Below are 230,686 nucleotides of genomic sequence, written 5' to 3'. Positions count from 1 at the left end.
TTCGTAAATTTTGGGACGAGTACGCAAACGATACATGCCAAAGTAACCATGCCTGAAGCTGCTATGTACGAGGGAGAAAGATTCGGAGCGGGTGATACCTATGAATCAGCTCGTACGTATTTGACAGGACTGCAAGCAGCCCCTGAGCTTGAATTCAAGGAAACGCTGCTTCCAGGCGAAGCTGTACAGTATATCCTGTCGCGGACAGATGGGGTAAAACCGATTGCACCTACGTGGATTCAGGCTAAGCCTATAGAGAATCATGCGATAGAGCTTAGTTGGAAAGAATCTGAAGGAGCACATAGTTACGATGTTTTACGAAAAATAGGTACGGCTGAGGGCAGCTACGAGGTGATCGCTGAACAAGTGCCAAATACTAGTTTTGTCGATGTGGATACGTTGATAGGAAACAAATACATGTATCAGATCAGAGTATCAGGCACAAAAGAGATTTCACAATCGGCAACGGTGACGACTACCGATGTAGTTGCCCTGAACCGGGCAGAATGGGGAGTAACCAGCAGTTCTGGCAAACCTCAAGGTGCGATTGATGGCAGTCCTTATACGCGCTGGGATACAGGGACAGCTCAAGCACCTGGGCAATTTTATCAAATTGATTTGAAGAACTCGTTTACAATCAACAAGATTGTGCTGAGGAGTGAGAACTCACCGAATGATTATCCAAGAAAGTACGAGGTATACGTATCTACGGACGGCTTCAATTGGGGATCTTCAGTCGTATCGGGTGTTGGCACAAGCGTACTAGAAATCAACTTCAATCCACAAATTACGCGATACGTAAAGATTGTCCAGACAGTGAAAGCAGGGAATTATTGGTCCATTCATGATTTGCAAATTTACGGTCACAAAACGGATTGACAGTAGGATTATCACGAATAGCAGTGAAAGAAGGGCAGCTACTCCTAAGGAGAGCTGTTTTTTTGCATTGTTAATGATGACTACGAGGATGATACACTCATCCAGAAGTGTCTGAAGCGACATTTATGAGCGGGAGTTCACACCGCAGCACTAACAGAATACACTTAGAATAGACTACATTAAACAACGGTGTGACGAGGAGGGGTACAGTTGAGATATACAGTGCAATATCTACCTCTAAGTAAGATTAAGCCGGAAAGTATCAATGCTAAGACCTCACTAAAAAATAAGGAGTTTAAAAAAGTTGCACAAGATCTAATGCATCTGTTGATTGTGCGTAAAAGCAGAAAAGAAGGTGGCTACGTCATCCTGGGCGGACATCATCATTTCGATTTCCTCAAAAAGCATACAAAAAAAAGTTCTGCTATTTGTCTTGTAGATGAAAGTAAGATCTCTGCAAGTGTAGGGACATGGATTAATCGCTTCAGGAAACGACCACTACCTTATGATATTCCTGAAATCTCACCAGATCGGATTGCAGTCAACAGCTGGTCTATCATTCGTACTTTTCTGAAAAGGGAGCCCCGATTTCGAAGACTTTCTCGAAGACAGCAATTGAAGGTACTCCGGCTTGGTATTCAATATAGGAAAACAACGATACGATCCATGCAAGCTAAAGTAGAAGATTTATTAAAAAAGATTGTGCACTGATTAGACAATGCTAGCAGGGAATTTAGATGAATAAAAGTAAGGAGCTGCCGCGGGCAGCTCCTTACTTTTTCACGAACATGTGGCCAATATTTAGAAAGACCAGTGACACTATAGCTGCCATCAACAACAAAATCAACAACCAACACCCTTCCTTATTACATGTTACCGAGTCAAATCAACTCAGATTAAGTGATTATGAAAGTAACTTCATCTCATTTAATTTGTCAAAAATGATTTGGCAAACAGGGGATACACGGTCCCGGTCGTGATAGGTTAGCCAGACCAATTCATCTATTTCAGAAGCTGGACTCAGCTCTCCTTCAAAATCCGCCGTATAACAAGTCATTTTCACTTGCATACCTTCCGCTTTACCATGGGCTTGAGCTTCAAACGTTCCAAAATGCAAGACGGTTTCTGGCTTTATTCGAACGGATAATTCCTCTTCTATTTCTCGTAAAAGAGTATCGATATCGGTTTCATCGGGTTCCCTTTTTCCTCCAGGTAAATAATAGGTATCTTTTCCTTTGGAACGAGCGCCTAATATTTGACCATCAGCAACGTATATCCATGCAATTTTATCTATTAAAGTAGTCATCTAGTACTCCCTTATCTTATTTTTCTGAAATTATAGCATAACGGAATACAAGAGTGTACTCATTGATCAGGCTGCTGCGGCGGGCTGTTGATTATAATTGAAGTAATGGGAGATTAGTTTTGAAAAAGGTATTTCAACAAATTAAACCGAAATAGAATATAGTGTAGGGCGGGCATGGAAATGGACTAGCGAGTGCCACACTGGATGGCTAAATAAAAAGAGATCAACCCATAAAACTGGCTGACCTCATTATATAATGCTCTATGCTCTAGAAAGTGGACCAGTGCGTTGGTCGGGTGAGCGACGGTGGCAACTTGGTATCGCCATCGCCCTTCGCCGCGTTGAGTTGGGCTTGGGTGAGAAAGATACTGTCGGTGAGGTTGGCACCGCTAAGATTAGCGTCCCGGAAATCAGCCCCGATGAGGTCAGCCACTCTCAGATCGGCACCTCTGAGGTTAGCTGCAATAAGGTAAGCCCCTCTCAAATTAGCGCCTCTGAGGTCGGCGCCTTTGAGATTGGCCCCGATGAGGTCGGCTCCTTGACCGTAGGTCTTCTGACGTCCAGCGGGTTTTTTCTGCTTGCGCAGGGCTTCGGCCCGCACGAGCTCGCTCGTCCGTAAAAGCAGTACATTGACATCGGCTCGGTGTGCTGCCACGTCCAGTTCCATGAGAGAGTCGCTACTAAGGTGAGTGAGGCGTTCCGTTTTGTCGAGCGCTAAGGTGAGTTCACCGTGGATAGAAAGGGATGCCTGCAGCGTCAGCGCTTCAGTCAGATACCAGAGCAGCTCATGGAGTTGACGCATGATCGGGAATACCTCGAACATTTGCTTTGCGGAACCTGGAACTTGACGCCAGTCGTTTCCGCCGAAGGTGACATGGGAAACCTTTTGCCCCGCGCCGAAGCAGTCATAAACCGTACAACCTCTAAAGCCCAGCTGCCTGAGGTTAGTGTGCACGCCGCAGCGGAAGTCCGATTGCAGGTTAGGGCAGGGCTGGCCGGCGTCTTTGTCGTTCGCGAAGTCTGACGAAGCTGCGTAGGGCAGTGCGACACAGCACAAGCCGAAGCAATTCTCGCAGTCGGATTGGAGACTGAGGGGATTCCTGCCGTTTAAAGTTTCTGCATATTCGTGATTCTCAGACAATGTTGTCCTCCTTCCGCTACACCATATTCTCATACTTGTCTATTTTAATCAGCAAGGCTATGGGATGGTCTTAGAATGTTTTTGTGTATGAAAAATGAATATTTCTTCAATCCCATTATAGTATTACTGATTATTTTTTCTGTCAATCTTTGTCTGTGACTAGGAGCTAGTTGGAGATAGTGGAGTTCTTCTGGGATATGGGGTCCAACAAGAATATCAAAATGAGAGATAAGCATTGAAACCGAGCTTAGCTGAGCACTCCCGCGGAGATAAGCGCGAAAGACTATCGCTTCAATAGGTGTAATATGGGCTGGAAGGAGTAGATATCTATCAGTAGTAATTGGTTTGTTAATAATTATGATAGATTAATGAAACCCTTGGAGACTAGAAGATTTATAGATATTCGCTCTGAGTTAATAAACAAAGCAAAGGGTCAAGTGTTGGAAATCGGATGCGGAACAGGAATTAATTTCAGCTTCTATAAGGACGTAACTGTAACAGCAATTGAACCGAATCCAGTTCTAAGGAAGACCTCGTTTGAGCGAGCTTCCTCAGCCAAAACTCCTATCCATGTAATTGAAGGAAATGCTGAGCAATTGTCATTTGCGGATCATTCGTTTGATACTGTAGTTGGGACACTTGTTTTATGTACGATACCAAACCCAGTAGAAGCGATTAGAGAAATTAGTAGAGTTTGTAAGCCTGATGGAACCATTTTATTATTCGAGCATGTTCGTCATGAAAATAGCCTATTGGGAAAGTTACAAGATCTCCTGTCACCGATATGGAAGAGAGCTTGTGATGGGTGTCATTTGAATAGAGATACAATTCAATTACTGAAACAAGAAGATTTAGAAATAATTGAAATAAATAAACATTTAGGAAACATTTTTGTAACCGTTGAAGCTAGAAAAAGTAATTCATAATATTAATAATTTTTTGAAAATCCCAACTTTAATAGAGGGTTTTTTCCATTAGAGACGAATAAGCTACAATCACTTGTTTGAAATAAGGGGATGTTTACGCTTGAATTTGAAAGAACATCTAATTGATTCCTTTATGAATTTAACCTCAGACGGAATTGTCATCGTTGATGTTAATGGTAAAGTGTTAGAAGTGAATAAGAAGTTCGAAGAATTACATGGCTGGACAAGAGAAGAAGTGATCGGGCAAGTATTGCCGATGACTCCAGATAAATATAAGGAAGATGCTCTTCGGTTATATCAGTCTTTAATAGATGGGGGGCAATGTTCGGATTTCGAAGCGTTAAAACTAAGAAAAGATGGCTCTACATTTTATGCGAATGTTACGGTTTCACCCATGAAAGATACGGAAGGAATTGTTATTGGGTTCATTGGTGTGGAAAGGGACATCAGTGAAAAGAAAAGAGCGGATGAGGAGCTTTTAGAAAGAGAAAAACAATTTAGAAGGTTGATTAAACTCAATCCAGAACCAATTGTTCTTCATAAGGAAGGTGTCGTCCAGTTCGTGAATGATGCCTGTTGTAAACTTTTTTGTGGTACTTCTTCAGATGACTTTAAGGGAAAACAAATATATGATTTTCTCTGTTTGAGTGATAAAGATTTTATTTTGGAGCGGCTTCAGTTGGTGATGGAGTCCGATTCTTACACGGAGTTTATGGAGATTAAGCTGCGAAAGTTAGATGGAACTTTTTTTGATGCCGAAATATCATCCATTTATGTGGACAAAAACATGGGTTTTCCTGTCGTACAGACCGTGATACGTGATCTCACTGAGCGCAAAAAGTCTGAAGAAGCCATTATTAGATCAGAAAAACTGTCACTCATCGGTCAATTGGCAGCTGGAATCGCACATGATATACGTAATCCTTTAACCTCCTTGAAAGGTTTTGTAAAATTACTAAAGGCTAAAAATGCCGATTACGTTGATGTCATGTTGGAAGAATTAGAACATATTAACTATGTTGTCAATGAATTTATGACTCTGGCGAAACCGCATCTGAATTGTTATATGGAGAGTACGTCACTTGGACTTGTCAAAAGTGTGGTTGGTTTTCTGCAACCTCATGCTCATCTCTATAACGTTCAAATACATATTGACATGGATCCAGACATACCAGCCATTTATTGCAACCCAGATCAAATCAAACAGGTTTTAATTAATATTTTAAAGAATGCAATCGAGTCTATGCCTAATGGGGGATTAATTCAAATTGCTATCCGAAATCCAACCAATCAAGGTGTGGTGATCCGCATCGAAGATCAAGGTGTAGGCATTTCTGGAGAGAGGTTGTCCCAGTTGGGGGAGCCTTTTTATACGACAAAAGTGAATGGTACTGGTTTAGGGCTTATGGTTTGCAAACGGATAATCGAAGGACATGGAGGCAAATTGTTAATTCAAAGCAAAATTAATCAGGGTACTACGGTGGAAATCGAATTGCCTTTTAAAAAATAGGGCTAAAAGGGAAACTAAAAACCGACTCTTCCGCATAAGCTGCGTATAGAGCCGGTTTTATTATTCCTGTGTCAGTGTGGCAAACACGTTAAGCCTTAGACAGGGCAGCTTCATCCGCCTGTTCTGCAGTTGGTTCAACCGCATCAACAAGCTTCTGCATGCCAAGTATGGTGACCAGAATGGTGACCAGAATGGTCTCTGGATCACTTAACACTTCAACATGCTTGGGAACTTTAAGATCAGCAATGGTTATATGTTCGCCGATATTTAGCTTACTAATATCAATGGCGAGATGTTCCGGCAGCTTGTTCGGCATACAGCGGATCATGACCTCATGTGTTTCTATTTGGAGAATACCGCCTTCCTTGGTGCCTTTAGCTTCCCCGGTGAAATGGACGGCAATCGATGTATCAAGCTGTTCTTTCATATTAATTTGAAGAAAGTCAATATGCAGCAATTGACCCGTCAGGCAATCCTTCTGGACTTGATGGACGATTACCGGCTGTTTGGTTTTGGACGGCAGGGTAACATTCAGGATGGCACGCGGATTGCGTTTCAGTGATGCGCGGATTTCTTTTTCCGGGACAGTGACATGTTCGGAATCCATACGTGAGCTATACACCACAGCAGGAATATGCCCCTCAGCCCGCAGTTTCTTTACAGGACCTGATCTTTCGGATAGTAAAATCGTTGTAGTCATGTGTTGCACCTCCGTAGCATTTGTAGAGCGGCTTTCAGCCCTATTGCTCATTTACCCGATAAATTGTGCATTGAAACAGGGTAGAGTCAGGAAAATTTTTCGTTTTGGGCTTCTTTATCTCTTCATTTGATAGTAAAATAGAGGACAAGAGGAGGATTGATAAATGATGAGTACACTGAAGAGTTTCACTGATTCAGATCAACAAATATCGTTGGAGTTAAGAGATGATCATTTAACTGTGCTTCGTTTCTACGGTGAAACATCCATTTACCCTTTCAAAAGTATTTCTCTTGCCTCTGAGCCAATTCCTGAATATCCACTCAATCGTGTGGCTTTAACGGTTATTGATTTCAACACTGGTGTAACCGATTTCAAATTTTCTTCTAGTAAAAATGATTTTGAGATATTCGTCCAAAAACTGATCGAAATTCATAGTGAATTTATTCCGAACCACTAGTTTTTTCGGCAATAGTTGAATCTACCAAGGACAGACGATCCCAATCGTTCTGTCCTTTTTGTCTATGCTTTTGCAAGCACAATATTGTTCCTTCTGCGCTCAAAAAAGAGGGGGTTTGTCGTAATTTGCAGAATATATACACCTAAACATGATACATAGACTCGACCAAAGAGAGGGCTTGCCGCATGCAATGGATTCGGAACGCTAAAATAATTATAAGCTGATCTTTATGATTGTACTTCCAATGTTGGGGTTGTTATATTTCTCCTCCAATGCCATTTATGGAAAAGTGAAAGAGCTTTCAGAATTGAACAGGCTGCAGACACTGGTTTCAACGGAAATCTACATCAATGATCTGATTCATGAGGTTCAGAAAGAGCGCAGCCTTTTATCTGGTTACTTTGAAGATAAAACGGTTACGCGTCAACTAGTTGATCAACGTAAATTTACCGAAGAGAAGACAAGTGCATTTCGGGAGCAATTAAAGTCACTGAACACATCCGTTTTGGGTGATAAGTTTAAGAAAAATGTCAATAATGCGGTAAGTAAGCTAGACCAATTTGTGATTCTTAGGACACAACTTGATCAGGGGAAAGCCAATGAGAATGAGACACTTTCCTTTTATATGGATACGATTAACAGTCTCTTTGATATGATGCAAAACGCGAACGAAATAAGCTCGAATAAACAAATTTCAAACATGCTTAATTCCTATATTCTATTTTCCAAAAGTAAGTTTGCAGTGAGTAGGGAGCGTGCATTATTATTTCATGTTTTTTCCGCCAATCGTGCGGATTTAAATGATATTGAACAGATCAGTGTATTAGAGAACGAACAATTGCTTTATTATAAGGAGTCCAAATTACTCGCATCAGAGGCAGCACAACAACTCTATCAGAAAACGGTGAAAGGACAAGCCGTTAACGAGGTCGATCGTCTCGTACGGCTAGTTATAGAAACGGAACCTGGGAAAGCTCTCGGGGTGGATTCGCAGCAATGGTACAACGTAGCGACACAAGAAGTAGATCTTCTTAAAGAGATTGAGGATGGACTTTCGGCAGAATTAATTCAAAGCATGGAAGTAATCAAGAAGAGTACCACGCAATCCTTGATTGGTGTGGCCATATTTAACATCATTATTTTAATTCTCTCGTTTTTGGTAATCGTTTTGATTTCCAGAATGCTTTTATCTCAAATCCGGCTGCTAAAAAGATCTACGGAACTCATTCTGACCGGAGTCACAGATATTCATCTGGATTTTCAATCGAAGGATGAATTTGGCGAGCTGATGGAAGCCTTCAATCATATGGTAGCTAGCTTTAAAGAAGTCATTACTCAGGCAGATCGCATCTCTTTAGGTGAATATGAGCAGACGATTGTTCCCCGATCAGATCAAGATCAGCTGAGTGTGGCATTAATTCGAATGCTGACCTCTTTAAAAGAAACAACTGCTGAAAATGAGCGGTAATTCTGGTTAAAAACGCAGTTAGCCCGTTTGACGGGGCTTGCACAAGGCGTTGCAAGTGTACAGCAGCTAGTGGGCATGCTAAAAATAGGCATCAAGCGCCAAAAATTTTAGTCGTTGATGATCGGAAAGAAAATTTATTCGCTATGCAGAAAATTTTGCAAGTGCTCCATTGTGATGTATATGTCGTCCAATCAGGCAATGAAGCCTTATCATATACCCTGCGCCATGACTTTGCACTTATTTTACTTGATGTGAATATGCCGGAAATGGATGGTTTTGAGCTTGCGGAGCTGCTGCGAAGTAATAAGGAAACGAAGCATATTCCTATCATTTTTGTAACAGCCAGTAATAAAGAGGATCAGAGCGTATTCAAAGGATATGAGAGCGGTGCTGTGGATTACTTGTTCAAGCCTGTCAATGCCGATATTCTGCTCAGCAAAGTAAAAATATTTCTAGAACTCAACCGAAGAAATAAAGAGCTTGAAGCGATTCAATCGGAGCTTAAACGCAGCAATGAGAGCTTAAGGGAGTTCGCACAGGTCGTTTCGCATGATCTGAAAAATCCGCTGAATGTGATTACAGGGTTGAGCGAGCTTCTTATAGCTAGACATAGTGCCGATATGACCCCAAAAGGTAAAGAATATATGAACCGAATTTCAGCGACCGCTGAGCGGATGAACCACTTGATCACCGATTTGCTCTCGTATGCCCAATTAAACGCGAAATCGGTTACTTTTGGAAATGTTGATTTGAATGAAGTCGTCACGAATGTGATTTCGGACCTAAGCAGCACGATCGAACAAAATGAAGGGCAAATCCTCATACAAGACAGGCTTCCAATTATTCAAGCGGATGCGACGCAAATGTATCAGCTATTTCAAAATATTATCGCAAACGGACTGAAGTATCGTAGGAAGGAACAATCGCCGATTATTCAGATTTCCTTATGGGAAGGAAATGAACCAGACACCTTTGTCATTCAAATCGAAGATAATGGTATTGGTATGAAAAAAGAGGATATCCCGACAATTTTCACTCCCTTCAAACGGCTGGATAATGCCAAAGCCTACGAGGGTACAGGTCTAGGGCTTGCCACGGTGCAGAAAATCATTGAGAGACACGATGGCCTCATGGAAGTGGAAAGTATTCTCGGCGAAAGATCAACTTTTCGTGTTTATCTTCCGATATCTCAAGGTTTTTAAAACGATACTGCCCATCATATGAAGCCATCGGATTAACCCTGGTTTTTTTCCAATGACTATTCTAAGGGGAGATCTTTCAAACCGCCGCTGCGGTTTTTTTACACGTTTGGAGTTGTACAACGTACAACAATTTTCCTTGATTTGCTCTGGGCAAGCTGAAGATGTTGTATGTTGTACAACAATTCAGTCATTTAATAGGCTAATGGGCTGCTTTTGCCTGGAATTCTTGTATTCTCTGCAACAATCCCATAGGAAAGGTGGATTTGCTTGCTTATTGTTGTACAACGTACAACAATATACGGATATGCAATTTCAAATCACTTGGATTCCCCACTTCGTTTAGCTGAAAGGTGTTTGTTCTTCATATAGGTCTCGATAATATCGAGAAGAGACTTATTTTTGATCGGTTTGCTCAAATAATCATCCATACCTGCAGCGAGGCAGCTTTCGCGATCTTCTTTTAAGGCGTTCGCAGTTACAGCGACGATCATGGGACATCGTTCTGGCGGGAGTGATTGTCTAATCATTGCGGTTGCATCAAATCCGTTAATGATTGGCATTTGGAGATCCATAAATATAATATCAAAACGGTCCCTTAAAGCGGTCTTCACTGCTTCTTCCCCGTTAGCAGCAACTTTAATGATATGACCCTGCTTCTCCAACATTTTAATTAAAACGAATTGATTAATGATGTTGTCTTCGGCGATAAGTATGTGCAAGGAAGCATGCGCTATACCTTCATTCGTATTAGCCTGATATTCATCAGAATGATGATCCTCTTTGAGACAAAGGGTGAAAATGATCGTAGTACCTGGGGCGTCGGCAGGCTCTACCCAAATATCGCCTCCCATAAGTCGGACCAGCTTTTTTGAAATAGCTAAACCAAGCCCAGTACCCTCGTATTTGCGTGTCATGACATGATCGACTTGATTGAAAGGCTCGAAGATATAGCTTCTTTTATCAGCTGGAATGCCGATTCCGCTATCTTTTACAATGAATTCTAGTTGGATGATGTGATCTTCTTGTATGCGTTTATTGACATGTACGGAGATTCCGCCGAATGGTGTAAACTTGATGGCATTGCCAACCAAATTAATAAGTACCTGCTTCAACCGTTCAGAATCACCCACTAAGGAGTGCGGGACGTTGGGATCTACTGTAAAAGTTGTGGATAATTGCTTTTCATCCGCTTTGGTCGATAAAATATGAAACGTTTCAGAGATCGTATCTCGGATATTGAAAGGGATTTCGTGAAATTCAGTTTTACCGGATTCGATTTTGGAGAAGTCTAAAATGTCATTAATGATACGAAGCAGCGTTTCACCGCTCTTATGAATAATCTCTACGTACTCTTTTTGTTCATCGTCTAACGTTGTCGTTTGCAGCAAAAGGTCTGTCATTCCGATAACGCCATTCATCGGCGTCCGAATTTCATGACTCATCATCGCCAGAAATTCACTCTTCGCATTATTCGTATTCTCAGCTGTTTCCTTCTCAATCATTAATTTCTTCTGTTCGGTCATGTCCTTGGCAATGATATAGAACCCAACAATCATTTCGTTCATGATGATGGGAGCAATCGTCGTCAGTACTTCAACGATTTGACCATTGATTTGACAAATATGATCAATCTTCTTCTCCATGGAAGCATCGAATAGGGAATCGCTAAGGATTTGTTTCACATTGTTTTTGCCAACAAATCTGGAAAAAGGCATTCCTACGAATTCATTGTTGTAGAAACCTAACAACTCCTGTGCCCGCGTATTGCCATTAACAATAATTCCGTCCAAATCAAGAGAAATGACAGCATCATGAGTATGCATTTTCAGAGGTGTATAGCGATCAATAGATTCTTGAAGCTTTTGTTCAATGGACTTGAGCTGTGAAATATCCGTCATATGAACGATACCATACAGAGGAGGCCCGTTTTGAGTATCGCAAACGAATGTGAGTTGAACGGAAGTCCAGATGATGTCGCCATTCTTATGCAAATATCGGATATCCATGGTAAAAGAAGAAGCAAGACGAGCTAACAAGTTTTGAACTTGATCGGTGTAGGGGAGCCAATCATCAGGAAAGGTGATTTCACGAATGTTAAGCTTCTCAAGCTCATCTTCTGTGTACCCAAGAATCGAGCAATAAGCTGGATTCACTTTCAGTAGGGACCCGTTTAAGGATAAACAGGCAATCCCATGAGGAGAGAACTGAACCATCTGCTCGAAGAAACGATGTATATCGAGTTGTAAGCTGCTCATCATTAGCCCCCAATCATTTTACCCATATATAACCATCATAAGCCTTTTTTGAAACGAAAACGTTGTCAAGCAGCCAGGCGAACTAACGGAAATCTTCTGATTGGTTCTTTTTGTTGTATTGATTTCTGAAAACTTCGGGCGTCAAACCGACGGATTTGCGAAATGTCGAGATGAAGTGCGAAGCGTCGAGGAATCCGGTCGCGTCAGCGATTTGTTTCACCGTTTGATTAGGCTGGGCAATCAGCAATTCCTTGGATTTCTGTAAACGCAGCTGCAGTAAGTATTGGTAAGGAGAGAGGCCAAATGCTTTGCGGAACAATGTATTGACATGTTGAGAGCTTATGCCAAGCAGCTGAGACATCCATCCAAGCCCTACGTCGGAAGATGCGAAGCTATGCTCCAGCTCTAACAATAACGGTAGCAAGCGTTCGTGACTTTGGGAAAAGGATGCGCTTTTATTTACGTTGCCGTGCTTTTTGAGCAGAGTCAGGAATTGATATATTTCTAGTGAACCATTCATACCTGTGAAGTCATGGCTGTAGCGGTACTTTTCGTAATAGTATTCATGAATATTGGCGAGAGGAGTTTCCATACCCCAGCTAATTGATGTGGATAACGGTATCTCTAAGGCATATACAATGGAGGCAGCGAGTGCGCCATCGAAGGTTAAATACCACGTCGACCATTTGGCGGCCGTGATGTTATATTCATGGGGGACGCCCGCAGACAGGAGCATGCCTTGATTCTCACTTAGCTTGACAGATCTGCTTTCGAGGATGATCTCTCCGCTGCCCTCAATCGTTTGGAGCCAATGGAAGCAGGGATATCCTTCTTCCCGTTTGTAAAATTGCTGCTCATTTTCGTAACCGACTGTTTCCAGGATGAGAGGAAGCTTCCGATCCGTTTCTGTAATAAGGAAAAATTTTCTGTAATCGGTAGCCATCGCTCAGAGTGTCAACTCTTTCATTTTTTAATATATGATGCGTATTATCTTATATTTTAAAAGAAATTATTGTCTTGTACAATAAGAAGATAGTTGAAGAAATTTATACAACCTATAGAAGCGAGGAATTCAAGAGATGGCTAAAAAATTCATATATACACCGCCCGTAAACGGATACCCGGAATGGAACAATAATCCTCAGATTTTTCAATTGAATCGAATGGAAGCACATGCTACGTTAATGCCTTACAAGTCCGAAGATGAGGCACTAGCAGGAGTTCGTGAAGCGTCCGACTCTTACCAATCATTGAATGGAACCTGGAAGTTTCATTTTGCTGAGAATGCGCAAGGCCGTCCGCAAGAGTTCTACAAGAGCGACTATGATTGCAGCAGTTGGGCGGACATCGCGGTGCCTTCCCATTGGCAGCTGCAAGGGTTCGATTTTCCACAATACACGAATGTCATCTATCCTTGGGTGGGGCATGAAGATTTGAAGCCTCCATTTGCTCCGGTAAAGTATAACCCTGTGGGCTCCTATTCCCGCAGCTTTACGGTTCCGGCAGCATGGGCAGCTCAACCCGTATACCTGAGCTTTCAAGGGGTTGAGTCCGCTTTTTACGTGTGGGTAAACGGCGATTTGGTGGGCTTCAGCCAGGATTCGTTTACACCTGCGGATTTTGATATTACACCCTACTTGGTAGAGGGGGAGAATAAGCTTGCTGTAGAGGTTTACCGTTGGAGTGATGCGAGCTGGCTGGAGGATCAAGATTTCTGGCGGTTAAGCGGTATTTTCCGTGATGTTTATATGTATAGCACGCCGATCACGCACATTGCCGATTTCAAAGTGTTGACCGATCTGGGCGCTGACTTTAAACATGCGGATTTGCATATTCAAGCGAAAGTAACGAACTACGATGGTCTCGGCACAGGGACCCGCCGAATGGAAGCTGTTCTGTATGATGCTGAACAGAAGCCTCTCTGGGCTGCGCCGCTTTCCGCTCAAATTCAAGTAAGCGGTAAGGAGAAGCAAGATGTAAAATTATCAGTTAAGGTAGCTAAGCCAGCCCTATGGAGCGCTGAAAAACCAAATCTGTACACGCTGGTATTGAGCTTGAAAGACGAGAATGGCGCTTTGCTTGAAACAGAAAGCTGTAAAGTTGGCTTCCGCAAGTTTGAGATTCATGACGGCTTAATGAAAATCAATGGCGAGCGTATCGTATTCAAAGGCGTAAACCGCCATGAATTTGATGCAGACCGCGGTCGTTCTGTGGATAAAGAGAGTATGCTTGCCGATATCCTGCTGATGAAGCAATATAACATTAATGCTGTTCGTACTTCTCACTATCCGAACAACACGCACTGGTATGAGTTGTGTGATCAGTACGGGTTGTACGTGATTGATGAAACGAATCTGGAAACGCATGGCTCATGGCGCTATGGCCAGTTGGAAGACGATGAAGGGGATACGGTTCCGGGCAGCAAGCCGGAATGGACTGAAGCGGTTCTGGACCGCGCCAATTCCATGATGCAAAGAGACAAGAACCATGCTTCTATCGTGATCTGGTCGCTTGGGAATGAGTCATGGGGCGGAGACAACTTTGTTAAAATGCATGATTTCCTTCGTGAAGCGGATCCTTCCCGCGTCGTTCATTACGAGGGTGTAGCCAACTGCCGCGGTGCTTCAGAGGCAGCTTCGGATATGGAAAGTCAAATGTATACCAAAATTGAAGGCGTAGAAGCCTATGCAAAAAGTAACCCTAAGAAGCCATTTATTCTTTGTGAGTATAGTCATGCTATGGGGAATTCATGCGGCAACCTGTTTAAATATTGGGAGCTGTTCGAGAAGTATCCAGTGCTGCAAGGCGGCTTTATCTGGGACTGGATCGATCAATCCATTCGTACAACAACTCCGGACGGGGTAACGTATCAAGCGTACGGCGGCGATTTCGGGGATACACCGAATGACGGCAACTTCTGCGGCAACGGGATTATTTTCGCAGACCGCTCCGTATCGCCTAAGCTCTTTGAAGTGAAGAAGGTTTATCAGAATGTGAAGCTTGCAGCTCTGGACCTGACTCAAGGCCGAGTTTCGGTGAAAAATGAATTCTTGTTCACGGATTTAAGCGAGTTTGATTGGGTATGGACCGTTGAGCGTAACGGAATTGCGGTTGGGGACGCCAAGCGTGGATCATTTGCTGTAAAACCTGGCGAAACGGCTGAGATTGAAATCGCTGTGGATGCTTTGGAAGTGACCTTCCCGAAAGACGAGTTCGTTCTGACCATTTCACTTCAACTGAAGGAAGATACGTTATGGGCGCAAAAAGGGCATGAGATCGCTTGGGAGCAGTTCCTGCTGCCTAACCGTAAAACAGGTGCTCTTACTGATTTGGTTGTGCAGGCAGAAATCGCCGCGGCGGTTTCGGAGTCTCAAGCCGTTGAAATTGCAAAAACTGCAGAAACTATTGCACTAAAAGGCTCTAACTTCTCGCTTACGTTTAGCTTAGTGACCGGTGATATCACATCTTATGTGTACGAAGGCAGTGAGCTGTTCCTGACAGGTCCGGCACCTAATTTCTGGCGTGCCTACACGGACAACGACCGAGGCAATCAGCACCACATCCGTTGTGCGCCATGGCAAGCAGCAGGAAGCGGAAGAAAGCTGCAATCGCTCCAGGTGAAGTCCACATTGGATGGCCGTGCGGAAGTTCATGTTTACTTCGAGCTTGCGACAGCGCCTGTTTCCACGGTGAAATTGACGTATACGGTTTCCTCCAATGGCGAGGTGGAGGTTCATATGGCGCTTGTTCCGGGTGTGAATCTGCCGGAGATTCCGGAAGTCGGCGTACTCTTCGAGCTAGACCGTTCCTTCCAGCAGCTTAGCTGGTACGGACGTGGTCCACATGAGAACTACTGGGATCGCGCAGTTGGCGCTAAACTGGCTATTCACAGCGGTACGGTTGAGGAACAGTTCGTACCGTACTTACGCCCGCAGGAATGCGGCAATAAAACGGATGTGCGCTGGGCGACGTTGACAGATTCGAACGGGCGAGGACTTCGCATTACAGGACTTCCTACCGTTGAATTGAATGCTCTGCCTTATTTACCTTCCGAGTTGGAAGCTCATGACCATACGTATAAGCTGCCTGCTAGCGACAAAGTCGTGCTGCGGGTGAATTATAAGCAGATGGGCGTCGGCGGGGATGACAGCTGGGGGGCAAGAACACACCCAGAGTTCACCCTGTATGCCAATCGTACCTATGCGTATTCATTCACGTTTAAAGGAATTTAAGTGATTTATTTCAAATGAAAAGTGCCACTTCATCTACAGGTTTGCTGTAGTTGGAGTGGCACTCTTTTTGTCTTAATGTGACATAGCTGCTTCGGTTTCTTGTGTTGGATCCAGCTTCTCTTTGCTCATCGCGATGGCACAAACGAAGGCAAGAACAGCAGGAAGTATAGTCCAAGCAAAGGTGAGAACGATGGAAGACGATAATGCGGTTGTGATTTTCTCTAGAACTGGCGCAGGAATCTCCATTCGTTTCGCGGGATCAAGCAGCGTATGCGAGTCTCCAGTTGGTATTGCAGCTCCCGTTTGACCTTGACCTGCAAAGACATCCGTCAATTTTCGAGTAAAAGCATGACTCTGAACAATTCCGAATACGGTGATACCCAGCGTCATCCCCAAGGAGCGGAGGAAGTTCAGTGTTGAGGAGGCTGAACCACGCTGCCGTACATCAAACAGATGAATGGCTGCATTACTTAATACCGAGAAGGAAGCACCGATACCAAGTCCGATAATAATCATGTAGATCGTGACAAGCCAACGAGAGGATTCTGGCGATAACGTAGTCAAGAGAGCCGTTCCGACAATAAGGAGGAAGGTCGTTGGAATCATAATCGCTCGATAACTCATTTTATTCATTAAGAAACCGCCGCCTGTTGCCGTTACAACGGAGCCTAACATCATAGGCAGAAGAACTAAGCCAGAATTGGTTGCGGACCCGCCTAAGACACCTTGAATGAAAATGGGGATATAGACAGATGCTGTGATAAAAGCTGCGCCGCTAAAAATGGCAACGGCATTGCTTGATGCATACAAACGATTTTTGAACATCGCAAAAGAGATAATAGGTTCGGCAGCGCGACGCTCTACGAAGACGAAGATGATTGTCAATACCGCAAACAGAGCGAATAAACCAAGGATAAACGCTGAATCCCAAGCGTATTCCTTGCCGCCTAATTCGAGAGCGAACATGAGGGAGACGATGGCACCAACAAGTGTAAAAGCGCCCCACCAATCGATCCTCTGTTTAGAATGTTCAACGGATTCGCGATAGAAGAAAGCAACAAAAACAAGGGAGATCAAACCAAGAGGCAGGTTAATGTAAAATACCCATTTCCAGTTCACATAATCTGTGATGTAAGCGCCAAGAAGTGGTCCGAATATGCTAGACATGCCGAATACAGCTCCGAACAATCCACCAAGTTTACCGCGGCTCTCTATCGGAACGGCATCGAACATAATCGTGAAAGCAACCGGCAGCATGGCGCCGCCGCCGATACCTTGAATTGCGCGATAGACACTGAGCTCTATAATCGAACTTGCTGTTCCACAAAGAATAGAACCAAGCATGAACACGATAACACCAAAGATGAAAAACTTTTTGCGTCCATACATATCGGATAGTTTGCCGAATATCGGCATGCCGGCCATTTCCGCCACCATATAGGCCGAAGTGACCCAAACGAATTTATCCAATCCGCCTAATTCACCGATGATGGTGCCCATGGCTGTGGCTACAATGGTATTATCCATGGCAGCCATTAGGATACCCAGCAATAGCCCGGCGATGACAATACCTAAGCCTTTGTTTTTGTTCTGCGCTACCATAATGATTGTTTTCCTCACTTTCTCTGAATCCGATTTAATTTATTTTCTATAGGTGAGTTCCTAAATGATCGTAACATGACTTAAGTTGGCTTTAAACCCTTTTAACAAAGCATAGGTGCCTCTATCCATCTTGGCGCCATCAAAAATTGTTTTTTTGACATCAGCTTTGAAGGAACAGCTTTGAAATGTGGCATTTCGAAACGATGTTCCTTTGAGATCTGAATGATGAAAAGTAGTTCTTGTAAAGATTAGGTTATCCATACATACACCAGTTAAATCGCAAGAACGGAACTCTACAAGGTGTAACGTACAATTCTTGAAGCTGGCTCCTCTAAGATTGGATTTCGAAATCTTCGCTCCTGTCAAATTAGAACTGTCGAACTTTACCCGATCTAAGTTGCTGCACTTAAAGGAAGCATTGGTTAAGTCTGAATGGCTGAAATCGGAATCCTGAAGATTGCTGTAATTGAACTTGCCATCATGGACTTGGATAGACTTTAGGTCGGATTTTTGCAAATTCTGCATAGAGAAATCAATGCCAATGATTTGTTGGAGCTTCGTGGTGTTTGCATGAATGCTTTCGATCAACTCGGATATTTCGCCGATGGAAGCAATCGTCCTTTGAAAGGCAGCTTCTTCATCGAAGCCATCTTTTTGCAGATCTTGGAGTCTTTCCTGCAAATCAGTTAAAAGCTCTTCTTTTAATTCCTGGATGGGTCTCAAATCTTCATAATGTGAAAAAACATCATTCAAATAAGCAATGAGCCTCGGGTTTGGTTTCATCCATCATACCGCCTTTCTAAATGAGCAAATCGAGAATGGTCTTCGCATGTTCCCAATTTAACTTGTTGATTTTAAAAGCTTCTTTGCCCTTATCGGTAATGCGATAGTACTTTCTACGGCCGCCTTGCGTTTCATCCCCCCAGTAAGAGGTAATGCTTTCTTCCTGTTCTAATCGCTTGAGACTGGAGTACATGGTTGCTTCTTTCAGTTCATATTCCCCGCCTGAAGTAACTTGCACCAGCTTTGAAATTTCATAGCCATATTTATCTCCGGAAATTAAAAGCTTGAGAATAATACTGTCGGTGTGTCCTCGAATGAGATCGGACGTTATTTTCAAGTCAACGATAATCCTCACCTCCTATATTATAATATACAAGAAAATACTATGTCTGTCAAAGTAATTTTATTTTCGTTACACATATAGGTATGAGCTCGGTTTGACCAGATGCACAGACGGTGATAACTTAAGAATGAAACATCATTCGAAATCAGTTACTGTTAAAATGAGAGGTGGCATTCATTGTGGTAATCAATCCGGCACAAACGATTGTAGGCTTAGTAGGAACAGGTGTCATGGGCAAAAGTATGGCAGGCCATTTTATTCAAGCAGGCTACGAGGTACATATATATAATCGAACGAAATCCAAGGCTCAGGAGCTGATAGATCAGGGTGCTCATTGGCAGGATTCACCAGGACAATTAGCGCAGCAATGTGATGTGATTATTACAATGGTAGGCTTCCCAAATGACGTAGAAGAGATTTATTTAGGCGAAAATGGTATTCTTTCTAACACTAAGCCAGGCAGCTACGTAATTGATATGACAACGTCTAGTCCAATGCTGGCCAAACAGATTTATGAAAAAGCACTCGCGCATCAAGTGTTTTCACTAGATGCACCCGTTTCAGGCGGAGATATTGGAGCTAAGGAAGCGAGACTATCGATTATGGTTGGGGGCTCACGTGAAGCTTTTGATGCCATGCTGCCGCTTTTTGAGAAGATTGGCACCAATATTGTCTACCAAGGAGAAGCGGGTGCAGGTCAGCATACGAAAATGTGCAACCAAATCGCTATTGCAAGTAATATGATGGGCGTTGTTGAAGCGCTGGTATATGCGAAGAAATCAGGACTCGAACCTTCGACTGTTCTCAAAAGTATTGAGTCGGGCGCGGCGGGCAGCTGGTCCTTAAGTAACCTGGCACCGCGCATCATCGCTGGGAATTTTGCGCCTGGCTTTTATGTGAAGCACTTCATCAAAGATATGAAGATCGCGCTTCAATCTGCCGAAGAGATGAAGGTGGAGCTGCCAGGACTTTCGCTGGCGAAATCCCTTTATGAGCAGCTAGCAGCGAGCGGCGAAGAAGACAGCGGTACTCAAGCGCTGTTTAAGATTATTGATAAGTAGCTCAAAATGATGAGCTATTGAAGGAGGCATCCCGTGAGGGATGTTTTTTTTTAGATAGCGCGCCTAGCCAAGCTAGACACAACTAATCGATGAAAGTTCAATCGAGGTAAGAGCCAATTCGCCTCGTAGCTGACAGGCAACTGGTGGAGAGATCCTAAACGTCCGGTTTGATGCAGGGGGAGCTGGAAAAGTAAAAGGAGGGCTTTCACCCTCCAATAAAATTTCAGTTCTCTACTCTACTAAGAATTTATATGTTTTATGGTTTGGGGTGAGCGTAGCTTACCCCTATTTAATTGGGCCGCCGAGGAAACGGATGTATTCATCGCTAAAGTGCGGGGAGTGCATGGAAGTGACTTGTTAGTGAGATAAACACGCTTAAAATCGGAGGATCCGTCAGAAACCTCCGAATGTCTGCTGAGGCGATGAAATTCATCGCTAAAGTGTGGGAATGGAGCTATAGCGCAGTGAGAGGTCGAAAATGCACTTTTCAGATGCTCTAAGTAAAGTAGCTTGTTGCGTCCTGAGAAGGCAGAAAAGGCTGTCTCGGAGTATCGAACTGAGCGAAAGTGTCCTGAGACGTCTGAAAAGGACTTCTCAACTGCTGAAAGCAGGCAAGTTAGCGGGTTTGCAACCTGAGAAGGCATAAAGGGGCGTCTCAGAGGCTCGAAAAGAGCGAAAGTAGAGCGAGACGTCAGAAAAGGACTTCTCAACTGCTGAAAGCAGGCAAGTTAGCGGGTTTGCAACCTGAGAAGGCATAAAGGAGCGTTTCAGAGGCTCGAAAGGAGCGAAAGTGGTGCGAGACGTCTGAAAAGGACTTCTCAACTGCTGAAAGCAGGCAAGTTAGCGGGTTTGCAACCTGAGAAGGCATAAAGGGACGTCTCAGAGGCTCGAATGGAGCGAAAGTGGCACGAGACGTCTGAAAAAGACTTCTCAACTGCTGAAAGCAGGCAAGTTAGCGGATTTGCAACCTGAGAAGGCATAAAGGGGCGTCTCAGAGGCTCGAATGGAGCGAAAGTGGCGCGAGACGTCTGAAAAGGACTTCTCAACTGCTGAAAGCAGGCAAGTTAGCGGGTTTGCAACCTGAGAAGGCATAAAGGGGCGTCTCAGAGGCTCGAATGGATCGAAATTGTCCTGAGACGTCTGATGAAGACCTCTCAACTGCTGAGAGGAGGCAAAGCAGTAGGATTTATGATTTGAACAGTATTACAAAGTTTAAGAGTTAATATTTAACTTGGTTATTAGCTTCTCAGATCGCCTGTGTATTCTTGTGAATCTTGTAACCTCTAACGCATTTTATACCATCACCAGCTGGCTTAAGGAGTGATTTTTCAGACATCGATTTAAGAATTCGGCAAGCTTTTCTTGAACTGAGTTGAAGTAATTGGCTTACGTCACTTGGATTAAAACTCTTCCAATCGTCAAAGCCAACGAATTATTTCCTTCTCTATGTAATCGGTTTTAAATTCTGATAAAGACGTCCCACCAAGGTAACGACCCATAAACTGCTGTAGGGTTTGTTGATGGAGGAAGCGAGCTGAAAGCGTGCGCGGGCGCGCCCGGAGGGGAACCAAGCACTTCCTTACCCTGTGATAACCGCAGCATCATATCATGACAGGTTCTCGAATACATATGAATAAGGGAAATGGAAGGTTGTCACATACATAATCCTGTAAGCGATGAAAGCGCTATGCGCAGAGTTCCAACATTTTACTGAAGAGGTGATTCGAAAATGAGTACAGAAAAAAACAAGCTTACGACCAGCTGGGGAGCTCCTGTTGGGGACAACCAAAACTCGATAACGGCGGGTTCGCGGGGGCCAACGTTGATTCAAGATGTCCACCTTTTAGAGAAACTAGCACACTTTAACCGAGAACGCGTACCTGAGCGAGTCGTTCATGCCAAAGGGGCGGGAGCGCACGGCTATTTGGAAGTGACACAAGATTTGACGAAGTATACGAAAGCGAGCTTGTTCTCAGAGGTAGGTAAGCGTACACCGTTATTCGTTCGATTTTCGACCGTGGCGGGTGAGAATGGTTCCTCGGACACAGTCCGGGACCCGCGCGGATTCGCTGTGAAATTTTATACGGATGAAGGCAATTATGACTTGGTCGGCAATAATACGCCTGTATTTTTCATTCGCGACGCGATCAAATTCCCTGACTTTATTCATACACAGAAAAGACACCCCCAAACCCACTTGAAAAATCCAAATGCTGTCTGGGATTTCTGGTCATTATCTCCTGAATCTTTGCATCAAGTGACGATACTGATGTCCGATCGCGGAATTCCCGCAACGCTGAGGCATATGCATGGATTTGGCAGTCACACATTCAAATGGGTAAATGCCGAGGGTGAAGGCGTGTGGGTGAAGTATCATTTTAAAACCGAACAAGGCGTTCAGAACTTAGCTCCAGATGTTGCTGCACAGCTCGCGGCCGACAATCCGGATTATCATACCGAGGACTTGTTTAACGCGATTGAAAAAGGCGATTTCCCTACTTGGAAGCTATGTGTACAGATCATGCCGCTGGAAGATGCGAATACTTACCGTTTTGATCCATTCGACGTCACGAAAGTTTGGTCACAGAAAGACTACCCTTTAATTGAAGTTGGGCGTATGGTGCTGGATCGCAATCCAGAAAATTATTTTGCTGAGGTGGAACAAGCCACATTTTCGCCAGGGACACTCGTGCCAGGAATCGATGTTTCACCAGATAAAATGCTGCAAGGTCGATTGTTTGCTTATGGGGATGCACATCGGTATCGGGTAGGGGCTAATCATCAGACCTTGCCAATTAATCGCCCGCGGAGTGAAGTGAATAACTATCAGCGTGATGGTCAAATGCGTGCCGATAACAATGGTGGGGGTTCTGTTTATTACGAGCCGAACAGCCTTGGCGGACCAAAGGAAACGCCTGCGGATAAACCGGCACCCTACGAGGTGTCTGGGTCGGCGGACAGTGTTGCCTATGATCATCATGATCATTACACGCAACCAGGTGATTTATACCGCTTGTTAAGTGAAGAGGAACGTACTCGTCTTGTTCAAACGATTGTTGGTGCAATGAAACCGGTAGAGTCGGATGAAATTAAGCTCAGACAGATAGGTCATTTCTATAAGGCAGATCCCGAATATGGGATCCGTGTGGCAGAGGGTCTTGGGTTGTCCATACCGGAATGAAGTGAATAGTGAGAGGCAGCTACCTTTTCGCAACAAAAGGATAGCTGTCTTTTTTCTATGACATATGCTGTAGGGAGCAAGGCATAATCCGAAGAGGTGATCAAGGTGGGGACTCGTCTATTATCCGAGCAGCTTGTGAGAAATCGCTTTCCGCATTTAAGATATATCAGAATTCATACGCCTGAAAAGCATAAAGCGACGATCTACGCTTGGAATGGAGATTTGTATTTACCCGACAAGGATGTTCAAATCCTACAACATTATGCAAGCGGTTACTTATATCCCTATGTCAACTTTCAAGTAAAGGCATATAGCGCGGTTCAACCCGATAAAGTTCCACAACTGAAAGAGATACCGGCAGCTATCATCGAAACAGCGATGCGCAGAAACTTGAATCAATATAGCATCTTAGAGGCGATAAACCGATTATTTCCGTATGGTCGTTTAACATTTAACAGATATCAAGCTGCGGATAGTATCATTCATTTTGATTTTCATGCCATTAGATTGCTCCATGATAAGGAAAAAAAGGTCATGTACGATTATTTGCAAGAATTGATTCCACTAGGTTCCTATTGTAAAGTGACTTTTTATTAAGGCTAATAGCTGGAGCGTTCCTCAATACGGAACTCACTTTCATCCCTCAAATAACTCGTTTCGCCAATCTTTACGTAATGAGTCGTATATTTTTCGATCACGCCTGCAGCAATGAAGACAGGAATATCATCCGCTGTATGTTGAATGACTGCTACTGTAACTTGAGATAGCGCAGCCGCGAATAATTCCATATCCGTTGACAGTGTCTTGTTCATTGGGCTTTTCACCTCCGTGCTCCTTGTCTCGTTAAGCCATTCCTCTGATTCTAGCACAGGAATATTAACGTTAAAAGAGCCAGGAACAGTTCAAGCAGCTTTCAAGTTAAAAAGCTATCGAATCATACCGTAATCACGAATTGTGGTATCAACTTCTACTCGGATATCGGCACGGGGGTAAATGGATTTCCAATTCAAATTGTTCCATTTCTCATAACTCATACTGTTACGGACGTAAGTGCCAATACCCAAGTTATCCCCGCCGCTGCGCTGCACATGGCTAACTATCGTTTGTAATTGTTCGCGAATGGCTTCAGACAAATCCTGATCCAAATTTTTTTGCTCTTCCGCTTTTTTGAATGTCGATTTTCCTGTATATTCCAAAATAATGCCGCTTAAGCGAATACGGATAACGACTTGGGGAACGGTCCTTGCACGTTCCTGTTTGTTTACAATCACTTCTCTTTTGCTCGCGATTGAACTAATCATCGCACTTTCTTTCTGTCCCGATGAACGATCCATGAAAGTAATATCGAACTCACCCATTTTTAGGCTTTTATTAAGAATAGAAAACATGACGGTTTGTTCTGCACTGATTTTGCCCATGTAACGATCTTTCTTGAAAAGGGCAATCCCGTCGATTTCAACATTATCACCGTTCACGACAAGCATAGGAGCGATTGGATCAGTACCATCGTCATAATAGTCACGTACGAAACTGTAGAGAGATACGTCAGGAACCTCATGGATTTTGGCCTCTTGGGTTAATAACTGATCAATATGATTTCCGACGGATCGTATTTGAGCATATTTATGGGTCAACATGTCTACAGCACTGCCGTTAACTACGACAATTTTCAGCTTTTCTCCAACGGTATAATCGCGGCGATAGGAATCAAGTTCCTTCCAAATCCCCTGTTTAGCCAAGTCTTTCCCGAACACCATACTTCTCAACTGCCCTGAAACAAGGACTTTGTCAATTTTACGGGACAATTTGCTCCGCCCATCTTTAGGGGATTCAGCTATGGTTTGTAAAATGTCTGCTTGCTGTTTGTCCAGAGTTCCAGCTGACGGGATGGAGATAGCAATAGACACTTCCGTTTCAGAAGGTTTTCCATTCTCTTCATACACGGTGTCCATAGCAACGGCATCAGACATGCCTAATTTCTCAATGCGATTTTGTTCGACACAACCGGTGAGACACAATAGTACGACAACCATAACCCAGCTACGCATAATTCCGCCCTCGATATTTGTTAATTAACAGGACTACCAATAGAAAGATCGGCAGCAAGAAAGCAACACCAGCTTCAGATAATCCAAACAAACCTAACCAATGTTCTGTCTTTTCAAGCGCTGAAGGTATGACAAACAAGGCGGCTAATGGGAAAATTGCAAAAATAACATAAGGGATCCACTGCTTGTTTGAAGCAGGCAGGAGCCATTTTATCGTTTCAATAGCTGCCCAAGCGTATAGGGTATTCGTAATGAGAACTCGCAACAAAGTTATATTAAACACGAGATCATCGATTCGTTTCACAAAGGGGAGTTCCACATACGAGAGCATATTGAGTATAGGATACTTCATATGCTGAAGTTGATGCAGGCTGAAAAAGCCAAAGGAGACAAATGCAGTTAACGTATAAGTAAATGTGGTGATAAGATTTGCAATTTGAAAAGCACGAATCAAGTGTGTTTTCTCGCTAGCGTAAGGAAACAGCAAAAGGCAAAGTTCATAACCCAGAAAGGCTATGTAAACCTCAATCCATCCTTTGAATGAGTGAGTGGCATCCTTAAACCAGAAGGTAGTCATTCGCGATAGATCAAAATCTTTATAGGCATAATTAAAAAGAAAAATATTCCAAATAATGAAATAAAAACAAATAACCGCGGTACTGGAGATACTCATAATGCCCTTAGTTAAAAGTAAGAAAACAAGAATCTCGAACAAAATATACAAATAGGCGGGGTGGAGCGAGGGGAATGATAACGATTTTAGAATTAAAATATATTCTTTACCAACCAAGCTGCCTAGAATTGCCCATAATCCAGCTAGAACCCCGAAAAAAGGAACTAAAATGAATTTCGGTAAAGCGGATTGTGAAATTTCGAAAATAGATCTTCCTTTAGCAAATCGATAAACGAATGAAATGAGCAATAGATTGAAAGCGGCGACGGATGAACAGATAAGTAAAGCTACCCACCCATTTGTACCGATATTCTCAGATAATAGCCGAGGAAGGCTGAATACGACGACACCAGTTTGAGCGAAGTTTGCCATAATGGTGGTCTGATAAAATGGAAGCTTAGCACGCATGAGTGTCTCCTTCATTCGTTCGGATTATTGGTGGGAGGCTTTTTGAGTTTGGTCAAAACTTGTATGGGTGCTCGGATAATAAGTTCTAACCAACGACTTGGTTTCGACGGTGCAATTGGGTATAAATAAGATATGCCAAACATGTTAAACCCCGAAAGTTGAATAATAATAAAGCTGAGTCCAAATATCAGGCCGAAATTTCCAAGGAGACCGGCCATCACAATGATCGCAAATCGCAGCAAGCGGATGGAAGAGCTCATGATATAGCTTGGTATGACGAAGGAAGCGATAGCCGAAATAGCTACCGAGATAATGAGGATATTGCTTGTAATACCAGCCTGAACGGCCGCTTGTCCGATGACGATCCCGCCGACGGTACCGATAGTCGGACCGATTTTGGTAGGTAAACGTGCGCCTGCTTCACGAAGCAGCTCGATGGTCATCTCCATGACAATAGCCTCTAAAAGAGGCGAGAATGGCACTTTGTTACGGGATTCCATTAAATTTAACAGCAGGGATGGTGGAATCATTTCATAATGATAAGTAACTAAAGAAACATAAAATGCAGTGAAGCAAAGTGTGATGAATAAGGCAATGAAGCGTAGAATACGAACCGCAGAGGCAACGGCCCATGGTTGATAATAATCGTCAGGCGATGAGAAAAATTCAATAAACGAGGTTGGTGCGCTGAAAGCAATTGGACTCCCGTCGAGCAGCCCCACTATTTTGCCGCTTGTCAGCTTGTCAGCCATATGATCAGGTCGTACACTTGTCAGGAATTGAGGGAAAATCGATAGTTTGTTAGGTGTTAAGTGTTGCACGAGTGTATTCGTATCATAGATTGTTTGGATATCAAGGTTTTCAATCATTTGGCTTAATTGCTGCACTTGTGTGGGATCGGCTAGTTCCTCCAAATAAAGCAGAACCATCGTCGTTCCTGTTCTTGTACCGATGGTGAAGGTGATCGCTTTTAATCCAGAGTCCTTGATACGCCTCCGAATCAAAGACAAATTTGTGCTTAGCGATTCGGTGAATGAGTCCATGGGACCATTAATGACGCTTTCAGTCTCTGAATTTTGAATGGATCGAGATTCAGGCGCGTAAGCTTCGTGTAAGTAGCCCCTATTTCTATAATAAATAGCGATATTGCCAGCCAAAATGCCAGTAACGAGTTCGCTTGCTTGCGGCTTATGTTTATAGGATGATTGGCTCAGGATAGCGACCATATCGGCATCTTTGTCACTGAAAGGCTCTACGGCATCTTTTCTTAAAGCCTCTGAGCTGACAAGGTGACTGAAATAAATGATATCGATTTGCTGTAGCGGGAGATGCAGATGAGATAAATCCGAGCAATCACTGAGCAATTGCAAAGTTTGCTCTAGCAGACTATGATCACTCTTCAAGTCTCCGTTCATGCTAACCGTTCTCCTTTCCCGCTGTGGATATGGATTACCCAATATTTCCATTCTTTATTATGGTTCTTTTTCGAATGCACTATTCGAGTTGACGGAAAATATCCCAACTAAGTGTCTTATTTTTTTCCATACATTGCCTAGTGGGTTGAATCATATGTTATCATGATAAATGAATATGTGATTAAGTGAATGAACCAAGAGTTATTCAAAAAAGGAGCTCAAATCTATATGATCAAACATTCCCCCTACATTCTGCTAGTTCTCGCCACATGTATATGGGGAGGCAATTTTGTTGCTGGCAAGGCGCTTGTTCTTCACATTCCGCCGATTACGCTGGCTGCATTACGTTGGAGCATTGCTTTTATTTGTCTTCTTCCTTTCTTCGGTAGGCAGGCTTGGCAGCTAAGAACTGAATTTCTCCGCAGCTGGAAAATGATCCTTTTTCTGTCCGCAACCGGTGTGGCAGGATTCAATACGTTAACCTATGTGGCAGTCCAATATACGGGTTCGATTAATGCATCGTTAATGAATTCGGCCACACCCATCATGGTTGTACTTTTAACCTGGTTAGTTATGAAAGAGCGCTTCGCTTGGTCGGCTTTACCTGGAATTTTGGTGTCCATGGCTGGTGTGAGCTGGATTATTAGTCGGGGGAGTGTGTCCGCGCTGTTGAGTCTTTCCTTTAACAAAGGCGACCTGTTCATGCTAGTGGCCGTTCTGTGCTGGGCTCTATATTCGGTGGGTATGAAAAAGATGTCAGGGCGATTCCCATCCAGTCCTTTTTTACTGATTCAAATGACTGTGGCCTTAGTGCTGCTGCTTCCGCTTTCGGCAGTGGAATGGGCGCTGAAATCGCCACACGTTGATTGGAGTCCGCCTCTTGTAACAGGTCTTATTTATATTGGTTTGTTTGCTTCGATTGTTGCTTTCTTGAGCTGGAATCGAGCCATTGAGCTTGCTGGGCCTCAGCGTTGTGCGGGTTTTCTGAATTTGATTCCGATGTTCAGTGCCATTTTTGCAACTGCTTTTACCGGGGAAGCGTTAAGGATGTATCATCTTTTAGGGGCTATATGGATCGTGGTTGGGGTATATATCACGAATTATGCAATTAAGAAGCAGCAAATGAAAGGCGCAAGAATAGAGATAGCCAAAACCTAGCGGAGCTTCCGCTAGGTTTTTTACATGAATCGATTTTCTTCAAATGATTGAAATGAATATGATTATGATTGGTAAAGCATACTAAACACAATCACATATATACAAAAGGGGCGTAATAAGATGCTTGTAACCAAAGGTTCCCAAAAATTTTTAGTTTTAACTGTAGCGACCATGTCTATATTTATGTCAGGATGTACAGCTAACCCAAATAACGTTAAACAGCAAGGTACACCAATCAAACAGCAACAGGTTCAACAAACAAGTAATGAAGATAATCGCATCCAAATAGCGAATGAAGCGGCAGCTAAAATTGCAAAGCAAGACAGCGTAAAACAAGCAAATGTGCTGGTAACCAAAAGAAATGCCTATGTTGCAGCTGTGCTAAAAAACGACCAACCATTAACACGGGATATAGAAGACCAAATTGCAAATCAAGTCAGATCAACGGATCCGAATATCCAGAATGTTTACGTCTCAACAAATCCAGATTTGGCGAACCGCTTCAATACTTATGTACTTGATGTTCAACAAGGAAGACCTGTTGCAGGTTTTGTTGAACAGTTTAGTGAGATGGTATCTAGAGTTTTTCCTAACGCCAAATAATTTCTTATTAGGGATGGAAATATTTTATGAGCAGGCAGTCGGCATTTTTACTGGCTGCCTGCTCGTTTTCGGGCAGGGCTCGTCCAGTATGTTCTGAATTGTCCAAGGAACGGGCGCTAGCCGTGTTTGGCATTGCAAAAGATAAGATTCTTTTATTTCTGTTACCAGCATATGAATCAGACAAGCCTTTTACAGGAGCTGGTTTGTTTGCCTTCGTTACAAAAACACGTTGTAATCATTTTGGGAAGTTTACTGATCTCAATGGGTATTAATTTTTTTCTGATGCCTTTTAAGGTACTAGATGGCGGGCTCATTGGAATTGCCCTTATTATCAATTATTTGTTTGGACTCAAAGTGGGACTTATTATGTTTTTGTGCAGCATTCCTATTTTTATATTGGTATGGTTCCATTACAGTGACATGTTTTACAACAGCATTTATGGGTTGTTTTTTTCTTCATTCGTTATCGATTTTTTAGTGCCATACCGTGATCTTTTCTTATATTATGTGGATTTAACAGCATTCAGCAGTTCCTTGATCGGCGGATTTATTGTGGGTACTGGAATAGGAATTATGCTGCGTTATGAAACCAGTACCGGAGGGACGGATTTGCTGGCTCAATATTTTTCAAAGTGGGTTCCTATAAATGTGGGAATAATTATTTTTATAATCGATGGTATGATTATCTGCCTTGGAGGACTACTGCTTTCGGCTGAAACATTTCTGCTCTCCATCCTTACAATTACCGCAGGCGGGATAGCTACTAGTCTTTGTACGATGAAATTGAAATAGCACTGGAGTGCCAAAAAACTGCGTCCCCTACAACCGTAGAGAACGCAGTTTTTTGTTTTTATCTATTTTCTTCAAATGTGCATGATTGCGGTGGAGGAGATTAATAGTGCCGATAGCGTCTGAAGCCTATCTTTCAACCAAAATATATTAAACTTAGCGTAATAATCGGGATAATCGGGATGATCGGGATTGAATTGGACGTACATCCTACATTATAAGAGATAATGAGAGAAAAGATTAAATCTTTTGATTGGACAATAAGTGATCTTTAGTTCAAAATAGAATTAAGTGCAGGGGAGGTCAGCCAACATGCCGATGAATAACTTTCGTCATTTACTACGTATTTTTTGGACGTTTCTTCGTATCAGTCCACTTACATTCGGTGGTGGTTATGCCATGCTACCTGCTATCCAAAGAGAAGTTGTCGTTACGAACAAGTGGATGACCGACGATGAGATGTCGGAACTGCTTGCTATTTCAGGTGCCGCTCCAGGCGGTGTAGGCGTTAATGTATCAGCTTTAGTAGGGTATCATTTGGCAGGAATAAGAGGAGCAGTAGCAGCCGTCATCGGCATTACGCTTCCTACTTTTTTTATTGTGATACTCCTGAGTATCATTTACTCATTTCTTCAAGGTTATCCCAAAATGCAAGCCATTATGGAAGGTATCCATGCCGCTATTGTAGGATTGATCGCTGCCGCTGCTTACAAAATGGCGAAATCCTCAATTATAGATAAAATGACGCTAATAGCCACAGTTTGCACCGTTCTTCTGCTGCTCTTCCTACCGATTTCACCTATTTTAATGATTATATTCGGTCTATTGGTCGGGATTGCCGTTGTTTTCCTGAAACAACGCTGGGGAATGAAGAACCCGATCAAGAAGCAAGAGGACTCTATGTCAGGGGACAAAAGCAATCGTACTGCCGACTTTTACTTCGCAGACGGGATTTGAGGAATGAGGTGGATTATGCTCTTAAGTTTGTTTATTACTTTTTTTAAAATTGGCATTATCTCCTTCGGTGGCGGTTACGCCATGATACCTGTTATCCAGCGCGAGGTGGAGAGGCATCAATGGCTCACTTCAGATGATTTTAATAACGTTATATCCTTAGCTGGTACTGGACCCGGGCCTATAGCAACGAATAGTGCCACTTTAATCGGTTTTCATACAGCCGGTGTACCTGGTGCTATTGCAGCTACGCTAGGAATGGTGCTGCCTTCACTCATCCTTATTATTGTATTAGCCGCTTTCTTGTATAAATGGCACGCGAATAAATGGTTTAAATCTTCTTTCTATGGTTTGAAACCAGTCGTAACAGGCTTTATCATTTTTGCAGCGATACACTTCGGGTGGTCGGGGTTAGGTTCAGTGAAGTACCAAATATCATGGGACCAAATTGCGACGGTGCTTATTGCGGTAGGTGCCTTTCTGGCAATTATTAAATATAAGCTGCATCCTTTTATGGTCATCGTATTTGCGGGTGTTATGGGCATTGTTTTTTTTCAGTAATTTATTAAGCATCTTCTTACAGGACTCTCTTTTCATTCCTTCAGATGGAGTGAAAGAGGGTTTTTTCGTATTATTGTGTATTATTTGTGTCGAATAGTGATAAAAAAATATTTTACGTGCTATAAACAATATTATATTCACTTATTTCGTTATATAATGTACACTATATAATAAATAGAACACACTATATAAATAAGCCTTATTGAAGAGAGGAATGGGAGAATGAGCATAGAACTAAAGGTTGAACAGCTAAGAGCAGGTGCCACCCACAATAATTTGTCAGTGTCAGAGCTAATGAGAATGAGCATCGAGCGCAAAGAAGGATCTTTCGCATCTTCCGGAGCGCTTCAAGTGAACACTGGTAAGTATACAGGGCGTTCTCCCAAGGACAAATACATTGTAAATGAGGCTTCAGTAACTGATCATATCGATTGGGGAGCTGTGAATCAGCCGATGTCGGAGCAGCAATTCGAGCGGCTGTATCAAAAAGCGCAAGACTACATGGCGACGAAAGAATTATTCATCTTTGATGGTTTTGCAGGAGCAGATTTGGCATACAGGCTGCCGATTCGAGTTGTCAATGAGTATGCTTGGCACAATTTGTTCGCCCGACAACTGTTTATTCGTCCGAGTAAGATTGAACTGATGGCACATAAGCCTGAGTTCACAGTCATTGCTCTGCCGGGGTTAAAAGCCGATCCACTCACTGACGGTACCAGGTCAGAAACTTTCATCTGTCTCTCCATGGAGAAAAAGATCGTACTGATTGGTGGTACGGAGTACGCGGGTGAAATGAAGAAATCCATTTTCAGCGTTATGAATTATATCTTGCCTGGTCAAGATGTTCTACCTATGCATTGCTCGGCCAATGTTAGTGAAGAAGGAAATGTAGCCTTGTTCTTCGGGTTATCTGGCACGGGGAAAACGACACTTTCGGCTGACCCGAATCGCCGTCTCATTGGCGATGATGAACACGGCTGGTCAGAGACGGGTGTGTTTAATTTCGAGGGAGGCTGCTACGCAAAATGCGCTGGCCTTACCGAGGAGAAGGAACCGCAGATTTGGCAGGCCATCCGATTCGGCACTGTTTTGGAGAATGTGGTGATTGATCCAACGAGTGGCGTTGCCGATTACGGCAATACGCAGATCACGGAGAATACACGTGCAGCCTATCCGTTGGAGTATATCCCAGGAGTTAAGATTCCTGGAACCGCTGGTCATCCTGATGTCATCATGTTCTTGACGGCAGATGCTTCCGGAGTTCTGCCTCCCATATCCAAGCTGACGAAAGAACAAGCGATGTACCACTTCTTGTCTGGCTACACGTCAAAGCTCGCAGGTACGGAACGCGGAGTTACGGAACCGGAAGCCACATTCTCTACTTGTTTCGGGGCGCCTTTCCTGCCGCTTCGTCCTAACGTTTATGCACAAATGCTGGGGCGTAAGATTGAAGAACATAAAGCCAATGTGTACCTCATTAATACAGGTTGGGTTGGCGGTTCTTACGGCGAAGGCAAACGGATGAACTTAGTCTATACAAGAGCGATGGTTACAGCTGCTCTAAATGGCAGCTTGGAGAAGACGACTTTCACAGAAGTACCTTTCTTCGGTCTGTTATGTCCTGATGCGGTACCAGGGGTCCCGAGCGAGCTCTTGCTGCCAAGGAACACTTGGCAAGATCAAAGTCAATATGACGCCAAGGCGAAGGAATTAGCGCAGCGTTTTATCCACAACTTCCAAAAATTCGCGGATGTCGATGAACGAATCATCACTGCTGGACCTAAGATTTGAAACGAGGTCTAGATGAGTTAGAATAGATAGGACATGTATTATGAAGGGAGGGAAACCTCATCGAGCTTACATCCCGACAGATGGAAATTATTGATCTCGTCAAAAAGCATGCACCCATTACAGGGGAGCGAATTGCTGAATTGGTTGGAATTAGCCGTCCGACCATTCGTTCCGATCTTGCTGTTTTGGTTATGCTTCGCCATATTGATGCTAAGCCAAAGGTTGGATATTTCCTAGGAACAGCTGCTCTTGAAGTAGATTCACCATTCAAGCATATAGAAGCTGTAAGAGTAAAGGATGTTATGGGAATCCCTATTGTTCTAAGGGAAACCGTCACCGTAAGCGATGCTGTAGTAACTCTTTTTCTCGAAAATGTAGGAAGCTTGATAATTGTGAATTTGCAGGGGGCTTTAGCAGGTATTGTTACACGGAAGGACTTGCTAAAGGTGACGCTTGGGCAGGCGACGGCAAATACGATGCCCGTTTCACTAGTCATGACAAGGCATCCGAATGTTGTGACGGTAAACCCGGAAGACAGTGTATTAGAAGCAGCGCGGAAAATGATTCATCATCAAGTGGATGGGCTGCCTGTGGTTAAGAGTGAGGCTGATCAAGAGCCAGGTGAAGTGGTTGGCCGAATTACGAAAACAACAATGACCAAATTGCTGCTTGATGTAGCGCTGGGGACTTAATCAGGGGGAGTGTAAGTGGGAGAGAAGATTCATACGATTTTCGTTTGTTCGGATTCAGTGGGGGAAACGGCGAATACTGTCGTACAAGCAACGATCCGCCAATTTAATGCAAGCCAAGTGCAAGTCAGGCGTTTCGGATCTATCCGAACGGAAGATGAAGTACGTGCTTTAGTAGAAGAGGCAGCGAAAGTGGATGGGTTCATTGCTTATACGCTAGTACTACCTGAACTTAGAGAGATGATGCGGCAGGAAGCCATACGTTTAAGTGTAAATGCCATTGATATCATGGGACCCATGATGCAGGCTTTCATAGATACCTTTAAGGGTTCTCCGAAGCGGAAAGTCGGTCTGCTTTATCAGCTGGATGAACAATATTACCAGCGAGTGGAAGCGGTCGAGTTCACTGTAAACAGTGACGATGGCAAGGACCCAAGCGCTATGAAGCAAGCGCAGATTGTTTTAATTGGACCTTCCCGAACCTCCAAAACGCCACTCAGCATTTATTTGGCGCACAAAGGCTATAAGGTGGCGAATTACCCGCTTGTTCCTGAGGTAAAGCCGCCTGCAATTATATATGAGCTAGACCCGAGTAGATTGATTGGTTTGACGATGAGTCCTGAACATCTGGTACGTATTCGTACGGAACGTCTGAAAGCGGTTGGACTACCTTTTGGCGCTAAATATGCGACAGGGGAGCGAGTCGAAGAAGAGCTGGCATTCGCAATGAAATTATATCGTGAGCTTGGTTGTAAGATCATCGATGTAAGTGAGAAAGCCATTGAAGAAACGGCTGGTCTGATTTTGGCAGACAGATAGCCAGGAAGCCGACATTTCCTAATAGAAAGGATGAATGATGTATGCAAAGAGATTTGTCTCTGGAAATTGTACGAGTAACAGAGTCTGCAGCTTTGGCGTCCGCACGTTGGACGGGAAAAGGGAATAAACACAGCGCTGACGAGGCAGCAACTTCTGCTATGCGTTCTATTTTTAGCTCCATTCCTTTCCGTGGAACGGTTGTCATTGGTGAAGGTGAGATGGATGAAGCCCCGATGCTGTTCATCGGTGAGTCTGTAGGAAATGGGTTGGGTCCCGAATATGATGTGGCTGTTGATCCGCTCGAAGGTACCGATATTGTAGCTAGCGGCAGGAGCAATGCCCTTTCCGTGGTAGCCATAGCTGAGAAAGGGAACCTGCTGCATGCACCGGATATGTATATGGAGAAGCTGGCAGTAGGACCGCGGTTGGTTGGCAAATTGAATTTGGATGACCCCCTCGAATTAACGATTAGAAAGGCCGCTGTTCTGTTACAAAAAGAGATAACAGAGCTGACCGTTTCCATCTTGGATCGCAAAAGGCATGCAGAGAAAATCCTTGTTTTAAGGACGCTAGGTGTCAAAATTCATTTACTGAATGATGGCGATGTTGCGGGTGCTATGGCTGCGGCTTTCCCTGAAACGGGCATTGATCTACACGTGGGTTCCGGAGGCGCACCGGAAGGGGTACTCGCCGCGGCTGCACTACGTTGTATGGGAGGCGAATTTCAAGGACGGCTTCTCCCAGAAAATGAAGAAGAGATACAGCGGTGCAAGGAGATGGGGATTGTTGATCCCTCCAAAGTGCTTGGAATGAGCGAGTTAGTAGGCGAATCCGACATTTATTTCGCTGCAACCGGTGTAACCTCAGGAGACTTTCTGAGCGGAGTTAAATTTCTATTTGGCGGTCATGCAGAAACACATTCGGTCGTTATGAGGGCGCAAACTCAGACGGTCCGTTTCATCCAATGCGTGCACCAGATGCATGAGTACCACCTCGGGAGCGCCTGAGCAGACATACTGAGGACCACAATCAACGCATGCAAAGAAATCTCTCTTTCGTATAAGGAGAGATTTCTTTGTGTTTAACAATGGATCAACATTTATGTGATATTGTTTCTATTGGCACGATTATTGCTAGATAAAAGATAAGAAATCTATATTTGTGTTTATAACATGGTAGTATGAGGAAGGAGAGTCTATGGATATGCATGCTAAAAGTAACTTTGGTGGAAAAAGCGGCATCATTCGTCTGGAGATGTTAGGTAGGCGAACTGTAGGACGTTTCCATAAGCCAAATGGGTTTAAATAGAGCTATAATTGATTTATAATATTCGTAAGCGTTTTCAAACAAAGTGACTTATGCTCACCACGAAAAGTGTTGCCAAGGCAGAACTCAAGGAGGGACCGGTATGAGAACAGGCCAAAGTCTAACACAAGTACAGAACCAGAAGCTAACGATGACTCCTGAACTGCAACAGTCCATTCATATATTGCAATTATCAAGCTATGAGTTGTCGCAATACCTCCAAGAGCAAGCCTTGGAAAACCCCGTACTGGACATCGAATCTTTCACAAGTTCTTATTTGAAATCGGATAAATCTTCACAAATGGCGGGGTCAATAACAGATCCGCTATGGAAGGCGAAGGCGAGGGAGGAAACCTTGGAACAGTGGCTTCTTAGCCAACTGCGGATAGCAGGAGTTTCCGATACCTTATATCAGACAGCAGCCTATCTGGCAGGAAATTTAGATGATAAAGGTTATTTACCCCTTTCCATTACGGAAGTAAGCTCGTTTTTGAATAAGCCTAGCGAGGCTGTCGAAGAAGCGCTAGCTTGTCTACAGTCGCTGGATCCGCCGGGTGTAGGAGCGAGAGATTTACAGGAATGCTTATTGCTGCAGATTTCTAGGGATCACGCCGCACCGTATGGCACTTTTGAAGTGGTCAACCAATGTATGCCGCAGCTTGCTCAGATGAAGCTGGATAAGATTGCGCTGCAGTTAGGTGTAACACTCATACAAGTGAAGGATATTGTCACGTATATTCGCAGTTTAAATCCACGACCTGGTATGGCCTTCGGCTGGATCGAAGAATCTTATATTACTCCCGATGCTACCATTTATAAAGAACAAGGGAACATCGTGATCCAAATGAATGCGGGTGCAGTTCCCAAGACCTCAGTCAATAAGGACTATTATAGCCATATCCAGCATGCAGGTTGTAAAGAAGCAGTTTCCTTTCTGAAAGAAAAATGGAAAACAGCGGATTGGATTGTGCGCAGCTTGGAACAGCGGAAGATGACTCTGTACCGGGTCATTCGGGCTATTTTTGAAGAACAGCTGGCGTTTTTAGAGATTGGCGAACGTGGCATGAAGCCCTTAACCTTAAAAATGATATCCGAGAAGCTTGACCTCCATGAATCTACGATAAGTAGGACGGTACAAAACAAGTACATTCGTACCCCCTACGGAGTGCTTGAGCTAAAATATTTCTTTTCCTCGGGGCTGCAATCGGATGTAGGTGAACTAACGTCTATCAAAACAATCAAGATAAGAATCAAGGAACTCATATCACAGGAACATAAGAAACAGCCTTATTCCGATCAAAAGGTTGTAGAAATCTTATCGGAAGAGGGCATTCGAATTTCACGCAGAACGGTGACCAAATATCGTGAAGAGCTGCATATTTTATCTTCTGCACTGCGTAAGAATATTTTGTAAGCAAAAACCCGCCAGAGGTAATTGAAGTGCACCCTTTAGAATAGACATTGGAAAAACCCTAGGGTTAAACCGATGAAATTCTAGGGGGTGTTTTTTTATGGCTTTGAAAGGGCAAAAGTTTAAGCATTATCCTGAATCACTTAAGATGGAGGCAATTCGTCTTCACACGGTGGAGGGCTGGAGTCAGAGGTCCATTGCTATTCATTTGGGAGTTCAGGATAAAGATCGAATTAAGGTATGGGTGAGGAAGTATCGGGAAGTTGGAGACACCGCATTTAAGGATGGTCGGGGAGATCCAAAACGAACGGAGACCGAACAAGAGCGCGAACTCCGTAGGCTACAATTGGAGGTAGACGTGCTAAAAAAGTGGTTACAAATCTTGAATCAGGAGGTGCATACTGTAAGCACATCGTTGTCGACCAAATGAAGAACAGACAAAGCATAAAAGGATTATGCCAATACCTTGGCATCAGTCGTAGTGGATACTATAGCTATCTGAAAAGAAGCAACCATGATCCTGACGAAGATCTGAAACTGCAAATTACAGCCATATTCGAACGGCGTAACAAGACTGTCGGCTACCGACGCGTACAGGATGAGTTGTACCGCCAGCATGGCCTTGTGGTTAATCACAAGAAGGTATTGCGTTTAATGCAGGAGCTGGGCATTCAGGCTGTTATCCGCCGCAAATATGTTCACCGTACAAGTCAGCAAGCAGCCGTAGAGGATGGCCGAATCGCAGAGAATCTGTTACAACGGAATTTCAATGCAGACGCCCCCAATCTAAAATGGGTAACCGACGTAACCCAGTATCGGGTATTGGATGAAAGAATCTATCTGTCAGCCGTTAAGGATCTCTGGAATAACGAAATCATTGCCTACCATATAAGTAGGAACAACGACAATCCACTTGTTCTAGAGACCTTTAAGAAGGCATTCAAAAAACATAAAGACGTGACTGGATTGATCATTCACAGTGATCAAGGAAGCCAGTACACGTCTCATGCTTATCACGACATGCTGCCACAGGTTGGAGCCCAAATCAGCATGTCACGCCGAGGAAATTGTTATGACAACGCCTCGATAGAAAGCTTCTTCTCTCATCTTAAAGTCGAAGCACTCTATCCCTATGATATACGATCTATTGATGAGGCACAAAGGCGAATCGAGGAATTTATCCAATTTTACAATGAAGATCGTGCTCAACGAAAACTAAACAAGCTGACACCGGTTGAATACCGGCGCCAGCTTGTTGCATAGGGCTTTTTCCAATGTCCACTAAACGGGGTCTTGACCAAATTTCTCTTGGCGGGTTTTTCTTGTCTTTAAATTATGCAAAAGGTAGTCATTATTCAAAAATGCATATTTGTTGGTCAGTCCCAAGAGAATCAAACGGGTGAATAAGCGCTCATATGGAAGTTAATCTTCATCCGCCTTCGATGTTACGCATTGGCACTGTTCTTGCTGATATATAAAGATATAAAGAAAAACTACATTTAATGAGGTGCCGATGATGCTAAGTATTGACGTAAAAAGAGAAGCTGCTCACACATGCGCGGCCGTTCTTTACGTTATATGCGATATCAAAACCCAATCGTGGCACCCCCCATACAAAAAATAAAACCGCTCCCCAAGCAGCAAATGCTGAAAAGGAAAGCGGCGTGTTCTTCACGGACCGTCATAACTATGAATTTATACAGTTACTGTAGCGTAGAAATATGAAAGGAGTCATCCAATTACCAACAACACTATTACCAACCGCGCTGAGTCATAAGTTCACTTTGTTGTAAGGTAGAAAGCTCAATTCCTTTCATGGCGGTGCCTAAATTTTTGGATACGGAGGCTATCAATGCATAGTCTGTGTAATGGGTAGTCGCTGTGACAATGGCGCGAGCAAATTTCTCTGGACTTTCGGATTTAAAAATGCCGAAACCGACGAAGACGCCTTCCGATCCCAGATGCATCATTAATGCAGCATCCGCAGGTGTTGCTACACCGCACATCTTCGACTCGTTACTAGTATCTTATCGGATTGGCTGTTATAACGTGAGCTTAGATTTACTACTCAGTGGCATCAATATTGCTAGGTAGTATATATATATGCTAATTTCAGCGTTGTTAATAAGGAGGATGCTTAACATGAGCACTAATAATCGACAATTTGTATCTATCGCAAGTTCAGTACCAGGAGTTAAATCACTGGAACTGCTTGAGCAAAGAAAAAGATATGTACCTAAAGGGGTTAGCAATAATACGCCTATTTTTGTTGAAAAGGCAGAAGGGGCTTTATTGCACGACGTAGACGGCAATGTGTTTTTGGATTTTGTTGGTGCAATCGGTTCATTAAATGCAGGGCATTGCCCGCCGGAAGTTGTAGAGGCAATTCAAAAACAAGCAGAATTATATCTGCATACTTGCATCCATATTGCGATGTATGAACCTTACGTGCAGCTTGCCAAGAAATTAGATGAAATCACGCCAGGTAACTTCGAGAAAAAGACGATTTTTCTTAACAGTGGCGCGGAAGCCGTAGAAAATGCGGTGAAGATCGCTCGAAAATATACGGGGAAAACAGGTATTGTTTCGTTTACTCGCGGGTTTCATGGACGCACATTACTTGGAATGTCACTGACTAGTAAAGTAAAGCCATATAAATTTAACATGGGACCCTTTGCCCCGGCGACCTATAAAGCTCCGTTCCCGTATCCTTTCAACCGTCCTACATCGATGACGGAAGAAGAATACGCCGATTTTTGCCTGAAACAGTTTGAAGATTTCCTATATACGGAAGTGGCCCCAGAAGAGATTGCCGCAGTTATTATGGAGCCTGTACAAGGGGAAGGCGGTTTTATAGTGCCTCCCATTTCTTTTGTGCAAGGTGTATACAACATCTGTAAGCAGAATGATATTCTTTTTATCGCGGATGAGATTCAGACAGGTTTTGGTCGGACAGGTACGATGTTTGCATCTAGTCAATTCGGTATTGAGCCAGATTTAATGACGTTATCTAAATCGATTGCGGCGGGACTTCCCATTAGCGCAGTGGTCGGCAGAGCAGGAATTATGGATGCACCTGGGCCCGGTGAAATCGGGGGCACCTACGGAGGGAGCCCGTTAGGATGCGTGGCTGCTTTGGCTGTTATTGAAATGATGGAGCGAGACGACCTCCCAGGGAAATCCAAAATCATTGGTGATAAAATCCGCAGTTTCTTTCTAGCATTGCAAGAAGATGTTCTGCACATTGCTGATGTGAGAGGACTTGGAGCGATGTGCGGTATAGAGTTTGTCGACCCGGTGACAGGTAAACCCTCGAAAGAGCTGGTGGCTAGCTGTGTAAAAGCTTGCTATGAAGCGGGCGTCATCGTTCTGAGTGCAGGAATTCACGGGAACGTTCTGCGTTTCCTCACGCCGCTGGTCATTACAGATGAGCAACTTCAAGAGGGATTGGACATTATCGGCGAGGTTCTGAGGAAGTTAGTTCCGGCCAAATTAACGATGGAGGTATGAGGTTCGTATGAAAAAACATTTATTTATCGATGGAAAATGGAAAGAAGCAGCCATCTATACCGATTTATTCTCGCCCTATTCCGGTGAACTTATTGCTCAGGTAGCCCAAGCAGATGAAGAGGATGCAGAAGATGCAATCCAAGCAGCCGAGGCTGCGAGTAGGATAATGAAGAAAATGCCTGCACACGAACGCGCAGCAATTCTGGAGAAAACAGCGCTTCTGATGGAAGAGCGCAAAGAAGAATTAGCCCGTCTGTTGGCGATGGAAGCGGCCAAACCGATTAGAACAGGCAGAACGGAAATTTCTCGAACGATTCATACTTACAAATTTGCAGCAGAAGAAGCTAAACGTATTCACGGTGAGACTGTACCCCTAGATGCAGCACCGGGTGGCGAGGGACGTCTAGCGTTCACCGTGCGTAAACCGCTTGGCGTTGTAGGAGCCATAACCCCATTTAATTTCCCATTCAACCTTGTTGCCCATAAAGTGGGGCCTGCTATAGCAGCCGGCAATACGGTTGTATTGAAACCAGCAGGTCAAACACCGTTAAGCTCGCTTGCATTAGCGGAGATTATGCTAGAAGCCGGCTTACCTGCGGGGGCCCTTAACGTCATCCCAGGTAAAGGATCTGTGATTGGCGAGAAACTGGTACGTGATCGGAGAATTGCGGCTATCACGTTTACAGGCAGTCCTGAAGTGGGCATTGCGATGAGGAATAAAGCAGGGCTTAAACGAGTCACCCTTGAGTTAGGATCTAATTCGGCCGTAATCATCGATAGCAATGTGGATATAACGCAACAGCTAGTGGATCGTTGTGTGCTGGGAGCTTTCTCCTTCAGCGGTCAAGTGTGCATCTCCATTCAACGTATTTATGTTCATGAAAGCAAATACGGAACGTTCGCAGCTAAGTTCCAGACCGCGGTAGAGAAATTGGTCATTGGTGATCCGCTTGAGGAATCTACAGACATGTCTGCATTAATCTCCTGTAAAGAGGTTGACCGCATCGCGAGCTGGGTATCCGATGCAATAACAGGTGGAGCGATTGCTCTGTCCGGAGGCAAAGCATTGTCACCGTGCCTTTTTCCGCCAACGATCTTGACGAATGTGGCTGAAACGGCCTCGGTCTCGTGCCAAGAGGTCTTCGGACCCGTTGTGACACTGACTCCCTTTACCACGTTGGATGAAGCTGTCTCGGCTGTAAATAATTCGCGCTTTGGCCTGCAGGCTGGAATTTATACGAATGATATTGGCGCAGCGCTAAGAGCTGCAGAGGATTTAGAGGTAGGCGGAGTGATGATTAACGATATTCCTACCTTCCGCGTCGACAATATGCCTTATGGAGGGCTCAAAGATAGTGGTGTCGGCCGTGAAGGTGTGAAATATGCGGTGGAAGAAATGACTGAGCTGAAGCTAATCAGTCTGAAGTTGTAATCATATTGAAACTGACGCGAGTTCCGACGGCGTCAGTTTATTTGCGAGCCCGCCCGCTAAGCGCCGAAAAGGCGCTTACAGTTCGTCGCGCCGCGCCAGCCCATCCAAGTGATTAGCCCTATCGTGGGATGGTTGAGAGTATGGGGAGTGATTAGATAGGAATGAGCACCTACTCGATATGTTGTTGACTGCTACTCATGGGCCAAGTTCTCTGCCGCATATACTTTAGTTGACAATAATGCGAAAAGAGGGATAACGATGAGTTTGACCCCAATTGATTTCCATTCCGTCGTCCGAAGCTGTATACCTCAGGAAGCCGAGGTTGTCGTATTGCAGAAGGAGGGGAGCCCAGCGGCTATTATTTATGCGGATGTGGACGGCGATGGTCAGCCTGAAATTACAGCTTTGTATAGATATTTGGACAATCAGTATCTGTTTTCGTTGAAAAACTATTCCGGTAACTGGTTTCCAATCGCTTCTGCTGCAACAGGTAGAATCCAAGCAGTTACGGATTTCGCAGCAGCCCCTGTGTCACGAAGAGAAGGTTGGGACTTGGTTATTGGCTGGAAAAATGAGCGTGAATCCTCCTCCGAGCTCGATATCGTTCAGTGGACACCAACCGGTTTCCAGCGTCTGATTCCTCCGGGAACTTTCTATAACCATCTTGAAATTGAAGATATGCCTGGCCGAGACGGAAGAGATGGACTTTGCGAAATAGCGCTGTGGGTGCATGAACAGGATCAGGCCTACAACGTGGAAACTTATCGATGGGATCCTTACAGACTTGTCCCCATACAAGATGTGTATTCGTATTATTTTCAGAAGGTCACTCGCTACTATGATGATTTAACCCGTGATCATCCGGATGAGCAAGTCTACAGAAGTTATCTGGAGGATGCGCAAAGGAAAGCAGGAGAAAGCTAGTCATTGTAGTAACTTTATAAACCAGGTGGTTAAAACCGTCTGGTTTTTCTTGTCGTAATTTCTTAACCTGATTGTCCTAAAGTTAGACTAAAAATATCGTTATTCCTATGCTACATTTATGACAGATGTCTTAATATCATATAGCGATGAGGTAATCTCGATGAACAAAACATTGAAGATCGGCATTATTGGAGGCGGCGGTATTGCTGGCGCTCATGTAAGAGCTTATCGTGAACTAGCTGACGTAGAGATTGTAGCGGTAGCGGATGCGGTACCAGGCAAAGCGGCACAATTCATTGATTTTTGGCAAATTCCTTCGGCACAAGCCTTTGATGATTATCGGCAGCTGTTGGAATTAGACCTTGATGGGGTAAGCATTTGCACACCTAATGTGGCTCACCATCGGACGACAGTAGATGCTTTACTGGCGGGGAAAAACGTTATGCTGGAAAAGCCGATGTCCGTCACGCTGGAAGAAGCAGTCGAGATGGCGCAAACGGCGAAGAAAACGGGTTTCATGCTCAATGTTGGATTCCAGCCGAGATATGATCCTAATATGAAGATTATTCAGGACGTGGTTCAGTCCGGTCAACTGGGTAAGGTCTATTATGTAGAAACAGGCGGAGGACGCCGCAGAGGCATGCCTGGCGGTACATTTATTAGCAAGGAAATCGCCGGAGCAGGAGCAATGGCTGATATTGGTTGTTACTCACTCGATATGGCTTTGAATGCGATTGGTTATCCGAAACCGCTTACCGTATCCGCTTACAGCAGTAACTATTTTGGAACGAATCCGTTATATCATAAGGAAGCTAGTCGATTCGATGTGGAAGATTTCGGTGTTGCGATGATCCGTTTTGAAGACGATCTCGTGCTGAATTTCAAAATTTCATGGGCGATGCATATGGATACACTAGGACCAACCTTATTCCTTGGTACCGATGGTGGACTCAAAGTAACACCAGCAGGTAAAGGGCCATGGAGCGGAGTGTTCGACGGAAGTGTGGGTTCCATTGCCTATTTCCACGATGTTCGTGGACATCACACGGAAAGCCAAATTCCGCTGATTGATCATAAGCTAAATTTGTTTAACGAGAAAGTCCGCGATTTCGTAGAGGCTGTCCGGGATGGCAAACCAGCCCCGATTCCTGGTGAACAGATCGTTCGCAATCAAGCCATCATTGATGGCATCATTCGGTCATCGCTTATTAAACGCGAAGTCGCTATCGAACTTCCTAATTAACTCAAAACTAATCACTACTCTGGAGGTATTCACATGTCACGTATTTTTCGTATTGGTATTATTGGTTGTGGAGGCATTGCAAACGGCAAGCATTTGCCAAGTTTGAAAAAGCTTTCGAATGTTGAACTGGTCGCTTTCTGTGACATCGTGCAAGAGCGGGCTGAAACTGCCGCTGAGAAATACGGCTCCAAAGCCGCTAAAGTATATGAGGATTACAAAGAGCTTTTGCTGGATGCTGCTATTGATATCGTTCATGTGTTAACACCGAATGATTCACACGCCGAAATTGCCATTGCTGCGCTTGAAGCTGGCAAGCATGTGATGTGTGAGAAGCCAATGGCTAAGACAGCAGCGGATGCTAAGCGCATGGCTGAAACAGCGAAGCGTACAGGCAAGAAGCTAACTATCGGATACAACAACCGTTTCCGGGCTGATAGTCAGCATTTGAAGCGCGTATGTGAGGAAGGGGAGCTTGGCGAGATTTATTTCGCGAAAGCGCATGCCATTCGTCGTCGCGCAGTTCCAACTTGGGGCGTATTCCTGGATGAAGAGAAGCAAGGCGGAGGACCGCTTATTGATATCGGTACACATGCTTTGGATCTAACACTTTGGATGATGAATAACTACAAGCCGAAAGTGGTGCTGGGAACGTCTTACCACGAATTGTCCCAAAAAGAAAATGCCGCCAATGCTTGGGGGCCTTGGGATCCGAGTAAATTCACCGTGGAGGATTCTGCTTTTGGTATGATCGTCATGGAAAACGGGGCTACAATTATGCTGGAATCCAGCTGGGCACTGAATACGCTTGAAGTCGACGAAGCCAAATGCTCATTAAGCGGTACCGAAGGCGGAGCCGATATGAAAGGCGGGCTTCGCATCAATGGTGAGAAACATAGCCGCTTATTTACAACTGAAGTGGATCTGAAAGCAGGCGGTGTTGCTTTCTATGACGGCGCTAAGGAAAGCGATGCGGATCTGGAAATGCGCACATGGATTAAAGCCATTGAAAATGATATAGATCCTGTAGTGACGCCTGAGCAAGCTTATGTCGTTTCACAAATTCTTGAGGCGATTTATGAGTCTGCACGGACAGGGAAAGCCGTTTATTTGAACGAATAGTGCGTCAAATCTATTGGTTTTAACCGGAGGAGCCTAGGCTCCTCTTTTTTAATCCATTGAAATTTGAAAAAATAAGTGGAATAGGAGTATGCTAGAACTATTGAAATATTTAACTTAGGATTGAAGGAAAGGAAGCGTGAAGCGATGCATTTGGGATTGCAGGGTAAGGTAGCCTTGATTACTGGGGGAAGTAAAGGAATTGGATTGGCAACAGCGATTTCCTTATCGAGAGAAGGAGCCAAAGTCGCGATACTCGCACGGAATGAGGAGCAGCTTCAAGAAGCCGCTGTCCATATTGCCAATTTGACAGAGGGTGAGGTGCTAACGATTCAAGCGGATGTGACCTCGGAGGCCGACTGTCAACGCGCTGTGGAACAAACCGTTCAGCGATTTGGAAGTTTACATATTCTAGTGAACAATGCAGGTACGTCTGCTGCTGAGCCATTTGAACAGGTTGGCACGGAGTTATGGCGGCAAGATCTGGAGTTGAAATTATTTGGAGCCATTCATTGCTCCCGTTATGCAATCCCTTACATGCGTCAAGCAGGAGGCGGTTCTATCGTGAATATAACGACTTCCGCAGCCAAAACACCACCCGCGTCTTCACTGCCGACTTCGGTCAGCCGTGCCGCAGGTCTTGCATTAACGAATGCGATGAGCAAAGACCTGGCATCTGCCCAGATTCGTGTGAACACAGTCTGCATTGGGAAAATTCGCAGCAGCCAGATTGAGAGAGGTTGGAAGCGTGAGGCGCCAGAAAAGACTTGGGAGGAGTATGCATCGGATCCAAAGCATGACATTCCGCTCGGCCGGATTGGGAATGTGGAGGAAGCGGCTAATGTGATCACCTTCTTATCCTCGGATGCAGCTTCCTATGTTACAGGCACTTCCGTCAATATTGATGGCGGAAAAGGTGCAGCACTGTAAGAGATCTTGACGGTTAAGCCCTTTATTTCATGATGAAACTCATGGATAGAGGGCTTTTATATATATTAATCCAAAAACAGATATAGTGATTATCATCTGAGTTAAGGATTATTGACTGCTGAGAAACCCTTATTCTACTGCAAACAGCAAATAAATGTAAAAATGATTATTGCTGAACGTTGGAAACTGAAGATATATTTTGTTTGTTAGACAGACAGATGATGGTTCCTTGGCAATGCCGAGAGAAATCCAATTGAGGGAGTTGGTCGTATTATTCGTTGGGAATATGTTCATCTCGTTATCAGATAGGAAATGGATAAGGTTATGACAATTAAAGGAGGAATGTAATTAATGAAAAAACTAAAACCTGGAAATACCCTTGCTGCGATTGTTACTTCATCTCTAATTGCTGGTATGATGCTCATGCCATCCGTTCTCGCAGCCAATTTATTCAGTGACAATTTCGATGACGGGAACGCGAGTGGCTGGACAACGCAAAATGGGACATGGTCCGTCGTACAGGACGGCGGCTCTTATGTGTATAAGCAAACCGGTTCAAGTGAAGGACGCGCATCAGCCGGTAATACGTCTTGGACGGATTATGCGGTAGAGGCAAACGTGAAAGTAGATAATTGGAACGGCACAAATCGTGTCTATGTAGCGGGCCGTTATCAAGACGGCAATAATTTCTATGCGGCTTCTTTGTACAACAGCAATGGAGGTAAGCTTGAGATTCGTAAAAAAGTAAGCGGTTCCACAACAACATTGGCGACATTGGATTATCCTCTCACGACCGGAACGTGGTACACGGTTAAGCTTGAGTTAGTCGGTTCAACAATTCGTATGTACGTGAATGGTGTTTTGCAGCTCACGAAAGATGATTCAGATCCAGCTTCGGGACCTGTTATAACTTCGGGAGCTGTTGGCTTGGTAGCCTATAAAAGTTCGGCTAGCTTCGATCAAGTCGTCGTTACCGATGGTGCTGGTTCAACGGCCACTCCATTACCGACAACGTCGCCTAGTCCGTCCCCATCGGCTTCACCATCGCCGTCACCGTCACCTAGTCCGTCTCCAACTGCTAGTGAAGTCTATGTAGCTCCGAATGGGACGGATAGCAATGCAGGTACGCTGGCTAGTCCAACAACGCTGACATCTGCTTTATCAAAAGTTGCTCCTGGGGGAGTTATTTATTTGCGCGGTGGAACGTACAGCTTCGGTAGTCAAATTACGATAGATCGTACAAATAACGGTACAGCAAGTGCTGTTAAACAAATCGTCCCTTATGCTGCAGAGAAGCCTATTCTTGATTTCAGTTCACAGAGCTACAATACAGCAGATGTATCACTCAATGCTAGAGGGCTCCAAATAAACGGCAGCTTTTGGACAGTCAAAGGGCTGGAAATCAAAGGGGCAGCGGATAATGGCGTTTATGTATCAGGGAATAATAATCGTTTGGAAAACCTGGATGTACACCATAACAGGGATACAGGAGTACAGCTTGGCAGGTACGCATCCACAGCTGCTGATAACGAGTGGCCTGTTAACAACTTAGTATTAAATACATACTCCCATGACAACTTTGATCCGGATAACGGTGAAGACGCTGACGGTTTCGCAGCCAAGCTGACGGTTGGTCCTGGAAATGTCTTTGATGGTTGTATAGCGGCCTACAATACAGACGATGGATGGGATTTGTACACAAAAACAGAGACGGGTCCGATCGGAGCCGTTACGATTAAGAACAGTGTAGCGCATCATAACGGCCAGACTTCTTCGGGAAGCACAACGAGTAACAGTGATGGAAATGGCTATAAATTAGGCGGGGAAAAAATCGCCGTAAACCATATCGTTTCGAACTCCGTTGCTTACTTGAACAAAAAACACGGCTTTACGTATAACAGCAATCCAGGCTCCATTACAATGACAAACAACACATCCTACAGCAACGGGGCAGGCAATTTCACTTTTGATCTCGGAACTCACATGTTCAGTAATAACTTGTCTTACAAAGGAGCATCGAGCGATAAATCAAGCGGTACTGATGTACAAAGTTCGAATGTATGGTGGAAAAATAATCAAAGCACCAACGCCAAAGGTCTACTGGCCAGCGATGCTGATTTTGTTAGCTTAACACCTACATTAACGCGTAGTGCGGATGGTTCTCCGAACTTGGGCAGCTTTTTGAAGCTTGCTTCTGGCAGTGATTTGATTGGAGCAGGAACGCCAACAGGAACGAATATAGGCCGGAACGAACCTTAAGACAGAAAAAGGGAGTTGAATTTTGAGAATGAATGCCAATTTAAAAATGAAAAAGTTCGATAAATCGATTGTAGGGGTCCTCTGCGCAACGATTCTTTTATCCTTGGTCATTGCATTTCCAGCCAATGCGGCAAACCTATTAAGCAGTAATTTTGACGATGGTACTGCTTCTGGATGGACACCAACAAGCGGAACGTGGTCTGTCGTTCAAGACGCGGGTAACAACGTATACAGCCAATCGAGTACAAGTGAGGGAAGGACCTCCGCGGGTAGTCAATCGTGGACGGACTATAGCGTTGAAGCCAAGGTAAAGGTTGAAAATTTCAATGGCTCTAACAGAGCTTATGTAGCCGGCCGATATCAAGACGGAAATAATTTCTATGCAGCATCTTTGTACAATAGCAATGGGGGCAAGCTTGAGATTCGTAAAAAAGTAGGCGGTTCTACAACGACGTTGACGACCATGGATTATCCACTTGCGACTGGGACATGGTACACCGTCAAGCTGGACTTATCCGGTAAAATGATTCGTATGTATGTGAATGGCACCCTGCAGCTATCTTTTGAGGATACTAGTGATACCAGTTTAACTTCCGGAGCAGTAGGACTTGTTGCTTTCAAAACCGTAACGAAGTTCGATCAAGTCCTTGTGACAGACAGTGCTGGTGGAGCAACGCCAAGTTCAACTCCGATTCCGACTCCACCATCTCCAACGCCAACAACTACACCAAGCCCAACGCCAACAGCAACACCGAGCCCAACACCGGCTCCAACCCCAGTGCCAAGTACCTTAAGCACGTATAATTTGGCCGGGTTTGCTGAGGGCAATACGGGTGGCGGTAACATACCGGAAACAGATCCTCGTTACAAAAAGGTTTTCAATGCCACAGATCTTGCTGTTGCTTTGAAAAAAGGATCCGGTTTCAAAGTCATAGAAATTATGAATGATCTGAATTTGGGCTGGAATGAAATTCCGATAGCTGCACAAGTCATGCCTTTCGTCGCTAACAACCCTGCATTGACTCATCCTGTGCTGCTGACGACAGGGATAAGTAAAATTTACATCGATGGCTTTAATGGGTTGACCATCTTCTCAGCTAATGGAGCAAAAATCAAACACGCTGCACTAGACGTGAAGTTCAGTTCCAATCTGATCATTCGCAACCTGGAATTTGATGAATTATGGGAATGGGATGAATCAACGAAAGGGAATTATGACAAAAATGATTGGGATTATCTAACGATCGAAGGAGCTAGCACCAAGGTTTGGGTAGATCACTGTACGTTCCATAAAGCCTATGACGGCGTACTTGATGTGAAAAAGGGAAGTAACGGCGTAACGGTCTCTTGGTCATCATTCTTACCAGACGACCAGAGCTCTACTAGCTGGGTAACCCAACAAATAAACGCGATGGAAGCCAATTTGTCAGCCTATCCGATGTACGCTTATCTGAGGAGCAGCAGCATTGGTTTAAGTAAGGCTGATGTCATCGCTATAGCTGCCGGCCAAAAGAAAGGACATTTGGTTGGATCAACAGAATTTGCTACCGACAATGCCGATCTAGAGGTAACTCTGCACCATAATTACTACAAAGATATGCAAGACCGCATGCCTCGTTTACGTGGAGGAAATGCGCATGTGTATAACGTTGTGATGGATAATGCGTCAGCATGGGCCGCGAAGGATAAAATAACTTCGGCGATGGAAACCGCATTAGCAGGGAAAGGATACCATTTCGGTGTGACGAGCAATGGTGCGATTTCAACTGAGAACGGTGCTGTACTGGTTGAAAATTCGCAAATTATTGATGTCGCTTACCCTTTACGCAACAATCAAACAGATCCTGCGAACGCAACCTACACGGGCAAAATTCGCGCGGTAAATACGCAATATACACTTGAAGGTTCTTCGTATACAGGTGACAGTGAAACGGCTGGCAGTCCGCTGGCGCCGGTACCGGCACCAGTCAAAGCGTTCTCATGGAACGGTTTCAGTACGCTGCCCTACAACTATACACCAGATCCTGTATCTACCTTAAAGACAAGGCTTACCGCTGCAGATGGTGCGGGAGCCGCGAAGCTGAACTGGTCCAAAGTAAATTGGTTGTCTACGAGCTACTAATTCCTTACTAACAGTAAAAAGGCTGCATCTCTAGAAGGAATTCTTCAGAGGAGCAGCCTTTTTCCAATCAACCTCGATAAACGCTGGCGTCCTGCTGGACGTCATAGGCGTTTATTCGGATGTATTTTTTTCCGTAGGGATACGAGTCATGTTACGCTCTTCGCTTTTTTCGTAGATACCAGACCAACATGGAGATAGCGTCTCGGATCGAAGCGGTTTGGTGAAAATTGAGTGTCGTTGTCATAAGCAAGAAACCTCCCTAACCCTGAAAGAATGTCATGCATAAACAGTATTACGTAAGAAAAGTGGAAAAGGTTTTATTTTTTTTTATGTAAATGATCACAGCAAGAGATCCACAGCGTGTGCTGTGGATCTGAATTTATTTTACAGAATACGTCGTATTACAATGCAAAAGTCATTGTAATAATAACCAATAAAATAAAGAGAACCAATACTGCTGCTGAACTAGACCCGCCGTAGCCTGCTGTTGCTGCTCCTGCTGCATATCCCATATTCAGTCACTCCTTTCATCGTAATTTGTGGGCTCCTCAATAGCCAAGAAATCAATAAGGACAAGTGGAGAGATTGGGGGGGAGAATGGGTTGAATGGTATCCAAATTACTTCCTACGAATGTTGCATTCTTTTAAAGGCTTGTTACGAATTACAATACAAATGCGCTAGTAATAATAACCAAAAGAATGAAGAGAACCAAGACTACACCTGTACTTGTACCCAGACCACCGCCATAACAACCTCCTGCAGCATAACCCATTCCAATTCGCTCCCTTCTGCATTAAGATAGACTATTGTATTTCAATGGCATTTGAAATGCATGGACGAATGTCAGTTAAAGAAGCCTGTTTTGAGATTGGAGCCAATGATCACTGTTTTTTGAACAAACACCACTATTTTCTGCATTAATCTTTCCTTCCGAAAGTTAGATAATAAACATGTAAGCGTTACCCAAATTCGATCGACTCATTTAGGGGAGGAATAGAGATGAAAAAAGTTTTCACCTTAGCTCTGTCGCTATCTATGATGTTCACGGCAGTAGCTTGTTCCACAGGCACTAAAACGTCAACAACAGCAGCTAGCAGCGAACCGTCCAAAACGGCGACGACAGCACCGAGCACCGCACCAAGTAAAGATCCTGTTAAGCTTCGTGTTGCTTGGTGGGGAGGGCAAGCGCGTCACGATTACACGTTGAAAGTTATCGAGCTTTATGAGAAACAGCACCCGAATGTAAAAATTGAAGCGGAATACGCACCATTTGACGACTATTGGAAAAAGCTTGCGCCTCAGGCTTCTGCAAACCAATTACCAGATGTTATCCAGATGGATATCTCTTATCTTTCGCAGTATGGGGGGAAAAATCAGTTAGCTGATCTCACGCCATATACGAAAAATGGCCTTCTCGATGTCTCTTCGATCAGCCCTAATGCTATATCCGGCGGTGAAGTCGGAGGTAAACTTGTGGCTATGAACTTAGGGGTTAATGCGCTAAATACGACATTAGATGTGAATACGTTCAAAAGCCTAGGAATCACAGTACCAGGAAAAGATTGGACTTGGGAAGATTATGATGCGATAGCAGCCAAAGCCAAAGCAGCCGGCAAACAAATAGGCGGTTTCGGTGTCCGCCATGAAGTATTTTTCCCGTATTATCTCAGAACGATCGATCAAAAGATGTACAACGCAGATGGAACGGCTCTTGGTTTCTCAGATGATAAGCCACTTGTAGACTACTTCAAGCGTTATCAAAAATGGTACGATGCCGGCTATATCCTTTCACTCGACAAAGAGTCACAGAAGAAAGGCGTAGCAGAAGAAGATGAAATTTTACTAGGCAATGCAGTTTCAGGTAATGGTTGGTCTAACCAATTTTTGGCAGTAGCCAATTTGATTAAAGATCGTCAGCTTGAATTATTTCCGCTCCCTGGTCGTAACGGTAATAAAGGTCTATTCTTGAAGCCTAGTATGTATTTCTCAGTAACGAATAACTCTAAGCAAAAAGAAGAAGCAGCGAAATTCATCAGCTTTTTCGTGAATGATATTGAAGCGAACAAATTGATTAAAGGTGACCGCGGTGTCCCTGTTTCCTCCAAAGTGAAGGAAGCGCTGAAGCCACTCTTATCACCGAATGAAGTCAAAATCTTTGATTATGTGGCGTGGGCTGAACAAAACAGCAGTCAAATGGATCCTCCTAATCCAGTAGGTTCCATCGAAATTGAGAAACTGTTAAAAGCGACGAGCGAGCAGATCTTGTATAAGAAAACAACGATTGAAGAAGCGGCAGCCAAATTCCGCAAGGATGCGAATGCCATTTTGGAGAAAAACAAAAAGTAAGGCGTTAATAGAAGATCGAACTACCTTCGGAGAGAGGGTGTTCGGTCTTTTTTTATTGAGAAAGTGTTAAATTATTTATTTTATCTCTTGACAGGTTAAACGTTTCAATTTAAGCTAATAGAGGATGTTAAACGTTTAACAAAACGGAGTTGAAACAAGGATGAGCAAGCCCAAACAAGTCACAATTGTAGAAGTGGCAGCAGCAGCAGGAGTATCCATTGCCACAGTCTCCAATGTGCTGAATCGAGGTGGTATTCGTTCGTCGAAAGAGACGATACACAAGGTCGAATTGGCTGCTGAGCAATTAGGTTATCGACGGAATACGATGGCAGCGGGGTTAAGCCGCAGCAAAACGTATGAGATCGGTCTCATCTTACCGGGGGTAACGAATTATTATGGACAGCTTGCTGAACATTTGCAGATTGAAGCACATAATGCGGGGTATCACTTATCTGTATTTTCCTCAGGGGGGTTCGATCCGGATATTGAGCGGAGAAATCTCGAAGTTTTGCTGCAGCGTAGAGTAGACGGTTTGATATGTCATGGTTTAGCAATGGGCTTCGAATCTACAAGATCGATCGTAAACAGCGGTACGCCATTAGTTCTTATCAATGGTTGGAACTGGCCGGAGGATATTGCATTAGGTGCAGTGAATCTAGGCTTTGCCGAGGCTTGCAAACAATCCACTAAATTGTTGGTGGAACGTGACTGTAAAGCACTTTGCTACGTAGGCAGTAAAGGTTCGAAGGTTATCGACGAACAGCGCCGCATGGGGTTCAATGCCGGGACGGAGCAATATGCAAGCGATGTCAATCATGAGATCGTGGATACTTCTAAGGATTTGGATATAGAAGCTTTTCTCAAAAGCTTACTGCAGCGCCATGTGGCACCCGTAGGCATCATTGCTTTTGATGACCATGTAGCCTTACGAATCTTATCGGCAGCCAATAAGCTGCGGATTGAGATTCCAAACCAGCTTCAGATTATTGGAATTAACAACGATTATATAGCTAAACACAGTTATCCGGGTATATCAAGCTGGGACATTCCTTATAACTATCAAGCCCAAACGGCCATTAACAAGCTGCTACATAAATTTGGCAATAAGGCTGAGACTGGTGAGAAACGAGAGATCGAGGTCCCGCTTACTTTCATAGAACGAGAATCGACCAAATCATTTAAAACGGAGTGAATCAATCATGTGGAAACAAGCCATTGAAGATGCTTTGCAAAAAACGAAAGTGAATATCGAACGTTTTGGGGATTTGTTTCCTCACGTAAGCGAGAATGATGTGTATCATTTGAATCCGAATACGGATTGGACGGACGGCTTTTGGTCAGGTATTTTGTGGTTAGGCTACGAATATAGCGGTGACAAAGCGTTCCAGCAAGCCGCTCAGAAGACGGTTGCAAACTTTAAGCAAAGACTGGAAAACAATGTAGCACTAGACCACCACGATATTGGGTTCTTATATTCTTTATCTTCCAAAGCGCAATGGATTATTGAGAAAGATGAAGCTGCGAAACAACTTACGCTGCAAGCAGCCGATGTGCTGATGAAGCGCTGGAGACCGAAGGGTCAATATATTCAAGCTTGGGGTCCTGAAGGGGATAAAGAAAATGGGGGCCGCATCATCATTGATTGTTTGATGAATTTGCCCTTGCTGTACTGGGCTTACGAGCAAACTGGCGATGCTAAATACAAGGATGTTGCCGTAATTCATGCGGATTTGAGCCGCCGCTATTTGGTTCGTGGCGATGATTCTTCTTTTCATACGTTCTACTTTGATCAAGAGAATGGTGAACCTCTTCATGGCGGGACTGCGCAGGGTTATAGCGATGGTTCAACGTGGACTCGTGGCCAAGCTTGGGGAATTTATGGGTTCGCGCTTTCTTACCACTACACCAAGAACCCGCTTTACCTAGAAACAGCTAAACGTTTGGCACGTTATTTCTTTGACCGCTTGCCTCAGGATGATGTTGTTTACTGGGATTTCAATGCGCCTGTGAACGCAGAAACGAAGCGGGACAGCTCAGCTTCAGCCATTGCTTCAGCGGGGGCTTTGGAACTATTGGAGCATTTATCGGCTAATGATGCAGATCGTGGTTATTTGGAAAATGCGATACAGCGCTCCATGGTTGGCTTAGTGAAATCTTACGCAAGCAAGCCGGATGCACAAGGCTTCATCGAGCGCGGTTCTTATAGCGTTCGCGGCGGAGCGGCACCTGATGATTTCGTGATTTGGGGCGATTACTACTATTTAGAGGCCTTGGTTAGATTGGAAAAAGGAATCAAAGGCTACTGGTATGAATAATCGCGCTGCAGCCGGCAATGACCGAGCATATTGGTTGGCTACGATGCTTCGTATCGCTGATCCTGTGATAAAGGCATTGGCATCCAGAAAGCTGCGCGCAACAATGCCAGTAGAGAATAAAAAAGAAGCGCAGCTCCAGTTCTCGCATCTTGAAGCATTCGCGCGGACACTGGTAGGCATGGCACCGTGGCTAGAAAGACCAGCTCAGGATGCAGAGGAAGAGAAGCTTCGCGTTCACTACGGCGAGCTGGTCCGGGCTGGTCTGGATGCGGCGACAGATCCGGAGTCGCCTGATTTTTTGAACTTTTCCCATGGCATGCAGCCGATTGTTGATACGGCATTTCTGGCTAATGCGATCCTAAGAGCCCCTAACACACTTTGGGATCGTTTGGACAGCCGTATTCAGGGCAATCTGGTGAAAGCCCTGAAGGCAACAAGAACACGCAAACCGGGTTTCAACAACTGGCTCTTATTTGCAGCTATGACCGAAACGGCTTTAGGTGTAATGGGCGAGGATTGGGATACCATGCGCGTGGACTTTGCCCTTAAGCAGCATGAGCAGTGGTACCTTGGGGATGGGATGTACGGCGATGGTCCTCACTATCATGCTGATTATTACAACAGCTTCGTGATTCAACCCATGTTGGTTGATATCATTGAGCATGCTCATGGGCATTATGAAGATTGGGCGGGAATGCGCGAGAATATTTTGATTAGAGCACAGCGTTACGCGGCCCTTCAGGAGCGATCAATTTCACCTGAGGGAACGTTTCCTGTAACGGGTCGGTCACTTGCCTATCGCTTTGGCGCCTTTCAATCACTAGCGCATATTACACTGAGACGTGAATTACCGGATGGTGTTGCGCCAGCACAAGTAAGGTGCGCACTAAGTGCGGTAATACGCAGGCTGATTGAAGTCCCAGGCACTTTCGACGAGGCCGGCTGGCTGAAGATTGGACTATGCGGACATCAGCCCGAGCTTGGCGAAACATATATCTCCACAGGCAGCCTGTACTTATGTTCAGCTGTTTTCCTTCCATTAGGATTACCAGCTGATGATCCATTTTGGCAGGGGGCAGATACCCCTTGGACGTCTCAGAAGGTATGGTCAGGGCAAACCGTTGCCATTGATAAAGCGTTATAATAGATTGTTGAATAAAAAGCGTTCTGTTTCCTAATGAAACAGGCGCTTTTTTCGTGTAAACTTAGAGGGTAAGCTAGATTGAACATAAGACAATTAGCTGTAAATTATTCTTTATCCACAAGCAGCCTAATAGGACGGTTGTGGATAACTTTTAGATATGAGTGGAAAGAAAGTGGAGTGACTCTTTTGAATCAAGATTATCAATTAACGCTGCAGGAAGTGCTGGGACGACCCACTTTTGAGCAAGCCTATATTGCGGCAGGTAGACAGGGATTACAGCGTTTAGTCCGCTGGGTGCATATCATTGAAGTGATACAGTTTGAACAACTGCTGCAGGGCGGAGAAATGATCCTTACGACAGGGGCTGCCTTCAAGAGCGATACGGAATTATTCATGACATATCTGGAGCAGTTGATCAATAAAAACGTGTCATGCCTCTGCATCGAAATGGGACATTACTTGAGTTCAGTTCCACAAGAATGGATACATGCGGCGGAATCTTATCATTTCCCGCTCATAATTTTTCCGCAAGCTGTGCGGTTCATTGACATTACGCAGGATATTCATGCGCATATTATCAATCAACACCATAAAGCACTTCAGGATTTGGAGAAAATATCGCGTGAATTCCATCGTATGACGCTATCTTCACAAGGTGTTACTCATGTACTGGGGCTGCTGCAAAGCAGTACCAAAGCCCAAGTTATTTATGTGCCTGTGAATGCACAACCGAAGTTTATCCCGCATTTAGGGAGCCGTGAGTCTGGACAGTGGCTGGATTTTCTAGAAAGTCGACTGGTCGAAAGCCCGAACAATGGAAATACAGCGGCTCCTTCGGTGATGGAAGTTGAGGGGCAAACCGTTATCGTACAACCTGTTGGGGCTATGGGTAAAACATGGGCGCATATCATCCTCGTGTTCAGCCGAAAGCCGCAGGAATATGAGTACTTAATTCTGGACTCAGCCTCATTGTCTATCGCACAGGATTTGCTGCGCAAACGCTATATCGAGGAGCGTAAATTGTATTCACAGACGCTTTGGGTAGATGATCTACTGCATCTGCGGATTCGTGACGAAGAACAAATAAAAGTATTGATTGGGACTGAATTTAAGCGGCTTAACGAGCTTCCCTATCACGTCATCTTGATCGAATTTGAGTATGAACAAGCGGAGGGGGATAACACGGAGGAGGAGGGGGTGGAGTCTTCGGGTATTCATCTTTCACTTGCCGTAAGATCTGTTTTTGAGCAGCATTCCTTTCATCCATTGATTACGTTGAAAAATAATAGACTCGTAGTCGTAGCCTTTGATAAATCAACGAAAAAACGATCGTCAAAAGAACGTCTGCAGCAGGTTTTCCAATCCATTCAATATCTGAAGGCCGAGGATGCGATCAAGTTAACTATCGGTGTTGGACAAAGCAGTCGAAGCTTTATGCAAGCTCACCAAAGCTACCAGGAGGCGCTTCAAGCGATTTCGCTCTCTCCAACACTGCATGGGAAGGTGCTGTTTTTTGATGAGCTTGGCGTGTTCCAATTGTTATTTCACATGCCAGATAAACAGATTTTACAATCCTTCGTACGCACATATTTGGGACCGATCATCGATCATGATCAGATGAAAGGCAGTGAGCTTCTGCGAACACTTAAGGTGTATCTCGACACGGATGGCTCCAAGCAAATCGCTGCCCAGCAGCTTTTTATCGTCAGACAATCACTTTATTACCGCTTGGAAAAAATAGAAGAGCTGCTTGGAGCCGACTACATGCTGCCGGAAAAGCGCTTGGCGCTGCAGGTGGGGATAAGGGCTTACCAGCTTTTGAATCCGGATATGAAAATGTGAAAAGAATTTGTAAACATTTTTTACAATTTGTCTAATGGAACGTCCATGGATCGGTCTTATACTTGGAGACAAGATGAGATTGATCCATTTTTTATGGGATCGACAAGAGAGGCTGATGCAGAATGATTATTGGGGTTCCTAAGGAAATAAAAAATAATGAATTTCGCGTTGGTATGACGCCTAGTTCCGTCCTTTCTTACAAAAAAGCAGGGCATGACATTATCGTCGAAACCTTAGCAGGTCAAAGCATTGGATTCACGGATGATGATTATACAGGGGCAGGTGCGACTATTGTTACCTCAGCAGCTGAAGTATGGTTGGCAGATATGGTCGTTAAAGTGAAAGAACCGCTTCCTGAAGAGTATAGCTATTTTCACGAGGGTTTGATTTTATACACGTATTTACACCTTGCACCTGAGGCCGAATTGACGCATGCCTTAGCTCACAATAAAGTGACAGCAATCGCGTATGAGACCATACAATTGGACAATGGCAGCCTTCCGCTGCTGACGCCAATGAGTGAAGTGGCTGGTCGCATGTCCGTTCAAATCGGTGCTCACTTTCTGGAGAAAGCGCATGGCGGCAAAGGCATTCTGTTAGGCGGTGTACCAGGAGTTGAGCCGGGCAAGGTGGCTGTCATCGGTGGGGGAATAGTGGGTGCGAATGCGGCGAAAATGGCCATCGGGCTTGGTGCCGATGTCAGCATCGTAGATTTGAATCCGGATCGCCTGCGTCAATTGGACGATCAGTTCCAAGGACGCGTGAAGACAATTATGTCCAATCCTTACAACATCGCCGAAGTCGTTCTTCGGGCTGATTTGGTCATTGGGGCTGTCCTTATTCCAGGAGCTCGAGCACCGCGTCTCGTGACGGAAGATATGGTCAAAATGATGAGCGCGGGCAGCGTTATCGTTGACGTAGCAATTGACCAAGGCGGGTCCATCGAGACGATCGACCGCATTACCACGCATGATCAACCGACTTATGTGAAGCATGGGGTCATTCATTACGCGGTGGCAAACATGCCAGGAGCTGTTGCACGTACGTCTACGCTGGCTCTGACGAATGTGACGACACCTTACGGCTTGCAAATTGCAAGCAAAGGCTATGCGCGTGCAGCTTTGGACAACAAAGCCATTGCAAAGGGCATCAACGTGGCCGCAGGTCATGTTACTTACCAAGCCGTTGCTGACGCACATGGCTACACGTATACCGATATTTACTCGCTTTTGCAATAAACGATATTTAGGGATGGGGCTTCCGCAACTTTGGCGGAAGTCTTTTTTTGACATAAGAATTTGTAGGGTTTGGGGTAAGCAAGCTTATCCCTTATTTAATTTGTGCGTGGACGCGCAGGATGGTTTGCTGAGAAGATAATTTTCGGCTTGTCTGCGAAAAGTAGGTGTAATTTTGGATGAAGTTGGATAATTTATCTTAAAAAGGTACAAATAGGAGGACATAAATGATGACAGAATCATCTTTTGAAACATTTCCACAATTTCCGGAATCGTATTGGTTAGCCTCGACCGAACTTCCTTCATTTTCTAAGCTTCATTCAGATTTAAAGGTCGATGCGACCATAGTAGGAGCAGGTATTACAGGCATTACAACGGCCTATCTGCTTGCCAATCAAGGGTTTAAAGTGGTTATCGTAGATGCAGGACAAATCATGAACGGAACGACAGGGCATACAACAGCGAAAATAACCGCGCAGCATGATCTCATTTATCAAGAATATCTCGCGCATTTTGGTCGAGAGAAGACGAAGCTTTACTATGATGCTAACCTTGAGGCTCTGCAATTTATTAAACAAACGGTTAAGACCAATCACATTCAATGCCAATTATCAGACGAAGATGCCTATATCTATACTACTTCAGACGAGTATGTAGAGAAAATAGCCTCCGAATATAGGGTCTACCAGGAATTGGGGATTACTAGCAGATATGTGGATCAAGCACCGCTTCCGTTTTCGACCAAGGCGGCTATTGTGATGGAGAATCAAGCGCAGTTTAATCCTGTCCCGTTTTTAACCTTTTTAGTGGAGCAATTCATTCGTAAGGGTGGTCAAATTTATGAGCAAACTACGGTTAGTGGGGTTGAAAAGGGAAAGCCTGCGGTTGTAAAAACGAAGGATGGTCATCGAATTACGACAGATTACGTCGTATCCGCCTCCCATTTTCCGTTTAATGATCGAAATGGTTTCTATTTTACCAAGCTGCATGCAGAACGTTCCTATGCTGTAGTAGGAAAAATAAGCAAAGACATCCCCAATGGGATGTTTTTAAGTGCTGAAAGCCCAAAACGTTCTCTTAGGTCTGTGCAAATAAACGGAGAGTCGATGCTTCTGATCGGCGGAGAAGGTCATAAAACGGGGCAGGCCCTTTGTACATTCCAATATTATGATGCGTTGAAATCGTTTGGCGAAGGAACTTTCGGATTGAAGGATATTGCCTATCGATGGTCTGCACAGGATTTGTATACGCTCGATAATATGCCCTACATTGGTCAGGAGCTTAAGGATGAACCTAATATTTTCGTTGCAACCGGTTTTCGTAAATGGGGAATGACTTCGAGTGTTGTGGCAGCCTTGTTAAACTCGAAACTGATTTTGGGAGAACCAAGTCCCTATCAGGAGCTTTTCTCCCCGTCAAGATTCAAAGCTGATCCAAGTGTAAAGACATTTATTATGCAAAATGCCAATGTGGCTAAGCATCTAATCGCCGGCAAATTGGAAATGGTTCATAAAGATGTGGATGATTTACAAAAAGATGAAGGGGCTGTTGTCAAGGTTAACGGAAAAAGAGCAGGCGCCTACCGGGATCATGAGGGGGCCCTGCACTTGGTGGATACAACCTGCACCCATATGGGCTGTGAGGTGGACTGGAACGAAGCCGAAAGAACGTGGGACTGCCCCTGCCACGGGTCCCGCTATTCCTACGAGGGTGAAGTGATAGAAGGACCAGCCAAAAAGTCGCTTGGGAAGGTTCACTAATATAAAGTAGAATGGCTGTCCCAGCCGGTCTGAGAGGACCGAGGGTTTCGCTATACATGATTAATAAACTTCCGACGGAAGTTCAAGGGAGAAATACCTTCCTTGTTGGAGAAACAGAACGAGAAGTACGAGCCATGCTGAAAGCCAACCTCTTCAGCGATTCGAGTCATCGACCATCTGGTTTGGATGAGAAGCTTTTTTGCTTGCTCAATTCGGTATTGAAACAAGTAATCCATCGGCGTAACCCCATACACTTTAAGCATACATTTGGCCAAGTAGTTAGGGTGGTAATTCAATGCCTGTTGTAAAAGCGAATTTGTCACTTTTTGCGTATAGTTTTGGCGGATGAACAGCTCCACTTTTTCGGCGAGATGGAACGCCGTTACATCGGAGGACGCCGCGAGGTCGCGATCGACTAATTGCATGAATTGTTGGAATACACTTTGCCGTTTCCAATTACGCAGCGACCTCGGCTCCTCATCCAATTGGAAAAATTGCTCCAAAATATCCAGTGCCTTTTGGGACAACTTCATATACTTCGGGATAAACACGGAGCACACCTCACTGTGATTCAAATAAGCCATTTGCTTATGATTAGCAATTAACGTGGCTTGGTTATCCAAGCAATCGCTCATACTGCTGCACTCATCCCACGCGCCAAATGTTTGAAAATGAATCCAAATAATCTCCGTCTCACTCGCACATGGAATGGTCCCATAATGACTCGCATCCGGTCTTAATATGAGGGCTTCGCCTTTCTGAATCGCCCACTCCGATGTTCCTTCACCTACGTGCAAGGTTCCTTTTGTCACGACCATCAGGTCAAAAGCACCGATCTGACTTCTGCTAACATGCTGTTCTCCTTCCCGATATTGAAAACGCCCACAATCAATAAAATAAGGGATGGGAGGGGAGATAAAGTGTAAAATTGGTGAGTTCATCATCGTTTTTTACTCCAATCAAAAGGTTGATATTTTTAAAAATGTGGTTGGAAAATGCTATATAAATACCATGGTACACCATGTAGTATATTAATTAAAGCGCTTACGAAAAAGATCATATTTATAAAATAAAGGGGACCCCTACATGGCGAATTTATCAATCTCCAGACCATTCCCATTGAAGAATGTACGCATCACAGATAACTTTTGGTCTGCTTATATTCGATTGGTTCGGAATGTTGTCGTTCCTTATCAGTGGGAAGCGTTAAACGATCGAATTGAAGGAGCAGAACCTAGCCATGCGATGAAAAATTTTAAAATTTCCGCTAGTTTGGAGCAAGGTGAGTTTTACGGAATGGTATTTCAAGACAGTGATGTAGCGAAGTGGTTGGAAGCAGTAAGCTATTTGCTGGAAACTGGTCACGATCCGGAATTGGAGAAATTGGCTGACGAGGTTATCACGATTATAGCTAAAGCTCAGCATAAGGATGGGTATCTGAATACTTATTTTACACTGAAGGAACCAAATGGCAGATGGACGAATTTGGCCGAATGTCATGAGTTATATTGTGCAGGTCATTTGATCGAAGCGGCAGTTGCTTATTATAATGCGACAGGAAAGCGAATGATTTTAGATGTGGCTTGTCGATTAGCCGATTGTATTGATGAAGTATTCGGACCCGGTGAAGATCAAATTCATGGTTATGATGGTCATCAAGAAATCGAGCTAGCGCTTGTAAAACTGTATCAAACGACGAACAATGACAGCTACCTTCGATTAAGTCTGTATTTTCTGGATGAGCGGGGGAAGGAACCCAGCTTCTTTGAACAGGAGCTTCATCGTCGGAATGGTCAGGTTCATTTTCCTGATTTGGATATGGTAAATGACCGTACCTATAATCAAGCCCATTTGCCAGTAAGGCTGCAGCAAACAGCTGAAGGGCACGCCGTTCGCGTTGTGTACATGTGTTCAGGAATGGCCGACGTCGCAGCCGAGACAGGAGATCAGGAACTGCTTGAAGCCTGTCGAAGGCTGTGGACGAATATTGTAAGCAAAAGGATGTATATTACAGGAGCCATCGGTTCCATGGCACATGGGGAATCCTTCACGCTGGACTATGATTTGCCAAATGACACAGCCTATGCCGAAACCTGTGCGTCCATTGGATTAATCTTTTTCGCACAGCGAATGCTGCAAATGGAAGCCAAAAGTGATTACGGAGATATCATGGAGCAGGCGCTATATAATACCGTCATCAGTGGAATGTCTCAGGATGGTAGACGATTCTTTTATGTGAATCCACTTGAAGTCTGGCCGGATGCGATACTCAAAAACCATCATTTGAGCCACGTGAAGCCTCTTAGACAAGGGTGGTTCGGGTGTGCTTGTTGTCCGCCTAACATCGCTCGGCTGCTTGCTTCTTTAGGACAATATATTTATACATCGCAAGGGAACACCATTTACACCAACTTATATATAGGCAGCCAGGTTACGCTGGATATCGAGGGACAACAAGTAAGCATTGATCAGCATTCCGAGTTTCCATGGAACGGGAATGTGCGATTCATCATCCATGTAGCTGAAAAAACAACGTTTACGTTAGCACTGCGAATTCCAAAATGGTGCACAGAGCCTAAGCTGACCGTACAAGGAATCCCTGTCCAACTGGATGAACAGGTCCGAGACGGATATGTCTATATCACCAGAGAATGGCAATCCAATGATAGCGTGGAGTTGATCTTACCCATGCAGGTTAGCCGAATGAAAGGCCATCCACATGTTCGTGAAACGATAGGTAAGGTCGCCATACAATGTGGTCCGCTGGTTTATTGTTTAGAGGAAACCGATAATGGAGCAGGCTTGCACCAGATTGTATTGGAACCCCAGGATGAGCATCGGAAGCATTTCGACCATGAGCTATTGGGCGGTATACAAACGATCTCCGTCCCGGCTAAACGAATCCGTTCTGACGATTGGGAACAAAAGTGGGGCGAACATTTGTATATCGCGAACGCTTCTCATGAATGGGAGACGATAAACGCAACCTTCATTCCATATTATGCATGGGCGAATCGCGGACAGGGTGAAATGTCGGTTTGGGTCAAAGAAAAGTAAAAATGGCTTTAACCTGCAAAGTTTATGGTATATATAGGTAAAAGCGAAAATGATAAACGATCATTTGGAGGGGTTAATTTGAAGTCTTTGAGAAAAGGATTAAAAGTGAGCACGGTTACAACGTTAGCGTTAGGTTTAATGGTCGGTTGTAGTTCAACGAGTACCCCAACATCCACCGATATCGCTTCACCGACAGCGAACACTCCGGCAAGTTCGACAGCTGCGGCAGCAACGAAAACGCCGGACGGCGGAGAGAAAGTGACGATTCGATTCACGGATTGGGCGAACAATGAAGAAGCGAAATCAACACGAGTTAGCTTGGACGCCTTTGAGAAAGCGCATCCAAACATCAAGGTTGACTATCAGAACGTAGCACTCGCTGAATTTGGTGCAAAGCTTAGCGCCATGGCCGCATCTAAAACGCTACCCGATATCAGTACGATGCTGGAAGCACAAGCGCTCAAATATGCAGAATCAGACATCCTGATGGATTTATCACCGTACTACAAAGATGGCTCGGTAACACCGAAGCTGGAAAGCAACAAATTCGTCACCCCTGACGGTAAATTGCTAGGATACAGTGTTGCTAACGAAATCATCCTTCTTCACTATAACAAAGCTATGTTCGACGAGGCGAAGCTTCCTTATCCGCCTGCCGAGACTGAAAAAGCTTGGACTTGGGATCAAATGCTGGATGTCGCTAAAAAACTAACGAAAGATAAGGGCGGTAAACACCTTGGCGAAGCAGGCTTTGATGCCAAAAACATTGTGCAATACGGAATCAACGTGTCTCATGGTCAAGACTTCTTCTGGACACCTTTCGCGATTTCCAATGGCGGTGGGGAAGTGAGTCAGGACGGTAAGCAGCTTTTGCTCGATAAACCGGAAACCATTGAAGCGATTCAAAAAATTGCGGATCTCTCGAATATTGAACATGTCTCGCCGACGGCTGCCCAGTCATCTGGATTGCCAGGCGATGTTGGTCAATTGCTGCTTTCCAAAAAAGTGGCGATGGTTACTTCCGGACAATGGGAACTGGTCAATATTAATCCGCAGCTAAAAAATGGACTAAAAAATGGTATTGGCGTGCTTCCAATCTTCAAAAAGCCTGCAACAACCAATACAGGAACGCCAATGGTCGTGTATAAGAGCACGAAGCATCCGAAAGAAACCATTGAGCTGTATAAATGGCTAATGGATATTGAGAAAAACTTAGCTAACATTGATAGTGGAGTATGGATGCCGACGGAAATGAGTTGGTACACGGATCCTGAGAAAATCAAGAGATGGACGCAATCACCCGTTCATCCGCCAGAGTATAAAACGGCTGTCATTGATTACGCTTTAAAAGCAACCTATCCTACGCCTTGGTTTTTCCTTCCTACTTACAGCCGGATTGGCGATGTATTGAATCCTGGATTGGATCAGGTCTGGTTAGGAACTAAATCAGCTAAGGATGCCATATCAGAAATGATGCCGAAAATTAAGCCGATTTTTGAAAGTGGAAAGGCCAATTAAAGACTTTATCAAATGAGTTAACAGGTAGGCAAACAGCACCCAGGAATAAGGTGTATTCAAAGTGCTTGTTCCTGGCGTGCTACGATGTAAGTTTTGCCACACATAGGAGGTACAGGTTCATGTCCACAGGTCAGCAGTCCAGTTACAGAAGCCTCAAACGGCAGCAGGTGATTGTCGGATACTTGTGCATCCTGCCAGCTATTCTGGGACTATTCATCTTTACGCTCGGTCCGTTGCTCTATAGCTTATATTTAAGCTTTACGGATTGGACCATTCTGAAACCGAAACAATGGGTTGGCTTCGAGAACTACCGCCAAATATTCACGCAGCATCTCTTTTTCTTCGACTCTCTCAAAGCTACGGCCTATTATGCCATCGGCTCCGTTGCAGCCTCGATCTTGTTTTGCTTTGTAGTCGCGTTGTTTCTCAATCAGAAAATAAGAGGCCGAGCCGCTTTTCGTGCTATTTTCTACTTACCATCAATCATTCCGGTGCTCGCGAGCAGTATCATTTGGTTATGGCTCTATAATCCCGATTTCGGCATTATTAATCATCTCTTAAGTTTTATTGGGATTGATAAGCTGATGTGGGTCAACAGCCCAGACACGTCTGTTCTTTCGATGATTATCATTGCGGTATGGGGATCCGGCAACGTCATTGTGATTTTTCTTGCAGGCCTGCAAGATGTGCCTGCGCATTTACTCGAAGCTGTGGAAATCGATGGTGGAGGCTGGTGGCACAAATTACGTTCCGTAACCATTCCGCTCATGTCGCCCATCATTTTCTATAACGTCATTCTCGGATTTGTGAATTCGATTACGGCTTTTACACAAGCATATGCCATGACTCAAGGAGGACCGGGTAACTCAACTTTATTTTACGCCTTTTACATTTATCGAGAAGCGTTCCAACGTCAAAATATGGGCTACGCCTGCGCACTTGCTTGGGTACTATTCATCATTGTTGCATTCTTCACGTACTTGTTATTCCGTTCTTCAGCTGGATGGGTACATTACGAAGGAGGGAACAAATAATGACTTACCGTTTCAGAGGCAAAATCGTTACGTATGCCGTACTTTTCCTGCTTTCGCTTATCGTATTTTTCCCCATGTATTGGATTGTTCGTTCATCCTTACTCAACCTGCAAGAGATTTTGGAGTTTCCACCGATCTGGTTTCCAAATGCATTCCGTATCGATAATTACACCGAAGTCATGGAACGTGTTAATTTCGGGAAATATTTTCTGAATACGTTCGTGGTCATCATACCGGTGTTAGTTGGTGTGGGTCTGACGGCGAGCTTAACGGCATATGGATTTGCGCGACTTGAATTTCCGCTTAAAAACCTCTGGTTCTCTCTCATCATCATGACGATTTTACTTCCTAGCATTGTCACTTTAGTCCCCACATACATTGGTTGGTCCAAATTGCAGTTAACGAATACCTATTGGCCGTTAATCATTCCTGCTTTTTTCGGCGGCGGCGCTTTTAACATCTTCTTACTGCGACAATTTCTAATGACGATTCCCAAAGAGCTTGACGAATCAGCTGTTATCGATGGTGCCGGGTATTTTACCATTTACCGCAAAATTATTCTTCCTCTCATTAAACCTGCGATTGTCGTTGTTCTCTTATTCACATTCGTAGGCGTATGGAATGACTTTCTGGGTCAGCTTGTGTATCTGAATGATGCCAATAAATATACGGTGTCACTTGGATTATCCACACTTCGTGGAGCCAACAATACACCGATGAACCTGCTTATGGCGGGAACAGCAATCATGGTCATACCAGCTGTAATTGTTTTCTTGTTTGGACAGAGGTATTTCATTGAGGGAATAGCAACAACAGGCATTAAAGGATAATCCAAGAATAGCCAAAATAGAGTGACAGACAACGTAAGGGGCGTTCTGTCTATTCTCTATCGCCATAGGTGTATGCGTTTTCATTTAATGAGTAAGGCTTGTCTCTCGATATATGGCTGAAAGGGGGTGATGAAAAGTCAACCGCTTCAAAAATAGTTTTACGAATTCTATTTGATGGAGGTGCAATTCATGAGAATGCCAAGCTTTCAATACAACAGAAGTATTCTTGCTCTACTCGTCAGCATGTTTCTGACTGCCATTGTTTGTTTGTGCTTTTCCCCTGGTATGGCGTTCGCGAATACCTTATCGAACAGTACGTTCAATGTGCAAACAGGGACGAATGGTGAGATTACGTCGCTTAAGTTAACAGGAGACACTTTCTCCACGGACTATGTTATGAATGCGACAAACGCGCCCAATCAGAACACGGCCGATCATGAATGGCTAGGCGAATTGATGTTCACGTACAAGTTGGGCAGTGGGGCTTGGACCAAGGCCTACACGAATAAATCTGCAGATGGGAGAACGATTACACAGAGCGGCAATACCGTGACGGTCACGTATCAGAATTCAGCGAATGCCGAAGGAATTAAGAATTTTAAAGTGGTTGTGACCTACTCTTTAATCAGTGATTATTTGCAGTGGTCCATCAATATTATGAATACAAGTACACAGTCCATTGAGTTCGGGGATGTCGGACTTCCGCTTCCTTTCAATGAATTCTGGACAGCAGGGAATGATCCGATCTATGAAACGAGGGTAGTCACTCATTCCTATGTAGGTAATAATAGCTCCTACATAACGGCTGCTCGTCCAAGTGGAATTGGTCCATTCTTACTGATGGTGCCGGACGCAACAACAGGAGCCGGTTTCGAGTACCAAGATCGTTGGAGAATTGAAGAGCATCCGGGCAGCATGTGGGCCATGGATCAAGGCGGTTGGGTAGAGGGCTTAAATGTTTTCTATATTCATTCCAACGTGATTAAAAGCACCAGTCGTGGATATTTACCGAATACGAGTCTGATTCTCGCTGCGAATCAAAGCAAAACGTATGCGTTTAAATTCTTTAAAGTGGCGAATGAAAGTGCGATGAAAGATAAATTATATACGGAAGGTATGGTCGATGTTACCGCCGTACCAGGTATGATGTTCGCAACGAATATGAAGGCGAAGATCGATCTGCATACTTCCAAAACGATCACATCTGTTACAGCGCAGTATCCGTCTGAAACAACGATTACGTATCTGAATACGACAGGCACCGATCATAAGATCTATGAGCTCAATTTAAATCATCTCGGGCCAAACAACATTACCGTTAACTACGGGACTGGTGAGAAAACGGTACTGCAATTTTATGCCATTGAACCTATCGATGCAGCGTTACAAAGACATGCAACGTTTATGGTGAATAAAACGCAGTGGAATGCACCCGGTCAAATTTATGACAAGGTGTTCGATGATTGGATGATGCAAAATAAAGCCAAGCGGGGTTCCTTTGCCGGGTATTGGGGCTGGGGCGACGATTGGGGCTATACACACGGGCAATTCCTTGCTGAGAAAAACGCACTGACGCCAATAGCTTCTGAGGTTACCGCAGTAGATCAATATTTAGAGACGGCGATCTGGAATCGACTCATGGTAAATAACCATAGCGATTATCTCGTTCATGATTTCCTGATGCCAGAGCCGAACGATACGCCTACCTACCGCGGCTATGCTTATCCGCACATTTATAACACGTATTTCAGCATGTACAAAATCGCGAAGCTTTACCCGAATCTCATCACATACACGCAGCCTAAAAACACCTATTTGCTAAGAGCATATAACATTTTCAAAACCTTATATGATGGCCCTGTGGCTTATAACTGGAATACCGGATTGATGGGTGAATTAACGACACCTGATATCATCAAAGCCTTACAGGATGAGGGCTATAGCACTCAGGCCAATGATATGATTGCGAAAATGGCAACGAAATATAACAATTTCAAAAACACGACCTACCCGTACGGATCTGAATACTCCTATGATAATACGGGGGAAGAAGCCGTGTACACCTTGGCCAAAATGAATAACAATACCACGATGATGAGTAAAATTAATAACAAAACTCGGGCAGCCCGCGGTCAAATGCCGATCTGGTATTACTATGCGGACCCGGTGACGATTACAGGCGAGAATTGGTGGAATTTCCAATATACCGTATCCCTTGCTGGGTATGCCATGGACGATTGGATTCGGAACCATTCCACAACACCTGAAGTTGAACAGCGATTGTCTTATGCAGCTAAAATTGCCAATGTCGGCGCGATTAATTCCGGACAAATCTCCTCAGATGCTGCCAATATCGGTGCCGTTTCCTGGACCTACCAAGCGGAGAAAGGCAATTATGGAGCCCTCGGTCTGGATGGTGGACCTTTGTTTAATGGCTGGAGAGGGATGAGCGGTGAAGCCGATCTAGGTTTGTTCGGCGCACTCAAAATTCTAAGCAGCGACATCACTGTCGATCCCATTTTCGGACTGTTCGGCTATGGGGCTGATGTTACTCAAAGCGGTTCTAGCTATGTTATCACCCCGAAAGATGGTTTGTTCAAACGCTTGAATCTAATCACGCAGAAGCTATCCATGGAGCTGGAAAAGGATCAGTATACCTCAGCTACTGTGGCGCTTGCGAAAAACAATATCAACTTTACGTTGAAGAATCTGACGCCTGGTACAGCTCATACGACGAAAGTGACATTTAGCGGTCTTGCGGCAGGCTCCTACGACATCTTAGTCAATAATGTAAATGTAGGAACGGTAACTGCTGTGAATAGCGCGAAAACAAGCATTAATCTTAGTGTTGGAACAGCTGCCACTTATGATGTGAAATTGCAGCTTGGAACTGCTGCCGGCCCCGTTGACATAGCTCCTCAAGGGACAGCTACGACCTCGTTTGTATCTTCTTGGGAGAGTCTGGCTGGCTTAAACGATGGGTATACGCCTACAAGTTCCAATGACAGAGGGCATGCTGTGTATGGAAACTGGGATAATCCGGGAACTACGCAGTGGGTTCAATTAGATTTTACAACCGCTAAGACGATTTCCGGATCAGATATTTATTGGTTTGATGACGACCAAGGCATCGACCTTCCTGCATCCTATACGCTGCAATACTGGAATGGTAACGCGTGGGTCAATGTGGGAAGTCCATCTGGATTAGGTGTCACGGCAAATCAGTATAATACGACGACCTTTACTCCGGTATCGACGACCAAAATCAGATTGAATATCACAGCGAAATCGACATTCTCATCAGGGATTGAATCGTGGAAGGTTTACGGGTCTTAACTGTGAAAAAAGCTGTCCCTCAAGGTCTTGAAACGACCTAAAGGAACAGCTTTTTGTTTGGATCGAAAGTTTGCTTAGAACGCAGGCACGATAGCACCTTTGTACTTATCTTCGATGAACTTTTTTGTATCAGCGGAGTTCAGTTCTTTAGCAAGCTTTTGCATCGCTTCGGAATCCTTATTGTCCGGACGGGAAACGATGATGTTCACGTAAGGTGAATTTTTGTCCTCGATGAACAAAGCGTCTTTCGTCGGATTTAGATTCGCTTGAAGTGCGTAGTTCGTATTGATCAGAGCCAAATCAAACTCACCGATCGTACGTGGCAACATAGCAGGGTCTAATTCTTTGATTTGAAGTTTCTTTTTGTTTTCCACGATATCTTGAACCGTACCTTTGATGCCAACGCCGTCTTTCAGTTTAATCAAGCCGTTTTTCTCCATCAACGCAAGCGCACGGCCGGCGTTAGAAGGATCGTTAGGAATAGCGATCGAAGAGCCATCTTTCAATTCTGCAGCGGATTTCACTTTTTGGGAGTAAGCGCCGAACGGTTCGATGTGAACGCCAACTACTTTAACGAGGTTTTGTTTTTTATCTAGGTTATATTGATCCAGGTAAGGCTGATGTTGGAAAAAGTTAGCGTCCAATTGTTTTTCAAACACTTGTACGTTCGGTTGAACATAATCGTTAAACTCAATAACTTCAAGCTTAACGCCTTGTGTTTTCAATTTATCTTTCAAACTATTCAAAATTTCGGCATGAGGGACGGAAGATGCACCGATTTTAAGTGTAACTTCTTTTGCAGCAGCCGGAGTAGCAGAGGCAGCAGGTGCCGAACTTGCAGGCGTTTCAGCAGCTTTCTGTCCGCATGCTGCAAGAGCAAGCACAACGAATAGAGCCATTAAAGATAGCGTAAGTTTCTTCATGATGAGATTACCTCCAAGATAATGTGTTTTATTTGCGGTTAAATTTGGCGACCAAACGGTCTCCTAGCATTTGTAAGAGCTGAACGAATAGAACGAGAATGACAACGGTCACGATCATGATATCTGTACGGAACCGCATGTAGCCGTAGCGAAGCGAGAGATCCCCAAGGCCGCCGCCGCCAACTACACCTGACATTGCGGAGTAGGAGAGCAGGGCAACAGCTGTCACGGTGACGGCTGAAATCAGACCTGGGCGCGCTTCCGGCATCAGGACGCGCCAGACGATTTGCCACGGCGTAGCGCCCATTGACTGCGCGGCTTCAATAACGCCGCTGTCGATCTCGCGCAGCGCGGTTTCAACAAGCCGCGCGAGAAACGGCGCGGCTGCGATAACAAGAGGCGGGATCGCGCCTTGTACGCCGATGGTTGTATGCACGATGGCCTTCGTGATCGGAAAAACCGAGATCATCAGAATCACGAAAGGCACGGAGCGCAGGATGTTCACGATCAGCGAGAGCACTCCGTAAAGCGGCAGATTTTGCAGCAGCTGCCCTTTGGAAGTAAGAAATAAAATGATGCCCAGTGCCATGCCGATAATGACAGTGAATAAGAGCGACCAACCCAGCATTACGAGTGTATCACCAGTTGCTTTCGTAATTTCGGACCAGTTAATATCCCAGGTCATATTCATTGGTTGAGAACCTCCACGTCGATTCCTTCTTGCACAAGTTTGGCAATCACAGAATCGATTTCTTCTTGGTGTCCGCCTGTTAATTCCACAACCAATTGACCGTAAGGGACACTTTTCATAGAAGAAATAGTACCCTGAAGGATAGCAAAGGACACATTCGTCGACTTGACGGTTTCGAACAAGATCGGTTCATAGGTTTTGGCACCGATGTAGGTAATTCGGATCACCGTTCCGTGCTTTTCCCCCAGCTTCACCATCGGATCCTGGTCTGGACTTTGTGCGAAATCCGAAACTTGTCCGACGAATTCCTTCGTTACCGTATGCTGAGGCTTCAGGAATACGTCAAGTACTTTCCCGGTTTCAACAATCAAGCCTTTCTCCATAACAGCTACACGGTCACAGATCTCACGAATGACCTGCATCTCATGTGTGATGAGCAGGATCGTAATGCCAAGCTTTCGATTGATATCGAGCAGCAGCGCAAGAATTGCATTCGTTGTTTGAGGATCAAGCGCTGAGGTCGCTTCGTCGCAGAGTAGAATATCCGGATGATTGGCCAAAGCTCTTGCAATACCGACACGCTGCTTCTGCCCGCCTGAGAGCTGGCTTGGGTACTTATACGCGTGTTCCTGGAGACCGACTAAATCGAGCAGCTCCTTGATTCTCGCTTGAATCGCCCCTTGCCCCATCCCAGCCAATTTCAGAGGAAAGGCAATATTTTCAGCAACGGTAGAGGAAGAGAGGAGATTGAAATGTTGGAAAATCATCCCGATTTTGCGGCGTTTCGTTTGCAGCTGGCGAGAATCCAACTTTGTCATTTCTTCACCATCAATGTGAATGCTGCCAGAGGATGGTCGCTCCAGTAGATTTACACATCGCAGTAAAGTACTCTTTCCTGCACCGGAGTGTCCGATAATGCCGAATATTTCTCCGCGATCGATATGTAAATGGATCTGCTGGATGGCCGGTACACGTCCCGGTATATCCTCATATACTTTTTGTAAATTTTCGATATGAATCAGGATGAATACCTCCTATTCCATGCAAATATTGGTGATTTTATATTTTGACCAACGGTAGATCATTTTATAAGAAATTGCAAGAGGATGCAACATTTAAAATATGGAAAACGAATCCTCACTTTGCATTGACGCTCCAATTATTTACATATAAACTGAGGTTAACCGTTTCAATTTAGAAAGATAGCGCTTAATTAGCGTGAAAAACTGCATTTTTTAAGTTTTTGATAAGGAGTGTACAAAATTGACAAATTTGCAACAACGCCAATATGAAGTCTTGAGCAAAATTGCCGCAGCGGCATTCAAACAGCCTCTTCAGAGCAGCGGATTATTATATCATCACGATATCCGAGATAATTTTTACTATGCTTCTTATTTATTTGCCGCTTCTCAGGAGGAAGCTATCCCATTTAACGGGGATCGTGTACAGGCTAAGCTCAAGGCTGAGGGCATCCTGCTTCATGTACTGGAACTCCAGGACCAGAATGAAGAGAGTGTAACCTATGGTCATTGGCCCTTACATCTAAGACCTACTCCACAAGAAGCACCGAAAAATACACTTCCTGTTGAATTAATGGGAAGTCTGATGGTTTATTTCTATCAACGCTATTCAGACAATTTGAGTGAATCATTGCGAAACTTATTTGCTTTAGCGCTGCTGCATATTTATAGAAGCAACTTTTATCGTAAACCATCTGAGCATTACAACCATCATGAAGCGAAATACACAGCAGCTAAGCTTATTTTCGGACAGCTTTATGAGGATAAGGCATTGCTTGAGGATGGCTGCCAATGCTTGCGAAGTACGCTGGATCGGGTTACTTCGATAGGCATGTCGGAGTATGGAGGGTTACCTTGGTTCTGGCACTGGGTGCAGGCTTTTACGTGCGCTTGGGAGCTTATGAAGGATGCAGAAATCAAAGCCGAATTAGCTCATTTATTGGACTACCTCTGGGAGGTTCGCTCGACGTATTATCTGGGAGGGGCATGGGTGGGCCCGCATTCGCGGATATGGCCGCATGATATGCCGAAGGACACCAATGTGCTGCACGATTATGTCCAGTTTGGCGATTTCACATTGGCTGATTACATGCCTCGAACCGAGTATGCAGGTTTTATTGCCTATGAAGCTTCGTCAGAAGTCAAGCGTACGGCCTTACAACGTGGGGCTCCGGTAGAAGTTACTCGCAGAGTTCCCAAACAAGCAGCTTTAGCTATTAACGATTACGATGTGCTGCACAGTTATGTATATATCACAGAAAACTTTGCAATAGGCGGTATGTGGGAACGCGTACAGGAGTTTGATAATGAGCAACATCGCTGGGATGTAGGACTTCCGTTAGATACGGTCCAAGGTGTAAATCATTTGTATTTTTTTCACCCAGGTCAAGGCTATGCAGAAGGAGATTTACGTCATCAAAGTGAGTATTCCGAAGTGCTTTTTCATCAAAATGCATTGATCGCTTCCTATCAAATTCCAGATGGTCAGCCTGAATTCATTATGGGATGTCTGCCTGTAGGAGATTGGATTGAGGAACCGAATGGACTTTTTGGATTGTGTGGTCATGTTTACATGGCTGTTTATGTACAGCAGTCCTTTCTAAGAGAATTGCGTGAAGATCGATCCGTTGTCACAAGCAAAGGAAAAACGAATTCCGTAGTTGTCGAGTGCATCGACCAGAAAACAGCTGAGACCCTTCAGATCAGGGATATACAGCAATTTGCGAATGTGATGAAGCAGAAACAACCCGTTTATACCTTGTCCAGCCAGGGCGATTTGCAAATCACCTATACGACTTTGAAAGATGAAATGATGGCTTTAAGCAGTGGCTTATATAGTGACAGGAAGATCATCAGACTTGTGAATGGCGAAGCTGTTGATTTCACTACCTATACGGTCGCTTGAAAATAAAAGAAAAGAGGATTTGACATGCCATTATTTGATTTTCCATTAGACAAGCTACTTACTTATGAAGGACGTAATCCCCGCCCTGAAGATTTCGATTCTTATTGGGAGCGGGCAATTGCTGAAATGAAGGCTGTCGATCCCCAAATCGAACTTCGTCCGAGTGAATTTCAAGTGCCTTACGCCGAATGTTTTGATCTCTATTTTACAGGTGTCAAAGGGGCTCGTATTTATGCCAAATATGTTCGTCCTAAACACGCAGATAAGCCGCATCCTGCTATCGTTGAATTCCATGGTTACTCCGGTAGCTCTGGCGATTGGTCAAATAAATTACCGTATGCCGCTCTAGGCTACTCGTTATTTTCCTTGGATTGCCGTGGTCAAGGCGGTTTATCGGAAGATGCGGGTGGTGTAAAGGGGACGACGCTTCGCGGACATATCGTTCGCGGCTTAGATGATCACCCTGATCAATTGCTGTACAGGGATATTTTCTTAGATACGGCTCAACTCGCCGGCATTGCGATGAGCATGCCAGAGGTTGATCCCGAGCGTGTAGGCGCATTGGGTGGCTCTCAAGGGGGCGCTTTGACGATCGCTTGTGCTGCACTGGAGCCTCGCATTAAGCGGTTAGCGCCAGTTTATCCATTCCTAAGCGATTACAAGCGTGTTTGGGAAATGGATTTGGCGAAGGATGCCTATCAGGAACTGAAGGACTTCTTCCGCCGTCACGATCCACAGCACAAACGCGAAGATGAAATATTCACGAAGCTTGGCTATATTGACATTCAGAATCTGGCAAATCGCATCCAAGGTGAAGTACTGATGGCCGTTGGTCTTAGCGACACCGTATGCCCGCCTTCCACGCAGTTTGCTGCTTATAACAAAATCAAGTCGAAAAAGCAGTTTGAGTTGTACCCGGATTATGGTCATGAAGGTTTACCTGGCTTCAGCGATAAAACCTTGCAATTTATGTTAGGCCTTTAAAATGAAATGCCTCTCACATCTTCGTGATGGAGGGGCATTTTTTGTTTAACTATTCTGCTGTCGGAACTGGCTGGGGGTGACACCGGTCAGCTTTTTAAATAGATAATTAAAAAATTTCATATCCTGATAGCCGACACTTGCGGCGACATCACTGATCTTGTGATCGTTCGCTCGTAATTGCTGACAACAGGCTTCAATTCGTGCGTGCTGTACGTACTCCATGAAGGACATTCCCGTATGCTTTTTAAGCTGGCGATGAAGCTGACGCTCGCTGATGGTCAATCTGGCGGCAGCTTCCGTGAGCGATATTGGGCTGCTGCAATGCCCGCGAATATGGGCGAGGAGACTATCTAAGTCCTGTAGGCTCGCTTTGGACGATTCCGATGTGAAATCCATTTTGGAGCGATACATGTAAACAAGAAGCTGTTCCACACAAGTTTGTAAAATCGTCATAAAACCGCTTCGATGGGCGTTATATTCGAAGTGCAAACGTTCAAAAAGAGGCTGGAATTCCCCATTGCGCTCTTTAAAAGAGAGCCAAGTAGAGTGTTCGGTTGCCTGCATAAATAGGACGTTGAAGTCATCGTTACTTCCATGCCATTGCGAGTAAAATAACTGATTCAACCATTCCTGGGTAAAAATGCAATTGTAAACCACAAGGTTTTTTTTCTGAGCAGTAGATGATGGGCGAAACACATGGGAGACGCCAACCGGAATGAAAAAGAGATCTCCTTTGGATACGGGTAATGAGATATTGTCGATGTAATGTGCACCACTGCCCTCAGCTACATAGCTAATTTCAATAAAATCATGCGTATGCTGCAGCATTTCAAATGATTCGTGAACTCGGTTGACGTAAAGCGGAAGTTCTGGGAGGAAAAATTGATCGCCGGGCGTTTCGATAATGCTTCGTTTAATCGTCATCTCGTTTTACTCCTCTAATGTCAATTAAGACCCTAATGAATGTCGGAATTAACCCTAAAAATGAGTACGCTCTCATCATAAAATAAAGGCATTGAAGTAACAATCATTATTTTTGGTGGAGGCAGCTGAAATGAGACAATTAAAAACTGACTGGCAAGCTCAATGGGTTTGGGGGAATGGTGAAGCAAGTCCAAGAAATGAGTGGCGGTGTTTCAGAAAGACATTCAATGTGGGCGCTGAAGGCTGGGGAGCAGCAAAGATATCCATTACTGCTGATTCGCGCTACGCTTTATATGTGAATGGAATCAAAGTGGGACGAGGTCCTGTTCGTTCATGGCCTTTCGAGCAGTCTTATGATACTTATGATATTGGACACTTGCTGCATAAAGGACGACCTAATGTGATTGGGGTCATGGTGCTCCATTTCGGTATGTCCAATTTCTATTATTTGCGCGGACGCGGCGGTTTGTTAGTGCAAGTAGAGAGTGAGCGTGAGGGTCATTCTGTCGTAGAGCTGGTGACGGACGAAAGCTGGAAAACCTCGCTGCATCTTGGGTATGATAGCCGCTCTGGGCGGATGTCGTGTCAGCAAGGCTTTGCTGAGCGGATGGATGCAAGCGCTTGGCCAATGGATTGGTATTTGCCAGATTACGATGATTCTGCATGGGGTCAAGCCACTATCGTTGGAGCTGTTGGTATAGAGCCGTGGAGCAGTCTTGTGCCGAGAGATATTCCATTCCTTACTGAGGAACTCGTGTGGCCGGTTCGTATCGAATCCCTCCATCAGGTAAAGCCCGTTGCATGGACTGCCTCGATTGATGTCCGTAATCAAATGGTGCCAGAGAGTGTGAATCATGCGAATCCAGTGGGTTTTGCTGGGTATATGGCAACGGTAGTGAGAACCGAGAAGGCAGTAAAAGCTGTGTTAGGAATCGTACAGCCGAGCACTGTGAAGGGATGCAGCGTGAATGGAGAGTGGCTAGAACCGGAGCGTTACACGGGTGTATTGCCGGAAAGGTATGCTGAGATAGAACTGAAGGCTGGAGACAATCTCATCTTGTTGGAGACGACTGGCGTTGATCATGGCCGAACGCTGCAGTTGGGCATTGATTGCGATGCTTATTTTGAGGTCGTTTCTCCTTTAGGGGAGGCAGGCATCGATACGTCACCATTTATTTCAATTGGTCCTTTTGCAGCTTTTGAATGCATTGATCACCAGGAAAGCAGTGATACTTTGCACCCATATGAAGGATTTGGGTCTTCTTCAACGGGTGATGATCGAAAGAATGAATTGGAAGCCGATACCTATCCCGCTTTTAACACGTATGTGGAGATTCGGAGTCTTTCTACTGCTAATGACCTGAGTCGCTATACGGATTGGATTCGGCCTTTCCCACTGGAATTGGTGAGCAGGGATTCTATCTTTGCACTTAGTGTCTGGAAAAAAGAAGCGCTGGCGCAAGCTGTTCCTTACCCTTTGCAGCAGGCAGTTATCCCAAGTGTGAATCCTGCAATATTGCCGAGATATGAGGGTGCGGATACGGAATTTATCCTTGATTTTGGCCGTGAGTTATCTGGCTTTATACAATTTGAAGTAGATGCCGCTGAAGGAACCATACTTGATTTCTATGGCTATGAATACATGCGCGACGGGTGGCGTCAAGACACATTCGATTTAGATAATACGCTGCGTTATACGTGTTCGGAAGGACTTCAATCGTATACCTCTTATGTGAGGAGAGGATTCCGATATTTGATGGTTACGGTAAGGAATGCTGCAAGAGCAGTCAAAATGTATGGCGTACAGGTGCAGCAAAGTAATTATCCCATAGCCGAGATAGGCAAGTTCCAGAGTTCTGATGCGCTTTTGAACGATATATGGCAGATTAGTAAACACACAACCCGACTTTGTATGGAAGATACATTCGTAGATTGTCCAGCTTATGAACAGGTTTTCTGGGTTGGGGACAGCCGGAACGAGGCATTAGTCAATTATTACGTGTTCGGAGCTACGGAGATAGTCGAGCGGTGTTTGCGGTTAGTGCCTGGTTCCAGCACACAAACACCGTTATATGTGGATCAGGTTCCTAGTGGGTGGAGCAGCGTCATTCCGAACTGGACGTTTTTCTGGGTGTTGGCCAGCTTTGAATATTACGAGCATACAGGCGATGAGGTTTTTGCGAGAGACTTATGGCCGCATATTCGTTATACCCTTGAGCATTATGAACAAAAATTGGATGATCGTGGATTGTTGTTTATAAAAGGCTGGAACTTGCTGGACTGGGCACCGATTGATCAGCCGAATAATGGGGTGGTCACCCACCAGAATATGATTCTAGTCAAAACGCTGCGAAGCGCGGCAGAGTTGGCGAAAGTCGTTGGCGATGTGGAAGAAGCAGCAGAATATGAAGGGAAAGCGCTTCGTCTGAGCCAAGCAATTAACAAGCATTTATGGAGTGAGGAGCGCAGTGCATACTTGGATTGTATCCATGCGAATGGCCGAGCTTCGACTGTTTTTAGTATGCAGACGCAGGTTATTGCCTACTTATGTGGTGTCGCTGAGGGCGAACGTGCAGAGCAGATGAAGATATATTTGTTTGCTCCGCCGCCGGATTTTGTTCAAATCGGGAGTCCGTTTATGTCCTTCTTTTATTATGAGGCTCTCGCGAAAATGGGCCGCATCGGTATTGATCGTATGATCACAGATATGCGGCAGCATTTTGGGCAAATGATTGAATATGACGCCACGACCTGCTGGGAAATGTACCCGAATTTCGCGGAAAATAGAGCGAACCCTGACATGCTGACGCGAAGTCACTGTCATGCGTGGTCGGCAGCGCCGGGCTATTTCTTAGGCGCGCATGTGCTTGGTGTCACTCCCGCCGACAAAGGCTGGCGGAAGGTCGTTGTTGCCCCGCAGCCTGCGGATTTGCAGTGGGCGAGGGGCACTGTTCCACTGCCGCAGGAGGGACGGATCGATGTCGCTTGGCGACTCGAGGAGGACGGACGCGTGATGCGGCTGCAGGTTTGGGCGCCGCGCAGCGTGGATGTGGAGATCCGCATCCCGGACGGCATGGACGGGATTGTGGAGCGTCACGAGGTATGACTTAAGATACGCCGGTTGGTTAGGCCGGCGTTTTTGTTTGGAGATTTTATCGTTTCAGATCCTAGGTGGGGGTGTATTGGACTGAAAATTGGGATGAGAGGACCAAAAAGGTCTTCTCAGAGGTGAGTAAACTTTGTTGTAAAGCTGAAAGTGCCGAAATGGCGATTAAAGCCGTAGGTTTTGAGGTTTTGCGTGTTTGAGGTTTAATGTAGGATTATTGGTCTGGAAATCGAGCTGTGAGGACCAAAAACGTCCTCTCAAAGTGAAGAACTAACTATCTCCAGCTGAGAAGTCAGAAAAGGACGTTCAGATCCTAGTTAGGAGTATTTGCCTGAAATTTGTTTAATGTCAACGCTAGTTTTCGGCGATACACCACGGTCTAGTGTGCATAACTCTATCAATCAAGCGTTTTTCCTCCGGTAAACCCGCTCCGGACGACCGACCACACCGTAAGACAGGTCGGCGTATAAATCGCCTGAGCTGACTAAGTGCTCGAGGTAGCGGCGGCCGGTGGAGCGGCTGACACCGATTTCTTTGGCGATCTGATCAGCGGTCAAGCCGCCGGATGCGCTAGAAATCGCTTGTACGATTTTTACCAACGTTAGCTTATCAATCCCTTTGGGCAGGAAAGAGGTGTCCAAGTTGTTTTCTTTCTTGGAAGTTCCTGACATAAGCCGATCAACATCGCTCTGATTGATCATGCCGCTTTGGTTCATCCGACTTAGTTCACGATGGAAATCCAGATAGCGCACTAGCGTTTCTTGAAGCCGATTAAAGACGAGCGGCTTGATGATATAATCAAACGCACCGCTCCGTATAGCATCCCGAATGGCGTCTATTTCTTTGGCAGCTGTGATCATAATGACGTCTGTTTCCCGGTAATGCTGCCGAATAAAGGAAAGCATCTCTAAGCCGTTGGCGCCTGGTAAATAGACGTCGAGTAGGACGAGATTCGGAGTCAGAATTTCCAACTGTTCCTTGGCTTGACCTAGATCCGTGGCGATACCGACAACGTGGAATCCATCTACTTTTTCTATGAATCGTCTGTTAATCTCGGCAATTTTCACATCGTCTTCTACAATTAATACTTCAACAGTTTGATTCTGGTGTTCCATGGGGCAGACTCCTTTCTTTGAGATCAGGGATCTTGGGAATCGCAACGGTGAAAATTGTGCCGCCTGCGGGATTTTTATGAAACGTAATGTACCCACTCAACTTTCCGACAGCATGCTGGACCAAAGCGAGTCCAATGCCGCGGTGTTCCCCTTCTTTGGTCGAAAAGCCTTTTTCAAATACAGCCATACTCGTTTCCTCAGGAATTCCTACGCCTCGATCTTCACATTCGATAATAAGATCCTCACCGAGGTCGGTTAGAAATAATTTCACATACGGTTCCGTCTGATCGCCACCAGCAAGTACAGCTTCCATGGCATTGTCAACGAGATTACCAATGATGGTGACGAGCATATTTCGATCAATTTGAGCTGGGATGTCGCTGAATGAGCTTTCGTGATCGATTTCGAACGTTATCTTTAATTCTTGCGCATGGTTAAATTTACCAATGAGCAGCCCGCCAATCATGGGATCTGGGATTTCTCGCATAATGAATTGTACCCAATTCTGATGCACATCGGCCTCCCGTGAGATAAGTTCGACAGCTTCTTGATACGATTCCAGTTGGATTAATCCAGATATCACATATAGCTTGTTCGAAAATTCATGCGTTTGTGCGCGAAGCGCCTCTGCAAAGCGTTTGACCTGAGACAGTTCTTCGGCCAATCGATACAGCTCTGATTTGCTGCGAAAGCTTGAAACTGCACCGGTCACGCCTAATTTTCGCTCAATAATCGGTACCCGATTCACAATAACCTCATGGTCGCCAATAAGCATTTCATGGTCAAATTCAGCTTTACCCGAACGAACGACTTCATACAATCTCGTATTCGGTATCATGTCCTCAATATGTCTTCCAGTAATCTTTGCTGTGACAGGCAGCTGCAGCAGCTGAAGCGCATAGCGATTTGCCATCGTAATAATACCCTCACGGTTTACCGCAATGATGCCTTCGCGTATGGACTCTAGAATCGCCTTCTTTTCGGTATATAATGCGCCGATTTCCTTGGGCTCTAAGCCATGAATGGAACGTCGGACGTTATTGGCGATGAGGACAGAACCGACAAGTCCAATGAGCAGAACAATGAAAGAGATCATCTCAATTCGTGTTTGATACGCAGTGGTAATTCGTGCAATGTCCTCAGTCAGGAAGCCGACGGATACGATACCAATCACTTGACCATTGTCGCCAAATACCGGAGCTTTGCCGCGGAGTGAGGGACCCAGAGACCCTATAGCCTTAGAAATAATGGATTGCCCCTCGAGAACGGGACCGTTGTCTCCACCGACCATTTCTTTGCCTATTCGATCAGGCAGGGGATGCGAATAACGGATACCTTCGCGGTTCCCAACAACGATGTATTCCGCAGCTATTTTCTCACGAACCGACTCCGCAATGGGTTGAATGACGGCCGAGGGGTCATTTAATTGAAAGGCATGCCTTATTTCTGGCATACTAGCCACGGTTTCCGCTACCTTCAAGGCGCGTGTACCAATCTGATCCTCAAGGGCGGAAGTCATCAGGTAATAGAAAATGCCGCCTAGACTTAGGATGATGAAGACAAGCAGTGAACAAATAATCAAGATTAGCTTGGTTTGCAGCCTCATTCCGAGTTAAAGCCCCCCGTTTTTGCTAGTATTGTATCATAAAGCGCTCTCATTTAGAGGGAAAACGCGTTGGAGCCGTCGTGAACAATATGAACAAAATGCCCAAAACGATGTTATTATAATTAATCTTGTTAAACTTCTCAAATTTCTATTCAGGTGATATTCTGAAAGCGCTTCAAAGAAAGCGGATTCACATATAACACCAAAAAGTTGGAGGGGTTTCATTTGATAAAAAATGTCTTAGCAGCATCTTTGAAAGTAACATCGATCAGTTTATTAGCAATCTCCTTGGCAGCATGCGGAAATGGGGCAGCTAAACCAACAGACGCAACGGGTGACAAGGCCAAAGAAACAACAGCACCAGCACAAGCGGCATCCAAATATCCAGAAAAAGCGCTGAGCATCATCGCGCCATCCGGTGCAGGCGGCGGTTGGGATATGACGGCTCGTACGATTGCCAAAGTATTGTCGGAAACGAAAGCACTTGATAAGCCGATTTCGGTTGAAAATAAGCCGGGTGGAGGCGGTACCGTCTTCATGGCGGAATATGCTACGAAAGATGTGAAAGACAATTACAAATTGTTCGTTAGCTCACCGCCTATTCTTATTAACCATCTGAAAAAAGAAGGCAACACGCCATACGGTTATACAGATACAACGCCACTTGCTCAATTGACGAAGGATTATGGCGCAGTTGCGGTTGCGGCAAACTCAAAATATAAAGATTTGAAATCACTGTTGGATGATATGAAAGCGGATCCTACGAAACTGACGGTTGCTGGTGGTTCTGCACCAGGCTCCATGGATCATCTGGTTTCCATTCTTCCTGCCTTTAAATACGGTATCGACCCGAAAAAGGTGAAATATGTATCCTATGATGGCGGCGGGGAAGCGGTAACAGCATTGCTCGGTGGTAATGCGGATGTGCTTGGAACTGATGCATCTTCCTTGGATCAGTATGTGAAAGCTGGCAAAATCAGAGTGCTAGCTGTGGCATCTCCGCAACGACTTGGTGGCAGCATGAAAGATGTTCCAACGATGAAAGAGCAAGGTGTTGACGCTGAGTTCTTAATCTGGCGCGGCTTCTTCGGACCTAAGAATATGGACGCTGGGGCGAAAAAGTTCTGGGAAGATACGATCAAGAAAATGGTTGATTCCGATACATGGAAAAAAGAAATGACAGCAAACAACTGGGAAACAGATTATAAAAAAGCGGATGATTTCAAAGCTTTCCTAGGTCAGCAAGAAACGCAATTGAAAGATATGTTGACAGCTTTGGGTATGCAGAAATAAGAGAGCCTTTGGATGCTGGGGAGAAGCGAATTTGACTTCTTCCCATGCACGAAGGGCGGGAGGTTGAGAAGGCATATGAATACCATGTTTGACCGTTATGCAGGTATCGTTTTTTTCGCTATCGGCACCACATTTGTGATCGGCAGCAGGAGCATTTCAACAAGTGCATATGGCAGTAATGTAGGCGCAAATATATTCCCAATGATGCTGGGGTCTTTCCTAGCATTAATGAGCATTCGTCTCATTTACGATACATTCCGCAAGCAGCAAACGCAAAAGCATAAAGAAAATTTGGATTACAAAAGATTTGGTATCATTTTCGTTTCAGCAGTCCTATATGCGTTATTTCTGGAAGATATCGGATTCGTCATCTCCACGTTTCTCTTTTTAATGATTGGGTTCCAAACGATGCAAAAAGGTAGAGTTTGGGTTTCACTTTTGATCTCAGCTGCATTTTCCTACGGGGTGTATTCGCTGTATGTGAATGGATTGGATGGGTCGCTTCCTGGATTCCCAACTTGGTTAGGCTTCTAAGATATCGCTTACGCAGTGGGTTTGCTAAAAAGCAAGCTCTAAGGAGGTTATTGAAATGAGCACGATTGATTATGTGCTTCATGGCTTGGGTACTGCAATGCAGTGGCACAATGTCGTGTTTGTTTTTCTAGGCGTATTAATTGGTACAGTGGTAGGTGTCCTACCCGGGATTGGACCCATGAGCGGTGTAGCTCTGTTAATCCCGATTACAGCGACTATGACCGCAGGATTAGGTCCTGAAGAAGCCGCGACGAGCTCCATTATTCTGCTCGCTGGTGTCTATTATGGAGCGATGTATGGAGGTTCGACGACTTCCATCCTGCTGAATACACCGGGAGAATCTTCTTCCGTAGTAACGACCCTAGATGGTTATCAGATGGCTAAACAAGGCAGAGCCGGGGCTGCGCTTGCGATATCGGCGATCGGTTCCTTTGCAGCCGGCATTATTTCTCTAATAGGCCTTATCTTCCTAGCTAGGCCCTTGTCGGCAGTTGCCATCAAGTTTGGCCCTGCCGAATATTTCTCCCTCATGGTTCTCGGCTTACTCGCAATCAGCGGTCTAGCTGGTAAATCCATGGTCAAAGCTTTAATGATGACAGCTTTCGGGCTGCTGCTTGCAACGATCGGTATTGATAATGTATCCGGCGTTGAACGGTTTACATTTAATATTCCGGAGCTCTATCAGGGTTTGGAGTTCCTTACCGTGGCCGTAGGTACATTCGCTGTCGGTGAAGTGTTCAAGACCATTCTGCAACGAGAAGGAAACGATGGTGAATTGGCCAAAATCAATCGCATCCTACCGACCAAACAGGATTTAAAAGATAGTGCGGCACCTATCGCTCGAGGCTCAGTTCTTGGATTTTTCATCGGGCTTTTACCTGGAGCAGGTGCCATTCTAGCCTCCTTTTTCGCTTATATTGTAGAAAAGAAAATCAGTAAAAATCCCGAGAAATTCGGGAAGGGTGCCATTGAAGGTGTAGCTTCTCCGGAAGCTGCGAATAATGCGGCATCAGGCGGCGCCATGATTCCACTTTTGACACTCGGCATTCCTTCATCCGGGACAACTGCTATTCTGATGGGTGCTTTCATTATGTACAATGTTCAGCCGGGTCCTTTGTTATTCCAAGATCACCCGCAGCTCGCATGGGGCGTTATTGCCAGTATGTTCGTGGGTAACCTGATGCTGCTTATTCTGAATATGCCGCTCGTCAAAGTGTTTGCCAAAGTCATTGAAACACCAACGAAATATTTGATTCCATTAATTATCGTGTTTTCCGTATTCGGAGTTTACGCGGTTCAATATTCAACGTTTGATTTGCTCTTGATTATGGGCTGCGGTCTTGTTGGGTACTTCTTATCGAAAAATGATTACCCGTTAGCACCACTGGTACTTGGTCTTATTCTTGGACCGATGCTGGAAAATAACATGCGCAGAGCATTGACCATTTCGAATGGAGATTTCATGATTTTCTTACAAAAACCTGTTTCCCTCGCCTTCTTAATTATCGGTTTCTTTTGGTTGACGATCCCGTTAATCCTAAAGATGAGAGGCAAGAATGTTCTTGTAAACGAAGAAGCATAAGCTGGACGAAAACCCCTATGATGCTGGGTGGAGCTCTGATACCAATCAGCCTCTACCTTGTGTACTAGGGGTTTCATTTCATGGAGTGAATTCAGATGGACGTACTATTTCTTATCGTGCTCAATGTCATTGTACCTGTTTTTATATTAATTGGAGCTGGGGCTTTTATGCATCGTGTATTTCATTTCGATATGAGTACACTGTCTAAGCTCAATGCGTATTTCTTACTTCCAGCCGTCTCTTTTACGAATATTTATCAAAGTAAGCTGGAATGGAGTACGCTGCTGCAAATCGTTAGCTTTTTGCTTCTGCAAAGTATTGCTTTAATCGCGCTGAGTGTAGGAACTGCAAAGTTAGCTAAATTTGATAAAAGCTTGTCCTCCAGCTTTTCGAATAGTGTAGTGCTAAGCAATTCGGGTAATTTCGGCTTGCCGGTGTCACAGCTAGTGTTTCAGGGGAACCCGGTCGGCTTGTCTGTTCAAGTTATTGTAACCATCTATCAAAACCTTTTAACCAATACATATGGGTTGGTTAATGCTGTTTCCGCTCAAAGCCAAGGACAGAAGATGCTGCGAGAGCTTTTGAAAAACCCAATGATTCTTGCATTTTTACTTGGGTTACTGATGCATATTCTAGCGATTCCAATACCGGCATTCATATGGCATCCGCTCCAGAATGTATCTAACGCCTTCCTTGCTATAGCACTAGTTACGCTAGGTGCACAGAGTGCTTACTTGCAGTTTAAGCAGCTTAGCAGCGCACTTATTTTCAGCCTTCTCGGAAGACTTGTTGTCTCACCGATTCTCGCACTAATCTTGATTTTACTGCTTCATTTAGAAGGGACAACCGCACAAGCCTTGCTTATCGCCAGCTCATTTCCCACGTCAAGGAACAGCGCGGTATTTGCATTGGAATACGGGAATCACCCGGAATACGCGGCTCAAGTGGTCCTTCTTTCTACTTTACTCAGCAGCTTGACTGTTACCGTAGTCGTGTACGTATCGAAACTATTATTTTAGGCATGATGCCCGTAGAAACGAGGAGTTCACTTTGAAAGACACGATTGGTGGCAAAAGCATTATTCTGCGCGTGGAGCTGCAAACTGAAGCCGTTCATTTTGGACAATTAATCACTGTCATTACGGAAAATGGTGGGGATGTTATTGCCATTGACGTTATCCAAACAGGCCCAAATTGGACGGTTCGTGATATTACTGTCACAGCATCCGAACAGGTTCAACTGGAGGCCGTCACCGGCGCCATCAAGTTGCTTCAGGGTGTAAAGCTTGTTCATGTATCGGATCGCACCTTCCTGCTTCACCTAGGTGGCAAGATCGAGATGAAGCCTAAGGTGCCGATTCAGAATCGGGACGATCTGTCTCGGGTATATACACCCGATGTTGCGCGAGTTTGTATGGCGATTCATGAGAAGCAGGAGAATGCGTACAAACTTACAATTAAGCGGAATACGGTTGCTGTTGTTTCGGATGGCAGTGCGGTACTAGGTTTGGGAAATATCGGACCCTACGCAGCTATGCCAGTCATGGAAGGTAAGGCGATGCTCTTCAAGCAGCTCGCGGATGTCGATGCTTTTCCAATCTGCTTAGACACGCAAAACACGGAAGAAATTATTGCCACGATTAAGAATCTAGCCCCAGCTTTTGGCGGGATCAATTTAGAGGATATCTCTTCGCCGCGTTGTTTTGAAATTGAGGAAAGGCTGCGCGAAGAGCTTGATATTCCTGTATTCCATGATGATCAGCATGGGACGGCAGTCGTTCTATATGCGGGGCTCATTAATGCACTGAAAGTCGTTGGGAAATCGATTAACGAAGCCAAGGTTGTCATTTGTGGCATTGGGGCGGCTGGCATAGCTTGCTCCAACATACTACTCGCAGCAGGTGTCAAAGAATTGATCGGAGTTGATCGAGAAGGAGCTTTGGTGAGCAGCACTTCGTATAGCAATCCCATGTGGAACTGGTACGCGGAACGGACCAACCCGAATCGACTAACGGGTTCCTTGCACGAAATTATTGAAGGGGCCGATGTCTTTATCGGATTATCCTCCGGTGGTGTGCTGAAGCGCCTCGATGTTGAGCGGATGGCGCCGCATCCCATTGTTTTCGTGATGGCGAATCCGACACCGGAGATTCATCCTGATGAGATTGAAGACATTGCAGGCGTAATAGCGACCGGAAGGTCTGATTTCCCGAATCAGATTAATAATGTCCTATGCTTCCCAGGCATATTTCGAGCCGCGTTAGACTGCCAGGCTACGACAATTAATGAGGAAATGAAGCTAGCTGCTTCCGCTGCTATCGCCTCTGTTGTAGCCCCGCAAGAATTGAACAAGCTGTACATTATTCCGAGTGTTTTCAATCAAGAGGTAGTTAGACGTATTCGAACAGGGGTCATTGAAGCAGCAATAAGAACCGGAGTGGCTAGGAGAATGCCGCGCGAATTCAGGTCGGGGGGATCCATATGAGTGGTTTAGGGACAAGAGCGATTGTAGAAATCAACCAAATGGCAAATCAATTTCAATCGAGCATTGTTATCAAAGTGGGCAAGCGTTTCATCGATGTCAAAAGCATTCTTGGTCTAAGCATTACACTCTTCAGCAACGAGGTGTACCATTTAGAAATTCATGGCCCCGACGAAGCTGAGGCTAAGCTTGCCATGGAGGAGCTATTTATCAAACATGGGCTTCCGCTTAGCGGAGTTTGAACAGGAACGAAGGGTTGTCACTAAAGGGCAACACCGAGTGAGAACAAGAAGTGGCAACACCAATCGAGCAATCCCAAAATCTGAGCAAAAAACCTTCAACACCACTATTAGAGTGGAGCTGAAGGTTTTTTTATCGCATTTTACTTACATTGGAGAAGATTTGTTACACAAGTTGTACATCGTACAACAATTTCCATGATTTCTTCTTGTTAAACGGAAGATGTTGTATGTTGTGCAACAATTTAGCCTTCATTCCTGCTTTTGAGTTACTTTTTGCTGAGATTGTTGTACTTTCTTTTTACAACAATGGATAGGAATAATGTGGATTTACTTACCTAATGCGTAAAAAGTACAACATCAGGCAAGTAAATGTTTAAAACACCACGTTTGGGCTTGCTTGCATCAACTGTGACAAATATTCTAGTCCAAGAGCGGTGTAAGTAAGCGGTTTATCTAGTTATTTAACCTTAAAATGCACAACTGCGCTGTACAGCATTTTACCAGCGTTCGGGTCGAACACGATGTGATGCTGAATCGCGAACACGTCCAGCAATAAAGCCTTGTTGTTATCGATTTGATCGTTGATTTGCCTTTCCAGCGTCTTCATATCATAAGCTTGAAAAAACTCGATTTTATTATCTATGCGATCCAAAAGAAAGTCCATGATCTTACTCCTCCCTAAGCTAAGTTGTAAAGTTAAGACAACTTCTCTTATTATAACGTCAATATCTGATATAGGAAGTACATCTGATTAGGCGTATACTGTAAAGGGATACATGACCGCATGTTCAGATGGATCGGGAATACCTCATTTGCTAGACAAACTTGTAGTAGGAAGTGATGTCGTTTTGAAGTCTACACGGTTATTGGTTGATTTCTTCAAAGAGAAATGGCCGTTGTACGTTGTAGCCGCATTGTCCATTTCTTTAGGTAACATTGTTCACTCGTACTACCCCAAGCTGCTTGGCATGTTTACAGACCAGCTGCAGCAAGGACTTTTGAGCAAAACTCTTATTGTTGACTACAGTCTAAAGCTGCTGATGATTGGCGTTACATTCGGTGTTTTAGCAGCCATTGGTCAGTATATGATCATGCGTAACGGAAGACGCTTCGAGTTTGTTTCAAGAAACCGCCTGTTTAACCATTTCACACAACTGGGCGCAACATTTTATTCAAAGAACGGCGTTGGTAAGCTGCTGAGCTATGTGATGAATGACGTAACTGTCATTCGAGAATCGATTTCCATGGGGATTAACCACGTGGTAAACTCTGCGATTTTGATCACGGCTGTCATTGTTATGATGCTGTTCAGTTCGATCCCGCTCTATTTAATTCTCGTCTGTATATTGCCCTTATTGCTTATTCCTGTTCTAACCGTTCGATTTCAGCCTATTATTAAAAAGCATTCCTTGCAGGTACAAGAAGCATTGGGCAAAATGACGGAATCGGCCGAGGAACAATTCGGCGGCATACGGGTAGCCAAGAAATTCGCTGTGGAACCGATCATGGTTCGTAGATTCAGCGAAACGGTAGATCGGATTCGCGACAACCAATTAAGATTGGTTCGGCTATCTTCCTTATTTGAAGCACTTATTCCGTTTCTGGGCGCAGTATCGCTGATCATCGCGATTGCTTTCGGGGGCTATTTGACCATTCAAGGGCGAATTACGATTGGCCATTTCGTTGAATTAACGCTATACATACGGATGATGGTAAACCCTTTACAGCAAATTGGCCGCGTCATTAACGCCATGCAGCGCTCTCGAGCTTCGCTTGAACGAATGAACGAGCTGCTCGATTTGAAATCCGAAATTGTGCAAAACGAGCTCGCGCAAATATCCGATCTCGATCACGAGGGAATTCGGATTGAACACTTGTCCTTTGCCTATCCTGATGATGAGGACGAAGTGCTTCATGACATAACGCTGACGATTGAACCCGGTAAATCCATTGGCATTATCGGGAAAACAGGCAGCGGTAAATCGACATTGGTGAAGCTAATGCTTAGGATATACGACCCACCGGAGGGGACGGTTTGGATTGGGGATACGGATATTCGCGATGTGACATTAGAAAGCTTGCGAAATCAAATCGCTTACGTTCCACAAGAGGGGTTCTTATTTAGCACGACCATTCGCGATAACATCGCCTTTTATAAAAGAGAATTACCCTTAGAACAGGTTGAGCGTGCTGCCAAGAAAGCACAAATCCTCTCCAGCATTACGTCATTTCCTGAGAAGTTTGAGACGAAGCTGGGTGAGCGCGGTGTCACCTTATCAGGTGGGCAGCGTCAACGAACAAGCTTAGCTAGAGGGATCATTAAGGATTCTCCTTTGATGATTCTAGATGATAGTGTTAGTGCTGTAGATTCCGTGACGGAGAGGCACATCATCGATACGATCCGCAAAGAGCGATTGAACAAAACGACCATTTGGATTGCTCATCGGATCTCCGCTCTGAAGCATACGGATGAAATTATCGTGCTTCACGAAGGCAGGATTGTGCAGCGCGGCACGCACGAAGAGCTAATTGCGCAAGAAGGCTTGTACGCCGAGCTTCATGCGATACAAGAGGGAGGTAGCGACGATGCCCAAACAGAGTAACAAAAGCAATGAGGAGCGGCAGAAGACGCGATCTTCCTTTCGTTCTTTATCCGTTTATGCCAAACCGCATAGGTTTACCTTTGCAGCTGTTTTATTTTGCGCGTTACTTGGGATAGCAGCCGATTTGTTTCAGCCGTATCTGGTTAAGATCGCGATTGATGATAATTTGATGATTGGGAAAAATGATTATCGCTCACTGCTGCTCATTTGCTTGTTCTATGCAGGTCTATCTATCAGCAGTTTATTCTTCAGTTATCTGCAGAACAATTTATTGCAGTTTGCTGGCCAAAGCATCGTCGCCAAAATACGCAAGGATTTGTTCGAGCACATCTTTAAGCAGTCGATGTCTTATTATGACCGGACGCCAAGCGGCAGCCTGATTACGCATGTTTCTAGTGACACGGAAACGCTGAATCAGTTTTTTACGCAGGTTCTTCTAAGTCTGGTTCGCGATGGCATGACACTCATATTCATCATCGTGCTGATGTATCATCTAGACCCACAGCTAACGCTGTACAGCATGATTGTGATTCCCATCATTGTGCTCATAGCGGTTAGCTTTCGCAGATATATGCGCAAAACCTATCAGATCTCGAGGACGCAGTTGTCTCAAATGGTTGCCTTTGCCGCTGAGAATTTATCTGGGATGCATCTCATTCAAGCTTTTCATCAAGAGAAGGAACAGATGAATCGCTTCACTGAGCGGAATCTGGGGTATTTCCGTGCTAATTTGAGAGAAATTCGTACCAATGTTTTGTTCAATCGTTCCTTTGATATTTTGGGCAATTTATCGGTAGCCTTTATTACTTGGATTGGCGGTATTGCCGTTTTTGATAAAACAATTGAATTCGGTGTTTTGTATGCATTTATAACGTATATTCGGCAGTTTTTTCAACCGATTAATAACATTACACAGCAGTGGAATACCCTTCAATCTACGACGGTGTCTGTCAATCGAATTTGGAATATCTTCTCCATTCAACCGGAAGTTAAGGATAAGGAAGGCGTGTTGTGGCCCTCGTTGTCCGACGTGAAGGGGGACATTCATTTCAATCATGTGCATTTTGGATATTTGAAGGATACAGCTGTTATTGAGGATCTAGAGCTTCATATTGAACCCGGCGAAATGATCGGTATTGTTGGGACGACGGGCGCAGGTAAAAGCTCGCTGATTAGTCTGCTTTGCCGCTTTTATGATGTGCAGGAGGGAAGTATCCGCATTGATGGCACGGATCTTCGAGATATCCCGCAGGCCGTAATACATCGTATGGTTGGACTTGTACAGCAGGAACCGTATTTATATGCAGGCAGTATTCTAGACAATGTCCGGATGTTCGATGAAACCATTACACGTGAGGAAGTTATTGAGGCATGCAGGATGGTTGGGGCAGACATTCTCATTTCACGAATGAAGGATGGTTATGAGACACGCATATCCGAGAGAGGAAGCGGGCTTTCCGCAGGAGAGAGACAGCTGATCTCGTTCGCGCGAATTATCGTATTCCAGCCGAAAGTACTGATTCTAGATGAAGCTACAGCGAATTTGGATTCCCAAACGGAGCAGTTGATTCAATCCGCGCTGCAGGTCGTAGCCGAGGGAAGAACGACACTTGTCATTGCGCATCGCATCTCGACCATTATGCATGCCAACCGCATCATTGTGATGAGTCAGGGTAAAATTGTTGAAGAAGGGAACCACGCGCAATTACTTGCTCTCCGTGGCTATTACGAGCAATTATATCTGCATTCACAGGGGAATATGGATCCTGCACAAACCATTTCGTAGCCTGAATGCACCGCAACTGAGGGTGTGAAAATAAGCTTTGTCGGACTCCTTGTTAGGAAGTCGTGACGAAGCTTTTTTTATACGTGATAAAAGTCCTAGAAGGATCCGCAAGATTCTATCGTTTATTGCTTAAATTGATTGGTATAAACTGTCTCGAAAAGAGACAAATGAACCTATTTTATCAAGGGGTCAGGGAAAATGTTAAAAAAGCAATTTAGTTACATTATAATAACTTAACAAACAATAATGGAAAATTGTGTTGTTTTATTTATATTACTATACTATACTAATGTATAAAATTGTAAAGTTTTGTTGTCGGTTATTGTCGAAGATGGGAATTTTCACCTACAACTTTATAATGGCAAACCTATTGAAAAATAGGGACGCAAAGCTAGAGGGACTACATCCAACAAGGATATGTCAGCCAGTTGCATTGTAGCAATTGGAGGAATAGGGGCATTTATGCCTATGTTTCTCCTTTTTTTTGTGAACATTTTCTTCAAGCAATTCTATCGATAGGAGAGAAATTAATGAGAGAGAAAAGACTAACGAATGTACAGCAACTATTCCCCAGTGAGGATGGAAACCAACAAACGCGTCAAATCGTTTTGCGGCTCATTGAACAATTAGTAACGGGAGTGGATGATCTCAAAAACCCGGACGGCGTCAATCTCAAGGGCGAGAAAAACCGAACAGGGACCTTTTATAACAATCTTATTCGAAATAGCTCCATTCCTAATGGCAGCGTCCCCTTAGAGGAAGTTAATACAGAGTTATTGAAATTGCTGCATGATCATCCATATCATACGAAATATTTTTTAACGAATATTTTGCCGATGGCCAGTATCCCGGGAATTATGGGCATGATCGCGGCGTTTTTGGTTAACGGCAACAATTTATGGGATGTATACGGCCCAGCCGGAGCTGAAACGGAAATAAGGGTCATCAGCATGATGTCCAAATTAATAGGCTATGATGCGTTGAAAAGCGGCGGGTATACGACATGGGGCGGGCAAGGAGCTGTATTCTCAGGACTCCGGATAGCGATCGCCAAATTCGTTCCGGATGCATTGCAAAAAGGTGTTCCCGACAACTTGTATGCTTTTTGTTCCGAAGCCGCTCACTACAGCTTGTTTAAATCTATGGAGGCATCAGGCATAGGGAGCGATAGATTGATCCGAGTTCGCACGAACACTGACAGCTCCATGGATGTGGAAGATTTGCAACATAAAATGGAAGAAGTGATCGCAAGAGGCGGAATCCCGATGTACATTGTAGCTACGACAGGAACGACGGATGCCATGGGGATTGACGATTTGGAACAAATTTATGCTGTGTCTGACAAGTCAGCCGTTCGTCATGGGTTGCGCAGACCTCATATTCATGCAGACTCTGCTTTAGGTGCATTCTTTGCTTTCTTTAATGACTATGATTTCGCCGCCAATCCACTTGAATTAAAGAAAGATGTCGCTCAGGCTTTAATTTCTATTCAAAGCAAGATGAAGCACTTGCATTTGGCCGACTCGCTCTGCTTCGATTTTCAAAAGCTAGGGCAAACCCCTTACCTGACAAGTCTATTCCTGGTCAAGGATGCCGCCGATTTAAGGCTCATGGATCTGCATCCGGATGAAACCCCCTATGTCGGACATCGGGGATACGGTCAGTATCATTCCGGATATACGTTGGAGTGCTCGCGCATGGCTAGCTCCATCAGTATATACAGCGCTTTGCTTGCATTCGGTATTCAAGGGTATCAGCAATTGCTAGCTCAGTTCGTTGAGGTTAATCTCGCTTTCCGGGAAGCGCTGCGTCAAGAAATCCCTCAAGCTGAAATCGTTAATAACGACAACCCCGGCATCATTACATTATTTCGTATATATCCGGAAGGCAGTCCTCAATTTCAGGAAGAAGTTTCGGGCAAGTGCACGCTTAAGGAAATTGAACGGAATAATAAATTTAACGAGCGTTTATTCGAAATGCTTGGGAATCATCGCGACCGTATATTTTTTGGCGATACCAAAAAGCATCTGCTTGTTCAAACGAAAGATGATAGTTCTATCGCATTATACGCGACAAAGATTTTTGTCATCTCCCCTTATACGGAGACAAAACACGTACATGAAATTATTCAATATTTGAAAGAAACTGTAGCGCAAGTTTACGAGAAATATTCCGAAACATCGATATTAAGCAGGAGGTAATTGAAAAGTGGCAAAGCATGCTCCAAATAAAATAATAAACTGGTTCAAAGGACAAATCGCGGTGAAGATGACGAGCAGTATCTTGCTGCTGTTGGTATTCGTATGCGCAGCTTTCTCCGTCTCTTCCTATTTGGCCAGTAAAAGTTTAACAACGAAGCTTGAGGATCAATTCGTACTAAGATTGACCACAAATATTGAAAATATTTCGAAATATCTGACTTCAATTCCCGAACATGCAGATGAAATTACAGGCAAAGATAAACCGGCCTATACGAAAATTAAACAGCAATTTGAACAGTTTAAAAAGCAAGACTCTCTTGAGAATGTCTATGTCTTACAGAAAGTCCAAAATAAAGATCAAATCGTCATTTTAACCGGACTTGATGAAGATTTCGGCACCGAGTATCCTTTTACGCCTGAGATGAACAACGCGATCAAGGACAATAAATTAACGATCAGTGAAATTTATAAGGATGATTTTGGTATACATAAATCAGTATTTGTTCCCCTCAAAAACGGTAAAGGCGAAAATGTCGGAATTGTCGGCATTGATTTAGACGCCTCGGTCGTTCCCAAAACGAAGCAAGAATTGTTATGGACAACCTTTACGATTACCTTATTCGTTGTAGTCTTAGGCGGTTTAATAGCCTATTTCATAAGTCGGAGTGTGACGAGACCTGTCATTCAACTGATGCGTATAACAGAAAAGGTTGCTGCCGGTGATTTGTCTGCACAAGTCTCTATTCAGCGAGTAGATGAGATCGGTAAATTGGCAAATGCTTTTAACGAGATGCGTCAGAATTTAGATTCCTTGATCCGCCAAATATTTTCTTCATCCAACCTCATTACCAATACCAGCGCACAATTGTATCAGTCTGCGGACGAATCTAGCGCAAGTAGCGGGCAGGTTGCCGTTTCTATGAACAGCATGAACGAAGGGGTTGCTGAAGTTGTTTCTTCCATTACAGAGAGTACTTCATCCATCGTTGAGATCAATTCGGAGCTATCAGAAGTAACATCCGAAGTCAAAGAGATGCAGGAAATGGCCCATAAGGTAGGTGCACAATCTGCAGACGGCCAGCAGCTTGTTGAGAAGACATTACATCAGATGAATGTGATTCAGAAAGAGATGAAGCATTCCCAAGAAGCCGCGCAGCAGCTTGGAAACCGTTCGAAGGAAATTGGGGAAATTATCCATATCATCACTGAAATTGCACAGCAGACGAACCTATTGGCTCTGAATGCGTCCATTGAAGCGGCACGGGTTGGCGAACAGGGGAAAGGCTTTGCCGTTGTCGCTGGTGAAGTGAAGAAGCTGGCCGAGCAATCCACGAAAGCCGCAAGCTCGATCACCGAGCTCGTTTCCAGTACCCAAAATGATAGCCTTCTTGTTATGGAGAGCATTGTTCAGGGAAATCAAGCAGTTGAACAAGGTCAAAGCTGGATTAATGATACGTATGAAAGTTTTAAAGTTATTTTTAACGGTATTTCCGTTTTCTCCAATCGGACAGACCATTTGATCAGTACTTTAGAGAGAGCAGAAAGATCCTTTGAGATCATTTCTAACGCCATGCAGAAAATCTCTGGGATTACTGAGGAACAATCTGCAGGCTACGAGGAAGTTGCGGCGGCAGCTCAAGAGCAAAGTGCTTCCATTCAGGAAATTACTTCGGCTATTCGCCAGTTATCTGATATGGCTGTTGTACTGCAAAGTTCTGTTCAAAATTTTAAGATTACAAATTGAATTTAAGGGTTTTCTTCATTTGATTACTTGCCAGCCTAGGGCTGGCTTTTTTGTTTTTTTAAAGTCGCAGTCATCCATGGGCTAATGATCTGGTACTAGGAATAGATAGTACTTCTCAAACTGAACATCTCTAGTACAATAAGAAGTAAGGGAGGGGGGAAATCATCTTGAAATCTAAATTTGTTACGATTCAACTAGGCTATGTATTGGGAGCAAGTGCTTTACTAACCGCCATTGTATATTTTTTTGCTACGAATTGGGAGAAATTAAACCGCTGGGAGAAATTCATTCCTGTCTTTGTGCTCATAATGGGCTTTTACGGCTTATCTGTATGGCTTTCTCGTCAAAATGGCAGGCAGTTTCTAAGTAAACTTAGCCTGTTTGCTAGTTGTATATCCTTCGGTGTAGGGGTTGGACTCATTGGGCAAACCTACAATTCTCATGCTGACAGTTACAGTTTGTTCGCCGTATGGTTCATTCCAGCATTTTTACTTGCCCTATTAACTAGATGGCAGCCCTACTATGTACTGGCCTATATTTTAGGCCATCTCGCTTATGGGATTTATTTCTTCGGACGTTGGGGAGGGATTTCAGATGTGGAAATCATCCAAATGGCTATCTGGCTCGGAATCGCCATTGCGAATGCCATCTTGTATGTCCTGACCGAGAAGGGTCGTTTGCACTCGCCATTTCTCAAATGGATCTCTTTTCAAGCAGGGATGGCGGTTTTAGTCATCGCTTCAAATTCTCAAGCGTACGAAAAGTACGGTGTCTTTATGAACTTACCTCTCGTCCTAGTACTTGCGATAACCGTTTACTATACACACAAGACGAGGAACAAAGCTTATCTACTGTTTGCCGGTTTGTGGGTATCGATTACGGTGACAGTCAAATATATTGAGCTTATTATCCAGCATTATAACGAGTTTTTTTTCATTGCCAGCTTGTTGTTTATTATCTTGTTCATCTTTGTGAATGTGAAGTTCATGAACTTTATTCGTTCTTGGAATCCTGAATCCAAGCATTTGGATCCGGGAAATCGCTCAGATTTAGAAGCTTCGGATCAAGCGAAGCCGGATGGAGATTTTACCAAATGGGTCGTCCGTGTCCTCACGGTTTCTGTCATCATTATTGGTTCGCTTCTGGGAAGCTTGACGATCATTGGGATTATCACTGTTGTACTAGGATTTAATGAACCGGAGAATATACTAATAGGCTTTGGTTGTGTCACTGTCATTGCGATGATCATAGCGAAAAAACTAAATTCATTAGTGCGATACACGATTCTCATTAGTGGATTGCTGCTTGGCGCAGGAGCGGCTGTTTTTACAGAGAATGTTCCTATTCTCTTGGTTTTCCTGGTTCTTACGATTGCAGCTTTTATCTGCATTGCTGGGTTGGTTCATCGTATATTCTTTTTTCTTGCCGCTGTTATTGTTGCTTCCTTTGTACTTTTCAATTGGATGGATAGCGGGATAATTGTGCTTACCATGCTTACCAGTTTATTATTCGTTATATTTGCCAGTGGTCAGGTCATAGCAAATGCAGGAGTCAGACAACCTATACTTTACAGCAGTTTTCCTTCATTTCTGATAACTTTATTTGCCTTAACCTTTATGGCGGAGTCATCTTGGTACTATATAGCCAATGTGCTGTTCTTTATCGTCGTTGTTCTCGCTTTGGTCATTAGTAGACAACTGCATATTAAATGGATTTACGCTTGGTCAATGGGCTTCTGGATTGCTTTCCTAGTATACAAATATTACGATCTGGCCTGGAAGCTTCTGCACAAATCGATTAGCTTTGCAGTCATCGGGATTTTGGTTCTCGCCTTTACAGTTTGGTATGAAAAAAGACATCGCTTGGAAGCGATTGAACCAGCGGAGGTTAGCTCTAATTATACAATGAACCGCTGGATTATTGCCCTGCTAGTTCTGCTGCAAGTCATGGCAATGTCCTTACAAATTGGTAAAAGTGAGTGGCTGCTCGCTCACGGACAGCTAATTAAGCTGCAGCTTGAACCGCTTGATCCACGTTCTCTCATACAGGGTGATTATGTGCGTTTGCGCTATACGATATCTGAGACGGAAATCTTTGAAGTTATGGATCATGCGTCCACTTCTAAGAAGAAAATTACAATCGTTCTCGCTCCGAACCGGGCGACAGGTGTTTACGAATACCGCCGCGTGTACACTAAAGGGGAAACATTAGCAGCGGGAGAGGTTCGCTTGAATGGAAGCAAAATCGGTTACGAGGGTATTGAGTTCGGCATTGAGACTTATTTCATTCCGGAAGGAACAGGCGGTGTATATGAACGGGATGCCAAATTTGCTGAAGTAAAAGTATCTGCTGGCGGCGATGCGATCCTTGTGCGTTTATTGTTACAACCAAGTGTTGTTCAATAAAGATTAATGTGGTAAAATTACCCGATCTTTGCTTAAAAGAAAGGGGTATCTGTTCTCATGTGGCTCATATTTTCAGTACTTGCGGCTATCAGTTTCGGGCTGCGGGGCATTCTATATCATTGGACCAGTCAGCAATCGCTGAATCGGAATGTGCTGCTCTGCGGCACATTTTTTATGGGGGCGCTCGTCAGCATTGGCTGCGCCCTTATTTCACAGCAAGAGTGGACGGTGTCTGCTTTGATTGGTGTTCAGATGGGATTGTTCTCATTTGGAGCCAATGCCAGTATGTTCAAAGGCTTTGCGGTAGGCAAAGCCTCGTTAGTTGCCATCCTCACCGGGTTACCATCGGTCGTTGTGGTCTTCGTTGCATTTCTACTTTGGGATGAACGACTCAATTTATGGCAGTTTTTTGCCTTCATTGTGATCGTTGTAGGTATCTTATTCGTTCGTTATTCGAATGATATCACATTAAAGAATCTGCAAGGAGCCGGATGGGGAGTGCTTGCTTTGTTTCTTTTTGCCGGAAATGATTTGTCTAGCAAATGGACAACCATCGTTTCTGCGCCATTATTTCCAACGCTATTTTTTATGTTTGCAACAGGGACATGCTGTTTTGGATTATGGTGGTTGAAAGACAGGGCCAAGGATATAGGAAAGGAAGCTGCGCCAGCCAGTTGGACAGAACGTAGAACCTTCCTGATTGGAATGGTCGTCGGGATTACAAATGTCATTGGCATGATCTTCATTATCCATGCGTTCGATCAGGGGAAAACGGGGTTAGTTTCCGCGGTCGTTGCACTTAATGTATTGATTGTCTTATTGTATACACGGTTTGTTTTGAGGGACAAATTCTCGAAAATGGAGCAATCCGGCTTAGCTTTAGCATTCATTGGCATTATGATGATGAAATTAGTTGCATCTTGACAACACATTATTATTGCTGTAATATTCAGTAAATTCTTAATCTCATAAGCAACATTGGTGAACAGGACAGTAATTCTTGTCGGACAGTCGCAGCGAGCCGGAGCAGGTGGGAACCGGTACGAATGTCAAGAGTGAAGCGGGCCTGGGAAATGGTCTTCCGAAAGTACGATGTAGGGAGATCCGGCGTAAGCCGTTATCGTTGGAGGGGTTAAACCAGTGGTTTAACACTTAGAGTGGTACCGCGGGAATGACAGCTCTCGTCTCTTATTGTAGAGACGGGGGCTTTTTTGTGTTTTCCTGCGAAAAACATTCGCAGTTTCGCACTATCCTATTAGGAGGAATATTCCATGATTCAGCAGCTTCTAACGAATGAAATCAAGCTTCATGTAGATGTTTTATTTCAAGAGTACGGAATAGAACAGCCTGCGACTCTGAAAATCTTGACAGAGCACCCAGCTCATCCTGAGCACGGTGATTACAGCACGAATGTAGCAATGCTTTTAGCAAAAATAGTTCGAAAAGCTCCTTTGCAAATCGCGCAAGAGCTTCAACAACGCATAGAAAAAAACGGGTGTGTTCAAGGCTTATTTGCCAAAGTGGCTGCGGTGCCGCCGGGGTTTCTGAACTTTTATGTAAATTGGGACACCTGGTCTTCTGGTCATTATGGTGCTGCCAAAGAGCTTGTTGACCAAAAAAACAAAACTAAAATTTTGATCGAGCATACGTCAATCAACCCCAATAAAGCCGCTCATGTTGGCCATTTGAGAAATTCCTGTATCGGTGATTCGTTGTCACGCATGCTCTCGCAAGCAGGCTATCAGGTGGAGGTGCATAACTATATTGATGATCTGGGGAATCAATTAGCGGATACCGTGGTGGGCATTCTTCATACACAAACAGAAGAGCCTTATAATCGATTTGGCGACTTTTGTTGGGAGACTTACGCGAAGGTGAATCAGGCTTACAAAGTGCAGCCGGAGCTAGTAGAGCAGCGTTCTACAGTTCTTCATTCGCTAGAGAGCGGGCATTCCAATCTTGCATGGATGGGTGCTTTGGTGGCGGAAAGGATCGTTCGCGAGCAGTTGGAAGAAATGAAGCAATTCGGTATTCACTACGATGTGCTGGTTTGGGAAAGCAGTATTGTGAGAGCGGGATTTTGGGATACAACCTTCGAGCTGTTAAGCCAAACAGGTATGTTTCATAAGGTGACGGATGGGAAACTAGCAGGCTGCTGGGTACTGAAGAATCTAGAAGAAGGAGCTGTTACAGCTGGAGAAAGCACGGATTATCAAGGGGATAAAGTGCTCGTCCGTTCCAATGGTATTTTAACGTATACAGCAAAGGATATAGCCTATCATCTATGGAAATTCGGTGTGCTGCCGAATGATTTTGTATATAAAAAATGGGAGGATGGACTATGGTCCACAGCTTCCCAGGGCAGAATGAAATCGATAGGGCAAGCGGATGTCGTCATTAATGTCATTGATTATCGTCAGCAATACCCGCAGGAAATGGTTAAGCTAGCTCTAGAAGTACTGGGCTATGAGCAGCAGGCGAGTCAACTTAAGCACGTGAGCTACGGGGTCGTTTCCTTAAGCCCGGAAACTGCTTCAGGACTGGGTATTGATATTTCGGATGACAAGAGCTCCTATGCGATGTCTGGACGCCAAGGGATTGGAATTAAAGTCGCGGACCTACTTGATCGCATGGAGAGAGTCATTGACGCTAAACGCTCAAGAAAAGCGGGGATTTCCAGCAGATCGATAGCTGCGGCTGCGATCCGTTATTATTTGCTGAAATATCAGCTGCAAACGGAAGTTGTTTTTGACCTGGAACATGCGACGGAAATTACCGGGAACACGGGCGTCTACTTGCTTTATGCATACACAAGAGCAAACAGTATATTGGACAAAGCGAAGAAAGATACTCGACTTCATAAGATGGATGCAAAGTTCGATGGGACCCTTTTGGAAGAACAGGAATACCACCTTTTGAGGCACGTCGCCTATTGGCCCGAAACACTGGAAACTGCCACTAAGCAATTGGCACCTAGCATACTCTGCCATTATGCTTTCGAGCTAGCTTCGCTTTTTAACCATTTCTACAGTGTTTGTCCGGTTTTAAAAGGTAGTGAAGAACACATCGCCCATCGCTTTTGGATCACGCAAACGTATAAACAGACCATGCATCATGTATTGGAAGTACTGGGTATGCCGACACCAAAACGATTGTAACCGGAAAAACGATCACATTCATCCTATGTACTCGCCGAGACAACCTGTCACTCCTTGCGCATATGCTACTGCAGTATGCAGCTGTTGTTCATGCGCTCAAGTGGAGGAGGAGCTCGTCTATGCTTAAATCAAGCTATAGCAATGGAAAATTGAAAGGAAGAGTAAGACAATTTGCTAAAGCAACGATCGGTCAAGGAGGCATTGCCATTTCGATAAATGCTTCGGAAGTCGGGGTTGTTCGCATTCGACCTTAAAAATGCAACATAAGCTTTCTGATCTTGATCAAATGCGGTACAATAGGGATATTCGTGCCAATTTGAATGTTTCAGGAGGCTTTAACCACAATGACAGAAAAAGATATCGATACACAAGCTCCAGTAGATAACGAACAAGATCAAGAACGCGAGCAGGCCCAAATCATTATGACTTGGTTTCAGCACATTCAAGAAGTAATGAAAGAACAATTTCCCGAATATGAAGTAGATGGACAAATCGGTAATAATCCGACTTACGGTCCCATGTTTGCTTTCACACTTAAAAATGATGAAAAGTCCACATCATGCGGATTTTTCTTGAATGAAATTATGAGAAACTTCCAAACGAATCCGAATGCGGGGCTGTGGCTATCGTCCTTCTTCGTAGACTTGCTGAGAAGCCCAGAAAATCATCCGCTGCCGAATCCTCCACAGTCGGAAGATGAAGCCAAAGAGCTGCTGGATAAACATATTGTTCCTTATTGTGCGGCTACCGTACGAGAAGAATTCCCTGATCAAAAGATCTACGTGGACTTGGAGCTTCATGAGGAGCATGGTCCAGTCCTAGAGGCTGGCTTCGTAGCCGTTGAAGATGGCAATAATACGTGTGCACTTCCGCTGCAATATTTAATGACGTTATATTTATTGAATCGTGACCCGGCAGAGCCTTTAATTCAAGCGATGTATCGGTTGTATGAAGAAAATAATTTAGGTCAATAAGGTTGAGAAAATGAACAGCCAGGAGGGTTTCCTCCTGGCTGTTTTGTTTTGGCTTGGTTTATTTGGTTTTGTTTGGTTAGGTTTGGTTAGGTTTGGTCTTTTCTTCCTGTAAATAGGCTTTTTTGTGTTTGCATCATGGGAAGTGTACAACGTACAGCATTCCTACAAACGGCAATAATCCTCATAGCTTTTAATAATCGGAAGTGCAGAGATGGAACCAAACTTCACATATTTCATCGCATGCGATGTGTTAAAAAGCACAACGGAATCGCTCGGACGCAGCCATCCGCTGTCACAGAGGGCAAGCAGTCCTGCCCAAGTTGCCGAGCCTTCGGGGGACGCGGAGATGCCCTGCGAGCCCAAAGTGCGAGTGGCCTCGGCAATTTGGCTCTTGGAGAGGGCGATGGCTGTGCCGCCGCTCTGTTCCACAATCGACAGGATGAACGCCAGATCTGGCGGATTCGGTACGCGCATACCTGTCGGACTTGCTTCTACTCCGGCAGCTTGGTCACTTTCAGCTTGGCTGCATGCTATGCCATCGACAATTGGCTGGCATCCCTCTTCCTGAACGCAGACGAATCTTGGCATGGGACCGTCAATCCAGCGGAGTTCTTTGAGCTCCTGGTAAGCTTTCCACATGCCAATAATACCAGAGCCGCCGCCGGTTGGATAAATGATAACGTCGGGGAACGTCCAACCAAGTTGTTCGGCGAGCTCAAGTCCCATTGTTTTCTTGCCTTCTACACGTCCGGGCTCCTTCAATGTGCCGATGTTTACCCAACCCTGATCTTGTTTACCCGCTTCAATGATTGCTGCTGCATCATGAATGAAGCCGTCGACAAGGAAGGTGGCTGCTCCATATAACGGACACTCGTCCACAATTAATGGTGGGCAATCCTTGGGGATAAAGACGGAAGCCTCGATTCCGGCACGCCCTGCATAGGCTGCAAATGCGCCCGCGGCATTTCCATTTGATGGAACGGCCGCTTTAGTCGCTCCGGCTTCTTTGAGCAAGGAAACAGCGACGGAGAAGCCCCTCGACTTAAAGCTCCCCGTCGGGTTCTGCTCTTCTCTCTTGATCCATAGACGTTTAATCGGCAGCTTCTGCTCCCATCCTGCATGCGCAGCAGCGGCGTCCAACCTTCTCCTAAGGTGATGATACAATCAGGGTTACTCACTGGAAGCAATTCTTTATATCTCCACATCGATGGGTAGCGTGTTTGTAAAGCTTCCTTCGTTAACGTTCTAGCTATGTGCTCCAAGTCGTAATCGACCAATAAAGTGCCACCGCAGTCACATTTCATTTCTTGATAGCGGAAAGGGAGCCTTGCAGAACATCGCGAGCAATAAAGCCCCAATCGATTCATCTCCGGGCCTCCTCAAAGTTTTCAACAGGAAAACTATTGTAGTTGTAATTTGAGTTTCGCTATTGCAAACTCTTATTTAGACTATTACTAAGAGGAGAAGAAGGAAACGGCTTGTGTCTTTTGATTTATTTTATTTTTCGAACTTATTTTCCGGTTTATTTTTACGATTCATTTTTTTGTTTTTTTCTGTGAAATGACTTCATTTTGTGGAACATCGATTTATCCTTCAGTTTCAAAAATAGCTCAAGCATGGGAGCAAAATTAACCTCAATAATCCAAACATCTCCCTCTTTATCAAAAGCCATATCAATCCCCATCGTACGCACCCAAGGATAGAAAGGACCTAATTTCTGAGCGGCTTGTAGAGCAACTTTATCGAGCTGTGAGAGGAGGTCAGCAGCCCGCATCTTTTTGAGCGCCGAGTTTTTGAGAGCATGCTCCACGGATACGACCTTACCGCTGCTCATGCGAATATTCGTTACGATAAAGCCCTTTCCGGCCACTTTGGCCAGTTTACCAGTCACTTCCCAAGATGAATTGAGGCGTCGCTGCACCATCACTCTTAGATCAAAGGGCCGATCATTCACCGTAGCAAGCGGAATTCGCTGCTGAATGATGTTGTTCTTGCCCGCTTTCTTTTTGATATAGGCGTTTAATTGGCTATGCTCTGTAAAATTTTTCTTCGTAGCGCCATCCTGTACCTCATATGTGGAAGAATCCATCTTTTTGATCCGAATGACACCATTGCCCCCATAGCTCCCAGTCGGTTTAATGATGACCTCACCGTATTTTTTTATCATGCGCCAGAAAGAGCTCTTTCTCAGCCATGCTGTTTCTGGAAGATTCACACTAAGTTTAGATGATTTCCGCAGCAGCTTATATTTAGACCATTTGCTTGTGTTTAGTTTCTTAGTCATTAGACTTCACTTCTTGCTTTTGAATAACCAAATCATGTTCTTCAACTCGGAGTAATTGATTACGTTCATCAACGAAAACCACTTGAGGCTTGAGGTTGATAACTTCGGCTTCATTCATAAGGCCCATACTAAGAATAATAACGAGGTCGCCAGGAGCAAAAAGGTGGGCAGGGGGACCATTCAAACCGATCTTACCGCAGCCTTCCGGCGCAGGTATCGCGTAAGTTTTCCACCGGGTAGCGTTACGCAGGCTTGTGACTTGAACCATTTCATAGGGTAAAATATTCGCTTTGCGCATCAGTAAACCGTCTATGGTAATGCTTCCAACGTAATCTAAATCGGCTTCCGTTACCGTCGCACGGTGGATCTTCCCTTTACACATAAGTCGCTGCATATGCAGTAGCTCCTTTATCATCACATTGGGTTTACATCACAAAGTATGACTAAGGTCAGTCTCCTGGTGTAGGTTAAAGCCTATTTCCTACGAAAAATGGGTTAATGCCACGTTGAATTATGCCTGTGATATACTAATTGTTTGCTTTCACAGCAGCAGTGGTAATTACAAGTATCATATTGAGCATACTTAGCTATAAATTGTGGTTTACTCGGGAAATGACGTTGAAGTAAAGGAGCAGATATTTCCCGGGGAACCGCACAAAACGACATGATATGAGCACAGCAAAAAGCGTCCGATTAAGTCTACTCGGACGCTTCTTCGTATGGATGACCAGTTGAATGAAAATAAAAACCGAGCCTCAGCTCCGATTCATCCTATTAATTTAAGACCGCTAATTAATACCAGACTAGCAATAATCGTGCGCAGAATATTGGTCGGTGCCTTGGTGGATAGCATGCTGCCGATGATGACACCGGGAACTGAACCGATGAGAAGATTGAGGACGAGTGTATAGTTTACATTCCCCATACTTGCGTGCAGAATACCTGCAGTTGTCGCAAGGAAGAAAGCATGAGCGATGTCAGTTCCTACGAGCTGAGCAGGAATCATACGGAAAAAGTAAAGCATCACAATGGCATACAGGGAGCCAGATCCAATGGACGTAAGTCCGACAACAAAACCCAATACAGCACCAATTGTAATGGTTAGTCCTCGTTTCTCCTCCAAAGATTTGAGCTGCCAACGATTTTCTTTGATCTTGTGGCCGAAGAAAACTTTAAACAAGGTAGCAAAAGCTACTAGAATCAAGACATAACCAAGAGCATGCTTAATAATGATCTCCTGATTATGAAAGAACGAATTGAATAATTTCAAAAAAATAATGGCTGCGATTACACCTGGAATACTACCCATAGCGAGCATTTTAACCAGCTTGAAATCAATCGTTTTCTGCCGCCAATGCTGAATGGTGCCAAAAAGCTTTGTAATCGAATTATAAAGAAGGTCTGTTCCCACGGCAATTGAAGGATTTATACCAATCAGGATCAAAATGGGGGTGAGCAGCGAAGCTCCGCCTACACCAGTCAATCCGACCATAAAACCAACGAATACACCCATAAATAAAACTGTTAAAGTCATGTTGTCATGTCCCCAATCCAATTACCCACTAACCATATTGGATTAATTTTATTATATAGAAAAGCATTATGTAAAGGAAAACTTTTAATTTAATTGATTACATCATGCTCTGAACATGCTATTCATTCATTCTGGAATAAGTTACAATATATGGATGTAAAAAAATCAGCATTAAGGAGGGGACATCCATTAGAAATCGAACAACGGTTATGGTGAGTATTGTTTTGGCGGTATTAGTGTCGTCTATCGATACCACGATTGCGAATACCACAATGCCGATTATTGTGAAAGAAATTGGTGGCAATGACCTGTACGCATGGGCATTTACCTCTTATATGGTCCTTTCTACTGTATTAGCTCCATTAGCAGGCAGATTATCAGACCTATTTGGACGAAAACGGATCTATGCAGCAGGTATACTACTGTTTCTCTTCGGATCAGTGCTTTGCGGTTTATCCCAGAGTATGCTGCAGCTGATCCTTTTCAGAGCGATTCAAGGGATTGGTGCAGGGGTGATGATGCCTTTTCCTGCCATCATTGCTGGAGATATTTATCCGGTGGAGCAGCGCGGTAAAATTCAAGCGTATTTCACAGGGATGTGGGGGTTATCTGCGATATTAGCGCCTCTTCTGGGTACATTCTTCGTGACCTACCTGAGCTGGCGGTGGATTTTTTTCGTTAATATACCAGTATGTATCGTTGCACTTCTTGCCTTGCAGCCGTATAAGGAAGTGTATCAACCGAAGAAAGCAGTGGTCGATTATGGCGGAGCTATTTTGTTTGCCTGTGGTATATCTTTATTGCTGCTTACAACAGCAGTTGAGCATTATAGCTACATCTATGGTGCGCTAGGGGGCATATTTATGATTGCTTTCTTTTTATATGAGAGAAAACATCCTGCGCCACTCGTTCCGTTAAATCTGCTGCGCAATCGTCCGGTGGCCACTATGATTGCCAGCTCTTTTCTTAGCTGCGCGGCTCTCTTTGGGACTTCCAGCTTCATACCTCTCTTCTTGCAAAATCAAGGCTACTCGTTGTTTGTCAGCGGTATTGCACTTCTAAGTACATCCATTGGGTGGATGGCCGTTGCTATACCTGGTGGAAAATGGGTGCTTCGCTTTGGATATAAACGGCTATTAGTCATAGGTAATATAATACTGGTTATTACTGCGGCCTTATTTTACTTCATTCACGAAGGTACTCCATTCTGGTACACGTTTAGCGCTCTAACTACGCTTGGTATTGCTTACGGTATAATTTTCACCATTACAACAATCGGTTCACAGCAGCTTGTAGAAGCACACCAGAAGGGGATTTCAACCTCGCTGCAGCTTTTTGCACGGAATATTGGGACAGCGGTCAGCGTAACAATTATGGGGGCGATCCTTACTAAATCCAGCGTCTTTTACACGGGTATTCACGGCATGTTCGTGTTTGGACTTTTGGCAAGCTTACTCTCATTGGCCATGCCGTTTGCTATTCGTTCGGCGTCCAATATGAAAAGCCAGAAGACGGAGTAACTTCCGCATTCTGGCTTTTCTCATAAAGCATTTGGACTAGCATTTGCATCATGAATAACATAACTCTTTTCAAATAGCTGGGCTGTAAGTGGAACTGAGAATAAGTATCCTTGTATATTTTGACAACCAACTCTTTCTAAAAAAGTGAGCTGTTCATGAGTTTCTACACCTACGGCAATGACACTCAATTTTAAACTATGCGACATGGCCATAATAGCTTCAATGATTGAAGATGCAGATATACCGGTGAAAATGTCTTGAACGATTGTTTTATCAATTTTCAAAGTATCGACTGGCGATTTATGTAAATAACTTAAAGAAGAATAACCAGTTCCGAAATCATCGACGGAGATTTTAACTCCCATACGCTTTAAAGCATAAAGCTTTTCCATGCAGCTGAGGCCGTTATTCATCGCTGCGCTTTCGGTAATTTCGAGTTCTAAGTACTGTGCTTCCAGCTCATTTTGATGCAGAATCTCGAGAATCATAGTCACCAAATCTTCTTGATGAAACTGGACAGCGGATATATTGACTGCAATAGGAACAGGCTCCATACCCGCATCTTGCCATTTTTTCATTTGTACGCAGGCTGTATGTAAAACCCATTTCCCGATTGCAATAATTTGTCCGGATTCTTCTGCAATAGGAATAAATTCCTTCGGTGAGATGCTTCCTAACTCATGGCTATCCCACCTTAGTAAAGCTTCTACCCCGATTATTTTTCCGGTAGGAATATGGAATTTGGGTTGGTACATCAGGTAGAGTTCATTATGATCTATGGCTGTCCGGAGAGATTGTTCACATGCGCTTCTCCTCGAATAAATGACACTCATTTCCTGTTCATAAAAATAATAATGGTTTCCTCCACGTTCTTTGGCCAAATACATCGCTTGATCGGCATTTTTCAGTAAAACCCCCGGATCTTCTCCATCGATTGGATACAAAGAGATACCAATACTGGTGGAAACAAAAACATTTCGCCCGTCGATTTGGAAAGGAGCTTCCAATTGTTGAATGATTTTCTCCGCTTGCAAAGCAGCAGACTTCCGATTTCCGAACGGGTGCAAAATCACGAATTCATCGCCACTAAGTCTGGAGACAATGCCTTGTTCAAACAAACTTTCGGAGAGCAGGGCGGAGAACTTTTGCAAAACTAGATCTCCTAAGGGATGGCCTAAGGTATCATTTATGAGTTTAAACCGATTTACATCAAGGAAGAGTAGAGCTAAGCTCTGATTATGTAGTATGGCATTGTTTAACGTATCATGGAAAAGCTGAGTGAACTGGTTGCGGTTTGGCAAACCTGTCAGAAGATCAAAATAGGCTAGCTGCTGTATCATTTCCTCGGACTTCTTTTTTTCAGTCAAATCGCGAAGATAAGCTGTATAGACATGCTTTCCTTTATACGGAATGCTCGTAATCGTTATTTCCGCCGGAAATAAGCTGCCATCCGATCGAAATGCTTTCAATTCAATTCGCTTTCCGATAATCGTTTCGTCTTTGGCCGTGAATAGCAGATTTAAGAAGGTTGTCTCCTGGTCATCTTTTTCAAAAAGAAAATCGATTAACGTAAGCCTTAGAGCTTCTTTGCGTTCATAACCAAAAATGGCTTCTGCCGCAGGATTAAACTCTATGATCCTCCCATTTGAATTAAACATCATGATACAATCGATAGCAGACTCTACAATGGAAGCTTTGAGTGCTGTTTTGTTAGTAAAGGATATGTAAAGAGCAATTATTAAAATAATGAACGATAGCAGCATGAGGTAAATAGGATAACTATCTGTTAGCGTATGGTGCATGAATCAACCTCATTTCTTATAAATAAAAAAGTCCATCCCGAATGAAAGGATGAACTCCTTGACTCGGTAACCTGTCGTCCATAGCATCCCAATTAGGGATGCCTTAGGTCATGGCTTTGCGTCGCATTGTTTCCAATGGTTTGCTATTAACGATTCTATATATGTAGTTCAAAAGGCACTAGTTAATGATGGGAAAAGCTTTTATACCAGTTATTACGCCTCATTATAATTAGTTGAAAATGACGTGTCTATAGCGGTATTTACATATAATTAGCGAATAATGTCGAATTCAACTAAAAATAATTAATAATGCTAAATTCTTAAATTTTCTATAGTTCTAGAGATGGATAGGTGAGGTTCAATGTATAAATCAAGCCATGTTCGAGGCATTATTTTTGATATGGATAATACACTGCTGAGGTCTAGGATTAATTTCCAAATGATGAAAAAGCAAGTGGCGGACTACCTTATTGTGCATGATTTATTGCCGGTTGGTTTTCCAATTCAAGGGCATACCACATCAACCATGATTGAGTATGTGAAAGCGAAAGGGATGCCTGAAGAGTCCTATACAGAAGTGATGAAAATGGTCGTTCAACATGAATTAGTAGGTATGGAGGGCGCTGGACTGGAATCCGATGTTTCCGAGCTTCTGAATGTTTTAAAGACTGGCTATGTCCTGGTTATTGTGACAAATAATTCATACGAGGCAGCGGTCCATGCGTTGGAAACGACCGGAATTCATCCATACTTCGATTTGATCATCGGGAGAGAGCAGATGGAAGCCATGAAACCATCTCCATCCGGTTACTTCGCTGCTAAGCAGCATTTTCCGCAAATTCTTGAGAGCGAATGGATATCGATCGGAGATTCGTGGATAGATGGCAGAGCATCCATAGATGCTGGAATCCCCTTTATCAGCTATGGTCCCAATGGACACTTGATGAAGGAGAAGGGGATTACCCCAATAGCGAATATTGACAGCTTGCTTAAGTTGTTAGATTATGTGTAGATAACGATTAATGAAAGTAGTGAATAAAGATGTTAGTTAATGTGAAATCTCGACTAAACGAAAATGAAATACAAGAACTGCTTAGCTACAGTGTTTTCCCCGATCCGGAGGCGCTACAACCTGTAATTGATCGTTACGAAAATGATGCTAATCTATGGTTGTTTGGGTATGAATCCGAAGGTATCTTGGTGGGCATCATCGGCTTTGAACTCAGTGATAATCAGGAGATGACGATCACTCATCTGGCCGTTGAACCGGAGAGCAGAGGGGTAGGCTTTGGGAGAGGGATTATCCTTGAAATTATTGAAGATATGCACCCCGTTCGAATCGTGGCAGAAACGGATGAAGAGTCGGTCCAATTTTATCGGAATATTGGATTCGTCATTCGAAGCCTCGGGGAGAAATATCCCGGTGTAGAGCGTTTCCTATGTACGTATGAGGTAGAAGAAGCGGAAGAGGAGTAAGCTTGTGTAAATGTTCTCTTTTAAAAAAGGATCTGAGTCGTCGACTCAGATCCTTTTTTTGTGTGCGCCCATCATGGGCGTTCGGGGCTAAACGCCATCTCCTACTCGATAGCGAGCAACATCGGTAAGAATACTTTTGAGCCTTAGACTAAAGTAAGTGTCATGTTAGGAAGCTTTTCGCATATATTGTGTTAGATTATTAACTTAAAAAAAAGAGTGAAAGCGATTTCGTTTCGTCATTTTAAGTGACAAAATTCACAATGCTGACAAGCTCAGATCCGTTTGCTGTCGAATGTGCAAGCAAGTTTCCTAAGAAATAGGAGGGTGCAGAGATGCTGCATATTGTAGTTTGTATCAAGCAGGTACCTGATTCTAGAGAAATTCGCATTGACCCCAAAAATAATACGTTAATTCGCCAAGGTGTCCCAAGTATCGTGAACTTCTATGATATGCATGGGCTGGAAGAGGCACTCCGTATTAAGGATGAACAGGGTGCGAGGATTACAGTAGTAACAATGGGACCTCCGCCTGCGGAGAAAGGCTTAAAGGAATGCATCTCCCTAGGGGCAGACGATGCCGTGTTGGTGACGGATCGCGGCTTCGCGGGAGCGGACACGCTGGCGACATCGTACGTTGTTGCCCGAACCATCCGTAAAATAGCCGAAACGTGGGGACCGGTGGATATCGTTTTTTGCGGCAAACAAACGCTGGACGGCGACACGGGGCAAGTTGGGCCTGGCGTCGCATGCCGATTGGATTTGGAACAGCTTACTTATGTAAACAAAGTCGCCAGTGTGGATGAAAAGCGGCGGAAAGTTCGTGTGCATCGGCTCTTGGAAGATGGCATTGAAGTCGTTGAGACAAGCATGCCAGTGCTGATCACGGCGCTGAAGGAACTGAATAAGGTGAGACGAGCTTCGCTGCCTGGCATGATTCGGGCTGCGCGCTATAAGCCAACGGTTTGGACGACAGCTGATTTTCCAGATCTTGAAAAAGCGAAAATCGGGCTAAAAGGCTCACCAACGATCGTAGCCAAAACATGGGTTCCTGAGGTAAAAGCGGTTAAAACGCATATGATCGTGTTTGATTCGCCAGAAGCAGCAGCTGCTCAGTTAGCTGATCAGCTCATGACGAAGGAGATGCAGACTTTGTTGGACTGGTCTTCGTGAAAGTAAAGCATGTGTACGACCTAATCTCAGAATCACCGTTACGGGAATGGAGGAAGTCACGATGTCAAATGAACAATCACCGGACCAGCCTGAAGCGTCGATGCCCGATTGGTCGGCTTATCGGGGGGTATTGATCGTTGTGGAGCAGCGAGATGGAGCTGCGAAGAAGGTCTCCTGGCAGCTGCTAGGCGAAGGTAAGAAGCTGGCCGCGAAGCTTGACGCGCCGCTCATGGCGCTCGTTATCGGCGAGGATGTAGCCCATCTCGCCGAAGAAGCCGTGCATTACGGCGCGGACAGGGTGTTCTTATGCGAAGCGCCCGAGCTTCGCACCTACCGGACTCGGCCATACAGCCGAGTCTGCTTGAAGCTGATCGAGGAAGCGAAGCCCGAGATCGTGCTGTTCGGCGCGACAGCGACGGGCCGCGACTTGGCAGGCGCGATAGCGACGCACCTGCCGACGGGGCTGACGGCCGACACGACGCAGCTCGACGTGGAGCCGCCGCCATCAAGGCTGCTGCTGGCCAGCCGGCCGGCTTTTTCCGAGAAGATGATGGCCACCATCCTCTGTAAGCAGTACCGGCCGCAGATGGCGACGGCGCGCGCCGGGGTGTTTCAGGCGCTGCCGAAGGACGCGACGCGCCAAGGCGAAATCATTCGCATCCAGGCGACGATGCGAGAGGAAGAGATTGCCGCGCAGGTGCTCGACTTCCTGCGCGAAACAGGCAAGCTCAATCTCGAGGATGCCGAGATTATCGTGGCAGGGGGCCGCGGACTGGGCGGGCCCGATGCCTTCGGGCTGCTCGCCGAGCTAGCGGATGCGCTCGGCGGCGTCGTTGGCGCATCGCGTGCCGCGGTCGATGCGGGCTGGATCGGTCACGAGCACCAGGTTGGTCAAACCGGTGCCACGGTCAGGCCGAAGCTATACTTCGCCATCGGCATTTCAGGTGCTGTTCAACATACCGTAGGTATGAGCCATGCGGATGTAGTCGTGGCGATTAATAAAGATGATAAAGCGCCAATCTTCCAATTCGCTCATTACGGCATAGTAGGCGATATGTTTAAGATTGTTCCTGCCATTACGAATGAGATAAGGAAGCGTCGAACTTTATTTGGCATCCAACTAGCAAGCACCGAAAGCTCCTTGCCGTCCGACGATTCGAAGACAGGGGTTAACGTGGCCCTTGAGAGGAGTGAAGCCAAGTGAACGAGAAATTTGACGCGATAGTTGTTGGCGGTGGACCAGCCGGTTCAGCAGCCGCTTTGACGATGGCACGTGCAGGATTATCCGTTGTTTTGTTGGAGAGGGGCGAGTTCCCCGGAGCCAAAAACATTTTCGGAGGCGTCCTTTACCGTAAGCAAATCGAAGAGCTTGTTCCCGAATTTTGGAAAGAAAAAAACTTTCCCATGGAGCGTTACATTGTGGAGCAGCGCATCTGGATGATGGGCAAAGAATCCATGGTCACCTTCGGGCACCGCAATGAGGCTTACAAGGAGCCTTATAATTGCTTTACTGGACTGCGGGTTAAGTTCGATCAGTGGTTCGCGGACAAAGCCGTTGCGGCTGGGGCCATACCTATCTACGAAACCGTTGCACTCGATGTGATACGCGAAGGTAATAAGGTCGTCGGTGTTCGTACCGATCGAGATGACGGTGATTTGTACGCCGAGGTTGTTGTCATTGCCGATGGCGTGAACTCCTTGCTCGGTAAGGCGATGGGCATTCACAAAGAATGGATGCCGGACGAAGTTTCATTGGCTGTGAAAGAAGTTATTGCACTTCCCAGGGAGAAAATCGAAGACCGATTCGGACTAGAAGGTGACGAAGGCGTTACAATTGAGTTTATGGGCGAGACCTCGCTAGGAATGGCAGGCATGGGTTTTCTATACACAAATAAAGAAACCATTTCACTAGGCGTAGGCGTTATGGTTAATCATTTGCGGGACAAAAAAGTGAAGCCTTATGCCGTCCTCGATGCTGTTAAGCAGCACCCTATGATTCGGAAACTAATTCAAGGGGGAGAAACGAAGGAGTACTCCGGGCACTTGATTCCCGAGGGTGGCTTTCACTCCATCCCGCCGTTGTCGGGAGATGGCTGGTGCGTCTGTGGGGATGCCGCGCAGTTAATCAACTTTGTGCACCGCGAAGGAACGAATTTAGCCATGACCTCTGGTCGACTGGCCGGTGAGGCGATTGTCGAGGCCAAAGCGCAAAGCGATTTTTCCGCTGCTTCCCTCAAAGCCTACGATCAAAAAATTCGTGAATCTTTTGTCCATAAAGACTTACAGAAATACAAAGGCATGCATCAATTCCTCAAAGAGCAGGACCCTGAATTACTGTTCGACAAGCTGCCCAGAGCGCTGAATGAAGCGGCTTACAACATGTTCCTCGTGGATGGGATTACCAAAGCGGATAAGCAAAAAATGGCCATGAAGCTCATCAAAAATGCTGCAGGCGGTACAGTAAACCTGATGAAGCTAGGCTATAAAGGATGGAGGGCGATGAACGGATGAGCCAAAGTGACATTTCAGATAAGCTATTTACCATTCGTTATAAATGCGATGATAAGTCGCACCTCGTAATCAAAGATACGCAGACCTGTTTAAATTGTGTAACAAAGGATTGCAATTATTTCTGTCCCTCGGACGTCTATGAATGGGAAAAGAAACTCAAGATTACAACAGTTGCGTTTGAAAATTGTATCGAATGCGGGACCTGCCGAATCGCATGTCCATCCTACAACATTGATTGGGTCTACCCCAAAGGCGGCTATGGCATGACTTATAAATTTGGCTAAAAATGGTGAAAATGAAAGTGAGCTAGGGCAAGTCGAGCCTTGGCTCCTTTTTCTTTGCACTCTAAACTACATTCCTCCATATGTAGGTGCTAATTCTCCATAGTTTTGTTCGCGAAGGGATACGATAATAGGAGGTAGGAGGGATATCATGCGAATTACATTTGAACCAACACAAGGACTATTCCATTTACAAAACATGCAAATGAGCTATGTTATTCAACTAATCAATTCCGCTTACCCAGCCCATGTTTATTGGGGACGCCCCATCCGATCAGGTCAACTGGCTTCGATCCTACAATTTCAGGAGAGATGTTCGTTTTCACCAAATCCTGTTCCAGAAGATCGCAGCATTTCTTTCGATACATTGCCTCAGGAGTATCCGGCATACGGTACAAGTGATTATCGGGAGCCAGCTTATCAAGTTGCTCTTCCTGATGGATCTACTATTTCTGAGCTCATCTATGACAAGCATCGAATCTACCAAGGAAAACCGGTGCTCGAGGGGCTTCCTGCGACCTATGTAGAGCAAGATGATGAAGCGGAAACATTGGAGCTTGAACTCGTTGATTCTGTCATTGGCCTTCGGGTCATTCTTACCTATACGATATTTGAGCAGCATGCAGCGATGACTAGATCGGTACGTTTCGTAAATGAAGGACCGGGAGATCTAAAGCTGCTACGAGCGCTTAGTATGAGCCTTGATTATCAGCATAGTGAGTTTGATCTTCTTCAGCTTTCAGGTAGTTGGGTTAGAGAACGACATATCGAGAGAAGACCCTTAGCGCCAGGAAAATTAACCGTAGAAAGTCGTCGCGGATCGAGTAGTCATCAGCACAATCCTTTTATTGCGTTGCTTTCCAAGGACGCCAATGAAGATCATGGCGATGTGTATGGTTTCAGCCTTGTTTATAGTGGCAATTTCGCTGCCCATGCAGAGGTTGAGCCGTATGGTTCAGCACGTGTATCCATGGGTATTAATCCATTTGATTTTGGCTGGTTGCTTGAGCCGGGACAACATTTTCAAACGCCTGAAGCTGTAATGGTTTATTCAAACGCTGGCCTAGGGAGTATGTCAAGAACCTATCACAAGCTTTACCGTACCCGGCTTTGCCGCGGTGAATTCCGTGATCGGACAAGACCTGTGCTCGTGAATAACTGGGAAGCAACCTATTTTCAATTTAATGCGGATAAAATCGAGAGCATCGCCAGCGCCGGCAAAGAGCTAGGCATCGAGCTATTCGTTCTTGACGATGGCTGGTTCGGCAAAAGAGACAGCGATAACAGCTCCTTGGGAGACTGGGTCGTTGATAAAGCCAAGCTGCCTGGTGGACTAGAGGACCTCGTCTCCAGAGTCAATGGGATGGGACTTGAGTTTGGACTGTGGTTTGAACCAGAAATGGTTTCACCAGACAGTGACTTATACCGAAAACACCCAGACTGGTGCCTACATGTACCGAATCGTAGACGTACGGAAGGCCGTCAGCAATTAATATTGGATTTTTCACGTTCAGATGTATGTGAAGCGATTACGAAAATGATCAGTGATATCCTAAGCAGCGCACCGATCACTTACGTGAAATGGGACATGAACCGTAATATGACCGAAATTGGTTCTGCTGCGCTGCCTCCGGAAAGACAACGAGAAACTGCTCATCGCTACATTCTTGGGCTGTACCGCGTCCTTGAAACGTTGACAACCGAGTTCCCTCATATATTGTTCGAGAGCTGTTCCGGTGGCGGTGGTCGGTTTGACCCAGGTATGCTGTATTATATGCCGCAAACGTGGACAAGCGATAACACAGATGCGATCTCCCGTTTGAAAATTCAGTATGGGACGAGCATCGTTTATCCTGTTAGTACCATGGGAGCACATGTATCCGCCGTACCTAATCACCAAGTTCACCGTGAGACATCGTTGGAAATGCGCGGCGATGTTGCGATGTCCGGCAACTTTGGTTACGAACTTGACCTAACCCGGTTTACCGACGAGGAAAAAGAAATCGTCAAAAAGCAAATAGCCGATTATAAACATATCCGGCCGCTCGTCCAATTCGGCGATATGTACCGCTTACTCAGTCCATTCGAAGGTAACGAAACTGCGTGGATGATCGTTTCTGAAGACAAGACCCAAGCTATGGTCGCTTACTTCCGTGTGCTCGCCGAGCCCAATGCGCCTCTCAAAACGCTGCGGCTCAAAGGTCTCAACCCATCCTTCGATTATCAAATCGCAGGCTTGGATGGTGAGTACCCCGGCGATCATCTTCTCTATGCCGGACTGCCAGTCTCTGGTCTCCATGGAGACTTCCAAAGTAAAATCTGGCTGCTCGAACAAAAGCCATTATAGACAGTTCAAAAACACTGACTTCTTCATTGAGGTCAGTGTTTTTTTTGTTTCACGGAATATGGATAGATACATAGTAGGTCTGAGTTTGGAGTTAACTCTGTACACTATCCCTTTAGCTCTTAATCACTATCCCCTGTTTTAAGCAGAATTGTAGATATCACAGAATGGCTTAATTGAAAAAGTAGAAGAGGTTGGAAACCAATGAACACTATAATGGGTTGAAGTCTAGCATTTGTAGATACCACAGAAAGAAACTATGAAAGTAGAGCGTTAAGACCAAATGCGCTTTTTTTAATTTGAGAGTTGAGCTGGGTTCATATTTGTTTATGTTTACGATATGATAAGGATATACATAATTTCTATTTTATATCACGAAGGGAGATTCATACGATATGCTGCAGCGACCTAGTAGTGAAGAATACTCACCATTTTTTACTGGTTATATTAATCAAGTTCCGGAAAGCGACTATCTATCCTTTTTACACAGCCAATTAGACGCTGTTATCGCTTTGTTTTCGTCGATTAGTAATGAGCAAGGGCTTTATCGATATGAGCCTGGGAAGTGGAGCTTGAAGGAAGTCTTGGGGCATATGACAGATACGGAGCGGATTATGAGTTATCGGATGCTGCGTATTGCTCGTGGAGATACAACGAATTTACCAGGATTTGATCAGGATTTATTCATCACAAATACTTCCTTTGACGAACTGTCGATGGACGATTTGTTAAACGATTTTAAAGCTGTACGAGAAGCCACATTTACTCTGCTGAAAACAATTTCAGAAGCAGCCTGGTCCCGTAAAGGGATAGCAAATGCCAATGTAATCTCTGCACGCGCTCTTGCCTATGTGATAGCCGGTCATGCTCAGCATCATCTTGGCGTCATCCGACAAAAATATAATTACTAAAAAAACGAGAAGTCCTGAGGACTTCTCGTTTTTTTAGTAAAGGGATAATGCAAGGGAGTCGCGCTCATTAAAGGAATGGAGAATCGCTTCACAACCTACGATCTCAATACTAATAATAGAGTCCAAGCATTTCTTAATCGTTGCTCTTCCTTTGGTCACTTTCGCTTCGAGAGCGGATTTCAATAAATTGAATTTCTTTTTATTTTTCTCATCTGAGTAGACTGGCACGGGTTTGTTGTGAATTGTAATAAACATTTTCATCATTTTTCACCATCCTAGGAATTGGATATAGGTCTAGCATATATGAATATTATTAAATTAACCTTAAAATAGTTTTACAATTTTGAAACAAAACCATATATTTCTATGTATTTTTACTTCTCATATGCTTATACGAATGAGAGAGAGGAAATGTTTCACTCTAAGACAGCATTTCTTGAAATATTTGTGAATTCGATCATTCATTAGTTTTGCTGAGCGTTTTGTCGAAAAAGCTTGGGGGATGTCCCAAATCTCTGTTTAAATGCTCGGTGAAAGTAGGGATAGCTGCCGAAACCGCAGCTTAGGGCGATTTGCTCCAAGGACATTGAACTATCATGCATGCGTTCCACAGCGCTGGATAGGCGCACTTCTAGGGCATATTGTATCATGGTTTTACCGAAGCATTCTTTAAACAAATGAACCGCGCGGGAAATGCTAAGTCCAACATGGTTGGCAACATCATCAACTTTAAAAGTAGCAGTAGCTTGTGCTTCAATGAACCTCTTCATTCGAGTCCCGGTAAATGGGCGTCCTTGTAAAGAGACAGTTTCTGTTGCTGCACGCTCTACATATAGGCAAAGTGCTTGCAGTAAGTAGCCGCTAAGCTCTTGATTTTCTTCTTCCATTCTTCGCTTCTCGAGAATAAGCTGCCGCCATAGCGAAATCAAGCGAGCATCTAAGTCGATACGCGTACAAGTCTGTTTGTGGCTGCGTTTCCACCACGCATCGATCCAAGCGCCTTTACAGAATACATAATAGTCGCCACTGGCGATTTTATTGTTAGGTTGATCCAATTCATGGTCGATATGAAGTTCATAAGGTTCTCCCGGTTGAAAAAGGAGTAAATGACCAGCTTCCATTCGCTGCATATGACCATCCACTAGAACCTCGGAAGTGCCTTCTGTTTGCAAACGGAAAAGATAAGAATTGAGACCTGATTTGGTACTCACATTAAACGGTTCCATATGAAAAGAATAGCCGCAGGTTAAGACCTCAGTTTCCATTGTATTCACCTTTCATAGCCAAATAGGAGATGTTTTGATTATATCGTGAATGGTCAAATAAGGCTATGATCCAGTATACTAATTCTATCGTATTCGATTTATCAAAATATGGATGATGAGAAAAGAGGAGAACAAATGGGACGTTTAGGAATTGGTCTGCAATTGTATACATTAAGAGATGATATGGAGAAAGATATGGAAGGCACACTTCGTCATGTAGCGAAGTTAGGATATGAAGGCGTAGAATTTGCGGGGTATTATGGTAAGCCTGCTGCAGAGCTCAAACAGCTGTTGGATGAGCTGGGTTTGAAGGCATTTGGCAGTCACGTGAGTTTAGAGAGGTTTCGTAAAGATCTGCAAGGGGAACTTGACTACCTGAAAACAATCGGTGCTAAGTACGCTATTTGCCCGTATGTTGGTGCTGAAGAACGCGAGTCAGCGGATCAATGGAAAGCACTGATTGCTGAGTGTCAAGCGATTGCCGTAGAAACGAATAAACAAGGTTTGCAATTCCTTTATCACAATCATGATTTCGAATTTCATTATAAAGTGAATGACGAGTTCGTCTTTGATGCCATGTTTGCCAAAACAGGCGAAGATGCAATTAACGTAGAGATGGACGTTTGTTGGGTTCAATTCGCTGGTCAGGATCCACTTGCCTACATAGCAAAATATGCAGGTCGTTTACCGCTGCTTCATTTCAAAGATTTCACGAAAGATGCAGAAGGTAAATTAGTAACACTAGAGCTGGGCCTAGGCGATGTACCTTTGGAAAAAGTGATTAAAGCTGCTGAGCAAGCAGGCGTGGAATGGCTTGTTGTGGAGCAGGATCACTGCCAGAAGCCACCACTTACAAGTGTTGAGAACAGCTTGAACTGGGTAAAAGAGCATTATACGAATGTTCATAACTAACAATAAAAAGGAGCATTATAAAATGAGCAAAATTAAAGTGGCCGTAGTAGGTTGCGGTTCTATAGCTAAACATAGACATATCCTTGAATATGCTTGGAACTCAAATGTTGAACTTGTTGCTTTCGTCGATCCTGTTCTAGAGAGAGCTGAGCACTACGCGCAGCTGCACGGAGGCAAAGCATACAGTAGTTATACCGAAATGTTGAAGCAGGAGAAAGTGGACGCAGTTAGTGTATGCACACCGAACTTTCTCCATGCTGAAGTATCCATTGCCGCTGCAAATGCAGGCGCTCACGTATTGGTTGAGAAGCCAATGGCTTCAACGGCAGAAGAAGCAGAGGCAATGATTGAAGCGGCAAAGAAAAATGGCGTGTTTTTGATGGTTGGTCATAACCAACGCCTGATGCCTCCACATGTCAAAGCTAAAGAAATTTTGAATTCCGGCAAATTGGGTAAAGTGCTGACATTCCGCACATCTTTCGGACATCCAGGTCCGGAAGGGTGGAGCGTGGACGGACGCGAAAGCTGGTTCTTCCGCAAAGAAGAAGCAACAATGGGCGCGATGGGCGATCTTGGCGTACACAAGTCAGATTTAATTCGTTGGTTGCTTGCTGATGAAGTTGCACAAGTAGCTGCTTTCGTCGGTACCCTGCATAAAGAAGGTACAGATGTTGACGATAACGCGACTTGCTTACTGCGCATGAAAAGCGGCGCGACTGGCTCACTAGTCGCTAGCTGGACTTATTATAAAGGTCAAGACAACTCAACCGTGTTATGGTGCGAGAATGGTGTTATCAAAATTGATACCGATCCGAATGACCAAGTCATCGTTGAGCTTCGCGATGGTACGGTTGAACGATATAAAGTCGGACAAATCGCAACGAACGAGAAACAAACGCATAGCGGTGTCATTGACGAGTTCATTACTAGTATACTGGAAGGCAAAAAGCCGCGTATTTCCGGCGAAGAGGGGCTACGTTCTTTGCAAGTTATCCTTGCGGCCTTCGAATCCGAAGCAACAGGAAAAATTATCTCCCTGTAATCTAGGTCATACGAGAAAAGAAAAGCTCATCCATTCGTGGATTGAGCTTTTTTCTTTTCATCCATAAGAAAAGACCCCTTTTTCTCAAAATAGAGAAAAGGGGTCTTGGCATCCAACCTAACTTAACGCCCGCCTATTTCGATAGGCAATGTGTTTGATTTACCAACGACGGTTTCCTTTGAATCTTTCACATATACTTGAATGTCCCAGATTCCAGCTTTGAGTAAATGGCCTTCGACCTTGGCTGTCAGTGTATGTTCATCTTGCCACGTGCTTGGAACGGCTTTGCCATTTAAGGTAACATAGCCAAGGGCGGGGATATTGCTTCCTCTCACCGTTAGGGTTACACTTGAGCGTCCAGATAGATCCTGCGTGTCAGATTCGACTTGATCAAGCTGGATCGGTCCAAATCCGAGCATATACTTGGCATCTATAATGGGAACTTTATAATCCTTGTAAGCATGCCGATCGCCGAAAATGATATCATACTGCAAAGTCTCGTAATCCTTAAGGTCCTGCTCGTTAATATGCATTGCCTCATAATGATCCTTCGGTGGTATGACAGGGATCTTTTTCGAGAGTTGACTTAAATAATCGGTATAATAGCTGCCTTGCTGTTTGGATAATTCAATGAGATAAGGGCCTAAGAAAGAAGGGCTAATATTTAATGTATCTTTGCGCCCTTGGTCAAAATTGTTCCAAACGACGAGTGGAACGCTGTACATCTTTTTCAGGAAATCGGGATCGTCTTTACCGCTAATATACTTAGTGTCAATGTAAGTGGCATAATCATCACCCAGGGCTGGTAAGTGGTCTCCCCAGAAAGCGATAATCGTTGGTTCACCCTTTTTCTCATAATACTCGACTAATTCCTTTAACATCTTATCTGAGGCACTGATGCCTTGGGCAAGCGTTTCAAGCATACCTTGAGAAGAAGGTGACATATTGCCAGTAACATCGATTGTGTTTTTTGGAAACTTACCAGGGAAAAAGTGGAAATGGTTTTCCATCGTATTAGCAAATACGAAATCGGGTCCATCGCTTTGGTCTGTCGCATGAATGATATTGGCAGCAACTTCGCTGTCTGCGATATATGGACCTGAATAGTTAGGCTTAAAGTATTCGATTGGAATATACTTGGAGAAGCCAAAGTATTTATATATTTTATTACTGTTGAAATACCAGTTGTAGAATGGACTAACCGCCGTTGAGGTGTAACCTTGTCTGGCATAAATACTTGCCAAGGAATCTACTTCATTCGTAAGGAATTGATTGTAGGCGATAGATCCTTGCGGTAGGAAACGCATGGAGTTACCTGTCAAAACCTCAAACTCGACATTGGCTGTACCCCCGCCATACTGCGGTGAAAGCATCGTACCGCTTGTCCCCGTCTGCTGCAGCTTATGGAAGAATGGAATCGGATCACGGCTGAATTCCACACCTTTGATAACGGTTGGATCCCAGAAAGCCTCACTTAACACGACAATAACGTTTGGTTTAACATGATTGTTTGGATCCCCAGCTTTAATCGGCTTAGGTGAATTACTAACAATAGCTTCAACAGCTTTATCATCGTAACCCTCACGTTTATCGGTAAACATCGACTTGGTATTCAGAAACGTTGCTAATGCGTAGCCGTTTGTTTTGGTATTCTCAACTTGGTTCCATACGGATGCTTTGATACCGCACCATTTCTGAACCGGAAGGGGCAGATCCGTGTAAACCGCAGACAACATAGCAATCGCAATAACTGCAAGGATTCCACGTTCCTTTAGTGCAACCTTTTTCGAGAATAAGGTCGTGCGGTACAACAAAAAATAACTGGCTATTAGGAAAAAAAGAATGATTATCAAAATTTTGAAGCTTAAAATATTCGAAATATATTTCACCATATCCGACGCTTCGCCGGCCAAGACGATATCCCAGGGTGTCAAAGGAACACCTAATATTTTTAACTTAACGCCACTTATTAGGGCCAAGGTAAGAAGAATACCTGAAATGACCCAATAGGCAATTCTAGTTCGACCAATCATGGCGATGAATAACAATAACAAGCTGAAGACGATCCATTCATTGAATAGCAGTTCAAGCAGATGCTTGTAACTCCAAGTAATCATTTCTATATAATGCCCGCGGCTCAAAATTTCCATGATCAATACAGGAATTAGGGCAATTAATAATAGTGGCAATCGTTGCCGGGTTAGAAGCAATAAGCGATTAATGTGCTGGTTCATATATGTCTCCTATGACTTTCAAATTAAGAAATTGTAAATGACAACAGCCATCATTATACCACGGCCGACGGTAATATTCGATGGTATAATATCTAACATTTTTTATAATAAAGTATCAAGGGAAAGGCTTATTTGGCAGGAAAAAGATGGTTTTGTCGAGAAATGTATGTATAGAAGATAGAGAAATGGAGGGGATTGCATGTCAGAGGAACAAATTCAATATGTGAAAAAAGCGACAATGCAAATGCAGCATCGAAGAATGACCAAGAAAGCTTTACTTCGACGCAGCGTGTTTTTATTTTTAGGTGCAGTACTTATGTCAATTGGATTGGAGATTTTCTTAGTCCCCAACAAAATTATTGACGGGGGCATCACGGGAATATCAATCATATTATCTTATCTAACCAATATTCAAGTCGGGATATTTTTGACCTTATTAAATCTTCCATTCCTGTTTATCGGATATAAATTAATAGGAAAAACGTTTGCATTATCAACACTTTTCGCAATTCTGGTAATGTCCACAGGAACGTATCTGCTGCACCCCGTGAAAGAGCTAACCAATGATCCTTTGCTTGCAGCTGTCTTCGGCGGCATCATTCTCGGTATTGGGGTAGGAATGGTTATTCGTTTCGGGGGATCACTTGATGGGACAGAAATTGTTGCGATTCTCGTTTCCAAAAAGATACCGTTCTCCGTAGGCGAGATTGTGATGTTTTTCAACCTATTCATTCTAGGCAGCGCAGGGTTTGTATACAGTTGGGATCGTGCGATGTATTCGCTAATCGCTTATTTTATTGCTTATAAAATGATTGATGTGACCATTGAAGGGTTTGATGAGTCGAAGTCCGTGTGGATCATTAGTGATAGCTTCCGACAAATAGGTGAAGCAATTCTGGACCGCTTAGGGCGTGGTGTCACTTATCTGGAAGGAGAAGGCGGCTTCACGGGAGATAACAAGAAGGTCATCTTCTGTGTAATTACGCGGCTGGAGGAAGCGAAGCTGAAATCCATCGTGGATGAACTCGATCCTGCAGCGTTTCTTGCAGTTGGCAATATCCACGATGTCAAGGGAGGACGTTTCAAAAAGCGGGACATTCATTAGTCCCCTTTGCCGTCTTCGCCCGTTTTATTTCCTCGTTCAAACAAACCCAAGTCTCTGATTTTCTGTGCGGCATCCTTGCTGCTCGGACTACCTAGTTTCTTCAAGATATGACCCACATGGATTTTGACGGTTCGCAAGGAGATGAAAAAGCGGTTTGCAATTTCCGTTTGCGTATGTCCTTGATCAATCATCTCCAGTACTTGAAGCTCAGTAGGCGTGATGAGATCGCTAACTTCTTTGACTTTAAACTGGTGCTCTAACCGTTTGAGCCTGCGGAATTCCTCTCTCATCTGTTCAGCTACTGCCGCATTAATCGAAGATTGACGTGCGTGTACGGCTCGAATAATGGCAGGAAGCTCTTCGAATCGGGATTTGATCTGGTAGTCAATAGCACCGGCTTGAAAGGAACGGAAGATGAAATCTTTCTCCTCCATCGAGGTAAGCATAATCACTTTAACTCCCCAAGATAATAGCGCTTGTTCAGCAAGTCCAATGCCTGCGGGCTCATCTTGCAGCATGATATCCATAAGAACGACATCGGCTCCTGGTTCCGAATTAGCAAATAGTTCCCTTGCTTCTTCTGCGGTTGATACGGTGCCCACGACAATCAAATCTATCTGTCGATTCAAATAGGCTTTAAGGCCGCGAAGCCAATCAAGGTCATCCTCAACAATCAAAATACGAATTGGTTCCAAGTAGGAATCCCCCTTTATTTCTTTAGTCGGTTGCCGGGGAATGTTAGAAACACACTCGTGCCTTTCCCTGGCGCACTGCTTAATTCCAAGGCCCCCCCATGTTTCTTCATTACACTGTAGCAATAAGCGAGCCCAAGTCCAAAGTTGCTATGACTGCCGCTTTTGGTCGTATAAAACGGTTCTAATACTTGCTTCAGCACGGATTTCTCCATGCCTATTCCGTTATCTCTTATTTCCAAAATAATGTTCTTTTTAGCATGAAATGCTTTAATTGTAAGTTCGCCGCCTTTGGGCATGGCTTCTACCGCATTCATGAGTACATTCGTTAACGTTTCAGCAATTTGCATGGGATCTAATTGAAGAATTAAGTTCTCAGGGGTGCTTTGATTCACCTGAATTATACTTAGGTAAGGTCCAAGAGGAAGAAGGACTTCCTTAATAAGCTCCGCTACATCGATTGAAGATACCCGAAGAGGGAGCTCCTGTGTTTGTTCATGTACTCGGCTAATCATGTCACGGATATGCATGGAAGCCCCCATAACGACATCGATGTCCTGCATAAGTTCCGGTTGATTCGTTTCCTCGGCATGTTGTTTCATTTTCTCGAGGAACAAACGCATTTTCCCGACATCATTCTTAATCGAATGGTTTAAAATCGCGGTTCCCGATGTGATGGCGCGGAGCGTCGAGTCCAGCTTGCGACGTTCGATGAGCAGACGCATTCCGAGAAAACCATATTTGAAAAAGGTAAACACGAAAAAAGGCACAACGAAAGCAAGGATCCATACGTGATAGACCCACATACGGTAAAAACCGAAGCTTGGCATAACGTAATTAAGTATGCCTACACAAAGGATAGGCGGAAGGAGGGCTAAGCAGGTGAACAAATGAGTCCGCTTCATAGCCGGAAGCCGTTCTGTTTTGATTACAATAAGTACAGCACCTATGAAAATATAAGGAACAACCCAGGAGGCTACGATGGGAAAGTCAATGGGCATTTCCTCCGTATAACTGGCTGTGAATAGGATGCAGGCAATTGGAGGAATGAGTAGTCCTATTGGCAGCCACGTTTGAATAGCCGGTTTCTGCCAGGACGCGTTATATCTCAAAGAAAGCATGGCAAATGAATACGGCAAGCCATAGTAAGATATTAGTGAGCTGATGCCCATGACGCGATAAAGTAGAGCACTAATGGATGTGTTGGGTACTGTTTGCTGGATATAGGGGATAAAGGTTTCAGACAAAACGGCAGCAAGGGCGCCGAAGCCACCGGTAAAAGCAATAGCGCTCATCCAGCGCATTGTACTGGATCGTGGATCTACCATGACAAGCCCCAACGCGATGATCCAGAGTGCAAATAGAACGAAAAGCATGTTTCCTCCGTCAAATGAATCAGATGTTTCTTCTATTGTGGCATGGAGCCAACATTTGCACAAGAGCATCCTTTCCTTCGTAAGTTGGCAGGAAATAGGCGATTATTCTCGAATAAGTGGTTTAGAAGGGAGTGGAACCTTATTGAGGTAAAGAAGCGAAAGTCCTTATCCATTCTAACGATTGTGGGTAAAGTACTATTAACCCTCGTTTTCATTGTTGTGATTACCGTGTTATTATCGATCGTAGCCGCGGTTGTAGCGATTCTGAGGCATCCTGCTCATGATATTAGTATGGCAGGAGTTGCTGGGGATCCATTCTTTATAAAAGCAGCTTTATGGGCGCAAATTATCGGTTTTATTAGCGGTGTTGTTCTTTCATATGCTATTTTCGAAAGACGTAAAGGCTGGACACTTGGACTTCATACTCACCTGCTTGGCAGAAGATTCGGAGAAGGCTTCACTGCAGGCGCATTACTTATTACGATCAGCAGTGCAGGGATATGGCTGCTGGGTGGGATTAAGATCGTATCGTTTCAATGGACTGGAACGCTCGGGCTCGAACTGACGTGGGGGTTTTTACTCTTCGTAGGGGTTGCTGTTAATGAAGAATTATTCGCACGCGGCTATTTACAAGGACTGGTGAAGGAAAGGTTCGGTACCCTATCTGGCATAACGGTTTCGACTGTTGTATTTGCTTTTTTGCATACATTTAATCCAGGTATGTGGAGTTCGCCGCTTCCAATCATGAATTTACTGCTTGCAGGCCTATTGTTCGCCTTATGTCGAGAGTACTCGGGCGGTTTATGGATGCCGATAGGAATGCACTTGTCTTGGAATTTTTTTCAAGGCTGTATCCTCGGATTCGAAGTATCCGGTACACCGATGCCGTCGCTCATTAAGACCGAGATACAGGGAACTTCGCTTGTTTCAGGGGCGGGTTTTGGGGCTGAAGGCAGCTTGGTCACTAGCATAATCCTTGTACTTGGAATTGTTATGATATCTACATACTATCAAAGATGTGCTAGGCAATTGCAAATGAATTAAGTAATGCTTAAGAAAACAAGAACTGCAAAACACAAAGGAGGATTATCATGAGTCAGTACGAGATTATCAACAGCGAGTGGGACGGGGAGTCGACCCTTCGCCTAGTCGACCATCATGCACAGGCTGAGGCCGAAATCATCCCGGCTGTCGGATTGCATCTGTTCCGCTTCGATGTGCGGAACCATGCCTACATCGCGAAGCCAGCCAGCTTGGCTGAGCTTCGCGTCAAGTCTTCGCGCTACGGCGTGCCCATTCTGTTCCCGCCAGGGCGCGTCAAGCTTGCGGCCTTCTCCTTCGGAGGCCGCGAGTACAGGCTCCCCGCGAATCGGGAGCCGGACCACGCCCACGGCGAGCTGCGCGAGCGGCCGTGGAAGGTCATTGCCAGCGGCGCGGATGCCGCCGGCGGGGCCTATGTCTCCGCGGAGTTCGACTTCGCGGAGCATCCGGACATGCTGGCGTATTATCCACACGCCGCATGCTTTCGCTTCACGTACCGTCTGAAGGACGGTACGCTGTCGCTCAGCGGTGAAATCGCCAACCGCAGCGGTGAAACGATGCCGCTATCTCTTGGCTTTCACCCGTACTTCGCGTTCGCGAAGGGCGAAGCCAACCGCGTACGGGTCGTGATCCCCGCAGCGGCGGAGTGGCCGCTCAGCGCGGATGGTTACGCGGCGGCGGAGCCCGCGTCTTCGCCGCTCACTGCGGCGCTGCAGCAAGGCACGCTCGTCACGGAGCTGCCGAATTACCCAGGCGGCTCGCAGATGCTCAGCATCGAGCCGGGGCCGCAAACCTGCGAGCTTCAGTATGAAGCTCGGGGGACTAAGCTCGTGTACGACATGGGAGACAAGTTTCCCATTCACGTGCTTTTCACAGCGCCATGGGCGGAAGCTGTGTCGCTTGAACCTTATACAAGTATCATGAACGTGTTCAACGAGCCCTTTTCGCCAGAAATTTCAGGTGCCCAAGGCTTAGCTGCGGGAGAATCATTCAAATTCAAGTGGTCAATCCATATTGAACCATTGCAGTAACACCCAAAAAAGAGTCAAGGAAAGGCATATCAGCCTTCTAACTTGACTCTTTTTCTTTTCCGTCCCATGAGTACTCACCAAGACTCATAGCTAAGACCAACAGATGAATAACCAGCATAACTGTGCCGGTGCAGCTCCTGGATAAGACCTTCTATTTGCTTAGATTTAACCAGTGCTCCCCCTCGTGAGGTGTTATAAGCATTCAGTTCGACGGTGCCATCTAGTAAATGAAAATGAGTTCCATCCTGAAGTGCTATGGGAGGCCCTGTCGTACCATAATAGGCATGATAATGGCCATATCGGATGCCGGAAATGCCTTGGTATTGATGCACGTGATTGTCATAAGCCGTACCGTTTACACTAAACGTATATAGTCGCAATAAGTGATGATGGTTTAAATCTTCTGATGTTATAATTTTAAAGAAATGAACATGAGCAGGTGGTATACGTGGGTGCATGACCCCCCCCCTCGGCTACAGGATATGCTTCATCCTATTCGAGGTGGGCTAGAGTCATGACTATTGGAGCGGATAAAAATTGGATTGGCCGATCTTCATCTTTTTATCATCATAAATACGTACTTCGACTTGGTGAGGTTTTCCAGCCTCCAAAGGTGGGTTCTCTGACAGATCAACATAAAGCGTATCTTCACCATCGAAATTGGATTTAAACACTACTCCGTCAATATATACATTGCAGGAGGAATAAAAGGGCTTACCAACAACCTGCAGTTTGTTTTCACTTTGACTCACCTTTGTTATAACGGGATCGCCGTAACCCAAGGTGTAGCCTGGTTGTACAATCGAGTTTTTAAAGCCTTTAGCTTCATAGCCATATCGGCCTCCGAATAAGTTGTCGTATTGAAGCTTCATATAGTCGGTAAGATCACTTTCCTTGATTTGATACTTGTCCCACATCTCATTTGGCGGAATAACAGGAATTTTTTGCGACAATTGGTAGAGATAGTCTGTGTAGTAACTGCCCTGTACACCAGCCATTTGAAGAACCTTGGGACCTAGAAAGGATGGGCTGATCTTTAGATCCTTCTTCTCTTGATCCGCAGGCAGGAAATTGTTCCAAATTAAGAAAGGCGTGTAATGTGTCTTCGTGTACAAATCTGGATCATCAGGAAGGACATATTTAGCATCGCGATAAACCTTATAATTTTCCTCGAAAAAAGGTAAATGATCTCCAAAAAAGAGAATGATCGTTGGCTCTGACTTTCTTGAGTAATAGTCCACTAGGGACTGAAGCGCTTTGTCAGTACCCGAGATACCCTGGGCGTATGTCTCCAAAATACCTTTGGATTCAGGTGTAATATCTCCTTTTACTTCAATCGTGTTTTTGATGAATTTCCCTGGTTTGAAGGGATGATGATTCTCCATTGTGTTCGCGAAAATGAAATCAGGCCCGTCGCTTTTCTCCGTTTCCTCAATAATCTTTTTTACAACAGCTCGGTCCGCATAGTTCGGTCCTTCAAAATCATTTGGGAAAAACTCACTGGCGATGAACCGTGAAAATCCAAAATGCTTATACACCTTTCTGCTGTCGAAAAAATAACTAAAGAATGGGTTAATGGAAGTAGCGGTATAACCCTGCCTTGTCGTTATACTGGCTAAAGAGTCAACACCATGATTCATATACTCGATGTAAGGTAATATTTTATCAGGTGATTTCCCAAAGAATCGCATGGAATTACTTGATAAGACTTCAAATTCAACATTTGCAGTGCTGCCTCCGAATTGTGGAGATAACATCCAACCGCTGGTGAATGTTTTTTGCAGCTGATGTAAATTCGGAATAGGATCTCGACTAAACGAGATATTTTTCATAATCGTAGGATCCCAAAAAGCTTCTCCAAGCACCACAATGATGTTTGGCTTTTTGTCATTTACCGCTTTTTTCTCTGGGATTTGTTCCAGAATGGAGGTAACGGCTTTTTTGTTATAACCATCCGGTTTTGCGACCTTTAGAAAACCTAACATTTGTACAGAGGAAAACAAGTATCCATTCTCGTCGTAGGTGATCGTTTGATCCCAAGGCACCGTATAAATGCCATATAAATTCATGAAAGGAATAGGCTTGTCCGTATAAAGACTGGTTGCCATGATGATGGCAATAACAGCATAAATACTACGTTCAATCCAAGTTAATTGGATACGTCGATGCAGGAAAACCAAATGAAATAATAAAGCAATTATCACGAGGAAGATCACAACTGTACCCATTATTCTAAAATTCAGATACCCTTGCAAAAATGCTTTGTACTCAACAATTTGATTATTAAATACAAGGTCCCATGGATAATAAGGCGCTCCAATGGCTTTTAATTTACTGCCGCTAATTGCACCTAGAGGAAGCAATATTGCACAAAGCATCCAAAAGGGTAAGCGGCTTCGACCCGTTAATGCAATAAGGAACAAATACATAGTACCAACAACCAAGTAGGCAAGAACCATGGAAAGTGGGTGAGACATGACCCATTTATGAAGTTCTTCATAGGAGCCTCTTTCTAAGTATTCAACCATGCCCATCAGTAGAAAAGGTAATACAATAATCAAAATGCGAGAGGGTACATGCTTAAGTGTTTGAAGTAAATTAGTCATTCGTTGAACTCCTGTTCTATATAAGCCATTTCCATTCGTCCATTATCTTATATTATCGAAAAAGATGAAAGATAGCCCTTGACAGTCCTAACTATAACATTTAATATTACAGTTAATTGTTATGAAAAATATTACAGTTAGTTGATTGTAATTGTTTTTTCCAGTCAATATAAGAAACTCTTATGATAAGATGGCTGGAGACATAGAAAATGGAGGTGGAAACCATGCAGCATGTTGCTACAGCAACAGACATGACACAAGAGAAGGTTATAGATGCCAAGAAGGCTGTGCCATGGATTATTTTTCTTATTTTTTTCGCGGTGTTGAATGAAACGGTTTTTAACGTTTCCACGCCAGCAATCGCCAAGCAATACGCGATTACCCCGACAGGTGTGAGTTGGGTACTCACCACATTTATTATTTTCTTTGGGATAGGCTCGGTTATTTATGGCCGCTTATCCGATATTTTCAGCTTGAAAAAGCTAATTGTTGCAGGAATCGTCATCTATAGCATAGGTTCCGCTCTGGGTTTTCTTCTTCAAGCTTGGTATCCTGCTGTCATTTTTGCCCGCGCGGTTCAAGGTGCAGGCGCATCGGCTATTCCAGCATTAATCATGGTCGTGGTGGCTCGATACTTTTCTCCTTCAGATCGGGGGAAGATATTCGGAATTTTAACATCTACCGTATCATTTGCTATTGCAGTAGGCCCCGTTGTTGGCGGATTTGTCTCATCAACCTTGCATTGGACATATCTATTTATCATTCCACTATTTACACTGATTTCAATTCCTTTCTTCAGACAGATATTACCTGAGGAGAAGCGCAAAGAAGGCAGTGTCGACATTCTTGGTGCGGTCCTCGTTGCTTTTTCCGTGGCGGGTATCACGGTATATTTATCATTCCCTCATTGGTACTATTTGGCCGCGAGTGTGGTCTTATTTATTTGGTTCGTTGCTCATATTCGCCGAGCTAAAGAGCCTTTTATCGAGCCTGCCTTGTTCCGTAACAAGCTGCTTCGTGGCGGTTTGATCGTTGGTTTTCTCATTTTCTGTACAGTGATGGGTATTATGTTTGTTATTCCTTTGATGCTGGCGACAGTAAATGACTTGAGTACGAGTATGATCGGTCTCATTCTGTTCCCTGGTGCCATTTGCGCTGTTGTGTTCGGAACAATAGGCGGTAATTTAGCAGACAAGAAGGGAAATAACTTCGTTGTATACATTGGAATGGGGCTTTTGTTTGTAAGTCTCGCGGCTATTGCCCTCACGGTAGGTCATTCCCCTTGGCTCATTTCAGCTGCATTGCTTCCCACCTATGTTGGTTTTTCCTTTATTCAGACGGCTTTAGCTAACCGTGTTTCCTTGACGCTGGAAGTGCATGAGACGGGTGTAGGGATGGGCTTGTTCAACCTCATTTCGTTTATCTCAGGCGCAGTAGGAACGGCACTTGTTGCCAAACTGTTAGATGGCGGCATGATGGATTTTTACAAGAATCCGGTTTTGAGTACGATAAAAGCTGTACCGTATAGCAATCTTCTCCTTATTTTTGCCGCAGTAGTGATTATTAGTGCTTTATTTTACAAGCAAATATTTGGGAAGAAGCTACACACAGCTTAATCCTTTCGTGTATAAAATAAAAAACCGACTACTTCTCAATTATGAGAGAGTCGGTTTTTGTTTGTTTTAAGCTTCTTCTTCCGTTTGCTCCTCACTGATTTGCTGCAGGGCTTGCAGGAAAGTGGCCGAAGGCTGAGCGCCAGTAAGTGCATATTTACGATTGATTACGAAAAAGGGAACTCCCGAAACTCCAGCTTGTCTGGCAAAATCAAGATCCTCCTCGACCTGCTCTAACCCTTCCTTTACATTTAAACGAGTGGAGGTTTGTTCCCGATTCATGCCGAGTTTTTCAGCAAAATCAAGCAAAACATCCACATTCCCAATATCTTTTCCATCTTCAAAGTAAGCTTTAAATAAACCGTCAACAAGATCTTTTTTATGATCTTCCGGTGCGATAGCGATGAGCTGATGCGCCTTTAATGTATTTGGCATCTTCTCAACTTTGGAGAAATCGAAATATAAACCGGACGCTTCACCAGCCTTTGTAACCTGCTGCAGCATGCCGCTAAGCTTGGCTTCATCTGCCCGGACCTTTTGGAGCATAACATCACGGAAAGGTGATCCCTCTGGAGGTGTTGAAGGGTCTAGTTGGTACGCACGATAGTGGATTTCAACAGGCTCCGATGTAAAATTGGCTAATGCGTCAGTTAAATTCTTTTTACCAATTCGGCACCATGGACAAACAATATCTTGAAATATTTCAATAATCATAGAATAGACTCCTTTAATGAATGAATAGTAACTATTTTTATTATAGCACACTAATTCATTTGCCTAAACCGCTCAGGTGTGAGTCCGACATGCTTGCGAAAACTCGCGACAAAGTGGCTTGTATCTCGGAACCCTACTTGCTCAGCCACATCCTTGACGGTCTGATGCTGCTGTTTCAATAGCATCTCTTTGGATTTGCGAAGACGCATCATAATTAAATAGGAATAAGGGGATAGCCCAAATGCATGCTGAAACAGTGTATTCATGTGTCTAGGTGTAATCTCTAGGATACGAGCCATTTCTTCAAGTCCGATATCAGGGTTATGGTAGTGACTTTCAAGCCAAATCAATAATGGTTGCAGCTGGACCATTTGATTGCGAATAGAGGCGCGGTTATTGATTTGTCCATGCTTCTTTAGCTGAATTAGAAAGTGATATAAATCCGCTGAGGCTTCATACCCCGAATATTCGAGGGCTGCATCCATATTGGCTAAAATTCGTCCTATTTCCCCTTGCAGCGGACCTTCCTCATCCCAACGAAAAATTGCAGACTCCATTAAATCAAAGGAACGAAGCATGGCAGCTGCACAGGTCCCTCCGAATGTGACATATTGCGTGCACCATTGTTCAGTTACAGCCCAATAAGAATGAGGTACACCTGGAAGCAGCAATACCCCTGAACCTTTTGATAAGCGGAATTTTTTCCCTTCCATAGTGAATTCCCCTTCACCTGAATAAGTTTGCAGCCAATGGTAACTAGGAAACCCCTCAGGTCTTAATAACTTTTCTTGATCCTCATGGTGACCAATGCTTTCAATAAATAATGGAAACGGTTGCGCCGTTGAAGGCATTAATTCATATCTTTTATGCATTTTTCACGATCCTGTTCCATTTTATTATATAAGGGTGTAAGAATATTATATTTTAAGCCTGATAATAATCCAATACAATGTACTTATTCTTATATGAATAATCAAAATAAAAAGAGGTGCATAACTTGATAAACAAGAAACTTCCCAAAATTTGGTATGGTGGAGACTACAACCCAGAACAATGGGACAAAGAGATAATGAATGAAGATCTACGGATGTTTAAACTTTCAGGGATTGATGTTGCGACCATAAATGTTTTTTCGTGGGCGCTCTCACAGCCGAATGAAGATACCTACGACTTTGCATGGCTGGATGAAATTATCGACCGTCTTTATGAGAATGGCACCTACGTATGTCTAGCAACAAGTACAGGTGCTCATCCTGCATGGATGGCACGTAAATATCCGGATGTATTGCGAGTTGATTTCGAGGGGCGTAAACGTAAATTTGGAGGACGACATAATTCTTGTCCAAACAGCCCAACTTACCGAAAATATTCAGAGCGGATCGCAGAAAAGCTTGCTGAACACTACAAGGATAACCCAGCCGTACTAATCTGGCATGTTTCTAATGAATACGGAGGATATTGTTACTGCGACCATTGTGCGGACGGCTTCCGAAATTGGCTCCAGGAACGTTATACAACACTCGAAACCTTGAATAAAGTTTGGAATACGGGTTTCTGGGGTCATACCTTCTATGAATGGGCAGAAATTGTTCCACCAAATGCCCTTTCCGAAGAATGGGGAGTGGACAATACAAACTTCCAAGGAATCTCGCTCGATTACCGCCGTTTTATGTCGGATAGTTTGCTTGACTGTTACAAACTAGAATATAACGCCATCAAAAAACAAACACCTGACCTTCCCGTAACAACGAATTTAATGGGACTTTATAAAGAATTAGATTATTTCAAATGGGCTAAGCATTTAGATGTTGTCTCTTGGGATAATTACCCTTCCCTAAATACACCTATTAGTCTGACGGCCATGACCCATGACCTTATGCGCGGCTTGAAGCAAGGACAGCCATTCATGCTTATGGAACAAACGCCAAGCCAGCAAAATTGGCAGCCCTACAATTCACTAAAACGCCCCGGTGTTATGAAGCTTTGGAGCTACCAGGCTGTGGCTCATGGAGCCGATACCGTGATGTTTTTCCAGCTGCGCCGATCAGTAGGAGCTTGTGAGAAATATCACGGAGCCGTCATCGAGCACGTTGGACATGAACACACACGAGTGTTCCGCGAATGCGCAGAGCTAGGGTCTGAATTGCAAAAACTATCAGACAGTCTGCTGGACACTAGAATCAATGCTCGGGTCGCCATCGTTTTCGATTGGGAGAATCGCTGGGCCATCGAGCTGTCCAGTGGACCGACCGTTGCACTCAAATATGTGGATGAAGTCCACAAATATTATGACGCTCTATTTCAGCAAAATATTCAAGCCGATCTAATAGGCATAGACACAGATCTATCAGACTATGACATCGTTATTGCACCCGTGCTTTACATGGTGAAGAAAGGTTACGCAAAGCGGGTGGAGGACTTCGTCCGTTCAGGAGGAATCTTCCTGACGACATTCTTTAGCGGAATAGTAAATGAGAACGATATCGTCTCACTTGGCGGCTACCCTGGTGAATTGCGCGAGGTGCTCGGAATATGGGCAGAAGAAATCGATGCACTTTTCCCTGATCAAAGCAACCAAATCGTGCTAAAAGAACAATGGGGATCACTCAGCGGTGAGTATCAATGTGGACTTCTGTGTGACTTAATCCATTCAGAAGGAGCCGAGATAAAAGCGGTCTATGGCAGCGATTTCTATCAAGGAATGCCAGCACTAACCGTAAATAAATTCGGGACAGGTCAAGCATGGTATGTAGCCACTAGTCCTGAGTCATCCTTTTTGCAGGGATTTCTAGCTAATTTATGCAAAGAAAAAGGAATAACTGCCCCAATTCCCCCAGTTCCAGGTGTTGAGATTTCACAAAGAACCAATGAGAGTGGAACATATCTATTTATCCTGAATCACAATGATCAATCCGTGAACGTAGATTTAGGAACCTTAAAGGGAACGGATTTAATAGTAGGTCAACCAGTAACCAATACCGTTACACTTTCTGCAAAAGGTGTTCTCATTCTATCAATAAGTTGAACATATTCTTTTATAAGTTTTTGGAAAACAACCTCAGTCTCGAGACAAAGGTTGTTTTCATTTTATGTGTAATTTAACTATTGCAACAAACGTAGCATCGATCTCTCCATAGACGTAACCAATGTTAGTAAAATCGCCTTGAAATGGCTAAGGTCGTGAAATTTCTATTTATATTAGTAGTTTGATTCTGTGGTATCTACAATGAGTGAGGACGGGATAAATCAAACTAAAGTAATTCCTCCATAATATATAGAACTACTCTAACAACACTCGAACCATCCTTCCATCCTACTCAACAGTTCACTACCGTTACGTTGATATTTGAAGCGAGGGTGAGGATATGGAACTGCAATTTACCGATGTGCAATCTCATACGTTTCTAACAGAAGAGGAATGTGAGAATTTCTTAATGAAAATGCGCTGGTCAAATGGGTTTTGTTGTCCTGCTAAGGAGAATAGACTTAAAATAAATAGACTTAATTCCAAATTGATGATACGGAGTATTTTACCTAAGGATCACGAAAGATATTTACATAATAAGAATCGATCGGGCTTTACGTTTAATAAATGGATCATGACTTTTGTATCGGTCTATTTATATCCTACTTTTCTTAAGTGTTTTCAACTCTCTGCTTAGCCACAAAGGGCTTGAATTGACTCGGTCCTTTATTTCAGGCATGATGGATGAGCAGCATGTTTTGAATACAATGGAGTAGGGAGAGAGACTCGGTTGAAAAAGACTTTACAAGTACCTATTTATTTCTATCGGAAGTTTATTTCTCCTTTGAAGCCACCTACTTGCCGATTCTATCCCACTTGTTCGCAATATGCATTAGAAGCAATTGAAGTTCACGGTGCATTGAAGGGATCTTGGCTGTCGGTGAAACGGATTTGTAAATGCCATCCTTTTCATCCGGGTGGTGTTGATCTTGTGCCGGCACGAGCGGAAAATTTATCTCATAATGATCAGTCTGCTTGACAGGCAGCTTATATTTTCGATATATTTGCCTTAAGTTGTAAATATGGTTTCGATGAACGGATAAGTACAAACGGATGCCTATAAACAGAGAGCCGGGTTAGGTGAAAGCCGGTATAGGAGTAGGTTTGGAATATGGTCCCGGAGAATAGGTCTTCGAGCTACCCAAATTACATTTGAGAAACAAATGGCAAAATGGGAGTAAGCTGGCCTCGTGTCCCAGCGTTAATGGGGAAGTCGTAATCGACTTACTGAGCCCCGAGCTTGTGAAAGGCGGGGAAACCTGGGTGGTACCGCGTGAGTTCAGCTCTCGTCCCAAGATGGATGAGGGTTTTTTGTGTTTTCTACTAATTGCTAGGAGGAACGAATGATGTCAACGCAATCGAAAACATTTTACATTACAACACCAATTTATTACCCGAGTGATAAGCTGCATATTGGTCACGCTTATTCTACTGTAGCCGGTGACGCTATGGCCCGCTACAAGCGACTGCGCGGCTTTGATGTTAGGTATTTAACTGGTACGGATGAGCATGGTCAGAAGATCGAGCGCAAGGCCCAAGAGAAAGGGACGACGCCTCAGCTATTTGTTGATCATATTGTTTCAGGAATCAAAGAGCTTTGGGCGAAGCTGGATATTTCATATGATGATTTTATACGAACGACAGAAGATCGTCATAAAGCTGCTGTTGGTAAGATTTTTCAAAGATTACTGGATCAAGGGGATATTTATTTAGGTGAGTATGAGGGTTGGTACTGTATTCCCGATGAATCTTTTTTCCCGGAAAGCAAGCTGGTAGATGGGAAATGTCCAGATTGTGGGCGACCTGTGGAGAAAATGAAGGAGCAAACTTATTTCTTCCGGATGAGCAAATACGCCGATCGCTTAGTGCAGTATTATGAGGATAACCCAGATTTCATCCACCCAGAATCTCGTAAAAATGAAATGTTGAATAACTTCATTAAACCAGGTCTTGAGGATTTGGCAGTATCCAGAACGACTTTTGACTGGGGAATCAAAGTTCCAGGGGATCCGAAACATGTCATTTATGTCTGGATCGATGCGCTATCCAACTACATTACCGCACTTGGCTATGGTTCTGAAGATGAAAGTAACTTCAAGAAATATTGGCCTGCTGATGTTCATTTAATGAGTAAGGAGATTGTTCGATTCCACACGATTTATTGGCCAATTATGCTGATGGCTCTTGATTTACCTTTGCCGAAAAAGGTGTTTGCGCACGGCTGGCTGCTCATGAAGGACGGCAAAATGTCGAAGTCCAAAGGGAATGTTGTCGATCCGGTTACGTTGATCGACCGTTATGGATTAGATGCGCTGCGTTACTATCTCATGCGCGAAGTGCCTTTTGGGGCGGATGGAACATTTACGCCAGAAAGTTTTGTTGAGCGAGTCAATCATGATCTCGCCAATGATCTCGGGAATCTATTGAATCGTACGATCGTGATGATCGATAAGTACTTTGCAGGCAAGATTCCCGCTTATGTTGCGGGGGCTACCGAATTTGACGAAAGTCTCTTGGAGACTGTTCGTTCTACGGTAGCGAAGTACGAGGAAGCTATGGAAAAGATGGAATTTTCCATTGCGCTTTCAGCTGTGTGGCAGCTTATCAGCCGTACGAATAAATATATCGACGAGACGCAGCCGTGGTCGATGGTGAAGGATGAGGCCAAGAGAGAGATTCTTGGCTCCGTGATGTATGTGCTGGCAGAATCCCAGCGCATTTCATCCGTGCTGCTGCGTCCGTTTTTGACCAAGACGCCGGAACTGATTTGGCAGCAGCTAGGCTTAGCTGACGAAGACCTGCCACGTTTGATGGCGTGGGAGAGCGTGCAAACCTTCGGGCATCTCCCTGCTGGCACAAAGGTGCAGAAGGGAGAGCCTATGTTCCCTCGACTGGACGTGGAGGCAGAAATCGCCTACATCGTCGAGGCTATGGGAGGCGGCGCTGCAGCTAGCGCCGAAGAATCGACAGCGGCAGCACCTGCGGCTGCTGCCAGTACAGTGCCCGCGCCAGAGGCAAAGGATGAAATCGCAATTGACGATTTCGCCAAGGTGGAGCTGCGCGTAGCACAGGTGTTATCGGCGGAGCCTGTGAAAGGCGCCGATAAGCTTCTCAAGCTGCAGCTCGACCTCGGATACGAGCAGCGCCAGGTTGTCTCGGGCATCGCGAAGTTTTACTCGCCCGAAGAGCTTGCTGGACGCAAAGTGATTTGCGTCACGAATTTAAAGCCCGTCAAGCTGCGCGGCGAGCTGTCACAAGGAATGATTCTCGCCGCTTCACATGGCGACCAACTGACTCTTGCTACTGTCCCTGATTCGATGCCGAATGGAGCCATTGTGAAATAATCGGAACCAATCGAATAAACACCCTATCCCTTATTTTTCCGGGATGGGGTGTTTGAGTTGGATGGGTGTTTTTAATGTGAGTGGGGCATGATAAAGGAAACTAACCACGGAGTGAGGCATATGAGTGTTCGGTTTCTTGTGAAATTAATGAGTATAACAGGAATGGTTATTCTTATATCGGCTTGTTCGATTTTCGGTGGCGACTCGGGTAAGAAGAAGGAGGATGCCAAAAAGGATCAATCGAAATCTAAAACACAGAGTACAAAAGGGAAAGAAAGTATTATTAATCAAGAGTTGAAAAAGCAATACGAGATGTACAATGAGATTCTTCAATATAAGATTGAACAGGATAAAAAGCTTATTAAACAGTCAGAAGAACGTTATAAGAAGTTAAAAGAGGAAAGTGATAAACCATCTGATTCTAAGGAAAGTGGGGATACAAGTAAAAAGGATTCAGGTGGCAAGAAAGGTGATGAATCGGGTGGAGGTCAATCGAAATAACCATCACGAACCATTAACTTGCAACAGATGGGGCCATGCTGTGATTCGGCAGCTGGCTTTTTTGTTTTTTACGCTTCGATGTATTGACTTCAATTAAGGGGACTCGTATAATCAATTCGTTAATAAAAATTATTACGATTTAGAAAATGGGTGGGTTGATTATGATGGTAAGAAATAAGAGAGTTCTTTACATAGTCTTATTGGCTATTTTAACGGTTGTCATGGCTGGTTGTGGAAGTACTGCAAGTTCGAAAGCTAAGATGGTTCAAGGCAAAGTCAATGTAGTGACCAGTTTTTATCCCCTTTATGAATTTACCCGCAACATTGGCGGGGAGTATGTGAATGCAATCAATTTGGTCCCAGCTGGCGTAGAACCGCATGATTGGTCGCCTAAGAGCAGAGACATCAAAAATATGACCCAAGCCCAGGTTTTTGTGTATCAAGGAGCAGGATTTGAAGGTTGGGTACAGGACTTCCTCGGTAGTTTGTCGGCAGACTCGACTTTAAAGGTAGTTGAGGCTAGTAAAGGGGCAGATTTAATAAAAACGACGGAAAATAAAGAGGAATATGACCCTCATGCTTGGTTAAGCCCGTTAAACGCTGTGAAAATGGCTAATAATATTAAAATGGCATTGATTGAAGCGGATCCTGCTCATAAGGATGTTTTTGAGCGAAATTATACGGAATATGCAGCGAAATTGACCGATTTGGATGCGCGATATAAAAAAGAAATTGCTCTTACATCGAAGAAAGAAATTGCGGTTTCCCATCACGCTTTCGCTTATTTATGTAGGGATTATGGTTTGACACAAATGTCCATAATGGGATTATCACCGGATGCTGAGCCGACTGCTCAGGATTTGAAAAAAATGAATGAGTTTTTGAAAGAACATGGTTTGAAATATATTTTCTTTGAAGAACTGGTATCAGATAAACTAGCCAAAACGTTAGCTAAAGATGCTAAAGTGGATACAATGGTACTTAACCCGATAGAGGGATTAACGGATGAACAGATGAAGGCAGGCAAAGATTATATCTCGATCATGGACGAAAATTTGAAAAACCTAGTAATTGCCTTACAATAAGGTAAGCGTAATTCTATTCTTAATGAGTCAGGAGTAAAAAGATGGAGAATAACAGTAAAAACTTTTGCCATCGGAGCATAGTATCTATTGATAAGCTTTCATTCTCCTATGATAATAAGAAAGTGATAGATAAGCTTCATTTCGATGTTCTTGAACGTGATTTTGTGGGTGTCATTGGTTCCAATGGCGCTGGGAAAACCACGCTGCTTAAAATGCTTGTCGGTCTGTTGAAACCAACAGAAGGGGAGATCAGGCTGTTTGAAAGCCCACTGAGCCAATTCAAAGATTGGGAACGTATCGGTTATGTTCCTCAAAAAAATGCGTTCAACCCCTTATTCCCAGCGACAGTCAGGGAAATTGTTTTATCTGGTATGTATAGCAAGAAGAGGGTCTATCGCCGGTTGACCAAAGCCGACATTCAAAAGGCTGAAGACGCGATGCTTGCAATGCGCATCGAGGATTTAGCTGACCGTCGTATCGGTCAGCTGTCGGGGGGACAGCAGCAGCGTGCTTTCCTTGCACGCGCTATCGTAAATAACCCTGAGCTGCTCATACTCGATGAGCCGACGGTTGGCATCGATGCTGAAACGCAGGTCGGATTTTTTCGAATGATCCGCCATATGCACCAGCATCATCATATGACCTTCATCATGGTATCCCATGATATGGACATGATGCAGTCATATCTAGGTACAGAGCCGCAAAAGGTTAGTGGCGGCATTAAGTTTTATGTAAAGCATACCCATGATCCGGAGGATTGCCGTGAGACGAACTTGACACACTCAATCGGCCAGATTCGTGAGATGATCGGAGTTCAATAAAGAGGAGAGACTTTGTTCTCCGAACAAAGATCCCTATATTAGGAGCGGGCATTTTGGACATATTTACGGAATACTTTTTTCAACGTGCATTAATTGGTGGCATTCTGATTGGGCTTACAGCGCCTTTAATGGGCGTTTTTCTTGTCCTTCGACGGTTGTCCATGATTGGGGATACACTTGCGCATGTTTCAATTGCAGGTGTTGCTCTTGGATTTCTCATTAACGTGTATCCTTTGGGTGTTGGCCTCGTGTTCGCTTTGCTTGCATCGTTTGCCATTGAACGTTTGCGCAAAGCCTACAAGACCTACGCTGAGCTTTCCATAGCCATTATTATGTCAGGCGGGGTTGCACTGGCGACTCTCCTTTTTACTATTGGCAAAGGCTTTAATATGAACGTCATGAGTTATTTGTTCGGCAGTATTTACACATTGGATTCAACCGATTTATGGGTTGTTTTTGGTGTTTGTGTGCTCGTAATTGCCGTAATCGCGGCCCATTTCAAAGAGTTCTTCCTTATGTTCTTTGATGAAGATGCAGCGAGTGTAAGTGGACTTCCGCTTAAATATTATAATATGATGATTACAATGCTAACAGCTCTTGTGATATCAGTCGCTATCAAAATTGTTGGTGCACTGCTAGTTTCCTCGTTATTAACCATACCGGTAGCGTGCAGTTTATTGATCGCTCGGAGCTTTAAACACTCCGTCTTTTTAGCGATACTATTTTCTGAAATTGCTGTTGTCATTGGACTTGTCATTGCGGGTGTATGGGATCTCGCTCCGGGTGGAACGGTTGTACTCACTCTCATATCGATTCTGATCGGGATCATTTTGAAAAGAGGATTGAGGATTTAATATGGATTCTGTTAATTTGTGGATTGCTTTATGGGCGGGAATTGCTTCCTTCATATCACCTTGTTGTTTGCCCTTATATCCTTCTTATCTTTCCTACATAACGGGAATTTCAGTTAGTGAATTGAAATCAGGGGAATCTTCCTCGGCAGTTCGGCGTCAAACGATGCTGCATACGTTAAGTTTTATCGTTGGGTTTTCGATCATTTTTTATGCGTTAGGCTTAACAGCTGGCTTCCTAGGCAATTTTTTCATCGATTATCGTGATTTGCTTCGACAAATAGCAGCTTTATTAATTTTCATCATGGGATTGTTCCTGCTTGGCATTTTCCAGCCTCAATGGTTAATGAAGGAACGTAAATTGCAAATCAAATTTCGTCCTGCCGGCTATATAGGTTCTGTACTTGTTGGAATGGGGTTTGCAGCAGGGTGGTCCCCTTGTGTTGGACCGATTCTGTCCGCCATCCTTGCGCTCGCTACAACGGAGCCTGGTACATGGTTTCAATTAACGACCGCCTATTCGCTTGGCTTTGCGATTCCATTTTTTATATTATCTTTTTTTATTGGATCTACGAAATGGATACTGCGCTATTCAAACCTGATTATGAAAATAGGAGGGGGCTTGATGATCGTCATTGCGGTTCTGCTCTACACAGGCAAAATGACGCAAATCACGCTTTGGTTAAACTCCATAACCCCCGATTGGTTAAAGTTTTAATCACGTGAAATATTCAATCTTCGCATGCGGGAATTTATCAAAGATTTGCTCTGTGATAAATTCCCTTAGTGTGTTTACTTGAACCATGGGATATTTGACCGCATCTGGGTTGATGCATTATGATAGTTAAGCAGTATGTGGAAATAAAGGAAAAGCAGGGGGAAATAAAGCAATGGCAACGCCAAGTATGGAAGACTATTTGGAGAGAATATACAAGCTTATTGACGAGAAAGGTTACGCTCGTGTCTCCGACATTGCTGAAGGGCTTGAGGTGCACCCCTCTTCTGTAACTAAAATGATTCAAAAACTGGATAAAGATAATTACTTGATCTATGAAAAATATCGCGGACTCATGTTAACTCCCAAAGGGAAGAAAATGGGGAAGCGTTTAGTGGAGCGTCACCAACTTCTAGAAAATTTCTTAACGACTATTGGTGTCCAAGAGGACAATATATATAAGGATGTAGAAGGAATTGAGCATCATTTAAGCTGGGATTCCATTACTTGTATTGAAACGTTATTAGAATATTTTCGAAGAGAACCGAATCGGATGGATGATCTAATGAATGTTCGTAAAGATTTAGAGGCTGAAAGCTAGGCAGAGACCGCTATTTGCGAGGCTCTGTCTTTTTTTTGGGTATATAAACATACTGCCACCGCATACATAACAATGGAAGCCCTATAGTCGATATACTAGGAGGGGTGTCGATTTGAAGATCAACGGAGTGTTTGAAGGCGGGGGCGTAAAGGGGATTGCACTAGCTGGTGGAGTAAGCGCGGCGATGAAGCAAGGGCATGTCTTCAATGATGTCGCAGGTACAAGCTCAGGGTCCATCGTAGCGGCTCTTCTGGCCGCAGGTTATACAGGAGAAGACATGAGGGAAATGATCCTGAGATCACCTTTCAGGTCGTTTATGCAGCGCTCACCTATTTTTAATACGAAAATTATTGGTCCGGCCGCGCGGCTGTTCATCAAAAAAGGCTTGTACTCCGGAGCAGCGTTGGAGGATTGGGTAAATCAACAATTAGCAGCCAAAGGAATCCGTACATTCGGTGACTTGAGACATAATCAGCTGCGCGTTATTGCATCCGATATTACGCAAGGTAAGCTGTTGATACTACCTAATGATATCGCGCAATATGGGATAGATCCACGCAAATTTTCTATCGCCAAAGCCGTTCGGATGAGCACGAGTATTCCTTATTTCTTCGATCCTGTCATGATTCGGCGCAAAATAAAAAGCTCTGCAAAGGCAGCGCCATTCGCAGAGCAATTTTATTATATTGTTGATGGTGGCTTGTTAAGCAACTATCCACTTTGGGTATTCGACCAGGAAACGGATCGTGAGGATATCATCCCTGTTATTGGTTTCCAATTAGTCGGTAAAAGCGACATGCCCACACATAAAATTAAAGGACCGATAACCATGTTGGAAGCGTTATTTGGTACGATGCTAAGCGCACATGATGAGCGCTACATTGAGCAAAAGAATCGGTTCCGTACGGTCAAAATCCCTACTTTAGGTGTAGGAAATACGCAGTTTAACATATCGAAAGAACTCAGTATGTCTTTATACGACTCAGGCTTTCAAGCTTCCACTGATTACTTCAATAATTGGTCCGCTGAAACATATGAACAGAATTACGATAAGTTAGTTTTGCGACGTCAATAACACTTAGTGGTATTAATGATATTTCGGTAAATCGTCTGAATCGGAATCTTTACTTCCGTTAATAACACGGAACTTGGCGTTTTTCCTTTTCCCTTTGGCAGGCCCCCGACCAGTCGAATTCTTTCTCCAACGAGAAGGTGGGAATTTGTATAGAAAAAAAATAATCCCTAACACGAGAATAGGAATGAATAAAGTTCGCAAACTTACCAGCAAACCAATCGCAATCAAAATCGCAATGGCGATCTCGATCGGGGAAAATTTTCTTCTCATGCCCGTCCCTCCAAAATTCGTTGTTCTGCTTCACGCATGCGGTTGAAAGAAGCAATCGACACCTCAACTTGACTGTCTTCAGGTTCCTTGGTAGTAAGCAATTGAAGCCATAGTCCTGGATAGCCTAAGTAACGAAGGACAGGAACCTCACGAAGCGAATTAGTGAATCGTAATACCTCGTAAGAAACACCAATCACAACAGGCAGCAATATTAAACGCTGCACGATGCGTTCAACATATCCGTCATAGTGAAGAAACGAGTAAATGACGACCCCGATCAATACGGTGAAAACGATGAAACTGCTGCCACAACGATAATGAAGCGTGTTGAATTTCTGTACATTACTTACCGTAAGTTCTACGCCTGCTTCATAAGCACTAATGACCTTGTGCTCAGCACCATGATATTGAAACAATCTGCGGATCATGGGTGTCAAAGATATGAAATAAATATATCCGACAAGTAAAATAATCTTAATAACACCTTCTATAAGATTATGAAGAAATTGATTGCTAAATACATTTTGAAACAAAAACTGTTCGATGACAGCTGGAACCAGCGTGAATACGAATTTCCCAAATAAAAATGAAATCACACCCACAACAGCTACGCCAAGAATCATCGAAATATTAGAAAAGAAGCCTGGTTTTTCTTCTTTCTTGGCACTGTTATCATCCTCGCCTTCTTGTTCAGCGAAGGATTCAGCCGAGAAATTCAAATGCTGTGCGCCTTTAGCGCTTGATTCTATGATTCCCACAATACCGCGTATAAACGGAATTTTCTTGAGTGTTTGGACCCAAGGGATCACTTTCTTCGGTACTTCTAAGTAATCAAGGGAACCATCTTTTTTGCGCACAGCGGTTACATGCACATTTTTTCCTGCGAACATGACGCCTTCAATGACGGCTTGTCCTCCGTATATACTGTTTTGTTCTGCCACAAGATCCACCTTCTTATCTTTCTCAAATTCGGTTATTTGTACTTTCTTATTGTAACGGATTCGTAGATTGAATGCTACCGATAGCGGTAGAACATACTATTCTTACCTAAGGAAAGACAAGTAACATCTGCAGAGAAAGGAAGACAATGGATGACAGGTGATAATAAGGAAGAAAAACTCCTTACAAATCGTTGGTTATTTGCCCTTTACATCGGTTTTTTCGCTGGATTCATATGGGGTGCAATCAAGATTGTTGAGTACTATTTAAAATTTACCAAGATTGTAATCGGTTTTCTTATAGAGCCTTTTTTCAAACATGATTTTCTGCATACTTGGCAGGGAACGCTCATTGGATGGGGTTTCTTCACTTTATTTTCAATCGTTGCTGCGTTTATCTATATGGTCACGATGTGGAAGCTTCAGGGGCCATGGTGGGGGCTAGGGTATGGTGCTCTATGGTGGGCAGCGATATATTTACTCATAGGCCCATTATCAGGGATGACCTATTGGATTCATGATCTGGATCTAGATACCGTTCTTAGTGATTTTTGTTTGTTCCTACTGTGGGGAATGTTTATAGGTTATTCCATTTCTATTGAATACACGGATGTAAGAACAATACGACCTATACACAAGACATGAAAGTTATGGTAAAATATCAAGGTTAAATAGGCTTGTAGAGCCCATTTTTCGATGAAAAATGCTTGGGAGTGATTTCCTGTTGAAAAAGGTTCTAGTCATTAATGGTCCGAACTTAAATATGCTCGGCGTACGTGAACCTGGCGTGTACGGAACGGTTTCGCTTTCAACGATTATTCAAGGTTTGAATGAATTAGCTGAGGCGCTGTCGATCGAGCTTGAAAGTTTTCAATCGAATCATGAAGGCGATATTATTGATAAAATTCATGAAGCGTTTGGTACAAAGAATGGTATTGTGATCAACCCAGGAGCATTCACGCATTATAGTTATGCTATTCGCGATGCACTTTCCACGGTTCAATTGCCAACTGTAGAAGTTCACATTTCGAATATACATAAGCGCGAAGAGTTTCGTCATCATTCGGTTACAGCGCCTGTCGTTATCGGTCAAATCTGTGGATTCGGTGCACAAAGCTATGAACTTGGTTTAAGAGCATTATTACCCCATATGTGAAAGATTGGTGATCTCATGCAGGAGAAACGTATTGAACGTCTTCGCAAAGTTATGCAACAGCAAGATTTAACGGCAATACTCATCACGAACCCTTACAACCGTACATATGTATCTGGTTTCACTGGTTCTTCTGGCTATGTCCTTATAACATTAGACCGTGCCTTATTGTTAACTGATTTTCGTTATATGACGCAAGCTCCTCAGCAAGCTAAGCTATTTGAAGTTGTTGAGCATAAAGCTAAAGCAATCGAAACAGTGAAGGAACTCTTACAGCAACAAGGGATCACGAAGCTTGGCTTCGAGCAAGTGGATGTATCCTATGGTGATTTCCTAAATTACCAAGAAGGATTAGCGGGTATCGAATTGGTGCCTACATCACGCGTTGTTGAGTTAATTCGAATGATTAAAGATGAGGCGGAATTACAGATTATGCAAGAAGCCGCCGATCTAGCTGATCAAACTTTCTCCCACATTCTTTCTTTCATCAAGCCAGGTGTTCAGGAGAAGGATATTGCCCTTGAGATCGAGATGTTTATCCGCAAAAATGGGGGGACTTCTACATCGTTTGATTCGATTGTAGCCTCTGGAGAACGTTCTGCGCTTCCCCATGGCAAAGCAAGTGATCGCGTGCTCCAAATAAACGAATTTGTCAAATTGGATTTTGGAGCGTATTATAAAGGGTATTGCTCAGATATCACTAGAACAGTTATGCTAGGTAAGCCGACAGACAAACATAAAGAAATTTATGACATTGTACTGGAAGCCCAATTAAACTGTTTAGCCAATCTCAAACCAGGAATCACTGGCAGAGAGGGCGATGCTTTTGCACGTGATGTTATTGTAAAGCATGGCTATGGCGATTACTTCGGTCACGGTACCGGACATGGTTTAGGCATGGAAGTTCATGAAAATCCACGCTTGTCGAAAACCGAGGAAATGATTTTAACACCAGGTATGGTGGTTACAGTTGAACCCGGCATTTATCTCCCCAACTTTGGTGGAGTTCGAATTGAGGATGACGCAGTAATTACTGACACCGGCATTAAAATACTTACACATTCTACCAAAGATTTTCTTATTATTGACTAGCGGAGGGATTCACAAGTGATATCAGTTAACGATTTCAAAACAGGTCTTACGATTACAGTTGAGCATGATATTTTTACTGTTCTAGATTTCCAACACGTTAAACCAGGTAAAGGCGCAGCATTCGTGCGCTCCAAGCTTAAAAACCTACGTAACGGGAATACCGTTGAACGTACATTCCGTGCTGGCGAGAACGTTGGCCGCGCACACATCGATAACCGTGAAATGCAGTACCTGTACGCAAGCGGTGACGAGTATACGTTCATGGATACAGAAACGTATGATCAGTTCGCGCTTTCTCATGAACAGTTGAAATGGGAATTGAACTTCCTCAAAGAAAATATGAATATCAAAATTTTGAGCTATCAAGGCGAAATTCTAGGAATCAACCTACCGAAAAGCGTTGATTTGAAAGTTATTGAAACAGAGCCTGGTATTAAAGGCAACACAGCGCAAGGCGCTCTTAAAGGTGCAAAAGTAGAGACAGGACTTATGGTTCAGGTTCCACTTTTCATTAATGAAGGCGACGTTCTTACGGTTGATACCGAAGATGGCAGATACATCTCCCGTGCCCAGTCTTAATGGGACAAGCCTCTCTGACTCACTCGAGTCAGGGAGTTTTTTTGTATGTAGCGTGCATTTCTTACCACAGGGTCACATTTTATGCTATAATATTGAATTGTTATGCACTAGAATGCGTTGGGAGTGGGTCAGCTTTGTCTCTTATAGTGATGAAATTTGGCGGAAGCTCTGTCGGTGATGCAGAGCGAATGAAGCGTGTTGCAAAAAGAATCGTTGAGCGAAAACAAGCAGGACATAGCTGCGTTGTTGTCGTTTCGGCGATGGGAGATACAACGGATGATTTGATCGACCTGTCTAAGCAAATTTACGATGGAGCCCCTCCGGCTCGTGAAATGGATATGCTGTTAACGACAGGAGAGCAAGTATCGGTAGCTCTCTTATCGATGGCGATACATAACTTGGGTGAGCAGGCGGTTTCTTATACCGGTTGGCAAAGTGGTATTTATACGGAACCGGTTCATGGTAAGGCAAGAATTACGGATATTCAGCCACATCGTGTTCTGAAGGCTCTAGAACAAGGCAATGTCGTCATTGTAGCCGGCTTCCAAGGGATGACCGAAGCGGGTGAGATTACCACACTAGGCCGCGGCGGGTCGGATACAACGGCTGTTGCGCTTGCTGCTGCTATTAAAGCAGATTTATGTGAGATTTATACCGATGTAGATGGGATTTACTCGACAGATCCGCGCATCGTGAAGGTTGCGAGAAAGCTAAATGAGATTTCCTATGATGAGATGTTGGAGCTTGCTAATTTAGGGGCTGCTGTTCTTCATCCAAGAGCTGTAGAATATGCCAAAAATTATAACGTTACCTTAGTGGTACGTTCCAGCTTTACTTACAATGAAGGTACCAACGTGAAGGAGGAAGCAGTGATGGAGCAAGGAATCGTCGTTCGAGGCATCGCTTATGATAAGAATGTGGCAAGAATTAGTATTCTGGGTGTACCTGAGAAACCGGGACAGCTGGCGAAAGTGTTTATTGCGCTTGCCGAAGAGCAAATTGATGTCGACATCATCGTACAAAGCGGTGTGATCGGCGGTTCGGCTGATTTCTCTTTCACAACGACCCTTGCAGATCGTGAAAAAGCGTTGACCGTCATTGAACAAATTCGCGGTGACATCGGATATCGTGAAGTGACTTCTCAAGTGAACCTTGTGAAAGTGTCCATTGTTGGCGCTGGCATGGTAAGTACACCAGGCGTTGCTGCAACGATGTTCAAAGTGATTTCTGATCTTGGTATCTCAATTTCGTTAGTTAGTACATCCGAGATTAAAATGTCGTGTGTCGTTGATAACACGAACCTAACCGAAGTTATCCGTGCTCTGCATACAGCGTACGGCTTGGACACTACGGAGCAAGCGTTTGTTGGTGGACCAGAAGATCGCAGATAATCGAAATCTTAACCGATTTTATCCGAAATAAAATAAGCTAGTTTTAATAAAAAAGCCGTTATTCCGGCTGCCATTAAGGGGCCAACCGGAATGCCGCGCATAAATATAATGCCAAATATGGAACCAATCACAAGACCCACAATTAATTGTGGGTCTATTTTTAGCAGTTCCAACCCTTTTCCATTCATATAAGTAGCAATAGCTCCGCCAAGTAGTGCGATGATACCCGGCCAAGTGGTGAATACCGATAGGATATCCTTCATAGAGATGCGCTCGCTGGCAAAGGGGACCAGGACCCCAATCGTCAAGAACAGCAATCCAAGTTCCAATCCTCTGCGCTCCATCGTGGGGAAATAACGATCTAAACCAATAAGTTTAATCGCAAGTAAAATGCAAGCCGCAGTCGTAATAATGGGTGATCGGCCAATGAGTCCAATAATAATGAGAATAACTAAGAGCAAATTGCCATTCATAATCAAAACCCCTTGTCCTCATACTTCAATCTTAGTTTATGAGAAGGGCATGTATTTAGAACGCAGGCGAGTCTATCCGTGGTGAAGCAGTACCATCTGATCTCGTTGCAAGATGGGAACATGATCTGTGGTATTCGTTTTTGCGCACAAAACCAAATCAGCCTGGGAACCAGACTTATTCATTTTCTTTCCATTACTGCAGGTTAATATTGTTTCATATAACGTATCCTTCGATTGCAGATAACATCCTCGAACAGCCATGCCGAAATCATTAACTGCCATATTTTTGTCACCGAGCAGAATGGATAATTCCTCAAGGATAAGACCTGCGCAAAGCCCGTCTTCCATTGAGAAAACATCTTGGGTTCCTGCACATAAAATAACGGTGTCCCTTTTGAAATCGACCGCGGCCTTCGCACAGGCCTTACTATTTAATAGGGCTCCCGCTAGCACGTGATCAGCTTTCATCGCTTTCTGAATGCCTCTTGTTCCATTCGTGGTTGTGAGAATAATTCGCTTGCCTTGGACGGCTGCTTTAGTGTATTCCAGTGGCGAATTACCGAAATCGAAACCAGGAATCTTTTTACAAAAACGCTCGCCTCCAAGCAAATCACCCTCACGAAATAACTCTTTGGCTTTCAGAACTGTTTCCACAGGAACAATGGCTTTGCAACCGTTAACCAGTGCGGTGATGATCGTGCTAGTTGCACGTAAAACATCAACGACAATGACGGTTTTATGAAGAAATTCGTCACTTCTAGCTTCGCCGATGTTGGCGACAACCTCGATATGCATCTTTTAATCCTTTCTGGTACCCAAAGACAACGTATCGGAACGGAGTCCTCTCCGTAATGCTTCCAACGCAATCAACTCATCCGGTGGAATATTGCCCAAGTGGATGTTGGGGCCTAGCATGTTAATTAAATGCACCTGCTGACTTTTGAGCGGTGCTTCCCATAAGAGCTGCTGTCCGGGAATTGCGGAAAGCACTCTTTGCAATTCGTCGTCTTTACATTTCCCGTTATGATCAAAAATACCGACGCCCATGCCTGACTCCCGGGCTTCAATGGTAACCATTTTTGCCCCGAGTTCCGTGTCGATCAAGACCGTTTCAATTAATTCCTCCAACTCAATGGAGGATCCCCAGCCTTTCTTGCCATATTCGGTAATGACCTCGAAACCCTCCTCCAATCCTCTGGCAATAAGCTCGTTTCGAAGTCTGCGCTCCATCTCAATCGTCCCGTCGGAAATTTCAACACCATTAAAACCAAGTGCGATAAGCATGTCAAAAAAAGAGCTTACTGCATTCTGTCTGATGGCAACCTCCAGAAAGGTACCACCCGGGTAAATGCATATGCCGTTTTCTTTTGCTGAGTTAATCTTACTTTTAAGTACGTGTAACGGATAAAGCGGCGAGGTACCGAAGCCAATCTTGATCATATCCAGATGGCTGCTTGACGTGCTGAGCAGATCTTGAAAAGCGTTCAAGCCTAATCCTTTATCCATCACCATCGTTTTACCCAGCGTTCTTGGTTTAGCCTGCCTTTGTCCTGTGGGATCGGCTAGAACGGGGTTCCATTTCAAATGAGAGGTCACTTCCATCTGTAATTCTCCTCACTGTCCTTTGAAGGTTCAATTCTGTGTTCAGCATATGCATCTTGACAAATGGAGGTGCCCAGCATGCCTAAAATCAGACGAGCTTGCATAAGGTAGGGTAAAAAGCTTTGACCCTACCTTATGCGTTCTGTCGAATAAACGGTCACTCCGCGAATTTATAAAAACCTCCAGGACTCCATTGTAAAGCTGTTCCTTTTATTGGATTGAGTTGGTAGGAACAGCTTTACAAAAGTCGCTCTTCCGGCCTTTTATAAATCCGCTCCACTAAATATTCGACGACACATAAAGCTCAAACATTTTTACGAGGAGGAGTAGAAAGAAATGAACAAAATTGTCCTAACGATGGCTTCGCTGAGGATGATGTCGGGGAGTATCGAAATTATCGCAGCGATCTTGATGCTGAGGCTGGCGACGGTGGAGAAGGCGCTGCTGGTGAACTCAGGGCTGGCTCTAGTAGGTCCTCTAGTATTACTAGCAACAACGACGATTGGATTAGTAGGAATAGCAGAGAAACTATCATATGGCAAAATGCTGTGGGTGATTGCGGGAGTAAGCTGCCTCTTTATTGGTATTTTAAAAAAGTAATCGGTCATATTTCTTTCTATTAAGCATAGAAATGAGTATAGAAGACTGGACAACTTGGAGGGATGTCTCCCTATGCTTGATTCGATTACGCACTTGCTGCCTCAAACTTTCCGATTTCTCTTAGCCGGACTACCGCCGGACGTACAAGCTAGTGTTGAAGAAATCAGGGTGAGAGAGTCACGGCCCCTTGAGATTAGCTGGGGGGACCGTTATACCTTTGTGGGTGAACGGGGGGAGATGTTGACTCAGGAAACGAAGGCATATAAGCCGACACGGCAGGACTGTCTAACGTTACTAGAGATGCTCACGAATCATTCCTTGTATACCTTCGAGGAAGAGCTGCGTAGAGGCTATATAACGATTGCTGGCGGCCATCGAGTAGGACTAGCAGGGCGAACCGTTTTGGATCAGGGACATGTCAAGCAAATACGTGATGTGAGTTCTTTCAACATAAGGATTGCCCGCGAGATCCAAGGGGTCGGCCGAGAGGTGTTGCCACAGCTATTCGATCCTATACTGAGAAGCATCCATCATACGCTCATCATTTCACCTCCGCAGCATGGGAAGACAACGCTGATCCGCGATTTGGCTAGATTGATTAGCCGGGGAGAGTGGGGGACGAATAACGTTTCGACGGCTGGTAAGAAAGTGGGAGTGGTGGATGAACGATCAGAACTGGCTGCATGTGTCAAAGGGGTGCCCAGATTCGATCTGGGGCCACGAACTGACGTTATGGATGGTTGTCCGAAGGCGGAAGGCATGATGATGATGATTCGGTCGTTATCGCCAGATGTCCTGATTGTGGATGAGATTGGGCGTCCAGAAGATGCGGACGCCATCCATGAAGCTGTTCACACGGGGATTCGCGTCGTAGCCACTGCGCATGGTGCTGATTATGAGGATGTACGCAGGAGGCCGGTTCTGAAACAGCTGTTGGAAGAGGGTGTATTCACGAGGTATGTCATCCTGCATAGAAGAAAAGGTGCACAAGCTTCCTATCGTATCTTAGATTGTCAGGGCAAGCCCTTGGAACTCTATCCTGTGCGTAAAGGATGATGTTAGATGCTGAAATTTGTCGGAGGGGTTCTTATTATCGGTGCTGCCACATTGTTTGGCTTCCTAAAGGCTGCGCACTATATAAGACGTCCCAAGCAAATCCGTGGTCTTATCAGTGCATTAGGGAGAATGGAGACGGAAATCATGTACGCACTCACACCGCTGCCTGAAGCATTCGCCTCACTCAGCAAGCAGGTTGCAGAACCGCTTTCTTCCTTATTTCGAATAACTTCAGAGCGTTTATTGAAGAGTGACGGTAAATCCACCCGTGAGATTTGGCAATGGAGTGTCAATGATGTATGGATAAGAACTTCGATGAAGCAAGCGGAACAAGAAGTGGTGCTGCAGCTAGGAGCCGTTCTTGGACTCACAGATCGAAGTGATCAAATCAAGCATTTACGGCTCGCGATTAGCCAACTTCAAACAGAAGAAACCGAGTCTAGGGAAGAACAGCGGCGCTACGAGAAAATGTGGAAAAGCCTCGGTGTCTTAATCGGAGCATTGATCGTGATATTGATGTATTAATGGTAGCAAGGGATACTTGGCCGTACAAGTGAGTTCCTTGTCAACAGAGTGAGGTGCCTGGAATGAACGTAGATGTGAATGCCATTTTCCAGATCGCCGGCATCGGTATCATCATCGCGATGATCCATTCGGTGCTCAAGCAGATGGGCAAAGAGGATATGGCACACTGGGTCACGGTCATTGGCTTCGTGGTCGTGCTCTTTATGGTCGTCAGTATGCTCGATCATTTATTTAAAGAAATCAAAACGATCTTCCTATTCCAATGAGGTGGGCCTGATGGAAATCATCCAGATCGTAGGTTTAGGACTCATCGTTACGATATTAACGCTCATCATCAAAGAGCAGAAGCCAATGTTCGCTTTCTTGTTGGCAGCATTTACGGGCATCATGATTTTCTTGTTCCTCATCGGTAAAATTTCTTCTGTCATCCAGGTGCTCGAGGATTTAGCTCAAAGGTCAAGCATCAATATGGTTTTTCTCAAAACGATTCTGAAAATCATTGGTGTTGCTTACATCGCTGAATTCGGTGCTCAAATCGTGCGAGATGCCGGTCAAGAATCCATTGCCTCCAAGATCGAGCTTTCCGGGAAAGTGCTCATTATGGTGATGGCTATTCCAATCATTACAGTCATCATAGAGACCGTCGTTAAACTGCTCCCTGCTTAGATGATCCATGAGGAGTGACATTTATGAATCTACTTTATTCGCACCAGAAGCTGAACAACCGCTGGATCATTTTGTTCATAATGACAATGGGCTTGTGGCTTGGATTGACGGGCAATATGGCCGCCGAATCGCCTGCGGATGTCATTATCAAGGAGCAGGCCAACCATCTGAATACGGAACCTGTTGAACAATACTGGGATAAGCTCATGAAGGATTACGGCGGTTACTTCCCTGAAAGTAAGACGCCAACCTTCATGGAATTGCTTCTTGGGACCAAGGGCATTAGCATGAAGAGCATTTTCAAAGGGTTGCTTAGCTATGTGTTCCACGAAATCATCATTAATGGAAAGCTGCTTGCTTCGATCGTTATCCTGACGATTTTCAGTATGATTCTCGAAACGCTGCAAAGCTCCTTTGAAAGAAATACGGTCAGCAAGCTTGGTTATTCAATTGCCTATATGGTTCTAATTATTATAGCAATCAACAGCTTCAGCATAGCAATCGGTTACGCTAAAACGGCTATTTCATCCATGATTCAATTCATGATTGCCATTGTACCTTTGCTGTTAACTCTTTTGGCATCAATGGGCAATGTCACTTCTGTGGCGATTTTACATCCACTGATTGTGTTCATGATCCATTCAGTTGGCACAGCGATATATGTATTTATATTCCCTCTATTGTTCTTTTCAGCTGTCCTGCACATCGTAAGCTCCCTAAGCGAGAAATACAAAGTCACCCAGTTAGCGAACCTGCTGCGCACAATAAGTTTAAGTTTGCTGGGAGTATTCGTCACTGTTTTTCTCGGCGTTATATCGATTCAAGGGACTGCGGGAGCGGTTAGAGATGGGGTTGCGATTCGAACGGCAAAGTACATTACCGGAAACTTTGTCCCCGTTGTGGGACGCTTATTCTCGGATGCAACAGAGACAGTGATTGGGGCATCGCTGCTTGTGAAAAATGCTATCGGACTCGTTGGGGTTGTCATTCTAATCTTGTTGTGTGCGTTTCCGGCTATCAAAATTTTAACGCTAGCTTTCATCTATAACTTATCCGCAGCGATCATGCAGCCCTTGGGAGATAGTCCGATTATTGCTTGCTTGCAAACGATAGGTAAGAGCTTAGTTTATGTGTTTGCGGCACTGGCAGCCGTCAGCTTAATGTTCTTTCTAGCTCTAACGATCATGATTGCGATCAGTAATGTCTCCGTGATGATGCGGTGAAAGGAGGCAGCTATGGATTGGTTAGCGGGATGGCTAAAAAGCGTCATCATGGTCATTATGTTGGCTACATTTGTTGATCTACTACTTCCCAGTAATACCATGCAGCGATATGTCAAAACGGTTATGAGTTTATTCATCCTGCTTACTTTGTTATCTCCGGTACTTCAATTGTTTCAGAAGGATTGGGACATCGATCAATTAATCGGTCAAGCGGAGCAGCGGCAAACCGAAAAAACAATGCTTGCAAGCAGCGGTAGTGGAAATCCATTTATGAAATCGCTCGATGTGATTACGAAGGATGCTCAAAAGCTTCAAGAAGCAGGACAAAAGCAATCACAGCAAATGATTCAAACACAGCTGGCTGAGCTGATGAAAGAGGATTTACAGAAGCAAACAGAGCTGATCATTCAAGACGTTCAGGTGCTGGCGCAAATCGACAATAACGGGAAACCCGCTATAACGAAAGTCAGGGTAACCCTTGATGATATAGAAGCGACGAAACAGGTACGATCAACGTCAACCACTAAAAGCATAGCTGTCATGGAACCAGTCAAGCCAATTGATCCGATACGGATCGAACCAACAACGAAGCTGCAGGGAAGTAACCTCAGTGACAAAGAAGCAGCTGCTCTGCCTAAGTTATCGTCACGAATAGAGCAAGAGGTTGACCATCTCAAGCAAAAAATCGTGCGTGATTGGATCGTGGAGCCTGCACAGATTGATATCCAAATGAAACAACGGAATGGAAGGATTGCGAGGTGAATCGATGGGAACATTGCTGCAATGGATGGAGCACAAATTCGGCGGAGGTCCGGGAGGACCCAAACGCAAGAACACGCTCTTGTGGGTCGTTATGATTGGACTCTTGGGAGCTGCGCTGATGATTATGAATGCATTTATGACTGTAAAAGATGTTGATCCCATCAATGCGGGCAGAGCCTCTCCGCAACCCAGCAAAGAAACATTTCTCAACAGTACATCCAAAGAAAATTCTACCTTTCACGATTATGAAGCGGCCTATCAAACGCAGTTGAAGGAGATTTTGCAGAAAATTGTTGGCGTAGGCGATGTTGAAGTGCTCGTTACAATTGAGTCCACGGAAGAAATGACAGTCGACAAAAATTATAATGACAATCAGCAAATGACAACAGAACGCGACAATGGTGGAGCTACACGGAATATATCCCAGGTAACGCGGAGTGGTGAAGTGGTTGTCTATCAAGTGTCTGGTGACCAGAAACCGCTTGTGCTCAAATACATTAAACCGAAAATCAGAGGCGTCATCGTTGTCGCCAAAGGCGCCGAGAATCTCACGGTGAAAAAAATGATTACAGAAGCTGTAGAGCGAGGACTTGATGTGCAAGCGAGTAGGATCTCTATTTTACCCCGTAAAACTGGGGGATGAATGTGGCAGTAAATCAAAATTGAGGAGGAATTTCAATGAATGCGAAAAGACAAACAATTTGGCTCGTTTCTATGCTTAGTTTAATGGTGGTGCTTTCCGCTTATTATCTGTTCACAGAGGATGTTAATAAGCTTGATTTAGCAACAACGGAAACGATCAATAAAACGCAAGAAGTGAAGATTGATATGAGCCAGGTTGACCCTGCGAACGCAGCTAAAACAGATGTGAAAGCGACAACTGGTGGAGATGCAAAAGTCGACACGAAAGCTGTGACACCGCAAAATTCAACAAAAACAGACGCAAAAACAGATGTTAAAACCGATGCTAAAACAACAACGACGCAAGATGCTTCCAAAGCGACTAAACCAGATACGGCTAAAACGGATGATCAAGTTCTGAAGATCGTTGAGGAGCAAGCGAGAACGACATCAGCTAGCGATTATTTCACGAATGAGCAAATGAAACAAAGAGATTATTTCAGCAAAACATCCTCGGATTTAATGGAAATCATTATCGATTCTAAGAAGACACCTGAAGCTGTAGCTAAAGCGACAAATGATTTAGCGAAGCTGACAGATATTCAAGAAAAAGTAGAAAATTTACAAGATGTGCTTATGAAAGACTTCCCGCAAGCCATTATTAATCAAGATGGAAACAAGTGGAAAGTGACAGTTCAAAGCGATAAATTGGAGAAAAGCCAAGGTGTAACGATCGTTGATATGGTAATGAAAGAGCTTGGTACAGGTCCGGAAAATATTAAGATTCAATATGTTCGTCCTTAGTAAAAAGAGGTGAGTTTAGCCTGCTGGGGATGGCAATGGAAAGGGTCCGGACAAACTGGACTCTTTCCATTTCTTGCGTTTATGGGTATAATACATACGTTGCGGCTATGAAACCGCATTTTTTACTGGTTCACCAACCTTGAAGGAGTGACATGAATGTTTAAATTGAGTGAAATCAAAGAGTTGATCAAACTCGTCGATCAATCCTCTTTACAAGAGCTTGAAATCGAAAATGAAGGTGCACGCCTTTCTATTCGCAAGCCGAATAAAACGGAGTCTGTCTATGTAACGGCCCCCGTTCAACACACGTATGCTCCGATCGGTCAAGCAAGCATTGCTAACACAGCACCTGCTGCCGCTCTCGAAGCTTCGATCCCTGCGACTACTGGACATGCTAAGCAAGAGGACTCATCTTTACATAAGATAGTTTCACCGATGGTAGGAACCTTCTATCAGTCTGCTTCTCCTGGCTCTGCTCCTTTCGTAAGTGTTGGCTCCAAAGTAGGCGACAAAAACGTCGTCTGTATTGTGGAAGCTATGAAATTGATGAATGAAATCGAAGCTGAAATTAAAGGTGAAATCGTTGAAGTGCTCGTAGATAACGGTCAGCTTGTTGAGTACGGTCAACCTTTATTTTTAGTTAGACCAGAGTAAGCGATTAGTAAGCTTATGCTTATGACGCAGTTTTGCTTGAGCAAAACTCAATACACGCTTATGATGCAAGTTTTCCTAACGGAAAACTCTTAGGAGGAAAAATAATGAAATTTCATAAAATCCTAATAGCGAACCGCGGAGAAATTGCTGTTCGTATTATCCGAGCTTGTCGCGAGCTTGGCATTTATTCAGTGGCTGTTTATTCAGAAGCTGATCGCGATGCGCTTCATGTGCGTCTAGCCGACGAAGCCTATTGTATTGGGCCAACAGCCTCCAAGGACAGCTATTTGAACTTCACGAACTTGATGAGTGTTGCTACGCTAACAGAATGTGATGCGATCCATCCGGGATATGGCTTCTTAGCAGAAAATGCGGACTTCGCTGAAATTTGCGAAAGCTGCAATATTACATTTATTGGTCCATCCCCAGATGCGATAAGCCGGATGGGTGATAAAGCGGTTGCCAAGCAAACGATGAAAGAAGCGAGAGTACCGATCATTCCAGGTTCGGACGGTTTGGTTGAGAACATTGACGACGCGATCGTCATTGCTAGAGATATCGGTTACCCGATTATCATTAAAGCGACTGCAGGCGGCGGCGGTAAAGGTATACGTATTGCTGAGAACGAGGAAACACTCGTACAGCAAATTACGGCAGCGCAGCAAGAAGCACAAAATGCTTTTGGCAACGCAGGTATATATTTAGAGAAATACTTGACTGGCATGAAGCATGTTGAAATTCAAATTATTGCTGATAAACACGGTAATGTTGTTCACTTAGGTGAGCGTGATTGTTCCGTACAGCGCCGTAGACAGAAGCTTGTTGAGGAAGCTCCTTGCCCAATTCTGACAGCTGAAACACGCACAGCGATGGGGCAAGCAGCCGTTCGTGCAGCGAAAGCCGTTAATTATTCCGGTGCTGGAACTCTTGAGTTCCTACTTGGCCCTGATGGGAATTTCTATTTCATGGAAATGAACACGAGAATTCAGGTTGAGCATCCCGTAACCGAAATGATTACAGGAATCGATATCATCCAAGAGATGATTCATGTTGCAGAAGGTAATCCATTATCTTTTGGACAAGAGGACGTCCGCATTAATGGATGGGCTATAGAGTGTCGTGTAAATGCGGAGGATCCGAATCGGAACTTCATGCCTTCAGCGGGTCAAGTGAAGTTTTACTTGCCGCCAGGTGGTTTTGGTGTTCGTGTTGACAGCGCGGTATATCCGGGCTACACAATCCCGCCACACTATGATTCCATGATCGCTAAGCTTATTGTTTGGGGAAATACGCGAGAAGAAGCGATTGCCCGCATGAAAAGAGCGCTCACCGAGTTTGCGGTGGATGGTGTGAACACGACGATTCCATTCCATTTAAAGCTGCTTGAGCACAAGAAATTTATCAAGGGTGACCATGATATTAAGTTCTTGGAAGAACATGATGTGAATGATCCAGAATCTTAGACAAACATTTGTCATATTTTTGGTGAAATGGTATAGTAATAAATTAAGATGGCTTATCCAAACCATGGATCAAGCAAGGGAATGCTTATGAAACAAGTTTGTTTCACAAACTCAGTTATGCTTACGACGCCAGTTTTGCTGGCGCAAAACTCTAAGGAGGTGCCACAATGAGCACAATCGCTCCGGATTACGTCAAAACAGACATGGGCAGCATCCAAATTGCCCCCGAGGTTATCGAAATCATTGCCGGCTTGGCAACGGTGGAAGTGCAAGGAGTAGCGGGGATGAGTGGCGGATTAGCTGGCGGCATTGCTGAATTGCTTGGACGTAAGAATTTGTCCAAAGGCGTAAAGGTAGAAGTCGGACAACGTGAAGCAGCCATTGACGTCTCCATCATTATTGAATATGGCAATCGGATTCCTGAAGTTGCAAGCGACATTCAACAAAATGTGAAGCAGGCAATTGAATCGATGACAGGCTTAAACGTTGTTGAAGTTAACGTTCATATTCATGATGTTCATTTTAAACAGGTAGATAAACCGGTTGAAGAAGAAACAGCAGCTGCCCATCGTGTGAAATAGGCGGAATTGCTGCATCCATATGGATCAATTGAAACCCCCTACAGGTTGCAGGGGGTTTCCTCTAACTATAGGAAGGGGACAAGCTTACGTGGGTAAAATTGTGGACAGGCTCTTGCTACTTCTCTATAGCCTAATTATTCTAGTTGCTTCTATCGTTGTTTTGTTCACAGCTTCGAGCTGGATCCCGTTAGAACAAGCAGGTCAAATGCTAAGTAATTTTTATTTCGAAAAAAGCTTTGCATACCCAGCGATTATCATCAGTTTGATCATGCTGTTGATCTCTGTTCGTTTCCTCATTTTAACGCTGCGCCGCGGTCGTTCTCAAGCGCCATCCATCGATCAACGAACGGATTTCGGAGATATTCGCATCTCGATAGAAACGGTTGAGAATTTATCTTTGAAAGCTGCTGGTCGCACCAAAGGTGCCAAAGATCTACGTGCCCGTGTTAGGGTGAATCAATCAGGTCTAGAAATTACGATCAGAACCATTGTAGATGGGGAAAGTTCGATTCCTGAACTTACTGAAGAGATGCAAAGTACTGTGAAAAGTTACATCGAAGATATTACTGGCATTCCTGTAGCTTCCGTAACCGTATTCGTAGCGAACATCGTGCAATCAGCCCCAACTTTTAAAAGCCGAGTCGAATAGAGGTGAACCCACTCATGTGGAATGAGCTGTGGGAGTCCCATAGGGGCAAAGTGATCGGAGTGGCAGCAGGCGTTTTCTTCGGCTTCATTTATTTATTTTTTGGTTTTTGGGATATGTTGATCTTTGGATTCATTGTTCTGCTCGGCCTTTATGTAGGGAACAAACTGGATCGGAAAGAAAGTTTCGTCATTCTTGAAGACATTTGGCGCTATCTCACGCAAAAATGGAGAATGTTTCGCTAAAATCCCTGGTTCTACCATGGATTTTTTTGTTTGGATTCATTCCAATATGACGTATACTAGTAAAAAGAGTTTTTTAGGACGAGTTACATCCATGATTGCTTAAGAAGTCAGTTTTCTGGCGAAAACTTTTAGGAGGACCACAATGAAACGCAGAATTGCACGAGAAATTGCCGTACAAAGCCTTTACCAAATCCAGATGAATGAGGCTACACCTCAGGAAGCTGTCCAAATTGCGATTCATGAAGCAGAGCATGATAATGAAACAGAGTTGAATTTTTCCGGAGATAAAATTGACCCTCTATACATTGTTGAACTCGTTGAGGGTACATACAGTAACAAAGTTAGAATTGATGAACTGCTTGAAGAGTACTTAAAAGGTTGGGCGATGGACAGGCTCTCACGGATTGATCGTGAAGTGTTGCGTTTGGCTGTGTATGAAATGCTGTACAGAGATGATGTTCCACCTAAAGTTGTCGTCAATGAGGCGATTGATTTGGCCAAGCATTATGGCACGGAGGAGTCAGGCAAGTTCGTTAACGGTGTACTTGGTAAAATGATTAAAGAAGTTGAAGATTTAAAGGGCAAAGTAACACCGTCCTAATTAACATTGATTATTCAACCATTTATATATAGCATAGCAAACGTTTTTCACAAAACTCTTAGGGGGAAATAACATGTCTGCAAAAGTTATTAATGGGAAAGAACTCGTGAGTTCCATCCGTGAGGAGATCAGGTCGGATGCGGCCGTGCTTACTGCGCAAGGCAACCAGCCTGGTCTTGTCGTTGTTATTGTGGGAGAAGATGCGGCTTCACAGGTATATGTAAGAAATAAAGCGAAAGCCTGCGATGATGTAGGGATTTATTCCGAAGTACATCGTTTACCGGAAAATACAACGCAGCAAGAGTTAATTGCACTTATTCATAAATTCAATAGCGATAACCGAATTAACGGCATTCTTGTTCAATCACCGCTGCCTAAGCATATCAATGAAGAAGCAGTTGTTGATGAAATTGATCCGCTTAAGGACGTGGATTGTTTCCACCCTATTAATGTCGGTAACTTGATGATTGGCAAAGACGGTATGAAACCATGTACACCGCATGGTGTTATCGAAATTCTAAAACGTACAGGAGGTCGAAATAGCTGGTAAGCACGCTGTAGTTGTAGGAAGAAGCAACATCGTAGGCAAACCAATGGCTATGCTTCTTCTGCGCGAGCACGCGACGGTATCCGTTGTCCACTCTCGTACTCCGAATATGGAGGAAATCACGAAACAAGCGGATATTCTTGTTGTTGCTGTTGGTAAAGCTCATTTGATTAAAGCTCAACACGTGAAGCCTGGTGCTGTCGTTATCGATGTGGGGATGAATCGTCCTGCTGACGGTAAACTGACAGGGGATGTTGATTTCGAAGCGGTAAAAGAGATTGCAAGTGCAATCACACCCGTACCAGGTTGCGTAGGTCCAATGACGATTACCATGCTGCTTCGCAACACGGTTGATGCAGCTAGTCGCGCAGCTAAAGCGAATGTGAGCGTTTAATTAGGAGTATGGCGAGAAACGAGACGAAGATTTTATCTGTTAAGGATTTGAACCGGTATATTAAACTCATGCTAGAGGGCGATTCCCGTCTGCAGGATGTTTGGGTTCGTGGGGAAATCTCTAATTTCACTCACCATTCCAGCGGTCATATGTATTTTACGATGAAAGATGCGGATGGCAGACTAAAAAGCATCATGTTTGCTTCTCATAACCAGAAGCTCGGTTTTTTACCGAAAGAGGGAACGAAAGTGATCGCTCGCGGTAATATTTCCGTATATGAAAGAGACGGAGCGTATCAGTTCTATGTGACGGCGATGCAGCCAGATGGCATCGGCAGTTTGTATATGGCCTTCGAGCAGCTCAAGAAGAAGCTCGAAGGGGAAGGACTGTTCGCGGCGGAGCGCAAGAAACCGATTCCTCGGTTTCCGCGCGCGATCGGCGTGATTACGTCTCCGACAGGGGCTGCTGTGCGTGATGTCATCATCACGCTGCAGCGCCGCTACCCGTCGGTCCAGATTCTTCTGTACCCGGTACTGGTACAGGGAGCGCAAGCAGGCCCTTCGATCGTTAAGGCGATCGAAGCCATGAACCGGCTCGGTGAAGCCGACGTGCTCATCGTGGGCCGCGGCGGCGGCTCGCTCGAGGAGCTCTGGGCGTTCAACGAGGAAGCCGTTGCGCGGGCTATCTGCGCCTCCGCGATTCCCATCATCTCGGCCGTCGGCCACGAGACGGACTTCACGATCGCGGACTTCGTCGCCGATCTGAGAGCGCCGACGCCTACGGCGGCGGCTGAGCTCGCGGTGCCGAATCACCTCGAGCTGAAGCAGCAGCTGTCGCAGCTTGCGCAGCGGCTGCACTACGGGCTGCTCCAGCAGCTGCGCCGCAAGCAGGAACGGCTGGAGCGCGCGAAGCGCTCCCCGTTCCTGACGAACCCCCGCAGGCAGCTGCTGATGCAGCCAGCGGAGCGACTCGACCGGCTTGCGGAGCAGCTCGGTTACCGCATGCGCCAGCGCCTAACGCTGCTAGCGGAACGGCGATTGAAGCTGGAGCGCCGCTTATCCAGCTTCAATCCCAAAGAGCAGGCCGTGTCGGCAAGGCGGCGCTTGGATACTTCCAAGCGGCAGATGCTCACGGCCATGCAGACCCTCCTGCGTACGAAGAAGCAGGAGTGGCAGTCCGGCGTCCGTCATTTGGACGCCCTCAGCCCGCTAAAGGTCATGCAGCGGGGCTACAGCTTGGCGTACGACGAACAAGAGCAGGAGCTCATTCGTTCCGTCTCCCAAGTGAAGGTTGGAGATTTCGTTAAGATTCGTCTCAAGGACGGAAGATTGAATTGTCAGGTATCGGGGATGGAGGAGAACAAAGATGTCTACGAGTGAAACGGAAGTTAGCTTTGAACTGGCCATTGAGCAGTTGGAGCGCATAGTTGCCCAATTGGAAAGCGGCGATGTGCCTTTGGAGAAAGCCATTGAGCTTTATCAAGAAGGCGTTCGGCTCTCCCATCTGTGCGGTGTGAAGCTTGAACAAGTGGAGAAGAAAATTGAGATGCTGGTTGAAGGTGAATCGGGTACTGTGAGCAGGAAGCCTTTCCAACCTGTCTTGGAAGATAAGGGGAATTAGGTTGAATAAGACGTCTACCATTCATGAATATATAGCTTCCCATGCTGATATGGTTGAAGCGGCATTAATCCAAGCGCTGCCTGCAGCATGGGATGTTCCGGGTTCTCTTCGTGAGTCCATGAATTATTCCTTAATGGCTGGAGGCAAGCGCTTGCGTCCCATTCTGGTGCTAGCAGCAGCTGAAGTGCTTGGGGGTTCCCTAGATGCAGCGATGCCTGTTGCTTTAGCCATTGAGATGGTTCATACTTACTCCCTGGTTCATGATGATTTGCCAGCAATGGATAATGATGATTATCGCCGAGGCAAGCTGACGAATCATAAGGTGTACGGTGAGGCCATGGCCATTCTAGCTGGCGATGCATTGCTGACTCATGCTTTCTTCAGCATTACGCAAGCCCATAAAGGCCATGGCATTCCAGCAGAACGTGTGTTGGCCATCACAGAAGAGCTTGCCATTTATGCAGGCGCTAGAGGTATGGTTGGCGGTCAAGCTGCTGATATGCTTGGAGAGCAAGGCATTACAAAGCTTGAAGAATTAGCTTTCATTCATACGCATAAGACGAGTGATCTCATTGTTTTCTCTTTACGTGCTGGCGGTCATATTGCTGGCGCAACGGATGCACAGTTGGGTGCACTTAGTGAATTCGGTAATGCCATTGGTCTTGCTTTTCAAATTCAGGATGATATTTTGGATATTATCGGTGATGAGAAGAAGTTAGGTAAGCCTGTAAAGAGCGATGAGAAGCAGCAAAAAGTAACTTATCCCTTTTTTATCGGGATCGATGCTTCGGAGCAGAAGGTTAAGGATTTGACGAATCACGCCAAAGAAGCACTGCTTCGTGCACAGATAGCACACCCAGAAAGGCTTCTCCAACTGGCGGATTACTTAATGCAGAGAGATCATTAATCCGTTATTGAATGTATGATTCCCCTTGCGTTTTTGTCGTTTTACACGAAATACCCAATTTATGATATAATGGTGAAATCGATCTCAGTATTTTCACATTGAAAGTGAGGAAACAAGCGTGCTGCTCGAACAAATCAATCGGCCTGAGGACTTGAAGCGTTTATCCTTGACGGAGCTTGAGACATTGGCTGGTGAAATCCGTCAATTTCTGATTGAGAAGCTGTCCGTTACAGGTGGACACTTGTCCTCCAATTTAGGTGTGGTTGAGCTCACCATTGCTTTACATACCTTGTTCCACAGCCCGTATGATAAATTTATTTTTGATGTGGGTCATCAAGCTTACGTACACAAAATTTTAACTGGTCGCAAAGATAAATTCGATACTCTTCGCAAATACAAGGGACTTTGTGGATTCGTAAAACGTTCTGAAAGTGAACATGACGTCTGGGAAGCCGGGCATAGCAGTACTTCGCTGTCAGCCGCAATGGGAATGGCGATGGCTCGCGATCTTAAAGGTGAACACAATAAAGTTGTTGCCGTTATTGGTGATGGGGCGATTACCGGCGGTATGGCGTTAGAAGCAATGAACCACATTGGTCATGAGAAGAAAAATATTATGGTCATTCTGAATGACAATGAAATGTCGATTGCACCCAATGTCGGGGCTATTCATAATTATTTGAGCAAAATTCGTTCGGATCGTCATTATCTGAAGGCCAAAGAAGAAGTTGAACATTTACTTAAGAAAATTCCTGCCATCGGCGGCACCTTGGCCAAAACCGCGGAAAAGCTGAAGGACAGTCTCAAATATTTTGTATTAAACGGTGTTTGGTTTGAGGAATTAGGGTTCACTTACATTGGGCCTGTAGACGGACATAATTTGCCAGTGTTGCTCGATACGCTTAAACAGGCTGAGAAAGTTAACGGTCCTGTGCTTGTTCATGTCGTAACGACCAAGGGTAAAGGGTATACGCCAGCCGAACAGGATTCGCACAGTTGGCATGGTCCAGGACCTTACAAGATCGAATCAGGTCAGGTGCTTAAATCCGTAGGTCCCCCCATGTATACAGAAATTTTCGGGAATACGTTAATCGAGCTTGCTGAGAAGGATTCCAGAATTGTTGCTGTTACTCCAGCTATGCCTGGAGGCTCTGGGTTACTGAAGTTCGCGAAGCAGTTCCCCAATCGGATGATTGACGTCGGAATTGCGGAGCAGCATGCGGCAACACTATGTGCAGGTCTTGCGAGTGAAGGCTTGAAACCAGTATTTGCGGTGTATTCCACTTTTCTACAGAGAGCTTACGACCAAGTCGTCCACGACATTTGCCGTCCGAAGCTGAATGTTACATTTGCTATTGACCGTGCGGGGTTTGTAGGTCCAGATGGCGAGACCCATCATGGTGTATACGACATTTCATTTCTACGGACGCTGCCGAACATGGTTCTTATGATGCCTAAGGACGAACGTGAATTAAGAGATATGATGCAGACTGCTCTTGAGTACAATGATGGACCTATCGCATACCGTTATCCAAGAAACAGCGGAACGGGATCGAGTATCGTTGAAACTCCAAAGGCGATTCCAATCGGTACATGGGAGACATTGCGTGATGGGGATTATGCTGCTGTACTTGCAGTTGGGCCGATGGTGCAGATTGCCGAAGAGGCAGCCGAACAATTGGCTAAGGAAGGCATCAACCTTCGCGTTGTCAATGCACGATTCATCAAACCGCTTGATGAAGCCTACTTACTCCAGCTAGCGAGTGAGTCTATTCCAATCATCACGATGGAAGAAGGTTCTATCCAAGGCGGACTTGGCAGCAGCGTAGTAGAATTCTACGCAGCCAAAGGTGTCGTTGGACTACACGTGCAAATAATGGGTATCCCGGATTACTTCGTTGAGCATGGAAGCGTGAAGGAACAACGTGAAGAAGTTGGACTTACCACACAAAACTTAGTCACTGAAGTGAAGAAGCTAGTGCCACGTAAACGACAACGAGCTTAGGCTATGGATGATAAGAATAGGAGTAACACAAATACAATGTCATCGGATAAAGAACGATTAGATCTATTGCTTCTTGAGCAAGGCTATTTCGAAAGCAGAGAAAAGGCAAAGGCCGCCATTATGGCAGGCCTTGTTTTTGCTGATGAAGAACCTGTAGATAAAGCGGGTATGAAGATCAGCCGGAAAGCTGTATTGAAAGTGAAAGGTGCGCTTCATCCTTATGTAAGTAGAGGCGGCCTTAAGTTAGAGAAGGCATTGAAACAATTTGATATCGATTTAAATGGAGCAGTTATGCTTGATATCGGAGCCTCAACAGGCGGATTTACAGACTGTGCTCTGCAAAATGGTGCTGCCTCTGTGTACGCCGTCGATGTTGGCTATAATCAATTGGATTGGTCGCTTCGTAATGACGAACGTGTTCATGTTATGGAGAGAACGAATTTTCGCTATACGAAAATGGAGGATTTGAACGGTCCACGGCCAACATTTGCAAGCATTGATGTTTCTTTCATTTCGTTGAGAATTATTTTACCGCCATTGAAGGAGATCTTGTTAGATCAGGGACGAGTGGTTGCGCTCATTAAACCTCAATTCGAGGCAGGTAGAGAGAAAGTTGGAAAATCCGGTGTTGTACGCGATCCTGATGTGCATGTGGATGTGCTCACCACAGTGTTAACTTTTGCAGAAGAGTTAGGCTTTCGCTTGAAAGGACTGACATACTCACCAATCACAGGAGGGGAAGGGAACATTGAATTCCTTGCCTATTGGTCTATTGATACAGATGGGGATGCTTCTCTTGCTGACGCTTCTTCTCTGAAAGATTTGATTGCAGGGACGGTCAAAGAAGCACAAAAATTGCATGGCAAATAAACTCATCTTTGAGAACGCCTTTTTGCGGCCCAGAGATGGGTTTTTTCAGTAGATAGGAAAGTATCAGTTTTATATATAGAGTTCGTTTACCCTTGCTTCATAAAGAAGGATTTTCCGGGTAAATCCGCGAATACTATGGCGAGGTGAAGGACATGGAACAAGGCGATGTTAAAGTCATTTTGTTAATCCTGATCATAGTTGTTGGCATTATCTTTTGGCGCTTCCAAAGGTGGCTAGACGGACCGAATAAGAAGCGAAGAAGGATTCCTAGACGCTCAGAAATACCTCAGGATGAAGTCGTGGAGCTGCTTGAAGGAGCTGGCTTTGATGTGCTTGCCGGTAAAACCAAAATTCCTATCAGCATGACGATCAACGAAAGAGAACAGCTGGAAAGCCGGCTATTCATCGATTATTTTGCCCAGAAAGAAGAACAAATTTACATCGTGAAAGTAGCAAAGGAACGTAAACCACTTGAAATGACAGGAAGCGCTGTTCGTGATATGCTGCTAGCCTATAGTCTGATTTATCCAGAAACTGATGGCGTGCTTTATGTGGATATGGCTCTAAACAAAATTAAAAAAATCACATTTCATATAGAGGTGTAAGGATGAAAGGTCAAAGACATGTAAAAATCAGAGAGATAATTACGAATCACGAGATTGAGACGCAGGATGAATTGGTGGAGACTCTTCGGGCTGCTGGCTTTCATGTCACACAAGCGACAGTCTCACGTGATATCAAAGAGCTTCATCTGATTAAGGTTCCCTTGGATGATGGCAGATATAAGTACTCCATGCCGGCTGATCAGCGATTTAATCCGATGCAAAGACTACGAAGAGCATTGAGTGACCATTTTGTTAGCATTGACCATACCGACAATCTTGTCGTGATGAAATGTTTACCAGGTACAGCCAACACGATTTGCGCACTTATTGATAATCTAGAGTGGAGCGGTGTCATGGGGACGATTTGCGGAGATGATACCATTCTTGTGATTTGCCGCGGCAAAGAGAACAGCCTCACTTTTGTGGATGATGTTATGTCATTACTATCTTAATTTCAGGAGGAGCACATGCTTACAGAACTTTCGATTCGTAATTTGGCTGTTATTGAACATGTACATATTCGTTTCAAAGCTGGCTTTCATGTCCTAACAGGAGAAACAGGCGCAGGTAAATCGATCATCATCGATGCTTTAACACTTATTGTTGGCGGTAGAGGATCTTCGGAATTGGTACGTTACGGTGCAGATAAAGCAGAGATAGAAGCAATGTTTGAATTACCATCCACGCATCCGGTTTGGCATACGCTTACAGAACTCGGCATAAGTGCAGATGCCAGTGAGCATTTGCTTATTCGTAGAGAAATCACCGCAACGGGTAAAAGCTCCAGCCGCATTAATGGTCAACTGGTCAACTTGACGATGCTGCGCAAAACAGGGGAGTGGCTGGTTAATATTCATGGTCAGCATGAACATCAATCCCTTCTGAATGTAGATGAACATATTCATTCTCTCGATTTATTCGGTGATTCTGAAGTTGAGGCTGCGAAAAAAAACTATCAAGCTAGCTATGATCAATATATGAAACTGCAAAAAGAGCTGCGAGAGCTTCAAGAAACAAGCAAACAAGCGCTTCAAATGCTAGATTTATATCGTTTTCAAATCGATGAAATTTCGGCTGCAAAACTAAAAATGGGGGAAGATGAGACCTTAATCGAAGAGAAGCGAAAACTGGCTAACGCGGAAAAACTATTTCAAAGTTCTTCCGAGGCTTATGATTTCCTCTATGCGACGAATCGTGGCTTAGATGCTGCCGGAAAGGCGGTTTCCAGACTGCAGGATATCGTTCAACTTGATCCAACGAAGCTAAGTCCTCTTCTCGAGCAAGCGCAATCCGCGTATTATCAGATGGAAGACGCCGCTTATCAACTGCGTGATTATCGAGATGGCATCGAGTTTAACCCTTCGCGTTTGGATTTTATTGAACAAAGATTAGATATGATCACGTCTCTCAGGCGAAAATATGGAGAGAATATTAAAGAAATACTCGTTTATTTGGATAAAATTAAAAGTGAAGTCGATACCATTGAAAATAAAGATGAGCATATTCGTAAATTAGAGGACAAGCTTGCGGCCGAAGAAAAGCAGTTGGGCGTAGCGGCTTTGGATCTTTCCAATTTACGCAAAGGGATTGCTGAACAGCTTGCAAGCCAAATTGAGCATGAACTTCGTGATCTGCAGATGGAACGCACGCAGTTCCGTGTACAAGTGGAACAAACACTTGACGAACGAGGCATTCTTGTTGAAGGAAACAAAGTACGTTACTCACGGCAAGGGATCGACCAGATTGAGTTTCTCATGGCCCCCAATCCTGGAGAGCCGTTACGCGGTCTTAGTAAAATTGCTTCTGGCGGGGAGCTCTCACGTATTATGCTCGCGATGAAAACGATATTTGCACGCATTGATCAAATTCCTGTCCTTGTTTTCGACGAAGTAGATACAGGTGTAAGTGGCCGCGCGGCGCAAGCTATTGCAGAAAAAATGTCCGTTTTGTCAACAAACTGCCAAGTTTTCTCGATTACGCATTTACCTCAAGTGGCTAGTTTCGCTGATGTTCATTTCTATATTCGGAAAGAAGTGGATCAAGAACGAACGTTTACACGTGTTCAAGATATGCCGGATTCTGGACGAATTGAGGAATTAGCGAGAATGCTTGGCGGAGTTGAAGTGACGGAAACCACCCTGCATCATGCAGGGGAAATGCTTGCCATGGCAAGAAATAAGAAAGCAAGGGCATGAAAGTATAGATAGTCAGCATTTTCAGTTATAAAACGGAGAGAGTGGGGTTAACTTAAAGGTACGCATTTGACGACGACAATCGTCAAGGCTCAAGGAAGTGTGAAGGAGCGTGAAGATATTGCAATCCAGCAAAAGAAAAAGATTGTTCGGACTCCTGCTCGTCTTCTTCGTTTGTATGGTAAGTTTGTCTCCGCCTTTTCAAAGCTTTGCCTCCTTCCCTCAGGAACTTCGCTTATTCAGCGGGCAGGGGAAGCAGCTCCAATTAACAATGCCGGTCAACGCCCAAGTCACGGTAAAAGATACGGATATTGTAAAGGTAAACGGCAATGCCAAGCACTCATTTCAAGTTAATTTGAAAGAACCCATCTCTTTGCAATCCGATCACTCTGGGCAAACAGAAATGAAGCTCAAGCTGTTCGGTGCAATCCCCATCAAGACAGTTAAAGTAAACGTAGTACCGGATTTGAAAGTCATCCCAGGTGGTCAAACAATCGGTGTGAAAATTAAGTCTGCCGGTATTTTGGTCGTAGGTCATCATTTAGTAACTGTTGCCCAAGACCAAAAAGTTTCACCTGGTGAAGAAGCGAAAATTCAAGTTGGTGATTTAATTACTAAGATCAATGGCAAAGATTCCAAGGATGTTAGTAAGGTTGCCGATCTTGTAGCCAAATCCGGAGAAAGCAAAACACCCCTGGAGCTAAAAATCCTTCGTAACAATGAAGAGATTATTGTTAAGCTGCAGCCTGTCTATGACGTCGTAGATAAGTCTTATCGCTTAGGTCTGTATATTCGGGATTCAGCTGCGGGTGTTGGTACTCTAACCTTCTACGCACCAGATCAAGGTGTGTACGGGGCACTGGGACATGTTATCACGGATATGGATACCCAAACGCCTATCATCGTTGGTGACGGCGATATTGTGTACTCTAATGTGACCTCTATTTCTAAAAGCCATAATGGAGATCCCGGCGAGAAACATGCTACTTTGTATAAAGATAGTAAAGTCATTGGTAATATCGAAAGAAACACGGCATTCGGTATTTTTGGAAAAATGTATGCTGCTCCTGACCACAGCTTGGACAAAGAAGCTATACCTGTTGCTTTCGCTGAAGAAGTAAAAGAAGGACCTGCTCAAATTTATACGGTCGTGGAAGGACAGAAAGTCGAAAAATTTGACATTCAAGTTGTCCATGTATCCAAACAAGACATACCAGGTACTAAGGGTATGGTCATTAAAATAACAGATCCGCGGTTGTTAGATAAAACAGGCGGTATTGTTCAAGGGATGAGCGGCAGCCCTATTATCCAGAATGGCAAGTTAATCGGAGCCGTTACTCACGTATTTGTGAATGATCCTACAAGTGGTTACGGTTGTTTCATAGAGTGGATGCTTCAGGACTCAGGTATTATTCTTAGACCTTCTTCAGGAGCCTCTTACAAAGAATCAAAGGCGAGCTAGAAGCCTTTGATTCTTTATTTTATTTTAACCTCATTCTACAAGGAAAAACACGGCCTCATGTGAATTTGTCGAAAAATGTTGGATATAGAAGATAAATATATTATTATATAAGAAAGTGAATTAAAAGAAAAGAAAAATAATATTCGACAGAAGGAATTTAAGTTGAGGTGTCGAATACCTTTACTTAAGAGAGAAATACCAACTTGTATGAGTAGCTAAAGGAGGATTTTATTTTGCAAAAAATTCAAGTGTTACTAGCAGATGACAATCGTGAGTTTACCCATTTATTATCAGAGTTCATTGGTGAGCAAGAGGATATGGAAATTGTAGGAGTGGCGTACAACGGTAACGAAGTTCTTCGTTTTCTTGAGCAACAACGTGAATTGCCGGATGTACTCATTTTAGATATTATTATGCCTCACTTGGATGGCCTGGGTGTACTTGAAAAAATGCGTGAGATGAATCTTCCCACACAACCGAAAATCATCATGCTAACCGCTTTTGGGCAAGAAAATATCACTCAAAAAGCTGTGCAACTTGGAGCCTCTTACTACATTCTCAAGCCTTTTGATATGGAAACGCTAACGAACCGTATACGCCAGCTTGTTGGTAACAATCAAGCATCCGCAACCACTTCAACATCACGTGCAAATATTGTACATATGCCTAAAGGGAAAACTTAGATGCTAATATCACCAGCATCATACATGAAATCGGCGTTCCTGCGCATATTAAAGGATATCAATATCTTCGCGAAGCGATCACGATGGTTTACAATAATATCGAAATCCTAGGTGCTATCACCAAAACTTTGTACCCAGCTATTGCTGAGAAGTACAAGACTACACCTAGCCGCGTTGAGCGCGCCATCCGTCATGCGATTGAAGTCGCTTGGACGCGCGGCAACATTGATTCAATTTCGTTTATCTTCGGATACACGATTAACATCTCGAAGTCCAAACCGACCAATTCGGAGTTCATCGCGATGGTTGCTGATAAGCTTCGCATCGAGCATAAGGTTTCTTGAGAGGGTTAGAATCTTTGTAATATCTCGGAGGTCATCAGAATGAAATATGAGCTCGGTCGCTGCCTACTTAGTGAACGATTACTTGAATCCGACATGACTGCCTTTGAACTCGCTCGAACTTTGCTTTATAAGCCAGAGCGGATAACCGACTTTGTTGAAAACAAAAGAATCATGCCGCTTAAGTCTGCTATATCTATCGCTGACACTCTGGGGTGTGATGTGAATGATTTGTATGAATTGGTCACGATCGAGTCGAACGTATTAAATTGATGGTTGTAATCCTATATATCAAAAAGAGGGCGCTCTTATTCAGAGCGTTCTTTTTAGTTTATTTAAAACATACAATGAACTTTTCTTTGTTAATATGAACCATGGCGGGAACGGGGGAATGTCAGAAAGACTACCTATGAGGATAGGTAGCCCTTCTGTATTTGTTTTCTAAATTACCAAACAAAAGCGCTAGTGATGATAACCAGTAAAATGAACAGTACCAAGATTGCTGCTGAAGAAGTATAACCTACGCCAGTTCCACAACTCATCCGAATCAACCTCCAACTGATATTGGTTTGTGTTTCGAGATAGCTTATGACTATTTTTGAGGAATGTTTGGGCGAATCGACTGATTGTGCTATTGTCCCTATTTTTGAAAAAAAATCGGTTGTTAATCAAATCTTGGAACCATACGATGCGGATTTACGTTAATACATCTAGTCATAAAAAGACTATTCCTATAAGTTTAAGCTTGGAGGCGGCATAGAAGTTGTTACTTATATTGACGAGTTTCGTAGTGGGAATTGTGTGTGTTATTGTTCTTTTTGTGAATGTTTACCCTGTTTTCGGACGGAGACCCTCGAAGGAGAAGGCACAGTCTTTCTCGCGATCCTCTCAGTATTTGAATGGGAAATTCGAAAACCCTGTTCCTACCATGATGAATATGGGCTTGAGGAATACAATGGGGATCTTGCTCGATTTTGCGAAAAGCAGTCCGAATCGACGTCCAAAGACGCAATTAGAGATGGAAACCCCCAATTTGACCAAGGATCTGGAAACGAAAGTGACTTGGTTTGGTCATTCGGCTTCCTTACTAACGATCGATGGAAAAGCCCTTTTATTAGATCCCATGTTCGGGAAAGCTCCTTCGCCGTTTCCATGGTTCGGGAAGGGAAGGTATAGCGGTGGATTGCCTTTTGAAATTGCGCAGCTGCCCGTGATTGATGCCGTTATTTTGTCACATGACCATTATGATCATTTGGATTATGGATCAATCATGAAGATTAAGCATAAAGTGAACAAGTTTTTTGTCCCGCTTGGGGTTGGCGGTCATCTGATCAGATGGGGTGTGCAGCCTGAGAAGATCGAAGAGTATGACTGGTGGGATGAGTTTACGTTTGAAGGTTTAACGTTGGCTTGTACGCCAGCTACACACTTTTCGGGGGAAGTATGACGGATCGTGGTGCTACCTTATGGTGTTCGTGGGTGATCAAAGGAAAGCAGTCCAGCATCTTCTTCAGTGGTGATAGTGGGTATTCCTCCCATTTCAAAGAAATTGGGCTTAAATATGGTCCGTTCGATCTTACTCTGATGGAGTGCGGACAATACGATGATCGCTGGTCTGATATTCATATGATGCCGGAAGAAACAGTCCAAGCCCATTTGGATGTGAAAGGGAAGCTGATAATTCCGATACATTGGGGAGCATTCACGCTGGCTTTACATGACTGGACAGAACCGGTAGAGCGTGCCACAAGGGCAGCACATGCTAACAAAGTGTCAATTGTCACACCAAAAATAGGTCAAACTGTCATCGTGAATGCCGCAGATTATCCGATAGACACTTGGTGGAAGTAGAGGAGTCAATGCCAACTATACGACAGAAGTTACTTATTCATGCACCTATCGAGGTGTGTTTTGATTTGGCAAGAAGTATAGATATCCATGCGGAATCAACCTCCCATACGAAGGAGAGAGCGATAACAGGTAGGACACAGGGGCTGATTGAGCGTGGAGAAACAGTGACTTGGGAAGCTTATCATTTAGGTATTAAGCAGCAATTGACTGCCCAGATTACTGAGATGGATAAGCCGCATTACTTTGTAGATGAAATGGTAAGAGGGGCATTCAAGCGATTTCGTCATACACATGAGTTTGTAACTGTAGAGCAAGGCACTTTGATGGTGGATACGTTCGATTACACCTCACCTTTTGGAGGATTGGGGAAGCTTGTTGATCACTTGTTTTTAGCAAAATATATGACTCAGTTTCTTGAAAAGCGTAATAACTATGTGAAGAAGGTTGCTGAAGAGATAGCCCAGTCTATCAGGTCTGCTAGGTAAGAACTGGATACTAAGACTCCCACATGGTATTATGGATAAGGCTGGTAGATCGAAGTGATCAGGAGAGAAGAAGAATCTATGGTTGAACAAAAAAGTGAACGAAAATTTCATTTTCTGGGTGTACTGCTTGGTATAGCGGTTGATAACTTGGGGACTTTGATATCGACTTCGTTAATTGGCGGTATCTATTTTGCTAATCGCCCAGTGGATGAGCAGGATGTAAGTGTTATATATTCGAATGTAGGCCTATTACTTTTGCTTCTGGTAATTGGATTGTTCTGGTCGTTTCTTGGCGGATTCATCGCCGCTAAGGTTGCGAAGCGTGCCGAATATTTCAATTCGGCCATTATTGGTGTCATCGGCGCTGCAATCGGATTTGATTCCATGTTAACCAATCATAGCATTCCGTTATGGTATGAGTTGATTGGCTTTGTTGTCATCGTGCCGGTCTCACTATTAGGCGGATTCTTGGCCTTGAAGAGGAAAAAAGCCCCATTAAAATGAATGTTGGATCGTAAAAAAGAGACTCGGTGATGTCGATCACCGGGTCTCTTGGCGTTAATAGCACACTTAACTGGTTGTAGTTGGCATATAGGCGAGCATGGTTGCCTTCACTTTGTCGATCGTTTCTTGTAAATTCATATTCTCAAAAACATGTTCACAATCCTTGCGGTAGGAGACTTCCTCTATGTAGTGGTTCATGTAGTGGTCTATGACGTCTGTTGGCGTGTTACGAGCAAGCATGCGTTCCATGATCGTTTGTTTGTTGACATAGATGAACAAGCGGATAGCTCTTTCTCCAAATGTATACTTGAAACGGTTAGCTGCATAACGATTCACAATGACATAGATAAGTCCGTCTTTGCGAAGCGCTTCATCGATGTCCGCTTTCTTAATACCATAGAAATTCCCGTCAATTTCAACAGTTTGAAAAAATTCACCTGCAATGTCACAATCGATGAACACTTTGCGTGAGATGAAGTTATAATCCTTCCCGTTGATTTCTTTGGGTCTAGGTGTTCGAGTTGTGTAGGAGACGACAGATGAGAAACCAAGCTCTTTGGCAATGTGATGGGCAATTGTTTTACGACCAGAACCGCTAGTGCCAGTAAAGACAAACACCAATCCATTCGTTTCATGACTGCTCATATCAATTCCTCCTTCATATAATGAAAGCGATATCTTGATAGATTCATTATAGTACGAAAATTCTGAAAATTAAAGAAATACTTTCTCGTTTAATAGGAATCAAAGGGTAAAAATACGCTATAATAGATAGCATCACTTCGTTTAAATGGAAAGGAACCTAACTATGCCTAAATATGCGAATTTAAGTGCGGAAGCAACGGAATTTTTACGTCAAAAAACGGGAAGCAATCACTTAGAGTGCTATACCTATATTGACCCGGAGCGTGGGGAGGATAGTTTTTTTATCGTTAAAACGATCAATAAGGTCATTCAAGTTTCTTTTGCAGAAATGACCTATAATCCAAGCAGTTACCAGAGTTTGATGGAAGGACTCTATCAAGCCATCTATGAATAAATACGTGACAACCCTATCAATAGATGGTAGGATGATCGTAATTGCATATCATTGGAATTAGGTGCCATATTTCCATTCGGATGTATGGTTAAAAGGGAAGACCGGTGAAATACCGGCACGGACCCGCCACTGTGAAAATCGCCGTTTATTACGGTAACTCCTTGCAACATGCCACTGGGTAACAACCTGGGAAGGCGCAAGGGGATGATGAAGTCAGGAGACCTGCCTAATTCAACAACACAATAACCCTACGAGGAATTAGGGAGTGTTAGAGAGCGGTTACTTCTGGTTTTGTTAACTGTAGTAATTTACCAAGCATTTCTAACATGACTTATGTTAGGGATGCTTTTTTTGTTTGTGTAATTACGGGGAAGGGTGATACAAATTGTCAGGAAAACTGCTCATTATCGGCTTTGGACCGGGGAGTTTTGAACATATTACGAAGCGTGCACGGGAAGCAATTGGGGAAAGTGAAGTTATCATCGGATATAACACCTATGTGGATCTTATAGCAGGTCTATTAACCGATCAGCAAGTAGTTCGAACAGGCATGACGGAAGAAGTGAGTCGTGCGCAAGAGGCTGTGCGGCAAGCGAAGCAGGGGAAGAAAGTTGCCGTTATTTCCAGTGGAGACGCCGGTGTGTATGGAATGGCCGGTCTTGTCTATGAGGTATTGATGGAACAAGGCTGGACGCGTGAGGAAGGCGTTCAAGTGGAAGTGATTCCTGGCATTTCAGCTGTTCATTCGGCTGGATCTCTGCTAGGTGCTCCAATTATGCATGATTCATGCACCATCAGCTTAAGTGATCATCTTACGCCATGGGAGCTGATTGCGAAGCGGGTTGAGGCAGCAGGGATGGCTGATTTCGTCATTGCTCTCTATAACCCGCGAAGTGGTAGACGGACCAGACAGATTGTTGAGACTCAGCGTATCCTTCTTAAGTATCGTTCTCCTTTAACGCCTGTTGGGATTGTCAAAAGTGCGTATCGAGATCGTCAACATGTTGTTGTGACGACGCTTGCTGATATGCTGAATCATGATATTGGCATGTTAACGACAATTATTATTGGTAATTCCGCAACCAAGCTGTATGACGGACTCATGATTACACCACGCGGTTATCAACGGAAATACACATTAGGTGCTGAAACACAACCGCTCAAGCCACATCAAAGGTTGAAATCCGAGGCAGAGCCCTGGGCTTTGGAACAATTTGATGAGCAGGATTGGGATGAATCCATGGAGGAGTTCGATGAAGAAGATGAACTCTTGGAGGATGAGGTTACTGAAATTAAAGAACCTTCCCAGCTGAAGTCATCGCCGAATTTGTCACCTAGTAACTCCTTACAGCTTGCAATGGAAGCCTTGCAGCTAGTATCCAAAGGGAATGAAGAGGTGCCTTTTGAATTTGACAATAAGCTGACTGCGACCCAATCTATCTTTGAGTTTGCAGTAAGCCCCGGTATCGCGAATAAAAAATTAACAGCAGCCCAACTGTGTGCGTTAGGCGAGATTGTTGGAGATCGTGGAGATATTGAATATTCGCCACATCATCAACTGATTGTTCGTGTGCAAACCAATAACCCTAACCAGATTACATCCGAACTAAGTGCACTTGGTTTATTATTATCACCGATTGGTGATGTTGCCCAAATCAAAGCATGCGATTTTTGTAATTTGGAAAAAGGTGAATCTATTCCTTATGCGGAAGCAATCCATCATCGAATTGGCAATCTAGAAGTACCTAAAGAGTTGAAAATTGGCTTCAACGGGTGTGGAATGGCTTGTTATGGGGCTGTTCAGCAAGATATCGGCATCGTCTACCGCAAAGAGAAATTTGATCTATTTCTTGGCGGAAAAACAGTAGGTCGAAATGCACATGCGGCTCAGCCTGTTGCAGAAGGAATTGAACCTGCGGAGCTTGTTGAATTAGTTGGCAGGATCGTGGAACGATACCAAAAAGAAGGACATCCGAACGAACGGTTTCATAAATTTTTCAAGCGTGTCAAAGAAATTGAAGGTTACCGCCATCAAGAAATGGTAGGTATCGTCATCGAAAATGCCATTTGCGGCGATTAGAATTAGGGGGAAATAAAGGATGAATGCTGTTTTATTTGTAGGTCATGGGAGTCGGGAAGAAGGCGGGAATGAGGAAGTTCGCCTCTTTGTTTCAGAAATAGCGAGTAAGATGCAAGAGCAAATTGTGGAGACATGTTTCCTAGAATTTGTTCAACCAACGATCATGCAAGGAATTGATCGCTGTGTAGAACTAGGGGCAACTCATATTGTGGTCATTCCTATTATTTTATTTGCAGCTGGGCATGCGAAAATTCATATCCCGTCTGCTGTTGATGATGCGAAATTTAAATATCCATTGGTGAAATTTACATACGGTAGACCTATTGGGGTACACGAACAAATTCTGGATATTTTATCCTCCAGGGTAGAAGATCTCGGAGTTCAAGTGAAAGAGGACTTAGGTGAAACAGCTTTACTTATAGTTGGACGTGGAAGCAGTGATGCAGATGCGAATAGTGATCTGTTTAAAATCTCTCGCTTATTCTGGGAGAGGCTTCAGGTGAAATGGGTGGAAACAGCCTTTATCGGAGTTACAGCACCTCTGATGGATGCTGGGATTGAGCGCTGTTTGCTGCTCGGCGCAAAAAAGGTTATCATTTTGCCGTATTTCCTGTTCACAGGCGTTTTGATTCAACGTATGGACCAAATGGTTCAAGGGTATCGGGAAACATATCCAGATAAACAATTCCAGATGGCTCCTTATTTTGGCTTCCATCCGATGCTGCAAGAGATTCTGATTGGACGCGCGCAGGAAGCGCTTCAGGATGAAGTGAAGATGAACTGCGACATGTGCCAATATCGTCTAGAGGCGATGAAGCATATCGATCATCATCACCATCATGATCATGACGATCATCACCATAATGATCACGATCACAAACACGAGCACGACCACGACCACGACCATGACCACGACCATGACCATGACCATGCTAGAGGTGACAAACGATGATTCTCGTTCTTGCAGGTACGAGTGACGCTAGGGAGCTGGCGTTAGGGATTCGCGCAGCAGGTTATGCTGTGCTCACAACAGTTGTGACCGAAAGTGCAGCGAAGAGCATGGAGGCGGAAGGGCTTCCGGTACTCACAGGTCGCCTGACCGCGGAAGATATGAACCAGCTAATTCAAGAAAAAGGCTTACGCGTAGTAGTTGATGCGACCCACCCTTTTGCTGAGGAAGCGTCGAAGAATGCGATGGCGGCGGCTAAAATGGCAGCAGTGCCTTATGTTCGTTTCGAACGTCAAAGCTTGTCCATCGAGCAGGGGGCGCTTATCACGACGGTTGATGATTATAAACAGGCTGCAGAGTTAGCGGCTGAGAAACGTGGCAGCATTATGCTGACAACCGGCAGCAAAACGTTGAAGATTTTTGCTGATCGTCTGATTGGACTTCCCGATACGAGGCTTATTGCGCGGATGCTTCCGCGCCAAGATAATATGGAGAAATGCGAAGAATTGGGCATTGAACAGAAAAATATTGTGGCTATGCAGGGCCCTTTTTCCAAAGAGTTAAATAAAGCACTTTATGACCATTACAAAGTTACCTTAATGATAACGAAAGAAAGCGGAAAAGTCGGAGCCGTGGATGAGAAGCTCGAAGCAGCACTGGAAATGGGTATTCCGAGTATTGTGATAGGTAGACCAGAACTTGAATATGGGACGCTCTATTCTGACTTTCAAGGTGTTATACAATTTGTAAATGATAGCATTCATTAGGAGGGTTAAATAGGATGGATTTTCATACGGATTTTAAACCATTAACGGTACAACCGCAGGAAATTGAAGAGAAAAGCTTTGAGATGATTACAGAGGAATTAGGCGAACATTCGTTTACTGCAGAGCAATATCCAGTTGTACAGCGTGTAATTCATGCTTCAGCAGATTTTGAATTAGGACGCAGTCTTGTCTTTCACCCGAGAGCAATTGAAGCAGGCATTGCTGCCATTCGAGCTGGTAAAATCGTTGTAGCCGATGTTCAGATGGTGCAAGTCGGCATTAGTAAACCGCGTATTGAGCAATTCGGCGGCGATGTGAGAGTGTATATCTCGGACAAGGATGTCATGGAGGAAGCCAAGCGTCTGAATACGACACGGGCGATTATTTCAATTCGCAAAGCGATTAAGGAAGCGGATGGAGCTATTTATGCCATCGGGAACGCACCGACAGCCCTGCTGGAGTTGATTCGACTCGTCAAAGAAGGAATCGCGAAGCCGGGGCTCATCGTCGGTGTTCCTGTTGGATTCGTTTCCGCAGCGGAATCGAAGGATGAACTGGCCAAGCTGGACATTCCGTTCATCACGAATATCGGCCGCAAGGGCGGCAGTCCCGTTGCCGTGGCAGCAGTCAACGCGCTGTCGATTATGGCGGCGCGTAAGGAGTAGCGCCTATGGAGGAAGTACCGGGCAAGCCACTGCGCCACGGCTACACCACTGGCTCCTGCGCAACCGCAGGAGCCAAAGCAGCACTAGTGGCGCTCATCGAGCAAGCGCCACAAACGCACGTACATATCCGTATCCCCATCGGGGAGACGGTTGAATTTGCCCTGCACAGCTGCGAATACACGCAACTGTGGGGCGAAGCCGCCGTCATCAAGGACGGCGGCGATGATCCCGATGCGACGCACGGTGCGGAGATCATCGTGCGCGTAAGCTTCCGTGCCGAGCCTGGCGTCGGCATCGATGGAGGCATAGGCGTTGGTCGCGTGACGAAGCCCGGCCTGCCCGTCGAGATCGGTCAAGCGGCGATCAACCCGGTCCCGCGGAAAATGATCCGCGAAACCGTGCAGGAAATGCTTGACCATTACGAGATCGTGCACGGTGTTGACGTGCTCGTATCTGTGCCCGCCGGCGAAGAAATCGCCAAGAAGACGCTGAATGGGCGTCTTGGCATCCTCGGCGGCATCTCGATTCTCGGCACCCGTGGCACGGTGGTGCCGTTCTCGAGTGCGGCCTACAAGGCCAGTGTCGCACAAGCGATTCGCGTAGCCGTGAAATGCGGCTGCAAGCATCTGGTGCTCTCGACCGGCGGCCGGACGGAAATATTCGGGATTAACATGTATCCCGAGCTTCCGGAGGAAGCTTTTATCGAGATGGGCGATTTCGTCGGGTTTGCCCTGATTCAAGCCCAAAGGCAAGGCATTCGTAAGGTGACTTTGGTCGGCATGATGGGTAAATTCTCAAAGGTGGCACAGGGTGTGATGATGGTGCATTCGAAGAGTGCTCCGGTTGATTTTGGGTTTCTTGCACAGGTCGCGATCGAATCGGAAGCGTCCGATGCGCTTGTTGAAGAAATCAGGGGTGCCAACACAGCCTCACAGGTTGGAGATTTAATGGCGGGTACAGGAAATTTACGTTATTTTGAGCGTTTATGCGAGCGCTGTAACCTAGCTGGACTAGAAGAGGTTGCGAGAGACGGGTTTGATTTCATAGAAACAGTGATCATTTCGATGAAAGCTGAACTCTTAGGGAAATCGGCGATGGTGAAGCTAAGCGAGAATGGAGAGAGTGCATACGAATGAGTAGAAGCGTGAAAGTGATTGGTGTCGGCGATAACGGACAAGGGAGCCTGCTCCCTTTATATATCAAATGGATTCATGAAAGTGAAGTGCTTGTTGGCGGAGAGCGTAATCTTGCCTTTTTTCCAGAATATAAGGGCGAGAGGATCGTCATAAAAGGCAGCTTGCCTGAGCTCATGAGTAAACTTCAAAAAGAAGAACGTTCCATTGTCATCTTGGCTTCTGGCGACCCGCTCTTTTATGGGATTGGCGGTTATGTAGAGAAGAAGCTGGAAGGTGTACACATTTACCCGGCTGTTAGCTCGATTCAACTGGCTTTTGCCCGGATGGGGGAAAGCTGGCACGATGCTTATATCTCAAGCGTCCATGGACGGAGTATCAAGGGCTTGGCGCAGCGAATAGACGGGAAAGACAAAGTGGCCCTGCTCACGGATGAAACGAATTCACCGAGTGCGATTGCGGCTTATTTGCTTTCTTTTGGCATGACCGAATATCGTGCCTTTGTGGCAGAGAATTTGGACGGAGCCGAAGAACGCTGTGGTTGGTACGATTTGGACCAACTGGTCACGGAAACATTTTCACCACTCAATGTGGTTATTTTGAAAAAACAAGCCCCAGGTCCTGTTTGGCCGCTTGGCATTGAAGATGATCAGTTCGCCCAACGCAAACCGGATAAAGGGCTAATAACGAAAAAAGAAATTCGCGTATTAAGCATCAGTCAATTAGCTTTACAAGTGGATAGTGTCGTATGGGATATTGGAACTTGTACAGGCTCCATAGCCATTGAGGCGGCACGCGTAGCTCGTGAAGGTGCTGTATTTGCCATCGAGAAAAACGAAGACGATCTCCATAATTGCTTGGAAAACAGCGCCAAATTTCGTGTTGATCTTACGGCCGTACATGGCAGAGCACCAAAAGGTCTCGATGCTTTCGCTGATCCGGATGCCATCTTTATTGGCGGAAGCGGTGGAGAGATGCAAGAGCTGTTAGAAATATGTGCAGCTAGACTGAAGCCGAATGGCAGGATTGTGTTGAATGCAGCAACGATAGAGACGTTATACGAAGCTGATAAGACGTTTGAGAAGGTTGGTTTTACAACGCAGATATCGCTTGTACAAGTATCGCGCAGCAAGCCTATCCTACATATGAAACGATTCGACGCACTGAATCCGATCTACATCATCACAGCGCAGCGCAAGCAGACAGATATGGAGGGAGGAACAGGCGATGAGTAATCTCGGTACACTATATGGTTTGGGTGTTGGCCCAGGCGATCCGGAATTAATTACGGTCAAGGCTTTTCGATTGTTAAAAGAATGTCCGGTGATCGCTTACCCAAGAAAGAAGCGTGGGGCCAAGAGCTATGCGCTAGCGATTACAGAGCTGTACGTGAATACGGAGCAAAAAGAAATGATGGGGCTCACTTTTCCAATGACAAGGGATAAAGAAGCGCTTGAAATGCAGTGGACGAAGACAGTTGAAAGTGTTTGGGGACATTTGGTGCAAGGGAAAGATGTTGCCTTTGTGACGGAAGGCGATCCGATGATTTACAGCACCTACATTCACTTGATGCGTCTTATGAACGAACGTCATCCCGAAGTAAAGGCTGTCTCCATTCCAGGGATTTCTTCGATTAACGCGTCTGCATCTCGTTTGGGCGTCCCCTTAGCGGATGGTGACGAGCAAATTGCTATCGTCCCGGCGATGGACGACTACGACAAGATGCGCAAGGCCATTGAAGAACATGATTGTGTCGTGTTCATCAAGGTCGCTAAAGTGATAGATTTGATGCTATCCGTACTTCGCGATCTCGGACTCGTGAATAAGGCATCCGTTTTAACCAAAGTTACTTCCTCGGAGGAAGAGATTTGGCGTAATGTGGAAGAACTGCAAGGACGAGAATTAGAATATTTAACCTTGATGGTGGTGAGAAAATAGATGAAACTCTATATTATTGGTGCAGGACCGGGAGATCCGGATTTGATCACTGTGAAAGGCTTAAAGCTTCTTCAACAAGCAGATGTTGTGATGTATACAGACTCGCTTGTGAATGAAGAGTTGATCGCTAAGGCGAAGCCTGAAGCAGAAGTACTGAAAAGCTCGGGCATGGAGTTGGTGGAAATGGTTGGTATCATTGTCGACCGCCTTAAACAGGGGAAGATGGTCGTGCGTGTGCACACCGGAGATCCGGCCATGTTCGGTGCAACGATGGAACAAATCGCTTTGCTGCGTAAAGAAAACATTGGCTATGAAATTATTCCAGGCGTAAGCTCCGTTTTCGCTTCAGCCGCGGCTGTTGGCGCAGAGCTCACGATACCAGATCTTACCCAAACGGTTATTCTAACTCGAGCGGAAGGCCGTACGCCAGTGCCGGAGCTTGAGAAATTGCGTGATCTTGCCGCACATCATTGTACAATCGCCTTGTTTCTGAGCGCGACTTTAATCAAGAAAGTTGTTAGCGAGTTTATTGAGGCGGGGTGGAGTGAGGAGACACCTGTTGCGGTTGTTCAGCGTGCTACTTGGCCTGATCAGCTAATTGTTCGTACAACGGTAGGAAAGCTGGAAGAGGATATGCGGAGCCATGGTATCCGTTCGCATGCGATGATATTGGCAGGCTGGGCATTGGATCCGGAAATTCACGGCAAAGAGGAGTATCGCTCCAAGTTATACGATAAATCATTTACGCACCGCTTCCGCAGAGGTGTTAAGCCATGACGATTAGTCTTCAAGAGGGAGTCATTCCTGTTATACGACAGCAAAATGACTATGCGATCGTAGCTATTACGAAGCATGGCGTCGAGATTGCACGTAAGCTGAATGAGCAAATGAGCGGCACGGATGTATATTACATGAGCAAATTCGTCAAAGGTGACGAAGAGCAGCGCTCGATACAACTTTTTACAGGTAGTGTTCGGTTACTATTTCCAGCCTTATTTCCTGCTTATCAAGGACTTATTATCATCATTTCCCTCGGTGCTGTTGTTCGTATGATTGCTCCGCTCTTACAGGATAAAAAGAAAGATCCGGGGGTTGTCGTCATTGATGATAACGGGGAGAATGTAATCAGTATGCTTTCAGGACATTTGGGTGGCGCCAATGAGCTGACCCATGAGGTTGCGGCAGCCATTGGGGCTAGAGCTGTCATTACGACGGCTTCGGATGTTCAAAAAACGATTCCTGTTGATCTCTTCGGCCGTCGTTTCGGCTGGGTTTGGGACTCGGCAGATAAACTGACCCCGGTCAGCGCTGCTGTCGTTAATGAAGAACGAATTGCTGTTATTCAGGAATCGGGTGAACCGAATTGGTGGACGCACGAACGCCCAATACCCGCCAATATTGGGCGGTTTACATCGATTTCGGATGGTCGAGCAAGCGAGCCGAATGCCGTTCTGCTCATTACGCATCGTCTTTTGGAGCCAGAGGAGGAAAGCATTCTAACTAACGGTGTGCTGTACAGACCGAAAGTTATCATTCTCGGAATAGGCTGTAACCGCGGAACTTCAGCTGATGAAATTGAACAAGTCATACAATTAACACTTGAAGAGCTTTCATTTTCCATACGAAGTGTGAAAGCAGTTTGTACGATTGATTTGAAGAAGGACGAAGTAGGCTTGCTCGAGGTTACGCGTAATCACGGCTGGGAGTTCATCACCTATTCACCTGAAGAGTTGAACACTGTGACCGTTGAGGCACCTTCTGAGACTGTGTATCAGTTTACAGGAGCGTATGCGGTAAGTGAGCCGGCTGTTATGCTTTATACGGGCCAAGACAAACTAGCAGTAGTTAAGAAAAAATCAGGAAATGTCACCATTTCTGTGGGATTACTCGACTTTACTGGTTCTGCTCCATTCGAACGAGGTGCCTTGTGATGGATCGGCGGATTGTCATTGCAGGCACAGGCAGTGGTGTAGGGAAGACCACCTTGACCATCGGTATTATGGCTGCTTTACAGAAACGAGGAATTACGGTTCAGGGATTTAAGTGTGGTCCCGATTATATTGATCCAACCTATCATTCGGCAGTGACGGGAAGGCCTTCACGCAACTTGGATTCATGGATGACTGGGAGTGAAGCAGTGAAGGAAATATTTGAACGCGGAAGTCAAGCTTCAGATATATCGATAATCGAAGGTGTTATGGGGATGTTTGATGGCAAAAACCCACTAACAGATGAAGGCAGTACCGCGGATATAGGACGCATCCTAGGTGCTCCGATCGTATTAATTGTCAACATTGCCAGTATGGCTAGAAGCGCCGCTGCAATCGTGAAAGGCTTTCAGCAGTTTGGTCAAGGCGATAGCATTGTCGGTGTTATTGTCAATCGAGCAGGCAGCGAAGGGCATTATAAGATGGTAAAGCAAGCTATCGAGCAGGAATGTGGTGTTCCTGTCCTTGGGTATCTGCCGCGTGATGCGAACATTGAACTTCCTGAAAGGCACTTAGGTCTAGTTCCATCGATTGAGCGAGGCGAGCTCCAACCTTTTTTTGAGTTTTTAGCTGAAAAAGTGACCGCACATATAGATTTGGACCTTTTGTTGGATTTAGCCGCAGCTGAGCCAATAGATTGTAAGCCCGTTTTATTCACTAGCAAAGATCAACTTGAGGTATCGAAACGAGTTAAAATCGCGATCGCCAAAGATGCCGCATTTCACTTTTATTATCCGGAAAATCTGGAGCTGTTAGAGGCGGGGGGGGCGGAATGTGTATTCTTTTCGCCGCTTGCAGGTGAAGTGGTTCCTCTTGATGCGGATGGACTTTACATTGGTGGAGGATTTCCCGAGGAATTCGCGGAGCGATTAGCTGCCGAAGAAGCAGTTAAGTCTTCTGTCCGCAGCCGAATTGAGGAAGGTATTCCGACACTCGCTGAATGCGGTGGATTTATGTTCCTCACGGAACAAATTGTAGATACTGCAGGAAATGAATTTCCAATGGTGGGCATGATCCCCGGAAAAGTCACCATGCAAACCAAGTTAGCAGCGCTAGGTTACCGCGAGGCTGCAGGTGTAGAGGAAAACTTCTTGCTGCCCGCAGGTGAACAGGCTCGCGGCCATGAATTTCATTATTCAACTTTTCAAGCTAATGAGGGTGCGGATGTGAAAGCTGCCTTTCAATCGAAGGGCAGGCTTGGAACCAAAGCAGATGGATATCTCACAGGGAATCTTGTTGCCGGCTATACACATTTGCATTTCGCATCTAATCCGAACATGGTGAAGGAATGGATTCATGCGTGTAAGCAATATCAACAAAGTCGTAAATAACAATGAAACCCCTTAGCTGAGTTAGCTAGGGGGTTTCGTCATGCCATTATTTTATGAATGTTAGAGCTTGATCCGCGATTGAATATTTGTAACGGTCAAGACAGTTGCAAAGGTAATCTTTGCGGCATATCGGACAAGGTTCTTTCATCAATCTATTCAAATCAGTCACTTTGCCGATACCGGTTTCGGAATCTCTTTCGAAGAAAAGACGGCATTTGTTGCGGTCTTTCAGTGAGACAACGACTTCGAAAAGACCATTTTTTTTATTATCACTAACTATTGTTGCATCTACTACCTGCGGATCGTATGCCATTGTAATTCCTCCTAAGAGTTTTGCTTTAGCAAAACTTTCTACGTAAGCTTAAGCATAAACTAGCATTGTCGTATAGGGATCTTTGACCTCGGATCAAAGTCTCACCTCGTTGTTTAGCTTGTGCGCATTAGTATATTATATAAATAAAAAAGATTTAATTCAATAGGAGGACCTACACTGGTGATTATGGACTATTGTGAGCAGGAAATTATCGAAGGGAAGGTACAGCTCCACATCGGACTTCAGTTTGAAGATGAACCTGATTCCTTATATGTAGCGGAGTTAGAGCTGGGAGATAACGGAGTTGTGAGGGAGTGGAAGCTGTTCTTTAACGGATTTGATTGTAATTATACCTTTCGTCCTGCGGAAAGAGATGCGTTAGTCCGTTATGCAGCCGAACAAGGAATCACGATCCAAGAGCATAATGAAGCATGAAAAAAGGAATCATCACCATGCGAATGGTTCAAATTCCTTGATTTGTGTTTATGATTTTGTTTAGTTAGTAATTGTTTCAATGTAGGCATCGTTTTGGTTACGGGGTTGACTCCATGCCAGTGCAGTCGATTGATAGCAGGATCGAGCTTGCCTTCGCGTAAACTTCGTTGTCGATTTTTTTGTGCTTGGGTTCGTGACATTGGGATTCCTCTTTTCCTCTTACAAATTTGATTGTTACTCATGTTAATTGTAATTAATCAGTTACCTAGCTGCAATGGAAAGTTTTCTTATCAATCATATATTCACTTCATTTAGAAAAGGGTGAGGGCTTGCGTATTCAAATTCAACTAGCCGTGTCGGGCGAAATGGTCAAGCAGGATGTACTTGAAATAGCGGAATATAAACTTGGTGAAATGACGGATGAAGAAATCGAAAGTGCGATTGAAATAAAAATCCGCACATGGGTAGATCGAATGGTGCAAGTTGAATGGGAAGTGCTTGAATAACGAAGCAAGGAACGTAGAATATACAGAGCTCCGAAGGAGGTTAAACCCCCTTGGAGCTCTTTGTGTGCAATCTTATGTATGTTTAGTGAACGATGTTGCCTACTCCAGTCTTTTGCAAGGCGTGCTCCCAGCTAGGGTAGTAATACAGGGCATTTTTCATAAGATCAGGATGCAGCTTCTTCACATTTTTTTTGGCTAGCGACTCTCCGGTGTTGTGAAGCTGTACAATGTGGCCTAACACTTCGTCTGCGCTCATGTTTAGCTCCATGGATGTTTCATCTCCTTTCAATAAGAATATAACCCAATACTTGCCATCAGATAGGTAAAATATACATAGAATATAGTGGCGAAGGGCAAAATAAGTAGGCCAAGAGACGAATGGAAAGTCGGTGTCTATCATGAATTGGCCCTCGTTGTCATTGTTTTCTTCGAAGCCGCTGCCGCTCTGCAAAGGGAAGATTAGCGTAGGGGCGATTACGAAAGTATTGCTGCGTGATTTGCCGCCAGGCCGAATCGTTGTTCTTCAGCACCGTGACCTGGATGAAGTCATTGCACAGGAACTCATCGATCGTAAAGTCAAAGCGATCATTAATTGCCAACAAACGATGAGTGGCACGTATCCGACCCAAGGACCCCTGTTGCTGCTGCAGCAGCAAATACCGATTTGGGAAGTGGAATCATCTGCGTTCGAAGCTTTTGAATCGAATAAGGAGATTTCGATTTATGAAGATAGGATCATCGCCGAAGATCAGCATATCTCCTGTACCGCATTTACACGTGAAAATTGGATAAGCTTGCAGCAGCTAGCGAATGATCAATCGTCAAGGCTATTGGAGCAATTTATTGATAATACGTTAACCTATGCAATTCGGGAGAAGCAAGCTGTTATGGAGCCGCTGCCCTCACTACCCTTACGGACGAACTGCGAGGGTAAGTATGTGTTGGTTGTATCCAGAAGGAAGGGATTTAAGAAGGATTTGCTTGCCGCAAAAGCATTTATCTCTAAGGTCAAGCCGATTCTGATTGGGGTAGATGGGGGAGCCGACGCACTGCTGGAGTGCGGTTATCAGCCGGATCTTATTGTAGGCGATATGGACAGCGTGACGGATCGAGCCCTTTTGTGCGGTGCGGAGTTAATTGTCCATGCTTACCCGAATGGAACGGCACCGGGGATGGCTCGTACGAACGCATTAGGGTTATTCGCGCATGTACTGCCTTGCTTCGGAACCAGTGAGGATGCGGCGCTTTTACTCGCCTTTGAGCAGCGGGGGGAGTGGCTAGTTACGGTTGGCGCGCATACCCATATGATTGATTTTCTGGAAAAAGGGAGGGAGGGCATGGGAAGCACGCTTCTTGTTCGGATGAAGGTAGGATCGCGTTTGGTAGATATCAAAAGTATAGGCGCCCTATATAAGCAGCCGTATCTATGGACGAAAGAGGTTGCCACCACTGCTTTTCTTTCACTTTTCTTTATTGCTTTAGGGCTTTTTCAGCTTCACTGGATTTTGAAGCGAGTTGCTCACGTTGTTTGGAAGCTTGGAGGTGAAGGATGAAGCCGTATCTATCCATCATTATTCCAGCTTGGAATGAAGCAAGCACGATTCCGAGTACACTTCAACATTTGTTAAATCAGGCCGACTTTATTAAGAGGGCGGGGATGAGGTTCGAAATTATTGTAGTCGATGATGGCAGCGTCGATAATACCTACGAGGCTGCTTGGCCTTGGGTGGACAAGCTGGTCAAGCATGATCGCCGCCGCGGCAAAGGAGCGGCGATGCAATCAGGTGTCGCCAAGGCACGCGGCGACCTGCTGCTCTTCCTTGACGCCGACCTGCAGGCCACGGCCGGGGAGGCGCTCGTCCTCATCGAGCCGCTGCTGCGGCGCGAAGCGGATATGGCGATAGCGAAGCTGCCGCCGTCCGGCGCCAAAGCAGGCTTCGGCTTGGTCAAGGGCTTGGCCCGCCGCGGTATTCACCGGCTCAGCGGCTATAAGACCGAAGCTCCCTTGTCCGGACAGCGCGCGGTGCGTGCTGATCGGCTTCGGGAGCTTGGAGGGTTCGCGCGCGGCTTCGGCGTGGAAGTCGCGCTAACGATCGATGCGGCGCGGCATGGCCTGCGCATCGTGGAGCTGGACGTGCCCATCACCCACCGTGAAACGGGGCGGGATTGGCACGGGTGTGTTCACCGCGGCAAGCAATTCGCCGCGGTTGGTTTGACACTGCTGACTCGCTGGAAGGAGAGGAAGCGGGTATGGTTCTCATCGGATCGATCATCGATCTGATTGTGCTTGGAGCGGCAGGGTGGTGGATGCTGCCGCACGTAAGGCGCTTTCTGGAGGCCCATGGGCAAGTAGGGCCGAACTATCTTGGCCATACCATCCCTCGCGGGATGGGGGTCGTTCTTTGGTTGCTATTATGGCTTCAGGAGCTGGTTCTTCAAGGCGCTGTAAGGTTAGAATCTTCAGTCTTGATGGGCGGAATTTCATTGCTGAAAGAGCTTAGTTCCCTTGAAGTGAATAATCGGGTATTCACCTTTGCCGCTACATTCATTTTCTTATTAGGTTGGACAGATGATTTAATAGGCAGTAAAGCCATAAAAGGTCTAAAGGGACATTTCCGGTATTGGATGGATACAAAATCTTTATCGATGGGAGCCGTAAAGGCATTAGGCACATTATCGATTGCCACATGGCTTGTATTAACGGTCGAAAACGATCAAACCCCCCTCTGGCAGATGGGGGTTGAGCTTATATTGCTGATACTAATGACGAATACCTTGAACTTGCTTGACGTTCGACCAGGTCGTTCATTAAAAGCATTTTTGGGTAGTACTTGTGCGGTTTTGCTCATGGGCTTGTATGTTTTAGACTTGGAAACGAGTGTGTTTTTTCCAATGATCCCGGTATGCATGGGTGGATTGATGTTATATAACCTTGATATTCGTGGCTTCGGGATGCTTGGTGATGCCGGTTCGAATCTACTTGGTTTTACTTTAGGTTATGGAATCATCATGATCTTGCCTTGGGAAGCACAATGTGTGATTGTTGCTGTAATTGGCTTCCTTCATAAACAAGCGGAGGTGAGTTCCATTACGCAAATGATTGAAAAGAACCGGTTCCTTCATTGGTTAGATCGTTTAGGCCGAACTTGAAAGTTCGGTCTATTTGCGGCGATTAGGTTTAAATCTTGGAGCCACATAATTTCGTTTACGATCACGGAAAAACGTCCATCCTCCAATAAAAGCAACACCTAGGAGAAACAAAATAAGCCCAAGGATAAATTTTCCCCACAGGAGATGACCGTCCGTATCGAATTGAGCGAAAAAGGCATCCTTCATGGCAAGGAACCCATAGGTGGCTGTCAAACCAGGAATAACGAGAAGAAGAATAGCAATAAATCGATAAAATGGCGCTCTCATAGCTGCTCCTTACTTTGCATGATACATGTTTTATATCATCATACTCTGAATCTGTTAGTGTGTCTAATTCACAAATAAGACTATGATTTGGTGACCAAAAAAGGGTAATATAATAGAGAGAAGTGTATACATATGAGGTAGTGAACGCTTAATAGGGAGGAAATACATAATGAGTGAACATAGATATGATGTCGTAGTTCTTGGTGGTGGTATTGGAGGTTATACCGCGGCTATAAGGGCTGCACAATTAGGGAAAACTGTGGCTATCGTGGAAAGGGACAAGCTTGGAGGCACTTGTTTACATCAAGGCTGTATTCCAAGTAAATCTCTCCTTCGGAGTGCTGAAGTATACGCAACAATGAAGAAAAGTGAGGAATATGGCATTTCTGCGGAGTCCATTGAGGTGAAGTTTGACAGTGTGCTTAACCGTAAACAACGTATTGTTGATCAACTGCATCAAGGGCTGCAATTTCTGATGAAGAAAAATAAAATTACGGTCCATTACGGCAATGGCCGAATTATTGGACCTTCTATCTTTTCACCACGCAGCGGTGCTGTTTCTGTAGAGAAAGAAGACGGGGATATCGAAACGCTTCTATCGAGTAATTTGATCATTGCTACAGGTTCCAGACCGCGTAGTTTACCAGGTTTAGAGATCGATGGTACCTATATTTTAACAAGTGAAGACGCTTTGCGTATGGAGAGCCTTCCGAAGTCAATCATTATTGTCGGTGGCGGTGTGATTGGCGTAGAATGGGCTTCGATGCTGAGCGATTTCGGCGTAGCGGTTACCATAGTCGAGCAGGATAAACGATTAGTGAGCTTAGAAGATGCGGATATTTCGAAAGAGCTAGAGCGCTTGTTTAAGAAACGCGGCATTAACCTAGTTACCGGAGCAAAAGTGCTTCCTGATTCCGTGAAGGTGACGGAAGGCAGTGTTACTTTACAAGCGGACAAGCAAGGGGAGATCGTTGAATTAACGGCAGATAAGGTGCTTGTTTCTGTTGGACGTATAGCCAATATTGAGGGAATCGGGCTTGAAAATACAGATATTAAAATAGATAAAGGTGTCATTCGTGTGAATCGGTTCATGCAAACGACGGAATCACATATCTATGCGGTTGGCGACGTTATTGGAGGACTCATGTTGGCGCATATGGCCGGTCATGAAGGGATTTTGGCAGCTGAACACCTGGCTGGTCAAACTCCGCATGAATTGCAAGCGCATCTCGTTTCAAGATGTACGTATACAAGACCGGAGATAGCTAGTGTTGGTTGGACCGAACAACAGGCTGTCGACCAAGGACACAAAGTGAAAATTGGCAAATTCAGCTTCAAAGGGATTGGAAAAGCACTTGTTTATGGAGATACAGATGGCTTTGTAAAAGTTATAGCAGATAGCGAAACGAATGACATTCTGGGTGTACACATGATTGGACCGAATGTGACTAACAGCATATCCGAAGCAGCACTTGCACAAGTACTGAATGCGACCCCTTGGGAAGTGGGCCAAACCATTCATCCTCATCCAACTTTGTCGGAAGCTTTAGGAGAAGCGATGCTGGCCGTCGATGGGATTGCAATTAGCGGATAAAAATTGTAATCATAAACATTTGCGTTTATAATAAGCATATAGAGTCAAGTACTAGGACCAGGTAATAAATTTATGTGGTACCTAAAATTTCTAAAGGAGGCAACCTCCATGTCTATTGGTCAACTATATAAACATAGAAGTTTAGGTTTGTCTGACGACGAAGCCGTACGTATGTATACAGTCATGAGTCTTGCAGCTAAATATGATGAGCGAGCTTTCATGCTTCAACGTGCAGGTAAAATACCTTTTCACGTATCTGGAATGGGACAATATGCTGGTCAGGTAGGGATGGCTTTTGCGATGAAAGCTCAAAAAGATTATTTCTTGCCCTATTATCGTGACTATGCGTTTGTACTATCGGTAGGCATGACAGTGAGGGATTTAATGCTTGCGGTTTTTTGCAAAGCAGAAGACGTCAACAGCGGTGGAAGACAAATGGCTGGTCACTTTGGCGATAAGAAAAATCATATAGTCACAGGGTCGTCCCCTGTTACGACTCAAGTGCCGCATGCTGCAGGTATCGCGCTTGCTGCCAAAATGAAAAAGCAAGACTTCGTCACATTTGTTTCCTTCGGTGAAGGCTCCAGCAATCAGGGGGATTTCCACGAGGGTTGTAATTTCGCGGGTGTACATAAGCTTCCTGTTATTTTCGTTTGTGAAAATAATCAATACGCGATTTCCGTTCCTCTTCATAAACAAGTGGCAGGAAAAATCGCGGATCGTGCGCTGGGATATGGTTTCCCGGGTATTCAAGTAGATGGCAGCGATGTATTAGAAATGTATCGGGTGACGAAGGAAGCAAGAGAAAGAGCAGCTCGTGGCGAAGGTCCGACGCTCATCGAAATGATTTCTTATCGACTCATGCCTCATTCAACGTCGGATGATGACATGCTGTACCGGACGAAAGAAGAAGTTGAACAGAACCGTCAAAAAGATGGCATCCTTAAATTCAAAGAATATTTAATGGAATGCGGACTATGGAGTGAAGATCAGGATCGTGACCTTCAGGAACGGCAAAAGCAAGAGATTAATGAAGCTACAAAGTATGCGGATCTCGCGCCTTATCCGAAACCGGAAGATACGCTCCTTCATGTTTACGCGGAAGGAGATGACCAATAAATTATGGCTGTAATTACATATTTGGAAGCAATCCGCTCTGCCATGCAGGAGGAAATGCAGCAGGATGATAACGTCTTCGTACTCGGTGAAGATGTTGGTAAAGGTGGTGTGTTGAACACGACCAAAGGTCTGCGTGATTTGTTTGGTGAGGAGCGTGTTCTAGACACGCCACTAGCGGAGTCTGCCATTGTAGGCGTGGCTATTGGTGCGGCGATGTATGGGATGAAACCGATCGCCGAAATTCAGTTTGCTGATTTCATCTTCCCAGCAACGAATCAAATTCTTAGCGAAGCGGCTAAGATTCGCTATCGTTCTAATAATGACTGGACATGCCCAATCGTCATTCGTGCTCCCTATGGTGCGACCGGAGCAGGCGCCTTATATCATTCCCAATGTCCGGAATCTGTTTTCTTCGGCACGCCGGGTGTTAAGATCGTAGCTCCTTCGAATCCTTATGATGCTAAGGGGCTGCTGAAGGCAGCAATCCGAGACGCAGATCCTGTGTTATTCTTCGAGCACAAGAAGTGCTATCTGGCGCTGTCCGCAGACGTACCGGATGAAGATTATATCGTGCCGATCGGCAAGGCCGACATCAAGCGCCAAGGCACAGACATTACGGTCATCGCCTACGGTATGGTTGTAAATTATGCACTACAAGCAGCTGAAGAGCTTGCGAAGGAAGGCATTTCCGCACACGTACTCGACTTGCGCTCCCTGCAGCCTCTAGACAAAGAGGCTATCTTGGAAGCCGCTAGGAAGACGGGCAAAGTGCTCATCGCTCATGAAGACAACAAAACAGGCGGTGTTGGTGCTGAAGTGTCAGCGATTATCGCCGAAGAAATGCTGTTCGAGCTTGATGCACCTATCGCAAGACTTTGCGGCCCTGATGTTCCGGCAGTGGGCAGCAATCCACCGATGGAGAAATTTTTCCTGCTCAATGCAGATAAGCTGAAGGATGCCATGCACCAGCTTGCAATGTTCTAATTTACACATCTAAATTTACACATCTAATTTCCTTTCATTGATCATTTCCTGAACTAGGAGGTACACCCATGAACCAAACCAACAGCCGACTAACCGAGGTTACGGTCCCGCATCTAGCGGAGAGCCTCGTTTCGGCTACAATAGGCAAATGGCTCAAGAAGCCTGGCGATTATATCGAGCAATACGATGTAATTTGTGAGCTTTTCACTGAGAAAGTGAACACGGAAATGCCTTCACCAATTGAAGGCACACTTGTAAAAATTATTGTCGGCGATGGCGAAACAGCTGCTGTTGGAGAAGCCATTTGTTTGATTGAAGAGCCCGGGGCAGGCTTAGCGAACGGATCATCAACCGCAGGAGCTTCAGCTGCTAGTCAAGCTGGAGCCGCGATTGCGGAAGACTCAGACCAAAGCATGCGTGGTCGTTATTCACCAGCTGTACACCGGCTTGCACAAGACAATCGCGTAGATTTGTCTCGTGTTGCAGGAACGGGGCTTGGCGGAAGGATTACACGTAAGGACGTTGAGCAATTCATCGCCTCCGGTGGAGCCAATGCAGCTCCTGCAGCCGTGCAAACGAATCAATCGGCAGCTGCTGTTGCTCTTCAAACCGCTGAACCAGCTGAGTCGCAGCAGGCTCACCAGCCTGTTCGCAGCTCCGGCATCCATTTATCCGCCAATCCGCAAACGCCGCTGATTGAAGCGGAAGGACATTCATTAGACGCTCGCAATGAGCATTTCATTGATGTTACGCCAATGCGCAATGCCATTGCTTCAAAAATGCGCCAGAGTGTAACAGAAATTCCGCATGCTTGGACAATGATTGAGGTCGATGTAACGAATCTTGTTGTTCTGCGGAATAAAGTGAAAGACGAGTTTATGCGCCGAGAAGGCATTAACTTAACGTACTTGGCATTCATGCTGAAAGCGGTTGTCAATGCCATTAAGGATTACCCGATCATTAACTCCGTCTGGGCCGTCGATAAAATTATCGTGAAACGCGATATTAACATTTCGTTGTCCGTAGGAACGGAAGATTCGGTCTTGACGCCGGTTATCAAAAAAGCGGATCAAAAAAATATCGCAGGACTTGCCAGAGAAATTGATGAATTGACGAAGAAAACACGCGCGGGGAAATTATCGTTGAATGATATGGTTGGCGGGACATTTACTGTAAATAATACAGGCTCCTTCGGTTCGATTCTGTCTTATCCGATCATCAACTACCCACAAGCAGCTATAGTGACCTTCGAATCGATTGTGAAGAAGCCTGTCGTTATTCAAGATATGATTGCGGTTCGTTCGATGGTTAACCTTTGTCTTTCACTGGATCACCGTATTCTTGACGGTGTCATCTGTGGTAGGTTCCTACAGAGAGTGAAAGAAAATTTAGAAAGTTATAACGCGGATACAAAGATTTATTAAACTATGAATCAAAAAATAATCCCGCAGTAAACAATATGCTTGATAACAGCATCGTGATCAACATAAGGTAAATCACGATTTTAAACCAACGCTTATTCTGTAACAATGAAGATTCACTCCTTTTTCGTGAAAAAGCTTGTACGGTTTTATTGTAACTCATAGTGTGTATCGGAGGAAAGTACATGATTCAGCAAAATCGTTTGGTGGAAGAGTTCATCTCCCTTGTGCAAGTTGACAGCGAGACGCGATTTGAGCAAGAGATTTGTGTTGTTCTTAAAGAAAAGTTCAGTCGTTTAGGGTTGCATGTCGTGGAAGATAATTCGATGGCGAAAAGCGGTCACGGATCAGGGAATTTGATCTGTACACTTGAAGCAACCGACAGCAACGCAGCTATTCCGACCATTTTCTTCACTTCTCATATGGATACGGTAGCTCCTGGGAAAGGTATCAAGCCGCAAATTGGCGATGATGGCTATATCCGCAGCGACGGTACGACGATTCTAGGCAGCGATGACAAAGCGGGTATCGCGGCGATGATCGAAGGCATACAAGTGTTAAAAGAGCAAAACATCCCACATGGCCGCATTCAATTCGTTATTACGGCAGGGGAAGAGAGCGGTCTGAAAGGCGCACGCGCCATGGATCGCAGCGTTATGGAAGCAGAGTTCGGCTTCGCACTTGATTCGAACGGCAGCATTGGCGATATTGCGACAGCGGCGCCTGGACGTGCAGAAATTGAAATTATATTCCACGGAAAGTCTGCTCATGCCGGTGTCAATCCTGAAGATGGCATAAGTGCCATCCAAGTAGCGAGTAAAGCGGTTTCGCGTATGTCGCTCGGTCGAATTGATAGCGAAACTACTGCGAATATTGGCAGTTTCTCAGGAGTAGGTCCTTTGAACGTGGTATGCGATAAGGTGAAGATGGAAGCGGAAGCACGCAGCATTGTTCAGCACAAACTGGAAGCGCAAATCGCCGCAATGAAAGAAGCTTGCGAATCAGCAGCAGCTGATGCTGGCACCACTTGTGAGTTTAATGCGGATATTGTATATGCCTCCTATATGCACGATGACTCTGCTCCGATTGTACAATTGACCGCTAGAGCACTCTCAACCCTTGGATTGACAGCTCGAACATTCCATTCCGGTGGCGGCAGTGATGCTAATATCTTTAACGGAATGGGCATTCCAACGGTTAATCTCGCTGTTGGTTATCTTGAAATTCATACAACCAAAGAACATATTGCCATCAGTGATTTAGTCAAAACGGCTGAATTACTCGTTGCTCTTGTGAAGGAAGCTGCGAAAGTTTAATTCACCTCTTTTCTAAAGAACCGATTAGTCTGCCAAAGTCATGGCATGGCTGGTCGGTTTTTTTACACGATCTCATCTACTCCCAATTTCGCCCTCGAGTCGCATAGACTCTGATTTATTTTTACTCCTTACACGCGTTATATGGGGTAAAACTAAGTGATTCCTCATATGCTTCGAGTAAGACACGTCCAGGAAGGGGAAACTGGCTTGATGATACGGGATGAGGGCATAGTTGCGGATATTATTTCGGTCAGAGAGGGAATACAGTTTGTCACAGTATCGATGCGGAACGGTGAGTTAGAGCGCGCTGTACACTACACGGATACATTACCTTTGTTAACTCCAGGGGACGTGGTTGACTTAAATGTAACAGCCATGAAGCTGAGGTTAGGTTCAGGGGGATTTCATATCGTAATATCCATTCGTGACCGAGGATTGGATCATCGTTCAGCTACATCATCAAATGGACATATTATGAAGCTCAAATATACCCCGATGCAGCGAAGTGTGTTCGCTATTGAAGAGCCGGCCAGCTCGTTTCATTCTTCGTTTCAAGGTGATATGAATCTAGAGGGGATGCCCGTCTTGCTAGGAGAATTGCACAGTATGCTGCCTGTAGTGATGTGCTGGCTCAGATATCGACATCAACAAAGAAAATCATCTGATCGTGCTTTGGAGGTCGCCTATATCATGACAGATGGGGGTGCTCTTCCACTTGCATGGAGTGAGCATGTGGCCATACTCGAGGGGATGGAATGGCTTAAAACCTCCATTACTTATGGTCAAGCCTATGGAGGTAAGGTGGAGGCGGTTAATAAATTTAGCGCATTAGTTGCAGCGAAGCATGTAGTCAAAGCAGATATCAGTCTTGTAACCATGGGTCCAGGCATCGTGGGAACGAATACCCGATACGGTTTTTCAGGTCTTGAGGTTGGTGAACTCGTAAATGCCGTATACGCTCTTGGTGGGATTCCAGTGGTCATCCCCAGAATTTCTTTTGCTGATCCGAGGACTCGGCATCAGGGCATAAGTCATCATACACTTACTGCGCTGCAGCTGGCAGCTAGATGTCCGGCGGTAGTACCTCTCCCACTTTTGGAGACGAATGAAAGTGCTGTCGTACAGAAACAAGCGCAGAATCTGCAGCTGCATCAAATTATAGCTATGCCGAGCCCATCGATAGCGGAAATCGCTGAAGCTTGTTCCCAGTATCCACTGCCCATTACCTCGATGGGAAGGGGACTATCGCAGGACCCAGCTTATTTCCAAGCGATTTGTGCGGCTGCGGATTGTGCAAGCCAGCTACATAATCCACTAATGTAATTGAATTCCCACCTTGCTGCAGCATGAGCTGCAATTGACGTTTGATTTCCCATGCCTTCCCTACAAGACGAATTTGACGGTCGGTTACATAGCTCTTCATATCCATTTTCCTCTTTTCAGGTAAAATTTTGATATAATGAACGATATGCGTAAATGGGACAAGTTAGACCAACTTTAACAAGAAGAGGTGTTCGTATGACATTACACAAAAAATTCGAAGAAAAAACCATCAAGACTGAATCTATTTTCAAAGGAAAAATCATTTCGCTGCAGGTGGATCATGTTCTATTACCTAATGGGGAATCCGCAACACGTGAAATCGTAAAGCACCCTGGCGCTGTGGCTGTGATTCCGCTGCTAGGGGATAAAATGATCGTTGTGGAACAGTATCGAAAACCGCTGGAGAAAAGTCAGGTCGAGATCCCGGCCGGTAAGCTGGATGCAGGGGAAGAGCCGCTAAAGGCAGCTTTACGCGAATTAGAGGAAGAAACGGGCTTTCGGACGGAAAATATCAGGCTGGTCAGCTCCTTTTATACCTCTCCAGGTTTCGCGGATGAAATCATTCATCTCTATATCGCAGAAGATTTGGTGAAGGGCGAAGCGAATCCGGATGAGGATGAATTCCTGGAATGCGAAGCGATCACATTGGAACAAGCTCAGCATTACATACGTGAAGGGCGAATTAGCGATGCTAAGACGATTATGGCTGTTTATGCTTGGCAGCTGTACCTTTTAACGGGTCAAATCTAAATGAAAGCTTATTATGTTGATCTCCATATTCACATAGGTCGATCAGAGAAGGGCCAAGCGGTGAAGATCAGCGCTGCGAATGACCTGACTTTCTTCAATATTGCTCAGGAAGCTGCCGTCAGAAAAGGAATGGAGATCATCGGGATAATCGATTGCCACTCGCCTTCTGTACAGGATGACATCATGACTTACTTGGATCGGGGCGAGATGGTGGAGCTGGAGGGCGGTGGCATCCGGTATCAGGACACAACGATTATGCTGGGCAGTGAAATAGAGGTGCGCGATCCAGGCATGGGCCCGGCCCATTTGCTTGCCTATATGCCTAATCTGAAAGCGATGCAGGGGTTCACTCAATGGATGAAGGGTCACATGAAAAATGTGGAGCTAAGCTCTCAACGCATTTATGTACCTGCTCACGTACTTCAAGAAGAAGTGCTCGGCAGGGGTGGCATCCTTATACCCGCGCATATTTTCACTCCGCACAAAAGTGTGTACGGAAGTGCATCCTCTAAGATGGAGCACCTTCTTGATCTTAAGGGCATCTCTGCTGTTGAACTTGGTCTAAGTGCTGATTCCGATATGGCTGGTTTAATTTCGGAGCTTGATCCGTTCACATTCGTTACGAACTCAGATGCGCATTCCCTTGGCAAAATCGGTCGTGAGTACAACGAGATGAAGCTGGCTGCCCCTACGTATGAAGAACTCGTTAAAGCGCTGCATCGTCAAGAGGAACGCGGTATAATAGCCAACTATGGCCTTAATCCACGACTTGGTAAATACCACCGAACCTATTGCAGCTTATGCGAATCCGTTCTGGATGAAAGTGAAACGACCGTACAACGCTGTGCCGACTGTGGCAGCAATAAAATCATCAGAGGAGTCATGGATCGGATCCTGAACTTAGCGGACCGTGAAAAGGCTTATCTCCCGTCTTTTCGACCTCCGTACCAATTTCAGGTTCCGCTAGAATTTATCCCAGGCCTAGGGCCTAAAAAGCTTGATCAACTGCTTCGCCGCTTCGGAACGGAAATGAATGTGCTGCATCGCACGACACCAGATGAGCTTGCAAGTGAGATTGGTGAAGAAATTGCTGCTTATATTGTAAAAGCGCGAGAAGGCACCTTACAGCTTGAGGTTGGCGGTGGGGGTAAGTACGGCAAAGTTAAAAATCGTTCATAGTTTCCAGCACTCGCTCATAAGCTTGTCTTTGTAGAGGTTGACACAAGGAAGGAGCTGCGAGATGAATAGGAACCTAACGATGAAACAATATATGAAGGATAATTTGCCGCTATTTATATTCGTCTCCGTACTTTTCATCATAGGGGTCGTGTTCGGCGCCGTGATGGTGAATGCACTTTCTTTGGAACAAAAGCAAGAAATGACTCGTCATTTGGGTAGTTTCTTTCATGAAATTAATGAAGGCGCTGAGTTTGACAGCAGGCAATCGTTCGTTCAAGCTTTCGGCATGCATATGAAGTGGATTTTGTTGATATGGCTCTTTGGTTTGTCTATTGTCGGGCTGCCATTGATTCTCGTTTTAGACTTTCTCAAAGGTGTGCTAATTGGGTTTACGGTTGGGTATCTTGTCGGTCAAATGTCATGGAAGGGCATGTTATTTGCACTTGTTTCCGTTGCGCCGCAGAACCTCATTGTTATTCCAGCTATCTTATTCTGCAGTGTAGCTGCCATGGCGTTCTCTATCTATATGATCAAAAATCGCTTTATGAGCCGTAATGGAAACATATACCAGCCCTTTATGCGCTATACAACGCTGACACTCCTGATGGGGGTATTCCTTCTTGGAGCAGCGCTTTGGGAAGGATATATGTCACAATTGATGATGAGATGGGTAACACCTATGCTTGTTGGCCTATATGGATAACAGATCCACTTATGTTTCTGTTTGACTTTGTCAGTCAGCTCCCCCTATAATAAAAAGAGTGGCTAAAACTGGGCTTGGATGCCCACCTTTCTGAGGGGGAGGCATATGGAAGCAAGGATCGAGAAGATTAAGCAGCAATTGCAATCCCAAGGGTACAAACTAACCCCTCAACGGGAAGCGACAGTACGCGTACTTTTAGAGAATGAACAAGATCATTTAAGTGCTGAAGATGTGTTTATGCTTGTGAAGGACAAGGCCCCAGAGATCGGACTGGCAACAGTTTACCGAACTTTAGAGCTCCTGAGTGAGCTGCATGTCTTGGAGAAAATGAATTTTGGCGACGGAGTCGCGCGTTACGATTTACGTGACGATAGTACACGTCATCATCACCATCACTTAATCTGCGTGCAATGCGGAGCCGTGGATGAAATTATGGAAGATTGGCTTGGACCTTTGGAAGAACGGTTAGAGCAAGATTTTCATTTTCAAGTGCTAGATCATCGACTTGATTTTCAAGGTATATGCTATCGCTGTAACGATCGAGGAAAACCGGACTCATTGGACAAATCTAAAATAACAGTTTCGGAATAGAAGCTGTTTATACAATGAAAATGCCTGTAAGCACAGCTAGTGCATACAGGCATTTTTGTGTTCTTTTCATATACTAGCTAATAAGAAAGCCGGATACTTACTCACATAATTAGCGTAGAAGCATGGCACATTATGCTTAGGATAATAAGGAAGAAGGTAGTAACTATGACTCAGCAACCTATTGTAGTCGGGGTTCCTAAAGAAATTAAAAACAATGAAAACAGAGTAGCTTTAACGCCTGGAGGAGCGGGTATGCTCTTGGCGGCAGGACATCAAGTGTTTGTTGAATCTGGAGCTGGTGTTGGCAGTGGCTTTGGGGATGAGGACTATGTTCGTGAAGGCGCCGTTATTGTCGTGGATGCTGCTGAGGTATGGGCTCACAGTGATATGATTATGAAAGTTAAGGAACCATTACCAGCAGAGTATGGTTATTTCCGGGAAGGGCAGATGTTGTTCACTTATTTGCATTTGGCTGCAGCAGGAGATTTGGCCGAACATTTGCTTAGCAAGAAAGTGACAGGGATTGCCTACGAAACGATTCAACTTCCGAATGGCTCACTGCCGCTTTTGACACCGATGAGTGAAGTTGCTGGCCGGATGTCGGTACAAATCGGCGCCCACTTTTTGGAAAAGTTCTATGGGGGACGCGGAATTTTATTGGGTGGTGTACCTGGTGTGCCGCCTGCGGATGTCATTATTTTGGGCGGAGGGATCGTTGGAACGAATGCGGCCAAAATGGCGCTCGGTCTTGGAGCTAATGTTGTAATTATTGAACGGAGTGCCGATCGGATGAGAGCTCTGGACGATATATTCGGGGGAAGACTGCGAACATTGATGTCTAATCCTCATAATATTGCGAGTGCTGTACAGAAGGCGGATTTATTAATTGGCGCTGTTCTTATTCCTGGAGCTAGAGCTCCGAGATTAGTAACGGAAGCTATGGTTCAAAGCATGAAGCCAGGTGCTGTGATTGTGGATGTTGCCGTGGACCAAGGTGGATCGATTGAAACGATTGACCGTGTGACAACGCACAGCAATCCCACTTATGAGAAACATGGCGTGCTTCATTATGCTGTTGCCAATATGCCTGGTGCCGTTCCGAGAACTTCAACTCTTGGGTTAACTAATGTGACGATACCTTATGCAATGGAGCTTGCCAATAAAGGTTTTATACAAGCCGTAGCTGCCAATTACGCATTACAATTAGGAGTGAATACGTACAAGGGGAGTGTAACGCATCCGGCAGTGGCTGAAGCTCTAGGCATGCCGTATGTGAAGTTGTCCGATCTGTCATAATCAGAGACCAAGCCTCATATCCTGATCATAAAAAGGGGATAGAAATGGGGACTGGCTATGATATTTTCATATCGAAAACTCGTTGTTCGCTTACGTTTTATTTTACTTTTTATGACTTTGACTGTGATTCTATATCAAGTTATGCTTGTACTAACAGGTTGGATTCAACCTGTGAACAAGTATAGAACACCAACGGGAAAGTCCGTTAAGGTGTTTGACCAACACGAGCATGCTTCCGTTTCGGATACAGGTACAATGAGCGACCGTTTGCGTTTATTTTATTGGTATGGGGAATAAAGAAAGCGTAAAAAAGAGGAGTTCGCACTGGAATCGTTGAATGCTAGTCGGTATGAAGATATGGCATGATAACGAAGGAGTATATCGGCATGATGACGAATGACCTGCAATCCTTCATTCGATTTTTGTCAGTTGAACGGGGATTATCGCGGAATACGCTGGAATCCTATGAGAGAGACCTACAACATTTTGTTGATTATCTACAACAGCAAGGCATCAAGGCTTGGAGAGATTCAGGTAAAACTCACATTGCAGGATACCTATCGCAGTTGAAAATGCTCGGACGAGCATCGGCAACCTTGTCTCGCAATATGGTTTCCATTCGAGCACTTTATCAATATTTAGTGAAAGAACGGGTAATGGATTCAGATCCAAGTATTTATGTAGATGCCCCTAAGTTGGAAAAAAAGCTTCCTAAAGTGCTGACGATTGGAGAGGTAGAGAAGCTCCTCGAAGCACCACATACTGAGCTTGTAAGCGGCGCGCGTGATAAGGCCATGCTGGAACTGCTCTATGCGACTGGGATTCGAGTATCGGAGCTCATTTCTCTGAATGTAACAGATATCAATTTGCAGATGGGCTTCATCCGCTGTATGGGGAAAGCAGATAAAGAACGTAATATTCCACTGAGCTCAATCGCCATTCGGTGTTTAACGACCTATATACATAATTATCGGATGAAGTTGTTGAAAAAAAAGGTGGATGAAGAAGCCTTATTTATCGGTCATTTGGGAACAAGGATGACAAGGCAAGGGTTTTGGAAGATTTTGAAAAAATATGCAAATGAGATGAATATCACGAATGAGATAACACCTCATGCCTTAAGGCATTCCTTCGCTGCCCATTTAATTGAAAATGGTGCAGATCTGAGATCGGTTCAAGAAATGCTAGGACATTCCGATATTTCCTCGACACAAATGTATGTTCAAGTCACCAAGCTCAAAATGAAAGACGTTTACAACCTTGCACACCCAAGAGCGAAATTGTAACCTCACAGCGGCATTTCCCCTAGGGGGAGGCTGCTGTTTTGCATTCATAGAGTGGAAGTGAGATAATCGAGGGTGGATGACATTAGGAATTGATTTGGAGGGACAAGAGTGCGCTTTGAACGTATATGTTTAATTGTATTGGATAGCGTAGGCATCGGCGAATTACCGGATGCCAAGCAGTTTGGCGATAGTGGCGCTCATACACTAGGACATATTGCAGAGAAAGTAAACGGATTTGCACTCCCTAATTTACAACGAATGGGACTAGGGAGCATAGCTGATATTAAAGGGATTCCTGGAACAGATTCACCAGAAGGATATTATGGAAAAATGGCTGAGGTGTCGGTTGGGAAAGACACGATGACTGGACACTGGGAATTGATGGGGCTTCGAATGACTACGCCATTTAATGTATTCCCCGATGGATTTCCAGAAAAATTAATTTCTCAATTTGAGCAGGAGACAGGGCGTAAGGTCATTGGAAATAAGCCGGCCTCAGGCACTGAAATTTTAGATGAGCTCGGAGAAGAGCAGATGAAAACAGGGGCTTGGATCGTTTATACATCTGCTGATAGTGTATTTCAATTAGCTGCGCATGAAGACATCATTCCGCTAGAAGAGCTGTATCGGGCATGCAAGATTGCCAGAAGGTTGACCATGCAGGATGAGTTTGCGGTAGGCAGAGTAATTGCAAGACCGTATCTCGGGGAGCCTGGTGCTTTCAAACGTACTCCGAATCGGCATGATTATGCCGTGAAGCCGCCAGCGCCTACTGTCATGAATTATTTGAAGGATGCTGGATTTGATGTGATTGCGATTGGGAAAATTAATGATATTTTTGATGGTGAAGGTGTTACGAAAGCCACATCAACAAAAAGTAATCTAGATGGTATTCAGAAGACAATAGAGGTATTGGGCACCTCGTATAAAGGACTGGCTTTTACGAATCTTGTAGACTTTGACTCGCTGTTTGGGCATCGACGTGATCCTGAGGGATATGGAAGATCACTGGAGGAATTTGATGCTTATGTGCCTCAGCTCAAAGCGGGTCTAGGGCCGAAGGATCTATTAATCCTTACAGCGGACCATGGCAATGATCCTGTGCATCCGGGAACCGACCATACGCGCGAATATGTTCCTATTTTGTTATACAGCCCAAGCTTCCAGTCACCTGCTTCGCTTGGTATCCGCGGAACCTTCGCTGATCTGGGAGCGACCATTGCAGATAATTTTGGCGTGAGTGCAACCGATCAAGGCGAGAGCTTCTTACATCTTTTAAAATAAATAATTACGTAATACTCAGTTTATGTGAACTGAGATCGCTTAGGAGGAATCTATCCATGTCCGATACGTCCATGATTCAAAAGATTCAAGAAGCAGCTGCATTTATTAGCAAGGAAACGAATATTAAACCCCAAATTGGACTGATTCTAGGTTCAGGTCTCGGCGTTCTTGCTGATCTTATTGAGCAGCCTATTGTTGTAGACTACTCGAGAATCCCTCATTTCCCTGTGTCTACCGTGGAAGGGCATGCTGGGGAATTGGTCGTTGGTACGATTCAAGGCAAGCAAGTGTTAGTGATGAAAGGCCGTTTTCATGCTTACGAAGGCTATGGCGCGGAAACGGTTTCTTTTCCAGTAAGAGTGATGAAAGAACTAGGTGTAGAAACGTTGATCGTAACGAATGCAGCTGGTGGAATTAATGAATCCTATCAGGTTGGCGATCTTATGGTCATAAGTGATCATCTGAATTTGACATACCGCAATCCGCTCATCGGTCCGAATGATTCTGCTTTAGGTGTTCGTTTTCCTGATATGTCGGAAGCTTACAGCAAACGTCTACGTAAATTAGCGCACGAAGTTGCGGCTTCACAGAACTTCCACTTACAAGAAGGCGTCTATGTGGGACTCCTCGGTCCTAATTATGAAACTCCTGCTGAGATTCGCATGTTCCGCACACTTGGCGGCGATTCCGTTGGTATGTCGACGGTACCTGAAGTGATTGTAGCACGTCATGCAGGAATCGAAGTGCTTGGTTTCTCCTGTATTTCAAATATGGCATCAGGTATTTTGGACCAGCCACTCTCCCATGCAGAAGTGATGGAAACGACGGAGAAAGTAAAACCTAAGTTTTTGAAATTAGTACTAGGCATTATTGAAACACTTTAACTAGAAGAGGAGAACAAAATGGAACTGACTTACATAGAGAAAATTAAAGAAGCAGCGAGCTTTATTGAGCAGCGTTTAGGCAGTGTTAAGCCAGTTATCGGATTAGTTTTGGGATCAGGATTGGGAGACATGGCTAATCAGGTTGAGCAGCCCATAGCAATCGATTATAGCGAGGTTCCTCATTTTCCCGTTTCAACTGTTGAAGGACATGAAGGTCGTTTTGTTGCAGGTACACTAGAAGGTAAGCAAGTCATCGTAATGCAGGGGCGTTTTCATTATTATGAAGGCTACGATATGAAAAAGGTTGTATTTCCTGTTTACGTTATGAAAGCCATTGGCGTTCAGACGGTTGTGATGACGAACGCGGCAGGCGGCATGAATCGAGATTTTAAAGCAGGAGATCTAATGGTCATTAGCGACCATCTGAACATGACGGGAGATAACCCGCTTATCGGGCCTAACCATTCTGAGCTCGGTGTTCGTTTCCCGGACATGTCGGAAGCGTACAACCGCGAATACCGCAAGCTGGCTCATGCGCTGGCACAAACGGTCGTAGGAGAAGATGGTGTGCCGCTGAAGCTGCAGGAAGGGGTCTATGCGGGGATTACAGGACCGACCTACTGTACGCCAGCTGAACTTACGATGTTAGCCCGTATCGGTGGCGACGCGATTGGCATGTCTACGGTGGGAGAAGTTATTGCAGCGCGTCATACAGGTCTTAAGGTATTAGGGATTTCGTGTATTACCGATATGGCGATAGGTGAAGAACTAGAACCATTGACGCATGAGCAGGTTGTGGCTGTAGCCAATCGGACGAAACCGAAGTTCATTGCTCTTGTTAAGGCCTTTGTTCGCGAGGTCCGTCTGGGATAATTTGGCTATATTTTTTATGAACTTTTAATGAATATAAGATCCTGTAGACCTATGAATTCAGATGAAGTCATGCTAAAATATAGTTAATTAGAACTATATTAGAGGGTGCCGTAGATACGGATACCCCTTCCATAACAAGGATGTGATGGAGCATGTCAGTCCAACAATTAATGGTTGCTAACTGTCCTAGATGCGGGAAAGTGTTCCAGAAAAATTTGCGAAATCAATGTTCAGATTGCAGCAGCACCATGGATTCCATGCTCACGAGCAGTCTTGAATTTCTACGTAAAAATCATCGCTCAACGAATACGCAATTCAGCGAAGCGACAGGTGTTTCACACGAGCAAATGCATACTTGGATCAAAGAGGGAAAGCTGCTGCTATCAGATTATCCAAATTTGAACTATCCTTGTGCTTCTTGCTCGAAACCTATTCGTGGGCAAAAACTGTGCCCGGATTGCGCGTACCGAATAAATCGGGATATTAGAGAATTGAAAGAGAAAGGCCGATCTTTTCAACCACTTCTTAGAGAAAAACAAACAGCATCTGCTGGAGGTTTCCAAATACGTGAACGACTTAGTGGTGTGTAATATATAACAAAATGGGCAATAGTAATGGTGATATCCCCCGCTAAGGGGGATGTTTTTACGAAAGTCTCATTCACAATTTCGTCACAAAATATTCAAGGATTCGCCACTGACTATGTATGGGATTGTCTTAAGATGTTAGGTAGAATAGATGAAGTGAACACATTATGAGGGGGATATGCATGCAAAAGTGGATTTTCTTTGTGTTATTTATACTTGCGGGCGCATTGGGGCTGGGAGTCCTCTTTCAAGATATTTCTGACCGCCAAGTGGCTAAGGAAGCTGAGGCTGCCGCTGGCAAAAGTCAACAGCTTAAAATTGTAGCTTCTAACTGGCAGTTCGATTCAGTGGATTATACGATTAAAAGTGGAGAGCCTACGAAAGTTTCCTTGTCTTTAAAAGAAGGCGTTCATGCGATTGAAATTCCAGGGTTGGATATTAAGCTGGATAAAGAAAACCCGTCGAAACAAGTAACTTTTGACAAACCAGGTACATATGAAATTATTTGTGTCCTTCCATGTGGTGAAGGTCATGCCAAAATGAAATCCAAATTAGTTGTTTCTTAATAAAAAATGTTAGTATCAGAGGGGGCTCATGCAGCTCCCTTTTTTCGATTTTGAAGAGTATGCTTACCATGCTAATTATCTAACGAAAACTCTTAGGTAATCTTAAGGAGGAATGCAAATGAGAATGGTTGATTTAATCCATAAGAAACGTTCTGGTGAAGTGCTTAGCGAGCAGGAAATTACGTATATCGTTAACGGATATACACATGATGATATTCCGGATTATCAAATGTCGGCTTTACTGATGGCTATTTTCTTCAATGGGATGACAAGTGAAGAGATCTCTGCCCTCACGCTAGCTATGGCAGGATCGGGAGAAATGATTGATTTATCGGAGATTGCTGGGATTAAAGTGGATAAACACTCAACAGGCGGGGTTGGGGACAAAATAAGCTTAATCGTTGGACCTATTGTGGCTTCGCTTGGAATTCCTGTTGCCAAAATGTCTGGCAGAGGATTAGGACATACGGGTGGTACGGTAGATAAGCTGGAGTCGATTCCAGGCTTTCAGATTGAATTGTCTAAAGAAGATTTTATTCATGCCGTGAATACAAATAAAATTGCCATCGTTGGCCAGAGTGGTAACTTAGCTCCTGCTGACAAGAAGATGTATGCACTTCGTGACGTAACAGCAACGGTAGATTCGATTCCCTTAATCGCTAGCTCAATTATGAGCAAGAAGATTGCTTCAGGAGCAGATGCCATCGTGTTGGACGTGAAAATCGGTTCAGGCGCTTTCATGAAAACAGTGGACGATGCAAGAGCTCTTGCTCGTACGATGGTCGATATCGGAACGCAATTGAAGCGGAACACGATTGCCATGATTACAGACATGGAACAGCCGCTCGGACGTGAAATCGGAAATGCAAATGAGATTCGTGAATCTATTGAAGTGCTCCGCGGTACAGGTGATAAGGAACTGACTGAGGTAGCCATCTCGGTTGCAGCCTACATGTCGCTGCTGGGGAAGGTGTTTGAGAGCTTCGAGGAGGCTCAGGCGGCTGTCCGCGATATTGTCTTGAATGGAAAGGCGTTAGAGACGTTCAAACGCTTCATAGCAAGCCAGGGCGGCGATCCGAATGTGGTAGACCAACCTGAGCTCCTTCCGACGGCAGCTTATCATTTCGAAGTGATGGCTGAGAAAGATGGTTTTATCAATCAGATCAATGCGGAACAAATCGGCATTGCCGCGATGCTGCTTGGTGCTGGTCGAGCGAAGAAGGAAGATCAGATTGATTATGCAGTGGGTCTTACTTTGAATAAGAAAATCGGTGACAAGGTTCAGATTGGGGAATCCATATGTACCATTCATGCGAATCAACAGGATGTGAAGGCAGTCGAGACCATGATTCAAGGGGCCTATCGCGTTGAGAATAGCAAGCCTGCTCCTGTTCAATTAATTTATGATGTCATTGTTTAATGCCAAATAATCGCCCAAGCACTTTCCACATGGAAAGTGCCTTTTTTATTTTCTTCCTCTTGGAATATTTTGTGCGGAAATCGTCAAGACTGATTAGCAGTCATTCAAGCTGCAAGTGTCAGGCTTTCACTTCATACATCACAGGAGGGGTACAATTGCTATGCGAAAAAAAGGGCTAATAAGTTTAATCTGTTTACAGCTATGTTTGATGCTGTTCATACCGGCCGCATTTGCGGAAGAGAAGAAGGCGCCATCCGTCGATTTGACACCGAATGCACAGTCCGCTGTGTTAATGGATGCAGATACGGGCACGGTCATTGCCGAAAAGAATAAGGATGCAAAGCTTCCTCCAGCCAGTATTACGAAAATAATGACGATGCTGCTCATTATGGAAGCTGTCGACAAAGGCAACATTAAAATGGATGAAAAGGTTAAGGTCAGTGAATACGCGGCTTCCATGGGTGGATCGCAAATTTTCCTTGAGCCTGGCGAAGAGATGACCGTAGAGGAAATGTTGAAGGGGATTGCCATGGCTTCCGGCAACGATGCATCTGTGGCAATGGCTGAGAAAATCGCAGGCTCGGAAGAGAATTTTGTGCAAATGATGAACGACCGTGCACAGCAGTTAGGTATGAATAATACCCATTTTTCAAACTGCAACGGACTGCCTGTAGCCAATCATTATACAACTGCGAATGATATCGCCATCATGTCGAGAGAACTGCTCAAGCATGAGGTAATCACTAAATTTACAGGTGCCTATCAAGACTATCTACGAAAAGAAACGGCAAATCCATTCTGGCTCGTGAATACGAACAAGTTGGTACGCTTCTACAACGGTGCGGATGGTCTGAAAACGGGATACACAAGCGAAGCGAAATTCTGCTTATCTGCAACAGCCAAACGGGAAAATTTACGCGTCGTTGCCGTGGTGCTTGGTGAACCGAATACAAAAACACGGAATGCCGAAGTAACGAAGCTGTTTGATTACGCTTTTGCGCAATTTACGAACTATCCTTTGTTTAAGTCAGGCGACAGTCTTGGAAATTTTACGATTAATAAAGGCCAGGTTTCGACAGTACCGTTAGTCGCGAAGCAAAATTATAGTATTTTAATGAAAAAGGGCACCGTGACTGGGGAGATTCGACATGAACTGAAACTCGATCCAAACATAAAAGCACCGATTGTTCTGGGGCAACCTATCGGTAGAATTATTGTATACAATGGAGATAATTTGCTTGCTGAATACCCGCTCGAGTCTCCTGTTGCCGTAGATAAAGCGTCATGGTGGAAGTTATTTAAGCGAACCACATCGAATCTGTTTCATACGGATTAATGGTGAGAATTCGCGAATAAGCGCAGTTTTCTTCTAGTTTTAGCAGTTTTCTTCTAGTTTTGTCGGGGTGCAGGAGTTTCCATCTCAGTTGTAGAAACTTAAGTTTCATGACGGGATCTTTGAGTGAGCTCAAAGTCTCTCAGCTGAGAGGAGTGAACATGTTGAGCCTGCAAATTGAATTCGAGCAAGGCCGAAGAGCTCTAATTGTTAGATTGAAAGGCGAGCTGGATCATCACACAGCCGATGTTGTGAAGGCGAGGATGGAGGAAGCGATTGCCAAAGAGCATACGCGCCATTTAATCCTTAGTTTGAAGGATCTATCCTTCATGGACAGCTCGGGTCTAGGCGTCATTCTCGGCCGCTATAAGCAGATTACGAGTAAAGGCGGCAAAATGGTCGTTTGTGATGTTGCTCCTGCTGTCTACCGCTTGTTCGAGCTTTCTGGAATGTTCAAGATTGTATCTATACAGGACAACGAACGCAATGCAATGTCCAGTTTGGAGGTTGCATTATGAGTGAAAATAATTTTATGACACTAGAGTTTGCTAGTCGTTCTGAGAATGAAGCTTTTGCTCGTGTAGCCGTTGCTGCTTTCGTCTCTCAATTGGATCCTACGCTGAATGAATTGACCGACATCAAGACGGTTGTTTCTGAAGCGGTAACAAATTCGATTATTCATGGTTATAACAATCGAACAGATGGCGTTATCATCATTTCGACGCAAATTGATGATGATGTGGTTCGGATTACGATCGAAGACAAGGGCTCAGGTATTGCTGATTTAGAACAAGCGAAACAGCCACTATATACATCCAAACCAGAGTTGGAACGCTCTGGCATGGGTTTCACGATTATGGAAAATTTCATGGACGAAGTAGAAGTTGTGACGGCCGTCGGAATCGGAACCAAAATAAACATGTTGAAGCGAATTGAATCTAAAAAAGCTTTATACAATTAGGGGTTTGATCTATGGATGTCGATCTGAAACATGCTTCTCATAGTTATTTAGACGATTCGGAAGTCAAACGGTTAATCGCCCTCAGCCAATCCGGAGATGGACTCGCCAGAGAAACACTTGTCAGCTGCAATATCCGTTTGGTTTGGTCTGTAGTTCAACGTTTTTTGAACCGGGGATACGAAGCCGAAGACTTGTTCCAGATCGGTTGTATCGGACTGCTCAAGTCCGTTGACAAATTCGATCTATCTTATGATGTGAAGTTTTCAACCTATGCGGTACCGATGATAATCGGTGAAATTCAACGTTTTCTTCGCGATGACGGAACACTTAAAGTAAGCCGTTCCCTCAAAGAATTGGCGAATAAGATTCGCAAGACGAAGGACGAGCTGTCGAAGCGGCTTGGCAGATTGCCTACGATCAAAGAGGTCGCAGAGGAGCTTATGATAACAGCAGAGGAAGTTGTTTTCGCGCAAGAGGCGAATAAACCTCTCTCTTCTATCCATGAGACCGTCTTTGAGAATGATGGTGATCCTATCACACTAATGGATCAAATCTCGGATGAGTCTGGCGAGAAATGGTTCGAGAAGCTTGCGCTGAATGAAGCCATTGGGACGCTGTCGGAGCGAGAACGGCTCATTGTTTATCTCCGTTATTTCCGGGATCAAACACAATCCGAGGTTGCAAGCAGGCTAGGTATTTCCCAAGTGCAGGTATCACGATTGGAAAAGAAAATATTGCAATCGATTAAAGATCAGATTGCTCAATAACAGGTTTTTGATAAATAACCGTTCCTCCTAGGAGGAACGGTTATTTATCTATGTAGAGACATAGGCTCAATTTGTGTATAATAAAAACTGCAAATAACGGTCCCGGCTTTTCTGAGAGGGAAAAGTCAACAAAATTAACATAGGAGTGTGTATTTTTTTGATTTATAGCAAATGGAAGGATTCATGGTTTTTTAATACTCGTAAGGATGTATTATCCGGTATAACGGTTGCCTTAGCTTTAATTCCCGAAGCCATTGCGTTCTCTATTCTAGCAGGTGTAGATCCTATGGTTGGCTTGTATGCTTCTTTCATTATTGCCATAGTAATATCATTCACAGGTGGTCGGATGGGGATGATTTCAGCGGCTACAGGTGCGATGGCCTCTCTAATGGGTCCTTTAGTTGCGAAATATGGGATTGAATATTTGTTTGCGGCCAGCATTTTGACTGGTGTTATTCAATATGTGATGGGTGTTTTGAAATTCGGCAAATTCATTACGTTTATTCCGAACTCTGTCATTGTTGGGTTTGTTAATGCACTCGCCATTATTATTTTCATGGCTCAACTTACGAATTTCAACGGGGCAAGCTGGCAGATGTATGCCATGGTAGCTGGCACTTTGGCTATTATTTATTTGCTGCCTTTGATCACGAAAGCCATACCTTCTGCTTTGGTTGCCATTATCGTGATGACGATTTTGTCTATGAACTTACAGCTGGATATACGAACAGTTGGTGATATGGGTGAAATTACACAGACCTTGCCTTTCTTCCATATTCCTGACTTAACTTTAACTCTTCAAGCAATTGGATATATATTTCCTATTTCCTTGGCATTAGCAGTTGTAGGTATGACAGAATCCCTCATGACAGCTACGATTGTAGATGAAATGACTGAAACGAAAAGTGATAAAAATAAAGAGGTAAGAGGGCAGGGCATAGCGAATATTGTGTCTGGCTTTTTCGGTGGAATGGCAGGTTGTGCCATGATAGGTCAAACGGTCATAAACGTGAAATCGGGTGGTCGATCCCGACTATCTACCTTTGTTTCGGGAGTTTTCCTACTGTTCTTAATCATGGTATTAGGTAATGTGGTCAAGCAAATTCCAATGGCCGCGCTAGTAGGTGTAATGTTTATGGTATCCGTGGGCACATTTGATTGGCACTCGCTTAGAACCTTAGTCAAAATTCCGCGAAGTGACGCGCTAGTCATGATCATTACAGTAGCCATCGCTGTAACAACTTCCAATTTAGCAATTGGCGTATTATCAGGCGTTACGTTAAGTGCAGTGATATTTGGTTGGAGATCGGCCAAAATTAAGGCGCATATATCAAACGACAAAAATGGCGCAAAAATATATCGCATTTCTGGCCAGCTGTTTTTTGGAACAATGGCACATTTTATTGATTTATTTGATTATAAGAGTGACCCAGATATGATTACGATTGATTTCAGCTCGTCACATGTTTGGGATCATTCCGCGGTGACAGCTATAACTAAAACCATTTCAAAATATGAGCAATTGGATAAAAAAGTCATCTGTATTGGTTTGAACGAGGAAAGTAAATTAATGTTCGAACAAGTCAGATAGTCCGTACCGCATAAAAAAGAGCCGCTGATTACCCCAATTCTTCACTGGGTAGTTTGCGGCTTTTTGTGATCGCGAACATGTTTATCGGGCAGAGTGCCTGTCGTCTGAATAAAATCTCACGCAGTAAATTCCGCATAAGCCCACTACCGTATAAATGATGCGGCTTAGACCGGAAGATTCACGATGAGAATCTCCTCCCAATAAAGCAGAAACTAAATCCCACTCGAAAAGCCCAACCAAGAGCCAATTCAGCGCACCAATAATGACTAGTGTTAACGCGAATTTTGCCATGTTATCACCTTCTTTATATGGAATAAGTTATCGTTATTCGATCTTACTATGCCATATAGATGGTGACATTATTCCTGGAGAATTTACCATCTTATAAGGTGTTTATGGGAAGGAAAGATTTTGCATACTACTCCTATACATGGATGATTCACCGTAAAGCTCTGAGGGGAGTGAAACCATGGTACAGGATGGAAAACCATATCTATACATCCGGCTTCGTCGAAAAGCTAGCATTCGCAAAGGGAATGTCGTGTATTTACGTCATATCGCTCAGATTTTCGTGGAGCCTGAATATGAGCAAGCTCTGAACGAATTGATCATTCATCATCCTCAACATGAGGATGGCAATCGCGTTCTCATTGACATGATGCTGATTGTTCGTAAAGTGAAAGATCTTTATCCACAGCTGCAAATTGAGCATTTCGGAGAACCTCATGTGCTTCTCGAGATCATTTCCGATCCTAGAAAGCCAAGTCCTATACTTATCGGTTTGGTTTGGTTGCTCTTGTTCATCGGTTCGGGACTGGCCATCATGAATTTCCATGCAGATGTGTCCATGCTGGAAGTTCACCAACGCATTTATGAATTGATGACAGGGAAAAAGGTGGAGCATCCGCTCATTCTGCAAATCCCTTATTCCCTAGGGATTGGTGTTGGAATGGTCATTTTTTTCAACCATCTGTTCAAGAAGAAATTCAATGAAGAACCAAGCCCGCTCGAAGTGGAAATGTTCATGTATCAGGAAAATATAAATCATTATGTGATAACAGAAGAATATATCAAAATTCATGAGGAAGGGGACCATTCGTGATTACCCTAATTGGGGAAGCCTTCTTAGCGGCTTTTATCGGGTTAGCTGGTGGAATCGCTGTTGGCAGCGGCATGGTCGCGTTCCTTGTGGTACTGGATATTATTCCAAGACTTGCCCAGATCACACGTTCGTTTTCGAAAATTCATGCTTATGAAGCAGCGGTTGTGATGGGATCACTCTTATTTACTTGGGTTGATTTCAGCGATGCTAAGGTGCACCTTTTTCCGATGGGAACAGCAGTGGTAGGTATATTTGCCGGTTGTTTTGTTGGCATGCTAGCGGCCGCATTAACGGAAATCATTAACGTGCTGCCCATCCTCGCCAAGCGTGTTGGCATGGGATCCTATATGATTTTGCTGCTCATGGCGATGATTTTTGGTAAAGTATTTGGATCCTTGTTTGAATGGTTATTTTATTAACATGTGTTGAAGGAGGCGCTCAAAGTGAAGTTTGTTGTGAGAAAGGGAAATGGGAGCGATAAGTCTGATTCGAACGAAGTAGACGAATCAAACGAATCAAATGAATCGAACGAATCACAGGGGCATACGGAGAAACTGGCCGTAGATGAGGAAGGAAATTTATCTGCTTACAATCCAATAACAAATATGACGCCTGAGGAAAAGGCACTCAAAATTCAGGAAGATATCCCCAGAAGTATTCGAGAAGTTCGAAGGGTGCTGGAGGAACGAGTAGGACTCGATCGAAGCTTCGATCTCATCCTCAGAGAAATGGTGTTCGGATCCAAGCGCGTAGGCATCTTCTATTGCAATGGATTTGCCAAAGATACGGTGTTAACCGATATCATTACACGACTCACTTATGCGGACGAAGAAACCGTCTCACATCATACACTGGAAGCATTCATTGAGAAATTAATTCCGCACATTCAAGTGAAGTCCTACAAGAAAATGTCTGAAATCGTAGGACAAGTATTGATGGGCGGAACGGCATTTTTCATTGAAGGTGAGACAGCAGGGATTACGATCGATGTCAAAAATTATCCTGTTCGTTCGATCGCTGAACCAGACTTAGAGCGAGTTGTCCGTGGTTCACGAGATGGCTTCGTGGAAACCCTATTATTGAATGTGACATTAGTCAGACGAAGAATTCGCGATGAAAGATTTAAGCTGGAAATCATGCAAATCGGCAAACGAACCAAGACGGATGTCTGTGTGGCTTATATCAACGATATTGCTGACGCGGACTTAGTCCAAGCCGTGAAAGATAAAATAAAGGATGTTGAAATCGACGGCCTTCCTCTCGCTGAAAAACAGCTGGAAGAAGCGATTGTTAATAAGGGTTGGAACCCGTATCCGATGGTTCGGTATTCGGAGCGGCCGGATGTTGTCTCCGCCCATTTACTAGAAGGTCATGTATGTGTTTTCGTGGACACATCACCGAGCGTCATGATTCTGCCGACCACATTTTTCCATCATGTGCAGCACGCTGAGGAATATCGTCAAACCCCATTCATCGGTACTTATTTAAGGTGGGTGCGCTTTGTTGGCATTATGGCTTCGATTTTCCTGCTCCCGCTTTGGTTTATGATGGTTATGGATCCTTCCTTAAAGCCGGCTGGATTAGAATTCCTCGGTCCGCAGAAGGAAGGAAGCCTGCCGCTATTGGTCCAGTTCTTGTTAGCGGATATTGGGATTGATCTCATGCGAATGGCTGCTGTACATACACCTACACCGCTCGCTACCGCAATGGGTTTGGTGGCAGCCATTTTGGTCGGAGATATCGCGGTAAAAACGGGTCTCTTTATCAATGAGGTTATTCTGTATTTGGCACTCGCCTCCATTGGGATGTTCGCGACACCGAGCTATGAATTAGGTCTGGCTAATCGAATAGTAAGACTGGCTCTATTAATCATCGTGGCGATCTTCCACGTCCCCGGATTTGTAGTAGGATCAACGTTATGGCTGATTCTGCTGGCCACAAGGAAATCCTTTAATGCACCCTATATGTGGCCCTTTATTCCATTTAACGCCAAAAGCTTCTTTGCCATCCTGGTTCGTCGTCCGGTGCTTGCTGGCAAAACGCGGCTAAGTATTACAAAGCCAATCGATGGCACACGTCAACCAAAATCCAAATAACAGAAAAAGGGCAGGGAATTCTCCTGTCCTTTTTTGCTTTTATGTCGAAGCGTGTATTGTCAAAAGAGCATGCCATATGGTACTTTTAATAGTAATGTACATTAACCTCTTAGGCGGAATATAGCAAGAAGATGGTTCAGGGAGAGAGGGAAATAAAGCTATGTATTTACATGGTACTAGTAAAATAAACGACCAAGGCCACCTCGAAATCGGCGGTGTCGATGCAACGAAATTGGTTGCTGAATACGGCACTCCTTTATATGTTTTTGACGAAGCGTTAGTACGTGGGCGCTGCCGTGAATTCGTTGAAGCTTTCAAAGCATCTGGTCTGAAATTTCAAGTTGCTTATGCAAGTAAAGCATTCTGCGTAATGGCTATGTGCCGAATTGTAGATGAAGAGGGGATGTCACTTGACGTTGTTTCCGATGGTGAGCTTTATACAGCGCTACAAGCAGGCTTCCCAGCGGAACGAATTCATTTTCATGGCAATAACAAAACAATCTCAGAATTGGAAATGGCGATTGATGCCAAAATCGGCTGTTTCGTCGTGGATAACTTCATCGAACTTCAAATGTTGAATGCGATTGCCGGAGAGAAGCGCCAAAAGGTGAAGATCTTACTGCGTATTACGCCGGGCGTTGAGGCACATACGCATGAATATATTTCTACAGGCCAGACGGATTCCAAATTCGGTTTCGACATGGGCAATGGATCGGCATTCCGCGCTGTTCAAGAAGCTTCGCAATTAAGCAATTTGGAATTATTGGGCGTTCATTCGCATATTGGTTCCCAAATTTTTGAAGTGGAAGGCTTCCGCATGGCAGCTGAGAAAGTGGCTGGTTTTGCCGTTCAAGTTCGCAAAGAAATAGGCGTTACGTTCAAGGTCATTAACCTTGGCGGCGGTTTCGGGATTCGTTATGTGAGCGAGGATAGCCCACTTCCGGTTGCCGTTTATGTTAAAGCAATTACAGACGCGATTAAAGACAACTTCGGCAGCAATGATTTTCCAATGCCTGAAATTTGGGTTGAACCAGGTCGCAGCATCGTTGGTGATGCGGGAACTACGTTGTACACAGTAGGTACAACTAAGGATATTCCAGGAGTGCGTAAATACGTAGCTGTAGATGGCGGCATGACTGACAACCCACGTCCTGCTTTGTATGAGGCTGTGTATGAGGCGATGTTGGCTAACCGCGCTACAGAGCAACCGACAGAGGTTGTATCTATTGCAGGGAAATGCTGTGAGAGCGGTGATATGCTGATCTGGGATCTGAACCTGCCCAAAGTAAGTTCAGGAGACGTTCTCGCTGTATCTTGTACAGGAGCATACAATTATGCAATGGCAAGCAATTATAACCGTATCCGCCGTCCTGGCGTTGTCTTCGTGAAAGATGGTCAAAGTGATCTCGTCGTGAAACGCGAAACGTTCGATAACATCGTTGGCAACGACATCATTCCTGCAAGAATGAAACAAATGAGCGAGACCGTTTAATTGGTTTTAAATGAAAATGAAGGAAACCTCAGCTTCACGGGGTTTCTTTCTTTGCGTTTTTTTTCATCTCTTAATCGCGGAATAGTCATTCACATCACAGATGATTTTTGGTGAAAATCAAGGACTGATTCATACAGCGCGAAAAGCGCATATTCCAGTCAAATAGGACAAGGTCGGGGGAGAATTGTGTTAGAAGTATAGCGCAGTTTGTGAAATGGAAGTTTTCATAGTAGAATAAGATATTATTTCCTAAAGGAGTGGACCACAAATGGCCAAACAAGCAAAAATTAAACTAGCAGGTGGCGGCGAAGTCGTTATCGATCTTTTCGAAAACGATGCACCGAATACCGTTGCAAACTTTGAAAAATTAGCAAACTCCGGTTTCTACAACGGACTTGTTTTTCATCGTGTTATTCCAGGATTCGTAGCACAAGGTGGTTGTCCTACAGGAACAGGAACTGGTGGCCCTGGTTACCAAATCAACTGTGAAATCAACCCGAACAAACATGAGCGCGGCTCCTTGGCTATGGCTCATGCAGGCAGAAATACAGGTGGAAGCCAGTTCTATATTGCTTACCAACCGCAACCGCATTTGGATGGACAACACACCGTATTCGGTAAAGTATCTAAAGGCATGGAGTTAGTCGATGCTTTCAAAGGCAAAGATTTGATGGAGAAAGTTGAAGTTGTAGAAGTATAATTCGCCATATTCGAAAAGAAGCCTGTTGATTTATTTCAATAGGTTTCTTTTTAAATTTAATTCCGAGTGAATTCATTGAAAAAGTAAGAAATAAATGTGAAAAGGAAAAAAGCACTTGCTTTTTGTAAGTGTGAGTGATAAATTTTTCATTATCAAAGTAATTTATAGCTAGTTCTTAGTTGTAAGTTATTTTTATATGTATGCAAAACCTTCGGGGCGTGGTGAAATTCCACACCGGCGGTGATTCGATAGCATGTACCCGTTACATGTTTCGATAAGTCCGTGACCCGTTTTGAAGCTAGCGGTACCTGACACACAGCTTCGCTACGGCTGATCCGGTGCAATTCCGGAACCGACAGTATAGTCTGGATGGGAGAAGGAAAACGCGAACATTTGATTCGCTATGCATGCTTGTACATTTTTTCACGTAAACAAAAATTCGGCAGGTCTGTTTTTTGAAGCAGATACGTCGTTGTTGTTTGATTTGATCAAAAATGCGGCAAGTATGGATGGATGAAGCTTCTTCGTGTTATCTAGACAATCTCTGGCCCCTATCCGATACACGGAGGGGCCTTTTTGCATTCAAATTTTGGAATAGATCTGAAAGGCGGTGAACTTCGTGCATGTACTGAATGACGAAGCCTACATGAGACTTGCTCTGCAAATGGCTGAAAGTGCTCTTGGTCAGACAGGAATTAATCCCGTAGTAGGGTGTGTCCTTGTTAAGAATGGACGCATCATTGGCATGGGAGCGCACCTGAAGCGCGGACATGGCCATGCCGAGGTTCTCGCCTTGCAAATGGCAGGCGAGGAAGCTAAAGGCAGCACGGCTTATGTGACATTAGAGCCATGCAGTCACTTTGGCAAGACTCCACCGTGTAGCGACCGACTCATTGAGGCTGGCGTGTCACGGGTTGTCGTCGCTGGAAGGGATCCGAACCCGCAGGTTGCTGGGACAGGCATCGCTAAGATGTATGATCATGGTCTCGACGTGACGGTTGGGCTGCTTGCAGAGGAGGCCGCGGCAATGAACGAGGCCTTCAACAAATACATCGTCACCCGCATGCCTTATGTGACGATGAAGACAGCGAGCACGCTTGACGGCCGCATCGCCTCGAAGACCGGCGACAGCAAGTGGATCACGTCGCCAGCGTCGCGTGCCTTCGTTCATACCCTGCGCCATCGGCATCAGGGTATCATGGTCGGCGTCAACACCGTCATCGCCGACGACCCGCTGCTGAGCGCGCGCGGCGACGTACCGGCTGTGCAGCCGGTAAGGATCGTCGCGGACTCGCTCTTGCGAGTCCCGCTGGGCGCCCGGGTGCTCACGGAGCAGGATCGTCAGCAGACGATCCTGCTCGCAAGCGCACAGGCGCCTGCAGAGCGGCGTGCCGCGCTGGAAGCGCGCGGCATCACGGTCCTCACCTGCGGGGACGGCCCGCAGGTGGACCTGACGCTCGCCATGCGGCAGCTCGGCGAGCGCGAGATCGGCTCCATCCTCCTAGAGGGTGGAGGGAAGCTCAACGGCGCCATGCTGGAGCGGCGCTTGATCGATAAGCTGGTGCTGATGTTTGCGCCGAAAATCATCGGCGGCGGCTCTGCAGCACCTGTAAACATCAACTTCGATGGCTTCGCGAAGATGGATGATGCGATTACGCTCGACCGACTCAAGGTCGAGCAGTTCGGACCGGATATTTGCATAACCGGCTATCCGAATTATAAGAGCTAACGAATGGAGGACTTGCATGTTTACCGGAATTATCGAAGAAATCGGCCACATGCGCCGCATTCATAGTCAAGGGCAAGCGATGGTATTGACCATCGCTGCTAAGAAAGTGCTTGAAGATGTCCACCTAGGTGACAGTATTTCTGTAAATGGCGTCTGTTTGACGGTCATATCTTTTGATAACGACTCATTTTCCGTGGATGTTATGCCAGAAACATACCGCAAGACGAATCTTCGCAAACTACAAACAGGCACACGCGTGAATTTGGAGCGAGCGATGGCAGCGAATGGCCGGTTCGGCGGGCACATTGTTCAAGGACATGTGGATGCAACCGCAACGATCCTTTCACGAATACCCGAAGAAAATGCGGTCGTTTACCGGTTCGAACCGGAGAATAAGCACATTTTCCGATATATCATTTCCGGGGGTTCCATCACAATTGACGGCATAAGCCTAACCGTTGTTGATGTCAATGATCGTGAAGTGGCGGTTTCCATCATCCCGCATACCCTTGCTCAAACGGTCCTACATGATAAAAAGGCCGGGGATACGATCAACATGGAATGTGACGTATTAGGCAAATATATGGAGCGTCTACTAAAGTTCGGTCCATCTGAATCTTCGGAGGGCAACGGGAAAAAGCAAAGCACGCTAACTGCGAGCTTTCTCGCCGATAACGGCTTTATGTAGGTGTTTGAAACCAGCTTTGCTAATGTAAAGCTCTAGTTTACGCTTACGAAGAAAGCTTTGCTAAAGCAAAGCTCTAGCTTATGCTTACGAAGTCAGTTTTGCTAAAGCAAAACTCTTAGGAGAGGTGAATATGACACAAATAATCTTTAACACAATAGAAGAAGCGCTGGATGATCTTAAACTAGGTAAAGTCATTATTGTTGTAGACGATGAGGATCGTGAGAACGAAGGCGATTTTATCGCACTTGCTGATAAAACTACGCCAGAGGTCATTAATTTCATGATCAGAGAGGGACGCGGACTCGTTTGTGCACCAATAACAGAAGAACGTGCAAAAGAACTTGAGTTGCCTCCCATGGTTGCTCGGAATACGGATTATCACGGAACAGCGTTTACCGTTTCTGTTGACCATATGGATACAAGCACTGGGATATCTGCGCATGAGCGTTCAAGAACGATTATGGGCCTGATTGATCCCGAAACAAAACCGCAGGATTTCCGCAGACCTGGTCATATTTTCCCGCTGATTGCCAAGAAGGGCGGTGTCCTCCGCAGAGCTGGACATACAGAAGCGACGATAGATCTAGCTATCTTGTGTGGCTCTTATCCAGCAGGGGTCATTTGTGAAGTTATCAAGGAAGACGGGACGATGGCTCGTGTACCGGATCTCATGGAAATCGCAGAGAAACACGACCTGCGCATTATCACGATTCAAGACTTAATCCAATACCGTAATCAGCAAGAGAAATTGGTTGAGCGTGAAGTTGAAATTAAGCTTCCAACTGATTTTGGTACATTCAAGGCTATTGCCTATACGAATCAACTGGATAATAAAGAGCATGTGGCCCTTGTCAAAGGAACAATTGACCCTTCTAAACCAACGTTGGTACGCGTGCATTCCGAGTGCTTGACTGGGGATGTTTTCCATTCTCATCGCTGCGACTGCGGTCCACAACTGGATGCCGCATTAAAACAGATTGATGAAGAAGGCAATGGTGTATTATTATATATGCGACAGGAAGGTCGCGGAATCGGTTTAATCAATAAATTGAAGGCTTATGCTTTGCAAGAGCAGGGATTAGACACCGTAGAGGCGAATATTAAGCTTGGCTTTGCTCCAGATCTTCGGGATTATGGGATTGGGGCGCAAATTTTGAAAGATCTTGGCATCACTCAACTTCGTCTATTAACGAATAATCCACGCAAAATTAAAGGTCTGGAAGGCTACGGCCTTGAAGTTGTTGAGCGGGTTCCGATTCAAATGGATAGTAAGGCAGATAACCTCAGTTATTTACAAACGAAGAAAAACAAGCTTGGCCATATGCTCAGTTTCCATGACTCGGGCAGCGGCATTTAAATCCAATCTAATCCAAATAACCTGTTTTAATAAGAAAGGGAGTATTTCACCATGGCTAACATTTTTGAAGGACATTTAATTTCACAAAACTTGAAATATGGTATCGTTGTAGGTCGTTTCAATGAATTTATTACATCCAAATTATTAGGTGGCGCACAGGATGCTCTGAAGCGTCATGGCGTAAATGAAGATGAAGTAGATATTGCTTGGGTACCAGGCGCATTTGAACTTCCCCTAATCGCTCAAAAAATGGCTGAAAGCGGAAAGTATGATGCTGTTATTACACTAGGTGCGGTCATTCGAGGATCAACTCCGCATTTTGATTATGTGTGCAGCGAAG

Annotated in this window: 218 protein-coding genes, 4 pseudogenes, 4 riboswitches and 1 other annotated feature (2 of these 227 only partly in view); of the genes and pseudogenes, 172 read left to right on the top strand and 50 right to left on the bottom strand. The window is 44.6% G+C overall.

The window, feature by feature from the left end:
* Nucleotides 1–879: the 3' end of a discoidin domain-containing protein gene (locus QFZ81_RS22265; RefSeq protein WP_307604753.1), read on the top strand. Its footprint begins 1,743 nt before the window's first position; 879 of the gene's 2,622 nt are visible here — the last part of the coding sequence; its start codon lies beyond the left edge, outside the window; its stop codon occupies nucleotides 877–879.
* A 210-nt stretch (nucleotides 880–1,089) separates the two neighbouring features.
* Nucleotides 1,090–1,590, top strand: coding sequence for a hypothetical protein (locus QFZ81_RS22260; RefSeq protein ID WP_307604751.1), 501 nt, complete (start codon nucleotides 1,090–1,092; stop codon nucleotides 1,588–1,590).
* A gap of 193 nt (nucleotides 1,591–1,783) precedes the next feature.
* On the opposite strand, the gene QFZ81_RS22255 is transcribed toward QFZ81_RS22260, so the two are convergent.
* Complete coding sequence (locus tag QFZ81_RS22255; protein ID WP_307604749.1) at nucleotides 1,784–2,185, bottom strand: NUDIX hydrolase; 402 nt, start codon at nucleotides 2,183–2,185, stop codon at nucleotides 1,784–1,786.
* A 268-nt stretch (nucleotides 2,186–2,453) separates the two neighbouring features.
* Nucleotides 2,454–3,326, bottom strand: a complete 873-nt coding sequence (locus QFZ81_RS22250) for a pentapeptide repeat-containing protein (protein WP_307604747.1) — start codon at nucleotides 3,324–3,326, stop codon at nucleotides 2,454–2,456.
* 368 nt (nucleotides 3,327–3,694) lie between these two features.
* Here QFZ81_RS22250 and QFZ81_RS22245 point away from each other — a divergent pair, with 368 nt between their 5' ends.
* Both QFZ81_RS22245 and QFZ81_RS22240 read left to right on the top strand, forming a co-directional pair.
* Nucleotides 3,695–4,252 (top strand): class I SAM-dependent methyltransferase, encoded by a 558-nt coding sequence (locus tag QFZ81_RS22245; RefSeq protein ID WP_307441383.1) that lies wholly within the window; start codon nucleotides 3,695–3,697, stop codon nucleotides 4,250–4,252.
* A 100-nt stretch (nucleotides 4,253–4,352) separates the two neighbouring features.
* Entirely contained in the window at nucleotides 4,353–5,762 is a 1,410-nt protein-coding gene (locus tag QFZ81_RS22240; protein ID WP_307604745.1) for a PAS domain-containing sensor histidine kinase, read from the top strand.
* An 88-nt stretch (nucleotides 5,763–5,850) separates the two neighbouring features.
* Here the strand turns inward: QFZ81_RS22240 and QFZ81_RS22235 are convergent, their stop codons facing one another.
* Nucleotides 5,851–6,462 (bottom strand): 50S ribosomal protein L25, encoded by a 612-nt coding sequence (locus tag QFZ81_RS22235; protein WP_307604743.1) that lies wholly within the window; start codon nucleotides 6,460–6,462, stop codon nucleotides 5,851–5,853.
* Nucleotides 6,463–6,625: 163 nt separating this feature from the next.
* Between QFZ81_RS22235 and QFZ81_RS22230 the strand changes: the two genes are divergently transcribed.
* The 3 genes from QFZ81_RS22230 to QFZ81_RS22220 all read left to right on the top strand — a co-directional run bounded on the left by QFZ81_RS22230 (nucleotide 6,626) and on the right by QFZ81_RS22220 (nucleotide 9,589).
* On the top strand, nucleotides 6,626–6,919 hold the full coding sequence (locus tag QFZ81_RS22230; protein ID WP_307441388.1) for a hypothetical protein: 294 nt from the start codon (nucleotides 6,626–6,628) through the stop codon (nucleotides 6,917–6,919).
* Between the two features lie 244 nt (nucleotides 6,920–7,163).
* Entirely contained in the window at nucleotides 7,164–8,387 is a 1,224-nt protein-coding gene (locus tag QFZ81_RS22225; protein WP_307604741.1) for a nitrate- and nitrite sensing domain-containing protein, read from the top strand.
* A 104-nt stretch (nucleotides 8,388–8,491) separates the two neighbouring features.
* Nucleotides 8,492–9,589: a response regulator gene (locus QFZ81_RS22220; protein ID WP_307606995.1), complete on the top strand. Its 1,098-nt coding sequence runs from the start codon at nucleotides 8,492–8,494 to the stop codon at nucleotides 9,587–9,589.
* 317 nt (nucleotides 9,590–9,906) lie between these two features.
* Here the strand turns inward: QFZ81_RS22220 and QFZ81_RS22215 are convergent, their stop codons facing one another.
* Nucleotides 9,907–11,844, bottom strand: a complete 1,938-nt coding sequence (locus tag QFZ81_RS22215; protein WP_307604739.1) for a PAS domain-containing hybrid sensor histidine kinase/response regulator — start codon at nucleotides 11,842–11,844, stop codon at nucleotides 9,907–9,909.
* An 82-nt stretch (nucleotides 11,845–11,926) separates the two neighbouring features.
* Entirely contained in the window at nucleotides 11,927–12,787 is an 861-nt protein-coding gene (locus tag QFZ81_RS22210; RefSeq protein WP_307604738.1) for an AraC family transcriptional regulator, read from the bottom strand.
* A gap of 136 nt (nucleotides 12,788–12,923) precedes the next feature.
* Here QFZ81_RS22210 and lacZ point away from each other — a divergent pair, with 136 nt between their 5' ends.
* Complete coding sequence (lacZ, locus tag QFZ81_RS22205; RefSeq protein WP_307604736.1) at nucleotides 12,924–16,076, top strand: beta-galactosidase, LacZ type; 3,153 nt, start codon at nucleotides 12,924–12,926, stop codon at nucleotides 16,074–16,076.
* A 72-nt stretch (nucleotides 16,077–16,148) separates the two neighbouring features.
* Here the strand turns inward: lacZ and QFZ81_RS22200 are convergent, their stop codons facing one another.
* The 3 genes from QFZ81_RS22200 to QFZ81_RS22190 are packed head-to-tail and all read right to left on the bottom strand — an operon-like array spanning nucleotide 16,149 to nucleotide 18,807.
* Nucleotides 16,149–17,678, bottom strand: a complete 1,530-nt coding sequence (locus tag QFZ81_RS22200; protein WP_307441401.1) for an MDR family MFS transporter — start codon at nucleotides 17,676–17,678, stop codon at nucleotides 16,149–16,151.
* A gap of 60 nt (nucleotides 17,679–17,738) precedes the next feature.
* Entirely contained in the window at nucleotides 17,739–18,461 is a 723-nt protein-coding gene (locus QFZ81_RS22195; protein ID WP_307441403.1) for a pentapeptide repeat-containing protein, read from the bottom strand.
* Nucleotides 18,462–18,477: 16 nt separating this feature from the next.
* A complete protein-coding gene (locus QFZ81_RS22190) occupies nucleotides 18,478–18,807 on the bottom strand; it encodes a PadR family transcriptional regulator (protein WP_307449593.1) in 330 nt (109 codons plus the stop codon).
* 176 nt (nucleotides 18,808–18,983) lie between these two features.
* Between QFZ81_RS22190 and QFZ81_RS22185 the strand changes: the two genes are divergently transcribed.
* The 3 genes from QFZ81_RS22185 to QFZ81_RS22175 all read left to right on the top strand — a co-directional run bounded on the left by QFZ81_RS22185 (nucleotide 18,984) and on the right by QFZ81_RS22175 (nucleotide 23,643).
* Nucleotides 18,984–19,865, top strand: a complete 882-nt coding sequence (locus QFZ81_RS22185; protein WP_307441407.1) for an NAD(P)-dependent oxidoreductase — start codon at nucleotides 18,984–18,986, stop codon at nucleotides 19,863–19,865.
* Nucleotides 19,866–21,594: 1,729 nt separating this feature from the next.
* The gene (gene katA, locus QFZ81_RS22180) at nucleotides 21,595–23,046 is read left to right on the top strand and encodes a catalase KatA (RefSeq protein ID WP_307604734.1); all 1,452 of its coding nucleotides are present in this window, start codon (nucleotides 21,595–21,597) and stop codon (nucleotides 23,044–23,046) included.
* Between the two features lie 105 nt (nucleotides 23,047–23,151).
* Nucleotides 23,152–23,643, top strand: a complete 492-nt coding sequence (locus tag QFZ81_RS22175; RefSeq protein ID WP_307604732.1) for a hypothetical protein — start codon at nucleotides 23,152–23,154, stop codon at nucleotides 23,641–23,643.
* Nucleotides 23,644–23,645: 2 nt separating this feature from the next.
* Here the strand turns inward: QFZ81_RS22175 and QFZ81_RS22170 are convergent, their stop codons facing one another.
* The 4 genes from QFZ81_RS22170 to QFZ81_RS22155 form a co-directional block, all read right to left on the bottom strand.
* Entirely contained in the window at nucleotides 23,646–23,858 is a 213-nt protein-coding gene (locus QFZ81_RS22170) for a hypothetical protein (RefSeq protein WP_307441412.1), read from the bottom strand.
* Between the two features lie 114 nt (nucleotides 23,859–23,972).
* Nucleotides 23,973–25,094 carry a Ger(x)C family spore germination protein gene (locus QFZ81_RS22165; RefSeq protein WP_307441413.1) on the bottom strand — a complete coding sequence of 374 codons (1,122 nt, stop codon included), beginning with the start codon at nucleotides 25,092–25,094 and terminating at the stop codon, nucleotides 23,973–23,975.
* Nucleotides 25,087–26,175 carry a GerAB/ArcD/ProY family transporter gene (locus QFZ81_RS22160; RefSeq protein WP_307604730.1) on the bottom strand — a complete coding sequence of 363 codons (1,089 nt, stop codon included), beginning with the start codon at nucleotides 26,173–26,175 and terminating at the stop codon, nucleotides 25,087–25,089. Before QFZ81_RS22160 ends, QFZ81_RS22165 begins: the two co-directional genes overlap by 8 nt.
* An 11-nt stretch (nucleotides 26,176–26,186) precedes the next feature.
* Nucleotides 26,187–27,590 (bottom strand): spore germination protein, encoded by a 1,404-nt coding sequence (locus QFZ81_RS22155; protein ID WP_307604728.1) that lies wholly within the window; start codon nucleotides 27,588–27,590, stop codon nucleotides 26,187–26,189.
* A 228-nt stretch (nucleotides 27,591–27,818) separates the two neighbouring features.
* On the opposite strand from QFZ81_RS22155, the gene QFZ81_RS22150 reads away from it, so the two are divergent.
* The 13 genes from QFZ81_RS22150 (at nucleotide 27,819) to QFZ81_RS22090 (ending at nucleotide 38,933) form a co-directional block, all read left to right on the top strand.
* A complete protein-coding gene (locus QFZ81_RS22150; protein ID WP_307604726.1) occupies nucleotides 27,819–28,748 on the top strand; it encodes a DMT family transporter in 930 nt (309 codons plus the stop codon).
* A gap of 120 nt (nucleotides 28,749–28,868) precedes the next feature.
* Nucleotides 28,869–29,351 (top strand): YhcN/YlaJ family sporulation lipoprotein, encoded by a 483-nt coding sequence (locus QFZ81_RS22145; RefSeq protein WP_307441419.1) that lies wholly within the window; start codon nucleotides 28,869–28,871, stop codon nucleotides 29,349–29,351.
* 26 nt (nucleotides 29,352–29,377) lie between these two features.
* A complete protein-coding gene (locus tag QFZ81_RS22140; protein ID WP_307604724.1) occupies nucleotides 29,378–29,623 on the top strand; it encodes a hypothetical protein in 246 nt (81 codons plus the stop codon).
* On the top strand, nucleotides 29,613–30,143 hold the full coding sequence (locus tag QFZ81_RS22135) for a YitT family protein (protein ID WP_307441421.1): 531 nt from the start codon (nucleotides 29,613–29,615) through the stop codon (nucleotides 30,141–30,143). The genes QFZ81_RS22140 and QFZ81_RS22135 overlap by 11 nt, the downstream gene beginning before the upstream one ends.
* 309 nt (nucleotides 30,144–30,452) lie before the next feature.
* On the top strand, nucleotides 30,453–31,097 hold the full coding sequence (locus QFZ81_RS22130; RefSeq protein WP_307441423.1) for a chromate transporter: 645 nt from the start codon (nucleotides 30,453–30,455) through the stop codon (nucleotides 31,095–31,097).
* Nucleotides 31,098–31,112: 15 nt separating this feature from the next.
* Nucleotides 31,113–31,655 carry a chromate transporter gene (locus QFZ81_RS22125; RefSeq protein WP_307604722.1) on the top strand — a complete coding sequence of 181 codons (543 nt, stop codon included), beginning with the start codon at nucleotides 31,113–31,115 and terminating at the stop codon, nucleotides 31,653–31,655.
* Between the two features lie 222 nt (nucleotides 31,656–31,877).
* Nucleotides 31,878–33,446, top strand: coding sequence for a phosphoenolpyruvate carboxykinase (ATP) (pckA, locus tag QFZ81_RS22120; RefSeq protein ID WP_307441426.1), 1,569 nt, complete (start codon nucleotides 31,878–31,880; stop codon nucleotides 33,444–33,446).
* 80 nt (nucleotides 33,447–33,526) lie between these two features.
* Nucleotides 33,527–34,138 (top strand): helix-turn-helix transcriptional regulator, encoded by a 612-nt coding sequence (locus QFZ81_RS22115; protein WP_307604720.1) that lies wholly within the window; start codon nucleotides 33,527–33,529, stop codon nucleotides 34,136–34,138.
* 15 nt (nucleotides 34,139–34,153) lie between these two features.
* On the top strand, nucleotides 34,154–34,954 hold the full coding sequence (locus QFZ81_RS22110; RefSeq protein ID WP_307604718.1) for a pyruvate, water dikinase regulatory protein: 801 nt from the start codon (nucleotides 34,154–34,156) through the stop codon (nucleotides 34,952–34,954).
* Between the two features lie 41 nt (nucleotides 34,955–34,995).
* Nucleotides 34,996–35,961, top strand: coding sequence for a class II fructose-bisphosphatase (gene glpX, locus QFZ81_RS22105; protein WP_307441431.1), 966 nt, complete (start codon nucleotides 34,996–34,998; stop codon nucleotides 35,959–35,961).
* Between the two features lie 401 nt (nucleotides 35,962–36,362).
* Nucleotides 36,363–37,673, top strand: a complete 1,311-nt coding sequence (gene rpoN / locus QFZ81_RS22100; RefSeq protein WP_307604716.1) for an RNA polymerase factor sigma-54 — start codon at nucleotides 36,363–36,365, stop codon at nucleotides 37,671–37,673.
* A 97-nt stretch (nucleotides 37,674–37,770) separates the two neighbouring features.
* Nucleotides 37,771–38,100 (top strand): helix-turn-helix domain-containing protein, encoded by a 330-nt coding sequence (locus tag QFZ81_RS22095; protein WP_307434631.1) that lies wholly within the window; start codon nucleotides 37,771–37,773, stop codon nucleotides 38,098–38,100.
* Complete coding sequence (locus tag QFZ81_RS22090; protein WP_307434634.1) at nucleotides 38,097–38,933, top strand: IS3 family transposase; 837 nt, start codon at nucleotides 38,097–38,099, stop codon at nucleotides 38,931–38,933. The genes QFZ81_RS22095 and QFZ81_RS22090 overlap by 4 nt, the downstream gene beginning before the upstream one ends.
* 491 nt (nucleotides 38,934–39,424) lie before the next feature.
* On the opposite strand, the pseudogene QFZ81_RS22085 reads toward QFZ81_RS22090, so the two are convergent.
* Nucleotides 39,425–39,670: pseudogene (locus QFZ81_RS22085) on the bottom strand (pyridoxal 5'-phosphate synthase lyase subunit PdxS); the annotation flags it as partial.
* Nucleotides 39,671–39,812: 142 nt separating this feature from the next.
* Between QFZ81_RS22085 and gabT the strand changes: the two are divergent.
* The 8 genes from gabT to QFZ81_RS22045 all read left to right on the top strand — a co-directional run bounded on the left by gabT (nucleotide 39,813) and on the right by QFZ81_RS22045 (nucleotide 51,206).
* Nucleotides 39,813–41,180 (top strand): 4-aminobutyrate--2-oxoglutarate transaminase, encoded by a 1,368-nt coding sequence (gabT, locus tag QFZ81_RS22080; RefSeq protein WP_307441435.1) that lies wholly within the window; start codon nucleotides 39,813–39,815, stop codon nucleotides 41,178–41,180.
* A 7-nt stretch (nucleotides 41,181–41,187) separates the two neighbouring features.
* A complete protein-coding gene (locus tag QFZ81_RS22075) occupies nucleotides 41,188–42,612 on the top strand; it encodes an aldehyde dehydrogenase family protein (protein ID WP_307441437.1) in 1,425 nt (474 codons plus the stop codon).
* Nucleotides 42,613–42,870: 258 nt separating this feature from the next.
* A complete protein-coding gene (locus QFZ81_RS22070; RefSeq protein WP_307441439.1) occupies nucleotides 42,871–43,536 on the top strand; it encodes a hypothetical protein in 666 nt (221 codons plus the stop codon).
* A gap of 160 nt (nucleotides 43,537–43,696) precedes the next feature.
* Entirely contained in the window at nucleotides 43,697–44,779 is a 1,083-nt protein-coding gene (locus tag QFZ81_RS22065; protein ID WP_307441441.1) for a Gfo/Idh/MocA family protein, read from the top strand.
* Between the two features lie 33 nt (nucleotides 44,780–44,812).
* Nucleotides 44,813–45,898 (top strand): Gfo/Idh/MocA family protein, encoded by a 1,086-nt coding sequence (locus tag QFZ81_RS22060; RefSeq protein ID WP_307441444.1) that lies wholly within the window; start codon nucleotides 44,813–44,815, stop codon nucleotides 45,896–45,898.
* Nucleotides 45,899–46,042: 144 nt separating this feature from the next.
* Nucleotides 46,043–46,825 (top strand): SDR family NAD(P)-dependent oxidoreductase, encoded by a 783-nt coding sequence (locus QFZ81_RS22055; RefSeq protein ID WP_307604715.1) that lies wholly within the window; start codon nucleotides 46,043–46,045, stop codon nucleotides 46,823–46,825.
* Nucleotides 46,826–47,176: 351 nt separating this feature from the next.
* Nucleotides 47,177–49,084 carry a right-handed parallel beta-helix repeat-containing protein gene (locus QFZ81_RS22050; RefSeq protein ID WP_307604713.1) on the top strand — a complete coding sequence of 636 codons (1,908 nt, stop codon included), beginning with the start codon at nucleotides 47,177–47,179 and terminating at the stop codon, nucleotides 49,082–49,084.
* Nucleotides 49,085–49,112: 28 nt separating this feature from the next.
* The gene (locus QFZ81_RS22045; RefSeq protein WP_307604712.1) at nucleotides 49,113–51,206 is read left to right on the top strand and encodes a pectate lyase family protein; all 2,094 of its coding nucleotides are present in this window, start codon (nucleotides 49,113–49,115) and stop codon (nucleotides 51,204–51,206) included.
* 401 nt (nucleotides 51,207–51,607) lie between these two features.
* On the opposite strand, the gene QFZ81_RS22040 is transcribed toward QFZ81_RS22045, so the two are convergent.
* Together QFZ81_RS22040 and QFZ81_RS22035 are read right to left on the bottom strand one after the other, a co-directional pair.
* Nucleotides 51,608–51,718: a YjcZ family sporulation protein gene (locus QFZ81_RS22040; RefSeq protein ID WP_307441450.1), complete on the bottom strand. Its 111-nt coding sequence runs from the start codon at nucleotides 51,716–51,718 to the stop codon at nucleotides 51,608–51,610.
* A 150-nt stretch (nucleotides 51,719–51,868) separates the two neighbouring features.
* Nucleotides 51,869–51,979, bottom strand: coding sequence for a YjcZ family sporulation protein (locus tag QFZ81_RS22035; protein WP_307441451.1), 111 nt, complete (start codon nucleotides 51,977–51,979; stop codon nucleotides 51,869–51,871).
* 227 nt (nucleotides 51,980–52,206) lie between these two features.
* On the opposite strand from QFZ81_RS22035, the gene QFZ81_RS22030 reads away from it, so the two are divergent.
* The 7 genes from QFZ81_RS22030 to QFZ81_RS22000 all read left to right on the top strand — a co-directional run bounded on the left by QFZ81_RS22030 (nucleotide 52,207) and on the right by QFZ81_RS22000 (nucleotide 61,849).
* Complete coding sequence (locus tag QFZ81_RS22030) at nucleotides 52,207–53,553, top strand: ABC transporter substrate-binding protein (protein WP_307441453.1); 1,347 nt, start codon at nucleotides 52,207–52,209, stop codon at nucleotides 53,551–53,553.
* A gap of 160 nt (nucleotides 53,554–53,713) precedes the next feature.
* Nucleotides 53,714–54,745, top strand: coding sequence for a LacI family DNA-binding transcriptional regulator (locus QFZ81_RS22025; RefSeq protein WP_307441455.1), 1,032 nt, complete (start codon nucleotides 53,714–53,716; stop codon nucleotides 54,743–54,745).
* A 7-nt stretch (nucleotides 54,746–54,752) separates the two neighbouring features.
* Nucleotides 54,753–55,868, top strand: a complete 1,116-nt coding sequence (locus tag QFZ81_RS22020) for a glycoside hydrolase family 88 protein (protein WP_307604710.1) — start codon at nucleotides 54,753–54,755, stop codon at nucleotides 55,866–55,868.
* Nucleotides 55,861–57,012 carry a DUF2264 domain-containing protein gene (locus tag QFZ81_RS22015; RefSeq protein WP_307604709.1) on the top strand — a complete coding sequence of 384 codons (1,152 nt, stop codon included), beginning with the start codon at nucleotides 55,861–55,863 and terminating at the stop codon, nucleotides 57,010–57,012. The genes QFZ81_RS22020 and QFZ81_RS22015 overlap by 8 nt, the downstream gene beginning before the upstream one ends.
* Before the next feature lie 186 nt (nucleotides 57,013–57,198).
* The gene (locus tag QFZ81_RS22010; RefSeq protein ID WP_307604707.1) at nucleotides 57,199–58,854 is read left to right on the top strand and encodes a PucR family transcriptional regulator; all 1,656 of its coding nucleotides are present in this window, start codon (nucleotides 57,199–57,201) and stop codon (nucleotides 58,852–58,854) included.
* A 122-nt stretch (nucleotides 58,855–58,976) separates the two neighbouring features.
* Nucleotides 58,977–60,092: an alanine dehydrogenase gene (gene ald / locus QFZ81_RS22005; RefSeq protein WP_307604705.1), complete on the top strand. Its 1,116-nt coding sequence runs from the start codon at nucleotides 58,977–58,979 to the stop codon at nucleotides 60,090–60,092.
* 224 nt (nucleotides 60,093–60,316) lie between these two features.
* Nucleotides 60,317–61,849: an FAD-dependent oxidoreductase gene (locus tag QFZ81_RS22000; protein WP_373463697.1), complete on the top strand. Its 1,533-nt coding sequence runs from the start codon at nucleotides 60,317–60,319 to the stop codon at nucleotides 61,847–61,849.
* Between the two features lie 50 nt (nucleotides 61,850–61,899).
* On the opposite strand, the gene QFZ81_RS21995 is transcribed toward QFZ81_RS22000, so the two are convergent.
* The gene (locus QFZ81_RS21995; protein ID WP_307441465.1) at nucleotides 61,900–62,793 is read right to left on the bottom strand and encodes an AraC family transcriptional regulator; all 894 of its coding nucleotides are present in this window, start codon (nucleotides 62,791–62,793) and stop codon (nucleotides 61,900–61,902) included.
* Between the two features lie 142 nt (nucleotides 62,794–62,935).
* Here QFZ81_RS21995 and QFZ81_RS21990 point away from each other — a divergent pair, with 142 nt between their 5' ends.
* The 5 genes from QFZ81_RS21990 to QFZ81_RS21970 all read left to right on the top strand — a co-directional run bounded on the left by QFZ81_RS21990 (nucleotide 62,936) and on the right by QFZ81_RS21970 (nucleotide 71,624).
* Nucleotides 62,936–64,906 (top strand): glycoside hydrolase family 127 protein, encoded by a 1,971-nt coding sequence (locus tag QFZ81_RS21990; RefSeq protein WP_307604703.1) that lies wholly within the window; start codon nucleotides 62,936–62,938, stop codon nucleotides 64,904–64,906.
* Nucleotides 64,907–64,984: 78 nt separating this feature from the next.
* Nucleotides 64,985–66,424, top strand: coding sequence for an ABC transporter substrate-binding protein (locus QFZ81_RS21985; RefSeq protein ID WP_307604701.1), 1,440 nt, complete (start codon nucleotides 64,985–64,987; stop codon nucleotides 66,422–66,424).
* A 119-nt stretch (nucleotides 66,425–66,543) separates the two neighbouring features.
* Complete coding sequence (locus QFZ81_RS21980; protein ID WP_307604700.1) at nucleotides 66,544–67,458, top strand: carbohydrate ABC transporter permease; 915 nt, start codon at nucleotides 66,544–66,546, stop codon at nucleotides 67,456–67,458.
* Nucleotides 67,458–68,288, top strand: coding sequence for a carbohydrate ABC transporter permease (locus QFZ81_RS21975; RefSeq protein WP_307441472.1), 831 nt, complete (start codon nucleotides 67,458–67,460; stop codon nucleotides 68,286–68,288). The genes QFZ81_RS21980 and QFZ81_RS21975 overlap by 1 nt, the downstream gene beginning before the upstream one ends.
* A gap of 243 nt (nucleotides 68,289–68,531) precedes the next feature.
* Nucleotides 68,532–71,624, top strand: a complete 3,093-nt coding sequence (locus QFZ81_RS21970; RefSeq protein WP_373463786.1) for a DUF5695 domain-containing protein — start codon at nucleotides 68,532–68,534, stop codon at nucleotides 71,622–71,624.
* A gap of 74 nt (nucleotides 71,625–71,698) precedes the next feature.
* On the opposite strand, the gene QFZ81_RS21960 is transcribed toward QFZ81_RS21970, so the two are convergent.
* The 3 genes from QFZ81_RS21960 to QFZ81_RS21950 are packed head-to-tail and all read right to left on the bottom strand — an operon-like array spanning nucleotide 71,699 to nucleotide 74,260.
* On the bottom strand, nucleotides 71,699–72,547 hold the full coding sequence (locus tag QFZ81_RS21960) for a MetQ/NlpA family ABC transporter substrate-binding protein (RefSeq protein WP_307604698.1): 849 nt from the start codon (nucleotides 72,545–72,547) through the stop codon (nucleotides 71,699–71,701).
* Nucleotides 72,548–72,575: 28 nt separating this feature from the next.
* Complete coding sequence (locus QFZ81_RS21955) at nucleotides 72,576–73,238, bottom strand: methionine ABC transporter permease (RefSeq protein ID WP_373462617.1); 663 nt, start codon at nucleotides 73,236–73,238, stop codon at nucleotides 72,576–72,578.
* Nucleotides 73,235–74,260, bottom strand: a complete 1,026-nt coding sequence (locus QFZ81_RS21950; RefSeq protein WP_307606989.1) for a methionine ABC transporter ATP-binding protein — start codon at nucleotides 74,258–74,260, stop codon at nucleotides 73,235–73,237. The genes QFZ81_RS21955 and QFZ81_RS21950 overlap by 4 nt, the downstream gene beginning before the upstream one ends.
* Nucleotides 74,261–74,501: 241 nt before the next feature.
* Here QFZ81_RS21950 and QFZ81_RS21945 point away from each other — a divergent pair, with 241 nt between their 5' ends.
* Nucleotides 74,502–76,163 carry a hypothetical protein gene (locus QFZ81_RS21945; protein ID WP_307604696.1) on the top strand — a complete coding sequence of 554 codons (1,662 nt, stop codon included), beginning with the start codon at nucleotides 74,502–74,504 and terminating at the stop codon, nucleotides 76,161–76,163.
* Nucleotides 76,164–76,187: 24 nt separating this feature from the next.
* Entirely contained in the window at nucleotides 76,188–77,147 is a 960-nt protein-coding gene (locus QFZ81_RS21940) for an alpha/beta fold hydrolase (RefSeq protein ID WP_307604694.1), read from the top strand.
* Between the two features lie 45 nt (nucleotides 77,148–77,192).
* Here QFZ81_RS21940 and QFZ81_RS21935 read toward each other — a convergent pair whose 3' ends face one another.
* A complete protein-coding gene (locus tag QFZ81_RS21935; RefSeq protein WP_307604692.1) occupies nucleotides 77,193–78,071 on the bottom strand; it encodes a helix-turn-helix domain-containing protein in 879 nt (292 codons plus the stop codon).
* A gap of 130 nt (nucleotides 78,072–78,201) precedes the next feature.
* Here QFZ81_RS21935 and QFZ81_RS21930 point away from each other — a divergent pair, with 130 nt between their 5' ends.
* Nucleotides 78,202–81,177 (top strand): family 78 glycoside hydrolase catalytic domain, encoded by a 2,976-nt coding sequence (locus tag QFZ81_RS21930; RefSeq protein WP_307604690.1) that lies wholly within the window; start codon nucleotides 78,202–78,204, stop codon nucleotides 81,175–81,177.
* 401 nt (nucleotides 81,178–81,578) lie between these two features.
* Here QFZ81_RS21930 and QFZ81_RS21925 read toward each other — a convergent pair whose 3' ends face one another.
* Nucleotides 81,579–82,292, bottom strand: coding sequence for a DUF977 family protein (locus tag QFZ81_RS21925; RefSeq protein WP_307604688.1), 714 nt, complete (start codon nucleotides 82,290–82,292; stop codon nucleotides 81,579–81,581).
* Entirely contained in the window at nucleotides 82,267–83,898 is a 1,632-nt protein-coding gene (locus QFZ81_RS21920; protein WP_307604686.1) for an ATP-binding protein, read from the bottom strand. Before QFZ81_RS21920 ends, QFZ81_RS21925 begins: the two co-directional genes overlap by 26 nt.
* A gap of 225 nt (nucleotides 83,899–84,123) precedes the next feature.
* Here QFZ81_RS21920 and QFZ81_RS21915 point away from each other — a divergent pair, with 225 nt between their 5' ends.
* The 6 genes from QFZ81_RS21915 (at nucleotide 84,124) to QFZ81_RS21890 (ending at nucleotide 90,030) form a co-directional block, all read left to right on the top strand.
* A complete protein-coding gene (locus tag QFZ81_RS21915; protein WP_307441489.1) occupies nucleotides 84,124–85,191 on the top strand; it encodes a Bug family tripartite tricarboxylate transporter substrate binding protein in 1,068 nt (355 codons plus the stop codon).
* A 75-nt stretch (nucleotides 85,192–85,266) separates the two neighbouring features.
* On the top strand, nucleotides 85,267–85,725 hold the full coding sequence (locus QFZ81_RS21910; RefSeq protein WP_307441490.1) for a tripartite tricarboxylate transporter TctB family protein: 459 nt from the start codon (nucleotides 85,267–85,269) through the stop codon (nucleotides 85,723–85,725).
* A 55-nt stretch (nucleotides 85,726–85,780) separates the two neighbouring features.
* Nucleotides 85,781–87,307, top strand: coding sequence for a tripartite tricarboxylate transporter permease (locus tag QFZ81_RS21905; RefSeq protein ID WP_307604683.1), 1,527 nt, complete (start codon nucleotides 85,781–85,783; stop codon nucleotides 87,305–87,307).
* A gap of 95 nt (nucleotides 87,308–87,402) precedes the next feature.
* On the top strand, nucleotides 87,403–88,326 hold the full coding sequence (locus QFZ81_RS21900; protein WP_307441493.1) for an AEC family transporter: 924 nt from the start codon (nucleotides 87,403–87,405) through the stop codon (nucleotides 88,324–88,326).
* A 31-nt stretch (nucleotides 88,327–88,357) separates the two neighbouring features.
* On the top strand, nucleotides 88,358–89,791 hold the full coding sequence (locus tag QFZ81_RS21895; RefSeq protein WP_307441496.1) for an NAD-dependent malic enzyme: 1,434 nt from the start codon (nucleotides 88,358–88,360) through the stop codon (nucleotides 89,789–89,791).
* The gene (locus QFZ81_RS21890; protein ID WP_307604681.1) at nucleotides 89,788–90,030 is read left to right on the top strand and encodes an HPr family phosphocarrier protein; all 243 of its coding nucleotides are present in this window, start codon (nucleotides 89,788–89,790) and stop codon (nucleotides 90,028–90,030) included. The genes QFZ81_RS21895 and QFZ81_RS21890 overlap by 4 nt, the downstream gene beginning before the upstream one ends.
* Nucleotides 90,031–90,487: 457 nt before the next feature.
* On the opposite strand, the gene QFZ81_RS21885 is transcribed toward QFZ81_RS21890, so the two are convergent.
* A complete protein-coding gene (locus QFZ81_RS21885) occupies nucleotides 90,488–90,694 on the bottom strand; it encodes a YrzA family protein (protein ID WP_307441498.1) in 207 nt (68 codons plus the stop codon).
* Between the two features lie 184 nt (nucleotides 90,695–90,878).
* Here QFZ81_RS21885 and QFZ81_RS21880 point away from each other — a divergent pair, with 184 nt between their 5' ends.
* The 9 genes from QFZ81_RS21880 (at nucleotide 90,879) to QFZ81_RS21840 (ending at nucleotide 104,901) form a co-directional block, all read left to right on the top strand.
* On the top strand, nucleotides 90,879–92,633 hold the full coding sequence (locus QFZ81_RS21880) for an ABC transporter ATP-binding protein (protein WP_307604679.1): 1,755 nt from the start codon (nucleotides 90,879–90,881) through the stop codon (nucleotides 92,631–92,633).
* Nucleotides 92,617–94,419 carry an ABC transporter ATP-binding protein gene (locus tag QFZ81_RS21875; RefSeq protein ID WP_307604676.1) on the top strand — a complete coding sequence of 601 codons (1,803 nt, stop codon included), beginning with the start codon at nucleotides 92,617–92,619 and terminating at the stop codon, nucleotides 94,417–94,419. Before QFZ81_RS21880 ends, QFZ81_RS21875 begins: the two co-directional genes overlap by 17 nt.
* A 350-nt stretch (nucleotides 94,420–94,769) precedes the next feature.
* A riboswitch (cyclic di-GMP riboswitch) is annotated at nucleotides 94,770–94,855 on the top strand.
* A gap of 94 nt (nucleotides 94,856–94,949) precedes the next feature.
* On the top strand, nucleotides 94,950–96,620 hold the full coding sequence (locus QFZ81_RS21870; RefSeq protein ID WP_307441502.1) for a pyridoxal phosphate-dependent decarboxylase family protein: 1,671 nt from the start codon (nucleotides 94,950–94,952) through the stop codon (nucleotides 96,618–96,620).
* A gap of 7 nt (nucleotides 96,621–96,627) precedes the next feature.
* Nucleotides 96,628–98,364 carry a methyl-accepting chemotaxis protein gene (locus tag QFZ81_RS21865; RefSeq protein ID WP_307441503.1) on the top strand — a complete coding sequence of 579 codons (1,737 nt, stop codon included), beginning with the start codon at nucleotides 96,628–96,630 and terminating at the stop codon, nucleotides 98,362–98,364.
* Between the two features lie 167 nt (nucleotides 98,365–98,531).
* Entirely contained in the window at nucleotides 98,532–100,769 is a 2,238-nt protein-coding gene (locus tag QFZ81_RS21860; protein ID WP_307604674.1) for a GDYXXLXY domain-containing protein, read from the top strand.
* Between the two features lie 57 nt (nucleotides 100,770–100,826).
* Entirely contained in the window at nucleotides 100,827–101,693 is an 867-nt protein-coding gene (locus QFZ81_RS21855; RefSeq protein WP_307604672.1) for an EamA family transporter, read from the top strand.
* 48 nt (nucleotides 101,694–101,741) lie between these two features.
* Nucleotides 101,742–101,961, top strand: a binding site (T-box leader).
* Nucleotides 101,962–102,040: 79 nt separating this feature from the next.
* Nucleotides 102,041–103,927 carry an arginine--tRNA ligase gene (locus QFZ81_RS21850; protein ID WP_307604670.1) on the top strand — a complete coding sequence of 629 codons (1,887 nt, stop codon included), beginning with the start codon at nucleotides 102,041–102,043 and terminating at the stop codon, nucleotides 103,925–103,927.
* A gap of 119 nt (nucleotides 103,928–104,046) precedes the next feature.
* Nucleotides 104,047–104,181, top strand: a complete 135-nt coding sequence (locus QFZ81_RS21845; protein ID WP_307604668.1) for a hypothetical protein — start codon at nucleotides 104,047–104,049, stop codon at nucleotides 104,179–104,181.
* A 90-nt stretch (nucleotides 104,182–104,271) separates the two neighbouring features.
* A complete protein-coding gene (locus QFZ81_RS21840) occupies nucleotides 104,272–104,901 on the top strand; it encodes a hypothetical protein (RefSeq protein WP_057306470.1) in 630 nt (209 codons plus the stop codon).
* Between the two features lie 162 nt (nucleotides 104,902–105,063).
* Here the strand turns inward: QFZ81_RS21840 and QFZ81_RS21835 are convergent, their stop codons facing one another.
* From QFZ81_RS21835 to QFZ81_RS21820, 4 genes are all read right to left on the bottom strand, one after another.
* On the bottom strand, nucleotides 105,064–106,041 hold the full coding sequence (locus QFZ81_RS21835) for a threonine synthase (RefSeq protein ID WP_307604666.1): 978 nt from the start codon (nucleotides 106,039–106,041) through the stop codon (nucleotides 105,064–105,066).
* Between the two features lie 388 nt (nucleotides 106,042–106,429).
* Nucleotides 106,430–107,185 (bottom strand): YheC/YheD family protein, encoded by a 756-nt coding sequence (locus tag QFZ81_RS21830; RefSeq protein WP_307604664.1) that lies wholly within the window; start codon nucleotides 107,183–107,185, stop codon nucleotides 106,430–106,432.
* A complete protein-coding gene (panD, locus tag QFZ81_RS21825; protein WP_307441517.1) occupies nucleotides 107,178–107,579 on the bottom strand; it encodes an aspartate 1-decarboxylase in 402 nt (133 codons plus the stop codon). The genes QFZ81_RS21830 and panD overlap by 8 nt, the downstream gene beginning before the upstream one ends.
* Before the next feature lie 372 nt (nucleotides 107,580–107,951).
* Nucleotides 107,952–108,719 carry a sulfite exporter TauE/SafE family protein gene (locus QFZ81_RS21820; protein ID WP_307441520.1) on the bottom strand — a complete coding sequence of 256 codons (768 nt, stop codon included), beginning with the start codon at nucleotides 108,717–108,719 and terminating at the stop codon, nucleotides 107,952–107,954.
* Between the two features lie 188 nt (nucleotides 108,720–108,907).
* Between QFZ81_RS21820 and QFZ81_RS21815 the strand changes: the two genes are divergently transcribed.
* A complete protein-coding gene (locus QFZ81_RS21815) occupies nucleotides 108,908–110,239 on the top strand; it encodes an MFS transporter (RefSeq protein ID WP_307606987.1) in 1,332 nt (443 codons plus the stop codon).
* Between the two features lie 20 nt (nucleotides 110,240–110,259).
* Here the strand turns inward: QFZ81_RS21815 and QFZ81_RS21810 are convergent, their stop codons facing one another.
* Nucleotides 110,260–112,041, bottom strand: coding sequence for a putative bifunctional diguanylate cyclase/phosphodiesterase (locus QFZ81_RS21810; RefSeq protein ID WP_307441524.1), 1,782 nt, complete (start codon nucleotides 112,039–112,041; stop codon nucleotides 110,260–110,262).
* A 62-nt stretch (nucleotides 112,042–112,103) separates the two neighbouring features.
* Nucleotides 112,104–112,196: riboswitch (cyclic di-GMP riboswitch) on the bottom strand.
* A 206-nt stretch (nucleotides 112,197–112,402) separates the two neighbouring features.
* Between QFZ81_RS21810 and QFZ81_RS21805 the strand changes: the two genes are divergently transcribed.
* The 8 genes from QFZ81_RS21805 (at nucleotide 112,403) to QFZ81_RS21770 (ending at nucleotide 120,733) form a co-directional block, all read left to right on the top strand.
* The gene (locus QFZ81_RS21805) at nucleotides 112,403–113,053 is read left to right on the top strand and encodes an HAD family hydrolase (protein WP_307604662.1); all 651 of its coding nucleotides are present in this window, start codon (nucleotides 112,403–112,405) and stop codon (nucleotides 113,051–113,053) included.
* 41 nt (nucleotides 113,054–113,094) lie between these two features.
* The gene (locus QFZ81_RS21800; RefSeq protein ID WP_307441528.1) at nucleotides 113,095–113,517 is read left to right on the top strand and encodes a GNAT family N-acetyltransferase; all 423 of its coding nucleotides are present in this window, start codon (nucleotides 113,095–113,097) and stop codon (nucleotides 113,515–113,517) included.
* Nucleotides 113,518–113,849: 332 nt separating this feature from the next.
* The gene (locus QFZ81_RS21795) at nucleotides 113,850–114,686 is read left to right on the top strand and encodes an electron transfer flavoprotein subunit beta/FixA family protein (protein ID WP_307441529.1); all 837 of its coding nucleotides are present in this window, start codon (nucleotides 113,850–113,852) and stop codon (nucleotides 114,684–114,686) included.
* Nucleotides 114,687–114,747: 61 nt separating this feature from the next.
* Nucleotides 114,748–115,890, top strand: a complete 1,143-nt coding sequence (locus QFZ81_RS21790) for an electron transfer flavoprotein subunit alpha/FixB family protein (protein ID WP_307604660.1) — start codon at nucleotides 114,748–114,750, stop codon at nucleotides 115,888–115,890.
* The gene (locus QFZ81_RS21785; RefSeq protein WP_307441532.1) at nucleotides 115,887–117,197 is read left to right on the top strand and encodes an FAD-dependent oxidoreductase; all 1,311 of its coding nucleotides are present in this window, start codon (nucleotides 115,887–115,889) and stop codon (nucleotides 117,195–117,197) included. The genes QFZ81_RS21790 and QFZ81_RS21785 overlap by 4 nt, the downstream gene beginning before the upstream one ends.
* Nucleotides 117,194–117,481 (top strand): ferredoxin family protein, encoded by a 288-nt coding sequence (locus tag QFZ81_RS21780; protein ID WP_036634482.1) that lies wholly within the window; start codon nucleotides 117,194–117,196, stop codon nucleotides 117,479–117,481. Before QFZ81_RS21785 ends, QFZ81_RS21780 begins: the two co-directional genes overlap by 4 nt.
* Before the next feature lie 148 nt (nucleotides 117,482–117,629).
* Entirely contained in the window at nucleotides 117,630–119,825 is a 2,196-nt protein-coding gene (locus QFZ81_RS21775) for an alpha-galactosidase (RefSeq protein WP_307604659.1), read from the top strand.
* 392 nt (nucleotides 119,826–120,217) lie between these two features.
* Nucleotides 120,218–120,733 carry a DinB family protein gene (locus QFZ81_RS21770; protein ID WP_307441537.1) on the top strand — a complete coding sequence of 172 codons (516 nt, stop codon included), beginning with the start codon at nucleotides 120,218–120,220 and terminating at the stop codon, nucleotides 120,731–120,733.
* A gap of 33 nt (nucleotides 120,734–120,766) precedes the next feature.
* Here the strand turns inward: QFZ81_RS21770 and QFZ81_RS21765 are convergent, their stop codons facing one another.
* Both QFZ81_RS21765 and QFZ81_RS21760 read right to left on the bottom strand, forming a co-directional pair.
* Entirely contained in the window at nucleotides 120,767–120,994 is a 228-nt protein-coding gene (locus QFZ81_RS21765; protein ID WP_029198041.1) for a hypothetical protein, read from the bottom strand.
* Nucleotides 120,995–121,197: 203 nt separating this feature from the next.
* The gene (locus QFZ81_RS21760; protein ID WP_307604657.1) at nucleotides 121,198–121,998 is read right to left on the bottom strand and encodes a helix-turn-helix domain-containing protein; all 801 of its coding nucleotides are present in this window, start codon (nucleotides 121,996–121,998) and stop codon (nucleotides 121,198–121,200) included.
* A gap of 135 nt (nucleotides 121,999–122,133) precedes the next feature.
* On the opposite strand from QFZ81_RS21760, the gene QFZ81_RS21755 reads away from it, so the two are divergent.
* Both QFZ81_RS21755 and QFZ81_RS21750 read left to right on the top strand, forming a co-directional pair.
* Entirely contained in the window at nucleotides 122,134–122,910 is a 777-nt protein-coding gene (locus QFZ81_RS21755) for a sugar phosphate isomerase/epimerase family protein (protein WP_307441540.1), read from the top strand.
* Between the two features lie 22 nt (nucleotides 122,911–122,932).
* Nucleotides 122,933–123,952, top strand: a complete 1,020-nt coding sequence (locus tag QFZ81_RS21750) for a Gfo/Idh/MocA family protein (RefSeq protein ID WP_307604655.1) — start codon at nucleotides 122,933–122,935, stop codon at nucleotides 123,950–123,952.
* A gap of 122 nt (nucleotides 123,953–124,074) precedes the next feature.
* On the opposite strand, the gene QFZ81_RS21745 is transcribed toward QFZ81_RS21750, so the two are convergent.
* Nucleotides 124,075–126,186 (bottom strand): LTA synthase family protein, encoded by a 2,112-nt coding sequence (locus QFZ81_RS21745; RefSeq protein ID WP_307604653.1) that lies wholly within the window; start codon nucleotides 126,184–126,186, stop codon nucleotides 124,075–124,077.
* 244 nt (nucleotides 126,187–126,430) lie between these two features.
* Here QFZ81_RS21745 and QFZ81_RS21740 point away from each other — a divergent pair, with 244 nt between their 5' ends.
* Entirely contained in the window at nucleotides 126,431–127,291 is an 861-nt protein-coding gene (locus QFZ81_RS21740; RefSeq protein ID WP_373463785.1) for a YitT family protein, read from the top strand.
* On the opposite strand, the gene QFZ81_RS21735 is transcribed toward QFZ81_RS21740, so the two are convergent.
* On the bottom strand, nucleotides 127,288–127,986 hold the full coding sequence (locus QFZ81_RS21735) for a response regulator transcription factor (protein ID WP_307604651.1): 699 nt from the start codon (nucleotides 127,984–127,986) through the stop codon (nucleotides 127,288–127,290). The two genes, QFZ81_RS21740 and QFZ81_RS21735, sit on opposite strands and share 4 nt — an antisense overlap.
* 14 nt (nucleotides 127,987–128,000) lie before the next feature.
* Entirely contained in the window at nucleotides 128,001–129,359 is a 1,359-nt protein-coding gene (locus QFZ81_RS21730) for a sensor histidine kinase (protein WP_307604649.1), read from the bottom strand.
* 42 nt (nucleotides 129,360–129,401) lie between these two features.
* Here QFZ81_RS21730 and QFZ81_RS21725 point away from each other — a divergent pair, with 42 nt between their 5' ends.
* Both QFZ81_RS21725 and QFZ81_RS21720 read left to right on the top strand, forming a co-directional pair.
* Nucleotides 129,402–130,403 (top strand): CPBP family intramembrane glutamic endopeptidase, encoded by a 1,002-nt coding sequence (locus QFZ81_RS21725; protein ID WP_307441551.1) that lies wholly within the window; start codon nucleotides 129,402–129,404, stop codon nucleotides 130,401–130,403.
* 47 nt (nucleotides 130,404–130,450) lie between these two features.
* Entirely contained in the window at nucleotides 130,451–131,431 is a 981-nt protein-coding gene (locus tag QFZ81_RS21720; protein WP_307604647.1) for an aldose 1-epimerase, read from the top strand.
* Between the two features lie 74 nt (nucleotides 131,432–131,505).
* On the opposite strand, the gene QFZ81_RS21715 is transcribed toward QFZ81_RS21720, so the two are convergent.
* Together QFZ81_RS21715 and QFZ81_RS21710 are read right to left on the bottom strand one after the other, a co-directional pair.
* Entirely contained in the window at nucleotides 131,506–131,889 is a 384-nt protein-coding gene (locus tag QFZ81_RS21715) for a YmaF family protein (RefSeq protein ID WP_307441555.1), read from the bottom strand.
* A gap of 60 nt (nucleotides 131,890–131,949) precedes the next feature.
* A complete protein-coding gene (locus tag QFZ81_RS21710) occupies nucleotides 131,950–134,037 on the bottom strand; it encodes an LTA synthase family protein (RefSeq protein WP_307604645.1) in 2,088 nt (695 codons plus the stop codon).
* A 224-nt stretch (nucleotides 134,038–134,261) separates the two neighbouring features.
* Between QFZ81_RS21710 and QFZ81_RS21705 the strand changes: the two genes are divergently transcribed.
* Entirely contained in the window at nucleotides 134,262–135,653 is a 1,392-nt protein-coding gene (locus tag QFZ81_RS21705; RefSeq protein WP_307604643.1) for an MFS transporter, read from the top strand.
* 66 nt (nucleotides 135,654–135,719) lie between these two features.
* Here the strand turns inward: QFZ81_RS21705 and QFZ81_RS21700 are convergent, their stop codons facing one another.
* Together QFZ81_RS21700 and QFZ81_RS21695 are read right to left on the bottom strand one after the other, a co-directional pair.
* Nucleotides 135,720–136,364, bottom strand: a complete 645-nt coding sequence (locus QFZ81_RS21700) for a DsbA family oxidoreductase (RefSeq protein ID WP_307441559.1) — start codon at nucleotides 136,362–136,364, stop codon at nucleotides 135,720–135,722.
* A gap of 50 nt (nucleotides 136,365–136,414) precedes the next feature.
* On the bottom strand, nucleotides 136,415–137,236 hold the full coding sequence (locus tag QFZ81_RS21695; RefSeq protein ID WP_307441560.1) for an AraC family transcriptional regulator: 822 nt from the start codon (nucleotides 137,234–137,236) through the stop codon (nucleotides 136,415–136,417).
* A 125-nt stretch (nucleotides 137,237–137,361) separates the two neighbouring features.
* Here QFZ81_RS21695 and QFZ81_RS21690 point away from each other — a divergent pair, with 125 nt between their 5' ends.
* From QFZ81_RS21690 to QFZ81_RS21645, 11 genes are all read left to right on the top strand, one after another.
* A complete protein-coding gene (locus tag QFZ81_RS21690; RefSeq protein ID WP_307604641.1) occupies nucleotides 137,362–139,389 on the top strand; it encodes a beta-galactosidase in 2,028 nt (675 codons plus the stop codon).
* A 340-nt stretch (nucleotides 139,390–139,729) separates the two neighbouring features.
* A complete protein-coding gene (locus QFZ81_RS37445) occupies nucleotides 139,730–140,026 on the top strand; it encodes a transposase (protein WP_373462618.1) in 297 nt (98 codons plus the stop codon).
* A 93-nt stretch (nucleotides 140,027–140,119) separates the two neighbouring features.
* Nucleotides 140,120–140,368, top strand: coding sequence for a membrane protein insertion efficiency factor YidD (gene yidD / locus QFZ81_RS21685; protein WP_307441562.1), 249 nt, complete (start codon nucleotides 140,120–140,122; stop codon nucleotides 140,366–140,368).
* 367 nt (nucleotides 140,369–140,735) lie between these two features.
* Nucleotides 140,736–142,733, top strand: a complete 1,998-nt coding sequence (metG, locus tag QFZ81_RS21680; protein WP_307606984.1) for a methionine--tRNA ligase — start codon at nucleotides 140,736–140,738, stop codon at nucleotides 142,731–142,733.
* Nucleotides 142,734–142,853: 120 nt separating this feature from the next.
* On the top strand, nucleotides 142,854–143,234 hold the full coding sequence (locus QFZ81_RS21675) for a hypothetical protein (protein WP_307441564.1): 381 nt from the start codon (nucleotides 142,854–142,856) through the stop codon (nucleotides 143,232–143,234).
* Nucleotides 143,235–143,395: 161 nt separating this feature from the next.
* Nucleotides 143,396–144,319, top strand: coding sequence for a metal ABC transporter substrate-binding protein (locus QFZ81_RS21670; RefSeq protein WP_307604639.1), 924 nt, complete (start codon nucleotides 143,396–143,398; stop codon nucleotides 144,317–144,319).
* Between the two features lie 41 nt (nucleotides 144,320–144,360).
* The gene (locus QFZ81_RS21665; RefSeq protein WP_307441567.1) at nucleotides 144,361–145,140 is read left to right on the top strand and encodes a metal ABC transporter ATP-binding protein; all 780 of its coding nucleotides are present in this window, start codon (nucleotides 144,361–144,363) and stop codon (nucleotides 145,138–145,140) included.
* Between the two features lie 53 nt (nucleotides 145,141–145,193).
* Nucleotides 145,194–145,994 (top strand): metal ABC transporter permease, encoded by an 801-nt coding sequence (locus QFZ81_RS21660; RefSeq protein ID WP_307441569.1) that lies wholly within the window; start codon nucleotides 145,194–145,196, stop codon nucleotides 145,992–145,994.
* 1 nt (nucleotide 145,995) lies between these two features.
* Nucleotides 145,996–146,709, top strand: a complete 714-nt coding sequence (locus tag QFZ81_RS21655) for a cytochrome c biogenesis CcdA family protein (RefSeq protein ID WP_307441571.1) — start codon at nucleotides 145,996–145,998, stop codon at nucleotides 146,707–146,709.
* A gap of 172 nt (nucleotides 146,710–146,881) precedes the next feature.
* A complete protein-coding gene (mntR, locus tag QFZ81_RS21650) occupies nucleotides 146,882–147,307 on the top strand; it encodes a transcriptional regulator MntR (protein ID WP_047673922.1) in 426 nt (141 codons plus the stop codon).
* 112 nt (nucleotides 147,308–147,419) lie between these two features.
* Entirely contained in the window at nucleotides 147,420–148,382 is a 963-nt protein-coding gene (locus QFZ81_RS21645) for a patatin-like phospholipase family protein (protein ID WP_307441574.1), read from the top strand.
* 12 nt (nucleotides 148,383–148,394) lie between these two features.
* On the opposite strand, the gene QFZ81_RS21640 is transcribed toward QFZ81_RS21645, so the two are convergent.
* Entirely contained in the window at nucleotides 148,395–148,652 is a 258-nt protein-coding gene (locus tag QFZ81_RS21640; protein WP_307441576.1) for a hypothetical protein, read from the bottom strand.
* Nucleotides 148,649–149,542: a DUF1385 domain-containing protein gene (locus QFZ81_RS21635; protein WP_307449619.1), complete on the bottom strand. Its 894-nt coding sequence runs from the start codon at nucleotides 149,540–149,542 to the stop codon at nucleotides 148,649–148,651. The genes QFZ81_RS21640 and QFZ81_RS21635 overlap by 4 nt, the downstream gene beginning before the upstream one ends.
* A 201-nt stretch (nucleotides 149,543–149,743) precedes the next feature.
* On the opposite strand from QFZ81_RS21635, the gene QFZ81_RS21630 reads away from it, so the two are divergent.
* The 5 genes from QFZ81_RS21630 (at nucleotide 149,744) to QFZ81_RS21610 (ending at nucleotide 153,805) form a co-directional block, all read left to right on the top strand.
* On the top strand, nucleotides 149,744–150,235 hold the full coding sequence (locus QFZ81_RS21630; RefSeq protein ID WP_307604637.1) for a YqhR family membrane protein: 492 nt from the start codon (nucleotides 149,744–149,746) through the stop codon (nucleotides 150,233–150,235).
* 79 nt (nucleotides 150,236–150,314) lie between these two features.
* The gene (gene aroQ / locus QFZ81_RS21625; RefSeq protein ID WP_307441580.1) at nucleotides 150,315–150,746 is read left to right on the top strand and encodes a type II 3-dehydroquinate dehydratase; all 432 of its coding nucleotides are present in this window, start codon (nucleotides 150,315–150,317) and stop codon (nucleotides 150,744–150,746) included.
* 15 nt (nucleotides 150,747–150,761) lie between these two features.
* Nucleotides 150,762–151,835: a M24 family metallopeptidase gene (locus QFZ81_RS21620; protein ID WP_307441581.1), complete on the top strand. Its 1,074-nt coding sequence runs from the start codon at nucleotides 150,762–150,764 to the stop codon at nucleotides 151,833–151,835.
* Between the two features lie 15 nt (nucleotides 151,836–151,850).
* Nucleotides 151,851–152,414 carry an elongation factor P gene (gene efp / locus QFZ81_RS21615; protein ID WP_307441582.1) on the top strand — a complete coding sequence of 188 codons (564 nt, stop codon included), beginning with the start codon at nucleotides 151,851–151,853 and terminating at the stop codon, nucleotides 152,412–152,414.
* 134 nt (nucleotides 152,415–152,548) lie between these two features.
* Entirely contained in the window at nucleotides 152,549–153,805 is a 1,257-nt protein-coding gene (locus QFZ81_RS21610) for an aspartate kinase (protein ID WP_307441583.1), read from the top strand.
* 8 nt (nucleotides 153,806–153,813) lie between these two features.
* Here the strand turns inward: QFZ81_RS21610 and QFZ81_RS21605 are convergent, their stop codons facing one another.
* From QFZ81_RS21605 to comA, 3 genes are all read right to left on the bottom strand, one after another.
* On the bottom strand, nucleotides 153,814–154,278 hold the full coding sequence (locus QFZ81_RS21605; protein ID WP_307441584.1) for a DUF441 domain-containing protein: 465 nt from the start codon (nucleotides 154,276–154,278) through the stop codon (nucleotides 153,814–153,816).
* A gap of 72 nt (nucleotides 154,279–154,350) precedes the next feature.
* The gene (locus QFZ81_RS21600; RefSeq protein WP_307441586.1) at nucleotides 154,351–155,073 is read right to left on the bottom strand and encodes a 2-phosphosulfolactate phosphatase; all 723 of its coding nucleotides are present in this window, start codon (nucleotides 155,071–155,073) and stop codon (nucleotides 154,351–154,353) included.
* A gap of 3 nt (nucleotides 155,074–155,076) precedes the next feature.
* The gene (comA, locus tag QFZ81_RS21595) at nucleotides 155,077–155,880 is read right to left on the bottom strand and encodes a phosphosulfolactate synthase (protein WP_307604635.1); all 804 of its coding nucleotides are present in this window, start codon (nucleotides 155,878–155,880) and stop codon (nucleotides 155,077–155,079) included.
* Between the two features lie 336 nt (nucleotides 155,881–156,216).
* Between comA and QFZ81_RS21590 the strand changes: the two genes are divergently transcribed.
* The 27 genes and pseudogenes from QFZ81_RS21590 to QFZ81_RS21460 all read left to right on the top strand — a co-directional run bounded on the left by QFZ81_RS21590 (nucleotide 156,217) and on the right by QFZ81_RS21460 (nucleotide 178,226).
* Nucleotides 156,217–156,480, top strand: a complete 264-nt coding sequence (locus QFZ81_RS21590) for a YqhV family protein (protein ID WP_079409538.1) — start codon at nucleotides 156,217–156,219, stop codon at nucleotides 156,478–156,480.
* 72 nt (nucleotides 156,481–156,552) lie between these two features.
* Nucleotides 156,553–157,536 carry a stage III sporulation protein AA gene (gene spoIIIAA / locus QFZ81_RS21585; protein WP_307441591.1) on the top strand — a complete coding sequence of 328 codons (984 nt, stop codon included), beginning with the start codon at nucleotides 156,553–156,555 and terminating at the stop codon, nucleotides 157,534–157,536.
* A gap of 6 nt (nucleotides 157,537–157,542) precedes the next feature.
* Nucleotides 157,543–158,061, top strand: coding sequence for a stage III sporulation protein SpoIIIAB (spoIIIAB, locus tag QFZ81_RS21580; RefSeq protein ID WP_307604633.1), 519 nt, complete (start codon nucleotides 157,543–157,545; stop codon nucleotides 158,059–158,061).
* A gap of 62 nt (nucleotides 158,062–158,123) precedes the next feature.
* The gene (gene spoIIIAC, locus QFZ81_RS21575; RefSeq protein WP_029197158.1) at nucleotides 158,124–158,327 is read left to right on the top strand and encodes a stage III sporulation protein AC; all 204 of its coding nucleotides are present in this window, start codon (nucleotides 158,124–158,126) and stop codon (nucleotides 158,325–158,327) included.
* Nucleotides 158,328–158,337: 10 nt separating this feature from the next.
* Nucleotides 158,338–158,727 carry a stage III sporulation protein AD gene (gene spoIIIAD, locus QFZ81_RS21570; RefSeq protein WP_307441594.1) on the top strand — a complete coding sequence of 130 codons (390 nt, stop codon included), beginning with the start codon at nucleotides 158,338–158,340 and terminating at the stop codon, nucleotides 158,725–158,727.
* Between the two features lie 23 nt (nucleotides 158,728–158,750).
* Nucleotides 158,751–159,950 (top strand): stage III sporulation protein AE, encoded by a 1,200-nt coding sequence (spoIIIAE, locus tag QFZ81_RS21565; protein WP_307604631.1) that lies wholly within the window; start codon nucleotides 158,751–158,753, stop codon nucleotides 159,948–159,950.
* 12 nt (nucleotides 159,951–159,962) lie between these two features.
* Nucleotides 159,963–160,712 carry a stage III sporulation protein AF gene (gene spoIIIAF / locus QFZ81_RS21560; protein WP_307604628.1) on the top strand — a complete coding sequence of 250 codons (750 nt, stop codon included), beginning with the start codon at nucleotides 159,963–159,965 and terminating at the stop codon, nucleotides 160,710–160,712.
* Between the two features lie 4 nt (nucleotides 160,713–160,716).
* On the top strand, nucleotides 160,717–161,355 hold the full coding sequence (gene spoIIIAG, locus QFZ81_RS21555) for a stage III sporulation protein AG (RefSeq protein WP_057307059.1): 639 nt from the start codon (nucleotides 160,717–160,719) through the stop codon (nucleotides 161,353–161,355).
* Between the two features lie 35 nt (nucleotides 161,356–161,390).
* Complete coding sequence (locus QFZ81_RS21550) at nucleotides 161,391–162,137, top strand: SpoIIIAH-like family protein (protein WP_307441599.1); 747 nt, start codon at nucleotides 161,391–161,393, stop codon at nucleotides 162,135–162,137.
* A 156-nt stretch (nucleotides 162,138–162,293) separates the two neighbouring features.
* Complete coding sequence (gene accB, locus QFZ81_RS21545) at nucleotides 162,294–162,791, top strand: acetyl-CoA carboxylase biotin carboxyl carrier protein (protein WP_057306420.1); 498 nt, start codon at nucleotides 162,294–162,296, stop codon at nucleotides 162,789–162,791.
* Between the two features lie 104 nt (nucleotides 162,792–162,895).
* Nucleotides 162,896–164,254 carry an acetyl-CoA carboxylase biotin carboxylase subunit gene (accC, locus tag QFZ81_RS21540; RefSeq protein ID WP_307441601.1) on the top strand — a complete coding sequence of 453 codons (1,359 nt, stop codon included), beginning with the start codon at nucleotides 162,896–162,898 and terminating at the stop codon, nucleotides 164,252–164,254.
* A 167-nt stretch (nucleotides 164,255–164,421) separates the two neighbouring features.
* On the top strand, nucleotides 164,422–164,835 hold the full coding sequence (locus tag QFZ81_RS21535) for an Asp23/Gls24 family envelope stress response protein (protein ID WP_057306418.1): 414 nt from the start codon (nucleotides 164,422–164,424) through the stop codon (nucleotides 164,833–164,835).
* An 88-nt stretch (nucleotides 164,836–164,923) separates the two neighbouring features.
* Complete coding sequence (gene amaP, locus QFZ81_RS21530; protein WP_173184387.1) at nucleotides 164,924–165,484, top strand: alkaline shock response membrane anchor protein AmaP; 561 nt, start codon at nucleotides 164,924–164,926, stop codon at nucleotides 165,482–165,484.
* A 14-nt stretch (nucleotides 165,485–165,498) separates the two neighbouring features.
* Nucleotides 165,499–165,726 carry a DUF2273 domain-containing protein gene (locus QFZ81_RS21525; protein WP_307441604.1) on the top strand — a complete coding sequence of 76 codons (228 nt, stop codon included), beginning with the start codon at nucleotides 165,499–165,501 and terminating at the stop codon, nucleotides 165,724–165,726.
* Between the two features lie 142 nt (nucleotides 165,727–165,868).
* Complete coding sequence (nusB, locus tag QFZ81_RS21520) at nucleotides 165,869–166,327, top strand: transcription antitermination factor NusB (RefSeq protein ID WP_307441605.1); 459 nt, start codon at nucleotides 165,869–165,871, stop codon at nucleotides 166,325–166,327.
* A 73-nt stretch (nucleotides 166,328–166,400) separates the two neighbouring features.
* Nucleotides 166,401–167,268, top strand: a pseudogene (folD, locus tag QFZ81_RS21515) (bifunctional methylenetetrahydrofolate dehydrogenase/methenyltetrahydrofolate cyclohydrolase FolD).
* Nucleotides 167,269–167,276: 8 nt separating this feature from the next.
* Nucleotides 167,277–168,647 carry an exodeoxyribonuclease VII large subunit gene (gene xseA, locus QFZ81_RS21510; protein ID WP_307441607.1) on the top strand — a complete coding sequence of 457 codons (1,371 nt, stop codon included), beginning with the start codon at nucleotides 167,277–167,279 and terminating at the stop codon, nucleotides 168,645–168,647.
* Nucleotides 168,634–168,888: an exodeoxyribonuclease VII small subunit gene (gene xseB, locus QFZ81_RS21505; protein ID WP_057306412.1), complete on the top strand. Its 255-nt coding sequence runs from the start codon at nucleotides 168,634–168,636 to the stop codon at nucleotides 168,886–168,888. Before xseA ends, xseB begins: the two co-directional genes overlap by 14 nt.
* Nucleotides 168,889–168,937: 49 nt before the next feature.
* The gene (locus QFZ81_RS21500) at nucleotides 168,938–169,795 is read left to right on the top strand and encodes a polyprenyl synthetase family protein (RefSeq protein WP_373462751.1); all 858 of its coding nucleotides are present in this window, start codon (nucleotides 168,938–168,940) and stop codon (nucleotides 169,793–169,795) included.
* A gap of 118 nt (nucleotides 169,796–169,913) precedes the next feature.
* A complete protein-coding gene (gene dxs / locus QFZ81_RS21495) occupies nucleotides 169,914–171,800 on the top strand; it encodes a 1-deoxy-D-xylulose-5-phosphate synthase (protein WP_307441608.1) in 1,887 nt (628 codons plus the stop codon).
* Nucleotides 171,801–171,836: 36 nt separating this feature from the next.
* Nucleotides 171,837–172,670 carry a TlyA family RNA methyltransferase gene (locus QFZ81_RS21490; RefSeq protein WP_307604626.1) on the top strand — a complete coding sequence of 278 codons (834 nt, stop codon included), beginning with the start codon at nucleotides 171,837–171,839 and terminating at the stop codon, nucleotides 172,668–172,670.
* Between the two features lie 152 nt (nucleotides 172,671–172,822).
* Nucleotides 172,823–173,275, top strand: coding sequence for a hypothetical protein (locus QFZ81_RS21485; RefSeq protein WP_307441610.1), 453 nt, complete (start codon nucleotides 172,823–172,825; stop codon nucleotides 173,273–173,275).
* Between the two features lie 2 nt (nucleotides 173,276–173,277).
* Nucleotides 173,278–173,727, top strand: coding sequence for a transcriptional regulator AhrC/ArgR (ahrC, locus tag QFZ81_RS21480; protein WP_307441612.1), 450 nt, complete (start codon nucleotides 173,278–173,280; stop codon nucleotides 173,725–173,727).
* A gap of 15 nt (nucleotides 173,728–173,742) precedes the next feature.
* The gene (gene recN, locus QFZ81_RS21475) at nucleotides 173,743–175,470 is read left to right on the top strand and encodes a DNA repair protein RecN (RefSeq protein WP_307441613.1); all 1,728 of its coding nucleotides are present in this window, start codon (nucleotides 173,743–173,745) and stop codon (nucleotides 175,468–175,470) included.
* A gap of 118 nt (nucleotides 175,471–175,588) precedes the next feature.
* Nucleotides 175,589–176,929, top strand: coding sequence for a SpoIVB peptidase (gene spoIVB, locus QFZ81_RS21470; protein WP_047673952.1), 1,341 nt, complete (start codon nucleotides 175,589–175,591; stop codon nucleotides 176,927–176,929).
* A gap of 233 nt (nucleotides 176,930–177,162) precedes the next feature.
* Nucleotides 177,163–177,956: pseudogene (spo0A, locus tag QFZ81_RS21465) on the top strand (sporulation transcription factor Spo0A).
* 39 nt (nucleotides 177,957–177,995) lie between these two features.
* Complete coding sequence (locus tag QFZ81_RS21460; RefSeq protein WP_307441636.1) at nucleotides 177,996–178,226, top strand: helix-turn-helix domain-containing protein; 231 nt, start codon at nucleotides 177,996–177,998, stop codon at nucleotides 178,224–178,226.
* Nucleotides 178,227–178,399: 173 nt separating this feature from the next.
* Here the strand turns inward: QFZ81_RS21460 and QFZ81_RS21455 are convergent, their stop codons facing one another.
* Entirely contained in the window at nucleotides 178,400–178,495 is a 96-nt protein-coding gene (locus QFZ81_RS21455; RefSeq protein WP_082615175.1) for a YjcZ family sporulation protein, read from the bottom strand.
* Between the two features lie 353 nt (nucleotides 178,496–178,848).
* Here QFZ81_RS21455 and QFZ81_RS21450 point away from each other — a divergent pair.
* From QFZ81_RS21450 to QFZ81_RS21440, 3 genes and pseudogenes are all read left to right on the top strand, one after another.
* A pseudogene (locus tag QFZ81_RS21450) lies at nucleotides 178,849–179,804 on the top strand (MBL fold metallo-hydrolase).
* An 8-nt stretch (nucleotides 179,805–179,812) separates the two neighbouring features.
* Entirely contained in the window at nucleotides 179,813–180,289 is a 477-nt protein-coding gene (locus QFZ81_RS21445; protein WP_307441640.1) for an SRPBCC family protein, read from the top strand.
* Nucleotides 180,290–180,367: 78 nt separating this feature from the next.
* Nucleotides 180,368–180,793: a hypothetical protein gene (locus QFZ81_RS21440; RefSeq protein ID WP_307441642.1), complete on the top strand. Its 426-nt coding sequence runs from the start codon at nucleotides 180,368–180,370 to the stop codon at nucleotides 180,791–180,793.
* 66 nt (nucleotides 180,794–180,859) lie between these two features.
* Here QFZ81_RS21440 and QFZ81_RS21435 read toward each other — a convergent pair whose 3' ends face one another.
* Nucleotides 180,860–181,438, bottom strand: coding sequence for a guanylate kinase (locus QFZ81_RS21435; RefSeq protein ID WP_307441644.1), 579 nt, complete (start codon nucleotides 181,436–181,438; stop codon nucleotides 180,860–180,862).
* Between the two features lie 163 nt (nucleotides 181,439–181,601).
* Here QFZ81_RS21435 and QFZ81_RS21430 point away from each other — a divergent pair, with 163 nt between their 5' ends.
* The 11 genes from QFZ81_RS21430 to QFZ81_RS21380 all read left to right on the top strand — a co-directional run bounded on the left by QFZ81_RS21430 (nucleotide 181,602) and on the right by QFZ81_RS21380 (nucleotide 192,683).
* Complete coding sequence (locus QFZ81_RS21430; protein WP_307604624.1) at nucleotides 181,602–181,832, top strand: hypothetical protein; 231 nt, start codon at nucleotides 181,602–181,604, stop codon at nucleotides 181,830–181,832.
* Nucleotides 181,833–181,874: 42 nt separating this feature from the next.
* A riboswitch (cobalamin riboswitch) is annotated at nucleotides 181,875–182,076 on the top strand.
* 141 nt (nucleotides 182,077–182,217) lie between these two features.
* Nucleotides 182,218–183,912, top strand: coding sequence for a precorrin-3B C(17)-methyltransferase (gene cobJ / locus QFZ81_RS21425; protein ID WP_307604622.1), 1,695 nt, complete (start codon nucleotides 182,218–182,220; stop codon nucleotides 183,910–183,912).
* 19 nt (nucleotides 183,913–183,931) lie between these two features.
* The gene (locus QFZ81_RS21420) at nucleotides 183,932–184,864 is read left to right on the top strand and encodes a sirohydrochlorin chelatase (protein ID WP_307604620.1); all 933 of its coding nucleotides are present in this window, start codon (nucleotides 183,932–183,934) and stop codon (nucleotides 184,862–184,864) included.
* Entirely contained in the window at nucleotides 184,861–185,628 is a 768-nt protein-coding gene (gene cobK, locus QFZ81_RS21415) for a precorrin-6A reductase (protein WP_307441653.1), read from the top strand. Before QFZ81_RS21420 ends, cobK begins: the two co-directional genes overlap by 4 nt.
* A 14-nt stretch (nucleotides 185,629–185,642) precedes the next feature.
* Entirely contained in the window at nucleotides 185,643–186,293 is a 651-nt protein-coding gene (locus QFZ81_RS21410; RefSeq protein ID WP_307441655.1) for a precorrin-8X methylmutase, read from the top strand.
* 5 nt (nucleotides 186,294–186,298) lie between these two features.
* Nucleotides 186,299–187,429 carry a cobalt-precorrin-5B (C(1))-methyltransferase gene (locus QFZ81_RS21405; RefSeq protein WP_307604618.1) on the top strand — a complete coding sequence of 377 codons (1,131 nt, stop codon included), beginning with the start codon at nucleotides 186,299–186,301 and terminating at the stop codon, nucleotides 187,427–187,429.
* Complete coding sequence (gene cbiE / locus QFZ81_RS21400) at nucleotides 187,426–188,661, top strand: precorrin-6y C5,15-methyltransferase (decarboxylating) subunit CbiE (RefSeq protein ID WP_307604616.1); 1,236 nt, start codon at nucleotides 187,426–187,428, stop codon at nucleotides 188,659–188,661. The genes QFZ81_RS21405 and cbiE overlap by 4 nt, the downstream gene beginning before the upstream one ends.
* On the top strand, nucleotides 188,654–189,364 hold the full coding sequence (gene cobI / locus QFZ81_RS21395; RefSeq protein WP_307441659.1) for a precorrin-2 C(20)-methyltransferase: 711 nt from the start codon (nucleotides 188,654–188,656) through the stop codon (nucleotides 189,362–189,364). The genes cbiE and cobI overlap by 8 nt, the downstream gene beginning before the upstream one ends.
* Complete coding sequence (cobM, locus tag QFZ81_RS21390) at nucleotides 189,365–190,141, top strand: precorrin-4 C(11)-methyltransferase (protein WP_171692432.1); 777 nt, start codon at nucleotides 189,365–189,367, stop codon at nucleotides 190,139–190,141.
* Nucleotides 190,138–191,295 carry a cobalt-precorrin 5A hydrolase gene (locus QFZ81_RS21385; RefSeq protein ID WP_307441660.1) on the top strand — a complete coding sequence of 386 codons (1,158 nt, stop codon included), beginning with the start codon at nucleotides 190,138–190,140 and terminating at the stop codon, nucleotides 191,293–191,295. Before cobM ends, QFZ81_RS21385 begins: the two co-directional genes overlap by 4 nt.
* Entirely contained in the window at nucleotides 191,295–192,683 is a 1,389-nt protein-coding gene (locus tag QFZ81_RS21380) for a cobyrinic acid a,c-diamide synthase CobB (RefSeq protein ID WP_307604614.1), read from the top strand. The genes QFZ81_RS21385 and QFZ81_RS21380 overlap by 1 nt, the downstream gene beginning before the upstream one ends.
* A 46-nt stretch (nucleotides 192,684–192,729) precedes the next feature.
* On the opposite strand, the gene QFZ81_RS21375 is transcribed toward QFZ81_RS21380, so the two are convergent.
* On the bottom strand, nucleotides 192,730–192,996 hold the full coding sequence (locus QFZ81_RS21375) for a hypothetical protein (protein ID WP_029192924.1): 267 nt from the start codon (nucleotides 192,994–192,996) through the stop codon (nucleotides 192,730–192,732).
* 180 nt (nucleotides 192,997–193,176) lie between these two features.
* Between QFZ81_RS21375 and QFZ81_RS21370 the strand changes: the two genes are divergently transcribed.
* Both QFZ81_RS21370 and QFZ81_RS21365 read left to right on the top strand, forming a co-directional pair.
* Nucleotides 193,177–193,431 carry a hypothetical protein gene (locus QFZ81_RS21370; RefSeq protein ID WP_307441662.1) on the top strand — a complete coding sequence of 85 codons (255 nt, stop codon included), beginning with the start codon at nucleotides 193,177–193,179 and terminating at the stop codon, nucleotides 193,429–193,431.
* Nucleotides 193,432–193,760: 329 nt separating this feature from the next.
* Complete coding sequence (locus tag QFZ81_RS21365) at nucleotides 193,761–193,937, top strand: hypothetical protein (RefSeq protein WP_307441664.1); 177 nt, start codon at nucleotides 193,761–193,763, stop codon at nucleotides 193,935–193,937.
* An 82-nt stretch (nucleotides 193,938–194,019) separates the two neighbouring features.
* Here QFZ81_RS21365 and QFZ81_RS21360 read toward each other — a convergent pair whose 3' ends face one another.
* Nucleotides 194,020–194,205 (bottom strand): hypothetical protein, encoded by a 186-nt coding sequence (locus tag QFZ81_RS21360; RefSeq protein WP_047674694.1) that lies wholly within the window; start codon nucleotides 194,203–194,205, stop codon nucleotides 194,020–194,022.
* Between the two features lie 130 nt (nucleotides 194,206–194,335).
* Between QFZ81_RS21360 and steA the strand changes: the two genes are divergently transcribed.
* Genes steA through QFZ81_RS21345 form a run of 3 tightly spaced genes read left to right on the top strand, consistent with a single transcriptional unit; the run spans nucleotide 194,336 to nucleotide 197,087 of the window.
* Nucleotides 194,336–195,490 carry a putative cytokinetic ring protein SteA gene (steA, locus tag QFZ81_RS21355; RefSeq protein ID WP_307441667.1) on the top strand — a complete coding sequence of 385 codons (1,155 nt, stop codon included), beginning with the start codon at nucleotides 194,336–194,338 and terminating at the stop codon, nucleotides 195,488–195,490.
* On the top strand, nucleotides 195,487–196,218 hold the full coding sequence (locus QFZ81_RS21350) for a glycosyltransferase family 2 protein (RefSeq protein WP_307441669.1): 732 nt from the start codon (nucleotides 195,487–195,489) through the stop codon (nucleotides 196,216–196,218). Before steA ends, QFZ81_RS21350 begins: the two co-directional genes overlap by 4 nt.
* Entirely contained in the window at nucleotides 196,188–197,087 is a 900-nt protein-coding gene (locus QFZ81_RS21345; RefSeq protein WP_307441670.1) for an MraY family glycosyltransferase, read from the top strand. Before QFZ81_RS21350 ends, QFZ81_RS21345 begins: the two co-directional genes overlap by 31 nt.
* A gap of 9 nt (nucleotides 197,088–197,096) precedes the next feature.
* Here the strand turns inward: QFZ81_RS21345 and QFZ81_RS21340 are convergent, their stop codons facing one another.
* Nucleotides 197,097–197,354, bottom strand: a complete 258-nt coding sequence (locus tag QFZ81_RS21340; protein WP_057306385.1) for a DUF2627 domain-containing protein — start codon at nucleotides 197,352–197,354, stop codon at nucleotides 197,097–197,099.
* Nucleotides 197,355–197,523: 169 nt separating this feature from the next.
* On the opposite strand from QFZ81_RS21340, the gene lpdA reads away from it, so the two are divergent.
* The 4 genes from lpdA (at nucleotide 197,524) to QFZ81_RS21320 (ending at nucleotide 202,475) form a co-directional block, all read left to right on the top strand.
* Entirely contained in the window at nucleotides 197,524–198,948 is a 1,425-nt protein-coding gene (gene lpdA / locus QFZ81_RS21335; protein ID WP_307604612.1) for a dihydrolipoyl dehydrogenase, read from the top strand.
* Between the two features lie 108 nt (nucleotides 198,949–199,056).
* The gene (locus QFZ81_RS21330; RefSeq protein ID WP_171643450.1) at nucleotides 199,057–200,067 is read left to right on the top strand and encodes a thiamine pyrophosphate-dependent dehydrogenase E1 component subunit alpha; all 1,011 of its coding nucleotides are present in this window, start codon (nucleotides 199,057–199,059) and stop codon (nucleotides 200,065–200,067) included.
* 3 nt (nucleotides 200,068–200,070) lie between these two features.
* Nucleotides 200,071–201,051 (top strand): alpha-ketoacid dehydrogenase subunit beta, encoded by a 981-nt coding sequence (locus QFZ81_RS21325; protein ID WP_307441674.1) that lies wholly within the window; start codon nucleotides 200,071–200,073, stop codon nucleotides 201,049–201,051.
* A gap of 68 nt (nucleotides 201,052–201,119) precedes the next feature.
* Nucleotides 201,120–202,475 carry a dihydrolipoamide acetyltransferase family protein gene (locus QFZ81_RS21320; protein ID WP_307441676.1) on the top strand — a complete coding sequence of 452 codons (1,356 nt, stop codon included), beginning with the start codon at nucleotides 201,120–201,122 and terminating at the stop codon, nucleotides 202,473–202,475.
* Nucleotide 202,476: 1 nt separating this feature from the next.
* On the opposite strand, the gene prli42 is transcribed toward QFZ81_RS21320, so the two are convergent.
* A complete protein-coding gene (prli42, locus tag QFZ81_RS21315; protein ID WP_156390217.1) occupies nucleotides 202,477–202,635 on the bottom strand; it encodes a stressosome-associated protein Prli42 in 159 nt (52 codons plus the stop codon).
* A gap of 22 nt (nucleotides 202,636–202,657) precedes the next feature.
* On the opposite strand from prli42, the gene QFZ81_RS21310 reads away from it, so the two are divergent.
* Complete coding sequence (locus tag QFZ81_RS21310; protein WP_307441680.1) at nucleotides 202,658–203,788, top strand: M20/M25/M40 family metallo-hydrolase; 1,131 nt, start codon at nucleotides 202,658–202,660, stop codon at nucleotides 203,786–203,788.
* Between the two features lie 210 nt (nucleotides 203,789–203,998).
* Nucleotides 203,999–205,111, top strand: coding sequence for a DUF3866 family protein (locus QFZ81_RS21305; RefSeq protein WP_307449625.1), 1,113 nt, complete (start codon nucleotides 203,999–204,001; stop codon nucleotides 205,109–205,111).
* Here the strand turns inward: QFZ81_RS21305 and mciZ are convergent.
* Nucleotides 205,011–205,217: a Z-ring formation inhibitor MciZ gene (mciZ, locus tag QFZ81_RS37440; RefSeq protein ID WP_373462621.1), complete on the bottom strand. Its 207-nt coding sequence runs from the start codon at nucleotides 205,215–205,217 to the stop codon at nucleotides 205,011–205,013. The two genes, QFZ81_RS21305 and mciZ, sit on opposite strands and share 101 nt — an antisense overlap.
* An 89-nt stretch (nucleotides 205,218–205,306) precedes the next feature.
* On the opposite strand from mciZ, the gene QFZ81_RS21300 reads away from it, so the two are divergent.
* From QFZ81_RS21300 to QFZ81_RS21215, 18 genes are all read left to right on the top strand, one after another.
* A complete protein-coding gene (locus tag QFZ81_RS21300) occupies nucleotides 205,307–205,861 on the top strand; it encodes an NUDIX hydrolase (RefSeq protein ID WP_307441681.1) in 555 nt (184 codons plus the stop codon).
* On the top strand, nucleotides 205,862–207,040 hold the full coding sequence (locus QFZ81_RS21295; RefSeq protein ID WP_307604610.1) for an endonuclease Q family protein: 1,179 nt from the start codon (nucleotides 205,862–205,864) through the stop codon (nucleotides 207,038–207,040).
* 61 nt (nucleotides 207,041–207,101) lie between these two features.
* On the top strand, nucleotides 207,102–207,743 hold the full coding sequence (spoIIM, locus tag QFZ81_RS21290) for a stage II sporulation protein M (RefSeq protein ID WP_307441682.1): 642 nt from the start codon (nucleotides 207,102–207,104) through the stop codon (nucleotides 207,741–207,743).
* 105 nt (nucleotides 207,744–207,848) lie between these two features.
* A complete protein-coding gene (fur, locus tag QFZ81_RS21285; RefSeq protein ID WP_057306375.1) occupies nucleotides 207,849–208,334 on the top strand; it encodes a ferric iron uptake transcriptional regulator in 486 nt (161 codons plus the stop codon).
* 180 nt (nucleotides 208,335–208,514) lie between these two features.
* Nucleotides 208,515–209,630 carry an alanine dehydrogenase gene (ald, locus tag QFZ81_RS21280; RefSeq protein WP_307449627.1) on the top strand — a complete coding sequence of 372 codons (1,116 nt, stop codon included), beginning with the start codon at nucleotides 208,515–208,517 and terminating at the stop codon, nucleotides 209,628–209,630.
* Nucleotides 209,631–209,687: 57 nt separating this feature from the next.
* Nucleotides 209,688–209,927 carry a DUF4227 family protein gene (locus QFZ81_RS21275; RefSeq protein WP_307441686.1) on the top strand — a complete coding sequence of 80 codons (240 nt, stop codon included), beginning with the start codon at nucleotides 209,688–209,690 and terminating at the stop codon, nucleotides 209,925–209,927.
* Between the two features lie 92 nt (nucleotides 209,928–210,019).
* On the top strand, nucleotides 210,020–210,916 hold the full coding sequence (gene xerD / locus QFZ81_RS21270) for a site-specific tyrosine recombinase XerD (protein WP_307449630.1): 897 nt from the start codon (nucleotides 210,020–210,022) through the stop codon (nucleotides 210,914–210,916).
* A 108-nt stretch (nucleotides 210,917–211,024) separates the two neighbouring features.
* Nucleotides 211,025–212,200 (top strand): phosphopentomutase, encoded by a 1,176-nt coding sequence (gene deoB / locus QFZ81_RS21265; protein ID WP_307441688.1) that lies wholly within the window; start codon nucleotides 211,025–211,027, stop codon nucleotides 212,198–212,200.
* Between the two features lie 56 nt (nucleotides 212,201–212,256).
* On the top strand, nucleotides 212,257–213,084 hold the full coding sequence (locus QFZ81_RS21260) for a purine-nucleoside phosphorylase (RefSeq protein WP_307604608.1): 828 nt from the start codon (nucleotides 212,257–212,259) through the stop codon (nucleotides 213,082–213,084).
* 18 nt (nucleotides 213,085–213,102) lie between these two features.
* The gene (locus QFZ81_RS21255) at nucleotides 213,103–213,957 is read left to right on the top strand and encodes a purine-nucleoside phosphorylase (protein ID WP_307441689.1); all 855 of its coding nucleotides are present in this window, start codon (nucleotides 213,103–213,105) and stop codon (nucleotides 213,955–213,957) included.
* A gap of 152 nt (nucleotides 213,958–214,109) precedes the next feature.
* Nucleotides 214,110–214,547, top strand: a complete 438-nt coding sequence (locus QFZ81_RS21250) for a flagellar protein (RefSeq protein WP_307441690.1) — start codon at nucleotides 214,110–214,112, stop codon at nucleotides 214,545–214,547.
* Between the two features lie 179 nt (nucleotides 214,548–214,726).
* Complete coding sequence (locus tag QFZ81_RS21245) at nucleotides 214,727–215,110, top strand: cupredoxin domain-containing protein (RefSeq protein ID WP_307604606.1); 384 nt, start codon at nucleotides 214,727–214,729, stop codon at nucleotides 215,108–215,110.
* Between the two features lie 118 nt (nucleotides 215,111–215,228).
* Nucleotides 215,229–216,530, top strand: coding sequence for a pyrimidine-nucleoside phosphorylase (locus tag QFZ81_RS21240; RefSeq protein WP_307441693.1), 1,302 nt, complete (start codon nucleotides 215,229–215,231; stop codon nucleotides 216,528–216,530).
* Nucleotides 216,531–216,690: 160 nt separating this feature from the next.
* The gene (locus QFZ81_RS21235; protein WP_307604604.1) at nucleotides 216,691–217,866 is read left to right on the top strand and encodes a D-alanyl-D-alanine carboxypeptidase family protein; all 1,176 of its coding nucleotides are present in this window, start codon (nucleotides 216,691–216,693) and stop codon (nucleotides 217,864–217,866) included.
* A gap of 161 nt (nucleotides 217,867–218,027) precedes the next feature.
* Entirely contained in the window at nucleotides 218,028–218,381 is a 354-nt protein-coding gene (gene spoIIAA, locus QFZ81_RS21230) for an anti-sigma F factor antagonist (protein ID WP_047674049.1), read from the top strand.
* The gene (gene spoIIAB / locus QFZ81_RS21225) at nucleotides 218,378–218,824 is read left to right on the top strand and encodes an anti-sigma F factor (RefSeq protein ID WP_307604602.1); all 447 of its coding nucleotides are present in this window, start codon (nucleotides 218,378–218,380) and stop codon (nucleotides 218,822–218,824) included. The genes spoIIAA and spoIIAB overlap by 4 nt, the downstream gene beginning before the upstream one ends.
* An 11-nt stretch (nucleotides 218,825–218,835) precedes the next feature.
* On the top strand, nucleotides 218,836–219,591 hold the full coding sequence (gene sigF, locus QFZ81_RS21220; protein WP_029192952.1) for an RNA polymerase sporulation sigma factor SigF: 756 nt from the start codon (nucleotides 218,836–218,838) through the stop codon (nucleotides 219,589–219,591).
* A gap of 160 nt (nucleotides 219,592–219,751) precedes the next feature.
* Nucleotides 219,752–221,182: a SulP family inorganic anion transporter gene (locus QFZ81_RS21215; protein ID WP_307606982.1), complete on the top strand. Its 1,431-nt coding sequence runs from the start codon at nucleotides 219,752–219,754 to the stop codon at nucleotides 221,180–221,182.
* Between the two features lie 81 nt (nucleotides 221,183–221,263).
* On the opposite strand, the gene QFZ81_RS21210 is transcribed toward QFZ81_RS21215, so the two are convergent.
* Nucleotides 221,264–221,473, bottom strand: a complete 210-nt coding sequence (locus tag QFZ81_RS21210; RefSeq protein ID WP_307441697.1) for a DUF378 domain-containing protein — start codon at nucleotides 221,471–221,473, stop codon at nucleotides 221,264–221,266.
* Nucleotides 221,474–221,651: 178 nt separating this feature from the next.
* Here QFZ81_RS21210 and QFZ81_RS21205 point away from each other — a divergent pair, with 178 nt between their 5' ends.
* The 9 genes from QFZ81_RS21205 to ribH all read left to right on the top strand — a co-directional run.
* Nucleotides 221,652–222,284, top strand: a complete 633-nt coding sequence (locus QFZ81_RS21205) for a stage V sporulation protein AA (RefSeq protein ID WP_307441698.1) — start codon at nucleotides 221,652–221,654, stop codon at nucleotides 222,282–222,284.
* On the top strand, nucleotides 222,281–222,703 hold the full coding sequence (locus QFZ81_RS21200; RefSeq protein ID WP_307441700.1) for a stage V sporulation protein AB: 423 nt from the start codon (nucleotides 222,281–222,283) through the stop codon (nucleotides 222,701–222,703). Before QFZ81_RS21205 ends, QFZ81_RS21200 begins: the two co-directional genes overlap by 4 nt.
* Before the next feature lie 186 nt (nucleotides 222,704–222,889).
* On the top strand, nucleotides 222,890–224,380 hold the full coding sequence (locus QFZ81_RS21195) for a spore germination protein (protein WP_373463783.1): 1,491 nt from the start codon (nucleotides 222,890–222,892) through the stop codon (nucleotides 224,378–224,380).
* Nucleotides 224,381–224,540: 160 nt separating this feature from the next.
* The gene (gene lysA, locus QFZ81_RS21190) at nucleotides 224,541–225,872 is read left to right on the top strand and encodes a diaminopimelate decarboxylase (RefSeq protein WP_307604597.1); all 1,332 of its coding nucleotides are present in this window, start codon (nucleotides 224,541–224,543) and stop codon (nucleotides 225,870–225,872) included.
* A gap of 268 nt (nucleotides 225,873–226,140) precedes the next feature.
* Nucleotides 226,141–226,572, top strand: a complete 432-nt coding sequence (locus tag QFZ81_RS21185; protein ID WP_047674065.1) for a peptidylprolyl isomerase — start codon at nucleotides 226,141–226,143, stop codon at nucleotides 226,570–226,572.
* Nucleotides 226,573–226,775: 203 nt separating this feature from the next.
* Nucleotides 226,776–226,957: riboswitch (FMN riboswitch) on the top strand.
* A 234-nt stretch (nucleotides 226,958–227,191) separates the two neighbouring features.
* On the top strand, nucleotides 227,192–228,301 hold the full coding sequence (gene ribD / locus QFZ81_RS21180) for a bifunctional diaminohydroxyphosphoribosylaminopyrimidine deaminase/5-amino-6-(5-phosphoribosylamino)uracil reductase RibD (RefSeq protein ID WP_307604595.1): 1,110 nt from the start codon (nucleotides 227,192–227,194) through the stop codon (nucleotides 228,299–228,301).
* Between the two features lie 16 nt (nucleotides 228,302–228,317).
* On the top strand, nucleotides 228,318–228,989 hold the full coding sequence (gene ribE / locus QFZ81_RS21175; RefSeq protein WP_307604593.1) for a riboflavin synthase: 672 nt from the start codon (nucleotides 228,318–228,320) through the stop codon (nucleotides 228,987–228,989).
* Nucleotides 228,990–229,119: 130 nt separating this feature from the next.
* On the top strand, nucleotides 229,120–230,346 hold the full coding sequence (locus tag QFZ81_RS21170) for a bifunctional 3,4-dihydroxy-2-butanone-4-phosphate synthase/GTP cyclohydrolase II (protein ID WP_307441709.1): 1,227 nt from the start codon (nucleotides 229,120–229,122) through the stop codon (nucleotides 230,344–230,346).
* Nucleotides 230,347–230,397: 51 nt separating this feature from the next.
* Nucleotides 230,398–230,686, top strand: the 5' portion of a protein-coding gene (ribH, locus tag QFZ81_RS21165) for a 6,7-dimethyl-8-ribityllumazine synthase (RefSeq protein WP_029192962.1). Its footprint extends 182 nt past the window's final position; the window shows 289 of its 471 coding nt (coding positions 1–289); its start codon is at nucleotides 230,398–230,400; its stop codon lies off the right edge, out of view.

The organism is Paenibacillus sp. V4I9 (genome assembly GCF_030817295.1).
Taxonomy (GTDB): domain Bacteria; phylum Bacillota; class Bacilli; order Paenibacillales; family NBRC-103111; genus Paenibacillus_E.
Note: the sequence above shows the minus strand (reverse complement) of the source record. Positions and strands in the feature narration are given on the sequence as shown.

Bases quoted from the DNA above. Each gene is read 5' to 3' on its own strand.
- sigF (WP_029192952.1), top strand. From the start codon at position 218,836: ATGGATGTCGATCTGAAACATGCTTCTCATAGTTATTTAGACGATTCG.
- spoIIM (WP_307441682.1), top strand. From the start codon at position 207,102: ATGAATAGGAACCTAACGATGAAACAATATATGAAGGATAATTTGCCG.
- QFZ81_RS21840 (WP_057306470.1), top strand. From the start codon at position 104,272: ATGACAGAAAAAGATATCGATACACAAGCTCCAGTAGATAACGAACAA.
- QFZ81_RS21600 (WP_307441586.1), bottom strand. From the start codon at position 155,073: ATGCATATCGAGGTTGTCGCCAACATCGGCGAAGCTAGAAGTGACGAA.
- QFZ81_RS22235 (WP_307604743.1), bottom strand. From the start codon at position 6,462: ATGACTACAACGATTTTACTATCCGAAAGATCAGGTCCTGTAAAGAAA.
- QFZ81_RS21730 (WP_307604649.1), bottom strand. From the start codon at position 129,359: ATGCTTTTCGTTCTATTTGCACTCTGGATCATCGCGTTGGGGCTTGTC.
- QFZ81_RS21460 (WP_307441636.1), top strand. From the start codon at position 177,996: ATGAAATATGAGCTCGGTCGCTGCCTACTTAGTGAACGATTACTTGAA.
- accB (WP_057306420.1), top strand. From the start codon at position 162,294: ATGTTTAAATTGAGTGAAATCAAAGAGTTGATCAAACTCGTCGATCAA.
- spoIIIAB (WP_307604633.1), top strand. From the start codon at position 157,543: ATGCTGAAATTTGTCGGAGGGGTTCTTATTATCGGTGCTGCCACATTG.
- pckA (WP_307441426.1), top strand. From the start codon at position 31,878: ATGAGCATAGAACTAAAGGTTGAACAGCTAAGAGCAGGTGCCACCCAC.
- QFZ81_RS21620 (WP_307441581.1), top strand. From the start codon at position 150,762: ATGCAGGAGAAACGTATTGAACGTCTTCGCAAAGTTATGCAACAGCAA.
- QFZ81_RS21890 (WP_307604681.1), top strand. From the start codon at position 89,788: ATGAGTGGTTTAGGGACAAGAGCGATTGTAGAAATCAACCAAATGGCA.
- QFZ81_RS21440 (WP_307441642.1), top strand. From the start codon at position 180,368: ATGGTTGAACAAAAAAGTGAACGAAAATTTCATTTTCTGGGTGTACTG.
- QFZ81_RS22245 (WP_307441383.1), top strand. From the start codon at position 3,695: ATGAAACCCTTGGAGACTAGAAGATTTATAGATATTCGCTCTGAGTTA.
- spoIIAB (WP_307604602.1), top strand. From the start codon at position 218,378: ATGAGTGAAAATAATTTTATGACACTAGAGTTTGCTAGTCGTTCTGAG.
- QFZ81_RS21635 (WP_307449619.1), bottom strand. From the start codon at position 149,542: ATGTTCGCAGGAAAAAATGTGCATGTAACCGCTGTGCGCAAAAAAGAT.
- QFZ81_RS22090 (WP_307434634.1), top strand. From the start codon at position 38,097: ATGAAGAACAGACAAAGCATAAAAGGATTATGCCAATACCTTGGCATC.
- QFZ81_RS21250 (WP_307441690.1), top strand. From the start codon at position 214,110: ATGTCAGTCCAACAATTAATGGTTGCTAACTGTCCTAGATGCGGGAAA.
- QFZ81_RS21590 (WP_079409538.1), top strand. From the start codon at position 156,217: ATGAACAAAATTGTCCTAACGATGGCTTCGCTGAGGATGATGTCGGGG.
- QFZ81_RS21905 (WP_307604683.1), top strand. From the start codon at position 85,781: ATGAGCACGATTGATTATGTGCTTCATGGCTTGGGTACTGCAATGCAG.
- QFZ81_RS21185 (WP_047674065.1), top strand. From the start codon at position 226,141: ATGGCCAAACAAGCAAAAATTAAACTAGCAGGTGGCGGCGAAGTCGTT.
- QFZ81_RS22045 (WP_307604712.1), top strand. From the start codon at position 49,113: ATGAATGCCAATTTAAAAATGAAAAAGTTCGATAAATCGATTGTAGGG.
- QFZ81_RS21820 (WP_307441520.1), bottom strand. From the start codon at position 108,719: ATGACTTTAACAGTTTTATTTATGGGTGTATTCGTTGGTTTTATGGTC.
- mntR (WP_047673922.1), top strand. From the start codon at position 146,882: ATGGCAACGCCAAGTATGGAAGACTATTTGGAGAGAATATACAAGCTT.
- QFZ81_RS22145 (WP_307441419.1), top strand. From the start codon at position 28,869: ATGCTTGTAACCAAAGGTTCCCAAAAATTTTTAGTTTTAACTGTAGCG.
- QFZ81_RS21640 (WP_307441576.1), bottom strand. From the start codon at position 148,652: ATGAGAAGAAAATTTTCCCCGATCGAGATCGCCATTGCGATTTTGATT.
- QFZ81_RS21995 (WP_307441465.1), bottom strand. From the start codon at position 62,793: ATGATGAACTCACCAATTTTACACTTTATCTCCCCTCCCATCCCTTAT.
- QFZ81_RS21765 (WP_029198041.1), bottom strand. From the start codon at position 120,994: ATGAAAATGTTTATTACAATTCACAACAAACCCGTGCCAGTCTACTCA.
- QFZ81_RS21630 (WP_307604637.1), top strand. From the start codon at position 149,744: ATGACAGGTGATAATAAGGAAGAAAAACTCCTTACAAATCGTTGGTTA.
- QFZ81_RS21770 (WP_307441537.1), top strand. From the start codon at position 120,218: ATGCTGCAGCGACCTAGTAGTGAAGAATACTCACCATTTTTTACTGGT.
- QFZ81_RS21550 (WP_307441599.1), top strand. From the start codon at position 161,391: ATGAATGCGAAAAGACAAACAATTTGGCTCGTTTCTATGCTTAGTTTA.
- QFZ81_RS21260 (WP_307604608.1), top strand. From the start codon at position 212,257: ATGTCCGATACGTCCATGATTCAAAAGATTCAAGAAGCAGCTGCATTT.
- QFZ81_RS21700 (WP_307441559.1), bottom strand. From the start codon at position 136,364: ATGATTATTGAAATATTTCAAGATATTGTTTGTCCATGGTGCCGAATT.
- QFZ81_RS21990 (WP_307604703.1), top strand. From the start codon at position 62,936: ATGGCGAATTTATCAATCTCCAGACCATTCCCATTGAAGAATGTACGC.
- spoIIIAF (WP_307604628.1), top strand. From the start codon at position 159,963: ATGGATTGGTTAGCGGGATGGCTAAAAAGCGTCATCATGGTCATTATG.
- QFZ81_RS21830 (WP_307604664.1), bottom strand. From the start codon at position 107,185: ATGACTAAGAAACTAAACACAAGCAAATGGTCTAAATATAAGCTGCTG.
- QFZ81_RS22195 (WP_307441403.1), bottom strand. From the start codon at position 18,461: ATGAAACCAAACCCGAGGCTCATTGCTTATTTGAATGATGTTTTTTCA.
- QFZ81_RS22065 (WP_307441441.1), top strand. From the start codon at position 43,697: ATGAACAAAACATTGAAGATCGGCATTATTGGAGGCGGCGGTATTGCT.
- panD (WP_307441517.1), bottom strand. From the start codon at position 107,579: ATGCAGCGACTTATGTGTAAAGGGAAGATCCACCGTGCGACGGTAACG.
- xseB (WP_057306412.1), top strand. From the start codon at position 168,634: ATGTCTACGAGTGAAACGGAAGTTAGCTTTGAACTGGCCATTGAGCAG.
- QFZ81_RS21975 (WP_307441472.1), top strand. From the start codon at position 67,458: ATGACTTACCGTTTCAGAGGCAAAATCGTTACGTATGCCGTACTTTTC.
- QFZ81_RS21405 (WP_307604618.1), top strand. From the start codon at position 186,299: ATGGAGGAAGTACCGGGCAAGCCACTGCGCCACGGCTACACCACTGGC.
- katA (WP_307604734.1), top strand. From the start codon at position 21,595: ATGAGTACAGAAAAAAACAAGCTTACGACCAGCTGGGGAGCTCCTGTT.
- QFZ81_RS21435 (WP_307441644.1), bottom strand. From the start codon at position 181,438: ATGAGCAGTCATGAAACGAATGGATTGGTGTTTGTCTTTACTGGCACT.
- cbiE (WP_307604616.1), top strand. From the start codon at position 187,426: ATGAGTAGAAGCGTGAAAGTGATTGGTGTCGGCGATAACGGACAAGGG.
- QFZ81_RS22030 (WP_307441453.1), top strand. From the start codon at position 52,207: ATGAAAAAAGTTTTCACCTTAGCTCTGTCGCTATCTATGATGTTCACG.
- fur (WP_057306375.1), top strand. From the start codon at position 207,849: ATGGAAGCAAGGATCGAGAAGATTAAGCAGCAATTGCAATCCCAAGGG.
- steA (WP_307441667.1), top strand. From the start codon at position 194,336: ATGAATTGGCCCTCGTTGTCATTGTTTTCTTCGAAGCCGCTGCCGCTC.
- QFZ81_RS21960 (WP_307604698.1), bottom strand. From the start codon at position 72,547: ATGAAGAAACTTACGCTATCTTTAATGGCTCTATTCGTTGTGCTTGCT.
- recN (WP_307441613.1), top strand. From the start codon at position 173,743: ATGCTTACAGAACTTTCGATTCGTAATTTGGCTGTTATTGAACATGTA.
- spoIIIAG (WP_057307059.1), top strand. From the start codon at position 160,717: ATGGGAACATTGCTGCAATGGATGGAGCACAAATTCGGCGGAGGTCCG.
- QFZ81_RS21410 (WP_307441655.1), top strand. From the start codon at position 185,643: ATGGATTTTCATACGGATTTTAAACCATTAACGGTACAACCGCAGGAA.
- comA (WP_307604635.1), bottom strand. From the start codon at position 155,880: ATGGAAGTGACCTCTCATTTGAAATGGAACCCCGTTCTAGCCGATCCC.
- QFZ81_RS21845 (WP_307604668.1), top strand. From the start codon at position 104,047: ATGCTTAAATCAAGCTATAGCAATGGAAAATTGAAAGGAAGAGTAAGA.
- QFZ81_RS21705 (WP_307604643.1), top strand. From the start codon at position 134,262: ATGCAGCATGTTGCTACAGCAACAGACATGACACAAGAGAAGGTTATA.
- QFZ81_RS21740 (WP_373463785.1), top strand. From the start codon at position 126,431: ATGCAGCATCGAAGAATGACCAAGAAAGCTTTACTTCGACGCAGCGTG.
- QFZ81_RS21490 (WP_307604626.1), top strand. From the start codon at position 171,837: ATGTCATCGGATAAAGAACGATTAGATCTATTGCTTCTTGAGCAAGGC.
- xseA (WP_307441607.1), top strand. From the start codon at position 167,277: ATGGCGAGAAACGAGACGAAGATTTTATCTGTTAAGGATTTGAACCGG.
- prli42 (WP_156390217.1), bottom strand. From the start codon at position 202,635: ATGAGTTACAATAAAACCGTACAAGCTTTTTCACGAAAAAGGAGTGAA.
- QFZ81_RS21925 (WP_307604688.1), bottom strand. From the start codon at position 82,292: ATGGAACACCAGAATCAAACTGTTGAAGTATTAATTGTAGAAGACGAT.
- QFZ81_RS21980 (WP_307604700.1), top strand. From the start codon at position 66,544: ATGTCCACAGGTCAGCAGTCCAGTTACAGAAGCCTCAAACGGCAGCAG.
- QFZ81_RS21955 (WP_373462617.1), bottom strand. From the start codon at position 73,238: ATGAATATGACCTGGGATATTAACTGGTCCGAAATTACGAAAGCAACT.
- QFZ81_RS22170 (WP_307441412.1), bottom strand. From the start codon at position 23,858: ATGAACAAGACACTGTCAACGGATATGGAATTATTCGCGGCTGCGCTA.
- QFZ81_RS21380 (WP_307604614.1), top strand. From the start codon at position 191,295: ATGGATCGGCGGATTGTCATTGCAGGCACAGGCAGTGGTGTAGGGAAG.
- QFZ81_RS21665 (WP_307441567.1), top strand. From the start codon at position 144,361: ATGGAGAATAACAGTAAAAACTTTTGCCATCGGAGCATAGTATCTATT.
- QFZ81_RS21775 (WP_307604659.1), top strand. From the start codon at position 117,630: ATGCGAATTACATTTGAACCAACACAAGGACTATTCCATTTACAAAAC.
- QFZ81_RS21940 (WP_307604694.1), top strand. From the start codon at position 76,188: ATGCCATTATTTGATTTTCCATTAGACAAGCTACTTACTTATGAAGGA.
- ahrC (WP_307441612.1), top strand. From the start codon at position 173,278: ATGAAAGGTCAAAGACATGTAAAAATCAGAGAGATAATTACGAATCAC.
- QFZ81_RS21430 (WP_307604624.1), top strand. From the start codon at position 181,602: ATGCCTAAATATGCGAATTTAAGTGCGGAAGCAACGGAATTTTTACGT.
- QFZ81_RS21720 (WP_307604647.1), top strand. From the start codon at position 130,451: ATGAGTCAGTACGAGATTATCAACAGCGAGTGGGACGGGGAGTCGACC.
- glpX (WP_307441431.1), top strand. From the start codon at position 34,996: ATGCAAAGAGATTTGTCTCTGGAAATTGTACGAGTAACAGAGTCTGCA.
- QFZ81_RS22230 (WP_307441388.1), top strand. From the start codon at position 6,626: ATGATGAGTACACTGAAGAGTTTCACTGATTCAGATCAACAAATATCG.
- QFZ81_RS21340 (WP_057306385.1), bottom strand. From the start codon at position 197,354: ATGAGAGCGCCATTTTATCGATTTATTGCTATTCTTCTTCTCGTTATT.
- spoIIIAC (WP_029197158.1), top strand. From the start codon at position 158,124: ATGAACGTAGATGTGAATGCCATTTTCCAGATCGCCGGCATCGGTATC.
- QFZ81_RS21445 (WP_307441640.1), top strand. From the start codon at position 179,813: ATGCCAACTATACGACAGAAGTTACTTATTCATGCACCTATCGAGGTG.
- QFZ81_RS22060 (WP_307441444.1), top strand. From the start codon at position 44,813: ATGTCACGTATTTTTCGTATTGGTATTATTGGTTGTGGAGGCATTGCA.
- QFZ81_RS21760 (WP_307604657.1), bottom strand. From the start codon at position 121,998: ATGGAAACTGAGGTCTTAACCTGCGGCTATTCTTTTCATATGGAACCG.
- QFZ81_RS21500 (WP_373462751.1), top strand. From the start codon at position 168,938: ATGGTTGAAGCGGCATTAATCCAAGCGCTGCCTGCAGCATGGGATGTT.
- QFZ81_RS21195 (WP_373463783.1), top strand. From the start codon at position 222,890: ATGACGCCTGAGGAAAAGGCACTCAAAATTCAGGAAGATATCCCCAGA.
- QFZ81_RS22115 (WP_307604720.1), top strand. From the start codon at position 33,527: ATGGAAATTATTGATCTCGTCAAAAAGCATGCACCCATTACAGGGGAG.
- xerD (WP_307449630.1), top strand. From the start codon at position 210,020: ATGACGAATGACCTGCAATCCTTCATTCGATTTTTGTCAGTTGAACGG.
- metG (WP_307606984.1), top strand. From the start codon at position 140,736: ATGTCAACGCAATCGAAAACATTTTACATTACAACACCAATTTATTAC.
- QFZ81_RS22255 (WP_307604749.1), bottom strand. From the start codon at position 2,185: ATGACTACTTTAATAGATAAAATTGCATGGATATACGTTGCTGATGGT.
- QFZ81_RS22050 (WP_307604713.1), top strand. From the start codon at position 47,177: ATGAAAAAACTAAAACCTGGAAATACCCTTGCTGCGATTGTTACTTCA.
- QFZ81_RS22125 (WP_307604722.1), top strand. From the start codon at position 31,113: ATGCTCTTAAGTTTGTTTATTACTTTTTTTAAAATTGGCATTATCTCC.
- cobK (WP_307441653.1), top strand. From the start codon at position 184,861: ATGATTCTCGTTCTTGCAGGTACGAGTGACGCTAGGGAGCTGGCGTTA.
- mciZ (WP_373462621.1), bottom strand. From the start codon at position 205,217: ATGGATATGAAGAGCTATGTAACCGACCGTCAAATTCGTCTTGTAGGG.
- QFZ81_RS21455 (WP_082615175.1), bottom strand. From the start codon at position 178,495: ATGAGTTGTGGAACTGGCGTAGGTTATACTTCTTCAGCAGCAATCTTG.
- QFZ81_RS21325 (WP_307441674.1), top strand. From the start codon at position 200,071: ATGGCTGTAATTACATATTTGGAAGCAATCCGCTCTGCCATGCAGGAG.
- QFZ81_RS21205 (WP_307441698.1), top strand. From the start codon at position 221,652: ATGGTACAGGATGGAAAACCATATCTATACATCCGGCTTCGTCGAAAA.
- QFZ81_RS21745 (WP_307604653.1), bottom strand. From the start codon at position 126,186: ATGAACCAGCACATTAATCGCTTATTGCTTCTAACCCGGCAACGATTG.
- QFZ81_RS21255 (WP_307441689.1), top strand. From the start codon at position 213,103: ATGGAACTGACTTACATAGAGAAAATTAAAGAAGCAGCGAGCTTTATT.
- QFZ81_RS21780 (WP_036634482.1), top strand. From the start codon at position 117,194: ATGAGCCAAAGTGACATTTCAGATAAGCTATTTACCATTCGTTATAAA.
- QFZ81_RS21715 (WP_307441555.1), bottom strand. From the start codon at position 131,889: ATGCACCCACGTATACCACCTGCTCATGTTCATTTCTTTAAAATTATA.
- QFZ81_RS21930 (WP_307604690.1), top strand. From the start codon at position 78,202: ATGAGACAATTAAAAACTGACTGGCAAGCTCAATGGGTTTGGGGGAAT.
- QFZ81_RS21385 (WP_307441660.1), top strand. From the start codon at position 190,138: ATGACGATTAGTCTTCAAGAGGGAGTCATTCCTGTTATACGACAGCAA.
- QFZ81_RS22035 (WP_307441451.1), bottom strand. From the start codon at position 51,979: ATGGGTTATGCTGCAGGAGGTTGTTATGGCGGTGGTCTGGGTACAAGT.
- QFZ81_RS21295 (WP_307604610.1), top strand. From the start codon at position 205,862: ATGAAAGCTTATTATGTTGATCTCCATATTCACATAGGTCGATCAGAG.
- QFZ81_RS21885 (WP_307441498.1), bottom strand. From the start codon at position 90,694: ATGGACTTTCTTTTGGATCGCATAGATAATAAAATCGAGTTTTTTCAA.
- QFZ81_RS21235 (WP_307604604.1), top strand. From the start codon at position 216,691: ATGCGAAAAAAAGGGCTAATAAGTTTAATCTGTTTACAGCTATGTTTG.
- QFZ81_RS21795 (WP_307441529.1), top strand. From the start codon at position 113,850: ATGCTGCATATTGTAGTTTGTATCAAGCAGGTACCTGATTCTAGAGAA.
- QFZ81_RS22075 (WP_307441437.1), top strand. From the start codon at position 41,188: ATGAAAAAACATTTATTTATCGATGGAAAATGGAAAGAAGCAGCCATC.
- QFZ81_RS22215 (WP_307604739.1), bottom strand. From the start codon at position 11,844: ATGAGCAGCTTACAACTCGATATACATCGTTTCTTCGAGCAGATGGTT.
- QFZ81_RS21485 (WP_307441610.1), top strand. From the start codon at position 172,823: ATGGAACAAGGCGATGTTAAAGTCATTTTGTTAATCCTGATCATAGTT.
- QFZ81_RS21970 (WP_373463786.1), top strand. From the start codon at position 68,532: ATGTTTCTGACTGCCATTGTTTGTTTGTGCTTTTCCCCTGGTATGGCG.
- QFZ81_RS22150 (WP_307604726.1), top strand. From the start codon at position 27,819: ATGATCAAACATTCCCCCTACATTCTGCTAGTTCTCGCCACATGTATA.
- QFZ81_RS21350 (WP_307441669.1), top strand. From the start codon at position 195,487: ATGAAGCCGTATCTATCCATCATTATTCCAGCTTGGAATGAAGCAAGC.
- QFZ81_RS21710 (WP_307604645.1), bottom strand. From the start codon at position 134,037: ATGACTAATTTACTTCAAACACTTAAGCATGTACCCTCTCGCATTTTG.
- QFZ81_RS22015 (WP_307604709.1), top strand. From the start codon at position 55,861: ATGAATAATCGCGCTGCAGCCGGCAATGACCGAGCATATTGGTTGGCT.
- lacZ (WP_307604736.1), top strand. From the start codon at position 12,924: ATGGCTAAAAAATTCATATATACACCGCCCGTAAACGGATACCCGGAA.
- nusB (WP_307441605.1), top strand. From the start codon at position 165,869: ATGAAACGCAGAATTGCACGAGAAATTGCCGTACAAAGCCTTTACCAA.
- QFZ81_RS21910 (WP_307441490.1), top strand. From the start codon at position 85,267: ATGAATACCATGTTTGACCGTTATGCAGGTATCGTTTTTTTCGCTATC.
- QFZ81_RS22130 (WP_307441423.1), top strand. From the start codon at position 30,453: ATGCCGATGAATAACTTTCGTCATTTACTACGTATTTTTTGGACGTTT.
- QFZ81_RS22225 (WP_307604741.1), top strand. From the start codon at position 7,164: ATGTTGGGGTTGTTATATTTCTCCTCCAATGCCATTTATGGAAAAGTG.
- QFZ81_RS21210 (WP_307441697.1), bottom strand. From the start codon at position 221,473: ATGGCAAAATTCGCGTTAACACTAGTCATTATTGGTGCGCTGAATTGG.
- QFZ81_RS22210 (WP_307604738.1), bottom strand. From the start codon at position 12,787: ATGGCTACCGATTACAGAAAATTTTTCCTTATTACAGAAACGGATCGG.
- QFZ81_RS21535 (WP_057306418.1), top strand. From the start codon at position 164,422: ATGAGCACAATCGCTCCGGATTACGTCAAAACAGACATGGGCAGCATC.
- QFZ81_RS21900 (WP_307441493.1), top strand. From the start codon at position 87,403: ATGGACGTACTATTTCTTATCGTGCTCAATGTCATTGTACCTGTTTTT.
- lpdA (WP_307604612.1), top strand. From the start codon at position 197,524: ATGAGTGAACATAGATATGATGTCGTAGTTCTTGGTGGTGGTATTGGA.
- QFZ81_RS21360 (WP_047674694.1), bottom strand. From the start codon at position 194,205: ATGGAGCTAAACATGAGCGCAGACGAAGTGTTAGGCCACATTGTACAG.
- QFZ81_RS22025 (WP_307441455.1), top strand. From the start codon at position 53,714: ATGAGCAAGCCCAAACAAGTCACAATTGTAGAAGTGGCAGCAGCAGCA.
- QFZ81_RS22070 (WP_307441439.1), top strand. From the start codon at position 42,871: ATGAGTTTGACCCCAATTGATTTCCATTCCGTCGTCCGAAGCTGTATA.
- QFZ81_RS21870 (WP_307441502.1), top strand. From the start codon at position 94,950: ATGAGAGAGAAAAGACTAACGAATGTACAGCAACTATTCCCCAGTGAG.
- QFZ81_RS22200 (WP_307441401.1), bottom strand. From the start codon at position 17,678: ATGGTAGCGCAGAACAAAAACAAAGGCTTAGGTATTGTCATCGCCGGG.
- QFZ81_RS21750 (WP_307604655.1), top strand. From the start codon at position 122,933: ATGAGCAAAATTAAAGTGGCCGTAGTAGGTTGCGGTTCTATAGCTAAA.
- rpoN (WP_307604716.1), top strand. From the start codon at position 36,363: ATGAGAACAGGCCAAAGTCTAACACAAGTACAGAACCAGAAGCTAACG.
- QFZ81_RS22135 (WP_307441421.1), top strand. From the start codon at position 29,613: ATGGGTATTAATTTTTTTCTGATGCCTTTTAAGGTACTAGATGGCGGG.
- spoIIIAA (WP_307441591.1), top strand. From the start codon at position 156,553: ATGCTTGATTCGATTACGCACTTGCTGCCTCAAACTTTCCGATTTCTC.
- QFZ81_RS21420 (WP_307604620.1), top strand. From the start codon at position 183,932: ATGAATGCTGTTTTATTTGTAGGTCATGGGAGTCGGGAAGAAGGCGGG.
- QFZ81_RS22140 (WP_307604724.1), top strand. From the start codon at position 29,378: ATGAGCAGGCAGTCGGCATTTTTACTGGCTGCCTGCTCGTTTTCGGGC.
- QFZ81_RS21810 (WP_307441524.1), bottom strand. From the start codon at position 112,041: ATGCACCATACGCTAACAGATAGTTATCCTATTTACCTCATGCTGCTA.
- QFZ81_RS22040 (WP_307441450.1), bottom strand. From the start codon at position 51,718: ATGGGATATGCAGCAGGAGCAGCAACAGCAGGCTACGGCGGGTCTAGT.
- QFZ81_RS21605 (WP_307441584.1), bottom strand. From the start codon at position 154,278: ATGAATGGCAATTTGCTCTTAGTTATTCTCATTATTATTGGACTCATT.
- QFZ81_RS21245 (WP_307604606.1), top strand. From the start codon at position 214,727: ATGCAAAAGTGGATTTTCTTTGTGTTATTTATACTTGCGGGCGCATTG.
- gabT (WP_307441435.1), top strand. From the start codon at position 39,813: ATGAGCACTAATAATCGACAATTTGTATCTATCGCAAGTTCAGTACCA.
- QFZ81_RS21525 (WP_307441604.1), top strand. From the start codon at position 165,499: ATGTGGAATGAGCTGTGGGAGTCCCATAGGGGCAAAGTGATCGGAGTG.
- lysA (WP_307604597.1), top strand. From the start codon at position 224,541: ATGTATTTACATGGTACTAGTAAAATAAACGACCAAGGCCACCTCGAA.
- QFZ81_RS21375 (WP_029192924.1), bottom strand. From the start codon at position 192,996: ATGGCATACGATCCGCAGGTAGTAGATGCAACAATAGTTAGTGATAAT.
- QFZ81_RS21305 (WP_307449625.1), top strand. From the start codon at position 203,999: ATGATACGGGATGAGGGCATAGTTGCGGATATTATTTCGGTCAGAGAG.
- QFZ81_RS21755 (WP_307441540.1), top strand. From the start codon at position 122,134: ATGGGACGTTTAGGAATTGGTCTGCAATTGTATACATTAAGAGATGAT.
- QFZ81_RS21300 (WP_307441681.1), top strand. From the start codon at position 205,307: ATGACATTACACAAAAAATTCGAAGAAAAAACCATCAAGACTGAATCT.
- QFZ81_RS21850 (WP_307604670.1), top strand. From the start codon at position 102,041: ATGATTCAGCAGCTTCTAACGAATGAAATCAAGCTTCATGTAGATGTT.
- QFZ81_RS21805 (WP_307604662.1), top strand. From the start codon at position 112,403: ATGTATAAATCAAGCCATGTTCGAGGCATTATTTTTGATATGGATAAT.
- ald (WP_307604705.1), top strand. From the start codon at position 58,977: ATGATTATTGGGGTTCCTAAGGAAATAAAAAATAATGAATTTCGCGTT.
- spoIIIAD (WP_307441594.1), top strand. From the start codon at position 158,338: ATGGAAATCATCCAGATCGTAGGTTTAGGACTCATCGTTACGATATTA.
- QFZ81_RS22095 (WP_307434631.1), top strand. From the start codon at position 37,771: ATGGCTTTGAAAGGGCAAAAGTTTAAGCATTATCCTGAATCACTTAAG.
- QFZ81_RS21855 (WP_307604672.1), top strand. From the start codon at position 100,827: ATGTGGCTCATATTTTCAGTACTTGCGGCTATCAGTTTCGGGCTGCGG.
- QFZ81_RS21345 (WP_307441670.1), top strand. From the start codon at position 196,188: ATGGTTCTCATCGGATCGATCATCGATCTGATTGTGCTTGGAGCGGCA.
- QFZ81_RS21320 (WP_307441676.1), top strand. From the start codon at position 201,120: ATGAACCAAACCAACAGCCGACTAACCGAGGTTACGGTCCCGCATCTA.
- QFZ81_RS22165 (WP_307441413.1), bottom strand. From the start codon at position 25,094: ATGCGTAGCTGGGTTATGGTTGTCGTACTATTGTGTCTCACCGGTTGT.
- QFZ81_RS22160 (WP_307604730.1), bottom strand. From the start codon at position 26,175: ATGCGTGCTAAGCTTCCATTTTATCAGACCACCATTATGGCAAACTTC.
- ribE (WP_307604593.1), top strand. From the start codon at position 228,318: ATGTTTACCGGAATTATCGAAGAAATCGGCCACATGCGCCGCATTCAT.
- QFZ81_RS21275 (WP_307441686.1), top strand. From the start codon at position 209,688: ATGATATTTTCATATCGAAAACTCGTTGTTCGCTTACGTTTTATTTTA.
- cobI (WP_307441659.1), top strand. From the start codon at position 188,654: ATGAGTAATCTCGGTACACTATATGGTTTGGGTGTTGGCCCAGGCGAT.
- QFZ81_RS21790 (WP_307604660.1), top strand. From the start codon at position 114,748: ATGTCAAATGAACAATCACCGGACCAGCCTGAAGCGTCGATGCCCGAT.
- QFZ81_RS21920 (WP_307604686.1), bottom strand. From the start codon at position 83,898: ATGAGGCTGCAAACCAAGCTAATCTTGATTATTTGTTCACTGCTTGTC.
- QFZ81_RS21725 (WP_307441551.1), top strand. From the start codon at position 129,402: ATGGAGCCAACATTTGCACAAGAGCATCCTTTCCTTCGTAAGTTGGCA.
- QFZ81_RS21675 (WP_307441564.1), top strand. From the start codon at position 142,854: ATGAGTGTTCGGTTTCTTGTGAAATTAATGAGTATAACAGGAATGGTT.
- QFZ81_RS22155 (WP_307604728.1), bottom strand. From the start codon at position 27,590: ATGAACGGAGACTTGAAGAGTGATCATAGTCTGCTAGAGCAAACTTTG.
- accC (WP_307441601.1), top strand. From the start codon at position 162,896: ATGAAATTTCATAAAATCCTAATAGCGAACCGCGGAGAAATTGCTGTT.
- QFZ81_RS37445 (WP_373462618.1), top strand. From the start codon at position 139,730: ATGGAACTGCAATTTACCGATGTGCAATCTCATACGTTTCTAACAGAA.
- QFZ81_RS21695 (WP_307441560.1), bottom strand. From the start codon at position 137,236: ATGCATAAAAGATATGAATTAATGCCTTCAACGGCGCAACCGTTTCCA.
- QFZ81_RS21330 (WP_171643450.1), top strand. From the start codon at position 199,057: ATGTCTATTGGTCAACTATATAAACATAGAAGTTTAGGTTTGTCTGAC.
- QFZ81_RS21655 (WP_307441571.1), top strand. From the start codon at position 145,996: ATGGATTCTGTTAATTTGTGGATTGCTTTATGGGCGGGAATTGCTTCC.
- QFZ81_RS21240 (WP_307441693.1), top strand. From the start codon at position 215,229: ATGAGAATGGTTGATTTAATCCATAAGAAACGTTCTGGTGAAGTGCTT.
- spoIIIAE (WP_307604631.1), top strand. From the start codon at position 158,751: ATGAATCTACTTTATTCGCACCAGAAGCTGAACAACCGCTGGATCATT.
- QFZ81_RS22020 (WP_307604710.1), top strand. From the start codon at position 54,753: ATGTGGAAACAAGCCATTGAAGATGCTTTGCAAAAAACGAAAGTGAAT.
- cobM (WP_171692432.1), top strand. From the start codon at position 189,365: ATGAAACTCTATATTATTGGTGCAGGACCGGGAGATCCGGATTTGATC.
- QFZ81_RS22055 (WP_307604715.1), top strand. From the start codon at position 46,043: ATGCATTTGGGATTGCAGGGTAAGGTAGCCTTGATTACTGGGGGAAGT.
- QFZ81_RS21935 (WP_307604692.1), bottom strand. From the start codon at position 78,071: ATGACGATTAAACGAAGCATTATCGAAACGCCCGGCGATCAATTTTTC.
- QFZ81_RS21310 (WP_307441680.1), top strand. From the start codon at position 202,658: ATGATTCAGCAAAATCGTTTGGTGGAAGAGTTCATCTCCCTTGTGCAA.
- QFZ81_RS21875 (WP_307604676.1), top strand. From the start codon at position 92,617: ATGCCCAAACAGAGTAACAAAAGCAATGAGGAGCGGCAGAAGACGCGA.
- QFZ81_RS21170 (WP_307441709.1), top strand. From the start codon at position 229,120: ATGACACAAATAATCTTTAACACAATAGAAGAAGCGCTGGATGATCTT.
- QFZ81_RS21670 (WP_307604639.1), top strand. From the start codon at position 143,396: ATGATGGTAAGAAATAAGAGAGTTCTTTACATAGTCTTATTGGCTATT.
- QFZ81_RS22000 (WP_373463697.1), top strand. From the start codon at position 60,317: ATGATGACAGAATCATCTTTTGAAACATTTCCACAATTTCCGGAATCG.